The organism is Pseudomonas synxantha BG33R, from assembly GCF_000263715.2.
In the GTDB taxonomy this organism is placed as follows: Bacteria; Pseudomonadota; Gammaproteobacteria; order Pseudomonadales; family Pseudomonadaceae; genus Aquipseudomonas; species Aquipseudomonas synxantha_A.
Genome location: NZ_CM001514.1, coordinates 3280841 through 3511526, shown reverse-complemented (window position 1 = coordinate 3511526; position 230686 = coordinate 3280841). Strand labels below are relative to the sequence as shown.

The 230686-nt window shown below is 60.1% G+C and carries 187 protein-coding genes, 3 pseudogenes and 2 riboswitches (2 of these 192 cut by a window edge); of the genes and pseudogenes, 78 read left to right on the top strand and 112 right to left on the bottom strand.

Annotated elements, in window-relative coordinates; genetic code table 11:
- From PSEBG33_RS12085 to PSEBG33_RS12105, 5 genes are all read left to right on the top strand, one after another.
- Positions 1-290, top strand: the end of a protein-coding gene (locus tag PSEBG33_RS12085) for a class I SAM-dependent methyltransferase (protein ID WP_005788749.1). 469 nt of this gene lie to the left of the window's left edge; only the last 290 of its 759 coding nucleotides appear in the window; the start codon falls outside the window, past its left edge; its stop codon occupies positions 288-290.
- Positions 291-375: 85 nt separating this feature from the next.
- Positions 376-828: a ribonuclease HI gene (rnhA, locus tag PSEBG33_RS12090; protein ID WP_003173571.1), complete on the top strand. Its 453-nt coding sequence runs from the start codon at positions 376-378 to the stop codon at positions 826-828.
- 84 nt (positions 829-912) lie between these two features.
- Complete coding sequence (gene dnaQ / locus PSEBG33_RS12095) at positions 913-1653, top strand: DNA polymerase III subunit epsilon (RefSeq protein WP_164699548.1); 741 nt, start codon at positions 913-915, stop codon at positions 1651-1653.
- Between the two features lie 105 nt (positions 1654-1758).
- Positions 1759-4014, top strand: coding sequence for an Orn/Lys/Arg decarboxylase N-terminal domain-containing protein (locus PSEBG33_RS12100; RefSeq protein ID WP_005788744.1), 2256 nt, complete (start codon positions 1759-1761; stop codon positions 4012-4014).
- A gap of 23 nt (positions 4015-4037) precedes the next feature.
- Positions 4038-4607: a GNAT family N-acetyltransferase gene (locus tag PSEBG33_RS12105; RefSeq protein ID WP_032803907.1), complete on the top strand. Its 570-nt coding sequence runs from the start codon at positions 4038-4040 to the stop codon at positions 4605-4607.
- A gap of 33 nt (positions 4608-4640) precedes the next feature.
- Here PSEBG33_RS12105 and PSEBG33_RS12110 read toward each other — a convergent pair whose 3' ends face one another.
- Together PSEBG33_RS12110 and PSEBG33_RS12115 are read right to left on the bottom strand one after the other, a co-directional pair.
- Entirely contained in the window at positions 4641-8864 is a 4224-nt protein-coding gene (locus tag PSEBG33_RS12110) for a glycosyltransferase family 32 protein (RefSeq protein WP_005788740.1), read from the bottom strand.
- A gap of 147 nt (positions 8865-9011) precedes the next feature.
- A complete protein-coding gene (locus PSEBG33_RS12115) occupies positions 9012-9929 on the bottom strand; it encodes a LysR substrate-binding domain-containing protein (protein WP_005788739.1) in 918 nt (305 codons plus the stop codon).
- A 183-nt stretch (positions 9930-10112) separates the two neighbouring features.
- Here PSEBG33_RS12115 and PSEBG33_RS12120 point away from each other — a divergent pair, with 183 nt between their 5' ends.
- Positions 10113-10451, top strand: coding sequence for a hypothetical protein (locus PSEBG33_RS12120; RefSeq protein WP_005788737.1), 339 nt, complete (start codon positions 10113-10115; stop codon positions 10449-10451).
- 62 nt (positions 10452-10513) lie between these two features.
- On the opposite strand, the gene PSEBG33_RS27435 is transcribed toward PSEBG33_RS12120, so the two are convergent.
- Positions 10514-10750, bottom strand: a complete 237-nt coding sequence (locus tag PSEBG33_RS27435; RefSeq protein WP_032803575.1) for a hypothetical protein — start codon at positions 10748-10750, stop codon at positions 10514-10516.
- A 227-nt stretch (positions 10751-10977) separates the two neighbouring features.
- Here PSEBG33_RS27435 and PSEBG33_RS12125 point away from each other — a divergent pair, with 227 nt between their 5' ends.
- Complete coding sequence (locus PSEBG33_RS12125; protein WP_005788734.1) at positions 10978-11535, top strand: NADPH-dependent FMN reductase; 558 nt, start codon at positions 10978-10980, stop codon at positions 11533-11535.
- Positions 11536-11586: 51 nt separating this feature from the next.
- Here the strand turns inward: PSEBG33_RS12125 and poxB are convergent, their stop codons facing one another.
- The 3 genes from poxB to PSEBG33_RS12140 form a co-directional block, all read right to left on the bottom strand.
- Positions 11587-13311, bottom strand: coding sequence for a ubiquinone-dependent pyruvate dehydrogenase (gene poxB / locus PSEBG33_RS12130; RefSeq protein WP_005788732.1), 1725 nt, complete (start codon positions 13309-13311; stop codon positions 11587-11589).
- 318 nt (positions 13312-13629) lie between these two features.
- Positions 13630-14124 (bottom strand): DUF934 domain-containing protein, encoded by a 495-nt coding sequence (locus tag PSEBG33_RS12135; RefSeq protein ID WP_005788729.1) that lies wholly within the window; start codon positions 14122-14124, stop codon positions 13630-13632.
- On the bottom strand, positions 14108-15766 hold the full coding sequence (locus PSEBG33_RS12140; protein ID WP_003190712.1) for a nitrite/sulfite reductase: 1659 nt from the start codon (positions 15764-15766) through the stop codon (positions 14108-14110). The genes PSEBG33_RS12135 and PSEBG33_RS12140 overlap by 17 nt, the downstream gene beginning before the upstream one ends.
- Positions 15767-16191: 425 nt before the next feature.
- On the opposite strand from PSEBG33_RS12140, the pseudogene PSEBG33_RS27430 reads away from it, so the two are divergent.
- Positions 16192-16587 (top strand): annotated as a pseudogene (locus tag PSEBG33_RS27430) (LacI family transcriptional regulator); the annotation flags it as partial.
- A gap of 35 nt (positions 16588-16622) precedes the next feature.
- On the opposite strand, the gene PSEBG33_RS12145 reads toward PSEBG33_RS27430, so the two are convergent.
- A complete protein-coding gene (locus tag PSEBG33_RS12145; RefSeq protein WP_005788726.1) occupies positions 16623-16841 on the bottom strand; it encodes a DUF2970 domain-containing protein in 219 nt (72 codons plus the stop codon).
- 230 nt (positions 16842-17071) lie between these two features.
- Between PSEBG33_RS12145 and PSEBG33_RS12150 the strand changes: the two genes are divergently transcribed.
- Entirely contained in the window at positions 17072-17341 is a 270-nt protein-coding gene (locus PSEBG33_RS12150) for an NEL-type E3 ubiquitin ligase domain-containing protein (RefSeq protein ID WP_005788724.1), read from the top strand.
- 57 nt (positions 17342-17398) lie between these two features.
- On the opposite strand, the gene PSEBG33_RS12155 is transcribed toward PSEBG33_RS12150, so the two are convergent.
- Complete coding sequence (locus PSEBG33_RS12155) at positions 17399-22225, bottom strand: dermonecrotic toxin domain-containing protein (RefSeq protein WP_032803572.1); 4827 nt, start codon at positions 22223-22225, stop codon at positions 17399-17401.
- 178 nt (positions 22226-22403) lie between these two features.
- Between PSEBG33_RS12155 and PSEBG33_RS12160 the strand changes: the two genes are divergently transcribed.
- Positions 22404-29702 (top strand): NEL-type E3 ubiquitin ligase domain-containing protein, encoded by a 7299-nt coding sequence (locus PSEBG33_RS12160; protein ID WP_005788721.1) that lies wholly within the window; start codon positions 22404-22406, stop codon positions 29700-29702.
- Positions 29703-29745: 43 nt separating this feature from the next.
- Here the strand turns inward: PSEBG33_RS12160 and metH are convergent, their stop codons facing one another.
- Complete coding sequence (metH, locus tag PSEBG33_RS12165) at positions 29746-33456, bottom strand: methionine synthase (protein ID WP_005788719.1); 3711 nt, start codon at positions 33454-33456, stop codon at positions 29746-29748.
- A gap of 167 nt (positions 33457-33623) precedes the next feature.
- Between metH and PSEBG33_RS12170 the strand changes: the two genes are divergently transcribed.
- The 3 genes from PSEBG33_RS12170 (at position 33624) to nfuA (ending at position 37666) form a co-directional block, all read left to right on the top strand.
- Positions 33624-35915, top strand: coding sequence for a fatty acid cis/trans isomerase (locus PSEBG33_RS12170; RefSeq protein ID WP_005788718.1), 2292 nt, complete (start codon positions 33624-33626; stop codon positions 35913-35915).
- Between the two features lie 81 nt (positions 35916-35996).
- Positions 35997-37022 carry an acyltransferase family protein gene (locus PSEBG33_RS12175; RefSeq protein WP_005788715.1) on the top strand — a complete coding sequence of 342 codons (1026 nt, stop codon included), beginning with the start codon at positions 35997-35999 and terminating at the stop codon, positions 37020-37022.
- A gap of 59 nt (positions 37023-37081) precedes the next feature.
- Positions 37082-37666, top strand: coding sequence for a Fe-S biogenesis protein NfuA (gene nfuA, locus PSEBG33_RS12180; RefSeq protein ID WP_003190728.1), 585 nt, complete (start codon positions 37082-37084; stop codon positions 37664-37666).
- A gap of 122 nt (positions 37667-37788) precedes the next feature.
- On the opposite strand, the gene cobM is transcribed toward nfuA, so the two are convergent.
- The 5 genes from cobM to PSEBG33_RS29575 form a co-directional block, all read right to left on the bottom strand.
- Positions 37789-38535 (bottom strand): precorrin-4 C(11)-methyltransferase, encoded by a 747-nt coding sequence (gene cobM, locus PSEBG33_RS12185; protein ID WP_005788713.1) that lies wholly within the window; start codon positions 38533-38535, stop codon positions 37789-37791.
- A 71-nt stretch (positions 38536-38606) separates the two neighbouring features.
- On the bottom strand, positions 38607-38999 hold the full coding sequence (locus tag PSEBG33_RS12190; protein WP_005788711.1) for a cobalamin biosynthesis protein: 393 nt from the start codon (positions 38997-38999) through the stop codon (positions 38607-38609).
- Positions 38996-39700, bottom strand: a complete 705-nt coding sequence (locus PSEBG33_RS12195; RefSeq protein WP_005788710.1) for a CbtA family protein — start codon at positions 39698-39700, stop codon at positions 38996-38998. The genes PSEBG33_RS12190 and PSEBG33_RS12195 overlap by 4 nt, the downstream gene beginning before the upstream one ends.
- 11 nt (positions 39701-39711) lie before the next feature.
- Complete coding sequence (locus tag PSEBG33_RS12200; protein ID WP_005788708.1) at positions 39712-39900, bottom strand: CbtB domain-containing protein; 189 nt, start codon at positions 39898-39900, stop codon at positions 39712-39714.
- Positions 39901-39996: 96 nt separating this feature from the next.
- A riboswitch (cobalamin riboswitch) is annotated at positions 39997-40201 on the bottom strand.
- 116 nt (positions 40202-40317) lie between these two features.
- Complete coding sequence (locus tag PSEBG33_RS29575; protein WP_198287270.1) at positions 40318-40887, bottom strand: hypothetical protein; 570 nt, start codon at positions 40885-40887, stop codon at positions 40318-40320.
- Positions 40888-41150: 263 nt separating this feature from the next.
- Positions 41151-41351: riboswitch (cobalamin riboswitch) on the top strand.
- Between the two features lie 91 nt (positions 41352-41442).
- Here PSEBG33_RS29575 and cobW point away from each other — a divergent pair.
- From cobW to PSEBG33_RS12220, 4 genes are read left to right on the top strand one after another with little or no spacing between them, the layout of a single operon-like run.
- Positions 41443-42504, top strand: a complete 1062-nt coding sequence (gene cobW, locus PSEBG33_RS12205; RefSeq protein WP_005788706.1) for a cobalamin biosynthesis protein CobW — start codon at positions 41443-41445, stop codon at positions 42502-42504.
- A gap of 2 nt (positions 42505-42506) precedes the next feature.
- Entirely contained in the window at positions 42507-46268 is a 3762-nt protein-coding gene (cobN, locus tag PSEBG33_RS12210) for a cobaltochelatase subunit CobN (protein WP_005788704.1), read from the top strand.
- Positions 46268-47266, top strand: a complete 999-nt coding sequence (locus tag PSEBG33_RS12215) for an ATP-binding protein (RefSeq protein ID WP_005788702.1) — start codon at positions 46268-46270, stop codon at positions 47264-47266. Before cobN ends, PSEBG33_RS12215 begins: the two co-directional genes overlap by 1 nt.
- A gap of 53 nt (positions 47267-47319) precedes the next feature.
- Positions 47320-47922, top strand: a complete 603-nt coding sequence (locus PSEBG33_RS12220) for a vWA domain-containing protein (protein WP_032803902.1) — start codon at positions 47320-47322, stop codon at positions 47920-47922.
- A 129-nt stretch (positions 47923-48051) separates the two neighbouring features.
- Here PSEBG33_RS12220 and PSEBG33_RS12225 read toward each other — a convergent pair whose 3' ends face one another.
- Positions 48052-48999, bottom strand: coding sequence for a DUF1853 family protein (locus tag PSEBG33_RS12225; protein WP_005788698.1), 948 nt, complete (start codon positions 48997-48999; stop codon positions 48052-48054).
- Positions 49000-49144: 145 nt separating this feature from the next.
- Here PSEBG33_RS12225 and PSEBG33_RS12230 point away from each other — a divergent pair, with 145 nt between their 5' ends.
- The 8 genes from PSEBG33_RS12230 to PSEBG33_RS12265 all read left to right on the top strand — a co-directional run bounded on the left by PSEBG33_RS12230 (position 49145) and on the right by PSEBG33_RS12265 (position 57961).
- The gene (locus tag PSEBG33_RS12230) at positions 49145-50035 is read left to right on the top strand and encodes an NAD(+) kinase (protein ID WP_003217892.1); all 891 of its coding nucleotides are present in this window, start codon (positions 49145-49147) and stop codon (positions 50033-50035) included.
- Positions 50032-51006 carry a metallophosphoesterase gene (locus PSEBG33_RS12235; protein WP_164365996.1) on the top strand — a complete coding sequence of 325 codons (975 nt, stop codon included), beginning with the start codon at positions 50032-50034 and terminating at the stop codon, positions 51004-51006. Before PSEBG33_RS12230 ends, PSEBG33_RS12235 begins: the two co-directional genes overlap by 4 nt.
- Positions 51003-51872, top strand: a complete 870-nt coding sequence (locus PSEBG33_RS12240; RefSeq protein WP_005788690.1) for a rhomboid family intramembrane serine protease — start codon at positions 51003-51005, stop codon at positions 51870-51872. The genes PSEBG33_RS12235 and PSEBG33_RS12240 overlap by 4 nt, the downstream gene beginning before the upstream one ends.
- Positions 51873-51886: 14 nt before the next feature.
- Entirely contained in the window at positions 51887-52147 is a 261-nt protein-coding gene (locus PSEBG33_RS12245) for a YeaC family protein (protein ID WP_005788688.1), read from the top strand.
- The gene (locus PSEBG33_RS12250) at positions 52144-52974 is read left to right on the top strand and encodes a DUF2797 domain-containing protein (RefSeq protein WP_005788687.1); all 831 of its coding nucleotides are present in this window, start codon (positions 52144-52146) and stop codon (positions 52972-52974) included. Before PSEBG33_RS12245 ends, PSEBG33_RS12250 begins: the two co-directional genes overlap by 4 nt.
- A gap of 13 nt (positions 52975-52987) precedes the next feature.
- Positions 52988-55645 carry an aminopeptidase N gene (gene pepN / locus PSEBG33_RS12255; protein ID WP_005788685.1) on the top strand — a complete coding sequence of 886 codons (2658 nt, stop codon included), beginning with the start codon at positions 52988-52990 and terminating at the stop codon, positions 55643-55645.
- A gap of 549 nt (positions 55646-56194) precedes the next feature.
- Positions 56195-57301: a cell division protein ZapE gene (gene zapE / locus PSEBG33_RS12260; protein WP_005788683.1), complete on the top strand. Its 1107-nt coding sequence runs from the start codon at positions 56195-56197 to the stop codon at positions 57299-57301.
- Positions 57302-57466: 165 nt separating this feature from the next.
- Positions 57467-57961, top strand: a complete 495-nt coding sequence (locus PSEBG33_RS12265; protein WP_005788681.1) for a GNAT family N-acetyltransferase — start codon at positions 57467-57469, stop codon at positions 57959-57961.
- 98 nt (positions 57962-58059) lie between these two features.
- On the opposite strand, the gene PSEBG33_RS12270 is transcribed toward PSEBG33_RS12265, so the two are convergent.
- The 4 genes from PSEBG33_RS12270 to PSEBG33_RS29375 all read right to left on the bottom strand — a co-directional run bounded on the left by PSEBG33_RS12270 (position 58060) and on the right by PSEBG33_RS29375 (position 62838).
- Positions 58060-58272: a hypothetical protein gene (locus PSEBG33_RS12270; RefSeq protein ID WP_005788680.1), complete on the bottom strand. Its 213-nt coding sequence runs from the start codon at positions 58270-58272 to the stop codon at positions 58060-58062.
- 142 nt (positions 58273-58414) lie between these two features.
- Entirely contained in the window at positions 58415-60637 is a 2223-nt protein-coding gene (locus tag PSEBG33_RS12275; protein ID WP_005788678.1) for a TonB-dependent siderophore receptor, read from the bottom strand.
- A 127-nt stretch (positions 60638-60764) separates the two neighbouring features.
- Positions 60765-62507 carry a phosphoethanolamine transferase CptA gene (locus PSEBG33_RS12280; RefSeq protein WP_005788676.1) on the bottom strand — a complete coding sequence of 581 codons (1743 nt, stop codon included), beginning with the start codon at positions 62505-62507 and terminating at the stop codon, positions 60765-60767.
- 154 nt (positions 62508-62661) lie between these two features.
- Positions 62662-62838, bottom strand: coding sequence for a DUF6026 family protein (locus PSEBG33_RS29375; RefSeq protein WP_157243918.1), 177 nt, complete (start codon positions 62836-62838; stop codon positions 62662-62664).
- Between the two features lie 259 nt (positions 62839-63097).
- On the opposite strand from PSEBG33_RS29375, the gene gnd reads away from it, so the two are divergent.
- Genes gnd through PSEBG33_RS12295 form a run of 3 tightly spaced genes read left to right on the top strand, consistent with a single transcriptional unit; the run spans position 63098 to position 66422 of the window.
- A complete protein-coding gene (gene gnd / locus PSEBG33_RS12285) occupies positions 63098-64081 on the top strand; it encodes a phosphogluconate dehydrogenase (NAD(+)-dependent, decarboxylating) (RefSeq protein WP_005788672.1) in 984 nt (327 codons plus the stop codon).
- Positions 64078-65601, top strand: coding sequence for a glucose-6-phosphate dehydrogenase (gene zwf, locus PSEBG33_RS12290; protein ID WP_005788671.1), 1524 nt, complete (start codon positions 64078-64080; stop codon positions 65599-65601). Before gnd ends, zwf begins: the two co-directional genes overlap by 4 nt.
- The gene (locus tag PSEBG33_RS12295) at positions 65598-66422 is read left to right on the top strand and encodes a Cof-type HAD-IIB family hydrolase (RefSeq protein ID WP_005788669.1); all 825 of its coding nucleotides are present in this window, start codon (positions 65598-65600) and stop codon (positions 66420-66422) included. Before zwf ends, PSEBG33_RS12295 begins: the two co-directional genes overlap by 4 nt.
- A 67-nt stretch (positions 66423-66489) precedes the next feature.
- Here the strand turns inward: PSEBG33_RS12295 and PSEBG33_RS12300 are convergent, their stop codons facing one another.
- Positions 66490-66750 carry a hypothetical protein gene (locus PSEBG33_RS12300; RefSeq protein ID WP_005788668.1) on the bottom strand — a complete coding sequence of 87 codons (261 nt, stop codon included), beginning with the start codon at positions 66748-66750 and terminating at the stop codon, positions 66490-66492.
- Positions 66751-67094: 344 nt separating this feature from the next.
- On the opposite strand from PSEBG33_RS12300, the gene PSEBG33_RS12305 reads away from it, so the two are divergent.
- The gene (locus tag PSEBG33_RS12305; RefSeq protein WP_005788666.1) at positions 67095-68417 is read left to right on the top strand and encodes a sigma-54 dependent transcriptional regulator; all 1323 of its coding nucleotides are present in this window, start codon (positions 67095-67097) and stop codon (positions 68415-68417) included.
- Between the two features lie 126 nt (positions 68418-68543).
- Here PSEBG33_RS12305 and PSEBG33_RS12310 read toward each other — a convergent pair whose 3' ends face one another.
- The 7 genes from PSEBG33_RS12310 to PSEBG33_RS12340 all read right to left on the bottom strand — a co-directional run bounded on the left by PSEBG33_RS12310 (position 68544) and on the right by PSEBG33_RS12340 (position 74513).
- Positions 68544-69851 (bottom strand): autotransporter outer membrane beta-barrel domain-containing protein, encoded by a 1308-nt coding sequence (locus PSEBG33_RS12310; RefSeq protein WP_005788665.1) that lies wholly within the window; start codon positions 69849-69851, stop codon positions 68544-68546.
- Between the two features lie 49 nt (positions 69852-69900).
- Positions 69901-70644: a hypothetical protein gene (locus tag PSEBG33_RS12315; protein ID WP_005788663.1), complete on the bottom strand. Its 744-nt coding sequence runs from the start codon at positions 70642-70644 to the stop codon at positions 69901-69903.
- A 37-nt stretch (positions 70645-70681) separates the two neighbouring features.
- Entirely contained in the window at positions 70682-71362 is a 681-nt protein-coding gene (locus PSEBG33_RS12320; protein ID WP_005788662.1) for a C39 family peptidase, read from the bottom strand.
- Between the two features lie 60 nt (positions 71363-71422).
- The gene (locus tag PSEBG33_RS12325; protein ID WP_005788658.1) at positions 71423-72160 is read right to left on the bottom strand and encodes a hypothetical protein; all 738 of its coding nucleotides are present in this window, start codon (positions 72158-72160) and stop codon (positions 71423-71425) included.
- A 69-nt stretch (positions 72161-72229) separates the two neighbouring features.
- The gene (locus PSEBG33_RS12330) at positions 72230-72778 is read right to left on the bottom strand and encodes a hypothetical protein (protein WP_005788656.1); all 549 of its coding nucleotides are present in this window, start codon (positions 72776-72778) and stop codon (positions 72230-72232) included.
- Positions 72778-73218 carry a hypothetical protein gene (locus PSEBG33_RS12335; protein WP_005788654.1) on the bottom strand — a complete coding sequence of 147 codons (441 nt, stop codon included), beginning with the start codon at positions 73216-73218 and terminating at the stop codon, positions 72778-72780. Before PSEBG33_RS12335 ends, PSEBG33_RS12330 begins: the two co-directional genes overlap by 1 nt.
- A 299-nt stretch (positions 73219-73517) precedes the next feature.
- Positions 73518-74513, bottom strand: coding sequence for a FecR family protein (locus PSEBG33_RS12340; protein WP_005788652.1), 996 nt, complete (start codon positions 74511-74513; stop codon positions 73518-73520).
- Positions 74514-74661: 148 nt separating this feature from the next.
- On the opposite strand from PSEBG33_RS12340, the gene PSEBG33_RS12345 reads away from it, so the two are divergent.
- On the top strand, positions 74662-74931 hold the full coding sequence (locus PSEBG33_RS12345; protein ID WP_005788651.1) for a PepSY domain-containing protein: 270 nt from the start codon (positions 74662-74664) through the stop codon (positions 74929-74931).
- 20 nt (positions 74932-74951) lie between these two features.
- Here the strand turns inward: PSEBG33_RS12345 and PSEBG33_RS12350 are convergent, their stop codons facing one another.
- Positions 74952-80090 carry a dermonecrotic toxin domain-containing protein gene (locus tag PSEBG33_RS12350; protein WP_005788648.1) on the bottom strand — a complete coding sequence of 1713 codons (5139 nt, stop codon included), beginning with the start codon at positions 80088-80090 and terminating at the stop codon, positions 74952-74954.
- Positions 80091-80260: 170 nt separating this feature from the next.
- Between PSEBG33_RS12350 and PSEBG33_RS12355 the strand changes: the two genes are divergently transcribed.
- Complete coding sequence (locus PSEBG33_RS12355; RefSeq protein WP_005788646.1) at positions 80261-81292, top strand: Ldh family oxidoreductase; 1032 nt, start codon at positions 80261-80263, stop codon at positions 81290-81292.
- Between the two features lie 33 nt (positions 81293-81325).
- On the opposite strand, the gene PSEBG33_RS12360 is transcribed toward PSEBG33_RS12355, so the two are convergent.
- Positions 81326-81646 carry a DUF883 family protein gene (locus PSEBG33_RS12360; RefSeq protein WP_005788644.1) on the bottom strand — a complete coding sequence of 107 codons (321 nt, stop codon included), beginning with the start codon at positions 81644-81646 and terminating at the stop codon, positions 81326-81328.
- A gap of 162 nt (positions 81647-81808) precedes the next feature.
- On the opposite strand from PSEBG33_RS12360, the gene PSEBG33_RS12365 reads away from it, so the two are divergent.
- Positions 81809-82063, top strand: coding sequence for a hypothetical protein (locus PSEBG33_RS12365; protein WP_003190904.1), 255 nt, complete (start codon positions 81809-81811; stop codon positions 82061-82063).
- Here the strand turns inward: PSEBG33_RS12365 and PSEBG33_RS12370 are convergent.
- Positions 82035-82955 carry a LysR family transcriptional regulator gene (locus PSEBG33_RS12370; RefSeq protein ID WP_005788640.1) on the bottom strand — a complete coding sequence of 307 codons (921 nt, stop codon included), beginning with the start codon at positions 82953-82955 and terminating at the stop codon, positions 82035-82037. The genes PSEBG33_RS12365 and PSEBG33_RS12370 overlap by 29 nt on opposite strands.
- Before the next feature lie 90 nt (positions 82956-83045).
- Between PSEBG33_RS12370 and PSEBG33_RS12375 the strand changes: the two genes are divergently transcribed.
- Positions 83046-83972, top strand: coding sequence for a carbon-nitrogen hydrolase family protein (locus PSEBG33_RS12375; RefSeq protein WP_005788638.1), 927 nt, complete (start codon positions 83046-83048; stop codon positions 83970-83972).
- Positions 83973-84042: 70 nt separating this feature from the next.
- Here PSEBG33_RS12375 and PSEBG33_RS12380 read toward each other — a convergent pair whose 3' ends face one another.
- From PSEBG33_RS12380 to PSEBG33_RS12435, 12 genes are all read right to left on the bottom strand, one after another.
- A complete protein-coding gene (locus PSEBG33_RS12380; protein WP_005788636.1) occupies positions 84043-84504 on the bottom strand; it encodes an LEA type 2 family protein in 462 nt (153 codons plus the stop codon).
- A gap of 12 nt (positions 84505-84516) precedes the next feature.
- Positions 84517-85947 carry a nucleobase:cation symporter-2 family protein gene (locus PSEBG33_RS12385; protein ID WP_005788634.1) on the bottom strand — a complete coding sequence of 477 codons (1431 nt, stop codon included), beginning with the start codon at positions 85945-85947 and terminating at the stop codon, positions 84517-84519.
- 610 nt (positions 85948-86557) lie between these two features.
- Positions 86558-87535 (bottom strand): bifunctional glyoxylate/hydroxypyruvate reductase B, encoded by a 978-nt coding sequence (locus PSEBG33_RS12390; protein WP_005788632.1) that lies wholly within the window; start codon positions 87533-87535, stop codon positions 86558-86560.
- Positions 87532-88824: an MFS transporter gene (locus PSEBG33_RS12395; RefSeq protein ID WP_005788630.1), complete on the bottom strand. Its 1293-nt coding sequence runs from the start codon at positions 88822-88824 to the stop codon at positions 87532-87534. Before PSEBG33_RS12395 ends, PSEBG33_RS12390 begins: the two co-directional genes overlap by 4 nt.
- A 45-nt stretch (positions 88825-88869) precedes the next feature.
- Positions 88870-89811 (bottom strand): sugar kinase, encoded by a 942-nt coding sequence (locus tag PSEBG33_RS12400; protein WP_005788628.1) that lies wholly within the window; start codon positions 89809-89811, stop codon positions 88870-88872.
- On the bottom strand, positions 89804-90586 hold the full coding sequence (locus PSEBG33_RS12405; RefSeq protein WP_005788626.1) for a sugar phosphate isomerase/epimerase family protein: 783 nt from the start codon (positions 90584-90586) through the stop codon (positions 89804-89806). Before PSEBG33_RS12405 ends, PSEBG33_RS12400 begins: the two co-directional genes overlap by 8 nt.
- Before the next feature lie 84 nt (positions 90587-90670).
- Positions 90671-91732, bottom strand: a complete 1062-nt coding sequence (locus PSEBG33_RS12410; RefSeq protein WP_005788624.1) for a LacI family DNA-binding transcriptional regulator — start codon at positions 91730-91732, stop codon at positions 90671-90673.
- A gap of 108 nt (positions 91733-91840) precedes the next feature.
- The gene (locus PSEBG33_RS12415) at positions 91841-92440 is read right to left on the bottom strand and encodes a LysE family translocator (RefSeq protein WP_005788622.1); all 600 of its coding nucleotides are present in this window, start codon (positions 92438-92440) and stop codon (positions 91841-91843) included.
- A gap of 55 nt (positions 92441-92495) precedes the next feature.
- On the bottom strand, positions 92496-93335 hold the full coding sequence (locus tag PSEBG33_RS12420) for an AraC family transcriptional regulator (protein ID WP_005788620.1): 840 nt from the start codon (positions 93333-93335) through the stop codon (positions 92496-92498).
- A gap of 74 nt (positions 93336-93409) precedes the next feature.
- A complete protein-coding gene (locus PSEBG33_RS12425) occupies positions 93410-94051 on the bottom strand; it encodes a DUF1345 domain-containing protein (RefSeq protein ID WP_005788617.1) in 642 nt (213 codons plus the stop codon).
- Between the two features lie 183 nt (positions 94052-94234).
- Positions 94235-97333 carry an efflux RND transporter permease subunit gene (locus PSEBG33_RS12430; protein WP_005788615.1) on the bottom strand — a complete coding sequence of 1033 codons (3099 nt, stop codon included), beginning with the start codon at positions 97331-97333 and terminating at the stop codon, positions 94235-94237.
- Positions 97334-97339: 6 nt separating this feature from the next.
- Complete coding sequence (locus tag PSEBG33_RS12435; RefSeq protein WP_005788613.1) at positions 97340-98482, bottom strand: efflux RND transporter periplasmic adaptor subunit; 1143 nt, start codon at positions 98480-98482, stop codon at positions 97340-97342.
- A gap of 226 nt (positions 98483-98708) precedes the next feature.
- Here PSEBG33_RS12435 and PSEBG33_RS12440 point away from each other — a divergent pair, with 226 nt between their 5' ends.
- The 4 genes from PSEBG33_RS12440 to PSEBG33_RS12455 all read left to right on the top strand — a co-directional run bounded on the left by PSEBG33_RS12440 (position 98709) and on the right by PSEBG33_RS12455 (position 102425).
- Positions 98709-99410 (top strand): response regulator transcription factor, encoded by a 702-nt coding sequence (locus PSEBG33_RS12440; RefSeq protein ID WP_005788610.1) that lies wholly within the window; start codon positions 98709-98711, stop codon positions 99408-99410.
- Between the two features lie 3 nt (positions 99411-99413).
- Positions 99414-100718 carry an ATP-binding protein gene (locus tag PSEBG33_RS12445; protein WP_005788609.1) on the top strand — a complete coding sequence of 435 codons (1305 nt, stop codon included), beginning with the start codon at positions 99414-99416 and terminating at the stop codon, positions 100716-100718.
- 59 nt (positions 100719-100777) lie between these two features.
- Positions 100778-101548, top strand: coding sequence for a class I SAM-dependent methyltransferase (locus PSEBG33_RS12450; RefSeq protein WP_005788608.1), 771 nt, complete (start codon positions 100778-100780; stop codon positions 101546-101548).
- A gap of 91 nt (positions 101549-101639) precedes the next feature.
- The gene (locus tag PSEBG33_RS12455) at positions 101640-102425 is read left to right on the top strand and encodes a sulfite exporter TauE/SafE family protein (protein ID WP_005788606.1); all 786 of its coding nucleotides are present in this window, start codon (positions 101640-101642) and stop codon (positions 102423-102425) included.
- A 527-nt stretch (positions 102426-102952) separates the two neighbouring features.
- Here the strand turns inward: PSEBG33_RS12455 and PSEBG33_RS12460 are convergent.
- Entirely contained in the window at positions 102953-104191 is a 1239-nt protein-coding gene (locus PSEBG33_RS12460) for an acyl-CoA dehydrogenase family protein (RefSeq protein ID WP_005788604.1), read from the bottom strand.
- 265 nt (positions 104192-104456) lie between these two features.
- Between PSEBG33_RS12460 and sfnG the strand changes: the two genes are divergently transcribed.
- Complete coding sequence (sfnG, locus tag PSEBG33_RS12465) at positions 104457-105542, top strand: dimethylsulfone monooxygenase SfnG (RefSeq protein ID WP_005788602.1); 1086 nt, start codon at positions 104457-104459, stop codon at positions 105540-105542.
- 91 nt (positions 105543-105633) lie between these two features.
- On the opposite strand, the pseudogene PSEBG33_RS12470 reads toward sfnG, so the two are convergent.
- Positions 105634-106086, bottom strand: a pseudogene (locus PSEBG33_RS12470) (GNAT family N-acetyltransferase); the annotation flags it as partial.
- Between the two features lie 94 nt (positions 106087-106180).
- Here PSEBG33_RS12470 and PSEBG33_RS12475 point away from each other — a divergent pair.
- Entirely contained in the window at positions 106181-107767 is a 1587-nt protein-coding gene (locus tag PSEBG33_RS12475) for a RimK family alpha-L-glutamate ligase (protein WP_005788599.1), read from the top strand.
- A 168-nt stretch (positions 107768-107935) separates the two neighbouring features.
- On the opposite strand, the gene map is transcribed toward PSEBG33_RS12475, so the two are convergent.
- A complete protein-coding gene (gene map / locus PSEBG33_RS12480) occupies positions 107936-108697 on the bottom strand; it encodes a type I methionyl aminopeptidase (RefSeq protein WP_005788596.1) in 762 nt (253 codons plus the stop codon).
- Positions 108697-108852: a ParD-like family protein gene (locus tag PSEBG33_RS28015; protein ID WP_232289435.1), complete on the bottom strand. Its 156-nt coding sequence runs from the start codon at positions 108850-108852 to the stop codon at positions 108697-108699. Before PSEBG33_RS28015 ends, map begins: the two co-directional genes overlap by 1 nt.
- Positions 108853-109172: 320 nt before the next feature.
- Between PSEBG33_RS28015 and ilvA the strand changes: the two genes are divergently transcribed.
- Together ilvA and PSEBG33_RS12490 are read left to right on the top strand one after the other, a co-directional pair.
- Complete coding sequence (ilvA, locus tag PSEBG33_RS12485) at positions 109173-110198, top strand: threonine ammonia-lyase, biosynthetic (RefSeq protein ID WP_005788592.1); 1026 nt, start codon at positions 109173-109175, stop codon at positions 110196-110198.
- A 231-nt stretch (positions 110199-110429) separates the two neighbouring features.
- Positions 110430-110699, top strand: coding sequence for a DUF1652 domain-containing protein (locus tag PSEBG33_RS12490; protein WP_005788590.1), 270 nt, complete (start codon positions 110430-110432; stop codon positions 110697-110699).
- A gap of 45 nt (positions 110700-110744) precedes the next feature.
- On the opposite strand, the gene PSEBG33_RS12495 is transcribed toward PSEBG33_RS12490, so the two are convergent.
- The 10 genes from PSEBG33_RS12495 to PSEBG33_RS12540 form a co-directional block, all read right to left on the bottom strand.
- On the bottom strand, positions 110745-111704 hold the full coding sequence (locus tag PSEBG33_RS12495) for a carbohydrate kinase family protein (protein WP_005788588.1): 960 nt from the start codon (positions 111702-111704) through the stop codon (positions 110745-110747).
- 12 nt (positions 111705-111716) lie between these two features.
- Positions 111717-113198, bottom strand: coding sequence for a xylulokinase (xylB, locus tag PSEBG33_RS12500; RefSeq protein WP_005788587.1), 1482 nt, complete (start codon positions 113196-113198; stop codon positions 111717-111719).
- Between the two features lie 138 nt (positions 113199-113336).
- Positions 113337-114818, bottom strand: a complete 1482-nt coding sequence (locus PSEBG33_RS12505) for a mannitol dehydrogenase family protein (protein WP_005788586.1) — start codon at positions 114816-114818, stop codon at positions 113337-113339.
- A gap of 16 nt (positions 114819-114834) precedes the next feature.
- Positions 114835-115938: an ABC transporter ATP-binding protein gene (locus PSEBG33_RS12510; protein WP_005788584.1), complete on the bottom strand. Its 1104-nt coding sequence runs from the start codon at positions 115936-115938 to the stop codon at positions 114835-114837.
- 22 nt (positions 115939-115960) lie between these two features.
- The gene (locus PSEBG33_RS12515; protein ID WP_005788583.1) at positions 115961-116791 is read right to left on the bottom strand and encodes a carbohydrate ABC transporter permease; all 831 of its coding nucleotides are present in this window, start codon (positions 116789-116791) and stop codon (positions 115961-115963) included.
- A 10-nt stretch (positions 116792-116801) separates the two neighbouring features.
- Positions 116802-117692 (bottom strand): carbohydrate ABC transporter permease, encoded by an 891-nt coding sequence (locus tag PSEBG33_RS12520; RefSeq protein ID WP_005788581.1) that lies wholly within the window; start codon positions 117690-117692, stop codon positions 116802-116804.
- Positions 117693-117869: 177 nt separating this feature from the next.
- Positions 117870-119192: an ABC transporter substrate-binding protein gene (locus tag PSEBG33_RS12525; RefSeq protein WP_005788580.1), complete on the bottom strand. Its 1323-nt coding sequence runs from the start codon at positions 119190-119192 to the stop codon at positions 117870-117872.
- A 200-nt stretch (positions 119193-119392) separates the two neighbouring features.
- Positions 119393-119641 (bottom strand): DUF6124 family protein, encoded by a 249-nt coding sequence (locus PSEBG33_RS12530; RefSeq protein WP_005788579.1) that lies wholly within the window; start codon positions 119639-119641, stop codon positions 119393-119395.
- 324 nt (positions 119642-119965) lie between these two features.
- Entirely contained in the window at positions 119966-120871 is a 906-nt protein-coding gene (locus PSEBG33_RS12535; RefSeq protein ID WP_005788577.1) for an AraC family transcriptional regulator, read from the bottom strand.
- Between the two features lie 72 nt (positions 120872-120943).
- Complete coding sequence (locus tag PSEBG33_RS12540; protein ID WP_005788576.1) at positions 120944-122233, bottom strand: glycosyltransferase; 1290 nt, start codon at positions 122231-122233, stop codon at positions 120944-120946.
- Positions 122234-122392: 159 nt separating this feature from the next.
- Here PSEBG33_RS12540 and tpx point away from each other — a divergent pair, with 159 nt between their 5' ends.
- The 7 genes from tpx to PSEBG33_RS12575 all read left to right on the top strand — a co-directional run bounded on the left by tpx (position 122393) and on the right by PSEBG33_RS12575 (position 135305).
- A complete protein-coding gene (gene tpx / locus PSEBG33_RS12545) occupies positions 122393-122893 on the top strand; it encodes a thiol peroxidase (RefSeq protein WP_005788574.1) in 501 nt (166 codons plus the stop codon).
- Positions 122894-123124: 231 nt separating this feature from the next.
- Positions 123125-124423: an MdtA/MuxA family multidrug efflux RND transporter periplasmic adaptor subunit gene (locus tag PSEBG33_RS12550; RefSeq protein WP_005788572.1), complete on the top strand. Its 1299-nt coding sequence runs from the start codon at positions 123125-123127 to the stop codon at positions 124421-124423.
- A complete protein-coding gene (locus PSEBG33_RS12555) occupies positions 124420-127521 on the top strand; it encodes an MdtB/MuxB family multidrug efflux RND transporter permease subunit (RefSeq protein ID WP_005788571.1) in 3102 nt (1033 codons plus the stop codon). The genes PSEBG33_RS12550 and PSEBG33_RS12555 overlap by 4 nt, the downstream gene beginning before the upstream one ends.
- Positions 127518-130625: an efflux RND transporter permease subunit gene (locus PSEBG33_RS12560; protein ID WP_005788569.1), complete on the top strand. Its 3108-nt coding sequence runs from the start codon at positions 127518-127520 to the stop codon at positions 130623-130625. The genes PSEBG33_RS12555 and PSEBG33_RS12560 overlap by 4 nt, the downstream gene beginning before the upstream one ends.
- Positions 130626-130681: 56 nt before the next feature.
- Positions 130682-132109 carry an efflux transporter outer membrane subunit gene (locus tag PSEBG33_RS12565; protein WP_228309817.1) on the top strand — a complete coding sequence of 476 codons (1428 nt, stop codon included), beginning with the start codon at positions 130682-130684 and terminating at the stop codon, positions 132107-132109.
- Positions 132110-132407: 298 nt separating this feature from the next.
- The gene (locus tag PSEBG33_RS12570; RefSeq protein WP_005788566.1) at positions 132408-134504 is read left to right on the top strand and encodes a putative bifunctional diguanylate cyclase/phosphodiesterase; all 2097 of its coding nucleotides are present in this window, start codon (positions 132408-132410) and stop codon (positions 134502-134504) included.
- A gap of 54 nt (positions 134505-134558) precedes the next feature.
- A complete protein-coding gene (locus PSEBG33_RS12575) occupies positions 134559-135305 on the top strand; it encodes an SDR family oxidoreductase (RefSeq protein WP_005788564.1) in 747 nt (248 codons plus the stop codon).
- On the opposite strand, the gene mapR is transcribed toward PSEBG33_RS12575, so the two are convergent.
- From mapR to PSEBG33_RS12590, 3 genes are all read right to left on the bottom strand, one after another.
- Positions 135302-136711, bottom strand: a complete 1410-nt coding sequence (gene mapR, locus PSEBG33_RS12580) for a GntR family transcriptional regulator MpaR (RefSeq protein WP_005788562.1) — start codon at positions 136709-136711, stop codon at positions 135302-135304. The two genes, PSEBG33_RS12575 and mapR, sit on opposite strands and share 4 nt — an antisense overlap.
- A 567-nt stretch (positions 136712-137278) precedes the next feature.
- Positions 137279-138688, bottom strand: a complete 1410-nt coding sequence (ccoG, locus tag PSEBG33_RS12585; RefSeq protein ID WP_005788560.1) for a cytochrome c oxidase accessory protein CcoG — start codon at positions 138686-138688, stop codon at positions 137279-137281.
- 184 nt (positions 138689-138872) lie between these two features.
- Positions 138873-139112, bottom strand: a complete 240-nt coding sequence (locus tag PSEBG33_RS12590; protein ID WP_005788559.1) for a DUF3203 family protein — start codon at positions 139110-139112, stop codon at positions 138873-138875.
- 118 nt (positions 139113-139230) lie between these two features.
- Here PSEBG33_RS12590 and PSEBG33_RS12595 point away from each other — a divergent pair, with 118 nt between their 5' ends.
- Positions 139231-139722 carry an MgtC/SapB family protein gene (locus tag PSEBG33_RS12595; RefSeq protein ID WP_005788557.1) on the top strand — a complete coding sequence of 164 codons (492 nt, stop codon included), beginning with the start codon at positions 139231-139233 and terminating at the stop codon, positions 139720-139722.
- A 10-nt stretch (positions 139723-139732) separates the two neighbouring features.
- On the opposite strand, the gene PSEBG33_RS29370 is transcribed toward PSEBG33_RS12595, so the two are convergent.
- Entirely contained in the window at positions 139733-140740 is a 1008-nt protein-coding gene (locus tag PSEBG33_RS29370) for a M10 family metallopeptidase C-terminal domain-containing protein (RefSeq protein ID WP_005788555.1), read from the bottom strand.
- A 188-nt stretch (positions 140741-140928) separates the two neighbouring features.
- Entirely contained in the window at positions 140929-141087 is a 159-nt protein-coding gene (locus PSEBG33_RS29570; protein WP_164699486.1) for a hypothetical protein, read from the bottom strand.
- Positions 141088-141291: 204 nt separating this feature from the next.
- Here PSEBG33_RS29570 and PSEBG33_RS12600 point away from each other — a divergent pair, with 204 nt between their 5' ends.
- The 4 genes and pseudogenes from PSEBG33_RS12600 to PSEBG33_RS12615 form a co-directional block, all read left to right on the top strand.
- Positions 141292-143286, top strand: a complete 1995-nt coding sequence (locus PSEBG33_RS12600) for an alpha-1,4-glucan--maltose-1-phosphate maltosyltransferase (RefSeq protein WP_005788553.1) — start codon at positions 141292-141294, stop codon at positions 143284-143286.
- Between the two features lie 148 nt (positions 143287-143434).
- The gene (treS, locus tag PSEBG33_RS12605) at positions 143435-146782 is read left to right on the top strand and encodes a maltose alpha-D-glucosyltransferase (RefSeq protein WP_005788552.1); all 3348 of its coding nucleotides are present in this window, start codon (positions 143435-143437) and stop codon (positions 146780-146782) included.
- Complete coding sequence (glgB, locus tag PSEBG33_RS12610) at positions 146779-149016, top strand: 1,4-alpha-glucan branching protein GlgB (protein ID WP_005788551.1); 2238 nt, start codon at positions 146779-146781, stop codon at positions 149014-149016. Before treS ends, glgB begins: the two co-directional genes overlap by 4 nt.
- 51 nt (positions 149017-149067) lie before the next feature.
- Positions 149068-149775: pseudogene (locus PSEBG33_RS12615) on the top strand (GGDEF domain-containing protein); the annotation flags it as partial.
- Between the two features lie 36 nt (positions 149776-149811).
- Here the strand turns inward: PSEBG33_RS12615 and PSEBG33_RS12620 are convergent.
- The 3 genes from PSEBG33_RS12620 to PSEBG33_RS29930 all read right to left on the bottom strand — a co-directional run bounded on the left by PSEBG33_RS12620 (position 149812) and on the right by PSEBG33_RS29930 (position 153181).
- A complete protein-coding gene (locus tag PSEBG33_RS12620) occupies positions 149812-152016 on the bottom strand; it encodes a GAF domain-containing protein (RefSeq protein WP_005788548.1) in 2205 nt (734 codons plus the stop codon).
- A gap of 103 nt (positions 152017-152119) precedes the next feature.
- Positions 152120-152971, bottom strand: a complete 852-nt coding sequence (locus tag PSEBG33_RS12625; protein WP_005788547.1) for a CAP domain-containing protein — start codon at positions 152969-152971, stop codon at positions 152120-152122.
- Positions 152972-153052: 81 nt separating this feature from the next.
- Complete coding sequence (locus PSEBG33_RS29930) at positions 153053-153181, bottom strand: hypothetical protein (RefSeq protein WP_005788545.1); 129 nt, start codon at positions 153179-153181, stop codon at positions 153053-153055.
- 36 nt (positions 153182-153217) lie between these two features.
- On the opposite strand from PSEBG33_RS29930, the gene PSEBG33_RS12630 reads away from it, so the two are divergent.
- The gene (locus PSEBG33_RS12630; protein ID WP_005788544.1) at positions 153218-153895 is read left to right on the top strand and encodes a GNAT family N-acetyltransferase; all 678 of its coding nucleotides are present in this window, start codon (positions 153218-153220) and stop codon (positions 153893-153895) included.
- Here PSEBG33_RS12630 and PSEBG33_RS12635 read toward each other — a convergent pair.
- Complete coding sequence (locus tag PSEBG33_RS12635; protein ID WP_005788542.1) at positions 153885-154487, bottom strand: TetR/AcrR family transcriptional regulator; 603 nt, start codon at positions 154485-154487, stop codon at positions 153885-153887. The genes PSEBG33_RS12630 and PSEBG33_RS12635 overlap by 11 nt on opposite strands.
- A 72-nt stretch (positions 154488-154559) precedes the next feature.
- Between PSEBG33_RS12635 and PSEBG33_RS12640 the strand changes: the two genes are divergently transcribed.
- Entirely contained in the window at positions 154560-155159 is a 600-nt protein-coding gene (locus tag PSEBG33_RS12640; RefSeq protein WP_005788541.1) for an NAD(P)H-dependent oxidoreductase, read from the top strand.
- 1 nt (position 155160) lies between these two features.
- Here PSEBG33_RS12640 and PSEBG33_RS12645 read toward each other — a convergent pair whose 3' ends face one another.
- From PSEBG33_RS12645 to PSEBG33_RS12655, 3 genes are all read right to left on the bottom strand, one after another.
- Positions 155161-155550: a hypothetical protein gene (locus PSEBG33_RS12645; RefSeq protein ID WP_005788540.1), complete on the bottom strand. Its 390-nt coding sequence runs from the start codon at positions 155548-155550 to the stop codon at positions 155161-155163.
- A 33-nt stretch (positions 155551-155583) separates the two neighbouring features.
- Positions 155584-156840: a 3-phosphoshikimate 1-carboxyvinyltransferase gene (locus tag PSEBG33_RS12650; RefSeq protein WP_005788538.1), complete on the bottom strand. Its 1257-nt coding sequence runs from the start codon at positions 156838-156840 to the stop codon at positions 155584-155586.
- A 161-nt stretch (positions 156841-157001) separates the two neighbouring features.
- Entirely contained in the window at positions 157002-157556 is a 555-nt protein-coding gene (locus PSEBG33_RS12655) for a UPF0149 family protein (protein ID WP_005788536.1), read from the bottom strand.
- Positions 157557-157741: 185 nt separating this feature from the next.
- Here PSEBG33_RS12655 and PSEBG33_RS12660 point away from each other — a divergent pair, with 185 nt between their 5' ends.
- Complete coding sequence (locus tag PSEBG33_RS12660) at positions 157742-158554, top strand: crotonase/enoyl-CoA hydratase family protein (protein ID WP_005788534.1); 813 nt, start codon at positions 157742-157744, stop codon at positions 158552-158554.
- 5 nt (positions 158555-158559) lie between these two features.
- On the top strand, positions 158560-159393 hold the full coding sequence (nudC, locus tag PSEBG33_RS12665) for an NAD(+) diphosphatase (protein WP_005788532.1): 834 nt from the start codon (positions 158560-158562) through the stop codon (positions 159391-159393).
- Here nudC and PSEBG33_RS12670 read toward each other — a convergent pair.
- From PSEBG33_RS12670 to PSEBG33_RS12680, 3 genes are all read right to left on the bottom strand, one after another.
- On the bottom strand, positions 159361-160140 hold the full coding sequence (locus tag PSEBG33_RS12670) for a TSUP family transporter (RefSeq protein ID WP_005788530.1): 780 nt from the start codon (positions 160138-160140) through the stop codon (positions 159361-159363). The genes nudC and PSEBG33_RS12670 overlap by 33 nt on opposite strands.
- 117 nt (positions 160141-160257) lie before the next feature.
- Entirely contained in the window at positions 160258-160974 is a 717-nt protein-coding gene (pcsA, locus tag PSEBG33_RS12675) for a phosphatidylcholine synthase (protein ID WP_005788529.1), read from the bottom strand.
- Positions 160975-161122: 148 nt separating this feature from the next.
- A complete protein-coding gene (locus tag PSEBG33_RS12680; protein ID WP_005788528.1) occupies positions 161123-162043 on the bottom strand; it encodes a class I SAM-dependent methyltransferase in 921 nt (306 codons plus the stop codon).
- Positions 162044-162233: 190 nt separating this feature from the next.
- Between PSEBG33_RS12680 and mdeB the strand changes: the two genes are divergently transcribed.
- Positions 162234-164912, top strand: a complete 2679-nt coding sequence (mdeB, locus tag PSEBG33_RS12685) for an alpha-ketoglutarate dehydrogenase (protein WP_005788527.1) — start codon at positions 162234-162236, stop codon at positions 164910-164912.
- A 40-nt stretch (positions 164913-164952) separates the two neighbouring features.
- Here mdeB and PSEBG33_RS12690 read toward each other — a convergent pair whose 3' ends face one another.
- On the bottom strand, positions 164953-165438 hold the full coding sequence (locus tag PSEBG33_RS12690) for a DUF1289 domain-containing protein (protein WP_005788526.1): 486 nt from the start codon (positions 165436-165438) through the stop codon (positions 164953-164955).
- A 185-nt stretch (positions 165439-165623) separates the two neighbouring features.
- Here PSEBG33_RS12690 and PSEBG33_RS12695 point away from each other — a divergent pair, with 185 nt between their 5' ends.
- Positions 165624-165923, top strand: coding sequence for a putative quinol monooxygenase (locus PSEBG33_RS12695; protein WP_005788525.1), 300 nt, complete (start codon positions 165624-165626; stop codon positions 165921-165923).
- A gap of 46 nt (positions 165924-165969) precedes the next feature.
- Here PSEBG33_RS12695 and PSEBG33_RS12700 read toward each other — a convergent pair whose 3' ends face one another.
- Positions 165970-167220 (bottom strand): ribonucleotide-diphosphate reductase subunit beta, encoded by a 1251-nt coding sequence (locus PSEBG33_RS12700; protein ID WP_005788524.1) that lies wholly within the window; start codon positions 167218-167220, stop codon positions 165970-165972.
- 377 nt (positions 167221-167597) lie between these two features.
- On the opposite strand from PSEBG33_RS12700, the gene PSEBG33_RS12705 reads away from it, so the two are divergent.
- Positions 167598-167813 carry a TOBE domain-containing protein gene (locus tag PSEBG33_RS12705; protein ID WP_003173733.1) on the top strand — a complete coding sequence of 72 codons (216 nt, stop codon included), beginning with the start codon at positions 167598-167600 and terminating at the stop codon, positions 167811-167813.
- 56 nt (positions 167814-167869) lie between these two features.
- Here the strand turns inward: PSEBG33_RS12705 and PSEBG33_RS12710 are convergent, their stop codons facing one another.
- Entirely contained in the window at positions 167870-169015 is a 1146-nt protein-coding gene (locus PSEBG33_RS12710; RefSeq protein ID WP_005788523.1) for a MalY/PatB family protein, read from the bottom strand.
- Between PSEBG33_RS12710 and PSEBG33_RS29365 the strand changes: the two genes are divergently transcribed.
- Both PSEBG33_RS29365 and ggt read left to right on the top strand, forming a co-directional pair.
- The gene (locus PSEBG33_RS29365; protein WP_157264161.1) at positions 168989-169225 is read left to right on the top strand and encodes a hypothetical protein; all 237 of its coding nucleotides are present in this window, start codon (positions 168989-168991) and stop codon (positions 169223-169225) included. The genes PSEBG33_RS12710 and PSEBG33_RS29365 overlap by 27 nt on opposite strands.
- A gap of 15 nt (positions 169226-169240) precedes the next feature.
- Entirely contained in the window at positions 169241-170965 is a 1725-nt protein-coding gene (gene ggt / locus PSEBG33_RS12715) for a gamma-glutamyltransferase (protein ID WP_005788522.1), read from the top strand.
- 120 nt (positions 170966-171085) lie between these two features.
- Here the strand turns inward: ggt and PSEBG33_RS12720 are convergent, their stop codons facing one another.
- The 3 genes from PSEBG33_RS12720 to PSEBG33_RS12730 all read right to left on the bottom strand — a co-directional run bounded on the left by PSEBG33_RS12720 (position 171086) and on the right by PSEBG33_RS12730 (position 174029).
- Complete coding sequence (locus tag PSEBG33_RS12720; RefSeq protein WP_005788521.1) at positions 171086-171610, bottom strand: AAA family ATPase; 525 nt, start codon at positions 171608-171610, stop codon at positions 171086-171088.
- A complete protein-coding gene (gene pnuC, locus PSEBG33_RS12725; protein ID WP_005788520.1) occupies positions 171607-172170 on the bottom strand; it encodes a nicotinamide riboside transporter PnuC in 564 nt (187 codons plus the stop codon). Before pnuC ends, PSEBG33_RS12720 begins: the two co-directional genes overlap by 4 nt.
- A gap of 224 nt (positions 172171-172394) precedes the next feature.
- Positions 172395-174029: a methyl-accepting chemotaxis protein gene (locus tag PSEBG33_RS12730; protein WP_005788519.1), complete on the bottom strand. Its 1635-nt coding sequence runs from the start codon at positions 174027-174029 to the stop codon at positions 172395-172397.
- Between the two features lie 227 nt (positions 174030-174256).
- Between PSEBG33_RS12730 and PSEBG33_RS12735 the strand changes: the two genes are divergently transcribed.
- Together PSEBG33_RS12735 and PSEBG33_RS12740 are read left to right on the top strand one after the other, a co-directional pair.
- A complete protein-coding gene (locus tag PSEBG33_RS12735) occupies positions 174257-175087 on the top strand; it encodes an undecaprenyl-diphosphate phosphatase (RefSeq protein WP_005788518.1) in 831 nt (276 codons plus the stop codon).
- Positions 175084-175467 carry a DUF1294 domain-containing protein gene (locus PSEBG33_RS12740; protein WP_005788517.1) on the top strand — a complete coding sequence of 128 codons (384 nt, stop codon included), beginning with the start codon at positions 175084-175086 and terminating at the stop codon, positions 175465-175467. The genes PSEBG33_RS12735 and PSEBG33_RS12740 overlap by 4 nt, the downstream gene beginning before the upstream one ends.
- On the opposite strand, the gene PSEBG33_RS12745 is transcribed toward PSEBG33_RS12740, so the two are convergent.
- Both PSEBG33_RS12745 and PSEBG33_RS12750 read right to left on the bottom strand, forming a co-directional pair.
- Positions 175456-175812, bottom strand: coding sequence for an MmcQ/YjbR family DNA-binding protein (locus tag PSEBG33_RS12745; protein ID WP_005788516.1), 357 nt, complete (start codon positions 175810-175812; stop codon positions 175456-175458). The genes PSEBG33_RS12740 and PSEBG33_RS12745 overlap by 12 nt on opposite strands.
- Entirely contained in the window at positions 175809-176717 is a 909-nt protein-coding gene (locus PSEBG33_RS12750) for a LysR substrate-binding domain-containing protein (RefSeq protein WP_005788515.1), read from the bottom strand. Before PSEBG33_RS12750 ends, PSEBG33_RS12745 begins: the two co-directional genes overlap by 4 nt.
- Positions 176718-176842: 125 nt before the next feature.
- Between PSEBG33_RS12750 and PSEBG33_RS12755 the strand changes: the two genes are divergently transcribed.
- The gene (locus PSEBG33_RS12755; protein WP_005788514.1) at positions 176843-177454 is read left to right on the top strand and encodes an FMN-dependent NADH-azoreductase; all 612 of its coding nucleotides are present in this window, start codon (positions 176843-176845) and stop codon (positions 177452-177454) included.
- Between the two features lie 201 nt (positions 177455-177655).
- Positions 177656-178693, top strand: coding sequence for an alpha/beta hydrolase family protein (locus PSEBG33_RS12760; RefSeq protein WP_005788513.1), 1038 nt, complete (start codon positions 177656-177658; stop codon positions 178691-178693).
- Here the strand turns inward: PSEBG33_RS12760 and PSEBG33_RS12765 are convergent.
- Positions 178687-179859 (bottom strand): MFS transporter, encoded by a 1173-nt coding sequence (locus PSEBG33_RS12765; protein ID WP_005788512.1) that lies wholly within the window; start codon positions 179857-179859, stop codon positions 178687-178689. The genes PSEBG33_RS12760 and PSEBG33_RS12765 overlap by 7 nt on opposite strands.
- 178 nt (positions 179860-180037) lie before the next feature.
- Positions 180038-181624, bottom strand: a complete 1587-nt coding sequence (locus PSEBG33_RS12770; protein WP_003191057.1) for an ABC-F family ATPase — start codon at positions 181622-181624, stop codon at positions 180038-180040.
- Between the two features lie 341 nt (positions 181625-181965).
- On the opposite strand from PSEBG33_RS12770, the gene PSEBG33_RS12775 reads away from it, so the two are divergent.
- On the top strand, positions 181966-183675 hold the full coding sequence (locus tag PSEBG33_RS12775) for a hypothetical protein (RefSeq protein WP_005788511.1): 1710 nt from the start codon (positions 181966-181968) through the stop codon (positions 183673-183675).
- A 44-nt stretch (positions 183676-183719) separates the two neighbouring features.
- Here the strand turns inward: PSEBG33_RS12775 and PSEBG33_RS12780 are convergent, their stop codons facing one another.
- Entirely contained in the window at positions 183720-184955 is a 1236-nt protein-coding gene (locus PSEBG33_RS12780; protein ID WP_005788510.1) for an MFS transporter, read from the bottom strand.
- 154 nt (positions 184956-185109) lie between these two features.
- Between PSEBG33_RS12780 and PSEBG33_RS12785 the strand changes: the two genes are divergently transcribed.
- Positions 185110-185922 carry a class I SAM-dependent methyltransferase gene (locus tag PSEBG33_RS12785; RefSeq protein ID WP_005788509.1) on the top strand — a complete coding sequence of 271 codons (813 nt, stop codon included), beginning with the start codon at positions 185110-185112 and terminating at the stop codon, positions 185920-185922.
- A gap of 139 nt (positions 185923-186061) precedes the next feature.
- Here the strand turns inward: PSEBG33_RS12785 and PSEBG33_RS12790 are convergent, their stop codons facing one another.
- Entirely contained in the window at positions 186062-186448 is a 387-nt protein-coding gene (locus tag PSEBG33_RS12790) for a TIGR03067 domain-containing protein (protein ID WP_005788508.1), read from the bottom strand.
- 339 nt (positions 186449-186787) lie between these two features.
- Between PSEBG33_RS12790 and PSEBG33_RS12795 the strand changes: the two genes are divergently transcribed.
- Positions 186788-188125: an LPS O-antigen chain length determinant protein WzzB gene (locus PSEBG33_RS12795; protein ID WP_005788507.1), complete on the top strand. Its 1338-nt coding sequence runs from the start codon at positions 186788-186790 to the stop codon at positions 188123-188125.
- 264 nt (positions 188126-188389) lie between these two features.
- Positions 188390-189289 carry a lipid A hydroxylase LpxO gene (gene lpxO / locus PSEBG33_RS12800; protein ID WP_005788506.1) on the top strand — a complete coding sequence of 300 codons (900 nt, stop codon included), beginning with the start codon at positions 188390-188392 and terminating at the stop codon, positions 189287-189289.
- A gap of 19 nt (positions 189290-189308) precedes the next feature.
- Here the strand turns inward: lpxO and ligD are convergent, their stop codons facing one another.
- Both ligD and PSEBG33_RS12810 read right to left on the bottom strand, forming a co-directional pair.
- Positions 189309-191828, bottom strand: a complete 2520-nt coding sequence (ligD, locus tag PSEBG33_RS12805) for a DNA ligase D (protein WP_005788505.1) — start codon at positions 191826-191828, stop codon at positions 189309-189311.
- A gap of 24 nt (positions 191829-191852) precedes the next feature.
- Positions 191853-192692, bottom strand: coding sequence for a Ku protein (locus tag PSEBG33_RS12810; RefSeq protein WP_005788504.1), 840 nt, complete (start codon positions 192690-192692; stop codon positions 191853-191855).
- Between the two features lie 184 nt (positions 192693-192876).
- Here PSEBG33_RS12810 and PSEBG33_RS12815 point away from each other — a divergent pair, with 184 nt between their 5' ends.
- Both PSEBG33_RS12815 and PSEBG33_RS12820 read left to right on the top strand, forming a co-directional pair.
- Entirely contained in the window at positions 192877-193191 is a 315-nt protein-coding gene (locus PSEBG33_RS12815) for a hypothetical protein (protein WP_005788503.1), read from the top strand.
- 12 nt (positions 193192-193203) lie between these two features.
- Positions 193204-194361 (top strand): PQQ-dependent sugar dehydrogenase, encoded by a 1158-nt coding sequence (locus tag PSEBG33_RS12820; RefSeq protein ID WP_005788502.1) that lies wholly within the window; start codon positions 193204-193206, stop codon positions 194359-194361.
- A gap of 62 nt (positions 194362-194423) precedes the next feature.
- Here PSEBG33_RS12820 and PSEBG33_RS12825 read toward each other — a convergent pair whose 3' ends face one another.
- Positions 194424-194903, bottom strand: coding sequence for a DUF1348 family protein (locus tag PSEBG33_RS12825; RefSeq protein WP_005788501.1), 480 nt, complete (start codon positions 194901-194903; stop codon positions 194424-194426).
- Between the two features lie 56 nt (positions 194904-194959).
- Positions 194960-195511, bottom strand: a complete 552-nt coding sequence (locus PSEBG33_RS12830; protein ID WP_005788500.1) for a TetR/AcrR family transcriptional regulator — start codon at positions 195509-195511, stop codon at positions 194960-194962.
- A 125-nt stretch (positions 195512-195636) separates the two neighbouring features.
- On the opposite strand from PSEBG33_RS12830, the gene pssA reads away from it, so the two are divergent.
- Entirely contained in the window at positions 195637-196980 is a 1344-nt protein-coding gene (gene pssA, locus PSEBG33_RS12835) for a CDP-diacylglycerol--serine O-phosphatidyltransferase (RefSeq protein WP_005788499.1), read from the top strand.
- A 71-nt stretch (positions 196981-197051) separates the two neighbouring features.
- Here the strand turns inward: pssA and efeO (PSEBG33_RS12840) are convergent, their stop codons facing one another.
- From efeO (PSEBG33_RS12840) to efeU, 4 genes are read right to left on the bottom strand one after another with little or no spacing between them, the layout of a single operon-like run.
- Complete coding sequence (gene efeO / locus PSEBG33_RS12840) at positions 197052-197870, bottom strand: iron uptake system protein EfeO (RefSeq protein WP_005788498.1); 819 nt, start codon at positions 197868-197870, stop codon at positions 197052-197054.
- 24 nt (positions 197871-197894) lie between these two features.
- Positions 197895-199199: an iron uptake transporter deferrochelatase/peroxidase subunit gene (efeB, locus tag PSEBG33_RS12845; protein WP_005788497.1), complete on the bottom strand. Its 1305-nt coding sequence runs from the start codon at positions 199197-199199 to the stop codon at positions 197895-197897.
- Between the two features lie 13 nt (positions 199200-199212).
- Complete coding sequence (gene efeO / locus PSEBG33_RS12850; protein ID WP_005788496.1) at positions 199213-200415, bottom strand: iron uptake system protein EfeO; 1203 nt, start codon at positions 200413-200415, stop codon at positions 199213-199215.
- A gap of 10 nt (positions 200416-200425) precedes the next feature.
- Entirely contained in the window at positions 200426-201271 is an 846-nt protein-coding gene (efeU, locus tag PSEBG33_RS12855; RefSeq protein ID WP_005788495.1) for an iron uptake transporter permease EfeU, read from the bottom strand.
- Between the two features lie 168 nt (positions 201272-201439).
- Between efeU and PSEBG33_RS12860 the strand changes: the two genes are divergently transcribed.
- On the top strand, positions 201440-202459 hold the full coding sequence (locus PSEBG33_RS12860) for an AraC family transcriptional regulator (protein WP_005788494.1): 1020 nt from the start codon (positions 201440-201442) through the stop codon (positions 202457-202459).
- 720 nt (positions 202460-203179) lie between these two features.
- Here the strand turns inward: PSEBG33_RS12860 and PSEBG33_RS27410 are convergent.
- The 4 genes from PSEBG33_RS27410 to mexE form a co-directional block, all read right to left on the bottom strand.
- The gene (locus PSEBG33_RS27410) at positions 203180-203704 is read right to left on the bottom strand and encodes a hypothetical protein (RefSeq protein WP_032803564.1); all 525 of its coding nucleotides are present in this window, start codon (positions 203702-203704) and stop codon (positions 203180-203182) included.
- Positions 203705-203983: 279 nt separating this feature from the next.
- The gene (locus PSEBG33_RS12865; RefSeq protein ID WP_005788493.1) at positions 203984-205399 is read right to left on the bottom strand and encodes an efflux transporter outer membrane subunit; all 1416 of its coding nucleotides are present in this window, start codon (positions 205397-205399) and stop codon (positions 203984-203986) included.
- The gene (locus PSEBG33_RS12870) at positions 205396-208575 is read right to left on the bottom strand and encodes an efflux RND transporter permease subunit (RefSeq protein ID WP_005788492.1); all 3180 of its coding nucleotides are present in this window, start codon (positions 208573-208575) and stop codon (positions 205396-205398) included. Before PSEBG33_RS12870 ends, PSEBG33_RS12865 begins: the two co-directional genes overlap by 4 nt.
- Positions 208576-208590: 15 nt before the next feature.
- Positions 208591-209832, bottom strand: a complete 1242-nt coding sequence (gene mexE, locus PSEBG33_RS12875; protein ID WP_005788491.1) for a multidrug efflux RND transporter periplasmic adaptor subunit MexE — start codon at positions 209830-209832, stop codon at positions 208591-208593.
- A 376-nt stretch (positions 209833-210208) separates the two neighbouring features.
- Between mexE and PSEBG33_RS27405 the strand changes: the two genes are divergently transcribed.
- A complete protein-coding gene (locus PSEBG33_RS27405; protein WP_032803562.1) occupies positions 210209-210664 on the top strand; it encodes a hypothetical protein in 456 nt (151 codons plus the stop codon).
- A 2-nt stretch (positions 210665-210666) separates the two neighbouring features.
- On the opposite strand, the gene PSEBG33_RS12880 is transcribed toward PSEBG33_RS27405, so the two are convergent.
- The 12 genes from PSEBG33_RS12880 to PSEBG33_RS12935 form a co-directional block, all read right to left on the bottom strand.
- Entirely contained in the window at positions 210667-211563 is an 897-nt protein-coding gene (locus PSEBG33_RS12880) for a LysR substrate-binding domain-containing protein (protein ID WP_005788490.1), read from the bottom strand.
- A gap of 84 nt (positions 211564-211647) precedes the next feature.
- Positions 211648-212991 carry a TolC family outer membrane protein gene (locus PSEBG33_RS12885; protein WP_005788489.1) on the bottom strand — a complete coding sequence of 448 codons (1344 nt, stop codon included), beginning with the start codon at positions 212989-212991 and terminating at the stop codon, positions 211648-211650.
- 22 nt (positions 212992-213013) lie between these two features.
- Positions 213014-214531 (bottom strand): DHA2 family efflux MFS transporter permease subunit, encoded by a 1518-nt coding sequence (locus PSEBG33_RS12890; protein WP_005788488.1) that lies wholly within the window; start codon positions 214529-214531, stop codon positions 213014-213016.
- Positions 214528-215595: an HlyD family secretion protein gene (locus PSEBG33_RS12895; protein ID WP_005788487.1), complete on the bottom strand. Its 1068-nt coding sequence runs from the start codon at positions 215593-215595 to the stop codon at positions 214528-214530. Before PSEBG33_RS12895 ends, PSEBG33_RS12890 begins: the two co-directional genes overlap by 4 nt.
- Positions 215596-215624: 29 nt before the next feature.
- The gene (locus PSEBG33_RS12900) at positions 215625-216440 is read right to left on the bottom strand and encodes a DUF3050 domain-containing protein (RefSeq protein ID WP_005788486.1); all 816 of its coding nucleotides are present in this window, start codon (positions 216438-216440) and stop codon (positions 215625-215627) included.
- 46 nt (positions 216441-216486) lie between these two features.
- Positions 216487-217446 (bottom strand): fatty acid desaturase family protein, encoded by a 960-nt coding sequence (locus PSEBG33_RS12905; RefSeq protein ID WP_005788485.1) that lies wholly within the window; start codon positions 217444-217446, stop codon positions 216487-216489.
- Positions 217447-217456: 10 nt separating this feature from the next.
- A complete protein-coding gene (locus PSEBG33_RS12910; protein ID WP_005788484.1) occupies positions 217457-218284 on the bottom strand; it encodes an SDR family NAD(P)-dependent oxidoreductase in 828 nt (275 codons plus the stop codon).
- Positions 218281-219423: an acyl-CoA dehydrogenase family protein gene (locus tag PSEBG33_RS12915; RefSeq protein WP_005788483.1), complete on the bottom strand. Its 1143-nt coding sequence runs from the start codon at positions 219421-219423 to the stop codon at positions 218281-218283. The genes PSEBG33_RS12910 and PSEBG33_RS12915 overlap by 4 nt, the downstream gene beginning before the upstream one ends.
- 3 nt (positions 219424-219426) lie before the next feature.
- Positions 219427-219870 carry a type II toxin-antitoxin system RatA family toxin gene (locus PSEBG33_RS12920; protein WP_005788482.1) on the bottom strand — a complete coding sequence of 148 codons (444 nt, stop codon included), beginning with the start codon at positions 219868-219870 and terminating at the stop codon, positions 219427-219429.
- Positions 219871-219885: 15 nt separating this feature from the next.
- Positions 219886-221145, bottom strand: a complete 1260-nt coding sequence (locus PSEBG33_RS12925; protein ID WP_005788481.1) for an aspartate aminotransferase family protein — start codon at positions 221143-221145, stop codon at positions 219886-219888.
- Positions 221142-222206 carry an SDR family oxidoreductase gene (locus PSEBG33_RS12930; protein WP_087945285.1) on the bottom strand — a complete coding sequence of 355 codons (1065 nt, stop codon included), beginning with the start codon at positions 222204-222206 and terminating at the stop codon, positions 221142-221144. Before PSEBG33_RS12930 ends, PSEBG33_RS12925 begins: the two co-directional genes overlap by 4 nt.
- Before the next feature lie 182 nt (positions 222207-222388).
- The gene (locus PSEBG33_RS12935; RefSeq protein WP_005788479.1) at positions 222389-223117 is read right to left on the bottom strand and encodes an AraC family transcriptional regulator; all 729 of its coding nucleotides are present in this window, start codon (positions 223115-223117) and stop codon (positions 222389-222391) included.
- Positions 223118-223331: 214 nt separating this feature from the next.
- Between PSEBG33_RS12935 and PSEBG33_RS28775 the strand changes: the two genes are divergently transcribed.
- The 3 genes from PSEBG33_RS28775 to PSEBG33_RS12945 all read left to right on the top strand — a co-directional run bounded on the left by PSEBG33_RS28775 (position 223332) and on the right by PSEBG33_RS12945 (position 225975).
- On the top strand, positions 223332-223508 hold the full coding sequence (locus PSEBG33_RS28775; protein WP_005788478.1) for a DUF3606 domain-containing protein: 177 nt from the start codon (positions 223332-223334) through the stop codon (positions 223506-223508).
- Positions 223509-223720: 212 nt separating this feature from the next.
- A complete protein-coding gene (locus tag PSEBG33_RS12940) occupies positions 223721-224713 on the top strand; it encodes a DUF2971 domain-containing protein (protein ID WP_232289383.1) in 993 nt (330 codons plus the stop codon).
- A gap of 308 nt (positions 224714-225021) precedes the next feature.
- Complete coding sequence (locus PSEBG33_RS12945; RefSeq protein ID WP_005788476.1) at positions 225022-225975, top strand: hypothetical protein; 954 nt, start codon at positions 225022-225024, stop codon at positions 225973-225975.
- A gap of 131 nt (positions 225976-226106) precedes the next feature.
- Here PSEBG33_RS12945 and PSEBG33_RS12950 read toward each other — a convergent pair whose 3' ends face one another.
- From PSEBG33_RS12950 to nthA, 5 genes are all read right to left on the bottom strand, one after another.
- Positions 226107-226682, bottom strand: a complete 576-nt coding sequence (locus PSEBG33_RS12950; RefSeq protein WP_005788475.1) for a TetR/AcrR family transcriptional regulator — start codon at positions 226680-226682, stop codon at positions 226107-226109.
- Positions 226683-226693: 11 nt separating this feature from the next.
- Positions 226694-228334, bottom strand: a complete 1641-nt coding sequence (locus PSEBG33_RS12955) for an AMP-binding protein (RefSeq protein WP_032803557.1) — start codon at positions 228332-228334, stop codon at positions 226694-226696.
- Between the two features lie 70 nt (positions 228335-228404).
- Positions 228405-229649: a GTP-binding protein gene (locus tag PSEBG33_RS12960; RefSeq protein WP_005788473.1), complete on the bottom strand. Its 1245-nt coding sequence runs from the start codon at positions 229647-229649 to the stop codon at positions 228405-228407.
- The gene (gene nthB, locus PSEBG33_RS12965) at positions 229646-230302 is read right to left on the bottom strand and encodes a nitrile hydratase subunit beta (protein ID WP_005788472.1); all 657 of its coding nucleotides are present in this window, start codon (positions 230300-230302) and stop codon (positions 229646-229648) included. Before nthB ends, PSEBG33_RS12960 begins: the two co-directional genes overlap by 4 nt.
- Before the next feature lie 41 nt (positions 230303-230343).
- On the bottom strand, positions 230344-230686 hold the 3' portion of the coding sequence (nthA, locus tag PSEBG33_RS12970; RefSeq protein WP_005788471.1) for a nitrile hydratase subunit alpha. 251 nt of this gene lie beyond the right edge of the window; 343 of the gene's 594 nt are visible here — the last part of the coding sequence; its start codon lies beyond the right edge, outside the window; its stop codon occupies positions 230344-230346.

Genomic DNA, 230686 nt, shown 5'->3' with positions numbered 1-230686 from the left:
TCTCGCCATCGCGGGTGGGAGACTGGCTGAACCTGCTGGGCTTTGCGCTGGAGAAACGTCGCTTCGGGTGCTATCGTCCGCCGCTTGCAACAGCCAAGTGGCAGGGCCGCCTGGCCGGCTGGGAACGCCGTGCGGGTGCCTGGCAATTATCCGGCGGCGGCTTCTATCTACTGGTAGCGCGCAAGATCGTGGTCGGGTTGCGGCCGGTGCGTCAGGTTGCGCGCCAGCCCATTGGCAAGCTCGTGCCGATGCCGATGGCCAAGGTCAACCGCAAGCAAAGCGAACGCTGAACCCTTTTTTGATTTCAGGCCGATTTGTCCGGCCTCGGGATACTGTCGGTCGATTACCGCCAGCCCGTTTTGATGGATACAACCGATGACCGATAGCGTAGAACTCTTCACCGATGGCGCCTGCAAGGGCAACCCCGGCCCCGGCGGTTGGGGCGCCTTGCTGGTGTGCAAGGGCGTGGAGAAGGAACTGTGGGGCGGTGAAGCCAACACCACCAATAACCGCATGGAGCTGATGGGCGCTATTCGTGGCCTGGAAGAACTCAAGCGGCGCTGCAACGTGCTGCTGGTGACCGACTCGCAATACGTGATGAAGGGCATCAACGAGTGGATGGTCAACTGGAAGAAGCGCGGTTGGAAGACGGCGGCCAAGGAGCCGGTCAAGAATGCCGACCTGTGGCAATTGCTCGATGAGCAATGCAACCGTCACGACATCACCTGGAAATGGGTGCGTGGGCACATCGGCCACCCTGGCAACGAACGCGCCGACCAGTTGGCCAATCGTGGTGTGGATGAAGTGCGCGGCTACAAGCAGAGCTGAATCAGCCCACGTGTTAACATCGCGCCCTTTGATTCACCACATCACATTGCACACCACACCGTTGAGAGCTGAACCCTGATGGCCATCCGATCTGTTGTACTCGATACCGAAACCACCGGCATGCCGGTGACCGATGGTCACCGGATCATCGAAATCGGCTGCGTCGAACTGATGGGGCGCCGGTTGACCGGCCGCCACTTCCACGTTTACCTGCAACCGGATCGTGACAGTGACGAAGGCGCGATCGGCGTCCACGGCATCACCGACGAGTTCCTCAAGGGCAAGCCGCGCTTTGCTGAAGTGGCCGATGAGTTCTTCGAGTTCATCAACGGCGCCCAGTTGATCATCCATAACGCAGCGTTCGACATCGGCTTCATCAACAACGAATTTGCCCTGATGGGGCAGACGGACCGTGCGGACATTTCCCAGCACTGCACCATCCTCGATACCTTGATGATGGCCCGTGAGCGTCACCCGGGCCAGCGCAACAGCCTCGATGCCTTGTGCAAACGCTATGGCGTCGATAACTCCGGCCGTGAGCTGCACGGCGCCTTGCTCGACTCCGAGATCCTGGCCGACGTTTACCTGACCATGACCGGCGGGCAAACCAGCCTGTCCCTGGCTGGTAATGCGTCCGATGGCAGTGGTTCGGCGGAAGGCTCCGGCAATCGCCCTTCGGAAATCCGCCGCCTGCCGGCCGATCGCAAGCCGACGCCAATCATCCGCGCCAGCGAGCAGGACCTGGCCGAGCACGTGGCGCGGTTGGAAGCGATTGCCAAGGCGGCGGGTGCGCCGGCGTTGTGGACTCAATTGACGCAACAATAAGCACGGGGCAGTGCAGTTGATCTTGATGGGCTGCCAAATCTTCATTCGCCACATTCGCTTCCAGCTTCTACCCTGAGTGCAAAGCCCTCCGGAGTAAGAGCGCTCATGTACAAAGACCTCAAGTTCCCTATTCTTATCGTGCACCGTGACATCAAGGCCGACACCGTTGCCGGTGACCGGGTTCGAGGCATCGCCAGGGAGTTGGAACAAGAGGGCTTCAGTATATTTTCTGCGGTGGATTACGCCGAAGGGCGGTTGGTGGCCTCCACCCATCATGGTTTGGCGTGCATGTTGATCGCAGCAGAAGGCGCCGGGGAAAATACCCACCTGCTGCAAAACATGGTCGAGCTGATCCGCCTGGCGCGGGTAAGGGCACCCAACCTGCCGATCTTTGCCCTGGGTGAGCAAGTCACCCTTGAAAACGCGCCGGCCGATGCGATGAGCGAGCTTAACCAGCTACGCGGCATTCTTTATCTGTTCGAAGACACCGTGCCGTTCCTGGCGCGCCAGGTCGCCCGCTCTGCCCGCACTTACCTGGACGGCCTGTTACCGCCGTTCTTCAAGGCCTTGGTGCAGCACACCGCCGATTCCAATTATTCCTGGCACACCCCTGGCCATGGCGGTGGCGTGGCGTATCGTAAAAGCCCGGTGGGGCAGGCGTTTCACCAGTTCTTCGGGGAGAACACCCTGCGCTCGGACTTGTCTGTTTCTGTCCCTGAACTGGGCTCGCTGCTCGATCATACCGGGCCCCTGGCCGAAGCCGAGGCCCGCGCCGCGCGCAACTTTGGCGCCGACCATACCTTCTTCGTCATCAATGGCACCTCCACCGCCAACAAGATCGTCTGGCATTCCATGGTCGGTCGCGACGACCTGGTGTTGGTGGACCGCAACTGCCACAAGTCAGTGCTGCACTCGATCATCATGACCGGCGCGATCCCGCTGTATCTGTGCCCGGAGCGCAACGAACTGGGGATCATCGGCCCGATCCCCTTGAGTGAATTCAGCCCCGAATCAATCCGCGCCAAGATCGACGCCAGCCCGTTGGCATATGGCCGGCCACCCAAGGTGAAGCTGGCGGTGGTGACCAATTCCACCTACGACGGCCTGTGCTACAACGCCGAACTGATCAAGCAGCAATTGGGTAATAGCGTAGAGGTGCTGCACTTCGACGAAGCCTGGTATGCCTATGCGGCATTTCACGAGTTTTTCGCCGGGCGCTATGGCATGGGCACCTCGCGCACACCGGACAGCCCGCTGGTATTTACCACCCACTCCACCCACAAACTGCTGGCCGCATTCAGCCAGGCATCGATGATTCATGTGCAGGATGGCGGCGCACGGCAGCTGGACCGTGACCGTTTCAACGAAGCCTTCATGATGCACATCTCGACTTCACCGCAATACAGCATCATCGCTTCGCTGGATGTCGCTTCGGCGATGATGGAAGGCCCCGCCGGGCGCTCGCTGTTGCAGGAAATGTTCGACGAGGCCCTGAGTTTCCGCCGCGCGCTGGCCAACCTGCGCCAGCATATCGCTGCCGAGGATTGGTGGTTTTCGATCTGGCAGCCACAATCGGTGGCGGGTATCGACCGCGTTGCCACGGCGGACTGGCTATTGCATCCCCAGGATGATTGGCACGGCTTTGGCGATGTGGCTGAAGATTATGTCTTGCTGGACCCGATCAAAGTCACCCTGGTGATGCCTGGCCTCAATGCAGGTGGCGCCTTGAGCGATTGTGGGATTCCCGCCGCGGTGGTCAGCAAGTTTCTCTGGGAGCGCGGCCTCGTGGTGGAAAAAACCGGGCTTTATTCGTTCCTCGTGTTGTTTTCCATGGGGATCACCAAAGGCAAGTGGAGCACCTTGCTCACCGAGTTGCTGGAGTTCAAGCGCAGTTACGATGCCAACGTCAGCCTGGCCAGTTGTTTGCCCTCGGTGTACGCCCAGGGGCCGGTACGTTATCAGGGCTTGGGCCTGCGCGATCTTTGCGACCAGTTGCACAGCTGTTACCGTAGCAACGCCACCGCCAAGCATCTCAAGCGCATGTACACAGTATTGCCGCAGATCGCGATGAAACCCGCCGATGCCTACGACCAACTGGTCAGAGGCGAAGTTGAAGCGGTATCCATCGATGCCTTGCCAGGACGCATCGCAGCCGTAATGCTGGTGCCTTATCCACCGGGCATTCCATTGATAATGCCCGGCGAGCGCTTTACTGAATCAACGCGTTCAATCATCGACTACCTGGCATTTGCCCGCACGTTCGATAGCAGTTTCCCCGGTTTTGTCGCCGATGTTCATGGGCTGCAACACGAAGATGATGGCAGTGGCCGTCGTTACACCGTCGATTGCATCAAGGGTTAAGAATGTTTATGCAGCAAGCTGTGATGAACCCGAAGTACCCAGGGCTCAGTGTGCGCGTCGCCGACGAAGGTTTTGACGCCTATGTATGGGGCAATGACTTCAGTTTCGAGGTTAGCGCCTATGGCGTACCGCAGATGGGCCAGCGCGTCGAGCAATGGCCGGTTGAGCGCGTCCTGCCGTATCGCAAATGCTATGGCATCGACCCGGAAGAGTTCGCCAGCTTTCGCGATGCCGCCGACAGTGCGATCTTCATGGCCTACCTGGATGACCGTGCGGTAGGGCACATTGTGGTCAGCACCAACTGGAACGGTTTTGCGCATGTTGATGAGTTGGCCGTGGTGTTGCCGGCGCGACGCCATGGCGTGGCCAAGGCGCTGCTGGATGTGGCGCAGTTCTGGGCGCGCAAGAAAAACCTCCCGGGCATGATGCTGGAAACCCAGAACAATAATCTGGGTGCCTGCCGCCTGTATGAGCGCTGCGGGTATGTGATGGGCGGGATCGATCAACTGCGTTATCGCGGGATTGATCCGCAAACCCGCGAAGTCGCAATTTTCTGGTATCGGTTGTTCAAGTCCGAACTCAATGAGGTTTGAGCGCTGTGCAGGGTCAGCGCTGGTGACTGTAAGTTATGTGTCAATCCAGGAGTTTTCGCTACCGACTTTGATGCTCAGGTTCTTGTTGAATCTCAAGTAGCGAAGCCTGGCGTCCGTTAGGTTCTGCTGGAGGTCGTCGGACCAGACAATGCCTTTTTGCTCAAAATATTCTCGAAAGTCCGTTCCGGCGTCGAGCACTTTCTCGGGTGTTATCTTTTTGCCATCGACGTACCACTGTTCCTTGCTGTAGCCATCGAAGGCAAGGTCGTGAAGATCGGGGCGCGTTGATTTCAATACGTCGTCAAACATGAGCGGGCCCACCGTTTCAAAAACCTTGATTTCGTATGCTTGAAATTCCGGGGTGAGCGTGTACGCACCCTGGGCGTCTCTGGGGACGATCGGGCGGTTGGCCTTAAAATAGGCCTTGTTTGCAGGGAAGCGGCGATTCATCTCGCTGATCACTTGCGCGATAAGCGGATTGTTTGGTTGTGTAGCGAAGTTGCTCGTATTAATGCAGGGTTTGTAATCGTTGATAGTAATAGCGACCGGCGTACTGACCAGGATTTCCCCGTCATCGGCCTTCAATGCTATCGGTCCGATGTGACCTTGGATCAGGTCATCGGTATCAAGATAAATGCCTCCGTATTTATTCATCAATGGGTAGCGCGCCACATCGGAGCTGGCGGCGAGGTTCTGACCCTGGCCCCGGCGAAAGTATGAGTACAACTCGGTGTTCTTCAGTTGCTCGAAAAAGTCGTCTTCATGCAAGTTCAGGACGGTAACGCTAGGTGCGTCTTTCGCCAGCTTGAGTTTGATGGCCTGGAATAACGCTGGGGTGTCGGCGTCGACGTGTACCGTGGATTTGAAATCGGGCATTTTTTTTCTATTAGCCACCATATTCTTGACGAGGTGATCAGGTATGTCGCCGCCGGCCCAGAAGTAGTGAATGTCTTTAGGAATTGGCCTGACATTCTTGGGGGCCTGCAAAATGGCCGGCTGGACGAACTCGACAAACCTGAAAGTGTGATTGGCGATCTTCTTGGCATTTCGATATTCCTCCAATGATCCCTTCTGCCACGTGTTCTTCGCGCTTCTCCAGAAGTATTGGGGGCTTGCTCCTTTCCCGATTCCTATACCGGCTACCCATGCACCTACTTTGGTGTCAAAGCTGGTGGCATAGCTGTCGCCCTCGTACTTGATCGTGTAAGGGTAAGAAGAAGCGCCCGCGTTTACTTTTATGTCGTCCATCGGCAGCACGTAGGTTTTGTCGTCTAGCTTCCAGGCGGGTAAGGCGTCGGGCACACCGCCGAGCAAGCGGTTGGCGGTGACTGAAACTTCCCAACCTGCACTCCCCAGGTCTTTGACCTTGATGTCGTTGTGTGGGGCACTGGGATGTTGGATCACACGCTGGCCATCCTTGACCGTGGAGGCGTAGAGCTTGTTGTCGATTTTTATGTATTCTTTGTTGTTTGGGCCCACATAGACATTGTTCTGCATCCCCTTGACTTGCAGCAGGTCCGGATCAATCACAGCCTCATAACCCAGCAGCGAGGGTTTATTGAGGACTTTGACTTCCCCGGCAGCCGCCGCCACGGTCGGTTGAAAATTCTTCAGTGGTGGGCCATAGGGCACCCCCTTGACCGAGTCGAAAGCGTGCCAGTTGCCGCCACGAAATACCGCACCCATTTCCAGGTCATGACCGACAACCTTTGAGGTACCCACGGCCACCAGACCATGTTGGGTACTTGCCGCTTTGAGCACGTCGTAGCTGCCGCTGGCGCCCTTGAGGGCATTGAACGCGCTCTTTCCCTTGGACCAGGTCCAGCGGCTGATGCCCTTGAGTAAATCGCCTGCACCGCCCAGCGGGTTGAGCACGTCGATGGCGACGGTGCCCAGAAACCTTGCTGTTCTTGCCGCGCCTTTCAGGCCAGCTACGCCCTTAGTGAGCACTTTGCTTGCATGGGCGGCTTTGGCGGATCCCAGCGTCACCAGGCCCATCACATCCATGCCAAGGTCAAGCAAGCCATCGCCGATATTGCCCTGCATGAAGTTGACAATCGCGGACCTGAAGGGAATCAGGTTGAGGAAAAACTCTCCGATGGCCTTGTTGGCGGCGCTGGTTTTGTCGTAAGACGTGGTTCCACGTGCGTGTTCGAGCAGATCCTTACCGAGCAAATCCAGGCGTTTGGTGAGTACCTTGGCGATATAGCGGGTACGGTCGGAATCGAAGACCTTGGGTGTTTCAGCGATCGTCGGTTTTTCCTTGGCCTGCTCGGTGTGCTCGTCTTCGAAAGGGTTGAATCGCACGGTCCTGTGCAGCGTGTTGGCGTCACGCATGTCCAGCCGGGAGTAGGGCGGCGAGTAAATATGGGCCAGGTAATTGTGTTTGGTAATGCTCCCTGCGCGGGTATCAATCCGATAGATATTAACCTGCCCGTCGCGGGTGATCTTCACGTCGAGAGTATGACCTTTTTTGATCAGGGATTTTGTCGAGAAATCCGGTCCTATCACGTAGTCGTTAGTGTGGAAAAACTCGAGCTGGCCATATTCGAAGTTTTTCCGGTCCTGCGGCGGCAAAGTCGAGATCAGATATTGGGTCATGCCCGTATGGCCTTTCTCCTGCGCCTCCATCGCGGGCGTGTATTGCTGATTAAACGCATCGACTACCGACAGCGCGCCGCTGTCGGACAGCGCGCAAAACTGTTTGATGGGGATGCGCGTGTCTTTGGTGATCCAATGTTCGCTGTCATCATTTTTGACTTTGTCGCCGTGCATGACGACATCCAGCATTGAGTGGCTTCCGGGGAAGATGCCGGGGCGTCCTTTGATCAACCGGGCTTTCGTAAGGTTTTTCGCCTTGAAGACCTCATCGGGTACGCCTGGGAATTTTTCTCTGAGCAGATCCATTCCCATGTTTTCACGCATCGGAATGGGGGTTGCAAGTGCCAGGGCCGTGGCTTGCAAGGCTTTCTGCTGGATGCTGAAGGCGTCCTGTACAGCGCGCATTTCAGTGTCGGTGGGTGTCGGTTCAGCCTTCAAGTGGCCATTAACGATTGCCCAGTTGCATAAGGCTTCGCGATGGATATGCTGCGAGAGCGGTGTGCCGACGTCGAGGCCCTCTGCGGCGGCGAGCACTTCGCTGTAGGTCATTGTGAGTACGCATCCCGGTGATTGGGCTTCCAGCTTGGCGGCGGCGATGGCCAACTGGGTCCAGGGAATGCTGCCGTAGGTCACGTTGGGCGGAATGCCCTTGACCAGGTATTCAGGCGCAGTACGAGCCAGCAACATATGTGCTGCCAGTTCAGCCGATGCCGCAGGGGTTCGCGCCTCCTTGACCAGATGACGGCTCAAACCCTCGATCGTTGCGCTGGGCGGCTGATTCCAGAGCGCCCGTTGCCCTAGATCAAAGCCGCCAACGCTGTTACGCGCCGGTGTGCCCATGGATTGCGGGTCCAGTCCCAACTGGATAGCGGCGAGCAGGTAGTCATTGATGCTGGTGTGCGTCGCAATGCCGCCCAGCCGGGCTTGAATGGCTTGGCCCAGCGCTTGTGCCTTGGCCGATCCCAGCAGCATTTCTACCGCTCTGGCTGGGAATTTGAAGTCATTGCTGGACAGGTTGCTGGCAGACAACAGATAACCCAGCGCGCCTTTTCTGTCGACTAATGGCAGGTCGGGCAGGGTTGGGTCAGGCGCGTTCAACAGGTCGATGATAGTTTGTTTATCTTTCGCCTCCAGCGGGACTGGCCAAGACATCGCTCCGCTGAAATTACCCAGAGGATGGGTATGCACGTGTTGCGTGGCAGCGTGATAGAGCTTGAGTAAGTCGTCAAAGGATTTAGGAGTGGTCAGGCCGCTGCCGCTGAGAAATGTACCCACTTTGACTTGTGCAGTAGGTGCCAGGTTATGCCGCACCGCGTAGGTGGAGCCCTCGCACACCGGCAGCGTCGAGGTGTTCAAGTGCGACGTGAGTCGGCTTTCCAGCACGCCTTGTTGATCGGCCAAGTCGGCGGGAGAGCCTTCGCGCAGTTCCGTGAGGAGTTTGCCCAGGTTCGCGGCCAGTGCCTGCCAGTTACAGCGATCACTGAAGGCTCGTTTAAGGGTTGTCGGGTTGTCGAGCACTTCAGTGTCCGAGTCGCTGGTCGAGCCCTCCAGCGGCAGGGGCGGGGGGGTGATTGACAGTGTGGGGGAGGGCGCATGAAACAGGGCAGTAGAGTTTGCAAGCGGCAGATGTGCCAGTGCATTTTGAAGGTGGTGCATGGGGATTTATCCTTGGCTGCGGTGTATCGTCCAGTGGAAAGCTGATGCTTTCTGCTCGATGAGTGTGCTGCGTGCAGGACAGGGTTCCCGTGTGAATGTTTAGGATTTGTGTGGGAAGCGGCGTGGGCGGGAAGGGTCAGGAGATCGTTACTGTGCCGGCGGGAGTGTCGCTTTCTCGGCCAGCAACGCGTCGGCTTTCTGCGCGACGATCTCCAGCAACGCCTTCAGTGCTGGTGTCGATGAGGTGTCCTTCAACGTCAGTGCGTGCAGGCTGATAGGGATGGGCGGTGATAGCGGGCAGGTGTCCAGCCCGGCCTCCCTTGCACCAAAGGCGGTAAAGGGATCGACAATCGCCAAGCCTTCTCCGGCCTCGACCATGCTGCGCATCATCTGGTACGTCTGCACCCGCGTTTGCACCACCGGCAACGGGCGCAGGGCTTGCAGCTTGGCATCCAGCAGACGGCTGAGCGGGTCATGCCCCTCAAGCCCGATCAGCGACTGCCCGGCCAGGTCTTGCAGCGCAATGTACTTCTGCCTGGGTTTGAGCCAGCCATGGGGCGCGAGCAATTGCAGCTTGCCCTGGGCCAGCACCGTGCTCTGGATTTGCGCATGTTCCGGGTCATGCAGGCTCAGGCCCACATCCGCTTCGTGCAGCAGCAGGCTCCTGACGATTTCCCGGGTCGGCTGGCTCGACAGGTTGCACGGCGTATCCTGGAAACGTCTGCGCAGCATGGCGATGCTTTGCGGCAACAGCTGGTTAGCCAGGGGCGGGGTGCAAAGGGCACGCAAGGTTGGAGCGTGATGGTGTTTCAAACGGCTGGCCAATCGCTGTACTGGCTCAAAGGCTTCGTACAGTTGGGCAATGTGCGTCTGCAACTCCAGCGTTTCCCGTGTTGCCTGGAGCCGACCGCGCACGCTGGCAAACAGCATGAACCCCAGCTGCAACTCGGCGTCCTTCAGGATTGCGTCTACTTCACCCACAGAGAGTTGCAACCATTCGGCGGCCGTGCCCAGGTGTCCGGTTTGCAAGATGGCCTGAATCACTTCGATATGACGTAAACGCATGGCCGGAGTCTATGTGCAGCGCGAAGTGTATTCAATGGTGCGAGCCCTCAGGCGCAAAAAAGACTGCGCGGGTCGCCCCGGCCTATGGCGTTCGGCCAAGGCCTCATTAGAATGGTGCGTCTGATCAGCAACGACCAATGCCGGCTTGCCGGTACTTACAACAAAAAACAGGTCTGGTCTCAAATGCCTCTACCCTTGACGTTTTTCGGGGTGACGGCCAAGCAACTCGCGGTTCTTGTGACCGTGGGATGCGTGGCGGCTTACCTCTTCAACGACCCCACGGCACACCCACCCGAAGGCCTTGCACTTGAAACGTTCATCCGTTCCCAGGAAAGGGTGAGCGAGCAGGTCGGCACCGTGTTGGCGGTTACCTTGATCAGGCAAGTGGAGGCGTACCCCGCGTCCAATCGGTCGGGCTACAAGCGCTCGATGTACGCGGTGGAGGGGGAGAGAGGGCAATTGGTGGTGACGCTCAAGCAAAGCGAGCAGGGCATCGAAGTGACGCAGATCCGCAGTCCATGATGGCCCCGGCCCAGTCAACGCCATCGATGGCCAGGACTGAGCGGGTGTACAAACGGGGACCCTTATGATGCCAGGGTAGTTTTCGATTCGCGGACGAGAATGGTCCCCGACTGGATCAGTTTGAATTCATCGCCTTCCAGTTTCTCTACACGGTCGCCAATGGCCAGCTTGTAGGTGGTGGTGGGCGCCGAGCCAGCCAGGTCGCCTTGCGCCGGGTTGGATTCCTGGAACTCATGCACCGAATATACGCGGCCTTCCGCGTCTCTGGCATGGAACTGTCCGACTAGTACTGCTGCCATCTGTTTAGAACCTCTGGAGATAAACACTCGATTTGCGGTTCTGTAGACCGTCAGGGAGCGGGGTAGTTTACCTATAAGAAAAAAATACTATTCGCTGATGTTTTCAGGCACTTCCTACGCAAGCTGCTGCAAGGAAAACGCCCCGGTAATCTTCGAAACCCTCTGGTGAACACGCCGCTAAGCCTTTATAACTACAAGCTCCTTTATTCAGAAGTCGGGAAACCTCAATGAGCAAGGTCTACACGATTGCCGTCCTGGTGGGCAGCTTGAGAAAAGCGTCGATCAACCGCAAGGTCGCCCTGGCCTTGGCCGAGCTGGCGCCTGCCAATCTCAAGTTGAACATTGTTGAAATCGGCGACTTGCCGCTCTACAACGAGGACATCGACGGTGCAACACCGCCCGCAGCCTACAGTACTTTCCGCCAACAGGTGAGTTCATCCGACGCGGTGCTGTTTGTGACCCCGGAATACAACCGCTCCGTACCGGCAGCGTTGAAGAACGCTATCGACGTAGGTTCCCGTCCATATGGGCAAAGCGCCTGGAGCGGCAAGCCTGGTGCGATTATCAGTGTGTCGCCGGGTGCCATTGGTGGTTTCGGCGCCAATCATCACCTGCGCCAGTCACTGGTGTTCCTGGATGTGTGGTGCATGCAGCAGCCGGAAGCCTACCTGGGTGGGGCGGGCAGTGTGTTCGATGAGGCGGGCAAGGTGTCGGAAAAGACCAAACCATTCTTGCAAGCATTTATCGATGCCTACGGCAAATGGGTAGAAAAACAGAAGGCTTGATCGGGCAATGCGCTCAAGTGTGGGAGGAGCAAGCCCCTCCCACCTTTTCGTTTAACGCAGCCAGTTGGTCCGGGCCAGTTCAATCACCTCATCCCCGCGCCCACTCATCACCGCTTTGAGCATATACAAGCTGAACCCTTTGGCCTGTTCCAGCTTGATACTTGGCGGCATCACCAGTTCCTGAGTGGCGGTCACCACGTCCACCAGCACCGGGCCATCGTGGGCCAATGCGCGGCGCAAGGCCGGCTCGAGGTCTTCGGATTGCTCCACGCGAATTCCCAGGATGCCCATGGCATTGGACATGGCCGCGAAGTCCGGGTTTTTCAACTCAGTGCCAGTGTCCAGGTACCCGGCAGCCTTCATTTCCATGGCCACAAACCCCAGGGACGAGTTATTGAACACAATGAGTTTCACCGGCAGATTCAACTGCGCCAGTGAAATGAAATCCCCCATCAACATGGTGAACCCGCCATCACCCGACATCGAAATCACCTGGCGCCCAGGGAATGCCGCTTGGGCGCCGATGGCCTGGGGCATGGCGTTGGCCATCGAGCCATGATTGAACGAGCCGATCAGCCGGCGTTTGCCATTCATCTTCAAATAACGCGCCGCCCACACCGTGGGTGAGCCGACGTCGGCGGTGAAGATCGCATCATCGTCGGCCAGCTCGCTGAGCAAGCGTGCGACGTACTGAGGGTGGATCGGTCGATTCGCCTTGGAGGGTTGCGCCAAGTCATCCAGCCCCTGACGGGCCTTCTCGTAGTGCTTCAACGAGGTCTCAAGAAAGCTGCGATCGGTCTTGCGGGTCAGGCGCGGCAGCAGGGCATCGATGGTCTCCCTGACATCGGCGGCGATGCCCAGATCCAGCGTGGCGCGTCGGCCCAGGGCTTGCGGGTCGCAATCAACCTGAATGATCTTGGCATCGGTGGGGTAGAACTGGCGATAGGGGAAGTCGGTGCCGAGCATGATCAAGGTGTCGCAGTCGAGCATGGCATGGTAACCGGAGCTGAAACCGATCAGGCCGGTCATGCCCACGTCAAACGGGTTATCCCACTCCACATGTTCCTTGCCGCGCAACGCGTGCACCACCGGCGCGCCGAGCGCATCGGCCAGCGCTACGACTTGGTCGTGGGCACCGGCACAACCGCTGCCGCACAGCAGGGTGACCTTTTCACTGCCCTGAAGGATCTCGCTGAGGCGTTGCAGGTCCTGCTCGGCCGGCAAGGTGCGCGGTGCGTGCAGGGCTGGCCAGGGCTTGAGCTTGTCTTCCACTTCAAGCAGCGACACATCCCCAGGAATCACCACCACCGCTACGCCGCGATTGAGGATTGCCGAGCGCATGGCACGGTGCAGCACCTGAGGCATCTGCTCGGGGTTGCTCACCAGCTCGATGAAATGGCTGCACTCCTTGAACAGTTCCTGGGGATGGGTTTCCTGAAAATAGTTGAGGCCGATCTCCGACGACGGAATTTGCGCAGCAATCGCCAGCACCGGCACATGGTTGCGATGGCAGTCGAACAAACCATTGATCAAATGCAGGTTGCCCGGCCCGCAACTGCCGGCACACACCGTCAACTCCCCCGTGGCGGCGGCTTCGGCACCGGCGGCAAAGGCGGCGACTTCTTCGTGGCGCACATGCATCCACTCGATACTGTCCATGCTGCGCAGCGCGTCGGTCAGGCCATTGAGACTGTCACCGGTCAGGCCCCAGATACGCTTGATACCCGCCTGTTCAAGGGTGGTCGCCAGTTGCTGGGCCAGGTTGATTTTCGCCATGAGGAACTCCAGTCGTCAGTGAGGTTAAAAACTGCTGATCAGTAGAGGACAGTTCGATTACGGCGAATGCTCACCCTATAGTGTGAAGATTGCTTCATGGCCACGCGGTATTGGCGGGGGCGCCGGGGGGTGAACCACTGGTCACGTACCAGCGCAATGCACGGGGCGACGTTGGCCTTGGTCTGCCCACCCAAATTTGCAGAGCCAAGCAGGACCAAATGTGGGAGGGGGCTTGCTCCCGATAGCGGTGGATCAGGCAACGAATCTGTTGACTGGTACTCCGTCATCGGGGGCAAGCCCCCTCCCACATTTTGATACTCAGCGTCGACGGAACAGCGGCAGCGGCTCGTCCGTCGCAGCCTGATAGGTCACCGAGAAATCCTTGAGGCTTTCCAGCGCTTCGTACGGGTCTTTGTCGGCACGCAAGGCGAAGGCATCGAACCCGCAGCGGTGCAGGTAGAACAACTGGTCACGCAGCACATCGCCAATTGCCCGCAGCTCGCCCTTGTAGCCATAACGGTCACGCAGCAGGCGGGCGTTGGAATAGTTACGGCCGTCGGTGAAGGCCGGGAAGTTCAGGGCGATGACCTGGAAGTGTTCCACGTCGTCACCGATTTCCTCGGCTTCTTCATCGGCGTCCAGCCACACGCCCAGGCCGCCATCGCGGGCCTTGAGGGCGTGGCCATGTTCGCGCCACAGCGCCAGCGGCACGATCAGGTCGTCGCAGTTGGAGATGCCGTCGAAGCTCGCGTCCTTGGGCAGCAGGTGCCAGGTTTCGTCGACGACTTCGTTGTTCTTAATGATTCGCTGCATAGACGCGCTCCTTGAACAGGTCGATGCCGATGCGCTGGTAGGTGTCGATGAAACGCTCATCTTCGGTGCGCTGTTCGATGTAGACGTCGATCAGCTTGCCGATCACCTCGGGCATGGCTTCCTGGGCGAAGGATGGGCCGAGGATCTTGCCCAGGCTCGCATCGCGGCTGGCGCTGCCACCCAGGGACACTTGGTAGAATTCTTCGCCTTTCTTGTCCACGCCCAGGATGCCGATGTGGCCGACGTGGTGGTGACCACAGGCGTTCATGCAACCGGAGATGTTCAGGTCCAGCTCGCCGATGTCGAACAGGTAGTCCAGGTCGTCGAAACGGCGCTGGATGGATTCGGCAATCGGGATCGACTTGGCGTTGGCCAGGGAGCAGAAGTCGCCGCCCGGGCAGCAGATGATGTCGGTCAACAGGCCAATGTTCGGCGTGGCAAAACCGCCTTCGCGCAACTCGCCCCACAGGGTGAACAGTTGGCTCTGCTCGACGTCCGCAAGAATGATGTTCTGCTCGTGGGAGGTACGCAGTTGGCCAAAGCTGTAGCGCTCGGCCAGGTCGGCAACGGCGTCCAGCTGCTTGTCGGTGATATCGCCTGGGGCAACGCCGGTGGGCTTGAGCGACAGGGTCACCGCCACATAGCCTGGCTTCTTGTGCGCCAGGGTGTTGCGCGTGCGCCAGCGGGCAAAACCTGGGTGTTGCTGGTCAAGGGCGGCCAGTTCGGCGTCCTGGTTGCTCAAGGCTTTATATTCAGGATCGACAAAATGCTTGGCGACGCGGTGCACTTCGGCTTCGGTCAGGGTGGTCTGGCCGCCGCGCAAGTGTTCCATTTCGGCATCGACTTTCTGGGCAAACACCTCAGGGGTCAGCGCTTTGACCAGGATCTTGATCCGGGCTTTGTACTTGTTGTCACGACGGCCGTAGCGGTTGTAGACCCGCAGGATGGCGTCGAGGTAACTCAGCAGGTCCTGCCACGGCAGGAACTCGTTGATGAACGCGCCGACCACCGGGGTACGGCCCAATCCACCACCCACCAGCACGCGGAAACCCAGCTCACCGGCAGCGTTGTACACCGGCTCCAGGCCGATATCGTGCACTTCGATGGCGGCGCGGTCCGAGGTCGAGCCATTGATGGCGATCTTGAACTTGCGCGGCAGGTAGGCGAACTCAGGGTGGAAGGTAGTCCACTGGCGCACGATCTCGCACCACGGCCGTGGGTCGATCAACTCGTCGGCAGCGACGCCGGCAAACTGATCGGTGGTCACGTTGCGCAGGCAGTTACCGCTGGTCTGAATGGCGTGCATTTGCACAGTGGCCAGTTCAGCCAGGATGTCCGGCACGTCTTCCAGCGCCGGCCAGTTGAACTGCACGTTCTGGCGGGTACTGATGTGGGCGTAGCCTTTGTCGAAGTCGCGGGCAATCTTGGCCATCATTCGCGTCTGTCGCGAGGTCAGCTGGCCATAAGGCACGGCCACCCGCAGCATCGGCGCAAAGCGCTGAACATAAAGGCCATTTTGCAGGCGCAGAGGGCGGAACTCTTCTTCGCTCAGTTCACCTGCTAAGTAGCGTCGGGTCTGATCACGGAACTGCTTGACGCGGTCCTCGATGATGCGCTGATCGTATTCGTCGTATACGTACATATAGGTCCTGTTCTCGGCAAATCTGCGCGCACGGCCGCGCACTCCCAACGGAGCCGGCGCACGATACCAGTTTGCGTATATGCGCAAAAGTGATGTTTGGGTATATGTAAATAACCAAACTGACTAATGAGAACCGTTATCGCCATACCCACATTTGTCATGCGGGCAATCATGATCTTTACTGTGGTCGAGTCTTAGTGCCGTCACCCATAAAACCGACAAGAGGCGATGCAATGAGCAATTCCACCAAAGCCCGTAAACCTGATAGTACCGTGGATGCCTGGGCCATTCTGTTCCTGATTGTTCTGGTGGTTGGAACCGCCGTGTTCTGGGTTAGCCACCAGTAACAAAGAGCGTTGATTGAGCCCCGATTGGCTGTCGTATTGCCACTGTCATGGCAATCATTTTTCCAGGCTCGAACAACCATGTTGAAGGTTCTGATTGCGTGTGTGTGGTTAGCAGGATCGACGTACGGGGCCATGGCCCAGGCCGCGTCGGTGGTGTTTCTTAACCCAGGCTCGTCCACGGAAACCTTTTGGGTCAGTTATGCGCAATTCATGCAGGCCGCTGCCAGGGAGCTTGGCCTGGATTTGCGCGTGCGCTATTCCGAGCCAAACGCCGATAACACCCTGGTACAAGCCCGTGAGACGCTGCAAGGCACCCAGCGGCCCGACTACCTGGTGCTGGTGAATGAGCAATATGTCGCCCCAAAAATCTTGCGCATGGCCCGGGGCAGTCTGGTGGCCGACGATGAGCAGGCCGGTTACCTGATGCTCATCGACCTGCTGCGCAGCCATGCTGCGGTCGCGCCCGGGGCATCCTACCGCTACCCGTTCAGCCTGCAACTGCTGCTGCGTTAGACCCCGGCCAGGTGCAGTACCAGCTTGACGACGCCGAATAAGGTCAAGGCAAATACCGCCGTGAAGAGCACGCCCAGGATGACAAAGTGGCTGGGCTTGCCGTGGGTGAAATCGCGGGCGCGGTTCTTGCCGCTTTGTACACCAAAGGCCGCCGCCATGACGCTGTGGAGCATCTGCCAGAAGGTCGGCGGCTTATTGTTGGCTGGATCGTTCATAAAACCCTCGTGCGCATGGCTGTCCTCAAGAGCATAGACAATCTATCTGTGAGGGCCTGCCCCCCTAACTATTCACCGCAGGCCAAAGACTGAGCGGTGATGTGCTGTCACTCCAAATCAACGGAGTGACAACATGTCTGAATTACCCGCTGGCCATGGTTTCGCTGCGCAACCCTGCATACGCACGGGTCTGGCGACCTTGTAACGGCCTGGCCGCACCCCGGCGGCAGATGTGGCAGCAATTAGCCCAGGAACCGCTACATGAGCGTTTTTTCCATTTGCTCGAACGCCTGCGCGATACCGATGAGTTCCGGTTCCAACCGGTCGATCTTGCCCGGCGGGTGTGGGAGGTGATTGAAAGCGCCCGGGTGAAATTGCGGCTTGAACTGTCCCGCCAGGAGGTGCACGAATTGTCGGCGGACATTGTTGTGGCGGTACCGGGCAGGTCAGCGTCGCCGCAGCCGGGGCCCTCGACACGCCAGCAAGCCAGACAGCCGTAGCCCATAGGATTACGCCCACGCCCTGGGAGCATGGGCGTAGTCAAAGCAAAACCTCTCTTACACTTCCAGGCCGAGAAACAGTTTCTGATCCAGCGGTGCGCCGATCACGGCCTTGTCCAGATTGATCACGGCGCGGTTATTCGCCTTGGCCTGCTCCATCAGTTCCTTGCGCGTAAATCGGCGCTCGGCCGGGGTCTTCAGGTGGCCGAAGCTAGGCGTTGAAGCCGGCGAGTCAACGGATGGGTAATGGAAGTGCGCGTACCAAAGGTCAGCATCTTCCGGCCTTTTTCCGGAAGGGATTTTACGTTTGTCACGTATGGCATATTCGGTGAGAAAGTCTCCGGCCTTCAAGGGCACGCGTTTTTTCACCAGGTGGATGGTGACAAACTTGTGGGTGTGTAAAAAATCGACCTTGGCGGCTTTGGGACGCTGCAGCAGATAGCCTTCGCCGCACAGTTGATAAGCCTGCGCAGTGGCCTCTATTGCCGCCTTCTCGTAGCTCTTGCGCAGTGCAATGGCGTGTTCATCCGTTGCGGTTTTGAGCTCCTCGGCAAGCGCTGTGAATCTCGCCGCATGTTGAGTCAGCATCACCTCCCAGTCACTGGGGTTGATTTCCTCCCGTCGGATGGGGTCCAGGAGTTTGTGCTGTTGGTAGCCAATGCTGGCGTCGATACCGGTGCGCTCGTTTTTGAGGGCTTCGCCATCCGCTCGGATTGTTTTTAATGACCGTGCCGCCGGAGTGGGTGCCGTTCTCGGCTCACTCGGGGGCGCGACGATTGTCCATTTGCCCTTGCGACCTTGGTAAGTGCTAACGACTTCTCCAGTAAGCGTATCGGTAATATCGACATAATCGACCGGTTCATTGGGTTTGCTTGGGCGTAAGTCGCCTATCAGGCTTTTTTGATCAACGGTTTTGATGACGCGTCGGGTTGCCGGTTTTTGGCGTTTGCTCTTGTCACGGGCGGGGCGGGTGGCAAGCTTTTCTTCAACCAGGATCAAGTTGGCCAGTTGTGTCTCGAGGCCCGAACGTGCCTCATCCAGGTGTTTCAGGTATGACTCGCGATAAGCCTCCCGCACGAGGCCGGAGTTCATGTCGTGCAACGAATTAACCGCATTCTCCAGTTGTTCATAGCGCTCAAGGGCACCCTTGAGGACATCGATTTGCTCCACCGTCGAGTAGCCTGAGGTGGTGCGCATTTCTGTATGTGCGAGCACAATACTTGCGAGTTGGGGGTCGGTGAGGACACGGATGAACGGAAATTCCATCACCCTCACTGGGCGATGGGTGCGATTGAACACCAAATCAGTGAACACCAGCATTGCATGTTGTTTGATCGCCACTGAGGAGATGTCTTGGTCGGAAGGATTTCCTTCCAACAGTAATGGGCGCAGTGCAGGGTCGGCTTGTTTGAGGAAGGTCTCGATCTGTTCTGCCGGCTCGATCATTTGATTGAGGGCCGCTACTTGGCGCGTTTTGGTGTTGATGTACTCATCGTAGGCATGGGTGATGTTTTCCGGTAATTCTCGATTGGCGCGCTCACCGAGCTCGTCGCAGTTTTCGCCGTTGTCGCTTACCAGAGTGTCGGCCATTTTTTGCGCCAGACACGAAAAGACCGAACTCCAGTAGCTATAGATAATTCGTGTTGCCTTATCTCGTCTTTGCCTATGTGTGTGATTTGTACGGTCTACTTTCATCAGTTCATCGGCCTTGACTTCGATTCTTTGCATCAAAGGGATCAGCGTCCGGCCGTTTTGCTGGTAATTGTCGAGTGCTGCCTCCCACTGAGCCCTGGCCTGCGCAGTATTGACTCGCCTGGCCGCATGGCGCCTCGTGACCTGGGCGTGGAGCTCCGGGATCTGGGCTGAGGTGCTGAGGAGTAGCCAGTCCTTTCTCAGAAGTGTTGCCTGGTCGGCCAGATTGGCGCGGGCCGTATTCAAGGCGGACTCAAACTCAGTGGTAGAGGCAATGGCTGAATCCATTTCTATCAGGAGCGCGTCAAACTCTTGTGTCAACGCGCGTATACGCTCGTCACGTGTTGACTTCCACTTACTCAGTCGCTCCCTGGGCATGCCGCCTTCCAGCCTGGCACGCCGGTCCAGCCGCCAATGTCCTTGCCCATCGCTGACCAGTTTGAAGCCGGGATGCTGGGGATGGTCCGGATGCACCAGATAGACTTCGTTGAAACCCTGCACCACGTTCGCCTGAAACAACAACCCACCGAAACTGGCGTGCCACTTGCCGTCAATCCAGTACAGCCCTTTAAGAATGCCGTGTGGTAGAGGGGAGGGTAGCGGGGTGGGCCACGGCACCTGCACATCGAGCAGCGCCTTGAGCAACTTCGCGCCAGCATGAGGGCTGGAAATCGAGTGGCCGAAGTCCAAGGCCGTATGGCCGGTCGCCGGCGGTTCACCGGGCAGCGATACTGGGCCATGACGCACTATGGGTGCTTCTTGCGCAGGTGGCAGTCCCGCCGAGCGGTGCCACGTTTCCAGGTGCAGGGCATGCTCCTGTGCGGAGGGCTCCGACAACGGCCGTGGAGACCGATCGGAAGGGGCAGTGGCGTGCAGCAGCACCATGGCGGTGTTGAGCAAAAGATCGATCAGGGCCAGCTCACGGGTGGTGGGGTCACTGCTGTCCAGGCCGGAGAGGTCCTGCTCCAGGCTGCTGACCAGCACCATGAACCAGCCAGCCAGCATGGCCGGGCCCTGTACCAGCGGTAACAGCAGGGTATTGAACAGCAGCCACGCGCCTTCCATCACGACGGCCCAGCGGCTTTCATGGTTGGACACCGATTCGCGGTCTGCCAGGTCGACCAAGGCCCGTGCCGTGCTGCCAAACAGATGATTGAGCAGTTGACCATTGACTTGCGATTGCAGCCATTCGCCAGCACCCTCATCGACGGCCAGGGTCGCAGGTGCAGGGCGCTCCAAACGGGGTCGAAACTCATCCCCTGGCACGAAACGAATGATGTGCGGTTCCTTGATACCTCCTTCGTCGTACACAGGGCGAGCCCTGTCGCTCAGCCAGGCCAGCACACGGCCTTGCAACACGCCGGGTGTGGTCAGCGCGTCGAGCAGGGCTTGGCGGGTGGGGAATTCGTGCAGGGCGTCGGTATACAGCGGTTGATAAAGCAGATGTGGGCCGACACTTGCGTCACGCGGCTCGATGATGAACGCGTTGTTGACTTCATCCGGCGCGGCGCCAGGTTTGCGGCACAAAGCCAATGGGCGCAGGACAATCTCCTGATCGTCGACGATTCGGTCCGAGGGCATTTCACCCATCAACGCTTTGACGTAGCGATAACCGGTGACGGTGACGCCATGCTGCCCGCGGATCTTGTATTCCAACGCCTGCATCGGCAGCTTGACCTTGAGTTCGCGGGTAAACAGGGTTTCGCGCCGTCGTGCGTCAGCCGTGTCGGACAACAAGGTGTCTTTGATTGTTTGTGGATAGGTGGCGCCGATATCGACGCGCTGGATCAGCCCGGTACTGCCCAGCAGGTAGTCTTCGTTGAGCCAGCTTGGAAGAGGCGTTGCGTTTTTGGAAAACAGCGTGAGTGTGCCTTTAGGCTTGCCGGCGAGGTTCTTCAGCGCCAGCTCCGTCAGCGACATGCGCACATGTTCGATTATGCCGGCACCGCCTGGGTAGCCGGCGGCCACGGCAAAGTCCAGTACCACCTCATCGGGGTCGCAGTCGCCATGATCGGCTTGCATCTGCTTGCGCAGCGCGGCGCGGCTGAAACCGTAGATGTTTTCAATGCCCTCATTGAACGCGCGGCCTTGGTTGTGTTGCAGCACCTGCGCCATGTCCTGCATGTGGCGATGGTAGGCAAAACGGTCGGCGGCGCTGGCTTGTGCAAGCCATGGCGGCAGTTGCTCATTGACCTTCTGCAAGGTCGCCGCAGCGGCTGTCGGCACCTGGGTAAACAGAAGCGCCGGATCGGTGAGTTTTTCCAGGCGTCGTTCAAGCGTTCTTTCGTCTTGGCCCTGAAACTTCAATGTCGCCAGGTCTTCCAGTTGCTGATTGAGGATCAGGCCGGCCTGTTGCTCGAACACATTGCCGTCCGGTTCATTGCGCCGCCACGTAAGGCTGTCGAACTGAAACCGCGCCTGCATCCTGGCTCCCCAGGCAGCACCGAAATCATCGAGGCTGTCAAACACCTGGATATCCCCGGCCACGCTGTACAGCAGCACCTGCTTGTCGCGCATCAGCAGTAGGTCGGGGGTTAGCAGGCTGACCTGTTCGCCGGCGTGGGTGAATGTGTTCTCAATCAAATAAACATAGGTGGCGGGTGAGGATTGAGGCAGGCGCTCGGCTTGCACCGGCCAGGTCGCGACGACCCTGAGCATGTCCCGCTGGGTCGCGTTCAAGTTCGATTGGCTGGCGGCTATTGCCGTCATCCGGCCGTTGAGAAATTCGCCCAGCCACTGCCAGCGACTGCTGCCATGGCTGTCGGTTTCGCTCCAGTAGTCGGCCAGCGCCGCCTGGAAACATAGGTGAATCGACTCGGGCAGGGCATCGATGATGTTCGCAATCACCCGCATGTCGATAAGGGGCGGGGTATCAGCCTTGAGGATTTGGGGGACCTGTTGAGTCAGGTAGTACGCCAGTTCGCGTTTTGGCCGCAGGTCGAGCAACTGTGGGTTGAGCACATGGGCGATGGCAACTTCCATCAACGGCCGGAAGGTGTACACCCCGTTGGGGTCCGGGATGGCTAGTTTGACTGTGGACAGGTCCAGTTTGAGCGCCGGATAGCGCTCCAGAATATGGCTACGCAGGGCATTGAACACTACGGAATACAAGGCCGGGCGCGTAGCGAAATGCGTATGGATGGCCTGGGCGGGTAGCTGGCTCAGGGCGGTGGGGGAACTCGGGGTGGGCATGATGAAATCCATTTGCCTGTTATGGGAAGCGACAGGAAATCGAATGTGGTGACCGCGCAGGTGGTACAGGAGTACCACTGCCAGCGACCGGCCCCAAACGCGCACGAGGTCATATATGCACCGCCTGGCGCGCTGGGCGCCATGATGAGCTGTCAGTCCATTTCAAAGGAGTGACACGATGGACAATTCCTCCCAGACTTCCTTGCCGGCCGTGCCAGCAAACGATGCACCCAAACCGATAAAACAGCTCACCGCCACCCAAAGCCTGCACGGCGACTTCCTGGAGCGCAGCAGCCCGCAGTGGCTGATCGACACGATGCCGGCCCGCAAGCAGGCGCTCAAGGACGCCAGCACGGTCATGCCGGCGTGGCTCGCGAACGCTACGCCTGAACAACGCAACGAGGTGACCGAGCGTTTCCTCGCCAACCTCACCACCCAGACCCAACTGGACAACACGATGGCCGCCTTCCAGGACATCGATGACTTCGCCCGGCCCTTGCTGCGCAAAGCCCTGAAGGATCAGTACCGACTGGACCTCGATGTCGACAAAATCCTGTTGTGCCTGCGCCGCCCGCTGGCGGTAGGGATTGTCGAAGTCGAGGTGGGGGATTTCGAGTTTTTGAAACTGTCCCTGCTGGAAGCGGCCTTGCACAACTTCGAGGCCTACGAGTGCAAGGAGGGCGCGTACCACAAGACCTCCGGGTTCATGCAAGCCACCAGCATCTCCGGCACCTATCACTCGGTGGCGATCAACCTGAAGGTCAGTCAGTTTTTGACGCTCTGTCGTGACCTCGATATCGGTGCCAAATACCAAGCCTATCTGCAAGGGTTTTTCTACCCCGAGGACGCTAGCGCCCAAGCCACCCTGCGCGAGCAGTTCATCGCCAATCAGAAGGCCGCTGTCAGGGCCGCCGCCGAGCAGGCACTGTTGACCGGCGATATCGAAGCGGCCGATCACCGCATGCTGCTGTCGGTGATCGACGGTGAAATCCACCCCTGGATGGGCGACAAGCAGGTGTGGTTCAGAACCCTGGGCCTGATGCATATGCGGATGACCGGCTGCATGGTGTTCTCGATCTGCAAAAAATACAGTTACCCTGACGAGCTGATCATCTATGTGCCCCAGGACCCGGAGCACCCACTCAAACGCTACCGCTGGCGGCAAATGGAGGCCGAGTTCAAGCGCCTGTTCACCGCCCGCGACCCGGCCAGGCCGAATGACCCGGCGCCGACGCCGTACCAGCAGTTCTTCAGTCGCTTTGTGCCCTACGACAAGCGGCCCTATTACTTCAGCCAATTCACCCGGAAGGCCGCTGACTCACCCTCCGACATCTGGCGCTCGCCCTGGAAGAAACTGCTGGATTTCACCACGCCGCACTTCATCACCGGCATCAAGGAGTTGCCGCCCGAGGCGCCTGCCAAGCTTGAGCCCAACCCTGACCCTTTCCTTTACCTCTCGACGCGCACACGGCGCGGCAAAGCGGTCTGGGCGGCGAACATCGACCCGTGGAAGTACTTTTACGAACAACACCGCGAGCAGGTGATCGCCGATGCCCGCGCCCATGCCGTGCCCACCGCGGATGTGGATGCCAAGGCGCGTGACGCCAAGTTGGCGCACCTGCTGGAGATCGGCATGTTGGGCTTGAACATGGTGTCGATGTTTGTGCCGGTGCTGGGGGAGGCCATGATGGTGGTGATGGCCGGGCAATTACTCTACGAAACCCTGGAAGGCGCGATCGAATGGGGTGAGGGCGACCGCCAGGCCGCCAAGGCGCACTTGATTGATGTGGCCGAGAACCTGGCGCAGATCGCCGTGATGGCCGGCGTGGGGGCTGGCGTCAGCCATTGGCAAGCGGCCAAGGCGGAGCCGGTGATTGAAGCGTTGGGTGAGGTCAAGCGGCCCGATGGCCAGGTGCGTTTGTGGAAGCCGAGCCTGAGCCGCTATGAGAGCCCGGTGGTCCTGCGGCGCGACCTGCATCCCAATGCCTTGGGGCAATATGTGCAAGACGGCAGGACCTATATCCGTCAGGGCAGCCAGGTCTACGAGCAATACTTCGATGCGCAGGCGCGCAAATGGCGGATCAAGCATCCGACTGACACCGAGGCTTACCAGCCGCTGCTTGAACACAACGGTCACGGCGCCTGGCGGCATACCCTGGAGCGCCCTCTGGAGTGGGACCGCCTGACGCTGTTGCGGCGTATGGGGCACGACGTTGATGCCTTTTCCGATACCGAGCTGCTCAAGGTCGCGGATGTCAGTGGGGTCAGCGACAACACGCTGCGCAAGATGCACATGGATCACACGGTTGCGCCGCCTGAGCTGGCCGATGCGATGCGCCTGTTCAAGGCGGATGCGGATGCGGCACGGGTGATCGAGCAACTGGAGGGCAACCGTACGATTGATGACCTGTATTTGTATGCGCTGCCCTTAATCGTGGAAATGCCGAGATGGCCTGTAGGGCGTGTACTTGAAGTGTTCGATGGGGTCGTGCTGACCGGCAAGTCGGTTAAATATGGTATTGAGCGGTCGGTCAAAGGTGTCGCGGCAAAGCCGGCGATCCAGGTGAGCCGATACGACGTGCTGGGTGGTGAAGTGCCCGCGCGTATTCTGGCGGCTCTGGATGAAGCAGAAATCACTCAGCTGCTTGGCGCTGAGGCTGCGAGGGTCAATGAGCACAGGGCGCTGGAATTCAACAAGCAGTTGGCCGACTACGCCCGTCGCCGACAATCGGCGATTTTCGACAGTATCTACGCGGGAACTGACGCGTTGGACAAACGTATCCGGCTGCTGCAACGCACCTGCCCGGGGCTCAGCAAGACAGCGGCGCAAACCGTGCTCGACCACGCCCGGGGCGATGAGCTTGAACGGCTGGTCAACACCTCGCGGGTACCTTTGAACATGCTCGAAGAAGCCCGTTGGTATGCGCGGCAAGGGCGCCTGGCACGCGCCTATGCGGGGTTGCGCAGCGAGACGATGGCCACGGCAGACAGTCGGCGGTTGGCGCTGCATACCCTGGAGACCTTGCCCGGCTGGCCGGACACGCTGCGCCTGGAAGTGCGCAGCACTAACACCCAAGGCGAGTTGCTCGACAGTATTGGTGCGCCCTCCGCGCCGCAGAAAAAATACCTGGTTAAACACGGCCCCAGCTACCAGGCGTTCGATGAGCGGGGCGAAGCACTCAACAGTCTGGCAGTGGAGGGCGACAACTTCTTTGCCTCGGTGATGCATGCCTTGCCCGATGAGGCGCGTCAGAGTCTGGGGGTGCCACACGTCAGCCAGTACGCAGCGCTGCAACTCAAACTTATCGAGCAAGCCGATGCATATCGCCTGGAGGCCTCGGCGTGGTTGGAGCCGAAAACGCCCAGGTTCAAGGCGCCGGTGCGCATCAATGACACGCTGGTGGGCTATCAGGCCAGTGGGCGGGGACCGAGCGTGAGCCAGCAGCTGGCTTATCAGGTGCGCAGAATCTATCCGGATCTGGATGACGTACAGATCAATGCACTTTTCCTTGAGTGGAAACGGGCGGGGAACGATGCCCGGGCGATCGTCAGCAAGTTGAAAGCGTTGTTTGAAGAACACCAGGCACTGCACGACACGCTCAATCATTGGGTCAATCGTTCGTCGACAGCCAATCGTCAGAGCAATCTCATCGCCGGGGAAGCGCTTAAGCGAAGCTGGGGTCGTTCTTGGCTGGCTGGGAAAGTGCCGGGTGCCGATGCCTTGGCGTTGACCCTCAACGAACCGTTGCCGCCACTGGCGGCGAACTTTTCATATGTGCGTGAATTATCGGTCATCGGCACGGCCCTGCATGACACCAATATCGATGGGTTTCTGAGCCAGTTTCCCGCTCTGGAAAAGCTGACCTTACGGGCACCCTACATCCCAGCCGTAGAGTCCGCGCAGGCTAGCCCGAGGTTGACCCGTGTGCCCCAGGTGTTGGCGCAGTTCAAAGGGCTCAAGCATCTGGCCGTCAGCTTCGATGCGCATCGGTTGAGCGCGCAGTTGTCGCCACAACTGGCGGCACTGGCCGGCCTTGAACACCTGGAGATCGGCTATTTAGCCTACGACGGCCATGTCCTCAATACGTTGGATTTAAGCCCCCTGCAAGGCTTGAAACGCTTGAAAATCGTGGCGCCCAACATCTCAATGCAATGGCCTGCCTATGTGCAGAAACTGCCGCTTCTAGAACGGCTGGACCTGGCCCTGACCACCATTGCGACGCTGCCTGCCGAGCTCTATACCGGTTACGAGCGGTTGTGGAGTGGTTTGTCGCTGGACTGGTCGATGTTCAGCTATGAAGACTTCAAGCCTGCCTACGAGCACGTCAAGAACTATGCAGGGATGTTCGGGCCACACCTGGCGAGCCTGGACGAGATGGTCGAAGGGTTTGGGCGCGGCGAATTGGGCCTGCTGATGGGCGAAGCGCATAGGGGGCGGCGCATGACTGACATGATCATGGGCCTGTGGAACACGCCACAAACGCGAATGAATGCCGTGCAAGCATTGCGTGAAGAACACCTCGGTATTTTCAAGCAGTTCTACGAGCCCGCTTTGGTCCCTGGGTTCAGGGTGCGCTTTGCGCGGGCGCGCTGGAAGAGCGGGCATAATGCAAGCATCCTGGCGTTGCTGGAAAAAAGCTGGCGCGGGGCGGTTTGCCAACGCTATGGCCTGCCGACCGATATCGACATTTCGATGTTTGAACTGCCGGATCCGCAGTTGTCATCGACCGATCCCTTGGTCATGGAAAAAATCCGCGAATTGCCGGTGTTGCCGGCCGGCACCTTTTCCCATGTGAAAACCTTGACGGTGAAGTGGTTGCAGAATGTACCTGCCGAGCAGATGCAGGGCTTCATCCAGGCGTTTGCCGGTGTGCGAAGCCTTGAACTGCGCTTCAGCCACCTCACCGACGTGCCGATCAATGCGGACATCCTGCCGGAGTTGACGCACCTGAACTTGTCCGATAACCAGATCGTAGTGACCCCGGCAGTGCAGGCTCGATTGAATGGGTTGAACCGGCTACAAGTGTTGAGCCTGCAATATAACCAATTGGGCACCCTCGACGTCAGCGCACTGACTGACCTGACGGCGCTGAACCTGCGCGAATCGATGCTGCGCGAATGGCCACAGGGCGCTGAACATCTTGCGCAATTGACTTGCCTGGACCTACGTGAGAATCAATTGACAAGCCTTGCGTCGCTCGCGCGTGACGATTCGGATGTGTTGATGCGTACCGAGTTGGCAGGCAACCCGTTGAGCGCCGAAGGCACGACGTTGCTCAATGCGGCGCGGCGCCGGATCGAGATAGCCAAGGGCTTGCCTGAGGGCGCATTGAGCCGGTTTGCGCTGGAGCTGGAGTTTCTGGAGTTTCCGCCGAAGCAGACCGCGAGTTCGGTCGCAAGGTATTTACTGCCCATCCGACAGGATGTTGGGAGTGTGAAGGGCGCCCCGGAAATCGCCATAAGACGGCTGAGCCCGTTGATGTCGCCTGAACAAGTCTTGGCCCGGGTCAGGCAACTGCGCGAGATGGGGTTGGACGACGTGCAACTCGATACGCAGATCGGTCAGTGGCGCCAGACCCACGACGTGCTGACGCGCGAGTTGAATGGTTGGTTGTTTACCCGCGAGGCACGCTTTTATGACGGTATTCACGACCACCTGAAGCGACAAACCCCCGCAACGGCTATCCGCGAATCCTGGGTGAAAGCGGTGGTAGCGGGACGTACCGGTGTCGAGGTCGAAGCGTTGAACCTTCATCTGACCAAACCCGGTGATTTTCCAGCGCTCTCCATGCCGTTTACCCATGTGCGCACCCTCAATCTGACGGGGGTCAAGCTCACTGCGCAGGGCAGCAACGGGTTTTTAGCCGCTTTTACCCAATTGAACCAGTTGATACTCAGCGGCAACGAGCTGACAGCGCTGCCCGAAGCCGTCCAGCACATGGAACAGCTTGAACGTCTGGAACTGACTGCGAACGCATTCACGCAGGTGCCGTCGTTGCCTGCTCAACTGCGCAGTGAGCGTTTGCGTTGGCTGGACTTGAGCCACAACAACCTGCGGGCGTTTGATCTGCGGGACTTCAGTCGCCTGGAGACACTGGATGTGAGCTACAACCAAATCGCAAGATGGCCCGAGGGTGCGCTGGAGTCGCAGCACCTGACCCGGCTGAACCTGAGCGGCAATTCGTTGGAGTCCTTCGCGCAGCCTCTGCTCGGTGGCGCGCACGACGGCTTGGTGTCCGGTACGGACCTGTCCGATAACCACAACCTGACCGCGCAAGCCCTTGAACAGATGCGCGACTACGCCCAGGCGCATGAGGCCGATGAGGTCATGGGCTTTTCACGAGCAGAACTCGACCGCGCCCATCGCCGCAATTTTGGAGGGTCTGACACTGAGTCGGGCGCGGATTCCGACTCCGATCCTGATTCGGGCTCCGACTCTGGCTCTGGCTCTGGCTCTGGCTCTAGCTCTAGCTCTAGCTCTGACGACGATGACAGTGATCCGGACGCCGGCTACCTGCCGGCCGAGAAAATTGTAAACCCGCTGCAAAATACCGCGCAGCTGGCACTTGACCCCTGGTTGGCCAATACCTCTACGACATTGGCGACACAACGAACGACGCTGTGGAACCAACTGGCACAGGCAGATGATCATGATCGATTTTTCCACCTTATTTCGTTATTGCGTCGGACCTCGGAATTCAACCTCAACGGCCCGAGCCTCACGCAACGGGTTTGGGACGTTATCGCGGGGGCCGTCGAAAATGCCGAGCTGCGCGGCACCCTGTTCGTCGAAGCTGAAACCCACGGCACCTGTATCGATGGCCGCATCCTGACGTTCAGCGAGATGGAAGTGCGGGTGTTCGAGTACCGCGCCTTGCGCGATATTCCACAGCAACGGCTCGACCTCAGGGGCCGGGCGCTGCTGAACTTGTCGCGGCAGTTGTTTCGGTTGGGCAGGGCCGATCAACTGGCAGAAGCCGCCGCAGTAGGCCTGGACCGGGCCGAGGTGCGCTTGAGTTACCGGATCGGCTTGACCCGCGACTGGCCCGATGGCCTGGAACTGCCCGGACAGCCGGCCTACATGGCGTTCGCGAGCCCGATCAGTCTCGAGCTACAGGCACAGTTACGCGCACAGATCCTGGCCGCTGAACGTACCGATGCGTTTGTCGAAACCCTGATTCAACGTGATTATTGGTTGCGCTACCTGGATGAGCGTTACGCCGAACAGTTCGAGGCCCTTGAGGACGAGTTGGCACGCCGTCATGAAGCCTTGGAGGATGCGCACAGCGATCGGGGTGATGCCCAGAGCATGGAACGCTACAACGAAGCCATAGGCCAGTTGGAGGTCGAACGGGACGCCGCCCGTACCCAGAAACGCATGGAGCTGTCCCGGGCAGAGATACAACGGTTATCGGGCATGGAACCTGCCACGCCCGCACCGTCGTCACCTCAGCCCGGCCCGTCCTGGCGCCCCTGAGTCGCAGCCCTGAGTGCGCCGAGCCGGGTGGTCGGGGTTTGGCTCAGTTGTCATACCCCAGGTTCGGTGCCAACCAGCGCTCGGTCACGCTGAGGTCCTGGCCTTTGCGTGCGGTGTAGCTGGCGACCTGGTCCTTGTCGACCTTGCCCACGGCAAAGTACTGCGCCTGCGGATGGGCGAAGTACCAGCCGCTGACGGCCGCCGCCGGGAACATCGCGTAGTGCTCGGTGAGGAACACACCGCTGCGCCCGGCCCGCATTTCACGGGCTTCAGGGTCCAGCAGTTGAAACAGCTGGGCTTTCTCGGTGTGATCCGGGCATGCCGGGTAGCCCGGGGCAGGGCGGATGCCGCTGTATTGCTCCTTGATCAGCGCCTCGTTGTCCAGTTGCTCGTCCTTGGCGTAACCCCAGTGTTCTTTTCGCACTTGCTGGTGCAGCCATTCGGCGCAGGCTTCGGCCAGGCGGTCGGCGAGGGCCTTGACCATGATCGAATTGTAGTCATCGCCCGCATCCTGATAAGCCTTGGCCACTTCCTCGGCACCGATACCTGCGGTGGTGATGAAGCCACCGATGTAGTCGGTCACGCCGCTGTCCTTGGGCGCGACGAAGTCGGCCAGGGAGAAGTTGGGCTTGCCGTCGGTCTTGATGATCTGTTGGCGCAGGTGATGCAGCTTGGCAATGGGCTGGCCGTCGTCGCCATAGACTTCCAGGTCATCGTCCTGCACCTGGTTGGTCGGCCAGAAGCCGAATACGGCGCGGGCGCTGATGAGTTTTTCGTCGATCAGCTTGTTGAGCATTTCCTGGGCATCGGCGTATAGCGCGGTCGCCGCTTCGCCGACCACTTCGTCCTCAAGAATGCGTGGGAATTTACCGGCCAGGTCCCAGGAGATAAAGAACGGCGTCCAGTCGATGTATTCAGCCAGCACCTTGAGGTCGATATTGTCCAGCACCTTGGCACCGGTAAAGGTCGGGACCACCGGCGTGTAAGTAGCCCAGTCGAACTGCGGCTTCTTGGCGATGGCGGCCGGGTAGCTCAGACGCTCAGTGCGGGCACTGCGGTTAGAGGTGCGTTCACGCACGTCGATGTATTCCAGGCGGGTCTTTTCGACGAAACCGGCCTTCAACTCCTTGGACAGCAACTGCGTGGCCACACCCACGGCGCGCGAGGCGTCGGTGACGTAGATCACGGCGTCATTGCTGTACTTGGGCTCGATTTTCACCGCCGTGTGCGCCTTGGAGGTGGTGGCGCCACCGATCATCAGCGGCAGGTGGAAGTCCTGGCGCTGCATCTCACGGGCCACGTGGACCATCTCATCCAATGACGGTGTGATCAGACCGGACAGGCCGATGATGTCGCACTTCTGTTCCTTGGCCACTTGCAGGATTTTTTCCGCAGGCACCATCACGCCCAAATCGACGATGTCATAGCCGTTGCAACCGAGCACCACGCCGACAATGTTCTTGCCGATGTCGTGCACGTCGCCCTTCACCGTGGCCATCAGGATCTTGCCCTTGGCCTCCGGCTTGTCGCCTTTTTCCAGCTCGATAAACGGGATCAAGTGGGCCACGGCCTGTTTCATCACTCGGGCGGATTTGACCACCTGGGGCAGGAACATTTTACCGGCGCCAAACAGATCACCAACGATGTTCATGCCCGACATCAGCGGGCCTTCGATCACTTCGATCGGACGTGCGAACGAAAGGCGCGACTCTTCGGTGTCTTCGACGATGTGCGTGGTGATGCCCTTGACCAGCGCGTGCTCCAGACGCTTGTTGACCTCCCAGCTACGCCACTCTTCGGTTTCGGCTTCCTTGACGCTGCCATCACCCTTGTACTTGTCGGCGATGGCGAGGAGGGCGTCGGTGCCCTCCGAGGTGCGGTTGAGCACCACATCTTCCACGGCATCGCGTAGTTCAGCCGGGATCTGGTCGTAGATCTCCAACTGACCGGCGTTGACGATACCCATGGTCAGGCCGCTGCGGATCGCATACAGCAGGAACACCGAGTGGATCGCCTCGCGCACCGGGTTGTTGCCACGGAACGAGAACGACACGTTGGACACGCCACCCGAGGTCAGCGCATACGGCAGTTCGTCGCGGATATAGGCACAGGCGTTGATGAAATCGACGGCGTAGTTGTTGTGCTCCTCGATACCGGTGGCGACGGCGAAGATGTTCGGGTCGAAGATGATGTCTTCCGGCGGGAAGCCGACTTCATTCACCAGAATGTCGTAGGAGCGTTTGCAGATCTCTTTTTTACGCGCTTCGGTGTCGGCCTGCCCGGCTTCGTCGAAGGCCATCACCACCACCGCAGCGCCGTAACGCTTGCATAGTTTGGCGTGATGAATGAACTGCTCGACGCCTTCCTTCATGCTGATGGAGTTGACGATGCCCTTGCCCTGGATGCACTTGAGGCCGGCCTCGATCACTTCCCACTTGGAGGAGTCGATCATGATCGGCACACGGGAGATGTCCGGCTCGCCGGCGATCAGATTGAGGAAGGTCACCATGGCCTTCTTCGAATCCAACATGCCTTCATCCATGTTGATGTCGATCACCTGGGCGCCGGCTTCCACCTGCTGCAGGGCGACTTCCAGGGCCTCGGTGTAGTTGTCTTCGCGGATCAGGCGGGCGAACTTGGCCGAGCCGGTAATGTTGGTACGCTCGCCGACGTTGACGAACAACGAGCTGCGATCGATGGTGAACGGCTCCAGGCCCGACAGGCGGCAGGCTTTGGGAATGTCCGGGATCGGGCGCGGCGCATAACCGGCAACGGCCTTGGCAATGGCTTCGATATGGCCCGGTGTGGTGCCGCAGCAGCCGCCGACGATATTCAGGAAACCGCTCTGGGCGAACTCTTCGATGACCTTGGCGGTTTCCGATGGCAGTTCGTCGTATTCGCCGAATTCGTTGGGCAGACCGGCGTTGGGGTGCGCCGACACATGGGTGTTGGCTTTGTTCGACAGCTCTTCCAGGTACGGGCGCAGTTCGCTGGCGCCGAGGGCGCAGTTGAGGCCGACCGAAATCGGCTTGGCGTGCGCCACCGAGTTCCAGAACGCTTCGGTGGTCTGGCCCGACAGGGTACGGCCCGAGGCGTCGGTGATGGTGCCGGAGATCATGATCGGCAGTTCGACATTCAATTCCTCGAATACACCTTGCACGGCAAAGATCGCGGCCTTGGCGTTGAGGGTATCGAAGATGGTTTCGATCAGGATCAGGTCGGCACCGCCTTCGATCAGGCCCTTGGTGGCCTCGGTGTAGTTTTCCACCAGCTCATCGAAGGTCACGTTGCGGTAGCCAGGGTTGTTCACGTCCGGGGACAGTGAGCAGGTACGGCTGGTCGGGCCCAGTACACCGGCGACAAAACGCGGCTTGGCCGGGTTCTCGTGGGTTTTGGCGTCGGCCACCTTGCGCGCCAGGCGCGCGCCTTCCACGTTCAGTTCATAGGCCAGCTCTTCCATGCCATAGTCGGCCATGGAGATGCGCGTGGCGTTGAAGGTGTTGGTTTCGAGGATATCGGCGCCGGCGTCCAGGTAAGCCTTTTCGATCCCGCCGATCACGTCGGGGCGAGTGAGGACCAGCAGGTCGTTGTTGCCCTTCACGTCGCTTGGCCAGTCGGCGAAGCGTTTGCCTCGGTAGTCCTGCTCCTCAAGCTTATAGCTCTGGATCATCGTGCCCATGCCACCGTCGAGGATCAGGATACGGTCCTTGAGGGCTTGGTGAAGGGCTTGCAGGCGAGCGCTACGATCGGGCATGGGACTACTCTGGTCAGGCATTACGGAGGGCGTGAATCATAGCAAACCTGTGCCGAATTTTAGCGTACATGGGTTCTGCATGAATATCGCTCACGTTGCTGGCAGTCATGGCCCGGTAGAATTACCGCCATTTCACAGACCGCACGCCTTGAATCGGGACCCGATACATGTCACTTCGTTTGATCGTCAGCGCCGTCCTGGCCTTGATAGCCAGTACTGCGCAGGCAGAGGGCCGCGCTTCGGCGATTTCCTATACCCGCGATATCCAACCGATCTTCACCGAGAAGTGCGTGGCCTGCCATGCCTGCTACGACTCTGCTTGCCAACTCAACCTTGGCAGCGCAGAGGGCGCGGCCCGTGGCGCGAGCAAGGTGCCGGTGTACGACGGCGAGCGTAGCCAGGCCACACCGACTACACGGCTGTTCTATGACGCGTTCGGCAAACAAGCCTGGCAGCAGAAGGGCTTCTACTCGGTACTGGATGCCCAGGGCAGCCAGGCTGCGTTGATGGCACGTATGCTGGAGCTGGGGCATAACGCGCCATTGCCACCCAATGCCAAACTGCCCGACGAGATTGTATTGGGCCTGAGCCGCCAAAACATGTGCGCGACGCCCGGCGAGTTCAACGCCTATGCCGGCGCCCATCCCAAGGAGGGCATGCCGCTGGCCGTCACCGGCCTGACCGACCAGCAATACCAGACCCTGCAACGCTGGCTGGCCTCCGGTGCGCCGATTGATGAGCAGAGTCTGGCGCCCAGCGCCAGGGAAGCCTTGCAGGTGCAGCAATGGGAATCCCTGTTCAACCAGCCGGGCGCCCGGGAAAGCCTGGTGGCGCGCTGGTTGTACGAGCATTTGTTCCTCGCCCACATTTACTTCGAGAACGGCGAGCCGGGGCATTACTTCCAGTGGGTGCGTTCGCGTACGCCGAGCGGGCAGCCGATCGACCTGATCGCGACCCGACGTCCTAACGATGACCCAGGCACTCAGGTCTATTACCGCCTGTGGCCGGTACAGGGCGTGATCGTGCATAAAACCCACATCACTTACCCGTTCAGCGCGGCGAAAATGGCGCGGATCAAAGACCTCTTCTATTCCGGTGACTGGCAGGTGAGCGCCTTGCCGGGCTATGGGCCGGGGCGCCGCGCCAACCCGTTCGAAACCTTCGAAGCCATACCGGCCAAGGCGCGTTATCAGTTCATGTTGGATAACGCCGAATACTTCGTGCGCACTTTCATCCGGGGGCCGGTGTGCCGTGGGCAGATCGCCACGGACGTGATCCGCGATAACTTCTGGACACTGTTCCAGGAGCCGGACCATGACCTGTACATCACCGATGCCCGTTACCGCGGCCAGGCCACGCCATTGTTGGCCATGCCTGGGCAAAACGATGATGTGGGCAGTGTGCTGGGCCTGTGGCTGGCCTATCGCGACAAGCGTAATCAGTATGAGGCGTTGCGCCGCGATAGCTACGCAGATGTGCCGCCGCCGAGTTGGTCGAGTTTGTGGGCGGGTAATGACAATGCCTTGCTGACCATCTTCCGCCATTTCGACAGCGCCTCGGTGACCAAGGGCCTGATCGGCGAGGTGCCGCAGACGATGTGGCTGTTCGATTACCCACTGCTGGAACGCACTTATTACCAACTGGCAGTCAACTTCGACGTGTTCGGCAATGTGTCGCACCAGGCCCAGACGCGCTTGTACTTCGACCTGATCCGCAACGGCGCCGAACAGAACTTCCTGCGTCTGATGCCGGCCGACACCCGCGAGGACTTCCTTGATGACTGGTACCAGAACAGTGGCAAGCTCAAGTTGTGGCTGGACTATGAAGCCATTGATGACGACAAGCCCACGGGGCTGCATCTGGACGAGAAAGATCCCAAGCGCGATTTTGCCAACCAACTGCTGACGCGTTACGGCGGTTTGAACGTCAGCCCCGACCCAATCAACCGCTGCACCGGGGCCTATTGCTCGCGCACTGGTATCGACCCGGCCTTGCGGGACGCCGAACAGGCGCTTAGCCGCCTGACATCGCGCCCGGCGGCGGGGCTCAAGGTGATCGACCAGTTGCCCGAAGCCACTATGCTGCGCATCGAAACCCAGGGTGGTCAGCGCGTGGTCTACAGCATGCTGCGTAACCGTGCCCACAGTAATGTGGCTTTCCTGTTGGGTGAGGCTTATCGCTACCAGCCGGGCCTCGACACACTGACCATCTATCCGGGGGTGATGAGCAGTTACCCGAATTTCATGTTCAACATTCCAGCTCAAGAGGTGCCGCAATTCGTCACGCAAATGGAGCAGGCCAAGGATGCCAAGCGGTTTGAGAAAATAGTCGAGCGCTGGGGGGTACGCCGCAGTCATCCGCAGTTCTGGCAATACTTCCACGATTTGTCGCGCTACATTCGTGAAACCACGCCAGTGGAAGAGGGTGTATTGGACATGAACCGCTACGAGAATCTATAACTACTGTATTGGTCCGGTCATTTCTCCAAGTGAGCACTGAAGCAGTCGGATACCTACCTACGGACTGGACAGGGGACACCGATGTTGATTTCAGTGCAGTTTCTACGCGCCTTGGCGGCATGGAGTGTGGTGGGCCACCATTTCATGCAAGGTTTTTTCAACTTTGAAGCCAGCAACGCGCTGGAATCTCTGTTTGTCGACAAAGGCGCCATTGGAGTGGATGTGTTCTTTGTCATCAGTGGCTTGGTGATTTACCTGGCGACTGCCGACAAAGCGCTGAGCCCCGGGCGTTTCATGCTGATGCGCATAGCGAGGATTGTTCCGGCGTATTGGTTCTATACCTTGATCATGATTCTCGTGGTTGCCGTTGTGCCTGCGATCTTTCCAGAGGCTCGGCTCGAACCCGGTCATGTACTCATGTCGATGCTCTTTATCCCGGCCCAAAACCCGGGAGGCTTCGGCGTCTATCCCCTGCTCGATGTCGGGTGGACACTGAATTTCGAGATGCTGTTTTATTGCCTGTTTGCCTTTGCCTTGCTGGTGCCCGCGGCCTATCGCTTGTGGGTGGTAGCAGCGCTGCTGTATCTGGTGTGCTACATCATCACTCCCGCCTTTGACCTGGCCAGCGGCTTCTACCATGAGGACATTATTTTCGAGTTTCTGATGGGCATTGTGATCGGTATGCTTTACCGGCGTGGCCTATGTCAGGCCAGCGCGTGGTTGCCGTTGCTGGGCATCGCGGCGGCGCTGGCGGCGATTTATCATGGGGCAGACATACCCCGTGCGCTGGAATGGGGCGTGCCGAGCGCGATATTGGTTATCAGTTGTGTGACCCTGGAGCGTTACTTTCAAGATTCTCGCGTTTTGAAGCTGCTTGGTGATTGCTCTTACTCGGTGTACTTGATCCACGTGCTGGTGCTAGCCGTGGGGCGATGGGTCGCTGACCGAACCGGAATAGATCCCTACACAATCCTGCCGGTATGCATTGTATTGATAGTACTGGGCGCCTATGGCAGCTACCAATGGCTCGAGAAGGCAAGCTATCGCACGCTCAAGCGTTTACTGGGTATTGAGGGGCGGGCAATTATTTCCCGACAAAAATACTAGGACTTTGTACCTCTGTAATGATTTGGCGTAAACTGCCGGCAAGCCTGTGAGGAGTTTCCATGACTGCCATAACCATTACCGACGCCGCCCACGATTACCTGGCTGACCTGCTGTCCAAGCAGAACACCCCGGGTATCGGCATCCGCGTCTTTATCACCCAGCCCGGCACCCAGTACGCCGAGACCTGCATTGCCTACTGCAAGCCTGGTGAAGAGAAGCCTGAAGACACCGCCCTGGGGCTCAAAAGCTTCACCGCGTACATCGATGCCTTCAGCGAAGCTTTCCTTGACGACGCCGTAGTCGACTACGCCACCGATCGCATGGGCGGCCAGTTGACCATCAAGGCGCCCAACGCCAAGGTGCCGAACGTCAACGCCGACAGCCCGGTCAACGAGCGCATCAACTACTACCTGCAAACCGAGATCAACCCGGGGCTGGCCAGTCACGGCGGCCAGGTGAGCCTGATCGACGTGGTGGATGACGGTATTGCCGTATTGAAGTTCGGCGGTGGCTGCCAAGGCTGCGGCCAGGCGGACGTGACCCTGCGCGAGGGCATCGAGCGCACCTTGCTTGAGCGTATTCCCGAGCTCAAGGGCGTACGTGACGTGACCGACCACACGCAGAAAGAAAACGCCTACTACTAAGTAAGGCGTTCACTGCGAGATTAAAAAACGGCGCCCCGTGAGCGCCGTTTTTTATGCTCTAAATTCAGCAAGTTATGATGATTGTCTGATAGTTTGGATTGGCTGTGGATTAATCCATTTCTTCAGGGGCGATAGAGGTGGGCGTGACCTGCGCGGTACAGCGAGGATTCGCCAAAGCTATCATTTGCCAACACCCGCCCGACCACAATCAGCGCCGTACGCCGAAAGCCTTTAGTCGCGACCTTCTGGGCAATATCACTCAACGAACCCACCACCCAATCCTGGTCCGGCCATGTCGCGCGGTGCACCACGGCGATCGGGCAATCTGCACCATAGTGCGGCAGCAGCTCAGCGACGATCCTTTCCAGATGATTGACCCCCAAGTGAATGGCCATTGTCGTGCCGTGCCGGGCCAGGCTGTCGAAGTCCTCACCCGCCGGCATGCTGGTTTTATCTGCATAGCGGGTCAGGATCACGCTCTGGGCAATGTCCGGGAGGGTCAGTTCGGTTTCCAGCAACGCCGCGCAGGCAGCCACCGCCGTAACCCCGGGAATGATCTGGAAGGGAATGCCCAACTCGCGCAAGTGACGGATCTGCTCACCAATCGCCCCATACAGGCTCGGGTCGCCGGAGTGCACGCGCGCCACATCCTGGCCTTGCGCATGGGCGGCTTTGATCACGTCGATGATCTGTTCCAGATGCAGCTCGGCACTGTTGACCACCTGGTGTGCCTGATGACCTTCCAGTACCGCCGCAGGCACCAGCGAGCCAGCGTAGATGATCACCGGGCAGCTGCGGATCAGCCGCTGGCCCTTGACGGTAATCAGTTCCGGGTCGCCGGGGCCTGCGCCGATGAAGTAGACGGTCATGGGGAATTCCTGTTGAAAAAACGGGCGAGCATGAAGAATGCTCATGATCGAGAGCGGCAATTATCGGGATTTTAACCGGCGCAGGCCAATGCAATGGTGGCCTGGATGGTTTTCTTGCGGGTGATGAGCAGGCGGGCGGGGCCGTGGGCGAGTTGCTCAGCCAGGGCCAATGCGGCGCTTTCGGCGACGCCGTAACAGCCGGTATGGCTAAATGCTACGGCTGATTTGTGGCTCAGCCGATGTTCAAAGCCGGCCAGTTGTTCGGCGCTGAAACACTGCAAGGGCAGGCTCAACAATTGGGCCAGGGCCACCAACCCCGGCTCAGCCTGTTTGCGATCAATGCTCGCCAGCGCGGTAATGCGTTGGCGTTCAATGCCGCCTTCGGCGAGGGCGCTATCAAGGAGTTCCAGCAGGGTTCGGACATCACAACCCCGCTGGCAACCCAGGCCGACGACGAGGGTCATGCCGAGTAGTGTTCGTCGCGGTTACGGCGGAACAGCCAGGCACTGATCAGACCAAGGGCCAGCCAGAACGCCACATTGGTCAACTGCGATGCGATCTTGAACTGGGCTTCGAGGGCCTCCGGGGCCAGCATGGAGTGGACTTCCGGCTGTGGGGCGCCAATCACGTGGGGTACGGCGACGATCGCCACGCCCAGCACTTTGAGCAACCAGCCGCGACCGAACACCAGCAAAGCAATGCCGGCAGCGGTAGACGCGGCAGTGCCGATCCACCAGATCTGCCGTTGCGCCAGATCAGCGGCGGCGGTGCCCGGCAGTTCAGGCGGCAGGCCCAAGGTCGGCGCAAGTACGAATGTCGCGTAACCGGCCAGGCCCCACAGTAGCCCTTGAGCTGTACGGGTTGGTGCGCGCAGGGTGTACAGGCCGGCCAGCATCAGCGCAAACCCGACCGCAACGACCAGGTTGCCACCGGTGGTCGACAGCACGCGCTGCCAGCCATTTTCCGGCTCCCAGGCTTCGGCGTCGTGGGTGTGGGCAGCGGCGCCAGCAGCATGTTCATGGGTGACTTCGGCAACAGCTGGAGCCTTTTCAAAGGTCTCCGCCTGCAAAATCAACGGCGCGACCCACAAGCTTTGCAGCAGGGTCAGCAGCAGGGCGGCCAACAGGCCGGTGAACCCTGCAGTTTGGGCAATACGCTTGATCATGTCGGCAGGTCTCAGTGGCACGGGAACGCGGCGCTATGGCGGGTATCGTGGGCCGCGTTGTGCACGGCTTCGATATGGGAGAAACCGGCGAAATACACCAGGCACGCGCCAAGGATTGACGCACCGATGGCGGCGGTCAGGCGTTGGCTCAAGGTGGCAGTGCTGCTGGCGGAGGGCGAAGTGCTGCTGATGATCGACATGGCGCGTCCCTTTCAGGTGTCAGGGTGAAACGAGCGCATGAAAACCCCGCGAGCCAGGCACGCAGGGTTCTGAACAGCGCCCGCCCACCGCGGGTTTGTTATCTGATTTTTTCGGGCCGGTCTCCGGGCTTGCGAGGGGACTTTTGAACGTCCTGAAAGCGTCGCCTTCCCATGCATTTGCACAGTGGCTGTGACACTTCGCTCGCTTACCGTTGCGGGGGCAGCACCGGACTCGTCGACGCATCGACTCACCGGTTTCCCGTTTCACCCTGTGAAGGGCACCCGAAACAAGATGTGTAGGAGAGCATGACGCAGTGATGTACGTCAAATTGATGCGTCTTGACGAACACCCCTTGCCTGTCGAAGCCTTGCGATCAAGTGTCAAACATCGCCGACTGTGTAACTTGACCAGATTAATTAGTTGGGTCTATAACGCAGCAAAACGGTATGGTGCTGCCCCATGAAAGTGGGCTTTGTTAGCATGTGATTGATGTTTGCAATATCGAATCTTCCATCTTCTGCGCCGGGCCTGCCATTGTCACCAATACCGATATCTAGCTCACGAAGTGCCCGAGGGTTTTGCAGGAGTATCTTGGCATACAAGGTTGCCTCGGCGGAAAAAGTTCTGGTGCTTGGCACCTGACCTGCCGCTTCTTTCAATTCGTTAACGTTTACAAAACGGTCATTTTCGCCTGCGGCGTACTCACGAAAGTGCTGCTTTATCTTATTCATCACAGCGTCCTGTTGGTAATGGACTACCTTAGGGCGGGCGCTGGTGGGCTGTTCCACAAGGCTGCTCAAAAGCGGCTCTGATCGTTTGAATCGCGGCAGATTACTATGATTGTTCAGTGCGGCCGGAGGGCTGGCCAGGGAACTCTGCGGCGCACGCTCAACAGCGTCAGTACTGACTCGCGGTTTGTTATTGATTGCACCTGTTTCGTTAAAAAGAGCGAAGGGAGTGGGCGCGTTAGAAGTCGATATCAGCATGATTCATTCCTGAAGCCAATGGATTAAAATTCGCCACATTTCAAAAACACTTCGCTAATTGCGAAATGGCAGGAGTGTCTGTATGAAATGAGCACTGCTGCGTGGTGTCGTTCTGCGCGACCGTTCCGTATTGAATATGACATCATATTGCAGGCGCTTTTGCGGGATCGGCGCAAGCCTTACAAAGACTGAGTTGGTTAAGGCACAGGCTGGGTATGTTTATGCTTTAGGCGGCGCGACATTGACCCGCTCCGTTGCACTGCGTAGCCTTGCACCCTCGAGGTTCTTCGGCTCAGGCCGAAGCTAAGAAGGGAACGCGGTTCAAGCCGCGGCTGCCCCCGCAACTGTGAAGGGTTCAGTTGATTGCCACGCCACTGCCGAGACGGCGGGAAGGCGCAGTCAGCGTTGGTCACAAGACCTGCACGCCCCAAGCCAGGAGACCTGCCTCGTCACTGATTTTCCAATTCAACCGGGCGGGGTGATCCGGTGACGAAATCCGCTGCTGCGCGTGCCGCAGGGCCTGTCGTCCCGTATGCCCGCCCCAAAGGGCATCCGATGAAAACACTGGCCAAACTCCCCGTCACCATCGTTACCGGCTTCCTCGGCTCGGGCAAGACCACGTTGCTGCGCCACATGCTCGATAACGCCCAGGGCCGTCGCATAGCCGTGATCGTCAACGAGTTTGGCGAGCTGGGCATTGACGGCGAAATCCTCAAGCAATGCTCCATCGGGTGTACCGAAGAAGAAGCCAACGGCCGCGTGTACGAACTGGCCAACGGCTGCCTGTGCTGCACGGTTCAGGAAGAGTTCTTCCCAGTAATGCGTGAGCTGGTGGCCCGTCGTGGCGACCTTGACCATATTCTCATCGAAACCTCTGGCCTGGCTTTGCCCAAACCCCTGGTGCAAGCCTTCCAGTGGCCGGAAATCCGTAGCGCCTGCACGGTTGACGCGGTAATCACCGTGGTCGACAGCCCGGCCGTGGCCGCCGGCACTTTCGCTGCGTTCCCGGATCAAGTCGACGCCCAGCGCAAACTGGACCCGAACCTGGACCACGAGTCGCCGTTGCACGAGCTGTTCGCCGACCAACTGGCCAGCGCCGACCTGGTGATCCTCAACAAAGCCGACCTGATCAGCACCGAAGACCTGGCCCGCGTGCGCCGGGAAGTGGCCGAAGAGCTGCCGCCGGCGGTCAAGATCATCGAAGCCAGCAGCGGTCGCCTGCCATTGGACGTGCTGATCGGCCTGGGTGCCGGCTCCGAAGAGCATATCGACGCTCGCCACAGTCATCACGATCATCACCATGAAGGCGAAGACGACCACGATCACGATGCTTTCGACTCCATCTCCATCGACTTGCCTCAAGCCGACGAAGCACTGTTGCTGGACGCCCTGACCCAATTGGTGGTGCAACACGGCATTTTGCGCGTCAAAGGCTTTGCTGCTATCCCGAACAAGCCGATGCGCCTGCTGATCCAGGGCGTGGGCACGCGCTTTGACAAGCACTTCGACCGTGCCTGGGGGGCCGATGAAGCGCGTATCACGCGCCTGGTGCTGATCGGTCAGGAGCTGGACGCCGCTGGCCTTGAAGCGCAATTGCGCGCTGCCCTCAGCGTTTAACCATGCACCTGCTCAGGACCCAACCCGGTGGTTTCGTCGCGGACGACAATATTGCCGACCTTGGGCAAACCCCCGCCGAGCTGGTGATCCTGTGCAGCGGTGACTCCAGCCTGGCGCTGCTGGCCGAAGCCGCCCAGCAGTTGCCCGAGGATTACCCCAGCCTGCGCCTGGCCAACCCGATGCAGGTGCAGAACCACGCCTCGGTCGACCTGTACGTCGATGAGGTGTTGCGTCACGCCAAGGTCATCCTGATTTCCTTGCATGGCGGCATTGGTTATTGGCGCTACGGCATCGAGCGCCTGGTAGAGCTGGCCGAGCGTGGCGTCACGTTGATCCTGGTGCCGGGGGATGATCGTCCAGACCCGGAACTCAGCGGCCTGAGCACCGTCGCTGCTGCACAGCGCGAGCGTCTGTGGCACTTTTTGCGCCAGGGTGGCCTGGGCAATGCGTTGGACTTTTATCACTGCCTGGCCAGCGCCCATCTGGGCCGCGACTATGCCTGGGCCGAGCCACAAACCTTGCCGCGTACGGCGATCTATCACCCGCACAAAGCCAATGCCCGCCTCAATGACTGGCAGGCGGATTGGCGCGCCGACTTCCCCGTGGCCGCGGTGTTGTTCTACCGCTCCCACTTGCAGGCGGCCAATACCGGATTTATCGATGTGTTCTGCCAGCGCTTGCAGGCAGCGGGCCTGAACCCGTTGCCCATCGCAGTGGCCAGTTTGAAAGAGCCCGGTTGCCTCACGGTGGTCGAGGACCTGTTGGACGACGTGCAAGTCGCGGTGATCCTCAACACCACAGGCTTTGCCCAATCCAGCCCCGAAGTGCCGCATCTGCGACCGTTTCGGCGCAACGTCCCGGTGATCCAGGCGATCTGCGCCCAGGATAACCAGCCCGGCTGGGAAGCCAGCGAGCAGGGGCTCGGCCCTCGCGATCTGGCCATGCATATTGCCTTGCCCGAGCTGGATGGGCGCATCATCAGCCGGCCGATCAGCTTCAAGGACCTGGCCTGGCGCAGCGAGCGCAGCCAGTCTGACGTGGTGTGCTACCGCGCAGCGCCCGAGCGCATGGATTTTGTCGCTGAACTGGCGCGGCGTTGGGTTGACTTGGCCCGGGTGCCGAATGCCGACAAACGCATCGCCTTGATCCTCGCCAACTACCCGACCCGTGACGGTCGCATCGGTAACGGTGTGGGCCTGGACACGCCAGCAGCGGCGCTGAATATCCTGCGGGCCTTGCAGGTTGAAGGCTATCCGGTGGCGCCGGCGCTTGCGGACAGCGGCACCGCACTGATCCACGAGCTGCTCGGCGGTGTCACCAACGACCTCGACAGCCTTGACCAGCGCCCGTGCCATCAAAGCCTGGGCCTGGCCGAGTACCAGGCGTTGTTCGATCGACTGCCCGAGTCCAATCGCCAGGCCGTGCTGGAACGTTGGGGCGCTCCACAAAACGATCCGATGTTCCGCGACGGCCGCATGATGATCGCCGGCCTGCGCCTGGGCCTGACCTTCGTCGGCATCCAGCCGGCCCGGGGTTACCAGGTGGACGCGAGCGCCGTGTACCACGACCCGGACCTGGTGCCGCCCCATGGGTACCTGGCGTTCTATTTCTGGCTGCGTCACACCTACGGCGCACACGGCGTGATTCATGTGGGCAAGCACGGTAACCTGGAGTGGTTGCCGGGCAAGGGCGTCGGTCTGTCGGAAAACTGCTGGCCGGATGCATTGCTGGGGCCGCTGCCCAATATCTACCCGTTTATCGTCAACGACCCGGGCGAGGGCGCCCAGGCCAAGCGGCGCACCCAGGCGGTGATCATCGACCACTTGATGCCGCCGTTGACCCGCGCCGAAACCTACGGCCCGTTGCGTAACCTTGAGTTGTTGGCCGACGAGTATTACGAGGCGCAACTGCTCGACCCGCGCCGCGCGCTTGAGCTGCAAAAAGACATTCTCAAACTGGTGCGCGAAACCCGCATCGACCAGGAGCTGGAGCTGGACAGCGAGACTGACGCCGACATCTGGTTGCCGCGCCTGGACACCTACCTGTGTGATTTGAAGGAGTCGCAGATCCGCGACGGCCTGCATATCTTTGGCGAGTCGCCCGAGGGCCGCTTGCGCATCGACACCTTGCTGGCGTTGCTGCGCATTCCCCGTGGCGATGGCCGTGGCCCGCAATCTAGCCTGTTGCGGGTGCTGGCCAAGGCCTTCGAGCTGGGCTTCGATCCGCTCGATTGCGCCTTGGCCGAGCCATGGACGGGCCGGCGCCCGTTGGTACTGCAAAAGATTGACGGGCAGTTGTGGCGCACCGCTGGCGATACCCGCGAACGCCTGGAGCTCTACGCCACGCGCTTGATCGAGCAGGCGCTGGAAGGCCCTGTCGAGCAGTTGGAGGAGCCTGGCTGGGAGGACGTCAAGTCGGTCGTCGAAAGCCTGCGCATCGTGGTGGCACCACGCCTGGACGCCTGCGGCCCGGCGGAAATGCGCGGCCTGCTCGATGCCTTGAGCGGGCGCTTCGTCCCGGCAGGGCCCAGCGGTGCGCCCAGTCGCGGGCGCCTGGATGTGCTGCCGACCGGGCGTAACTTCTTTACCGTGGACGTACGCAACCTGCCAACCACCACGGCCTGGCGCATCGGTTTCCAATCGGCCAACCTGATTCTCGAACGTCACCTGCAAGACCACGGCGACCACTTGCGTCAGTTGGGCTTGTCGGTTTGGGGCACAGCCACCATGCGCACCGGCGGTGATGATATCGCCCAGGCCATGGCGCTGATGGGCGTGCGCCCGGTATGGGCCACCGGCAGCCAGCGGGTCGACGATTTTGAAATCCTGCCGATCAGCCTGCTGGATCGCCCGCGTGTCGACGTGACCCTGCGCGTATCCGGCTTCTTCCGCGATGCCTTCGCCAACCTGATCCGCCTGTTCGACGCAGCGGTGCAGGCGGTGGCGGCCCTGGATGAACCGGACGACATGAACCCGCTGGCCGCCAAGGTGCGCAGCGAGCGCCAGGCGCTGGTTGAGTCGGGCCTGGATGCAGAGGCTGCGGCCAAGCAGGCCGGCTGGCGCATCTTCGGCGCCAAACCGGGTGCCTATGGCGCGGGCGTGCAGGGCGCGGTTGACGGGCGCCTGTGGCAGAGCCGCGAGGACTTGGCCGAGGTCTACCTCAACTGGGGCGGCTATGCCTACGGGGGCTCCGATGAAGGCACCGCCGCCCGCGAGCAGTTTGCCCAGCGCCTGAGCCAAGTGCAGGCGGTGTTGCAGAACCAGGACAACCGCGAGCACGACTTGCTCGATTCCAATGATTACTACCAATTCCAGGGCGGTATGCTCGCCGCCGTGGAAACCCTGAGCGGTGACAAGGCCGCCAGCTACCATGGCGACCATAGCCAGCCGGACTTGCCCAGAATCCGCACCTTGAAGGAAGAGCTGAACCGGGTGATCCGCGCCCGCGCTGCCAACCCCAAGTGGATCGAAGGCGTGAAACGCCATGGCTACAAAGGCGCGTTTGAAATGGCCGCGACCGTGGACAACCTGTTCGCTTTCGACGCCACCACCGCGTTGATCGACGATCATCAATATGCACTGCTGGCCGATGCCTACCTGCTGGACCCTGACACCCGGGCGTTTGTGCAGCAGCACAACCCCGATGCCCTGCGCGACATGACCGAGCGTATGCTCGAAGCCCAGCAGCGGGGCATGTGGCAGGCGCCGGGGGCTTATCGCGAAGCACTGGAAAACCTCTTGCTGGATATAGAAGAAGACAGCTGATGACCGAGATTCCCCATTTTCCGCTGTCCGCCGTGGTCGGTGCTGACGACCTGAAACTGGCGCTGTGCCTGACCGCCATCGACCCCCGCATCGGCGGCGTGCTGATCGAAGGTCCGCGGGGCATGGCCAAGTCGACCCTGGCCCGTGGGCTGGCGGACCTCCTTGCCAGCGGCCAGTTCGTGACCTTGCCCCTGGGCGCGACCGAGGAACGCCTGGTCGGCACCTTGGACCTGGATGCCGCACTGGGTGAAGGCCGTGCACAATTTTCCCCCGGCGTGTTGGCCAAGGCTGACGGCGGCGTGCTGTATGTGGATGAAGTCAACTTGCTGGCCGACCATTTGGTGGACCTGCTGTTGGACGTGGCCGCCAGCGGCACCAACCTGATCGAGCGCGACGGTATTTCCCATCGGCATTCGGCGCGCTTTGTGCTGATCGGCACCATGAACCCGGAAGAGGGCGAGTTGCGCCCGCAGTTGCTCGACCGCTTTGGTTTCAATGTGGCGCTGAGCGGGCAGACCTTGCCCGCCGAACGTGGGCAGATCATTCGTCGTCGCCTGGATTTCGACAGTGATCCGGCGGCCTTCTGCGCGCAGTGGGCCGCGCCGCAAGCCGAGTTGCGCGAACGCTGCACGCAGGCGCGGGCGCGACTCGACAGCATCGACCTGGACGATCACGCGTTGGCACAGATTACCGAACGTTGCTTTGCCGCAGGCGTGGACGGTATGCGCGCCGACCTGGTCTGGCTGCGTGGCGCCCGGGCCCATGCGGCGTGGCGAGGCGCGTCAGCCATTGCCGAGCAAGACATTGAAGCGGTGGCCGAGTTTGCCTTGCGCCACCGTCGTCAGCAGCAAACGCCCCCGGCCGCACCGCCGAATCAAGGACAGTCATCAAAACCGTCTGAAAGCTCGCCCGGGCAGGGCCAATGGGGCGATATGCCTGCGCCGGCCTTGCCCACGGGCGCCCGCCGCGATGTACCGGCCTGGCCAAAAAAGCCCTAGGCATTCGCCCTCGACCTGACGCGGGGGCGGATGCCCGGCCCCAGGCGGGGCGGCTGGACAACGGCAGGCAGGGCACGGCGCGCAGCGCACAGAACGGCAGGATCAATTGGCCGGGTACGTTGCTCGGTGGACGGCCACAATGCCGTGATGACCTGCTGTTCCACCTGCGTAGCCGTTCGGCGCCGGAACTGTGGTTGGTAATCGTCGATGCCTCGGCGTCCACCCGGCGCCATCGGGCGTTGACCGATGCCAAGGGTTTGTTGGCTCAGCTGTTCGACGACGCTTATCGGCAACGGGCGCGCATGGCGCTGTTGACGGCCAGCGGGGCATCGCCGAGGTGGCAGGTGCAAGGTTTGAAGGCGGCGAAGGGCTTGACGGGTTGGCTGGAGCAGTTAGGCGCCGGTGGCGGTACGCCGCTGCTCCCCGCCTTGAGCGAGGCCGGGCAGTGGCTCAAAGCGCGGCGCAAGCGTTACCCGGCGCAGCAACAGCGATTGCTGGTGATCACTGATGGTCGGCTCAAAGCCATTGATGGGTTGCCGCCGTTGGAGTGCCCGGGGTTACTGGTAGACATTGAGCGCGGGCCGATCCGGTTGGGGCGGGCTCAGGAGTTGGCGATGGGGTTGCAGTTGGATTATCAGCATATTGATGCGTTGTAGTGCCTGGGCAGTCGCCATCGGGAGCAAGCCCTCCCACATTTTTCAGTGCGCCGCAGCACTACCTGTGGGAGGGGCGGTGCGACGATTCGACTTGCTCCCGATGGCTGCCTTGAATACACCGAGGATCTATCAGCCTGCCCCCGGCACATTCGGCCAAAGATCCGCCACCAGAAACAGCCGCTCGGCTTCTTCCCAATCCTCACCGCTGTGCACCATTCGCACCAGTAACTGCGCCGGTGCCATCGGATCCAGGTCCTTCAGCCAGCTTTGCATCTGCGCTTCACTCCACACTTGATCCGCCGTGTAATGCGCAGGTGCCAACCAGGCGTGGCGGGGCAGGGGTTGCCAGTGGCCGGGCGGGCGGGTGCTGACAAAATCCGACCAGTCACGCTGATGCAACCAGCATCCACGCAGATGCTGCGGGTGGGCGCCGATTGGGGGTTGCGCCGTGCCAGGCCAGGGATAGAGCAGATAACCGCCCAGCCACAAATGCGCATCGAACACCTGGATATCCAGCGCCGCCAAGGCGTCGCGGCTCTCGGCCCGTGCAGAAATCGGCAGTTGATGTTCGGCCAGGTGCGCCAGCTTGCGGTCCAGCCGGTCATGGCAGCCCGGGCCGAGCCATTGCGCGGTGTCCTGGCCATTGCCGTCCTGTGGGCCAAGATAGAGTTTGATCGCCAGTTCCAGATGGTGCACGCCATCGCGGTCGCGCAACAGCATGTCCAGTTCGCCCAGGGTATGCCCGGCGCGGCGGATCGGCAGGTTGGCGGCCAGCAATTCCACACCCGGCGCGTGCTGCACGGCAAACTGCCAAAGGCGCTCGTAATAGAGGCCCAGGCGCCGTGTGCGCGACAGGCTGAGCCACTGCTGCAGGGCGCTGCTGTCCTGATCAAGCGCACGCAGCCAATGCTCAAGCCGGTGTGGCGCCTGCACCCAGTCACTGCCGGCCAGCGGGTGGCGCTGCGGCCACGGCGTTTGCGCCAGCATGGGCGGGGCGAGGATCACCCACGCCAGGTCGCGCACCTCGGGGTGGCGCAATTGGCGAGGCAAGTTGTGCAAGTCAGGGAACACGGTCATGGTCCGAGCATAGCCTTTTCAGCCGGGTGAAGGTGCCTGAGAACCATTGTCATCAAGGCGCGGCGGCGACAAAGGATTTTGCCTGAGGCGGCCTTTCGCCCATAATCGTTCTTTTTTGCCGCACCCCAAATCCCGCAGGAGCCCCATGGAGCAATTTCGCAATATCGGCATTATCGGTCGCCTGGGCAGTACCCAGGTGTTGGACACCGTCCGCCGGCTGAAGAAGTTTCTGCTCGAGCGCCACCTGCATGTGATCCTCGAAGACACCATCGCCGAAATCCTCCCGGGCCACGGCCTGCAGACCTCGTCGCGCAAGATGCTCGGCGAGGTCTGCGACATGGTCATCGTGGTCGGCGGCGATGGCAGCCTGCTCGGTGCCGCCCGGGCGCTGGCGCGGCATAACGTGCCGGTGCTGGGGATCAACCGCGGCAGCCTGGGGTTTCTGACCGACATCCGCCCCGATGAGCTGGAAGTCGAAGTGGCCAAGGTGCTCGACGGCCATTATCTGGTGGAAAACCGCTTCCTGCTGCAAGCCGAAGTGCGTCGCCATGGCGAGGCGATCGGGCAGGGCGATGCCCTCAACGATGTGGTGCTGCACCCGGGCAAATCCACGCGGATGATCGAGTTCGAGCTGTATATCGACGGCCAGTTCGTGTGCAGCCAGAAGGCCGACGGCCTGATTGTCGCCACGCCTACCGGCTCCACCGCGTATGCGCTGTCGGCCGGTGGCCCGATCATGCACCCCAAGCTCGATGCCATTGTGATCGTGCCGATGTACCCCCATATGTTGTCCAGTCGACCGATTGTGGTCGATGGCAACAGTGAGTTGAAAATCGTGGTGTCCAAAGACATGCAGATCTACCCGCAAGTCTCCTGCGACGGGCAGAACCATTTCACCTGCGCCCCCGGTGACACCATCACCGTGAGCAAGAAGGCACAGAAGTTGCGCTTGATCCACCCGCTGGATCACAACTACTACGAAGTGTGCCGTACCAAGTTGGGCTGGGGCAGCCGCTTGGGGGGTGGGGGCGACTGATGCTCGATCCCGCGCGTAGCTACGACCTGATTGGTGACGTGCACGGTTGCGCTCATACCCTTGAGCACTTGCTCGACCAATTGGGTTACCACAAGCAGGGCGGCACCTGGCGCCATCCGTCGCGCATGGCGGTGTTCCTGGGCGATATCATCGACCGTGGCCCACGCATCCGCGAGGCGCTGCATATCGTCCACGATATGACCGTGGCCGGGCAGGCGCTGTGCATCATGGGAAACCATGAGTTCAATGCGCTGGGCTGGACCACCCCGGCACCACCCGGCAGCGGCAGGCAGTTCGTGCGCGAGCACAACCCACGTCATGCGCGGTTGATCCAAGAGACCCTGACCCAGTTCGAGCACCACCCGGCCGACTGGCACGACTTCCTCGGCTGGTTCTACGACATGCCGCTGTTTGTCGACGCCGGGCGTTTTCGCGTGGTGCACGCGTGCTGGGATGAAGGCTTCATCCAGCCATTGCGCGCCACCTTCCCGGATGGCTGCATCGACCAGCACTTCCTGCAAGCCGCAGCCGTACCGGGCAGTTTTGCCTGCAACGCCTTCGACCGCTTGCTGCGCGGCACTGATATGCGTCTGCCCGATGGCCTGACTCTGACCGGTGGCGATGGCTTGACGCGGTCGTTCTTCCGTACCAAGTTCTGGGAAGATGACCCCAAGACCTACGGTGACATCGTGTTCCAGCCCGACGCTTTGCCAGAGCCGGTGGCGCGCACGCCGTTGTCGTCCACCGAAAAGAATTCCCTGCTGCGCTACGGCGTCGACGAGCCGTTGTTGTTCGTCGGCCACTACTGGCGCAGCGGCAAACCGGCGCCGATCCGCCCGAACCTGGCCTGCCTGGACTACAGCGCGGTGCTGTACGGCAAGCTGGTGGCGTATCGACTCGACCAGGAAACCCAACTGGATCCGCGTAAATTTGTATGGGTCGACGTTGAGCGACCTGAGGCCATTCCATGAGTACCGTAGCCGTATTGCGCTTGCCCCTGAGCGTCGACCTGGGTGGTTTCGTCAAGTTGCTGCAACGCATGCAGGTGCCCCATCGCGTCAGTGAGGAGGCGGGCGAGCAAGTGTTGTGGGTGCCCGAAACCATCAGCGATGACGTGCGCGTGTTGTATCAACGCTTTCCTGCCGGCGACCCGGACCAGCAGCTGGATATTCCCGAACAGGCACCGGTTGCTCGGCCAGGCTTTGTCCAGCAAGTACGCCATAGTCCGGTCACCGCGCTGGTGTTGCTGGCCAGCCTCATCGTCGGCGCCGTGACCCTGCTTGGTGAAAACCTGCAAGCCATGGCCTGGCTGACGTTCCTGCCTTTCCGGGTGCTGGGCGAGTACATCCAGTTCACACCGCTGGCCGACACGCTCGCTTCAGGGCAGTGGTGGCGATTGGTCACGCCGATGCTGATCCACTTCGGCATCCTGCACCTGGCCATGAACGGCATGTGGTACTGGGAGTTGGGCCGGCGCATCGAAGCGCGCCAGGGCAGTATCAACCTGCTGGGGTTGACCCTGTTGTTCAGCCTGGTCTCCAACTACACGCAATACGCTTATGGCGGCCCTGGCCTGTTCGGGGGCTTGTCCGGTGTGTTGTATGGCCTGCTCGGGCATTGCTGGATCTTTCAACTATTGTCTCCCAACCCAGCCTATCGCCTGCCCCGTGGGGTGCTGGTGATGATGCTGGTGTGGCTGCTGCTCTGCCTGTCGGGGCTGGTCTCGATGATCGGCTTCGGCCAAATCGCCAACGCGGCCCATGTCGGCGGCCTGGTTATCGGTTGCCTCACCGGTTTGCTCGGCGGGCTGTACAACCGTCGCAAATCGTCTATTTGATAAGGAAGAGCCGAATGTCCTCTTTTGCTGAAATGATCGAAAACATCACCCCCGATATCTACGAAAGCCTCAAGCTCGCCGTGGAAATCGGCAAATGGTCCGATGGCCGCAAGCTCACCGCCGAGCAGCGCGAATTGTCCCTGCAAGCGATGATCGCCTGGGAGATCCAGAACCTGCCCGAAGAGCAGCGTACCGGCTACATGGGCCCGCAGGAGTGCGCGTCCAAGTCGGAGCCGGTGGCGAACATCCTGTTCAAGTCGGATGCGATCCATTGATTGAAATTGGTCGCGGTGCAGTCAGCAAAATGTCGGCGCAACTTGGTGAGCCGACTGTTCAATATGCGTTTCGCCTGGGCGATGTCGAGGTGCCGGTCAATCCGATGATCGGCACCCATGTGCGCCTGGAGTACCTGGGCGCCATTCATTGCAGCCATTGCGGGCGCAAGACCAAGACCAGCTTCAGCCAGGGCTATTGCTACCCCTGCATGACCAAGCTGGCCCAGTGTGACCTGTGCATCATGAGCCCCGAGCGTTGCCATTACGACGCAGGTACCTGCCGTGATCCAGGCTGGGGCGAAAAATTCTGCATGACCGACCACGTGGTGTACCTGGCCAATTCGTCGGGGGTCAAGGTCGGCATCACGCGTGCCACCCAGCTGCCCACCCGCTGGCTGGATCAGGGGGCCAGCCAGGCATTGCCGATCATGCGCGTGTCGACTCGCCAGCAGTCCGGCTTCGTCGAAGACCTGTTCCGTAGCCAGGTGGCCGACAAGACCAACTGGCGCGCCTTGCTCAAGGGTGACGCACAATCGGTGGACCTCAAGCAGGTGCGCGATGAGCTGTTCGCCTCCTGCGCCGAAGGCTTGCTGGGTTTGCAGGAACGCTTTGGCCTGCAAGCCATCCAAACCATTGCCGACATTGAGCCGATTGAAATCCGCTACCCGGTCGAGCAGTATCCGACCAAGATCGTCAGCTTCAACCTGGACAAGAATCCGATCGCCGAAGGCACGCTGCTGGGCATCAAGGGCCAATACCTGATCTTCGACACCGGCGTTATCAACATTCGTAAATACACGGCCTACCAGCTCGCCGTGCATCAGTAGAAGGATCCCAAGCATGCGCACTGAACAACCGAAGATGATTTACCTTAAGGACTATCAGGCGCCGGACTACCTGATCGACGAGACGCACCTGACCTTCGAGTTGTTCGAGGACCACAGCCTGGTCCACGCGCAGCTGGTGATGCGCCGCAACCCCGAGCGCGGCGCCGGTTTGCCGCCATTGGTACTCGACGGCCAGCAACTTGAGCTGCTGAGCGTCAACCTGGCCGACCAGCCGCTGACGGACGCTGACTACCAGTTGACCGACAGCCACCTGACCGTGCAGCCAAAGAGTGAGACCTTCACCCTCGACACCACGGTCAAGATCCATCCGGAAACCAACACTGCCCTGGAAGGTTTGTACAAATCCAGCGGTATGTTCTGCACCCAGTGCGAGGCCGAGGGCTTTCGCAAGATCACTTACTACCTCGACCGCCCGGATGTAATGAGCGTGTTCACCACCACGGTGATCGCCGAGCAGCACAGCTACCCGGTGCTGTTGTCCAACGGCAATCCGATTGCCAGTGGCCCTGGCGAAGACGGCCGGCACTGGGCGACCTGGGAAGATCCGTTCAAGAAGCCGGCGTACCTGTTTGCGCTGGTGGCCGGTGACCTGTGGTGCGTCGAAGACAGCTTCACCACCATGACCAATCGCGAAGTCGCGTTGCGCATCTACGTCGAGCCGGAAAACATCGACAAGTGCCAGCACGCCATGACCAGCCTGAAGAAATCCATGCGCTGGGACGAAGAAACCTACGGCCGCGAGTACGACCTGGATATCTTCATGATCGTGGCGGTCAACGATTTCAACATGGGCGCCATGGAGAACAAGGGCCTCAATATCTTCAACTCCAGCGCCGTGCTGGCCCGCGCCGAAACCGCTACCGATGCTGCCCACCAGCGCGTCGAAGCCATCGTCGCCCACGAATACTTCCACAACTGGTCGGGCAACCGCGTGACCTGCCGCGACTGGTTCCAGTTGTCGCTCAAGGAAGGCTTCACCGTGTTCCGTGATTCGGGCTTCTCCGCCGACATGAACTCGGCCACGGTCAAGCGCATTCAGGATGTGGCCTATCTGCGTACGCACCAGTTCGCCGAAGACGCTGGCCCTATGGCCCACGCAGTGCGCCCGGACAGCTTTATCGAGATATCCAACTTCTACACCCTGACCGTTTACGAAAAGGGCTCGGAAGTAGTCGGCATGATCCACACCTTGCTCGGCGCCGAAGGCTTCCGCAAAGGCAGTGACCTGTACTTCGAACGCCATGACGGTCAGGCCGTGACCTGCGACGACTTTATCAAGGCCATGGAAGACGCCAATGGCGCCGACCTCAGCCAGTTCAAGCGCTGGTACAGCCAGGCGGGTACGCCACGCTTGGCGGTGAGCGAGTCCTACGACGCGGCGGCCAGGACCTACAGCCTGACCTTCCGCCAGAGCTGCCCGCCAACGCCGGACAAGGTCGAAAAACTGCCGTTCGTGATCCCGGTGGAATTGGGCCTGCTGGACGGGCAGGGCGCCGCAATCAACTTGCGCCTGGCCGGTGAGGCTACAGCTGCAGGCACCTCACGCGTGATCTCGGTGACTGAAGCCGAGCAGACGTTCACCTTCGTCGATGTCGCTGAAAAGCCCTTGCCTTCGCTGTTGCGTGGGTTCTCGGCGCCGGTGAAATTGAGCTTCCCGTATAACCGCGATCAGTTGATGTTCCTGATGCAGCACGACAGCGACGGCTTCAACCGCTGGGATGCCGGCCAGCAGCTGTCGGTGCAGGTGTTGCAGGAACTGATCGGCCAGCATCAGGCAGGCCAGCCGCTGAAGCTGGACCAGCGCCTGATCGATGCACTGCGCACGGTATTGAGCGACGAAAGTCTCGACCAGGCCATGGTCGCGGAAATGCTCTCGCTGCCAAGTGAAGCCTACCTGACGGAAATCAGCGAAGTGGCGGATGTGGATGCGATCCACGCGGCCCGTGAATATGCCCGCAAGCAACTGGCCGAGAACCTGTTCGAAGGCTTGTGGCTGCGCTACCAGGCCAATCGTGAGCTGTCCAAGCAAACGCCGTACGTGGCAGAGGCCGAGCACTTTGCCCGCCGTGCCCTGCAGAACATCGCGTTGTCGTACCTGATGCTCAGCGGCAAGCCGCAAGTATTGGCGGCGACCCTGGATCAGTTCGACACCAGCGATAACATGACCGAACGTCTGACGGCCCTCGCGGTGCTGGTGAACTCGCCGTTCGAAGCGGAAAAAGCCCAGGCGCTGGCGGTGTTTGCCGAGAACTTCAAGGACAACCCGTTGGTCATGGACCAGTGGTTCAGTGTTCAGGCCGGCAGCACGTTGCCGGGCGGGCTGGCGCGGGTCAAGGCGTTGATGGAACACCCGGCGTTCACCATCAAGAACCCGAACAAGGTGCGCGCCTTGATCGGCGCATTCGCAGGCCAGAATCTGGTCAACTTCCATGCGACGGATGGCTCGGGTTATCGCTTCCTGGCGGATCTGGTGATCGAGCTCAACACCTTGAACCCGCAGATTGCCTCGCGCCAACTGGCGCCGCTGACGCGCTGGCGCAAGTATGACAGCGCACGCCAGGCGCTGATGAAGGCGGAGCTGGAGCGCATTCTCGCGTGTGGCGAGCTGTCCAGCGATGTGTATGAGGTGGTCAGCAAGAGCCTGGCGTAACGTTTTCTAGCTGATGTTCCGGGGGAAAAATGTGGGAGGGGCGGTGCGACGATTCGACTTGCTCGCGATGTGGTGGTGCAGTCACAGATGTATTGATTGACACTCCCTCATCGGGGCATAGGTATCTACACAACTGCAGTTTGCAGCCCCTACTGTAACCACGATGCGAAGCGAGCCGCTCTTGATCTGCTTTTGATCTTAAGCGCCCCGTTAAACCACGCTGGCCGGAATTCGACAGGGATTTGGGGGGTAAACCGGCAGGGATGCCGGTTTAGCCGCCCCGCGCCATGGATGGCGCGTGGCGGCGGCCCCCCAAATCACTGTCGGATTACGGGCACACCGAGCCTAGGCGAGGTGCCGAGTGGTGGGGCAAGAGCCTTTTGCTTACTTTTGGGCTCTTTTCAAAAGTGAGCCGCCGTAAGGGCGGAACCAATAGCAGCCGTTACCCAGATAACGGATATGTACTCGATCTGATCCAACATCCCGGTCGGCTCTTAGGCCGCCATCGGGGGCAAGCCCCCTCCCACATTAGTTCGCGGAGCATCCGGCATGACGTTCGACTCGCCCCTCATTGCCTACCAGCACGCCATCGCCCAACTAGGCTTCGTCCCTGACGACGCCCAGCGTCGGGCGGTGCAGGCTTTGCAAGCCTGTCACGAGGGGTTGCATCAAGGCCGTTCGCCAGTTGCCGGGGTCTATCTGTGGGGGCCGGTGGGGCGTGGCAAGACCTGGCTGATGGATCAATTTCATCAAAGCTTGCGTGTGCCCGCGCGGCGTCAGCATTTTCATCACTTCATGGGGTGGGTGCATCAGCGCTTGTTCCAGCTCACCGGAACCCAGGATCCTTTGCGGGCGCTGGCTCAGGAGCTGAGCCAGGAAGTGCGCGTGCTGTGCTTCGATGAACTGTTTGTCAATGATATCGGCGACGCGATCATCCTCGGGCGGCTGTTCCTGGTGATGTTCGAGCAAGGCGTGGTAATGGTGTGCACCTCCAACCAGCCGCCTGATCAGTTGTATGCCGATGGCTTCAATCGCGAGCGTTTTCTGCCGGGGATCGACGCGCTCCAGCAGCATATGCAAGTGGTGGCGGTGGACGGTGGCGAAGATCATCGCCTGCATCCGGGGGCGGGGAAGCAACGCTATTGGGTGAATCAACCGAATGCACTGGCTGCGGTGTTCAAGCAATTGAGCCAAGGCCAGGCCGTGAGCAGCGGGGCGGTGAGCGTGGGGTACCGCTCCATTATGGCGGTGCAGGCCAGTGACACGGTGCTCTGGTGTCGTTACGCCGATCTGTGCGAGCAACCCCTGGCCGCGATGGACTTCATGCTGCTGTGCGACCGCTTCCAGGCCATCCTGCTGGGCGAGGTTGCGAACCTCAGCGCCCAACAGCGCCCGGGGCGGATTGCCCGTGGCACCGAGGACGGCGCCGAGCGGGTGATGGCCGGGGACCGTCAATTGCCGCAGCTGTCGGTTCATGATGACAGCGTGCGGCGCTTTATCGCCTTGGTGGACGAATGCTACGACCGCAAGGTGCCACTCTTTATCGAGGCCCGGGTGCCCTTGGAGTGCCTGTACACCGAAGGCTACCTGGAGTTTCCATTTCGTCGCACCCTGAGCCGCTTGCAAGAGATGCAACTGCAGCGCTTTGCTGTCTAGGAAAAATCCCCACTCCAGGGCCTTTTGCACGATTTGATGCAAGCAACCTTCGCAATTTCCGTCAGATATTTGTAGTTAATCTCCTTCATCTACTGCCGACTCCACGCTTACAATCGAGGCTCTCAAAGGGAAACGAATCCCTGGTTGTCGTTATCGAGGAAGGAAATGGACACCCCAGACATTCTGGTGCTGCAAGCCAGCTATACCAACGAGGTGCACGCCAACGCCATCGGCTTGCTGCTCAACCACTATGCGCAAGACCCGATGGGCGGCGGCCACGCCTTGTCAGCCGATCTGTTGCAGCAACTGCCGGCTGAACTGGCCAAGCGTCCTCATGCGTTCAGCGTGCTGGCGTTTGTCGGTGGCGAACCGGCGGGGTTGGTCAATTGTTTTGAGGGCTTCTCGACATTTGCTTGCCGCCCGCTGGTCAACGTTCACGATGTGATGGTGATGGAACAGTTTCGTGGCTTGGGCTTGAGCCAGAAAATGCTGCAGAAGGTCGAGGAAATCGCCCGCCAGAGGGGCTGCTGCAAGATTACTCTGGAAGTGCTTGAGGGCAATGAGCTGGCGCAATCGGCGTACCGCAAGTTCGGGTTCGATGATTCGGTATTTGATCCAAAGTATGGTCGTATGTTGTTTTGGAGCAAGTCTCTGTCATAAACGACTGGCGAAAAAAAGGCGCCATTAGATGGCGCCCAATAAACCTTTGCCAACGGAGCGGGATGGCGCAGGGTATTACGGATTAACCAAGCATTAAATCAACTGTTCGGTTGTTCCTGGCTGACGGTATCGACCTTCAACGTCTTTCCGTCGGCAGAGGCCATTCGTTGCTCTGCTGTGCCGTGAGTTTGCTGTTGAATGAAGCTGAAGTTGTTGTAGAACTCCTTCGAACGCTCTGAACCGCCCTCTGCGAAGGCAGCGGCGGAGGTCAGGGTCATCAGGCTGGCAAGCATCAACGTCGAGATTTTCATCGCGGTATTCCCATTAAGAGTGATAGGTGTCTGGCCGGTCCTTGATCAGAATCATGGAGCGACTATGGCGCAATCTTATTAAGTGGGAATTAACTGACAGGCACTGCGAAGTTAACGATTTTGTTAACTTCGCAGGAGGCGACTACAGCTTCCAGTCCAATGCAAGCGTGATAGATCGCGGGTCACCCCAATACACACCATTATAAAAGCCGACACGTTCGTAATATTTTTTATCAAATAGATTGTTAACGTTAACCGAGGCGGAAACCTGTTCGTCGAACTGGTAGCGTGACATCAGGTTGACCACGGTGTAACCCTGTTGCGTGATCTTCGCCCGACCTTCGCTATTGCGTGCGCCTGTGGGCCGGTTACCGAAATCGTAGATTTCGCTTTGCCAGTTCACCGCGCCACCGACGGTGAGGTTGCGCCATGCGCCCGGCAGGCGATAGGCGCTGGAGACCTTCAACAGGTTCAAGGGCTGGCCGGTATTGGTACGTTTGTCTGAACCGTTAAGCGAGTGGGTGTAGGTGTAGCCGGCGGTCAAGTTCCAGTCCGGCCGGATTTCGCCTGCGGCTTCCAATTCGAAGCCGTTGACCTTGTTACCCTTGCCGCCAGACTTGTAGTACTCCTCGCCAGTGACGGGGTTGGGAGGGACCGAGTCATCGCGCTCTGCAACATTGTCCTGGGTGCTCCAGAAATAGGCGGCTGCCAGGTTCAGGCGTTCATTGAGCAGGCTGCCCTTGAGCCCCACCTCATAGTTGCTGCCCACCACCGGTTCCAGGTACTTCTTGTTGATATCACGCCTGTCTTGCGGCTTGAAGATGTCGGTATAGCTTGCGTAAACGGTGTACTGCGGGGTGATGTCAAAGAGCAGCCCGGCGTAGGGTGTCCACATGTCGTTGTGGGTCTGGCGTGTTTTGCCGGCAGCCGTCAGTTGATCATTGTCGTTGTATTCAGGCGTGGCGCTTTCCAGCTCCCAACTGCCGTAGCGGCTACCCAGCACAGCGTGCAAGCGGTCTGTAAGGCTCAGTCGAGTGGCGAGGTAACCGGCTTTCTGCTGTTTTTTGCTGTGTTCGCCCTTGAGGTCGGTGACGGTGTCGGCGAACTTGCCGATATCGCCCATGTGCTTCCAATCCTCGATGGGGTAGTAGCTGGCAGGCAGGTCGTTACGCATAAAGGGCGACACGTCCCGCTGGGCGGCCTCGCCATAGCCCATCATCAAAGCGTGTTCGCGGCCCAGCAGGGTGTAGCTGCCGGCCAGGTTGACGTCGATGGCTTCCATTCGCGACGTACCGCGCATATGACTGGCCCAGGCCGTCATGCCGCTGCGGTCTGCATTGGGAAAACCGCTGCCGCCGTAGTAGACCTTGCCGTCGGTGTCACTCTGGCGATGGGTATAGGCAGCCTTCAAATGCCAGTCGCCGCCGAGCCGATGGTCGAGGGTGGCGAAGGTGGTCTTGTCAGTCAGCGGCCAGGAGCTCCAGTGCGCCGCCATATTGGTGGAGCGAGGCAACCTGGCCTTGCCGCCCTGGCTGTTCCAGTAGGGCACAGTGCCCCAGGAGGTGCCTTGTACCTGTTTGTCCTGGTAATCAAAACCTACAGCCAGCACCGTATCGTCTGAAAGGTCACCTTCGAGAATGCCGTAGCCAACTGCCCGCTGCAGCCCATAGTTATCGCGAAAGGATTTGCTGTCACGGTAGGCCAGGACGCTACGCCCGCGCAACTTACCGTCGAACGCCAAAGGCCCGCCTACGTCGATGTAGCTGTAGTAGTTGTCATGGCTGGCGCCACTCACACCGGTCTGTGCCTGCCATTGGGCAGTAGGACGCTTGCGCACCATGTTGACGGTGGCCGAAGGATCGCCCGCGCCAGTGGTCAGGCCCGTGGCGCCGCGTACCACTTCGATACGGTCGTAGATGATGGTGTCGGCGTCGGACTTCATGTAGCCGAATGTGTTGAGCATCCCATCAACCTGGAAGTTGTTGATGCCGTAACCGCGGGAGGAGTAGTAGACACGGTCCGAATCGTTATGTTGAACGTTGATGCCGGTAGTCTGGCGCAGCACTTCGGTCAAGGTGTTGAGGTTGAAGTCATCCATCTGCTGGCGTGTGATCACCGAGATCGATTGCGGGGTTTCCTTGATGGAAAGGTTCAGGCGGGTGGCGGTATTCATCGAGCCGGTGGTGTAGGCACCGGTGTGCTCGGTGGTGGACCCAAGGCCGTCGGCGCTGATGGTGGTCGCGCCCAGCTCCAGGGCTTTGCTGGAGGCTTGTCCGGGGTCGATTTCAGCCAGCAGATCCGGGCTCAGCGTAAGACTGAACAGCCCGAAGGTGAAGGTCATGGAACGGGTAAAAGGCGCGAACATTGCGGCAGACTCCTTGTCGTCTTCTAACCCTCCCGGGGTGGGAGGGCATGGTTCAAAGACGAAAGGAGGTGTGGAACTTTAGGCTTAAACGAGAATGATTGTTATCTTTGTGTTGCCGGGCCCCTGATTACTTCGCCACCACTTCGGCGCCATCGGCCTTCTTCGGCTTGATCAGGCTGAAGTCGATCAGGGCCTTCTGCTTGGTTTCGTAAGGGTTGCCGATCAACAAGGGCCGAGGCTTGAAGCTGTCACTGACCAGGCTCTTGCTGTGGTCCAGTTCGTCAAAACTCAAGCCTGCCATGTCGGCCCAGGTGTGGATCAACTGCGAACTGCTGTAAGGCCGCTGCAGGTCGCCGGCGAAACTCCAGTCGTGGCTTTCGCGCCACTTCGGTGAGGCGTAGGCCATGAACGGGATGGTGTACATCGGTGCAGTCGGCTTGCCTTCGTTGCGGCCCAGGGTGCCGTGGCCGGCGGAGTCGAACACATCTTCGCCGTGGTCCGAGAGGTACAGCAAAAAGCCGTTGGGGTCGGTCTTGGCGTAGTCCTTGATCAGGCTGGAGACCACGAAGTCGTTGTACAGCACCGCGTTGTCGTAGCTGTTGTAAGTCGGCAACTGCGCGTCGCTCACGCCGGCCGGCACGCCCTGGCGGTCGGTGAACTTGTCGAACGTCGGCGGGTAACGGTACTGGTAGCTCATGTGAGTACCCAGCAGGTGCACCACGATGAACTTGCGCTCGGCGGTATCGGCCAGGGCCTTGGAAAACGGCGCCAGCACATCGCCGTCGTACTGGCGGGCGTTCTGGTTGCGGTTGTTGTTCAGGTACACCTGCTCGTCGGCCTGTTCGGAAAAGGTCGTGAGCATGGTGTTGCGCTTGGTCATGGTCTGCTGGTTGGTGATCCAGAAGGTCTTGTAGCCGGCCTGCTTCATCACGCTGACAATCGACGGCGTCTTGAGGTACAGGTCCGGGTTTTCTTCGTCGGCAAAGGTCAGCACCTGTTGCAGCGCTTCAATGGTATAGGGGCGCGGGGTGATGACGTTATCGAACACGGCCAACTGGTCGCGCAGCTTGTCCAGTTCCGGCGTGGTGTTGCGCGGATAACCGTACAGGCTCATGCGCTGGCGGTTGGTGGACTCGCCGATTACCAGTACCAGTGTGGACGGTTGGCCGGCCATGCTGTCCTTGAGGTTTTTCAGCGGCGGGATCTGGCTGGCGCTGTTGAGCATGCCCTGCATATTGTCCAGCTGTTCGGTGTAGCGACGGTAGGCGACGATCATCTGCCAAGGCACGGCAGGCTCGATACGGGTTTCGAAACGATCAATGGCCAATTCCATGGTTTCGCTGGTGGCGATTTGCTTGACCAGCGGGTAGCCCACAACCGCCAGGACAATGGCGATGGCCGCCACGATCGACTGGCCGCGAGGCAGGTACACCGGGCGCAGGCGGGTCCAGAGGAAGATGGCGAAGGCGGTGTGGGCTATGAACGCCAGCACGATCCACCAGGCAAAATATTGGGTCGCGTATTCGCCCGCTTCGGAGATGTTCGACTCGAACATGATGAAGATGACGCTCTGGGAGAACTCCTGCTGGTAAATGAAGAAGTAACCTAGGCTGGCCATGGAACAGGCCCACAACACCACACCGATCAAGGCGGCAAGCACGCGTGTCCTGCGCGGGAACAGCAGCATCGGCGCCAGCCACAGTGCACTCATGAAGAATGCCTGGCGGAAACCACTGAAGCCGGACGTGCCGGTCAGTTGGATAAGAAGCTGGGTAATACCCGAGAAATACCAGAAAAACAGGAATAGCCAACCAAGGCCGGCCCAATCAAAGCCTTTCGCAGTCGTCGTGCTGCGTTTGAACATCGCCATCCAGCGCCCCATCAGTCAATGATCGTCGCGCAGAGTCGCGCGACATCGGGCCGCTCAGAACGTGAGCGGCATCGCGGGCGGGAGTATCAGGATAAGTGTGTGAAAACTTTGTGAGTTTTCCGTAGGTATTGCCTTACAAACTGACCAGGTGCGTTCAGCAGAGCGCCGGCTTGGCCTGGGATGGCAGTTCGAGCTGGGCTTGAAGGTGTGAACGCAGACGCAGGACTTCCTGTTGCAACTGATCGCGCTCGTCCTTCAACTGGCGCAATTCATCGCGGCGGATGCTGACGTAGAGGGTCTGTGGCGGGCGGGTCATCTGTGCTGTGCTCATTGCTTACCTCGCAAATAGCCGGTAGATCGCGCTGCTCAAACAGGGTTTGGGCAACAGTCGGAAGCAAGTTTGAATTCTTTTTTGCAGCAAGGGAACTTTTTTATTTTTGGCGGTCGTGTGACTTTTCAGGCGGTGATGGTGAAACGATGGCAACTTTTTTGTCATGAAACTACACGGATCTGCTCTGGACTAACCCTCATTAGCCTCATTGCGCTATAAACTATGTCACACATTTTTTAGAAGTTAGGAGCATCAGCACATGCAACTGGGGATTATCGGACTAGGCCGCATGGGCGGTAACATTGCGCGGCGCCTGATGCTCAATGGGCATACCACCGTTGTATACGACCGTAACGAAGCCTTCGTCAAAGCCTTGAGCGAGGAGGGCGCCGCTGGCGTCGCCGACTTGAATGCCCTGGTGGCTGGCCTGCAAAAGCCCCGTGCGGTCTGGGTAATGTTGCCGGCGGGCGCGCCCACCGAAGACACTATCAATGCCTTGAGCGAGTTGCTCGAAGACGGCGATGTGATCATCGACGGCGGCAATACCAACTACAAGGATGACGTACGTCGCGGCAAGGCCCTGGCTGAAAAGGGCCTGCACTACGTTGACGTCGGCACTTCCGGCGGCGTCTGGGGCCTGGAGCGTGGCTATTGCATGATGATCGGCGGCGACGTCGAGACCGTGCAGCGTCTGGACCCGATCTTCAAGAGCCTGGCCCCTGGCCTAGGCAATATCCCGCGCACCAAGGACCGTTCGGCCGCAGCCGACCCACGCGCCGAGCACGGTTATATCCATGCAGGCCCGGCGGGTTCCGGTCATTTCGTCAAGATGATCCACAACGGCATTGAATACGGAATGATGCAGGCGTTCGCCGAAGGTTTTGACATCCTCAAGACCAAGAACTCGGAGAACCTGCCGGAGGATCAGCGCTTTGACCTCAACGTTGCCGATATCGCCGAAGTCTGGCGCCGTGGCAGCGTGGTGTCGTCGTGGCTGCTGGACTTGACCGCCGACGCCCTGGCCACCGACCCGAAACTCGATGGTTACTCCGGTTCCGTAGCGGACAGCGGCGAAGGCCGTTGGACCATCGAAGCGGCGATGGAACAAGCGGTGCCGGTACCGGTGCTGTCGACATCGCTGTTTGCGCGTTTCCGCTCCCGCCAGCAGAGCACCTACGGCGACAAAATGCTGTCTGCCATGCGCTTCGGCTTTGGCGGCCATGTGGAGACTTCCAAAAAATGACCGCCAACGGCAAGAAACCCAAGGCCGAACCCGCTCCACCTACCACGTTGTTTCTGTTTGGCGCCCATGGCGACCTGGTCAAGCGCCTGCTCATGCCGGCGCTGTACAACCTGAGCCGCGACGGGTTGCTGGGCGATGGCCTGCGTATTGTCGGCGTTGATCACAACGCCATCAGCGACGCAGACTTCGCCAAGAAGCTTGAGGATTTCATTCGCACCGAAGCCGCCAGCAAGGTCCGGGGCAATGCTGAACATGCCCTGGACCCTGCGCTGTGGGCGCAACTGGCCAAGGGCATCAGCTATGTCGAGGGCGACTTCCTTGACGACGGCACTTACGCGGATATTGCGCAGAAGATCGCCGACAGCGGCACCGGCAACGCCGTGTTCTACCTCGCCACTGCGCCGCGCTTCTTCAGTGAAGTGGTGCAGCGCCTGGGCAGTGCCGGTTTGTTGAATGAAACGGACGATGGCTTTCGGCGCGTGGTTATCGAGAAGCCGTTCGGCTCCGACCTGGCCACCGCCGAGGCGCTGAACGCATGCCTGCTCAAGGTGATGAGCGAGAAGCAGATCTACCGCATCGACCATTACCTGGGCAAGGAGACGGTGCAGAACATTCTGGTCAGCCGCTTCTCCAACGTGCTGTTCGAAGCATTCTGGAACAACCACTACATCGATCACGTGCAAATCACCGCGGCTGAAACCGTCGGCGTTGAAACCCGAGGTAACTTTTTCGAAAAAACCGGCACACTGCGTGACATGGTGCCCAACCATCTGTTCCAGCTGCTGGCGATGGTCGCCATGGAGCCGCCGGCAGCCTTCGGCGCCGATGCGGTGCGCGGTGAGAAAGCCAAGGTGGTCGGTGCAATTCGCCCCTGGTCGCTGGAAGATGCGCGGGCCAATTCCGTGCGCGGCCAGTACACCGCCGGCGAAATCGCTGGCAAGCCATTGCCCGGTTATCGCGAAGAAGCCAACGTCGCACCCGACAGCAGCACCGAGACCTTCGTTGCGCTCAAAGTGATGATTGATAACTGGCGTTGGGTCGGTGTGCCGTTTTACTTGCGAACCGGCAAGCGCATGAGCATCCGCGACACCGAGATCGTGATTTGCTTCAAGCAGGCGCCTTATGCGCAATTTCGCGATACCGAAGTCGATGAGCTCAAGCCCACTTACTTGAAAATCCAGATCCAGCCGAACGAAGGCATGTGGTTCGACCTGCTGGCCAAGAAGCCTGGGCCGACTCTGGAGATGGCCAATATCGAGTTGGGTTTTGACTACAAGGACTTCTTCGAGATGCAGCCCTCGACAGGTTACGAAACCCTGATCTACGACTGTTTGACCGGCGATCAGACGTTGTTCCAGCGTGCCGACAACATCGAGAACGGTTGGCGCGCCGTGCAGCCGTTCCTGGATGCCTGGAAGGAAGACGACGGTATCCAGGCCTACAAGGCTGGCGAAGATGGCCCGGTGGCAGCGGATGCGTTACTCGCTCGTGACGGCCGCACCTGGCACAGCCTCGGATGAGTGACGTAACGATTCATCCCATCCGCTTTGTCCTCAGTGATGTAGACGGGACGCTGTTGCACCCCGACCACAGCCTCAGTCAGCGCACCGCCGACGCTATTGCTGCGATGCGTGAAGCCGGGGTGCTGTTCAGCCTGGCCAGCGGGCGTCCGCCCAAGGCCATGCTGCATTTGATCGAGACGTTTGGCATCGATGTGCCGGTGGCCGGCTTCAACGGCGGCACGCTGGTCAACCCGGATGGCAGCATCCTGGTGGCTCACCATTTGCCGGCAGAAGCGGCACTGGTCACGCTGGCGCTGTTTTCTGCCGAGCCGGATGTAGAAGTGTGGGTGTTTGCCGACGGCGATTGGCTGCGCCGCGACCCGCCAGGGCCAATGGTGCAGCGCGAAGCTGATGGCCTGGGCTATGGCCCGGTGGTCGTGGAGAGCTTCGAGCCCTACCTGGACCGGGTCGACAAGATTGTCGCGGCCAGTAACAACACGCAGTTGCTGGTGGAGTTGGAAGCGCAGTTGCAGCCCAAGGTACAAGGCTTGGCTCAGGTATCGCGTTCACAGCCGGTGTATCTGGACGTGACCGCAATGCTGGCTAACAAAGGCGAGGCCTTGAAAACCCTGGCTGAGCACCTTGGCGTGCCGCTGAACCAGACCGCCGCCATCGGCGACGGCGGCAACGATCCGGCGATGTTTCACGTGGCTGGATTGTCGATTGCAATGGGCCAGGCCGAAGAAACCGTCAAGCGCCAGGCCAATGTGGTGACCGGCAGCAACGTCGAGGACGGGGCTGCCGAGGCGTTCGAACGGTTTATTCTCGCGGCACGCTAAGTACTTGAAGTGTTATTGCACAACTTCCAGCCGATGTTTGACGTTGGCTGGAAGTTGTCGCATTGAATTACTTCGGCATTGCCCAGGACTGTAACTGGTAGCCATCTTTGTCGAGCTCGGCGCGAGCCTGCAACAACAGGTCTTCAAGTTGAGCCGGGTCGGTATAGGCAGTCGACGACAGCTGTTTGCTGCCGATACGGGTGTTGGTACGGTCGATGACGCTCAGGCTGAGGGCGCCATTGCCATCGTGCCAGGCCACGCACTGAAAGGGTTGGAAGGCACGGTCTGCAATCAAAAGAGCTTCGTTGATGCGCAGCGGAGCGTTCATTTGGGTCTTCTCTCTGTATGCCCATTCAAGTGAGTACCGGCGGTTGGGCTGACCGTGCGGTGGGTTACTTGTACTGATGCACGATGGTGGGGTGCGGGTCACATGCTAGAGCAAGAAATTTTAACTTTCCCTGATTGACGTCATGTAAGAGGCTGTTTTGAAAGCTGATTGAAAGTTTCGGCCGTGGCAAACTTTTTCCCCCCGATTAAACACACATGGCTTTTTGCCCGCACTTATAGCGAAATAGTACAAGGTGAGCGTCAAGATCTTGCTAGGGTTAGCGCCAAGCGCCCCAAATCCTTGTTTCTAAATAACTTTAATAATCTTGGCGCCAAGGAATCGTCATGGTTGTGACACCTGTTCAACGCCGCTTGCTGGTAGTCGACCCCTGTGATGACTGTCACAGGCTACTACCCGGCTTGCGCACTGCCGGCTGGGAAGTGGACAGCTGTGCATTGCAGGCGGTGGGGGATCGTTCTTGCGATGTGGGCCTGCTGCGCTTGCAGCCCTGCCATCTGGAACGCCCCGAGGCGGTCAAGGAGTTGATTGGCCGCAGCGGTACCGAGTGGATCGCCGTGCTCAGTCCTGAAGTCCTGCGTTTGCAGAATGTCGCAGATTTTGTCTGCGAGTGGTTCTTCGATTTTCATACCTTGCCGTTCGATGTGGCTCGGGTCCAGGTGACCATTGGGCGTGCGTTTGGCATGGCGCGACTGCGGGGCAAGGGCGTCGTGCCGGTAGATGAACCCCACGAGTTGTTAGGCGACAGCCGCCCGATTCGTGAACTGCGCAAATTGTTGTCGAAGTTGGCGCCCACCGAATCGCCGGTACTCATTCGTGGCGACAGCGGCACCGGCAAAGAGCTGGTCGCCAAGACCCTTCATCGACAATCCCAGCGCCACGCCAAGCCGTTTGTGGCGATTAACTGTGGGGCGATCCCTGAACATCTGATCCAGTCGGAACTGTTCGGCCATGAAAAGGGCGCCTTTACCGGCGCACATCAGCGCAAGGTCGGACGGATTGAGGCGGCCCACGGTGGCACGTTGTTTCTGGATGAAATCGGCGATTTGCCGATGGAGCTGCAAGCCAACCTGTTGCGCTTTCTTCAGGAAAAACATATCGAGCGCGTCGGCGGCAGCCAACCCATCTCGGTGGATGTACGCGTGCTGGCAGCCACCCATGTGGATCTTGAAGCCGCGGTGGAGAAGGGCGCCTTTCGCGAAGACCTGTATTACCGCCTCAATGTCTTGCAAGTAGTCACGGTCCCTTTGCGCGAGCGCCATGGTGACGTGGCGATGCTGGCCAATCATTTTTCGCGTTTCTACAGCCAGGAAACCGGCCGACGCCCGCGCAGTTTCAGCGAAGAGGCATTGGTGGCGATGGGGCAACACCCGTGGCCGGGCAACGTGCGTGAGCTGGCCAACCGTGTGCGCCGCGGTCTGGTGCTGGCCGAAGGGCGCCAGATCGAAGCCGTGGACCTGGGGCTGCAAGGCCAGCAGGTACTTTCGCCGCCGATGGCGACACTGGAAGACTACAAGCACCGCGCCGAACGCCAGGCGTTGTGCGATGTGCTCAATCGGCACAGCGATAATTTCAGTGTTGCAGCCCGTGTGCTGGGGATTTCCCGGCCGACGTTCTACCGGCTGCTGCACAAGCACCAGATCCGCTAGGTTGGGTCAACCCCCCATGCTGTTCTGTAGGAGCGAGCTTGCTCGCGATAAACGTCAACGATAACGCGTGTTTCCTGAATAAACGCGGCGTCCATGGGTTTTCGCGAGCAAGCTCGCTCCTACAAATCAGAAGTAGTACGGGAATTTCAGGCTGAACGTAAAGTCCGGCGCGTCATCGGTCATCCCGATCGCCAGGTTCGGCACAATGGTCAGGTTATCCGACGCGGCAATCGTCATGCCTACGTTGAAATAACCCGCGTTTGCATCGCTGGACACCACCGATTGCCAGTCGCCGCCGTCCGGCTTGAGCTTGCTCTTGCGCTGCACCAGATCGGAAACCGAGAACGACATGCTCATCTTCTCGTTCAAGGCGAACGCCACACCGACACCGAACTGGAAGCTGTCGCCCAGGCGTACTTTGCCCCCCACCTTCTGGTTGACTTCACTGCTGATGTCATCGAACGAGTCTTCGAAGTTGTGGGTATACGACAGCGAACCGAACAGCACCGCCGGGTCGAAGGTCTTGACCAGGGAAATGCCGGGTGTAACCGACCAGACCCCGTTGCCCGTAGGCAGGCTTTCCGGCAAGTAGAGGTTGTCGTTGTTGGGTTGCCTGACGAGCTTGATGCCGAACGGCTCTTTACCCGTGGGCGCCTTGACGCGCACAGACACTACCGCATCCGGCAAGGTCGGCGTTTCGTCGAGGAACTTATAGGCCACGCCAAAGTTGACGTCACCGATGGTAGGGTCGCGGGTCACCGAGGCTTCCGAGGTGGCGGTGGCATCGTTGCCGGCGCCGCCGGACTGGTAGGTCGAATCGCGGTACACCACGGGGACGTTCAGATCGAACTGCCAGCGGTTGTCGACGTTGTAGCGCCCGGTAAGGTCCAGGGTCCAACTGTCGGACTTGATCCGGTCCAGGTTGATATTGCCCAGAAAGATCGAGTCCAGCGCCAGGAAGCCATTGAGGGTCAATTGGCGTGCATCGTAACGGGCATAGGTGATGCCGGTTTCCACGCTGAACTTGCCATTGCCGAAAAAGCCGCTGGCCTCGTTGTACAGGTTGCTCACACTTTGCGCAGGGGCCGAGTCGTCCTTGAGGGATTGGCCGTAGGAGCTGCCGCCACCGCCTGCACCACCTGACGCTGCGGCTGCACCCGTACCCGTGGCGGCGACAGCGTTAGCGCCTTGCTTGAAGTCGGCAGGTGATTTGGCCAAGCGCTTGGGGGCGGGCGCTGCGGGTTGATCCTCTACCTGACGCACGCGTTGCTCCAGCACGGCCAAGGCTTTTTGCTGCACGTCATAGCGTTGCTTGAGTTCCAGCAGTTCCTTTTTCAGGGTTTCGATATCGGCGTCTGGCGCGGCATACAGCACGGATGCGGGCAAGAGCGTACTTAAACAAATCACCGCGCGTAGCGATAACGATCGATGCATGAAATAAGCCGTCCTGTTCTAATGCGAAAGTGTCGAGGGTCAGCGTAGTTCAATAACCGAGCGTGCGTAGGCCTTTGAGTTGATCCAAATTGCAGTTCAACGCGCCGTTGTTCAAGCCGTTATTGTTCATCACGACGTTGAGTTGGGTGATGTTTCTGACAAGGTTGCTGTTGCCGGTCAGCACTGTACCCTGCAGCACATTGCCGCCGCCGATCTGCTGCAGGCTGTTGCCCTGGTTGTGGTTGGCCTGGATCGCCATTTGTACACCGCCGTTGTTGGCCGAAACGCTGACGCGGCCCGCCGCGCTGTCGCCGGTTACGGTGCCGTCGGCCATCAGCACTTGCCCCGTTTGCAGGTTACTGGCGGGGGCGACACCATTCTCGATGCTGATGCCCACATCGTTGTAGGCGGTGTTGCCATCGCCTGCGGTGCGCACGCTTTGGGTTACGCCCTGGCCGCTGCCGAGGCCGGCGCCACCGACCACATTACCGGTGCCGGTGTTTGGCAGGCTGCCGTTACCCGTGGAACCGGTGGTTTGCACATAGAATTGCGGAGTAACGGTGGTCTTGTCGATCTGCATGTTGGCCGTGCCGGTAATGCGGTCACCGACGGCGTTGGTCCAGGTGCTGCTCATGACAATGCCGAAGCTGATGATGCGCCCCGGCATTACGTAACGGCCACGCAAGTCGGCCATCTCCGCGTCCTTGAGTTCGATCGGTTTGAAAGCCGATGAAGCATAGGCGGGCATAGAGGCTGCCAGACACAAGACCGTCAGCCAACGGAAAGTGTTCATCTGCTGCTCCTGGGGCGTCCTGCCCCTTATTGCGCTTCTAGAAGAAGTCGCTCTGGATAAAACCGAAATCCATCAACTCGGCATCGCCCACGGGCCGGAACTCGTTCAACTGGTTCTTGGCCGTCAGCGGAGTGGGCGGGTCGAGCAAGACGTTGGCCTTGTCGTAACCTTCGCCCAGCACGGCAAACACAATGCCATTCCAGCCTTTGACAAAGTCGTCACGGGAATAGCGCTTGTGCCCCAGCACGGGATCGCCGATATACACCCAGTCCTTGTCGGCCCGCTGCATCACCACGAAGTGCTTGTAGCCACGAATTTCCAGCAGCACCACCACGGGAATCTTCACCGTCACCAGGGTATCGGCTGCGATCTTGTAGCCGCGGGCACGCATACCGATGCTTTCGAGGTAGCGCTTCATGTCCAGCATGGAAAAGCCTTGGGTGCGCACCAGGTCCTGGTCGGCGGTTACCAGCATCCCTTTGATGATGTGGTCTTCGTCGACGTCCAGCCAATAGGCCTGGCGCAGGATGGTCGCGAGTGCCGCGGCACCGCAGCTGAAATCGGTTTTCTGTTCCACCAGGTTGGCGAACCGGCGCTCACGGATGCTCTCGACCTTCTTGAAGATCACCGCACCGCCGGGCATGGCGGAAATCGCCATGGTGCCTGCCCAGGTCGTGCCGGTGAGCAACATCAAGAGGGTGAGGGTCGCGATACGCATGATCGAATGACCTGTTGGGCACTGAAATAAAAAGGGCCTTGTTGCCAAGGCCCCGTTGGATCAGAAGCGCACGCCGCTGCTGCACACAGTGCAACCCTGGCCGATCGACAGGCTGTTGCTGCCCTGGTTGCCCGCACCGGATTGCAGGTTGACGCCTACGTTGCCGGAATTGCGGTTGACCGAGTTGTCGAGGCTGGAATTGTTCGACACGTATTGAGCTTTGCCACCATAGCCGTGGCTGCTGGCGGCGGTGTTGAGGAAGTTGTTGGCAAGCGAGTTTTGTTCGGTATTGGCTGCCGCCGCGATATTTTTCCCGTCAGCGGTCACGATAGCCAGGTTGTTTTTACCTTGGTTGCCTTGACCGGACTGGCCGTTGTAACCGACGTTGCCGGAGTTACCGTTAACAGCATTATCCAGGGAGGAGTTGTTTTGCGTGCCTTTGTTGATGAAGCTGTTCAGCCCGCTGTTTTGATTCACGTCGACCACGCCGAACACGGTCGCTGCATCGCCTTTGGCGCTGGAGATGGCGGCAGAGTTGTCGGCCTGGTTGCCACTGCCAGACTGCACGTTGACCCCGACGTTACCGCTGTTGCCGTTGACGGAGTCATCGGCAGACGCGTTGTTTTCGGTTTTGGTGTCGTTGAATTTATTGCCTGCGCTGTTTTGTACATCCGTGACGACAGCAGCAATTACGCCCGTTGGCTGAGGCGCAGGGTGCCAGCCACCCGCTTGAGCAGCTGCTGCCATGAGTGCGGCGAGAGCGAAAACCAGAGGTTTCAGAGCCATTTGAGGTTTCATGGTGTTTCTCCTTGCTTCTAATTAGTTGGGTTAAGTGTTGGTACGGTCTAACTAACGTCTACCAAGCGGTTACTTGATAGTGATGCCCAGGGTGTTAGCCACTCGGTTCCCCACCCCGGCACTCTGGTTCACCTGAATCACTCCTCGGCTGCCGGTGAAGGCCTGGTCGCTGGTCGCGACCTGGCGGCTGCCAGTGGTGGAGGTGAGCCCTGAGTCGGTCAACTGCGTCGTGTTCTGTTGCAACAGGACGCTGTCATCGATGCTTTGCGGGCCAGGGTTGAGGCTGATCCGCACCGCGTTGATTGATTGGTTATTGGCCCCGGCCGACTGGTTAACGCCCAGCACGCCGTTGCCATTGATAAATGAAGCGCCCTGAATCGCCACCTTGGCACTCAAGGACGGGTCGACGTTGCCGTCGAGCCGCTGGATATTCACATTGCTGGCCCGGCCATCGAGCGCGATTGCGCGGCTGTTGGACATCTGTTGCTGGTTGCCGGCTGCCTGGTTGATCGACAGCACACCTTCGTACTGTTGGCCGCTGTTGTTGATAACGGCGGTGTTGTCTGCCATTGCCGAGGCGCTGCCCAGCAGGGCGATGGTCAACAGGATGCGCTTCATCATTTGCCCCCCAGCATGTTGCCCAGGTTGTTCAAGGGCGCCATGCCGCGCTGGATCGAACCATTGATCTGCCCAGCCATGCTGCTGCCCGCGCCATGGCCGGCGGCTGCGCCGGCGCCCTGGGTCGACAGGCTGTTTTGCGTGGCGCTCAGGCCAGACAGGTTGCCGTTAGGCTGGATGGATCGCGCAAGGCCCGAACCGCTGCGGATGCCGCCAATGTCCCGATCACTGAGTTCGCCGGAGGTGGCACTGATGATTTCTTTGCTGGGGTTGGCGTTGGCAGTGGTGGGGTATGGATCGGGGAGGGAGGTGCGCCCGTACATGTGACCCTGCACGGTTCGCCCTGTCACGATAACGCCATCGCCCGCATGGCTGATGCCGGCGCTGAGCACGCAGCTGATCAGCAGTACGGTTATCGAGGCGTGTGTGAGTGTGATCACGGCGGCAGTCCTTGTTCTGAACGCTGACCCTAAACAGCGTTATCAGGGAAAGAGCAGAACCCGTGCCGCTTTTCGTTTGCGTTTGAAACTCAATAGGTTGCGATTTTTCTGCGCGCATCGCCGATAGCAGTGTTTCAAGCATGAAACAGTCGCTGGGCGGCGCGATATGCCCGGCCACACTCGTCAACTGTGTCAGCGATGAAACAGTCTCGATGACAGGGGCATGAATCCGCAGCCGCTGGGCGATTCAGCGTACCGAGGTGTTTCAAAAGTGGACACTGAAGTAAAAAAAACGCGCCTCAACCCTTGGGCGTTTTACCCGGGATGGAGTTGAGTACGGGATTGCCATCCTGGTTGCGGGTCAGGTAGACCGGCAGGACCTTGGGCAGGGAAGGGATGAGGTTGTTGACCTCGCTGAGGTTATAGATGCCACCAATGCGAATGCTCCCGGTGCCAGCATCCGCCAGCATCACTGGCTTGTTCAGGTATCGGTTGATCAGCGGCAACGCATCGGCCAATGCAAGGTTATCAAGCACCAGCTTGCCCGTACGCCAGGCAAGCGCAGGGTCATTGGGTTTGATCGCGGCGACTTGCGGTGTGGCGTCGCCGCGGTGGTAGCTGGCCTGCATCCCCGGCGTCAACGGCACGCTGCCATGCACCGCGTCGCTGGTGATCTGCACCGAGCCTTCCAGCAACATTACCCGCACCTGGTCTTCATACTTCCACACATTGAACTGGGTGCCCGTCACCCGAACCCGGCCTTCGCCAGCCTGCACGATAAACGGGTGCTCGCTGTCATGGGTGACGTTGAAAAACGCTTCGCCCTTGGCCAACTTCACCTGGCGACGATCCTTGTAGTGGCTGTAGACCAGCTCGGTGCCCAGGTTCAACTCCACCTCACTGCCGTCACCGAGGGTAACTTTGCGCAGCCCGTTGGTGGCGTCAAACCGCTCATACGAGCTTGGCAACCAACCGGCTTCCCAGCCCGTGAAGGCGGCCAGCGGCAGAGCAGCAAGGCAAATGGCGGCTGCCACCGCATAAGAGCGCCAGCGTTTGCGAGGCTTGAGCGGCACCACAAGCGGTGCAGGCGCATTGCGGGGCAAATGATCGGCCACGTCCCAGATTTCCAACATCGCGGCATACTCGAAGGCGTGCAGCGGGTGGGCATCGTGCCAATGTTCGAAGGCCTGACGTTCAGCCGCCGTGCAGTCGCTGGCATGCACACGCATACACCAATGCGCAGCGGCGTCGGTGATGGCGTCGTATTCGGCTTCTGAAAGGGACTTTTCGCTCATTTACTCATCCTGATTTCCCGCATTCTACCCCTCCGAGCCTTACGGCGAGAACAGCATCATGGCGATTGCATATCAATTGGAACTTATTCTTGTTTAAACGCGCCTAAAAAATCAGGAAACACACTGTCATCCACCAAGGAGTACGAACATGTTGAAAAAAACCTTAGCCGCCCTGTGTGCAACCACCGCGCTGTTGAGCGCCGGCGCTGCGCTGGCAGACAAGCCGGGTGCGGGCTGGATTCCGATTGAAAAAGCGATTGAAGTGGCGAAGACCAAGGCTGGGTATGTCGAGGTCTACGCCGCCGAAGCCGATAACGACGGCTACTGGGAAGTCAAAGGCCGTAAATCCGATGGCACCGTCTATGAAGCTCGCATCGACGGCGCCTCCGGCAATGTCCTGCGTGATCAGAAAGACTGATTCGCCCGTGGGGGGCCTGTTCAGGCCCCCGCATCCAGGGCGCGGCCCAGATGGGTAATCATGTAACTGACTGAGTCGGCGTTGGATAGAATCACGTCAATACGCTTGTCGACATTGCTCATGAAAACTTCTCGGGCCTCATTCAGGGTCTTGGCACCCGTGATATTCAGGACTCTGCGTTTGAGGAAGCTGGTGGCGGTGAAAAAGCCGTAATCCTCCCAGGTGTTGGATATGTCATCCCATGCCTTGAATAGCATAGTTGCCGGCGTCAACGCCGACAGCCCGCTCGTTTGCAAATCATCTTGGCGCGTCTTCACCGCCTGAGCACCCGGCTTTGCCGTATCGATCAGGTCTCGGAATGGTTCCAGGCTCCGCAGGTAGGCAATGTCCTCTGTCTTGAACTTCAGGTGCGTCAGCTCATGGATCAGGGTAGAGGCTCTGGCATGGGCGAACATGTCGAAAGGTTCACTCAGTATGGTGGCGTATTCCGTCAGGTTCGGATGGAAGAACCTTTCGAACAAGTACACTTTGCGTTCGCTGTCATCGAGAAGCACCATTGCGTACTCATTGGTGGGGTTGTTCACGCTTTCACCGCTGACAAGGCGCATTGATTCAGGGCCGATCAGGGTGGGGTCACTTAACTCATCCAGTATTCCATCGATGATATCCTCGATTTTCTTTACTTGGGTCGTGTTCAGATTGAGAGTGCCGAACAGGTCGCACAAGAACAGGCCTACCCGACTATCAGGCGTGAGCAGCTCTGCAAAGAGCTGGATGTTGCGCTTGCAGTTGACGGCGTAGTAGGTCGCTACGTTCAAGGCTTCGTCGATGACTTGGGCTTTCCAGCTTGACACTGCGGCGATCGCCCTTATGCCCTGTGCTTCAATATTGATGTCGCGCCTTTCGGCCCGTCGCACTTTTTGCCGCGTCCAGGCCTGGCCGAAGCGGGGCTTGTGTATGCTCAGGTCCATTACCCATTTGCCATCAGCATTGCGACCAACGTAGGGGCCCTGCTGATCGTCGTTGTCCAGGCGCCAGTGCTCCTTGGTTTTCTTCACCGGATACACCTTGCCTGCCAGCGGCACGTAACTCTTGGCGCTCGCCTTATCCTTGTAGACATGGGTGGAGGTGTCCAGCTCAAGGTCCTTAAGGGCGATGTCGTAGCCCTCCAAGCGCTGCAACTGCGTTCGGGAAGTGGCGGTGACGTCCCGCAGGCCCGGGGTAGTGGCGGTGGGCAGGCCGCCTTCCGGCAGGTCGACCAGGTCAGCGTCATCAGGCGGTGGGGTTTCGCTGCCATCAAGCTCGCTGTACAGGGCGGCCATTTGCACCACAGCCAGGCTAAAGTCCTTCATCGCGGCTTTCCACTGGTGCAGTTGCAGCGCTTCAGCCGAGCGCTTGACCAACTTGTAGCTGCGCCAGACCACAAGTGGATAGGCGAGTTTACCCGCCATGAAGTGCACTGCCGTGGGTATGCCCTTGCCGAACACGCCCACCACTTTATCCCAAAGCAGCTTGGAGCCTTTTTCGAACTGGCAGGCGAGCATTTTCAGCAGGATCAGCGTGTTCTCACTGAATAAATAGTGCAGCAGGTTGCCGGTCACGGCAGATGAGGCCAGGCTCATATCCGAAGAGCGATGAAGGTTGTTTTGCAGCAAGCTGCGGTAAACGGCCTGGTGCGGATCTTCCAGGTGCTGGATGACCCAGTCCTGCAGTTCCCCTGGTCGCTCCACTTCATCCAGCAGCGCTTGCTCGTTGTCATATTGCTTGAGCACGTGGTTTTCACTGTAGGGCGCATAGAGCACTACCGGACCGGGCTCTTTACTTCCAGGGCTGATCAGGTACATGCCCAATACCTTGGCGGCAGTAGCGCCTGCAGTCGCCACCAGCTCCACGGGCCGGATCAGCGTCGATACGTCCTTCAACGCCGCACGTGCCAGGCCGTCAGGCATGTCGAACACCTGCTGGACCAAGCCCAAGGCCTTGTTTGACAGGCGTTCTTGCAGATGTTGTTCGTGGGCGTATTGCAACACCTGCCATGGCAGTTGCCGACAGAACAGGCGCCGGCGTTTGCGTGCAGCTTCCGTGCGGGTGTCCATCTCGGTTTGCAATCGCTTTTGGTACACCGATTTCAAGTCCAGTTGCCGCACCAGTTGAACCAGCGCATTGGCGTCCAGGGTGTCCGGCAGCGGTGTGGCGGTGCGCGAGCGGGGGCGGGTAGTCTGGTTGTCCAGGTTCGGCCAGTGACGCAAGGCAAAATCGGTCAGGCTGTAGTCATGGATGTCGAGGGCCTGGTGCACGGGAATCAGCACATCATCGGGGCTGATGGTCTGCTTGGGAAAGCGCGCCTTGAGCAATTTCGACAGGGCGTCAAGGGTGTGCTCGCCAATGGTGGGAATGCCTTGCAGGTAGTCTTCCTCTTCCGGGGCGCTGTTGTGGTATTGCTCAAGCAGTTCGGCATGGAAGATCTGCTCGTTGGCGGGCGCCATTGCCAGCCAAACGGGCAGGGCCTGCTGGGTGACCATGGCATCGGCCAGCGCCTGGGCTCGGGCAAGGTTGGTGGGCGCCGGGATCTGCAGGATCTCATCCAGGCGGTCCTGCACGGCGCGCGCCGGCAAGTCCATGGCCAGCAGTTGGTCCACCGAGTCCATGACGTAATCGCCGTAGGTTTTCAGGCGATTGTCCAGCAGGTTTTCGTCTATACGTTGCAGCGCAGCCAGGCGATACGCCTGATGAGGCACGCGCTGGGACAATGACAGATTTTCCAGTAGCGACAGTCGTTTGATCGGATGCGCCAGGCGCTGGGTTAGCGCCTCGCGCAGGGCCGAGACCGACGCAAAAACCTCATGACCACGCCGGGGCGTCCATAGGATCGCCTGGCCCGAATTCTTGGGGTCAAGGCCGCCACGTTCGGTCAGTACAAACAGATTGGCCAGCGGCAGCAGCGCGTCGGACGTACCCTTGTGCAATGCCAGCGCATAAGCATCCGGCAGAAACCCGTTGATCCCATGTCGGGTCAGGCGCGCCAGGCTGTCAGTTTGCAGGACTGCATCAAGAATGGCATGGCTGCGTGGCGTCAGCGTTTTACCCAGCAGCCGCAGTTCAGCCTCGCTGCGCAGGCCCAACAACATCGAGTGCGCGTGCTTATCGCGGATGTTATTCAGGAACAGGCGCGGGAGTTCACGCATCTCGTGGCCGGCAAACACCTTCAAGACCCGTTCGATCATGTTGTTGAAGGTTTTGAGGGGCATGTTATTGAGCTTCAGGGCGACACCCTGGTTGCGTTCTGTGTAAAACCCAGTTCTGGAAGACACCGGGAGCGGCTTGCTCTCCTGGCCGAGGCGCTCGATGAAATGTTCAACCATGCTCAGCGAAGACACAGGCGCGCGCTCCTCACGCTGCTCGGCGCGGGACGCGTAAGTGTTGACGTAAACCTCGTCGGCCTTGAGGTCCAGTCGTTGGGTTTGCAGTTCCGTGTTCAGGGCCAGGGTGGCCACGCTGCGCAGTGTAGGGTGCTTAAGGCGCTCGATCTGCAATCCTTCTTCGGCAGCACGCAGGCGTTGCAGGTGCAGCTTGGCGCGCTCGGCTTGCACCGTGGAGGGGCGGCCATTGCCGCTGCTGACGGGATGTATTGTCCAGCGCCCATCGGTGTCCAGGTCGGCCAGGCGACTGTCGAGCATGGTGCGGATGTCCAGGGCGTAATCGAGCAATGCTTCCAGGTCCACCTGGCCGGCGCTGCTGCGATAGAGGCTCAGGGCATGGTTCATATTACTGGTCTGCTTGGCGGCGATGTCTTCGATCATGTCGGTGAACACGTGCCCGGTGACGGGGTGTGCGGCAACATTGATCTGGTCCAGGCCGATAAAGGTGTTGCGCTCGTCCAGAGACAGGAAATTGAGCAGTTCATCTTCGTGCCCGGCGGCGGTGAGCATGGTCAATAGCGTGTCTTTGAGATCATCCAGATCTTTAAGTACCTGCAAGCCACGGGATTGGGTGTAAAGGTAGGCATGGCTGTCATGCAGCATCAGGGTACTGGCCAGTTCCACGTAGTGCTGGTACGGCGCATAGATGCGTACTGTTTCCACGCTCAGTTCGGCGGCGTAGGTGCTGCGAGCGCCCTGGTCGCTGAGAAACAGGGCCTGGAGCATATGGCTTTCGTCAGCACTGAGGATGCCGCTCTGGCGCTTGAGCAGCACATCGAGGCGGAATTTGTCAGCCAGGATTTGCGCGAACAGGTCAAGGCGTGAGGTGCCGCTGTCGATGTCTTCGTTCCAGTAGGTCTGCAGCAGGCTGTCGAGCAATTTGGACAGCGTACCGGAGGTTTGTTCGATGAGCGTGTCCCAATACTCGCGGTCTTGTTGCAACTGGGGCTGGGTGAAGTGGCTGGTGACGTGCTTGGGGTTGATGAATTCGCGAGTTTGCCCCAAGGGCCAGGCATGGTTGACATAGAACTGCAATAACGCATCACGTAACGACAGGGAGTCGATCCAGCGTCGATCGGCATCCGTCGGGCTTTGGAGAAAGCAGTTCACTTGCGTTTGCCGCTGATCCAGACCGGGGAAATGAGGGTGCGCCATGATGCCGAGCAATGTGTCGAGCATGGCGGACAAGGTCGGGGTCTTCTGCAAGTGCTCAAGCATTGCTTGCACGTTGGCCTGTTGGCAGGCCTGCAGGGTTTGTTCCTGGTCTTCCATGACCGCACCCAGGACCGGCAAAGTGGTCAGTGTCAGAACGCTACCCGCCGGCAGGCTGTTGCGCTGTGCAATTGACAGGAAGCTGAGCAATTGCACGCGCTGTACCGAATCAGCCAACGCCTGACTGACCTCGGCAAGCAGCGAGGCATGGCTGTCAAACACCTGGATACCGCCATAAGGCGTGTACAGCAGAGCCTTGGCACCGTCGGGCGTGGAACTCATCGAAAACGCGCCGGCGAGTGGGATCGCAGCCTGCCCTGCCACATTGATCAATAGCTTTTCTACACGCATGGGCGGGCTTTGCAGGCGGGTATCCTGACGGCTGGCGTCGCTGGCGTAATACACGCCGTGCAGCCATTCCAGATCCTTGACGGTGAACCCCAGGGCGCGTTCGCGCTTGCTCAATGTCGAGCGATTGACGGGTAGCAGGAACTCGTCGAAAAAATAGGGCGGGGTGACACGGGTCATCGCCTGTCTCCAGCGTGAATAGGAAGACACAGGGTAGGCAGGCACCGATGACTGGCGGGGGTAACTATTGAGTCTCGTCGTAAGTTGACAGTGAGCGCTGCAGGTGGTGTTTAATCGACGGCCTGGATGTCCATTCGTTGCCCCTTCCAATCATAAAAATGGAGCTTCAAATGTCTGCGCAGTCTCCGACAGTTGTCACGGCCTTCATCAGCTTCACTGAGTTGGTGGGGTTGCTCCAACAGATTTTCGTCAGGCACGGCACCTCGCCAGAAGTGGCGGCGATCCTTGCGCACAATTGCGCCAGCGCTGAACGTGATGGCGCTCATAGCCACGGTATTTTTCGTATCCCGGGTTACCTCTCGACCCTGGCCAGCGGTTGGGTCAATGGCGCCGCCGTACCGATCGTGAGCGACGTTGCGTCAGGCTTCGTACGGGTCGACGCCGCCAATGGGTTCGCCCAACCCGCTCTGGCGGCCGCGCGTGCGTTACTGGTGAGCAAGGCCCGCAGCGCCGGCATTGCGTTACTGGCTATCCACAATTCCCATCACTTTGCGGCCTTGTGGCCGGACGTCGAACCTTTCGCCGAAGAAGGACTGGTTGCACTCAGTGTGGTCAACAGCATGACCTGCGTGGTGCCCCATGGCGCTGATCGCCCGTTGTTCGGCACCAACCCCATCGCGTTTGCTGCGCCGCGGGCCGATGGCGCGCCGATTGTGTTCGACCTGGCCACCAGCGCCATCGCCCATGGCGACGTGCAGATCGCCGCGCGCAAAGGCGAGCGGCTGCCACCGAGCATGGGCGTCGATAGCCTGGGCCAGCCGACCCAGGACCCGAAAGCCATTCTGGAGGGGGGCGCGCTGTTGCCATTTGGTGGGCATAAGGGGTCGGCGTTGTCGATGATGGTCGAGTTGCTGGCGGCGGCACTGACAGGCGGCAATTTTTCGTTCGAATTCAATTGGGCCGATCATCCGGGAGCGCGTACGCCCTGGACCGGCCAATTACTGATAGTCATCGATCCGCGCAAAACCGCCGGGCAAAGCTTTGCCGAGCGCAGCCAGGAACTGGTGCGGCAGATGCATGCGGCGGGGTTACGGCGATTACCGGGGGATCGGCGCCATCGCACACGGGCGAAGTCGCAGGAAGCAGGCATAGAGCTTGACACGCAGGACATTCGGCAACTGCGAGAACTGGCGGCGGGGTGAAACAGGCTGCGCCATGGGCGCAGCCCGTGCTGATCAGTGACGGCGACCCAGCAGCAGACCCACCACCAGGCCAAAGCCTGCGGAAATGGCCACGGTCTGCCATGGATGACCGCCGATGTAGGTCTCGGTGGCGTCCACGACCGGCTTGCTGCGCTCACGGACGCTGGACACCGAATCCAGGGCTTGCTTGAGTTTGATGGCAACCTGCTCGCGCAGGGTTTCACCTTCCTCGCCTACCAGGGATGCGCTGCTTTTGAGCAGTTTGTCCGATTCTTCGATCAGCGCGGTCAGTTCGCTGAAGGCTTGATCCTTGATTTGTTCTTCGACGGCTTGGGCGGCGGTTTTGCGGGCCATGTGTGACTCCTTGCAAGTGAATGTGACAGTGAACAATGGAGTATCGGGCAGCGGCAAAAGTTGCAGTTATTTTGCGAGCCGTCCATTTGCGGCACAATGGTGATCAGGCCCTTTGGGCCTACAGTGTAAGATGTCAGTCATTTGTGCAGCAGGTAATTCAACATGAGCTTCAATCTCGCCAACAAGACCCTCGCCGAACGCGCCGAGCTGGAAGACGAAAAGTCGCGCCTCTACGACCTGTGGCAAACCAACCTGGGCAAAGCCAAGGGCGAAGCCGCCCGTTTGTTCGGCGAGCGCGCCAAGCGCAAGGGCAAATGGGCCGAGTGGGTGCGCGCCGAACTTGACGGCATGTCGCCGCCGGAGTTTTCCAACATGGTGCGCAGTGAAGTCAACAAGCTGATGGCAGCGGCGAAGTAAAGCACGCCACGATCGCCTCGCGAACCTTGAGCAACAGCGGATCAAGCTGGGCCTGGGTACGCCAGCCCAACTCCACCGGGTAGTGCGGCAGCGCCAGCGGGCAGGGCAGCACACGCAAGCCGGTCATCTGCGCAATCGCTTGGGCCGCATGACCGGGGATCGTCGCCACCGCCGCGCTGCCTTTGAGCAGGTACGGCAGCGCCGCAAAGTGGCTGGTGGACGCACATACCTGGCGGCTCAAGCCCTGCGCCGCCAACCCTTCATCGGTAATACCGATAAACCCGCCTGACGACACCAGCACATGGTCGCGTGCGATGAATTCTGCAAGCTCGATACCTTGCTGGCCGGGCGCCAGGCTGCCTGGGTCCACCAGGCAGCGGTAGTCTCCTTCGCCCAGCACTTGCCGACTCAGCCTGCGCTCGGCAAACCCGCCGGCGGTAATGGCCAGGTCCAGGTTGCGGTCGAGCAGGGCAGTCGCAACGATCTGGCTGTGGGTCTGGCGAAAGATCACCCGCAGTTTCGGCAGGCGCTCTGCGATGGCGTCCATCAGCTGCCGGCCGTAGGCGATTTCGAAATCGTCTGACAGACCTAACACCACCGATCGCCCCTGATAATGCGGGTTATCCGGGTGGATCATCGCCAGGCTTTGTCGGCAGCGGTCCAATGCCTCGCTGATCACCGGTTTCAACTGATTGGCCCGCAGGGTGGGCGCCAGGCCGCGACCGGTGCGTACGAAAAGTGGGTCGCCATACAGTTCGCGTAAACGCCGCAAACCGGCGCTGATTGCCGATTGCGTAACGCCCAGGCGCAATGCAGCACGGCTGGCGCTGGACTCGTCGTGCAGGGCTTCGAAGGTTTTCAACAGGTTCAGGTCAACCTGGGCGATATTCATTTGGCTCATATCATTTAGCACTGAGGTGGGCTTTATTCATGATCGAGTCTGGCCGGAGAATGGGCAACCCTTATTACCGGAGTGAGCGCAATGCCCGTATCGATCGTCGCAGCCCTGCAAATCGGCTCCTTGCCTGGCGGCAAAGCGCAAACCCTGGCGCAGATCCTGGCCTATGAAGATGAAATACAGCGCAGTGGCGCACAGTTGGTGGTGATGCCTGAGGCGTTGCTGGGGGGATATCCCAAGGGCGAAAGCTTCGGCACGCAATTGGGTTATCGCCTGCCCGAGGGCCGTGAAGCCTTTGCGCGCTACTTTGCCAATGCCATCGACGTGCCGGGCGTGGAGACCGAGGCGCTGGCCGGGTTATCGGCGCGTACCGGTGCGAGCCTGGTGCTCGGCGTGATCGAGCGCAGTGGCAGCACGCTGTATTGCACCGTGCTGTATTTCGAACCGTCGAGCGGTTTGGTCGCCAAGCACCGCAAACTCATGCCGACCGGCACTGAGCGGCTGATCTGGGGCAAGGGCGACGGCTCAACCTTGCCGGTGATTGACGCGGCTGTCGGGCGTATCGGCGGGGCGGTGTGCTGGGAAAACATGATGCCGCTGTTGCGCACGGCGATGTATGCCAAGGGCGTGCAGGTGTGGTGTGCGCCCACAGTGGACGAGCGCGAGATGTGGCAGGTGAGCATGCGCCATATTGCCCATGAGGGCCGTTGTTTCGTGGTCAGCGCCTGCCAGGTGCAGGCATCACCGCAGGCCTTGGGTGTGGAGGTTGCCAATTGGCCGGATGACCGTCCGTTGATTGCCGGCGGTAGCGTGATCGTCGGGCCCATGGGCGATATTTTGGCGGGGCCGTTGCTGGGGGAGGCGGGTTTATTGACGGCGCAGATCAATACAGATGATCTGGTGCGGGCACGCTACGACTACGACGTAGTGGGGCATTACGCTCGGCCGGATATTTTTGAATTGGTGGTGGACGAGCGCGTCAAGTCAGGCGTGCGCTACATCACTGATTGAACCGGGTCAACCCAAGGCTTTTGTAGGCGCGAGCTTGCATTTCGCAGATTTGGATCAGATCACTCGCGCATCACCAGGTGGCGGTATTGGGCAAATCCAGAGTGCCACGCTCTACAAAGCGCATGGTGCCGAACAATCCGCCCGCCAGTTTGCCGCGCAGCACATAGGGCAGGTTATTCAGGCTTTGGGTCTGGCTCAGGCCCAGGGTCTGGCGCAACACCGAGAACGCCGAAACACTCACGGGGACCATCAGCACCGTCTCGGAAAAACGTGGGATGCTGCCGGCCTGGTCACTTACCCCGGACGCCAACGGCCGGCCATTGACTTCCAGATCCAGCGCCACGCCGTTGTAGTCGATTGCTGTTTCATTGGGGTTCTGCACCCGCAGCTTCACGGCAAAGCGCACTTCCAGGTCCTGGCTTTGCAGGGGCTCGATGCCCACCACGTTGATATTCACCGGGTCGCGATTGGGGAACAGCGCGCAGGCGCTCAAGCTCAGCAATAACAACGAAAGAACCATGAGCTTGCGCATATAAAAGTGCTCCTACTGTTTCGTGACGTCCGGGTCCTGCATGACCTTGAGGGTAGAGGACTCCGGATCGAATTCATCTTCTTCCAGCTCTATGAACTCTTCGGGCAGGAAAATGTTCAGCAGGATTGCACAGAACGCGCCCACAGTGATCGGCGATTCGAAGATGTTGTGCAGCGCCTTGGGCAAATCGCGCAGCACTTCCGGCACTGCGGCGACGCCCAGGCCCATCCCCAGGGAAATCGCCACGATCAGCACATTGCGCCGGTGCAGGCCGGCTTCGGCGAGGATCTTGATCCCGGCCACGGCTACGGTGCCGAACATGATCAGGGTCGCGCCGCCAAGTACTGGTTTGGGCATCAGTTGCAGCACCGCGCCGATCATCGGGAACAACCCCAGCAGCACCAGCAGCCCGGCGATAAAGTACGCCACGTAGCGGCTGGCCACGCCGGTCAGTTGGATCACCCCGTTGTTCTGCGCGAAGGTCACCATCGGCAGGCTGTTGAAGGTGGCGGCCATCGCCGAGTTGAGGCCGTCGGCCAGCAGGCCGGACTTGATGCGCTTGATATAGAGCGGGCCCTTGACCGGTTGTTGGGAAATCATCGAGTTGGCAGTCAGGTCACCGGCGGCTTCCAGAGGCGAAATCAGGAAGATCACCGCCACCGGGATAAATGCCACCCAGTCGAACGCGAAGCCGTACTTGAACGGCACTGGCACGCTGATCAACGGCACCTGGGGCAGGGCGGCCATGTCGACGCGGCCCAGCCACCACGCCACCACAAAGCCCAGCGTCAGGCCGATCACGATCGAACCCAGGCGCAGGAACGGGTTGTTGAAGCGGTTGAGCACCACGATGGTCAGCAGCACCAGCGCCGCCAGGCCCATATTGCTGGCGGCGCCCAGGTCGCCAGCGCCATAGCCGCCGGCCATGTCGGTGACCGCCACCTTGATCAGTGACAGGCCCATCAAGGTAATGATGGTGCCAGTTACAACCGGGGTGATCAGCTTGCGCAGTTTGCCGATGAACTGGCTCAGCACCACCTCGATAAACGCGGCGAAAAAGCAGATGCCAAAGATCGTTGAGAGGATCTCATCGGTGCCGCCGCCCCGGGCCTTGACCATAAAGCCCGCACTGAGAATCACGCTGATAAACGAAAAGCTGGTGCCTTGCAGGCACAACAGGCCCGAACCCACTGGCCCGAACGTGCGTGCCTGCACAAAGGTGCCAAGCCCCGAGACGAATAGCGCCATGCTCACCAGGTACGGCACTTCGCTTTCCAGGCCAAGTACGCCGCCGACGATCAGGGTCGGGGTAATGATGCCGACAAAGCTCGCCAGCACATGCTGCAAGGCGGCAAAAATCGCAGCGGTGAAGTGCGGGCGGTCGTCCAGGCCGTAGATCAGGTCGGATTTATAGCGCGGGCGAGGGGCTTGAGCGTCAGACAAAATGAAGGCTCGGGTCGGAAAATGGAGGCGAAGAATGCCAGAAACCGTCAGTCGTCAGAAGTGTAAAAGAATATTCATGAAGTCGCTGTATAGGCCGACCACATCAAAATGTGGGAGGGGGCTTGCTCCCGTGACGGCCTGACAGCCGGCGCATATCCATCTGACGCTCCGAAATCCAAATGTGGGAGCTGGCTTGCCTGCGATGGCGGCCTGCCAGCCCACGCCAATCTACCTGACACTCAGCGATCCAACTGTGGGAGCTGGCTTGCCTGCGAAGACGGCCTAACAGTCAACACAGTTGGACCGTGTACATATCCATTCCTGCGGTAACGGCCACCTAGGGTTCCGCTCTGACAGCGGCTCACTTTTGAAAAGCCGGAATGCCGGCCCAGGCAAAAGTAAGCAAAACGCTCTTGCCCCACCACTCGGCACCTCGCTTAGGTTCGGCCAGCGTGGTTTAACGGGGCGCCTGAGATCAAGATCAAAAGCAGATCAAGATCAACAGCGGCTCGCTTCGCATCGTGGTTACCGTTGGCGCTACAGAGTTGTGTAGATACCTATGGCCATCGGGGCAAGCCCCCTCCCACATCGGACAGTGTTGTTCCAGGGGTTATTGCTTCCAGGCCCCAGGGTTCACCAGGTTTTGCGGTCGCTCGCCCGACAACGCCTGCAGCAGATTATCCACCGCACACTTGGCCATCGCCTCGCGCGTTTCATGGGTGGCTGAGCCGATATGCGGCGTCGCCACCACGTTGTTCAAGCGCAGCAGCGGTGATGCGTGATCCAGCGGTTCTTTCTCGAATACATCCAACCCCGCCGCGCGGATAGTGCGCTGCTGCAGAGCCTCGACCAGTGCCGCTTCGTCCACTACTTTGCCCCGTGAGATATTGATGAAGATCGTCTCCGCCCCCATCAACGCGAATTCTTGCGCGCCAATCAACTTCTCGGTTTCAGCCGTCAGCGGCAACGTCAGGCAAACAAAATCCGCTTCTTTGAGCAAGTCCTGCAAGCTTCGGTACTGCGCGCCAAAGCGCGCCTCCACCGCAGGCTTTGGCGAATGGCTGTGGTAGATCACCGGCATGCCGAAGCCAAAATGCCCACGCTGGGCCAAGGCTTCGCCGATGCGGCCCATGCCGATGATACCCAACGTCTTGCCATGCACATCGCTGCCAAAATGCGCCGGGCCGATGTTCTTGTTCCACTGGCCGGCACGCACCATGTCGGCCAACTCGACCACACGCCGGGCGGTCGCCAGGATCAGCGCAAAGCCGGTGTCGGCGGTGGTTTCGGTGAGCACATCCGGGGTGTTGCTGAGCAGGATGCCGCGTTGGGTCAGGTAATCGATGTCGTAGTTGTCGACCCCGACCGAAACGCTGGCCACTGCTTCCAGCTTGGGTGCCAGGTCGAGCAACTGGGCGTCCAGGCGCAGGCTTGCACCCAACAGGCCATGGGCGCCGGGCAGCGCATCGCGCAGTTTGGCCAGGCCGGCCTCATCCAGTGCATCGATCAGCGTGACCTCGGCCTGCTCATGCAGGCGAGCCATCAGCGGCGCGGAGAGTTTCTTGTACAACACAACGGACTTTTTCATGAGGTTTTTACCTTCAACTCCAGGGTTGGCACCGGCGAGCGGTCACTGGCGCCGGGCTTGAGGAAAATCGTCAGCACCACCGACAGCAGCAACGCGCCGCTCATCAACAGGTACGAAGCGCCAGGCGAGCCGGTGCTGCTGTTGAGGTAGCCCACCAGGTAAGAGCCACCGAACGAGCCCAGCGCGCCCATGCTGTTGATCAGCGCCATGGCGCCACCGGCGACGTTGGCCGGGAGGATTTCCGGAACGATGGCGAAGAACGGGCCATAGGGGGCGTACATGCAGGCCCCGGCGATCACCAGCAAGGTATAGGACCACCAGAAGTGCTCGGCGCCGAGTACGTAAGAGGCGTAAAACGCAATCGATGCAATCAACAGCGGTGGCCACACAAAGCGCTTACGCTTTTGTAGTTTGTCCGAGCCCCAGGACACCACCAGCATCCCGATCACCGCCGCCAGGTAGGGCAGAGCCGACAGCCAGCCGGCTTCGACCATGTCCATCTGCAAGCCGGCCTTGAGGATCGACGGCAGCCACAGCACAAAGCCATACACGCCAATGCTCCAGCAGAAGAATTGCAGGGCAAGGATGATCACCTTGGGCGAACGGAACGCCTCGGCGTAGTTCTTCACGGCCTTGATTCCCACCTGCTCGGCGGCGAGGGCGGTTTCCAGGCTGTGCTTTTCGGCGTCGCTCAGCCACTTGGCATCCTTGGGGCGCTCATCGGCCAGCTTCCACCAGATAAACGCCCACAACACCGCCGGCAGGCCCTCGATGATGAACATCCAGCGCCAGCTGAAATGCTGCACCAGGTAGCCCGACACCACCGACATCCACAGCATGGTCACCGGGTTGCCGAGGATCAGGAAGGTGTTGGCCCGCGAGCGTTCGGCACGGGTGAACCAGTGGCACAGGTACACCAGCATGGCCGGCATCACCGCCGCTTCGACCACCCCGAGCATGAAGCGGATGACGATCAGCATATAGGCGTTGGACACCACGCCGGTCAGGGTCGCCAGGCCGCCCCAGAGGATCAGGCTGACGAAGATCAGTTTCTTGACGCTGCGCTTTTGCGCGTAGATCGCCCCCGGCACCTGGAAGAAAAAGTAGCCAAGGAAAAACAGTGCGCCGAGCAGCGAGGACATGCCGGGCGTGATCATCAGGTCTTCGGCCATGCCGGACGCGGCGGCGAAGCCGTAGTTGGCGCGGTCCAGGTAGGCCAGGCTGTAGGTGATAAACACGATAGGCATGATGTACCACCAGCGACGGGTGGCGAGTTTCACGGTTTCCATGGGGTTGCTCCTGAGCTTGTTGTAGTTGTGGCAACAGGTAATGGGCTATGCAACGGATCGAGTGGGTAATTCGGCGCGGGTCGGCAAACCCTCCATATCGCCACGGCTCTGCACGGCGCGGCTGCCGATCCAGTTAGCGCGCTGCACCGCCTCGGGGAAGCTTGAGTTTTCCAGCAGGGCACTGATCATGCCCACGGCAAAGCCGTCGCCGGCGCCGACGGTGTCCACGACTTTTTCCACCTTTACGGCGGCGACAAAGCCCTGGTCCATGTGGGTGCGGTAATAAGCGCCTTCGGGGCCGAGCTTGATCGCCACGGCTTCGGCGCCCTGGTCGAGGTAGAACGCAGCGATATCCGCAGGATCTTCGAAACCGGTGAGCAGGCGGCCTTCACCCAGGCCCGGCAACACCCAGTCCGCCAGAGCGGCCAGGGCATTGATTTCGCGGATCATCTGCGTCTGGCTGGCCCAGAGCGAGGGGCGCAGGTTCGGGTCGAACGACACGCTGCGCCCGGCGTTGCGCATCTGCGTCATCAGTTCGAAGGAGAGTTCACGGGTGGCATCGGACAATGCCGGTGGAATCCCGGTAGCGTGCAGATGGCGGGCTTGCAACAACGCAGGGCTGATATCGGCGATGGACAAATGGCTGGCCGCCGAGCCTTTGCGAAAGTACTCGACCTGAGGATCAGCGCCGGCCTCTTCGCGCGACTTGAGCTGAAACCCGGTGGGATGCAACGGGTCGACGGCCACATGGCGGCAATCAATGCCTTCCTTGCCCAGCGTGTCGACCACAAAGCGTCCGAGGGAATCGTCACCGACTCGGCTCAGCCATGCCACGTTGAACCCCAGGCGCGACAAGCCAATCGCGACATTGCTGTCGGCGCCGGCAATGCGTTTGTGAAACTGCGCGACCTGGGCCAGATCGCCGGTCTGCTCGGCGACAAACATCGCCATGGTTTCACCAAACGACAGGATATCGATCTCAGACATGGGCGTTCTCCACGCGGGGTTGGCCAAGGCAGGCGAGGGTGGCGACTTGTTGCGCAGTGACCTCGACCAGATCATCGCCCTGCAACGGAAATTCCACCGCCCGCGTAATACCTTGAGTCATATGCTTGAGCAGTTGTTCCCACAGATGCAGGTCGGTGGCGCCGGGTGGCAAGGCCACCAGCTTGCCGTCCGGGCGACGGGCCACGGCCTTGCAATGCAGGTAGTCCACATGCCGGCCCAGCAGGCGTGCAGCGGTCAGCGCAGATTGGTCTTGCCACTGCCAGTTGCCGATATCGAAGGTCATCTTCACCGGCAGGCCCAGGCGTTCGACCTCGGTGAAAAACCGTTGCATGGGTTCAATACGCCCACCGTGCAGGGTCTGATCGTTTTCCACCAGCAGCTTGACCGGGTGACGGTTGAGCAAGGCGTGCAGGCTTTCCAGGTCGTTTGTGTCGGTGAAGTAACCGAGCGAGACCTTCAGCCAGCCCGAGCCAAAGGCCTGGGCGCTGTCCAGGGTGGCGGCCAGCTCGGCATTGGGCTGCGCACGGCCGGCGACCCACAGCTCCAAGGGCGAGGAAAAGACTGATTCCAGGCCCTGTTCAGCGGCGGCTTGGGCCAGTTCGGCGGGTTGTTCGCGGGTCAGCAACTCTTCCCGCCATTCGATGCGCTGGGCACCGGCGGCGTTGAGTAGCGCGACAAAACTCAATTGGCCCTGCTGGCGGACGAGGTCGGCGCCGTAGCTGGAAAGGCTGATGGAGACGGGGTATTTATGCATTGTTGTTTACCTCTGAAACCGGTTTCATTTTTATACGCAAAACAAAATGTGGGAGCGGGCTTGCTCGCGAAGGCGGTGTGTCAGTCAGCGCAAGAGTGGCTGATCTATCGCGTTCGCGAGCAAGCCCGCTCCCACAGGGGATTGTGTCGAGCCGCGGATAATCAGCTCGGGTAAAAAATCCAGGGTGCGCGTGGGGGCGGTATCGCCGCGCAGACGCTTGAGCAAACAGTCAAAAGCGCTGGCACCAATCGCTTGCGTCGGCTGGGCGAGGGCGGTGATGCCGTTACCCACCAGCGGGTACCAGTCCAGGTCATCCAGGGCAATCAGGCCCACATCGGTGAACAGCTCGCAACCCAATGCCTTGAGCGCACGTGTGCAGGCCAGCGCAGCAACACCGTTGGCGCAAAACAGCGCCTTGGGGCCGGGCTTGGCGAGAAAGGCTTGCAGACGTTTTTCCAGTTCGCCGTTCAGCTCAACCACGGCACCGGTCAACGCCGGGCGTTTGGCAATCTCGGTGGTGAAACTCTCCAGGCGCTCAAGGCGCGAGCTGGTGCCATCGGTGGCTTCGCTCACCAGCAGCACGTCGCGATAACCCTGTTGCTCAAGATGCTCTAGCGCAATACGTACCGCTGCCGGGTTGTCCAGCCCGACCAGGTCGCTGTGCAACGGCTCGACCTTGCGGTCCACCAGCACCAGCGGCATTTCCCGTTGCAGTTCCAGCAGTTGGTCGAGGTGGTGGCCGAGGGTGTTCACGATCAACCCTTCGATGTTGTACGAGCGCAGCGCTGCCAGGTGTTGGCGCTCCTGTTCGTCATCGCGGTCGGTGTTGCACACCACCAGGCTGTAGCCGTGCTGGCGGCAGGCGGTTTCGACGCCGTGCATCACGGCAATGGAATAGGGGTTGCGGATATCGGCCACCAGCATACCGATCAGGCGCGTGCGCCCACGCTTGAGGCCGCGGGCCATCTGGTTGGGGCGATAGCCGAGTTCGTCGATAGCCTGTTCGATACGCAGGGCGATGGCATCGGAGAGCAAGGCGCGGTCATCGCCGATGAAGCGCGACACGCTGGCCTTGGACACGCCAGCGCGCTCGGCGACATCGAGCATGGTCACGCGGCTGCGCTGGGCGGCGGAAAAGTTGTTCACGGCCATTGACCTTCTGTTCTTATTGGAATGACTGAAACCGGTTTCAGGAAACCATTAAAGTAGGAAAGTCGTCAAGAAATTGTAGGACGTGACCGGATGACCGGGTATTCAGCGAAACACGCTCACCCAGGTTGCAGCTAGCAGCACCAGCGCCATCGCGCGATTGAACCATTGCATGGCGTGGGCCGACCGCACTATCCGGGCTGAACCCGAGCCCAGCAGTGCCCACAGACCCAGGCAGGGAAGTGAAATCAGAAAAAACACCAATGACAGGTACATCACCTGGCTCTCGCGTTGCGCGCCAGTACCCGCAAATACGCTCACCACTGCCAGCGCCATCATCCAGGTCTTGGGGTTGACCAATTGCAGCGCTGCGGCACCGGACAGGCCCAAGGGTTTTTGCCTGGCATCGGCCTGGATGGCTTGAGCCGGGGCGCTGAAGATTCGCCAGGCCAGGACACTCAGCCAGGCTACGCCGACCCATTGCATCGCGGTTTGCACCTTGGGCATTTGCACCAGCGACTGACCGATCCCGCAGCCCACCAGCAGCACGATCCCCGCAGCTCCCGCGCAGGCACCGAAAATGATCGGCAGCGCAGCCTTGAAACCGTAACGGGCGCTGTTGCTCAGCACCAGGATATTGGTGGGGCCGGGGGTAATGGAGGCGACGCATGCAAACAGCATGAAAGGGAACAACGTGGACTGCATGGCGGGGAGACTCCGGTATACCAATCGATGGAGTCGAGCTTCACAAACCTACGCGCTACCTGTCTGGAAGATTTGAGCAACGCTTGCGATAGGCCGCCGGGGTCAGGCCGTAGGCGCGCATAAACCAGCGGCCCAGGTGGCTCTGGTCGGCAAAGCCCAGCAGAGTGGCCACTTGCGCTGGCGGTTCGCCTTTAGCCAACAAGTGCCGGGCACGCGCCAGGCGCAGTTGCACCAGATAAGCATGGGGTGCCAAGCCGAAGGCGCTCTTGAAGGCACGGGTCAGGCGGAAACGGTCGACGTTGCAGGCTCGCGCGAGTTCATCCATACCCACGTCGTGATGCAGATGTGCATGCAGATATTCCCGGGCCTTGTGGGCCACCTGTGGCAGACGCGGGTCTGGGTGATAACGGGTGCGCCAGTAAAGTTGGCCGGTGATGAGCTCCAACAACTGGTCCATCGCACGCTGGCGCACGATGCGCAATTCGCTGCTATGCAGCGACTGGAACGCTTGGCTGGTGGCCAACGCCAGGCGTGGGTCGCAGATCAAGGTATTGGCAAAGCTCAACTGGCTGTTGGCAGGCGCCTCTTCAAACACCGCACTCACTTCCCGCGCCAGCCATTGCGGGTTGAGGTAGAGCATGTGATAGGTGAAGCCATCTACCGTTGGTGCGTCGCCGTCATGCAACTCGTCGGGCTCCAGCAGGAACACCTGGCCGGGTACGCTGTTATGGCGGGTGCGGCGGCAATTGAACTGCTGCACGCCTTGTTCGGTGACGCCGATCAGGTAGCTATCGTGCCAATGGGGGTCGTAGGCGTGGCCTTCAAAATGCGCGCGCAACGTCTCGATGCCGGTGTCGGCGTCCTGGGAAAGGTCGATCCAATTGTGCGCGGTCATAAACCACCGAGATGGAAAAGTTAAGTGTATTCATGCTCGGCGGTTGTGTGAGCGTCTAGAAGGTTTGTGCAGCCCTAGCCGAACAGGCCGGCGGCGATGTTGATCGAAAAGCCCAGGATGGCGGTATTGAATAGAAATCCGATCAACGATTGCCCCAACACCACTTTACGCAGGCCACGGGTGGCGACGCCCACATCCGAGGTTTGTACGGCCACGCCAATGGTGAAGGAGAAATACAGGAAGTCCCAATAATTGGGCGTGAGCAAGCCTTCGGCAAAACGCAAGGCCGGTTCCTTACCTGGCCAAGTGTAATAAAGCCTAGCGTAGTGCACGCTGAAAATCACCCCGATCAGCAGCCATGAGCCGATCACCGTCAGCCCGGTAAAGCCGTAGTGCAGCAGGCGCTCGGAGGTGGCCAGGTCTTTGCTGCCGACCAGTTCGAAGGTAATGGTCGCTAGGCTGGCGATGGCGGCGATGCACACCATGAACAGCACCAAGCCGGCGTTCTCGTCTTCGATTTCGGCGATGCGTTTGACGTCTTCGGCCTTGGCGCGAATGGTCAGCCACAGCATCAGTATCAGGTAGGTCCAGACTCCGGCGTTCCAGCCGATCAGGATTTTGCTGGCGAGGGTGTCGGCCGGTACCAGAATGCCCACGGCAAGGCCCAGTACGGCTGCGGACGAGAGGCGAGGGTGGGTGCGGGCGAGGAAGGGCATGGCGGCTCACAGATAAGTATGTGTGAGCACCATAGCTCATTCGGGTGTACCTGATCATGAATGCAATCAATAACCCTGTGGGAGCTGGCTTGCCTGCGATAGCGTTGGTTCAGGCAACACTTATGTCGCCTGTGCCGCCGTCATCGCAGGCAAGCCAGCTCCCACATTTGGGAGCGGCGTTGATCAGTTTGGTTTATGGCGCTTGCGCACCAGCTTCATCACCACCACGAAGAACACCGGCACAAACACCACCGCCAATGTCGCCGTGATCATCCCGCCAATCACACCGGTACCAATCGCCTGCTGGCTGGCCGAACTGGCCCCGGTGGCAATTGCCAGCGGCACCACGCCGAGGATAAACGCCAGGGACGTCATGATGATCGGCCGCAATCGCAACCGCGCCGCCTTCAAGGTGGCGTCGATCAAGTCCTCGCCCTGGTCATATAGGTCCTTGGCAAACTCGATGATCAGGATCGCGTTCTTCGCCGACAGGCCGATGATGGTGATCAAGCCGACCTTGAAGAACACGTCGTTGGGCATCCCGCGAAGCGACACGGCCAACACCGCGCCCAGTACCCCCAGTGGCACCACCAGCAATACCGAGGTTGGGATCGACCAGCTCTCGTACAGCGCCGCCAGGCACAGGAACACGATCAGCAATGACAGGCCCAACAGCAGCGGTGCCTGGGAGCCGGACAAGCGCTCCTGCAAGGACAACCCGGTCCATTCCTGGCCCAGGCCGGCGGGCAACTGGCTGACCAGGCGCTGGATTTCTTCCATGGCCTCGCCGGTGCTGTGCCCCGGCGCCGCTTCACCGCTGATGGCGATGGCCGGGTAGCCGTTATAGCGGGTCAACTGCGTCGGGCCTTGGGTCCACTTGGCTTCGACAAACGCCGACAGCGGCACCATCTTGCCGGCGTTGTTGCGCACGTTGATCTTCATCAGGTCGGCCACCTGGCTGCGCTGGTCGCCTTCGGCCTGCACCACCACGCGCTGCATACGGCCCTGGTTGGGAAAGTCATTGACGTAAGCCGAGCCGATCGCGGAAGACAGCACATTGCCCACATCGGCGAACGACACGCCCAAGGCATTGGCTTGCTTGCGGTCGACTTCCAGCTGCACTTGCGGGGCTTCGGCCAGGGCGCTTTCGCGCACGTTGGCCAGGATCGGGCTTTTCGCCGCCGCGTCCAGCAACTCGGTACGTGCAGCCATCAACCCGGCGTGGCCAACGCCGCCACGGTCCTGCAGGCGGAACTCGAAACCACTGGAGGTGCCGAGGCCGTCCACCGGCGGAGGCAGGATCGCGTAGGCAATCGCATCCTTGAGGTCGCCAAAGGCCATGTTGGCGCGGTCGGCAATCGACGCCGCCGAGTCATCGCTGCCGCGTTCCGACCAGTCTTTGAGCGTGGTAAACGCCAGCGCCGCGTTCTGCCCGGAACCGGAGAAACTGAAGCCCATGATCATGGTGGTATCACCCACCCCAGGCTCCCCGGCATTGTGTGCCTCGATCTGTTCGGCCACCTGCACCGTACGGTTCTTGCTGGCGCCGGGTGGCAACTGGATATCGGTGATGGTGTAACCCTGGTCCTCCACCGGCAGGAACGAGGAGGGCAGGCGGCTGAACAACAGCCCCATGCCGACCAGCAATACCAGGTAGATCAGCAGGTAGCGGCCGCTGCGCTTGAGGGCATAGGCCACCCAGCCTTCATAGCGATTGGTGAGTTGGTCAAAGCGCTTGTTGAACCAGCCGAAGAAACCACCCTTGGCATGGTGCTCGCCCTTGGCAATCGGCTTGAGCAAGGTGGCACACAGGGCCGGCGTCAAGGTCAGGGCCAGGAACGCCGAGAACAGGATCGAGGTGGCCATCGACAGCGAGAACTGCTGGTAGATCACGCCCACCGAGCCCGGCATGAATGCCATCGGCAAGAACACCGCCACCAGCACCAGGGTAATACCGATGATGGCGCCGGTGATCTGGCCCATGGCTTTCTTGGTCGCGTCCTTGGGCGACAGGCCCTCGGTGGCCATGATGCGCTCGACGTTTTCCACCACCACGATGGCATCGTCCACCAGGATGCCGATGGCCAGCACCATGCCGAACATGGTCAGCACGTTGATCGAGAAGCCCAGTAGCAACATGGTGGCAAAGGTGCCCATCAGCGCAATCGGCACCACCAGCGTGGGGATCAGGGTGTAGCGCACGTTCTGCAGGAACAGGAACATCACCGCAAACACCAGCGCCATGGCCTCAAGCAAGGTGTAGACCACCTTGGTGATCGAGACCTTGACGAATGGCGAGGTGTCGTACGGAATCTTGTATTCCACATTGGCCGGGAAGTAGCGCGACAGTTCATCCATCTTCGCCCGCACCAAGGTTGCGGTACTCAGCGCGTTGGCGCCCGGCGACAGCTGCACGCTGACGGCGGTGGAGGGCTTGCCGTTCAGACGCGTGGAGAACTGGTATTCCTGGCTGCCGACTTCCACGCGCGCCACATCGCCGATGCGCACGGTGGAGCCGTCGGGGTTGGCCTTGAGCACGATGTCGGCAAACTCCGCCGGGGTCGACAATTGCCCCTTGACCAGGATCGCCGCGGTGATTTCCTGGGTGTTGGTGCCCGGCAAGTCACCAATGCTGCCTGCCGAGACCTGGGCGTTCTGCGCACTGATTGCAGCGTTGACGTCCGCTGGCGTGAGGTTGAAACCGATCAGCTTCTGCGGGTCGATCCAGATACGCATCGCCCGCTCGGCGCCATACAACTGGGCCTTGCCGACGCCGTCCAGGCGCTTGAGTTCGTTCATCACGTTGCGCGCCAGGTAGTCGCTGAGCGCAACGTCGTCGAGTTTGCCGTCGTTGGAGGTCAGGGTCACCAGCAGCAGGAAGCCGGCGGAGACTTTTTCCACCTGTAAGCCTTGCTGGGTAACCGCTTGCGGCAGGCGCGGCTCGACCACCTTGAGGCGGTTCTGCACATCCACCTGGGCCATTTCCGGGTCGGTGCCCGGCTGGAAGGTCGCGGTGATCGTCGCCGAACCCAGGCTGCTCTGGGATTCGAAATACAGCAGGTGATCAGCGCCGTTGAGCTCCTGCTCGATCAGGCTGACCACGCTTTCGTCCAGGGTCTGGGCCGAGGCACCCGGGTACACCGCGTAGATTTCCACCTTCGGTGGCGCGACGTTGGGGTACTGGGCCACCGGCAACTGCGGGATGGCCAGGAAACCGGCCAGCAGGATAAACAGGGCCACCACCCAGGCGAAAATCGGGCGGTCAATAAAGAACTGCGGCATGACGGGTTATTCCTTTACGAGCGGGCTGTCGTCCACTTCAACTTTTTCGCCGGGGCGTGCATGTTGCAGGCCCTCGACGATAATGCGATCGCCTGGCTTGAGGCCGCTGCTGACGATCCAGCGATCTTCGATCACCGCGCCCAATTCCACCGGCTGCTGGCTGACGGTCTGCTCGGCGTCCAGCAGCAGCACCATCGGGATGCCGGCGCTGTCACGGGTGATGGCGCGTTGCGGCACGCTGATGCCTTGCTTGTCGACCGCCTGCTCCAGGCGTACCCGTACAAAGCTGCCGGGCAACAGGTCGAGGTCCGGGTTGGGGAACTCGCTGCGCAAAATGATTTGCCCGGTGCCTGGGTCGACGCTGATCTCGGCGAACAGCAGTTTGCCCGGCAACGGGTACAGGCTGCCGTCGTCCTGGATCAGGGTGGCCTTGGCCTGGTCCTGGCCGACCTGTTTCAGGCTGCCGGCACGAAAGGCGCGGCGCAGGTCATTGAGCTCACGGGTGGACTGGGTGAGGTCGGCGTGGATCGGGTCCAGTTGCTGGATGATCGCCAGCGGCGTGGCTTCGTTCTGGCCGACCAGCGCGCCTTCGGTCACCAGGGCACGGCCGATGCGCCCGGAAATCGGCGCGGTCACGGTGGCATAGCCCAGGTTCAGCCTGGCGCGCTCGACGGCAGCCTTTTGCGCAGCAACCTCTGCGTTGGTCTGGCGCAGGGCGGCGCGGGCGTTGTCGTATTCCTGGCCGCTGATGGCGTTGCCTTCAACCAACTGGCTGTAGCGCTGCTCTTGCAGGCGGGCCTGGAACGCATTGGCTTCGGCCTTGCTCAGGTTGGCCTGGGCGCTGTCCAGGTCGGCCTTGAAGGGCGCCGGGTCGATGCGCAACAGCACGTCGCCCTGTTTCACATCGTGACCTTCCTTGAACACACGCTGCATGACCACACCGGCCACTCGGGCACGCACTTCGGCAATGCGCGGCGCGGCGATACGCCCGCTCAGTTCGCTGGTAATGGACAGGGGCTTGGCCTGCAGGGTTTCGATGCGCACTTTGGCCAGGGGCATTTCCGGCGCCTCGTCTGCAGACTGACCACACGCGCTCAGCGCCAGTGTGAGGGCCAACAGGCAAAACGGCGCAAATAGATTCTTCGACATGCTCTTATCCCAATATTGACTGGCGCATCCTAGAGTCACCTGCGCCGTGGTGCTGTGAAGCTGTGTAGGTCGTGTGTGAAGAAGTGTAAGGTACGGCCCATAGTCGGCTGGGGGCGTATATCCTTGCACAATCCTGCAATTATTGAAGATTCAATGTGGGAGGGGCCTGCCCCCTCCCACATGGGATTTGTGTACGACTTATCAGTGTATTTTCTGGAAACACCCTATGCCCAACATCCTTCTGGTCGAAGACGACGCCGCACTTTCCGAGCTGATTGCCAGCTACCTGGAACGCAATGGCTATCACGTCAGCGTGCTCAGCCGTGGCGACCACGTCCGCGAACGTGCGCGTCTGAACCCACCGGACCTGGTGATCCTCGACCTGATGTTGCCGGGCCTGGACGGCCTGCAAGTCTGCCGCCTGCTGCGCGCCGACTCGGCGGGCCTGCCGATCCTGATGCTGACCGCCCGCGACGACAGCCACGACCAGGTGCTGGGCCTGGAAATGGGGGCCGACGATTATGTGACCAAACCCTGCGAGCCGCGCGTGCTGCTGGCCCGGGTGCGCACGCTGTTGCGCCGTAGCAGCCTCTCCGAGCCTCAGGTGGCCAACGACCGGATCATCATGGGCAACCTGTGCATCGACCTGTCGGAACGCACCGTCACCTGGCGCGAGCAGGCGGTGGAGCTGTCCAGCGGTGAATACAACCTGCTGGTGGTACTGGCGCGCCACGCCGGTGAAGTGCTCAGCCGCGACCAGATCCTGCAACGCCTGCGGGGCATCGAGTTCAACGGTACCGATCGCTCGGTGGACGTGGCCATTTCCAAGTTGCGGCGCAAGTTCGACGACCACGCCGGCGAGGCGCGCAAGATCAAGACCGTGTGGGGCAAGGGCTATCTGTTCAGCCGCTCCGAGTGGGAATGCTGAACCATGTTCCGTGTGCTGCTACGCCTCTACCTGATCACTATCGTCACCTACAGCGCAGCCATCTTTCTGATTCCCAAGCTGGTGATCCAACTGTTCGAACACCGCTACATGGACTACAACATCGAACAGTCCCGCGGCCTGCAAAAGCTGATGGTCAAGCAATACCAGCGCGCACCCGTGGAACACTGGTCCCAGGTGACCGACCAGTTGAGCCGCGATTTTGCGCCATTGAAGGTTGAACTGTTGCTGCGCCAGGACGCTCGCTATACGCCGCAGGAAGAACAACTGCTGGAGCAAGGCAAGTCGGTGATCCGTCTGGGCGAGTGGGGCTGGATGGAAGAAATCAGCTCGCCGATCAACCAGCAGTTCGCGGTCAAGCTGACCATTCCGCCGGACCCGCTGGACATGAACCTGCTGTACTGGTCGATGAACGTGCTGATCGGCGCGGCGCTGCTGGCGTGCCTGCTGGTGTGGCTGCGTCCTCACTGGCGAGACCTGGAGCGCCTCAAAAGCACCGCCGCGCTGTTGGGCAAGGGCCACCTCGGGGAGCGTACGCGCCTTCCGCCCAGCTCCAGCATCGGCAGCCTGGCGACGGTGTTCGACACCATGGCCGACGATATCGAGCACCTGCTGAACCAGCAGCGCGACTTGCTCAATGCGGTCTCCCACGAACTGCGCACACCGCTCACCCGCCTGGATTTCGGCCTGGCGCTGGCGCTTTCCGAAGACTTGCCCCAGGCCAGTCGCGAGCGCCTGCAAAGCCTGGTGGCGCATATTCGCGAGCTGGATGAGCTGGTGCTGGAGTTGCTGTCCTACAGCCGCCTGCAAAATCCCGCGCAATTGCCCGAACGGGTCGAGGTTGCGCTCGATGAGTTTATCGACAGCGTGCTGGGCAGCGTCGACGACGAGCTGGAAAACCCCGAGATTGTCATCGACGTGGCGCTCGACTGCACCGTGGAGCGCTTCAGCCTCGACCCGCGCCTTACCGCCCGTGCCTTGCAGAACCTGCTGCGCAACGCGACGCGCTATTGCGACAAACGCATTCAGGTTGGGGTCAAGGTGTGTCCCAACGGCTGCGAAATCTGGGTGGACGACGACGGCATCGGCATACCGATGGACCAGCGCGAACGCATCTTCGAGCCGTTCTACCGCCTGGATCGCAGCCGCGACCGCGCCACCGGCGGTTTTGGCCTGGGCCTGGCAATCAGCCGACGTGCCCTGGAGGCCCAAGGCGGCACGTTGACGGCCCTGGCATCGCCCCTTGGCGGTGCGCGGTTCCGGGTGTGGTTGCCCAGCCAGGCCGATTAGAAAAACCGCGGGGAAGGGCGCACACTGTGCGCCCCGCTTTACCCGAGGAGAGATTGGCAATGTCTGGTGTCCACACGTCTGCTCAACAGGGTTTCTCTACCCAGGCTGTCACTTACGCTCAGGGGCGCCCTGATTACCCCCGGCAACTCACCGGCTGGCTGGCCGACGCGCTGGGCATCGATGCTCAATCGACGGTGGTTGACCTCGGTGCCGGTACTGGCAAGTTCACCCGTTTGCTCTGCAGCCTGGCGCCGACGGTGATTGCGGTCGAACCGGTAGCGGCCATGGGCGCGCAGTTGTCCAAGCTGTTGCCGGATGTACGTTTGCTCGACGGCACCGCCGAATCCATCCCCCTGGCGTCCGCCAGTGTCGACGCACTCGTGTGTGCCCAGGCGTTTCACTGGTTCTCGACCCGCGCTGCACTGGCAGAGATCCACCGCGTGCTCAAGCCAAAAGGGTGCCTGGGACTGGTGTGGAACGTGCGCGATGAATCGGTGGACTGGGTGGCGGCGATCACCGAAATCATCACGCCTTACGAGGGCGACACCCCACGTTTTCATACCGGGCACTGGCGCGTACCCTTTACCGGTGAGTATTTTCGCGCGCCGCAAAAAACCTGTTTTGCCTACCACCATGTGGGCAGCCCACAGGAAGTGATCATGGATCGTTTTCTCTCGGTGAGCTTTATCGCCGCGTTGCCAGCCGCGCAAAAGGCCACGGTCACCGCGCAACTGCGCACGCTGATAGACACCCATCCCGCCCTGCGAGGCCGTGACACCGTGGCCTTCCCGTATCAGACCCAGGCTTATCAATGTGAACGGCTAAGCTAAAAGGTATAAATTCAGATCATATTGATATAAGTGGTTATAAGAAAAATCGCTATCCTGCGCCCAGAAATTTATAAGGCCGCAGGTAGCTGTAATGGATGTGGGTAATTTTGGTTTCGTGGTTGCCGGCCTGATCGTGGGTTTTATCGTGGGTATGACCGGTGTCGGTGGTGGCTCGCTGATGACGCCGATTCTGTTGTGGTTCGGTATCAACCCGGCCACCGCGGTGGGCACTGACTTGCTGTATGCCGCCATCACCAAGTCCGGTGGTGTGCTGGTGCACAGCAAGAACCGCAATATCGACTGGACCATCACTGGCTGGCTGACCTTGGGCAGTGTGCCGGCGGTGCTTTTGACGCTGTGGTTCCTTGCCAGCCTGCACACCGACCCCAGCGCGATGAATGCGGTGATCAAGCAGGCGCTGGGCTTTGTGCTGTTGCTGACCGCATTGGCGATCCTGTTCAAGAAAAGCCTGTTGGCCTTTGCTCAGCGACATGCCGGTGATGACTACCACATGCGCCCGCGCAACCTGAACGCCCTGACCGTGGTGACCGGCGCGGTCCTCGGCACCATGGTCGCCCTGACGTCCATTGGCGCCGGGGCCCTCGGCACGGTGGCGCTGTTTATCCTGTATCCGTTCCTGGCCACGCGCCGTCTGGTGGGCACCGAAATTGCCCATGCCGTGCCCCTGACCCTGGTGGCGGGCCTGGGCCACGCGAGCATGGGCAATATGGACTGGCATCTGCTGGGCTTCTTGCTGATAGGTTCGTTGCCGGGGATCTACTTCGGCAGCCATATGACCGGCAAGATCTCAGACAGCGTGTTACGTCCGTGCCTGGCGGTCATGTTGATGGCTGTGGGGTACAAGCTGGCGTTCTGAGCCGCATGTGCTCCAAATGTGGGAGGGGGCTTGCTCCCGATGGCTGCCTCAGGGGCGACCAGGATGTTGGATTAGACCGAGTACATATCCGTTATTTAGGTAACGGCCGCTATTGGTTCCGCTTTTACAGCGGGTCACTTTGGAAAAGAGCCCCAAAGTAACCAAAGGGCTCTTGCCCCACCACTCGGCACCTCGCCTAGGCTCGGTGTGCCCGTAATCCGCCATGGATTTGGGGGGCCGCCGCCACGCGCCATCCATGGCGCGGGGCGGCTAAACCGGCATCCCTGCCGGTTTACCCCCCAAATCCCTGTCGAATTCCGGCCAGCGTGGTTTGACGGGGCGCCTGAGATCAAAAGCAGATCAAGAGCAAGAGCGGCTCGCTTCGCATCGTGGTTACCGTAGGGGGGCTGCGAACTGAAGTTGTGTAGATACCTATGCCCCGATGAGGGAGTGTCAGTAAATACATTCAGGACTGACCCACCGCTATCGGGAGCAAGCCCCCTCCCAGAGTTTGACCCAGATCAACTTCAGGACTTCGCCGGGCCGTTGCCGATTTGCCACACAAACGGTGGCTCTGTCCCGTTGATCACCCAGTCGCCCACGATCCGCGCCTTGTAGATCACCGGATTGTGCGAAGACACCGTCCGTGCGTTGCGCCAATGCCGGTCCAGCGCCTTGCCTTGGCGCACATCCGAGGCCCCTAAGGCGTTGAACAACTGGCTGGTGGCACGCTGGATCAAATCCGAAACCACCACTTGCGCCGTCGCCGACTCAATCTCAGCCGCCACATTGGCTTCGCGTTCGGCCACGTCATTGCCGCCAAAGCGCGCCAGATAAGCCTGTTGCGCCGGCACTGCGGCCTTCAACGCGCTGGCCTGGGCGGCGTATACCAACGCGGCGACTTCGCCCACCACCTGTTGCACCTGCGCATCCTGGCTGACGTGCGTTGCATTGCCATGGCTGTAGATGCGCTGGCGGTTGCGCACCTGGTGGGCCACGTCGCTGAGCGCAGCGCGACCGATACCGGCCAGTGTCGCCAGCAACACCAGTTGGTAGAACGCAGTCTGGTATTTGAAGCGGGTGGCAAAGTCGATCAGGTTTTCAGTTTCCACCACCGCGTCGGTAAACCGCGAGGTGCCGCTGCCGGTGGTGCGCTGGCCAAAGCCGTCCCAGTCATCGCTCTGCACCACGCCTGGCTGATGGGTGCGGGTGGCGGCGATCACGGCGGCGCCGGTGTCGCTGCGTTGAGCGTAAACATCGATCCAGTCCGAGAACAGGCTGCCGGTGCTGTAGAACTTTTCGCCGTTGAGTTTCCAGTGGTCGCCGTCAGGGCTGACCTGGGTCACCACCTCACCGATGGCCACCGTGCCGATTTCGGTCCAGGCGCAGCCGACGATATCGCCATCGACAAAACGCTTGAACCACAGATCACGGCTTGCGCCGGGTGGCGCATTCAGGCGGTCTTCGGCAAATGCGAAGTGCCCGCGCAGGGCCTGGGGCACGTTGGAATCAGCCGCCGCCAGTTCAATCAGCAGTTCAAACAACTGCGGCAGTGACGCGCCATCGCCGCCGTATTCCACTGGCACCCGCACCGCGCCAAAGCCAGCGTCCTTGAGCCATTGAATCGGTTCATGGGGCAGTGTGCGGCTGTGCTCGCGCTCAACCGCACCCTCGGCGATGCGCTGGAAGATCGGCCGAAAACGTGCGGCCAGCGCAGGGTAATCGGCGCCGGTAGACAGTGGGTTGATGACGTGCTGTTCAGTCATGGGTAGGGCTCCTGGCAGTGATCGAATGTGCTGGAGATTGCACAGTCCGTGCCGGGACTTTGCTCCCCTGTTTGCGGTGCGAGAGGGTGATTGGGTGTTGCTCCTGCAACAGCAGATCGACAAACCGCTGCGATCGGTGACATTGCCAGCAGGCTGATCAGATATCCGATTTTTTAACGCAGCGCCCATGGCGCGGGCATTTGCGGGTGACTGGCACGCTTGCTGCGTAAGCCACATGACATCCTTTTGTGCGAGGTACCGTCCGATGAGTCAGCAAGCCGTGAAATTTGCCTATTGGGTGCCCAACGTCAGCGGTGGGCTGGTGGTCAGCAAGATAGAACAGCGCACTCACTGGGGCATCGACTACAACCGCAAGCTTGCGCAGTTGGCCGAGGCGGCCGGCTTCGAATATGGCCTGACGCAAATTCGCTTCACCGCCGGTTACGGCGCCGACAACCAGCATGAGTCCGTCGCGTTCAGCCATGCGTTGCTGGCGGCGACCACCACGCTCAAGGTGATCGCGGCGATCCTGCCCGGCCCTTGGCAGCCGGCGTTGGCAGCCAAACAACTGGCGACCATCGACCAGCTCACCAACGGGCGCATCGCGGTGAATATCGTCAGTGGCTGGTTCAAGGGCGAATTCCAGGCGATCGGCGAACCCTGGCTGGAACACGACGAACGTTATCGCCGCTCCGAGGAATTTATCCGCGCCCTCAAAGGCATCTGGACCCAGGACGATTTCACTTTCAAGGGCGACTTCTACCGCTTCAACAATTACAGCTTGAAACCCAAACCGCTCGGCCAGCCGGAAGTGTTCCAGGGCGGCAGCTCACGGGCGGCGCGGGGCATGGCGGCACGCGTGTCGGACTGGTACTTCACCAACGGCAACACGCCCGAAGGCATCAAGGCCCAGGTTGACGACATTCGCACCAAGGCTGGCGCCAATCACCATTCGGTGAAAGTGGGTGTAAACGCCTTCGTGATCGCCCGCGACACCGAAGAAGAAGCCCGCGCCGTACTCGCCGAAATCATCGAAAAAGCCGACCCCGAAGCGGTGCATGCGTTTGGTGATGCGGCCAAACAGGCGGGCAAGGCCTCACCGGAAGGCGAGGGCAACTGGGCCAAGTCCAGCTTTGAAGACCTGGTGCAATACAACGACGGCTTCAAGACCAACCTGATCGGCACGCCGCAGCAGATCGCCGAGCGCATCGTTGCGCTCAAGGCCGTGGGCGTGGACCTGATACTGGCCGGCTTCCTGCATTTTCAAGAGGAAGTCGAATACTTCGGCCAACGCGTCTTGCCGCTGGTACGCGAGCTGGAAGCCAAGGCCGGGGTCAAGCAGGTGGCTTAAACAGCACCCCGGCCTGCAATGCCTGGGGTCGATCCAGGGCACCGCCGAGTATCTGTTCGACATCGCTGTACGTTCTGGGGCGTGCGACCTAGTGCTGGAGGATGCGCTTTTCCAGCCGAATAGCGGCGGTGTGATCCTCGTAATAGTCATTTATCAGCGCAAAGCGGCGGTAGCCATTGCGCTCGTACAGCGCCAGGGCACCGGGGTTGTCGATGCGCACCTCCAGGCGCAGGTAGGCGCAATCATGTTCCAGGGCGCAGGCCTCGATGCGCGTCAGCAATTGCTTGCCCAGGCCCATACCGCGCGCATGTTCGGCGATGGCGATGGAGTACAGGCGGGCCAGTGAAGTGCCGCGATGGAACAACACCAGTGCATAACCGAGCAATTGCGCGTCGTTTTCCGCTACCAGTAACTGGCCATGGGCACGGCTGATCATCCACTGGAAACTGCGCGGTGAGAGCCGGTCGGTGGTGAAACAGTGGTGTTCCAGTGCGACCAATTGAGGCCCATCAGCGGGGGTTGCAACGCGAAAGGAAAGAGCCATATAACCGCCGTAAAAGTTACGTAACGAAACGGGACTTATCTAAAAGATCGTGCTTAATAGAAAAGGTCGAGTTCTCTAAAGCGGATCAAATATTATGTCAGCGGTACAAGGTCATTGGCGTGAAGTATCCGAGCAAAACGTCGCGGCGACAATAACTTCCAGCGGTTATTTATCGGTCGCCACCAAAGCGTCCAAGCAAGTGGTGATCATTGTCGAACGCAAGGAAGATTGGGCCTCCTACTTTCCCAGCGAAGACATCGTGACGGCCCAGGAATACCTTGAGCAAACCCGTGAAAGCGAGACGGGCAAACGTGTGCAGGTCATCAACCTGTGCCGCAGTTACAAGTACCTGGGCCATGGTTACTACTGCTCATTGCTGGCCGAAGCGCGCGGGCACAAGGTGATTCCGTCGGTGCGCACCATCAGTGAACTGACTAAAAAGTCGCTGTATGGCTTGTCACTGGACGACCTGGATAAAACCCTCGATAAAGCCCTGAGTCATCACCTTTACAGCAATACCGAAGGCTTTATCCTGACACTTTATTTTGGTCGAACCAATATAGAACCGCTGCAAGAGCTGGCCCGCCAGTTATTTGAAACCTTTCCGTGCCCGATCTTGTTAGTTGAGTTTCGCAAACACAATGGCTGGCATATCGACGGGGTTAAGTCCGGCGTGTTGCACAAGTTGCGCGATGACCAGGAGGATCAGTTCGCCCACGCCCTCGACAACTTCAGCCGCAAGGTCTGGCGCCAGCCGCGCTCACGCCGTTTGGCGCGGTATGACCTGGCGATTCTGCACGACCCTCAGGAGCAACTGCCACCGTCCAATGCCCGCGCCCTGGAAAACTTTGTGCGGGTCGGCAAGAGCCTGGGCATCGATGTGGAGTTGATCGAGCGCAAGGATTATTCACGTCTGGCCGAGTACGACGCCTTACTGATCCGCGAGACCACCAGTGTCGACAACCATACCTACCGCTTCGCCAAAAAAGCCGAAAGCGAAGGCCTGGTGGTGATGGACGACCCGGCGTCGATCCTGCGGTGCACCAACAAGGTTTACCTCACCGACCTGCTCAACAGCCATCAACTGGGCATGCCTGCCACCGAGATTCTCTACAAGGAGCGACCGGAAGACTTCGAAAGGGTCGGCGAGCGCCTGGGCTTCCCGCTGGTGTTGAAGATCCCCGACGGTTGCTTCTCGCGCGGCGTGATGAAGGTGCAAAGCCAGGAAGCCCTGCTCAAGGCCACCGCCGAGTTGTTTGAACATTCGGTGCTGTTGCTGGCCCAGGAGTTTTTCTACACCGAGTACGACTGGCGCATCGGTGTGCTCAACCGCAAGCCGATCTTCGCGTGCCAGTACTTCATGTCCAAGGGCCATTGGCAGATTTATAATCACAAGGCTATCGGCCTGGATATCAACGGCGAATGCCGCACCCTGGCGGTCCATGAAGCGCCCAAGGCGGTGGTGGAACTGGCGGTAAAGACCGCCAACCTGATCGGCGACGGCCTCTACGGTGTTGACCTCAAGCAGTCCGGCGACAAGGTGGTGGTGATCGAGGTCAACGACAACCCGAACATGGACGCCGGTATTGAAGATGCCTATCTGCAAGACGACCTGTATGCGCTGGTGCTGGAGGAGTTCGTGCGACGCCTGGAGCTGAAACGCCAGGGTCAGGGCTGGTGACGATGGGGGCGGGGTTGATGGTGTTCGGGCTCAAGCGCATCGCTGGCGGCGCCAGTCATGCGTGAACACTGATTTCCCCTGTGGGAGCTGGCTTGCCTGCGATGCCGGCGTCTCGGTGTGTCAGTGACACACCGTCGATGCCATCGCAGGCAAGCCAGCTCCCACAGGTTATGCGTCGGTGTGCGGTTGCAGTGTCAGCACCTCAAACCCGTCTGTCGTCACCGCCACAGTATGTTCCCACTGCGCCGACAGGCTGTTGTCCTTGGTCACCACTGTCCAGCCGTCCTTGAGGTCGCGCACCTTGGCGCTGCCCTGATTGAGCATTGGCTCGATGGTAAACACCATGCCTTCGCGCAGTTCCAGCCCGGTGCCGGGGCGGCCGAAGTGCAGCACTTGGGGGTCCTCGTGCATCTGCCGGCCGATGCCGTGGCCGCAATACTCACGTACTACGCTGTAGCCGTTGGCCTGTGCATGGCTCTGGATCGCATGGCCGATATCGCCCAGTCGTGCGCCGGGGCGAACCTGGCGAATGCCGGCCCACATGGCTTCAAAGGTCTGTTCCACTAGACGCCTGGCCTTGGGCGCCACGTTACCGATCATGTACATCTTGCTGGAGTCAGCGATAAACCCGCCTTTCTCCAGAGTGATATCGATGTTGATGATGTCGCCGTCTTTCAACACCTCCTTGGCGCTGGGCATGCCATGGCACACCACTTCGTTGATCGAGGTGTTGATGCAAAAGGGGTAGTCGTATTGCCCAAGACTCGCCGGGCGGGCTTTGAGCTCGTTGCGGATGAAGGCCTCGACGGCGCTGTCCAGCTCCAGGGTCGAGCGCCCGGCGGCGACAAAACCGTCGAGCATGCTGAATACCTGGGCCAGCAGGCGCCCGGATTCGCGCATCACCGCCAGTTGTGCGGGGGTCTTGATCATCAGCCGCGCCCTCGGATGAGGTCGGGTTTGTCCAGCAGCAGCTTGTTGATCAGTTCGTTGTAGGGCAGGTGTGGGTTGAGTTCGGCCAGCAGGCCGATCTTGATCCAGAACTCGGCCTGGGCATTGATTGAGCGGTCCATGGCGGCGCTGGCCAGGCGTAGCTATTCGTGCAGTTGGTCGGTGATCTTGACGATGCCCATGGCGTTCACTGTGTTGGAGGGATATACAAAGCGTATACGTTTTGTATGTTCATCGTAAAGTCCAGCCGGCTAAATGGCGACAGGCCATTGACTTGTCCAACCACCGCCGGTTAATTTCGTTGCATGACATTTCAAGCCTTGCGCCGCCAGCCGAGCATTATTATTACCGCCATTCCTCATTTGGCGGGATAGCACACGGCTGCACCCAAACCCGCCCTAGAGGCGGGTTTTGTTTTTCCGACTCCTGGGCAGCACACCAACACCAGGAGACGCCCATGAGTTCCCACAGCGCCGTGCAACCTGCCGCCGATACAGGATTGCTTGAGCACTACGTGAAAAAGATCCTCGCCGCCCCGGTTTACGACGTGGCGGTGCGCACGCCCTTGCAGCCGGCGCCTGCGCTATCCGCGTTACTGGGCAACCAGATACTGCTCAAACGCGAAGACCTGCAACCGACCTTTTCCTTCAAGATTCGTGGCGCCTACAACAAGCTGGTGCAACTGAGCGATGAGCAGAAAGCCTGTGGCGTGGTGACCGCCTCTGCGGGTAATCATGCGCAGGGCGTGGCGTTGGCTGCGCGGGAACTGGGCATCAAGGCGCGTATCGTCATGCCTTGCAGCACGCCGGAATTGAAGGTGCTGGGCGTGCGTTCCCGGGGCGCCGAGGCAGTGCTGCATGGCGAGAGCTTTGCGTTTGCCCTGGCCCACGCGTTGCAGCTGACCGAGGTGGCGGGTTGCACCTTTGTTTCGCCGTTCGATGATCCCGATGTGATCGCTGGCCAAGGCACAGTGGCCATGGAAATACTGCGTCAACAGCAAGGCCCGCTGCACGCGATCTTCGTACCGGTGGGCGGCGGTGGCTTGATCGCCGGAATCGCGGCGTACGTCAAATACCTGCGTCCCGAAGTACGCATCATCGGTGTGGAACCTGAAGGTTCCAGTTGCCTGCTGGCTGCATTGCGCGCTGGTGAGCGGGTAGTGCTGCCCAGCGTCGACGGGTTTGCCGATGGCACCGCGGTCGCACAGATCGGCGCCTACGGTTTCGAGATCTGCCGGGACTGGGTGGATGAAGTCGTCACCGTGAGCAACGACGAATTGTGCGGTGCCATCAAGCTGATCTACGACGATACCCGCTCCATCACCGAACCGTCTGGCGCACTGGCCGTAGCGGGCATTCGCAAATACGTGGCTGAGCGGGGTGTGCGCGGCCAGACCCTGGTGGCGGTAAATTCGGGGGCGAATATCAACTTTGATAGTTTGCGTTATGTTGCAGAAAGAGTCGTGGCACTCGGTCCGGTCTGATTTGAAACGATGGGTTAAACGTTTAATCGAGGCGGTTTGGCGATGATTTATACAGAACTTATAGTTCAAATTTTAATTATATAAAACCGCTGTTGGCTTATGAGGAATGGTTACAACGCAGCTTGATTTAGCCGAGTAGGCTTGGTGGTTGAGGGCACTTTCCAAGGCTGGCAAGTGCCTGCATGACCCATAAAAAATCTGTTGGCAGTCTTGAAAATGGAGAAGTTGACCATGCTTTCGGAATTAGAGTTGCGCAGCATTATTGAAGGAAGTTTCCTGCCCAAACGGTGTGAATGCACCAAGGCCGAAGATGCTTCGCTGACGATCAAAGTCTATGACGAGCGCAACCGTGATCGAGTGGATTTGGAAGTCAAAGGCATCAATGCCGATAAGCTCGACAGCAGCCGAGCCATTTGCAACCTGATCACGGGGTTGCGTGAAGATCTCAAGTACAGCCATGCCCCGGCTCCGCAACGAGCAGGCGGGCGCGGTTATCACTAGCCACTGTAGGAGCGAGCAAGCTCGCTCCTACAACAACGGGTTCGCTCAATTGCGCGAAATGTGCGCGTCCGTCAGTTGGTGACGGTACGGCAGGTCGGGGCCGGTTTTGGTACAGGTCAACGCGGCAGCCCGAATCGCAAAGCCGAGCATGTTATCAATCTGCGCGCGCGTGAGCTGTTGCAGGCCAGTCACTGAATCAAGCTGATGCTCGGTCAGCCAGGCAATCAATGCCGCCTGAAAAGTATCCCCGGCGCCGACCGTGTCGGCCATTACCACCTTGACTGCCGGTGCCGACCAGTTGCCGTGCTCACGGCTGAACACGCTGGCACCGTCGCCGCCGCGGGTGAGGAACACCAGTTGGCAGCGGTGTTGCAGCCAGCCTTGCAGCACACTTTCGGGTGACTGGTCGGGGTAGAGCAGGTGCAGGTCCTCATCGCTAACCTTGATCAGGTCGGCATGTGTGACCAGTTCGGCGACGCGATCACGCCATAGTTGGATGTCCGGCTGCGGGTTAAGGCGCACGTTAGGGTCCAGGCTGATCAGGCGCTTGCCGCTTTCGCGCTTGACCAGCGCCAGAAGGGTGTCGCCAATCGGTTGCACCACCAGTGAGAACGAGCCGATATGCAGCCCGCGCACCTCATCGCCCAGTACCGGCAAATGCGCGACTTCCAGCAACCGATCCGCACAGCCTTCGCCACGGAAGTTGTACTGCGGTGAGCCATTGGCGCCCACAGCGACCATCGACAACGTGGTCGGCGCGGCGAATTCCACCAGGAACTGCTCGCTGACCCCTTCATTTTTCAGCACCTGCAACAAGCGCCGGCCGAGGAAGTCGCTGGACAGGCCGCCGAACAACCCGGCTTCAATCCCCAGACGGCGCAGGCCCACCGCCACATTGAAGGGCGAGCCCCCGGCAATCGCCTTGTAATTGACTTTGGCGGCCTGCCCGCTGGCATCCTCCTCGCTGAAAAAATCAAACAGCGCCTCACCACACACCAAATACATAGTCGTTCGCTCTTAAAGGGATGCCACGTGCTGTTGATAACGCTCATACGCCTGTTGATAGGCGCTGACACTCTCGGTTGCCGGCAAGGTACGGCTGGCCGGGTCGACGCTCACACATTTGTCGCACAGGCTGGCCAAGGGTTCGCCGCTCTGGCACCAGGCGGCCTGGATTGCCGCGCCAAGGGCGGCGGCTTCGCTCTGTTCGGTGCACACCACTTCGGTGTGCATGATATCGGCGACCATCTGCCGCCACACCGGGCTTTTCGAACCGCCGCCGATCAGGCGGATGCTCTGGCTTTGCAGGCCGGTCTGGCGCAGCAGGTCGAGGCCATAGCGCAGGCCGAAGGTGGTGCCCTCGACCACGGTGCGGCACAGGTTGGCACGGGTCAGGTTGGTCATGGTCAGACCGTGCAGGCTGCCGGTGGCGTGGGGCAGGGCAGGCACGCGTTCGCCATTGAGAAACGGCAGCATGCTCACCCCCTCGGCGCCAATCGGGGCTTGCTCGACCAGGGCGTTGAACGCTTGCAAGTCGAGTTCGAACAGCTCGCGGATCACCCCGGTGGCGTTGGTCAGGTTCATGGTGCAGATCAGTGGCAGCCAGCCGCCACTGGACGAGCAAAAGGTCGCTACCGACGCCTGCGGGCTGACGTTGGGCTGGTCGGCAAACGCATACACGGTGCCCGATGAGCCCAGGCTCATGGTGATCACGCCGGGAGCGATATTGCCGGTGCCGATGGCGCCCATCATATTGTCGCCGCCGCCGCTGGACACCACGGCGTTGGGGTTGATCCCCAGGCGCTCGGCAATGGCCGGCAGGATCGTGCCCACCGCCTGGTCGGCTTCGATCAACTGCGGCAGCGCTGCCTCCAGGCGGCCGCTGGGGTCGATGTGCCTGAGCAGCGCCACATCCCAGGTGCGGCTGCGCACGTCAAAGTAACCGGTGCCCGAGGCGTCGCCGTACTCGGCGCAGGCGCGACCGGTGAGCCAGTAGTTGAGGTAGTCGTGGGGCAGCAGGATATGGGCGATGCGTGCAAATACGTCCGGGTGCTGTTCGCGGGTCCAGAGCAGTTTGGAGACGGTGTAGCCCGGCGCGATGGCTACGCCCAGGCGCTCCAGGGAGCCGCTTTCGCCGCCAAGGTGTGCCAGCAGGCGCTCGTTCTCTGGCGCGGTTTCGGTGTCGCACCATAACTTGGCCGGGCGCAGTACTTCACCTTGTTCGTCCAGCAACACCAGGCCGTGCTGCTGGCCGGACACGCCGATGCCAAGGATGTCCTGGCCGTCCACCCCGGCTTGTTGCAGGGCGCGGTGGGTGGCTTCGGTGAAGGCGTCCAGCCATTCCTGGGTGTGTTGCTCGCGGCGGCCGTTGGTGCCGCTGATCAAGGTATGCGCGGCGGCGCCCAGGCCCAGCACCTTGCCGCTGGAGGCGTCGAGGACGATGGCCTTGGTGCCTTGGGTGCCGCAGTCGATTCCGAGGAACAGGTTGTGCTGGGTCATGATGGAGTGCTCAGCAGTATTATTTTTGGATTGGTAACCCGGTCAAGTGTGGGAGGGGGCTTGCTCCCGATGAGGGAGTGTCAGTCAAATACCTTTCTCTGACCTACCGCTATCGGGAGCAAGCCCCCTCCCACAGTTTTAATCCGGTTTCTTCAGGAGTTGCCTCAGGGTTTCGGTGACGCCTTTGTCACGCAAGCTTGCATAACACCGCTCGAACGCTGCCACAAACTCCGCCGACTTGGGAATAGCCACGCCAAAAATCTCCTCTACCCCCAGCAAGCGCTGGCTGATCAGCGCGTCATCCGTCACCAGCGCCTGGCAGAACTCGGCCCGTGGATCGGGGATCTTGTAACGCACGCCATTTTCATCCACCCCCTTCAAATACAAGGCCCAGGCCGCCACCACCAGCGCAGCGCGCTCAGTCTCGCGCCCATCGGCAATCAGGCGATTGATGGTCGGCACGGTGAACTTGGGAAACTTCGACGAACCATCGGAACACACCCGTTCCAACTGGTCGGCAATCGCCTGGTTGGAAAAGCGCTCCACCAGCGTCTGCTTGTACGCCGTCAGGTCGATGCCTGGCACCGGCGCCAGGTTCGGCGTAACGTCCAGGTCCATGTACGCACGCATATACGCCACGAACAGCGGGTCGTTCATGGTCTCGTGGACAAACCGATAACCCTTGAGAAACCCCAGGTAGGTGAGCGCCAGATGGCTGCCGTTGAGCAAGCCGATCTTCATCTCTTCGTAAGGCGTGACGTCATCGGTGAACTGCACGCCGACCTTCTCCCAGGCCGGGCGACCGTTGACGAACTTGTCTTCCAGTACCCACTGCACAAACGGTTCGCACACCACCGGCCAGGCATCGTCGACGCCATGTTCATCATGCAGTTGCAGGCGGTGGGCGGTGCTGGTCATCGGCGTGATGCGGTCGACCATGGCGTTCGGGAAGCTCACGTTGGTTTTGATCCAGTCATGCAGCTCGGCGTTGTGCAGCGCGGCGAAGGCCAGCAGTGCCTTGCGCGTGACGGCGCCGTTGTGCGGCAGGTTATCGCAGGACATGACGGTAAATGCCGCAGTGCCGGCGGCGCGGCGTTGGGTGAGCGCTGCGCAGATAAAACCGAACACGGTTTCAGGGGTCTTGGGGTGCGCCAGGTCATGCTGGATCTGTGGCAGGTGGGCCATGAATTCGCCGTTGCTGTCATCGATGCAGTAGCCGCCCTCGGTAATGGTCAACGAGACGATGCGGATAGTCGGGTCAGCCAGTTTGTCGATCAACGCCTGAGCGCTGTCTTCGGCCAGCAGCATATCGCTGAGGGCGCCGATGACGCGCACTTCGGTGTCGTCGGTATCGCCCAGTTCGTACAGAGTAAACAGGTAATCCTGGCCGGCCAGATCGTCGCGGGCCTTGCGGTCCTCGGCACGCAGGCCCACGCCACAAATGCCCCAGTCCAGGCCTTCGCCGGTATTCATCAGGGCGTCGGTGTAATACGCCTGGTGCGCACGGTGGAAGCCGCCGACGCCGATATGGGCGATGCCCTGGCGGGTGTCGGCAATCGCGTAGGCCGGGGTTTTCACTTCCGGCGCCAGCTGCGTGAGGTTGGCTCTATTCAGTTTCATCGGGAAATACTCGGGATCAGGCGGCAGCGCGCAGTGGGCGGGCCACCGCTACGCCGTCGGTGTCGAACAGATGGCAGTGCGCCGGGTCCAGGTGCAGGTGCAACGTCTCGCCGTACTGGCTGGCCATGTCGCCGCGAATACGCATGGTCAGCGGTTCGCCATTGGCGGTGATGACGTGGCAGAAGGTGTCGCTGCCCAGGCGCTCGCCAACGTCAGCGGTGACGGTCAGGGTGGTTTGCCCTGGCGCGGCGATTTCCAGATGCTCGGGACGAATGCCCAGGGTCACCGCGCTGCCGACGCTCAAGGTCGTGCCGCTCAACGGCAGGCTGATCAGGGTGCCGGCGTCCAATTGCACGTCGCAGTCCTGGCCTTCGACACGTGTGATCTTACCCTTGAGAAAGCCCATCTTCGGCGTGCCGAGAAAGCCGGCCACAAACAGGTTGGCCGGCTGGTGATACAGCTCCAACGGTGAGCCGACCTGCTCGATACGGCCACTGTTGAGCACCACGACTTTGTCGGCCAGGGTCATGGCTTCAACCTGGTCGTGGGTCACGTAGATCATGGTGGCTTGCAGTTCTTTATGCAGGCGCGCCAGTTCCAGGCGCATCTGCACGCGCAGCGCCGCGTCGAGGTTGGACAGCGGCTCGTCGAACAGGAAGATCTTCGGGTTGCGCACAATCGCCCGGCCAATCGCCACACGCTGACGCTGGCCGCCGGACAGTTGCTTGGGCTTGCGCTCCAGCAGCGGGCCCAGTTCCAGGATGCGCGCCGCTTCGCTGACCTTGCTCTCGACCAGCTTCTTGTCGACACCGGCCAGGTCCAGGGCAAACGACATGTTCTTGCGCACGCTCATGTGCGGGTACAGCGCGTAGGTCTGGAACACCATGGCCAGGTCGCGCTTGGCCGGGGTCACTTCGGTGATGTCGCGGCCATCCAGCTCGATGGTGCCTTCCGTGACTTCTTCCAGGCCGGCGATCAGGCGTAGCAGGGTGGATTTGCCGCAGCCCGAGGGGCCGACGAACACCACGAATTCCTTGTCGTTCACTTCCAGGTCGATGCCCTTGATGATCGAGAAACCTTCGAAGCCTTTTTGCAGATTCTTGATTTTCAGGTTGGCCATGATGGGCCTCCTTTTCGAATTATTATTTGACGGCGCCGAAGGACAAACCGCGCACCAGCTGTTTCTGGCTGATCCAGCCAAAGATCAGGATCGGCGCGCAGGCCAGGGTCGAGACGGCGGACAACTTGGCCCAGAACAAACCTTCGGGGCTGGAGTAGGAGGCGATCAGTGCGGTCAACGGCGCAGCGCTCGACGAGGTCAGGTTCAGCGACCAGAACGCCTCGTTCCAGCACAGGATCAGCGACAGCAACACCGTGGAGGCCAGGCCACCCTTGGCGATCGGCAACAGCACGCGGACCATTTCCTGCCACAGGGTGGCGCCGTCCAGGCGGGCGGCTTCGAGGATGTCCTTGGGGATGTCCTTGAAGTAGGTGTACACCATCCACACCACAATCGGCAGGTTGATCAGGGTGTAGATGATGATCAGCGCGATGCGCGTGTCCAACAGGCCAAAGCTCTTGGCCAACAGATAGATCGGCATCAGCACGCCCACCGGTGGCAGCATCTTGGTCGACAGCATCCACAGCAGCGTGCCCTTGGTGCGCTGGGTTTCGTAGAACGCCATGGAGTAGGCGGCCGGCACCGAGATCAGCAGGCACAGGGCGGTGGCGCTGAAGGAAATCACCACCGAGTTCCAGGCGTAGGCGAAGTAGTTGCTGCGTTCGTTGATGTGCAGGTAGTTCTCCAGCGTCGGCGTGAAGATGAACTGCGGCGGGGTGGCGAACGCATCGATTTCAGTCTTGAAGCTGGTCAGCACCATCCAGAAAATTGGGAAGAAAATCAGGATCGCGATGGCCCAGGCCAACGTGCCGAGCAGCAGGCTTTGCAGGCGGCGGGATTGTTGAAGTGTCATGGCGCGGCCCTCAAGGCTTGTCAGTCAGGTTTTTGCCGATCATCCGCACCAGGATGATCGCCGCGATATTGGCGATGACCACGGCAATCAAGCCACCGGCCGAGGCCATGCCCACGTCGAACTGCACCAGCGCCTGGTTGTAGATCAGGTAGGCGAGGTTGGTCGAGGCGTAGCCCGGGCCACCGTTGGTGGTGGTGAAGATTTCGGCGAACACCGAGAGCAGGAAGATGGTTTCGATCATCACCACCACGGCAATCGGGCGGGCCAGGTGGGGCAGGGTCAGGTGCCAGAAAATCGCAATGGCGCCGGCACCGTCCAGGCGTGCGGCTTCCTTTTGTTCCTGGTCCAGGGACTGCATGGCGGTCATCAGCAGCAGGATCGCGAAGGGCAGCCACTGCCACGACACAATGATGATGATCGACAGCAGCGGGTAGTGCGCCAGCCAGTCCACCGGCTCGGCGCCGAAGAACTTCCACACGGCGGCGAGAATCCCCGACACCGGGTGGAAAATCAGGTTCTTCCAGATCAGCGCGCCGACGGTGGGCATGATGAAGAACGGCGAAATCAGCAGCACCCGGACGATGCCGCGCCCCAGGAACTCACTGGCTTCCAGCAGCGCACTGATCAACACGCCGAACACCACGCTGATCAGCAACACACTGCCCACCAGCAACAGGGTATTGGTGGCGCCGGGCAGGAAACCCGAATCGGTAATGAAGTAGCTGAAGTTTTCCAGCCCCACGAATTGGTTTTCGCCGGGGTAGAGCAGGTTGTAGCGGATCAGCGAAAAGTACAGGGTCATGCCCAGCGGCACGATCATCCACAGCAGCAACAAGGCCACCGAGGGGCTGACAAGGAACCAGCCGGGGTTGGCCAGGCGGTTTTTGGCGGGTGTATTCATGGTGATCAGAACCAGTCAGATGCCTACAGAATCTGCGTCGGAGCGCGGTCACTGTGGGAGCTGGCTTGCCTGCGATGGCACCGCCTCGGTGCTACTGATATACCGAGTCGTTTGCATCGCAGGCAAGCCAGCTCCCACAAAAGCCCTGCTCCCACACTTAGCGGTGGTGAAGCTGGGTTACTTGGGGTAACCAGCCCGCTTCATTTCCCGCTCGGTGGTAGTCTGCGCGGCGGTCAAGGCGGCATCCACCGTTTGCTGACCGGTCAACGCACCGGAGAAGAACTTGCCGACCTGGGTACCAATCGCCTGGAACTCCGGAATGGTCACCAGTTGGATACCGATATACGGCACGGGCTTCTCGGTCGGCTTGGTCGGGTCGGCCACTTTCAGTGATTCCAGGGTCACCTTGGCGAACGGCGCGGCCTTCATGTACTCGTCGCTGTAGGTGGATTGGCGCGTACCTGGCGGCACATTGGCGATGCCGTCGGTCTTGGCCACAAGCTGGCCGTATTCCTTGGAAGTGGCCCAACTGGTGAACACCTTGGCTGCGTCCTTGGCCTTGGAACTGGTAGGGATCGCCAGGCTCCAGGAGTAAAGCCACGAGGTGCCCTTGTCGGTCTTCTCGTGGGGCGCAAAAGTGAAGCCGACATGCTCGGCGACCTTGCTCTGGCTCTTGTCGGTAACAAACGAGCCCGCCACGCTGGCATCCACCCAGATCGCACACTTGCCGCTGTTGAACAGCGCCAGGTTCTCGTTGAAACCGTTGCTGGACGCACCCGGCGGGCCGGATTTCTTCATGTTGTCGACGTAGAAGTTCAGCGCGTCCTTCCACTCGGGGCCATTGAATTGCGGTTGCCACTTCTCATCGAACCAGCGCGCACCGAAGCCGTTGGCCAGGGTGGTGATCAGCGCCATGTTCTCACCCCAACCGGCTTTGCCGCGCAGGCACAGGCCGTATTGCTCTTTGGATTTATCAGTAAGTTTGGCCGCGTACTCGCCGATCTGGCTCCAGGTCGGGTGCTCGGGCATGGTCAGCCCGGCGTCCTTGAACAGGTCGGTGCGGTAATAGGTGATCGAGCTTTCGGCGTAGAACGGCAGGGCGTACAGCGAACCCTTGACGGACAAACCATCACGTACCGAAGGGAACACATCATCAAGGTCGTAGGAGGCCGGCAGGTCCTTCATCGGTTCCAGCCAACCCTTGGCGCCCCACAGTGCGGCTTCGTACATGCCGATGGTCAGCACGTCGAACTGCCCGCCCTGGGTGGCGATGTCGGTGGTGAGGCGTTGGCGCAGCACGTTTTCTTCAAGCACCACCCAGTTCAACTTGATCTCCGGGTGCTCGGCCTCGAAGGTTTTCGAGAGCTTTTGCATACGGATCATGTCGCTGTTGTTGACGGTGGCAATGGTCAGGGTTTGCGCGCCAAGGCTGACGGCGCTGAGGGTCATGCATGCAGTCATGCAGGAACAGGCAAGCAGAGCTTTTGCTGTGAACTTCATCGCGCACTCCATTTCCGCGCCCAGGGGGCTACAGAAGGACGGTTATTGTTGTTGTGTCTTCCTGCAACGAGTCAGGAAGAGTGTGCATTGATTACAGCCTTGAATCGGGGGTTGTGACAAATCCTTGGGCGCACGCTCACTGATACTTTTTTGCACTCGATGATCGTCCCCGTGACGCGTGGGGACGATCAATGCCGTGCTTAACGCTCGATATCAGCCAGTGCTCGCTCAGCCAGCAAGCGAGATACCTCGATCAACTGGGCAATACCCAGGGCGCCTTCGCGCCGCGAGCCGTCGAGATCAAAGGCGAAATCGCAGGTGAGGGCGTGGGCAGAGGCTAGGGATTCGCTGAGGTTGACCAGTAGGTCATGCGTGGAGATGCCGTCTTTTACGGTGAACAGCACACTGGGTGCTGGATCGATTGGGGGATTTGGGGTGGGTTTGATCATGGTGAAACTCCTGATTTAAGTGGAGCTACCACTGATCGCCGCGACGCGATTGGGTGGTAGCTGTACGCAGGTTCGCGGACCGGAATCAGGAAACCGGCATACCCAAAGGTATCCCGCGCACAGCCACCATAAGGGCGCACAGTAGACGATAAAAAGACGTCAACTGAAAGCGGAAATGGCACTCTGCGTCTGATTAAACCGGGCCGCGACGCCCGACCGCTGAGTGTGCAGCGGTGTACGGAGACTAGAGATTGAGTGTCCTAGGGACAACCTCAAAACCTTGTAAGACGTTTCTGTTTCCCGACGCCTGCCGAACGATCAACCTCAAGCCAAATTCTGCTCAGTCAACCGCTGCACCGCCAACCGTCGATAGTGGGACGGCGTCATCCCCTTAAGCTGCTGAAAACGCCGATTGAAGTTGGAGATATTGTTGAATCCCGACTCAAAGCACACATCCGTCACGGCCTTGTCGCCATCGGCCAGCAACTCGCAGGACTTGCTGATGCGCAGCCGATTGACGAATTCAATAAAAGTCCGCCCGGTGGCCTGCTTGAATACACGGGAAAAATACGTCGGTTTCATCCCCAGGTACTCCGCGACTTCCTCCAGCGGCAGCTCGCGGGCGTAGTGGGCAAAGATGTAGTCCACCGCGCGGTTGGTGCGGTCGATGCTGTGTTCATCGGCTTGCTGCGGGGTGGTCACGCCGGACAGCAGCTGGTAGTCCTCACAGGCGCTCAACACCTCCAGCAGGATAAAGAAGTGCCCCAGTCGCGCCATGCCGTGGGCGTCTTCGATGTGCTGCATGAGGGTCATGGCGTGGGCGATGGTCTTTTTGCAGCGGAATTCGATGCCGTACTGGGCGCGTTCGAGCAGCGGCGCCAGGCGTTTGAGTTCGGTGAAGATATGGCTGCCGTGTTCGAACAACTCGTCAGTGAAGTTCACCAGCATGTCGCGCTTGGGGACCACTTCGCCGTCTTCCACCTGGCTGATCCAGTTGTGGGGCAGGTTGGGGCCGGTGATGAACAGGCTTTGCGGGTAGAAGTTGCCGATGTAGTCACCGATAAACACCTTGCCGGAGCTGGCGACGATCAGGTGCAGCTCGTATTCCTTGTGAAAGTGCCAGCGCACCAGCGGGCAGGGGAAGCCGTGTTGGCGATAGATGATGGACAGACCATTGTGATCGTCCATCAACTCGTAGGAAGGGTCGGTGATGCGCGTTGCTCGGGTCATGCTGCCGTCGCTTTATTGTGGTCGCTGCGTAGGATAATGCCCCGTCGCGCACGACCTCGCCAGCAGCAGTGTTTACAGGTTGCGGTTTTTCGCCTCGATCCACTGGGACATGTACTGGGTACTCTTGTGCGCGTGATGGCGCAGCATGCTGCCGGTGAAGTTGTCCCGGCGATGGGCGGCAAGGTTGCGGCGGCATTGCTCCAGGCACGCCACCAGGGCCGGCCCATGCAGAGCCTGGTCATAGCGCCGGGCCAGCAGTTGGCGCCCGTGTTCCTGGGCCTGGGTCCAGCGCTCGTGGTCCTGGTAGAGGGCCACGGCAGCGGCGGCCAGGGCCGGGGCGTCGTGTTCGATCACGCCGGGCCAGGGTTGATCATCGCCCATGGCCTCGGCGCCGATCGGGGTGGTGACATTGGGGGTGCCGCAGAGCATGGCGTCGATCAACTTGCCCTTGATGCCCGCACCAAAGCGCAACGGTGCCAGGCAGATGCGTGCGGCGGTCATGACTTGCAGCGCGTCTTCGGCCCAGTTCATCACATGAAAACCCTGTGCCGGGTTGTGCAGGGCGGTGGCCTTGGGTGGGGTGTAGGCGCCATAGATATGCAGCTGCGCGCCCGGCAACTGTTGGCGAATCAGCGGCCATAGGCTGTGCTTCATCCACAGCACCGCATCCCAGTTGGGCGCGTGGCGGAAGTTGCCGATGCTGAGAAAGTGCGCACGGTCTTCAAACGGCGCAAACGCGGCGGTAGGCGGTTGCAACATCAGCGGGCACCAGTGGAGCAGGGCGGCGGGCACCTTGAACTGCTCGGTGAGCAGGCGGATTTCCACGTCGGAGATCATCAGGCTGATGTCACAGCGGTAAATCGCGGCGATTTCGCGCTTGGCCAGGTCGGTATCGGCCATGCGCTGGAACTCGTCCTGAAGCGCCGGCGCGAACAGGGCGCTGAAGTCGTCGCTGTCGGGGTTGGCTTTCACCTGCTCCTTGAAACGCTGGTGGCGGGCGTCGCGCAGGCTTTGCAGGTCGGAGGTTTCCAGCACGCGCAGGGCCTCGGGGCAGCATTGCTCCACGCGCCAGCCGAATTGCTCCTCCATCATGAAGCGGTCGAACAGTACGATATCCGGGGCCAGTTCGCGGATAAAGTCATCGAAACTGCTGTTATTCAGTTCAATGGCACATTCGGCGATGCCAAGTGCCGGCAAGTCGGCCTTGTGTTCGCCGATGGTCGCCGGGCTGCTGAAGGTAATGTCCCAACCTTGCGTAAGAAAACTCTCAAGGATTTGCATCATATGCCCGCCCGCGGCCGAGGAGCGGGGCTCTGGCCAGACGTAACCAATGACCAGGACTTTGGTGGCAGGCTGATTCATCGACGAAGGTTTCCTTGAAGGGCAGGCGAAAAGCGCGCAATTAAACCACAACCTGGCGACATGACAATTTGTGTCTGGCGGTAGGTAGCATCGGCACTTTGTGGTTAACTTCGGCCTCTCGAATTCGTTTAACCAAAAACCAGCATAAGGATTCCGTTCATGGCTCAAGTCACCCTTAAAGGCAACCCGGTCAAGGTTGAAGGCGAACTGCCGAAAGTCGGCGCCAAAGCCGCAGACTTCACCCTGACCGCCGGCGACCTGTCCAACGCCACCCTGGCCACCTTTGCCGGCAAGCGCAAAGTGCTGAACATCTTCCCAAGCGTTGATACCCCGACCTGCGCCACTTCCGTGCGCAAGTTCAATGCCCAGGCCAACGATGTGGCCAACACCGTGGTGCTGTGCATCTCCACCGACCTGCCATTCGCCCAGGCGCGTTTCTGCGGCTCCGAAGGCCTGGAAAACGTGAAGAACCTCTCGGACTTCCGTGATTCGGATTTCGCCGTTGATTACGGTGTGGCGATTGCCGACGGCCCGCTCAAAGGCCTGACCGCTCGCGCCGTCGTGGTACTGGACGAAAACGACAACGTGCTGCACAGCGAGTTGGTCAAGGAAATCGCTGAAGAGCCAAACTACGATGCGGCCCTGGCTGTATTGAAGTAACTGTTTCTGCGCGTAACTGTCGTTTGGCAGTAACACGTATGATGCATGATTGCGGCCTGGCCTAGTCCAGGCCGTTTTTATTTGAGTGTCAGCGGTTTAGCGAAATAGCTGGCGGACTAAGATCAGACGTTAAAAGTTGTAAGCCCAAGGTAAATAGCCGGTAAAGGTGCTTTTCTAAACGCCCCCCAGTGCTTATCTTTCAGCCTCCCGAAGAAGAAGCTCTCATCCCCAATGGTTGATCACTCCATGCAATCCTCCTCCCGCAACTCCCGCCGCTGGCTGTTTGGCCTGCTTGTGCTGCTGGTTATCGCCGGCCTGTGCTGGAAATTCTGGCCCGGCGGCGCGGCTCACAAGGACGCTCCTGCGGGGCACACCGGCAAGACCGGCATGGCGCGCCCGGGCTTCGGCGGTTCCACCGGTCCGGTGCCGGTGCGCGTGGCGCCGGTGGTGCAGGGGGAGTTTGCGGTGTACTACAAGGCGCTGGGCACGGTCACCGCGCTCAACACCATTAATGTGCGCAGCCGGGTGGGCGGTGAGCTGGTGAAGATCGCCTTTGAAGAAGGCCAGATGGTCAAGGCCGGCGACCTGCTGGCAGAAATCGACCCGCGCAGCTACCAGAACGCCTTGCTCCAGGCCCAGGGCACATTGCTGCAGAACCAGGCGCAGTTGAAAAACGCCCAGGTCGATGTGGAGCGTTATCGCGGCCTGTACGCCCAGGACAGTATCGCCAAGCAGACCCTGGACACCGCCGAAGCGCTGGTCCTGCAATACCAGGGCACGGTCAAGACCAACCAGGGCGCGGTAGACGATGCCAAGCTCAACCTTGAATTCACCAGGATCCGTGCGCCGATCAGCGGCCGCGTTGGCCTGCGCCAGCTTGATGTCGGCAACCTGGTCGCAGCCAATGACACCACCGCCCTGGCGGTCATCACCCAGACGCAGCCGATCAGCGTGGCGTTCACCCTGCCGGAAAACACCCTGGAAACCGTACTTGCCCGTTACCACGCCGGCAACAAACTGCCCGTGGAAGCCTGGGACCGCAGCGACGTGAAAAAACAGGCGGTCGGCGTGCTGCAGAGCCTGGACAACCAGATCGACGTCACCACTGGCACTTTGAAGTTCAAGGCGCGCTTCGATAACAAGGACCAGGCGCTGTTCCCCAACCAGTTCGTCAATGTGCACTTGCTTGCCGACACCTTGCATAACGTGGTGTTGGCGCCGTCGGCGGCGATCCAGTTCGGCAACACCGGTACCTTTGTCTACAAGCTCGACGGTGACAACAAGGTCAAGGTCCAGCCCCTGGTGCTGGGTGACACCGACGGTGAGAACACCGTGGTCAAGGAGGGCCTGGTCGCTGGCGATCGTGTGGTGCTGGAAGGCACTGACCGCCTAAAGGACGGCAGCGAAATCGAAGTGGTCAACGAAAGCAAGGAAGTGCCGACCACGCCGACCGAACACCTGCAAGGCAAGCCCGCGGCAAAAGGGGAGACCGGCGCTGACGCCGGCAAGGCGCAAAAGGTCGGTTCATGAACCTGTCACGCCTGTTTATCCTGCGCCCGGTCGCCACCACGCTGAGTATGCTGGCGATTGTATTGGCCGGGATCATTTCGTACCGCTTGTTGCCGGTGTCGGCCTTGCCCCAGGTGGACTACCCGACGATCCGGGTGATGACCCTGTACCCCGGCGCCAGCCCAGACGTGATGACCAGTGCGGTCACTGCGCCGCTGGAGCGTCAGTTCGGGCAGATGCCCGGGCTGACCCAGATGGCGTCCACCAGCTCGGGCGGTGCGTCGGTGCTGACCCTGCGTTTCAACCTCGACATCAATATGGACGTTGCCGAGCAGCAGGTGCAGGCCGCGATCAACGCCGCCACCAACCTGTTGCCCAAGGATTTGCCGGCGCCGCCGGTGTACAACAAGGTCAACCCCGCGGATACCCCGGTGCTGACCCTCGCGATCACCTCCAAAACCATGCTGTTGCCCAAGCTCAATGACCTGGTCGATACGCGCATGGCGCAGAAAATCGCCCAGATCAGCGGCGTCGGCATGGTCAGCATCGCCGGTGGCCAGCGCCAGGCCGTGCGCATCAAGGTCAACCCGCAAGCCCTGGCGGCCAATGGTTTGAACCTGTCGGACGTGCGTGCGCTGATCGCCGCCTCCAACGTCAACCAGCCCAAGGGCAACTTCGACGGCCCCACCCGCGTGTCGATGCTCGATGCCAACGACCAGTTGGTCTCACCCCAGCAATATGCCGAGCTGATCCTGGCCTACAACAATGGCGCACCGTTGCGCCTCAAGGATGTGGCGCAGATCGTCGACGGCGCCGAAAACGAACGCCTCGCGGCCTGGGCCAACGAAAACCAGGCGGTACTGCTCAACATCCAGCGCCAGCCGGGCGCCAACGTGATCGAGGTAGTCGACCGTATCAAGGCGCTGCTGCCGAGCATCACCGACAACCTGCCGGCCGGCCTGGACGTGACGGTGCTTACCGACCGTACCCAGACCATCCGCGCCTCGGTGAAAGACGTACAACACGAGCTTCTGATTGCCATCGCCCTGGTGGTGATGGTGACGTTCCTGTTCCTGCGTCGGGTCAGCGCCACGATCATTCCGTCCATTGCCGTGCCGCTGTCTCTGGTGGGTACCTTTGGCGTGATGTACCTGGCGGGTTTCTCCATCAATAACCTGACGCTGATGGCCCTGACCATCGCCACGGGGTTTGTGGTGGACGACGCCATCGTGATGCTGGAGAACATCTCGCGCTATATCGAGGAAGGCGAGACGCCGATGGCCGCCGCGCTCAAGGGCGCCAAGCAGATCGGTTTCACCCTGATATCCCTGACCTTCTCGCTGATTGCGGTACTGATCCCGCTGCTGTTCATGGCTGACGTGGTCGGGCGGCTGTTCCGCGAGTTCGCCATCACCCTGGCGGTGGCGATCCTGATTTCGCTGGTTGTGTCCCTGACCCTGACGCCGATGATGTGCGCGCGCTTGCTCAAGCGCGAACCGAAGGAAGAAGAGCAGGGACGTTTCTACAAGGCCAGCGGCGCCTGGATCGATTGGCTGATCCAGGCCTATGGCCGCAAGTTGCAGTGGGTGCTCAAGCACCAGCCGCTGACCCTGCTGGTGGCCATCGCTACCCTGGGGCTTACGGTGGTGCTGTACCTGGTGGTGCCCAAGGGCTTTTTTCCGGTGCAGGACACCGGGGTGATCCAGGGCATTTCCGAAGCGCCGCAGTCGATTTCCTTTGCGGCGATGAGCCAGCGTCAGCAGGAGCTGGCGAAGATCATCCTTGCTGATCCCGCGGTCCAGAGCCTGTCGTCCTACATCGGTGTGGACGGCGATAACGCCACCCTCAACAGTGGCCGCTTGCTGATCAACCTCAAGGCCCACGGCCAGCGCGACTTGAGCGCAGCCGAGGTGATCACCCGCTTGCAACCGCAAATCGACAAGCTGGTGGGCATCCGCCTGTTCATGCAGCCGGTGCAGGACCTCACCATCGAGGACCGCGTCAGCCGTACCCAGTACCAGTTCAGCATGTCGTCGCCGGACGCCGAGTTGCTGGCACTGTGGAGTGGCAAGCTGGTGCACGCCCTCAGTCAACAGCCGGAACTCACCGACGTTGCCAGCGACTTGCAGGACAAAGGCTTGCAGGTGTACCTGGTGATCGACCGCGACGCGGCCTCGCGCCTGGGTGTGAGTGTTTCGACCATTACCGACGCGTTGTATGACGCCTTTGGCCAACGGCAGATCTCTACCATCTATACCCAGGCCAGCCAATATCGCGTGGTGCTGCAGGCCCAGTCCGGCGAAACCCTCGGCCCGGCCGCGCTCAACCAGATCCATGTGAAGACCACCGACGGCGGCCAGGTGCGGCTGTCGAGCCTGGCCCATGTCGAGCAGCGCCAGGCGCAGTTGGCAATTGCCCATATCGGCCAGTTCCCGGCGGTGATGATGTCGTTCAACCTGGCCCCCGGCGTCGCCCTGGGCAAGGGTGTGGAGCTGATCAACCAGACCCAGAAGGACATTGGCATGCCGGTGGGCGTGCAAACCCAGTTCCAGGGTGCCGCCCAGGCGTTCGAGGCGTCGCTGTCGAGCACCTTGCTGCTGATCCTGGCGGCGGTGGTTACCATGTACATCGTGCTCGGCGTGCTCTACGAGAGCTATATCCACCCGATCACCATCCTTTCGACCCTGCCGTCGGCGGCGGTGGGGGCCTTGCTGGCCCTGCTGCTCAGTGGCAATGACCTGGGCATGATCGCGATCATCGGCATCATCCTGCTGATCGGTATCGTGAAAAAGAACGCGATCATGATGATCGACTTCGCCCTCGACGCCGAGCGTAATCAGGGCCTGGACCCACAGACGGCGATTTACCAGGCGGCGCTGTTGCGCTTCCGGCCGATCCTGATGACTACCCTGGCCGCGTTGTTCGGTGCGGTACCGCTGATGCTTGCCAGCGGTTCCGGCGCGGAGTTGCGCCAACCGCTGGGTTTGGTGATGGTCGGTGGCTTGCTGGTGAGCCAGGTGTTGACGCTGTTCACCACGCCGGTGATCTACCTGTACTTCGATCGCCTTGGCAGGCGCTGGCGCAAAGAGCCGCAACGCCTGGAGCCGGTTGAGCCATGAACTTGTCCGGACCTTTCATTCGCCGGCCGGTAGCAACCATGCTGCTGAGCCTGGCGATCATGCTGCTCGGTGGCGTCAGCTTCAACCTGTTGCCGGTGTCGCCGCTGCCGCAGATCGACTTTCCGGTGATCGTGGTGTCGGCCAGCTTGCCCGGCGCCAGCCCCGAGGTGATGGCGTCCAGCGTGGCGACGCCACTGGAGCGTTCATTCGGTTCGATTGCCGGCATCACCACCATGAGCAGTTCTTCGAGCCAGGGCTCGACTCGGGTGATCCTGGCCTTTGATTCCGACCGCGATATCAACGGTGCGGCGCGGGAAGTGCAGGCGGCCATCAACGCTTCGCGCAACCTGTTGCCCAGCGGTATGCGCAGCATGCCCACCTACAAGAAGATCAACCCGTCCCAGGCGCCGATCATGGTGTTGTCGCTGACCTCCGACGTGCTGCAGAAGGGCCAGCTGTATGACCTGGCGTCGACAATCTTGTCCCAGAGCCTGTCCCAGGTGCCAGGCGTGGGCGAAGTGCAGATCGGCGGCAGTTCCCTGCCGGCGGTGCGCATCGAGCTGGAGCCCAAGGCCCTCGACCAATACGGCGTGGCCCTGGACGATGTGCGCAATACTATCGCCAATGCCAACCAGCGCCGGCCCAAGGGCTCCCTGGAAGACGCTGAGCGCAATTGGCAGATCCAGGCCAACGACCAGCTGGAAAAAGCCAAGGACTACGCGCCGCTATTGATCCGCTACCAGGACGGTGCGGCCCTGCGCCTGGGCGATGTGGCGAAGATCACCGATGGTGTGGAAGACCGCTACAACAGTGGCTTCTTCAATAATGATTCGGCAGTGCTGCTGGTGATCAACCGTCAGTCCGGCGCCAACATCATTGAAACGGTCAGGCAGATCAAGGCCCAGTTGCCGGCATTGCAGGCGGTGCTGCCGTCCAGCGTCAAGCTCAGCCTGGCCATGGACCGCTCGCCAGTGATCACTGCCACCCTGCATGAAGCGGAAATGACCCTGCTGATTGCCGTGGGCCTGGTGATTCTGGTGGTGTACCTGTTCCTGGGTAACTTCCGTGCTTCGCTGATCCCGACCCTGGCGGTGCCGGTGTCGCTGGTGGGCACCTTCGCGGTGATGTACCTGTACGGGTTTTCGCTGAACAACTTTTCGTTGATGGCGCTGATTTTGGCCACCGGGTTGGTGGTGGACGATGCCATCGTGGTGCTGGAGAACATTTCCCGGCACATCGACGAGGGTGTGCCGCCGATGAAGGCGGCGTACCTGGGTGCCGAAGAAGTCGGCTTTACCTTGTTGTCGATGAACGTGTCGCTGGTGGCGGTGTTCCTGTCGATCCTGTTCATGGGCGGGATTGTCACCAACCTGTTTCGCGAGTTTTCCATCACCTTGTCGGCGGCGATCATCGTCTCGCTGATTGTCTCGCTGACCTTGACGCCGATGCTCTGCGCCCGCTGGCTCAAGCCTCATGACAAGACCCGGCAGACCGGTTTGCAGCGCTGGAGCCAGAAGGTCAACGACCGCATGGTCGCCGGCTACGCCACCAGCCTGGACTGGGTATTGCGCCACCGGCGCCTGACCCTGCTCAGCCTGTTGATCACCGTGGGCGTGAATATCGCACTGTATGTGGTGGTGCCAAAAACCTTCATGCCTCAGCAGGACACCGGCCAATTGATCGGGTTTGTGCGCGGTGACGATGGCCTGTCGTTCAGCGTGATGCAGCCGAAGATGGAAGTCTTTCGCCAGGCGGTGCTCAAGGACCCGGCGGTGCTCAGCGTGGCCGGCTTTATCGGTGGCAACCAAGGCACTAACAACGCAGTGATGCTGGTGCGCCTCAAACCCATCAGTGAACGCAAGATCTCTGCCCAGGCGGTGATCGAGCGTCTGCGCAAAGAGGTGCCGTTGGTACCGGGCGGGCGCCTGTTCCTGATGGCCGACCAGGACCTGCAGTTCGGCGGCAGCCGCGACCAGACCAGCGCGCAATATTCCTACATCCTGCAAAGCGGCGACCTGGCCGCGTTGCGCCTGTGGTACCCGAAAGTGGTCGCGGCGATGCGTGAGTTGCCCGAGCTGACTGCCATCGACGCTCGCGAAGGCCGGGGCGCGGCGCAGGTCACGCTGATCGTCGATCGGGACCAGGCCAAGCGTCTGGGCATCGACATGGACATGGTCACGTCGGTACTCAACAACGCCTACAGCCAGCGGCAGATTTCCACCATCTACGACAGCCTCAACCAGTATCAGGTGGTGATGGAGGTCAACCCCAAGTATGCCCAGGACCCGATCACCCTGAACCAGGTGCAGGTGATTACTGCCGATGGTGCGCGGGTGCCGTTGTCGACCATTGCCCATTACGAGAACAGCCTGGCCGACGATCGCGTCAGCCATGAAGGCCAGTTCGCTTCAGAAAACATCGCCTTCGATATGGCGCCCGGGGTGACGGTAGAGCAGGGCACCGCGGCCATCGAACGAGCGATTGCCAAGGTCGGCCTGCCTGAAGATGTGATCGCCAAGATGGCCGGCACCGCCGACGCCTTTGCGGCCACGCAGAAGGGCCAGCCGTTCATGATTCTCGGTGCGCTGGTGGCGGTGTACCTGGTGCTGGGCATTCTGTATGAAAGCTATATCCACCCGCTGACCATTCTGTCGACCCTGCCGTCGGCGGGTGTTGGCGCGTTGCTGGCGATCTACCTGCTGGGCGGCGAGTTCAGTCTGATTTCGTTGCTGGGCTTGTTCCTGCTGATCGGTGTGGTGAAGAAAAACGCGATCCTGATGATCGACCTGGCGCTGCAACTGGAGCGCAACGACGGCATGAGCCCGCTGGAGTCGATCCGCAGCGCCTGTCTGCTACGCCTGCGACCCATTTTGATGACCACCCTGGCCGCCATCCTCGGCGCCTTGCCGTTGCTGCTCGGCACCGGCGATGGCGCGGAAATGCGCCATCCGTTGGGCCTGACCATTATTGGCGGCCTGGTCTTCAGCCAGATCCTGACCCTTTACACCACCCCGGTGGTCTACCTCTATCTCGACCGCGCGCGCCACCGCTTCAATGCCTGGCGCGGCGTGCGTACCGATGCTGCCCTGGACACTGCGCTATGACCGATTCAACCAAATTATTGTGGCGAGGGAGCAAGCTCTCTCGCCACAACAACACAATGAAGTTATTGGCCGTGATGATGTGTGGGGTGTTGCTCAGCGCCTGCGCCATTGGCCCTGACTACAAGCGCCCGGAGGTCATCGAACCGGTGCAGTTCAAAGAAGCCCAGGGCTGGCGCCAGGCCAACCCCAGCGATTCCCTGGCCCGTGGCGCCTGGTGGGAGCTGTATGGCGACCGCCAACTCAATGAGCTGGTAGAGCGCCTCAACACGTCCAACCAGACCGTTGCCCAGGCCGAAGCGCGCTTTCGCCAGGCCAAGGCGCTGGTGCGCAGTTCCCGCGGGGCGTTTTACCCCAGCGTCGATCTGAGCGTGGGTAAAACCCGCGCCAGCCAGGGTACCGGCAGCAGCAGCGCCAGCCTCAGCAGTTCCAGCAGTGGTATCCGCGACACCCTCAATGCGCAGTTGGGCGTGAGCTGGGAAGCCGATATCTGGGGCAAGTTGCGCCGTGGACTAGAGGCCAATGAAGCCAGCGCCGAGGCCAGCTCGGCAGATCTGGCCGCGATGCGCCTGAGCCAACAGTCAGAACTGGTGCAAAGCTACCTGCAACTGCGGGTCATGGACGAACAGACGCGCCTGCTGCAAGCCACGCTGGACACTTACCAGCGCTCGTTGAAAATGACCGAAAACCAATACCGCGCCGGGGTGGCCGGCAAGGATGCCATCGCCCAGGCGCAAACCCAGCTCAAGACCACCCAGGCCAGCCTGATCGACCTGATCTGGCAGCGCGCCCAACTGGAAAACGCCATTGCCGTGCTGATTGGCGAAGCCCCGGCCAACTTCAACCTGGCGGTGAGCAAAGACATTCCAGCGCTGCCGCAAATACCGGTGAGCCTGCCGTCCCAGTTGCTGGAACGTCGCCCCGATATTGCCTCGGCCGAACGCTCGGTGATCGCCGCCAACGCCAACATCGGCGTGGCCAAGGCGGCCTATTACCCGGATCTCAGCCTGAGCTTGCAGGGCGGCTATTCCAGCAGCACCTATGAGGACTGGATCAGCCTGCCGAACCGCTTCTGGTCGGTGGGGCCGAAACTGGCCATGACCCTGTTCGATGGCGGCCAGCGCTCGGCGGAAGTCGATCGCACCGTGGCCAGCTATGACGAGACCGTGGCCAAGTACCGCCAGACCGTACTGGATGGGTTCCGTGAAGTGGAAAACTACATGGTGCAACTCAAGGTGCTGGCGGACGAGGCTGTGGTCAGCAATGAAGCGCTGGAATCGGCGCGTGAGTCGTTGCGCTTGACCGAGAACCAGTACAAGGCGGGTTTGATCGCTTACCTGGATGTGGTGACTGTGCAGGCGACGGCCCTGAGCAACGAGCGCACAGTGTTGACCTTGTTGCAGTCGCGGCTGGTGGCGAGTGTGCAGTTGATTGCGGCGTTGGGCGGTGGCTGGGATGGCCAGACGTCTCTTGCCGAGAAGGAGTGAGCGAATACCTGCGCATCCTGTAGGAGCGAGCTTGCTCGCGAAGAACACACCGACACCGCGTTTCCCCGGTTTCGCACGTCATCGTTGACGATCTTCGCAAGCAAGCTCGCTCCTACAGTGGAGAGGCCCCCTCCCACAGGTATTGAAAAATACCCGCATTAAGCCAGCAGATTGACGCCAAAAAATGACTAATGGCTATCTGCTTAATTAATCACCTGCCCCAGAATCATTCTCGCTACAATCGCCCGCTTTGCCACTCGGCACGGGCTTTTACGCCCTGTAGCCTGCGAGAAGTCCCATGTTGATCGGTAGCTATTCAACCTCCCTGGTCGTTATTTCCCTGTGCGTTGCAATGCTGGCGTCCTACACCGCGTTGGACCTGGCCGGGCGTATCGCTACGACGAAGGGGCGTGCCGTTTATCTATGGATTACCGGCGGCGCAGCGGCCATGGGGGTGGGTATCTGGTCCATGCACTTTATCGGCATGTTGGCGCTGCGCCTGCCGTTTGCCATTGGGTTTGACCTGGGCATCACCGCGTTGTCGTTGCTGATCGCCGTGTTATCCAGTGGCTTCGCCTTATGGCTGGTCAGCCAGCCACGTCTGCCGGCCTGGCAACTGGCGTTCGGTGCGCTGGTGATGGGTGCCGGTATCGCCAGCATGCACTACACCGGCATGGCAGCGATGCGCATGACCCCGGGTATCGACTACGACCCGACCTTGTTCGGCGCTTCGTTGTTGATCGCGGTAATGGCCTCCGGCGCCGCACTGTGGATCGCCTTCAACCTGCGTCGCAATACGCCTTACGTGCGCCTGGCGCGGGGTGCGGCGGCGGTGGTGATGGGCGTGGCCATTGTCGGCATGCACTACACCGGGATGGCCGCGGCGCAGTTTGCCGATGACAGTTTCTGCGGTGCCGCGCTAACGGGCTTGAGCGGCAAGGGCCTGGATAACCTGGTCTTGGTGACCTCCCTGGCGGTGTTGGTCATAGCGTTGTTGACCTCCTTGCTGGATGCCCGCCTGGAGGCGCGCACCGCTGTACTCGCCGATTCCTTGACCCTGGCCAACCAGGAACTGACCCACCTGGCACTGCACGACATGCTCACCGGCTTGCCCAATCGCACACTGCTGGCGGATCGCATTCAACAAGGCATTCAGGCGGTGTACGAGCAGGGCGGTTGCTTTGCGCTGATGTTTATCGACCTGGACGGCTTCAAGCCGGTCAACGATGCCTTCGGTCATCACATGGGCGATCAACTGCTGCGCGAGGTTGGCCTACGTCTGCGCGAGGACTTGCGCAGCCAGGACACCCTGGCCCGTATTGGCGGTGACGAGTTCGTGTTGCTGGTGCAATTGACCCAGCCGGACGATGCCATGGGCCTGGCCGAGCGTCAGGTCGGTCTGATCAATCGCGCTTTCACGGTGGCCGAGCATGAGCTGAAAATCTCCGCGAGTATCGGTATCGCCATGTTCCCGGGCAACGGTAATAACCCCCAGGAGCTGTTGATGAACGCCGACGCGGCGATGTATCACGCCAAGGGCATGGGCAAGAACGGCTACAGCTTCTTCGATGCGTCAATGAACACCAATGCGCGCAAGCAACTGCAATTGTTGCAGGACCTGCGCAATGCCCTCGAACACGGCGAGTTTCGCTTGTATTACCAGCCCAAGTTCGATGCGGTGAGCGGTATTGCCGTGGGGGCCGAGGCGTTGTTGCGCTGGGAGCATCCGCAACAAGGCTTGCTGCTGCCGGCAGCTTTTATCGCGCTGGCGGAGAAAACCGGGCTGATCATTGCCATCGGTGAATGGGTACTCGACGAAGCCTGCCGCCAGATGAGCCTGTGGTACGCACAGGGTTATCAGCGCTGGCGCATCGCCGTGAATCTTTCGGCGCTGCAGTTCTGTCATGCCGGGTTGGTCAACAGTGTTGCGGCTGCTCTGGAGCGCCACCAATTACCCGCCAACAGCCTCACGCTGGAGATCACCGAGACCACTGCCATGAGCGATGCCGATGCGAGCATGACGGTATTGCAGCAGCTCTCGGACATGGGCGTGGACCTGTCCATCGATGACTTTGGCACCGGTTACTCCAGCCTGATGTACCTCAAGCGCCTGCCGGCCAACGAGTTGAAGATCGACCGCGGCTTTGTACGCGACCTGGAGCACGACAGCGACGACGCCGCCATCGTCTCGGCCATCGTCGCCCTCGGCCAGGCCCTGGACTTGCGGATCGTTGCCGAAGGCGTGGAAACCGATGCGCAGCAAAATTTCCTTACCCGCCTGGGGTGTGATTCCTTGCAAGGCTATTTGTTGGGGCATCCATTGCCGGCCGACAGTTTCATGGCAAACATCCTCGCCGGCGAAGATGCGCCAGCGCCTGACAAAAGCCATCAGTGACGGGTATTCTTGGATCCAACCCTAACCATCAGGTTGAATCAGGAGACCGTAGCCATGGACAAAGTTGTCATCATCACCGGAGGCAGCCGTGGGATTGGCGCCGAGACGGCCTTGCTGGCCGCTCGCGAAGGTTATCGCATCTGCATTAACTATCAGTCGGACGAGAAGGCTGCCCAGGCTGTGCTTGAACAAGTGCGCGGCCTCGGCGCCCAGGCCATTGCGGTGCGCGCTGATGTCAGCATCGAAGATGAAGTGATAGCGCTGTTCAATCGCGTGGATGCCGAATTGGGGCGTGTCACGGCGCTGGTCAATAACGCCGGTACTGTGGGGCAAAAGTCGCGGGTCGACGAGATGTCCGAGTTTCGTATCCTGAAGATCATGAAGACCAACGTGCTGGGCCCGATCCTGTGCGCCAAGCACGCGGTGCTGCGTATGTCGCCTCGGCATGGCGGGCAGGGTGGCAGTATCGTCAACGTGTCGTCGGTGGCGGCGCGGCTGGGGTCGCCAGGTGAGTATGTGGACTACGCAGCGTCCAAGGGCGCGCTGGATACCTTCACCCTCGGTCTGTCCAAAGAGGTCGCGGGTGAAGGCATTCGAGTCAACGCGGTACGCCCTGGTTATATCTTTACCGATTTCCACGCCCTGAGCGGCGACCCGGACCGCGTCAGCAAGTTGGAGTCCGGTATCCCCATGGCGCGTGGCGGGCGTCCGGATGAAGTGGCTGAGGCGATAATCTGGTTGCTGTCGGACAAGGCTTCATACGCCACCGGCACATTCCTCGACTTGGGCGGCGGTCGTTAAAAAGACCGCACAATCCGTCCCAATGTCTCCATGGCTTTTTCCGAGGCCTCGTTCCATGGGCTGCCATAGTTCAAGCGTATGCAGTTTCTGAAGCGCTGGGTCGCTGAAAAAATCGGCCCCGGTGCGATGCTGATGCCCTGGGCCAGGGCCATCTGGAACAATTTCAGCGAGTCGGTTTGCTCCGGCAATTCCAACCACAGAAAATAACCGCCCGCCGGCTGGCTGACCCGTGTCTGGGCCGGGAAGTAGCGGGCGATGGCCGCCAGCATGGCGCTTTGCTGTTCTTCCAGGGCATAGCGCAATTTGCGCAGATGCCGGTCATAACCGCCGTGTTGCAGGTAGTCGGCGATCGCCGCCTGGGCCGGCATCGACGGGCACAGCGAGGTCATCAGTTTCAGGCGCTCGACCTTCTGCGCAAAGCGCCCGGCCGCGACCCAGCCGACGCGGTAGCCCGGTGCCAGGCTCTTGGCAAAGGAACCGCAGTGCATCACCAGCCCTTCGGTATCAAACGCCTTGGCCGGTTTTGGCGCGTGTTGCCCGTAGTACAACTCGGCATAGACATCATCTTCGATCAACGGCACCTGATGGCTGCGCAACAGCTCTACCAGCGCCTGTTTTTTGGCTTCGGGCAGGGTGGCGCCCATGGGGTTCTGGAAGCTGGTCATGGTCCAGCAGGCCTTGATTGGGTAGCGCTCAAGACTTTGTGCCAAGGCGTTCAGGTCAATGCCATCGCGCGGGTGCACCGGGATTTCCACGGCCTTGAGTTTCAGGCGCTCCAGCACTTGCAGGCAGGCGTAGAACGCCGGTGCCTCGATGGCAACCAGGTCGCCCGGTTCAGTCACGGCTTGCAGGCACAGGTTCAGCGCTTCCAGGGCACCGTTGGTGATCAGCAGCTCCTCCATGGGCAGCATCAGGCCGCCGACCATGTAGCGCAGGGCAATCTGCCGGCGCAGTTGCGGGTTGCCCGGCGACATGTCGGTGACCACCAGGCGCGGGTCCATTTCGCGGCTGGCGCTGGCCAGGGAGCGGGCCAGGCGCGGCAACGGGAACAGCATCGGGCTGGGGAAGGCCGAGCCGAAGGGCACTGTATTAGGGTCTTTGATGGAATCGAGTACCGAAAACACCAATTCACTGACGTCCACATGGGTGGACTCATGCACCTGCTCGCTCACCACTGGCTCGGAAAACGGGCTCGGTGCATGGGTGTTGACGAAGTAGCCCGAACGCGGCCGCGCGCGAATCAGGCCACGGCGTTCCAGCAAGTAGTACGCTTGGAACACGGTAGACGGGCTGACGCCGTAGGTCTGGCTGGCATAGCGCACCGACGGTACGCGCTGACCTGGGCCAAGGACGCCGGAGCGGATCAGTTCTGCGATGTCATCGGCGAATTTTTCGTAGCGTTTCATGGCAGCCTTAAACAGTTTTCAGTCTGTACGCCGGGTAAGTGTGTGTGGGAGCTTGCCCACGATTAGCATAGGTATCTACACATTTTTGGTTCGGCGCTGTACCTGTGGCGAGGGAGCTTGCTCCCGTGACGACCAGTCAGCCAGCGCATATCTATCTGATGCTCCGAGATCCAAATGTGGGAGCGGGCTTGCTCGCGAAGGCGGCCAGGCAGCCGACCCAGTTATACCGAGTACATATCCATTGCTGCGGTAACGGCCACTTAGGGTTCCGCCCTGACGGCGGCTCGCTTTGCAAAAGCGGCAAAGTAAGCAAAACGCTCTTGCCCCACCACTCGGCACCTCGCTCAGGCTCGGTGTACCCGTAATCCGACAGCGTGGTTTGACGGGGCGCTTAAGATCAAAAGCAGATCAAGATCAAGAGCGGCTCGCTTCGCATCGTAGTTACGGGGTGTGCGGCAGCTGCAAAGTTATGTAAATACCCATGCCCCGATCAGGGTGTGTCAGTCAATACAGGTTTAACTGGCTTACGGCTACCTGGAGCAAGCCCCCTCCCACATTGGCGGATTGTCAGCGGTTCAACGGTGCGACGAAGCGACTGTCCGCCGCGCTGTAGATCCAGGGCTCATCCACATCTGTCACCTTGAAGCGCAGGCTCTGCGAGCTGCTCGCCGGCTTATCGGCCAGCAGTGCCACTGACACCGGTATATCGACGATTTCTCCGGGCGCGAGGCTGAGCCGGGTCTTGCCCTGCAACTGGAACCCATCGGCATCCACCAGCTCCACCCGATAGTCCTGGCGTTGCTGGGTCTTGTTGATGACCTTGAGGCTGTAGATGTTCTCGATCAAACCCTGGCTGTTTTCGCGAAACATGCCGCGGTCCTTGGTGACATCCAGCGACACCATCGGCCGTTCAATCAAGGCCACCACCAACGCGGCAATCATTACCAGCAGTACGGCACTGTAGCCGATCAGGCGCGGCCTGAGCAGATGAGTCTTGCCACCCTGCAGTTGGTGTTCACTGGTGTAGCTCACCAAACCACGGGCATAGCCCATTTTGTCCATGATCGAGTCGCAGGCATCAATGCAGGCCGCGCAGCCGATACATTCCATTTGCAGGCCGTCGCGGATATCGATGCCGGTAGGGCACACCTGCACGCACAGCTGGCAATCAATGCAATCACCGAGCCCTGCATCGGCTGGCTGCACTTCGCGTTTGCGCGGGCCACGGCGTTCGCCGCGGGCGGTATTGTAGGAAATGGTCAGGGTGTCTTTATCAAACATCACGCTTTGGAATCGCGCATACGGGCACATATGCATGCACACCGCTTCGCGTAACCAGCCGGCATTGATGTAGGTAGCGCCGGTGAAAAACAGCACCCAGAACAGGCTCACCCCGCCGATTTGCCAGGTCAGCAGTTCGACGGCGAGAGGACGGATGGGCGTGAAGTAGCCGACAAAGGTCAGCCCGGTCAGCACGCTGATGCCCAGCCACAGCGTATGTTTGGCTGAGCGTCGCGCGAGTTTGTTCAGGCTCCACGGGGCCGCCTGCAGCTTGATACGCTGGTTGCGCTCGCCCTCGGTGATCTTTTCACACCACATGAACAGCCACGTGAACGAGCTTTGCGGGCAGGTATAGCCGCACCAGACGCGGCCGGCAAACACCGTGATCGCAAACAGGCCGAAGGCACAGATGATCAGCAGCGCCGAGAGCAGGATAAAGTCCTGCGGCCAGAAGGTGGCGCCGAAAATGTGGAACTTGCTGTGCGCCAGGTCCCACAGCACGGCCTGGCGCCCACCCCAGTTCAGCCAAACGGTGCCGAAAAAGGCCAGGAACAGCAAAGCCGCTCCGCTGACACGCAAGGTGCGGAACAGGCCGGTAAAGCTGCGGGTATGGATCAGGTTATCGCTGGATTTGGCCTTCACCTTCTTTGGGTGTATGGGCTCAAAGGTTTCCACGGTTGGGATTCGTTCGCTCATGGTCGTTCGCTCATCAGCCTCCATCAGGCCAATGCACTATGGGCGACGGGCTGTTTGCATAACAGACTCAGCTAGGGCGATATAAAGCGGATCAGATGGGCTGGATGTATCCGTCTGCGTCAATGTGCTGCACCCCAGCGTCAATAAGGTGCAGCGATCGATCGCAGGGGCTGACGCAGATCAATTAAATCACCGAACCCGGTTCGTCGGCCTTCACATGCTGACGGCCATCGGTGGCGCCTTCAACCGTCAGGGCGTCCGCCTCGGCTTCGGTGATGTAGATGCGAGAACCCGCCAATTCCAGATAAGACATGGCTTTGTCGTGATCGGTAAGGATGGTCACTCGGGTGGCGGGCAGGCTTTGTTCCTGGCCGTTTTCGTCGAGCGTGAAGTAGCACAGATGATTTTCGATGCGTACGGTCATGACGATCTCCGTTTTGTGAACTGTGCAGCGTTAGGCGAATGCCATGCGCACGGGTTCCGGGCAACTGACTGGCGGTCTGTGCGGTCTATTCTTTACTCATAATAAAAGGAGCGCATCCATGGACGTCTGGTGGCAACAAGTGTGGCAAACCCTGCAAGCCGAGTTCGCCGACATCGCCGATGCCCGGCAACTCACTCAAGTGACTGTGCGCCTGCTGATCGCTGCGATCCTGGGTGGCATCCTGGGTTTTGAGCGTGAACACAAGGGCAAGGCGGCGGGCGTGCGCACCCATATGCTGGTGGCGCTTGGCGCGGCGCTGTTCGTGCTGGTGCCGCAGATGTCCGGCAACCAGGCAGACGCCATGAGCCGGGTGGTTCAGGGGGTGATTGCGGGCATCGGCTTCCTTGGCGCCGGCACTATCCTCAAGGGCAAGGAAGATGAAGAAGGCCAGCATGTGAAGGGCCTGACCACGGCTGCCGGGTTGTGGATGACCGCCGCCATCGGGGTGGCGGCGGGCATGGGGCGTGAATCGACGGCGGTACTCAGTACGTTGCTGGCGCTGGCGGTGTTCAGCATCATGCCGAGAATCGTCAAGTTAGTGGAAAAGTGATACCCAGCCATCAGGTCATGATGTTGCTTTGGCGCACCTCACCAAACACCTTCAGTACAAAGGATGGCTTGCCTGGAGCGTCAGCAATGACTACCACGCTGACTTTGTTATTGGGCGAATATTGAATCTGTATCTCCCCGTTCGACTCCGGGGTGCGTTCAACCCATCGCAGCGAGGCGTTCAACTGTTTCTGAATGCCGGTCAGGTTCAATTTGTCTTGGGATTTGAAATTCCGGATCTCTTGAGGAGACTCGAGTGTGGATTCGCTGACAGAGCGGAAGCTGTACGTTGCAGGGCTGTCGTGGCCAGTGTCGGAGGCCGCTGGCGGTGGCGTGGCATCGGCTTGCGACGCGTCGAGTTTTTCCTTGGCCAGCGAATCGCAGGTATTGCTTAAGGTTTTATAGGTCGAGTCCATCCTGGAATAATGTTGTTTGATTTTGGCTAACTCAGCGAGTGAGTTATCGAGACGGCCAAAAGAGCTCGAGGCGTCGCCGTCAAATGCCCCGAGCAGGGCCTCGATATTTTTAAAGGCGAATTTATTCATTACCTCTTCTGTTGTTTTATGCTTGGCTGAGTTCAGGTTCCTGGCACCGGCATTGAGCACGACGCTCATCTCTTCAAATTTTTTGCGGTTCGCTTTGGCGTCGGGCCCACGTAACGCTGCGCGCCTGTTTTCTGGCTGAAAAATCCATTCGAGTTCGGACTTGATTGCACGAGATTGGGCAGAGTCCGGATTGCCCTGTAGCGCGTTGATTGTTTCCGGGGTCAATAGTGTATGAGTATCGCTCACGCGTTTCGTCGCGTCTGCGTGTTGCTCAGGAGAGGTCTGATTGGAACGCGTGTCAGGCGATTGCTGTGCACGGTCCGGTGCCTTGGGCGTAACGGACCAGTTCGGGCCAGCGTTGAGCAACGCATCCACCTGCTGCTGTGTTGGCCGGCCCTGAGCGTGGGCGCCGCTGGAGTCTCCAGGTGGCGATGGCTGCGTGCCGGAAAGGTGCTGAAGGTTGATAGTCGACATGGTGTCCTCGCGATAGGATCAGAACTTCCCATCGGAAGATGGGTTGAGTGCGAGGTAAATATATAAACCCGCAGTCACGCGAGCATTCAGGCTTGTTCCCAGTGTCTGTAGGAGAGTTCGTTTTTTTGCGGCTCGCTCGAGCTGAAGAACAGCCTGGCCCCTCCCGAGCGAACCTCCATCATTGTGACTCAGACGATAACCGGCGGCGTGGTCGTGGGCGGTTCTTGCGCTGCGGGTGGCTCATCTTCAGGGGGTTCCTGCTTTGGCGCCGGCGTCGGCTCCGAAGGCGGCAAGGGCGGGGCATCGATATTCGGATCTTCGGGCTCAGGGGGTATTGGGATATTCATCAGTGTGGCCTCCTTTGTGCTTGGCTCTATGGGTGGACCATTGCCTTGGGGAATTGATTCCCCGCCCGGCGGCCACATATCCACCTGAACTTTTGCCGCGCGCCCAGGCTCGGACTTTAAACGGCCCTGCTCAGGGAGAGCGTCGCCGTACTTGAATTCGGATCAAGCAAAGAGCGTCCACGGGGCGTAAGGGGAAGATGCTCGATGACTGCTGAAATACTGGCTCCAGAGGGCTGCGCACTGCCGTTGTCGCAAGCGCTGTTGTTACCCAGGATCGCTATCGAAAGCACCATGCCGGTGATCGACAAGGGGGAATTTGCCGTCAAGGCCGTGGTCGGCCAGCGCGTCAATGTCACCAGTAAAGTATTCGCCGATGGCCACGACAAACTGGCGGTGCTGATCCGCTGGCGCGCGCTGGAGGATGAAAGCTGGCACAGCGTGGTCATGACTGATGTCGGTAACAATGGCTGGGAGGGCGCGTTCACCGTCGCCCACCTCGGCCCGCATGAATACTGCATCGAGGCATGGATCGATACCTTCGCCAGCTTCTGCTATGAACTGCGCAAGAAACACGAGGCCGGGGTGCCGGTCAGCCTTGAATTGCAGGAGGGCCGTAGCCTGGTGTTGCAGGCCGCCGAGCGCAGTGACAACGAATTGCGCGACCGCTTGATGTTGTTGCACCACGAATTGTCGGGCCTGCTGGAAACCGAGCAGGTGGCGTTGTTCCTGCACGAAGACAGTGCACACTTGATGACCCAGGCCGATCATCGCGCTTATCTGAGCATCAGCCCGGCCTACCCGATTGACGTAGAGCGTGAGGCGGCGCAGTTCGCCAGTTGGTATGAGCTGTTTCCCCGCTCGATCACTGACGATCCGGCCCGCCACGGTACATTCAACGACGTGCACTCGCGCTTGTCGATGATCCACGACATGGGCTTTGACGTGCTGTACTTCCCGCCGATCCATCCCATCGGCCGCAGCCACCGAAAGGGCAAGAACAACTCACTCACCGCCGGCCCCGATGATCCGGGCAGCCCCTATGCCATCGGCAGCGAGGAGGGCGGGCACGAGGCGATTCACCCGCAACTGGGCAGTCGTGAGGATTTCCGTCGCCTGGTCAAAGCCGCTGCCGACCACGGCCTGGAAATTGCGCTGGACTTTGCCATCCAATGCTCCCAGGACCATCCGTGGCTTGAACAGCACCCTGGCTGGTTCAACTGGCGCCCCGATGGCACGATTAAATACGCAGAGAACCCGCCGAAAAAGTATCAGGACATCGTTAACGTCGATTTCTATGCGGCGGATGCGATTCCGGGCTTATGGACAGAGCTACGCGATATTGTGGTGGGTTGGGTGGAAGAGGGCGTGAAGACCTTTCGCGTCGATAACCCCCACACCAAGCCGCTGCCATTCTGGCAATGGCTGATCAGTGATGTCAGGTCCAAATACCCTGAGGTGATCTTCCTCGCCGAAGCCTTTACCACTCCAGCGATGATGGCGCGCCTGGGCAAGGTCGGCTATTCCCAGAGCTACACCTACTTCACCTGGCGCAATACCAAGGCCGAGTTGAGCGAGTATCTGACCCAATTGAACCAGTCGCCGTGGCGCGAATGCTACCGACCGAACTTCTTCGTCAATACTCCGGATATCAACCCAGGCTTTTTGCACCAGTCCGGACGCCCTGGCTTCTTGATCCGTGCCGCGCTGGCGACCATGGGCTCGGGCCTGTGGGGCATGTATTCAGGCTTTGAACTGTGCGAAGCCGCGCCAGTGCCGGGCAAGGAGGAATACCTGGATTCGGAGAAGTACGAAATCCGCCCGCGGGACTTCACTGCCCCCGGCAACATCATTGCCGAGATCGCCCAACTCAACCGTATCCGTCGGCAGAACCCGGCCCTGCACACACACCTGGGCCTCAAGCTCTACAACGCCTGGAACGACAACATCCTGTATTTCGGCAAGCGCAGCGAAGATGGCACCAACTTCATCCTGGTGGCGGTCAACCTCGACCCCTTTAACGCTCAGGAAGCCCATTTTGAACTACCGCTGTGGGAGCTGGGCCTGCCGGATGACGCCCAGACCCAGGGTGAAGACTTGATGAACGGCCACCGTTGGACCTGGTACGGCAAGACCCAATGGACACGGCTTGAACCGCAGATGCCCTTTGGAATCTGGCGCATCACCCATTCCCCAGGCTGATGGAGATCCCCTGTGGGAGCTGGCTTGCCTGCGATAGCGATTTGTCGGCCACCATTTCAGGTACTGACAGACCGTTATCGCAGGCAAGCCAGCTGCCACACTGGATCGCATTCCGTCTGCAGAACTTTAGTGTTTTCAGGAGTTCCCGATGGCGAAGAAACCCAAGACAGCCACCTTCATCAAAGACCCGCTCTGGTACAAGGATGCGGTGATTTACCAGGTTCACGTCAAATCCTACTTTGACTCCAACAATGATGGCATCGGTGACTTCCCCGGGCTGATTGCCAAGCTCGACTATATTGCCGACCTTGGCGTGAACACCATCTGGCTATTGCCGTTCTACCCCTCGCCACGCCGCGATGATGGCTACGATATCGCCGAATACCGTGGCGTGCACAGCGACTACGGGACCATGGCCGATGCCAAACGCTTCATCGCCGAGGCGCATAAACGCGGGCTGCGGGTGATCACGGAGCTGGTGATCAACCACACCTCCGACCAGCACCCCTGGTTCCAGCGTGCGCGCAAGGCCAAGCCTGGCTCGGCGGCGCGGGATTTCTACGTGTGGTCGGACGATGACCAGAAGTACGACGGCACGCGCATCATTTTTCTCGATACCGAAAAATCCAACTGGACCTGGGACCCGGTCGCCGGCCAGTACTTCTGGCACCGCTTCTACTCCCACCAGCCCGACCTCAACTTCGATAACCCGCAGGTCATGAAGGCCGTTCTGTCGGTGATGCGCTATTGGCTGGACCTGGGCATTGACGGCCTGCGTCTGGACGCCATCCCCTACCTGATCGAACGCGACGGCACCAACAACGAAAACCTGGCTGAAACCCACGACGTCCTCAAGCAGATTCGCGCCGAAATCGATGCCCATTATCCCGACCGGATGCTGCTGGCCGAAGCTAACCAATGGCCCGAAGACACGCAGCTGTATTTCGGTGAGCGTAAAGGCGATGACGGCGATGAATGCCATATGGCCTTCCACTTCCCGCTGATGCCGCGCATGTACATGGCGCTGGCCCAGGAAGACCGCTTTCCCATCACCGATATTCTGCGCCAGACCCCGGAGATTCCCGCCAATTGCCAGTGGGCGATTTTCCTGCGCAACCATGATGAGCTGACCCTGGAGATGGTCACCGACAGGGAGCGTGACTACCTGTGGAACTACTATGCCGCAGACCGCCGCGCCCGAATCAACCTGGGTATTCGTCGCCGCCTGGCGCCGCTGATGGAGCGTGATCGTCGCCGTGTCGAGTTGCTCAACAGCCTGTTGTTGTCGATGCCGGGCACGCCGACTCTGTATTACGGCGATGAGATCGGCATGGGTGACAACATCTACCTGGGCGACCGCGACGGTGTGCGTACGCCGATGCAGTGGTCTATCGACCGCAATGGCGGCTTCTCCCGTGCCAACCCGGCCAGCCTTGTATTGCCGCCGATCATGGATCCGCAATACGGTTATCAATCGGTCAACGTCGAGACCCAGGCCCAGGACCCGCATTCGTTGCTGAACTGGACCCGGCGCATGCTCGCGGTGCGCAAGCAGTCCAAGGCCTTTGGCCGTGGCAGCCTGAAAATGCTCTCGCCGACCAATCGGCGCATCCTGGCTTACACCCGTGAATACACAGGGGAAGACGGCCACACCGAAATCATCCTGTGCGTGGCCAATGTGTCGCGCAGCGCCCAGGCAGCGGAGCTGGACTTGTCTGCCTTCGCCGGCATGGTGCCGGTGGAGATGCTCGGCGGTAATGCCTTTCCACCGATTGGCCAGCTGAATTTCCTGCTGACCCTGGCGCCCTATGGCTTTTATTGGTTTGTGCTGGCGACGGAAAACCAGATGCCAAGCTGGCATGTGGAACCGGCGCAGAGCATGCCCGACTTCACCACTCTGGTACTGAAAAAACGCATGGAAGAATTACTCGAAGAGCCTTGCCGCACCAGCCTGGAACAAGCCTCATTGCCAGCCTGGTTGCCCAAACGTCGCTGGTTTGCCGGCAAAGACACGGCGATCGACAGCGTGCGCATCACTTACGGCGTACGGTTTGGCGACCCACAGCACCCGGTATTGCTCAGTGAAATCGAGGTCAGCAGTGGTGGTCAGGTCAGCCGTTATCAACTGCCGTTGGGCTTTCTCGGCGAAGATCAGGTGAGCAGCGCCTTGCCCCAGCAATTGGCCCTGGCCCGGGTGCGACGTACCCGCCAAGTAGGGTTGGTGACCGATGCCTTCAGCCTTGAGCCTTTCATCCGTGAAGTCATCCAGGCCATGCAGGCAGGGACCGTGCTCAACTCCAGTGAGGGCGATCTGCGGTTTGAGGCGACCGGGCACCTGGCCGGGCTGCAACTGACTCACGAATCGCCGGTGCGTTACTTGTCTGCCGAGCAGTCCAACAGTTCGGTGGTGGTGGGCGAAAGCCTGGTGCTCAAGCTGATTCGCAAAGTCAGCGCCGGGGTACACCCGGAGCTGGAAATGAGCGCCTACCTGACGGCCGCCGGCTACCCGAATATCTCGCCTTTGCTGGGCTTTATGAGCCGCCGCGACGCGCAGGGGCAGGACAACCTGCTGATGATTGCCCAGGGCTACCTGAGCAACCAGGGCGATGCCTGGAGCTGGACCCAGAACAACCTGGAGCGGGCGATCCGTGACGAGTTGGCCGAGGCTATTTCTGAACAGGAGCAGCACTACAACGCCCTTGGCGAACTGGCGGATTTCGCCGCGGCGCTCGGCCAGCGCCTGGGGGAAATGCATGGGGTGCTGGGTGCGCCAACGGATGACAAGGACTTCAAACCGCAAATCACCACCGCCAAGGATACTCAGGCCTGGGCCAAGGATGTCGGCGCGCAGATCGAGCGTGCGCTGCAATTGCTCAAGCTTCATCAAAGCCAGTTGAACCCCGCTGACCAGGCGTTGGTCAGTGAGTTACTGGTACACAAAAAAGCCATCGCCGGGCATGTCCAGGCATTGGCGAAGGCCACGGTCGGCGGGCTGCGGATTCGTGTCCACGGTGACTTGCACCTGGGCCAGGTGCTGGTGGTCAAGGGCGATGCGTACCTGATCGACTTTGAAGGCGAACCTGCGCGGCCGTTGCATGAGCGGCGCGGCAAGCACAGCCCCTATAAAGATGTGAGCGGGGTGCTGCGCTCCTTTGACTACGCGGCGGCCATGGCCCTGAATGTGCAAGCAGTGGATCAGACACCGCAAGCCAACACTGCGCGCAAGCGCGTCACCGATCGCTATCTGAGTGAAGCCCGCGAGGCATTTACTCAGGCTTATCAGACGGCGACGTCTACACTGGCGCATGATTGGCAGGATGCCAACGGCCAGGACGCAGCGCTGACGTTGTTCAGCCTGGAAAAGGCCGCGTACGAAGTGGCCTACGAAGCGGAAAATCGCCCGACCTGGTTGCCGGTGCCCTTGCAAGGGCTGCATGGCTTGCTGAGCGGGCTTACACCTAAATCGAAACCTGTACGCGGTGGGGAGACGTCATGAGTTTTACACATAAAGAACCGCTGCAGCCCAAGTTGACTGCATTGCCGGCGTCCAAGGACGTCGAAGCGCTGGTGCGCGCCGAACACCCGGATCCGTTCTCGATCCTGGGCCCGCATGACGACGAGCAGGGCGGGCAGTTTATTCGCGCCTTTCTGCCCGAGGCGCTCAGCGTTCAGGTACTCAGCCGGGATGGCGGTGAAGTGCTGGGCAGCCTCGATGCAACCCAAGTGCCAGGCTTGTTTGTCGGGCAATTCAGCACGCGCCAGCCGTACCTGCTGAAAATCCAGTGGGCGGGCGGTGAACAGATTACCGAAGACCCCTACAGCTTCAGTCAATTGCTGTTGGGGGAAATGGACCTTTACCTGTTTGCCGAAGGCAATCACCGCGACCTGGGCAGTTGCCTGGGGGCCCAGGTGACCAGTGTCGATGGCGTGCAAGGTGTGCGCTTTGCGGTGTGGGCACCGAATGCGCGGCGGGTTTCGGTAGTGGGCGATTTCAATATCTGGGACGGTCGCCGCCATCCGATGCGCCTGCGTCACCCCTCCGGTGTGTGGGAGATTTTTATCCCGCGTTTGCAGCCGGGCGCTGCCTACAAATACGAAATCCTCGGGGCTCATGGGATCCTGCCGCTCAAGGCCGACCCGGTGGCGCTGGCCACTCAACTGCCGCCCGACACGGCCTCCAAGGTCGCCGTACCGTTGCAGGTGGACTGGCAAGACCATGATTGGATGCAAGCCCGGGGTGACAAGCAGAAATCCACGGCGCCCTTGTCGATCTACGAGCTGCACGTGGGCTCCTGGCAGTGCGAGCTGGACGAGGCCGGCGAGGTCGCCCGTCAATACGGCTGGCGTGAACTGGCGGAGCGCTTGATCCCCTACGTGCAGCAACTGGGCTTCACCCATATCGAGCTGATGCCGATCATGGAGCACCCCTTTGGTGGTTCGTGGGGCTATCAGGCTTTGTCGCAATTCGCCCCGAGTGCACGCTTTGGATCGCCCGAGGATTTCGCCTGGTTCGTCAATGCCTGCCACCAGGCGGATATCGGCGTGATCCTCGATTGGGTGCCGGCGCATTTCCCCACCGATACCCACGGCCTGGCGCAGTTCGACGGCACAGCGCTGTACGAGTATGCCAACCCGCTGGAAGGCTTTCACCAGGACTGGGACACGCTGATCTACAACCTGGGCCGTACGGAAGTGCACGGCTTCATGCTGGCCTCGGCCCTGCACTGGCTCAAGCATTTTCATGTGGATGGGCTACGGGTGGATGCGGTGGCCTCGATGTTGTACCGCGATTATTCGCGCAAGGCCGGCGAGTGGGTGCCCAACCGCCATGGCGGGCGCGAGAACCTGGAAGCCATCGATTTTCTGCGGCATTTGAACGACGTGGTCGCCCTTGAAGCGCCCGGCGCGCTGGTGATCGCCGAGGAATCGACGGCGTGGCCGGGGGTCAGCCAGCCTACCCAACAAGGTGGCCTGGGGTTCAATTACAAGTGGAACATGGGCTGGATGCATGACTCGCTGCATTACATCCAGCAAGACCCGGTGTACCGCGCCCATCATCACAACGAGCTGAGCTTCGGCCTGGTATATGCGTGGTCCGAGCGGTTTATCTTGCCGATCTCACACGATGAAGTGGTGCACGGCAAGCACTCGCTGATCGACAAGATGCCGGGAGATCGCTGGCAGAAGTTTGCCAACCTGCGCGCCTATCTGAGTTTCATGTGGATGCACCCGGGCAAGAAGCTGTTGTTCATGGGCTGCGAATTTGGCCAGTGGCGCGAATGGAACCACGACCAGCAACTGGACTGGTATCTGCTGCAATACCCTGAGCACCGTGGGGTGCAGAAGCTGGTGGGCGACTTGAACCGCCTGTACCGCGAGGAGCCGGCGCTGCATGAACAGGATGATGCTCCCCAAGGCTTCCAGTGGCTGATTGGCGATGATGCGATCAACAGTGTTTACGCCTGGCTGCGCTGGAGCAAGGACGGCCGGCCGGTGCTGGTGGTTGCTAACTTTACCCCGGTGCCGCGTGAAGGCTATGCGGTTGGGGTGCCGTACGGCGGGCGTTGGAGTGAGGTGATCAACAGTGATGCGGACACTTACGCCGGTTCCAACTTTGGCAATGGGGGAGAGGTGTTCACCCAGGATGAGCCGCGTCATGGGCAACCGGTGTCGCTGTCGTTGAACCTGCCGCCGTTGGGCGTGTTGATTCTGCGTCCGCAGGAGCTGTAAGGGCGCTGGATTGGCGGATGCAGTTGTTCCCGATACTGGCAGGGTGCCACAATGGCGCCTTTGCCGTCGCAATCGACACAGGCGCATTGCATGAACAGCTTTGGGCATGGGCAAGATCAGGATCCCATCATCGAGCAGCAAGTGCGAACCGACCGGTTGCACCAACTGTTTCGCCAGTCGTTCTCGGCCGTCTTCGGTAGTTATCTGGGGGCCGCCATGCTCTGCTGGCTGTGCTGGGATCGCTTCGATCATCGAATCATTCTGGTATGGCTGGTGCTGCTGGGTTGCTCGTCACTGCTGCGCCTGCACATGTTCGTGCAGTGGTTTCGTTGCCCCGACAGCGAGCGCACCCCAAAGCGTTGGGAGCGGCGTTACTGGATCACGCTGATGTTGTCGGCGGGCATCTGGGGAGGTGGGGCGCTGGCGGTGATGCCGGTTGATGACCGTGTGTCCCAGGTACTGGTGATGCTCTTTACCGTAGGGATGTCAGTCAGTGCGGTGTCCTGCTACTCGGCCTATCGCTACATGACCCTGAGTTCGATGGCGTTGGTGCTGTTGCCCTGTACGCTGTGGCTGTTGTTCCAGCCGGCACCGATGCAAGTGGGTGTGGCCCTGGCAGTGCTGGTGTTTTCGTCCTTTGTGGTGACGGCCACCTGCAAACTGTCCGATGCGCTGGAAAAAGCCTTCCGCCTGACACGGCAAATGGAGCGTACACACCGTCTTTCAACCCGCGCGGCCCAAACCGATGAGCGCGACGGGTTTGAAGACCTGCACCGCTAAGGCTCAAGGTCGTGATCAGGTGGCTGTAGCGGTCTGATCCTTGGACATCGCCCTCACCAACGCCCTGGCGACCTGTTCGGCGGAGTAGGGTTTGGCGAGGAACTCAAACCCCTCATAACCGCTGTCCGCCAGCTCTTCGCTGTAGCCTGAGACAAGTACCACCGGCAGGTCCAGACGCCGCTCACGCAGCAGTCTGGCCATCGCAACGCCGGTCATCCCCGGCATGACCACATCCGAAAAAATCGCGTCGAAGGCTCGGGCGTCGTTGCCAGCGAGGGCCAGTGCCTGCTCGGCGTTGGTCGCCCAAGTGGTCTTGTAGCCCAGGTCCTTGAGGATCTGGCTGGCGAAACGTCCCACTTCCAGGTTGTCTTCCACGATCAGAACATGCCGTTGGGCAGCCTCCTGCGGCGATACAAGTTGCTCCTGTTCGTCCTGCTGCGGGGCGGGTTCGCCTTCCACTTGGGGCAAATACAAGGTGAACACAGTGCCCAGGCCGAGGGTACTTGTCACATCGATGTTGCCGCCCGACTGTTTGGCAAAGCCGAAGACTTGCGACAGGCCCAGCCCGGTGCCTTTGCCAACGGCCTTGGTGGTGAAGAACGGCTCGAAGATACGGTCGATGGTGTCGCCGGCAATACCGGTGCCGGTGTCGGTCAGAGAGATGCTGATGTACGGCAGGCGTGACTCGGCGTCACCGCGGATGCGCGGCAGCGCTTGCTGTGTGGCGACCTTGAGGGTCAGGGTGCCCTGGCCGTCCATTGCGTCGCGAGCATTGAGTGCGATGTTGAGCAGCGCGGTTTCGAGCTGGCTGGGGTCAATGCGTGCGTAGCACGGCTGATCGGGCAACTGCACCTGTACATGAATGCGGGCGCCGGTGACACTTTCAAGCATCTCGCCGATGTTGCGTACCCGCTGGCTGACATCCAATACCTGCGGGTTCAACGGCTGGCGACGGGCGAAGGCAAGCAATTGGCTGGTGAGTTTACTGGCCCGCTCCACGGTGTCGGAGACGGCGCTCATGTAGCGCTGGCGACGCTCTTGCGACAAGTTCGGTTGGCGCAGGAAGTCCACTGACGAACGAATGATGGTCAGCAGGTTGTTGAAATCATGGGCGACGCCGCCGGTCAGTTGGCCTATGGCTTCAAGCTTCTGTGACTGGCGCAACGCGGCCTCGGCCTGGGCCAGCGCGAGGGTGCGCTCTTCCACGCGCTGCTCCAGCGTGGCGTTGAGTTCGGTGTAGGCCGCCAGGCCCTCGCGTACGGCTGCATCGGCGCGCACGCGCTCGATGTGCGCCCAGGACCGTTCGGTCACTTCACCCAACAACGCCAGATCGTAGGGCGACCAGTAGCGGGGCTGTTTGTCATGCACGGCCATCAACGCCGTGAGACGTCCATCCTTGATCAGCGGCACGCAGATGGTGGCCGTGACGCCCAGCGCCTGAAAGGTTGCCGACTCATCGGCGGGCAGTTCGATCAGGTTATCGCGGATCACCAGGGGCTGACCGGCCCGCAGAGCACTCACCGCGCGTTCGCCGAACGCCGCCAGGCTGTAGTGGCCGATGATGCTGGGTGAGCCCTGCGCCGCCCAGTCGCCACGGATAGTGAAACCATCTTCATCCTCATCCATATCGGCATAGGCGCAAATCGACACTTGCAGGTGTTGCGCCAGCAGTTGGGTGGTCGATGTCATGATGGCTTCGGCGTCGGTGGCGCTGGCCACGGCGTTGCCGATGGCATCCAGCACCGCCAGGCGACGGGCGAGGAATACGGTGGAGGTGGTCTCGGTCACCGTATCGAGCATGCCCACCACGTTGCCTCGGGAGTCGCGGATAGGGCTGTAGCAAAAAGTGAAATACGCCTGTTCCGGCGCACCATTGCGCTTGAGCATCAGCGGGAAGTTTTCAATATAGGTGGCATGCCCGTCGAACGCCGCGCTGGCGATGGGGCTTATCTCGCTCCAGGCCTCGTGCCACACCTCGCTGAAAGGGCGGCCCAGTGCCTCCGGCTTGTTGCCCAGAATCGGCCGGAATGCATCGTTGTAGAGCGTAATCAACTCAGGCCCCCAAACGATGGCCTGGGGAAACCTGGAAGCGAAGCACAGCGCGACGGTGGTCTTCAATACATCGGACCACTGCTCCAGCGGGCCGAGGGACGTACTGGCCCAATCATGCTGGCGGACCCGCTCGGCCATGTCGCTGCTGCCTTGCAGCCAATTCATCATGGGGTCAACACCTTATCTACCGCGGTTCGACTATTGCCTGAAACGTCAGGTTGCCAAGCAACAGACCTGAATGACTGCTCCCAGTTCAGCGCGAATATCCAGGTTATTGAGCGGCGAATACACCTGTCCAATAGATACCTGCATCGCTCTTGGGGTCCATCGCGTAGGCCGCGCCCAATTCGCGAAATTGCGGGTTCATCAGGTTGGCGCAATGGCCGGGGCTGGCGAGCCAACCGTCCACGACCTTGCGAGGGGTATCGAGGCCGGCGGCGATGTTTTCGCCGATGTTCTTCGCGATATACCCGGCCAGTTCGGCGCGGTCACCGGGAGTACGACCGTCGTGGTCCAGGTGGTCGAAGAAGTTGCCGTTGGCCATGTTGCGCGTGTGGCTGTTGGCCGCGCTGGCCAGGGTGTCGTTCCACGACAGCGGCGTGGTCGCGCTGAACGCCTGGGTGCCGCATTGGTGTGGTTCGGCGCGCGCGGCGTTGACCAGGTTCAGCAGTTGCTTGCCTTCGGTCTGCCAGTCGCCCAGGCCACTGGTCAACAGCGGGCGGGCCAGCACGATGCGCCAATCCTGGCCGCTGTTGCTGACGCCGATGTCGACATATTGCGGGTCCAGTACCACCCGGCAGAAGCTTTCGCGCACTGCTTTCATGGCGGCGTCGGCATCCTTGGGCCCGGACAGGCTGATGGCCTGCACGTTGACCATAGGGTACGCAGCCCGCGCCAGCGACTGCTGCAAATCGCCGACATTGGAGGCCGGCAGCACCAGCCGTGTGTCGCTGGTCAGCGGTGGCAGTTCCTGGGAACCCTGGTCACCGCAGCGTTGCACCTGGCTGCGGTATTGGTTGATCTGTTGGACTAACTGACTTTCTTCATTCGCCATCGCGCTGGCGCAGAACACCGTAGTGGCGGCCAGCGTCGTAAGACCCATCATCAATGACAGAACGCGCATGGACGTTACCCTTGAGCTTGAAAGTGCCCATGATGCGCGATCCAGGTGCATCCATGCACCCGTTGGTCCGAACTTTTTTCTTCAATTCTTGAATGTCGAGTGTTTTGCGCCCTGATCGCAGAGGGCGAACACCACCACGCCATCGGTGGAGTGAATCGCCGAGGCCGCCACCATCGGGTGCGGGCCATGAGCGGCCCGCAACAGGTACAATCGCCGCTGCCTTGACGCGAAACTCCAGGAATTTGCATGTTCAGCCTTACCCGCTACACCACGCCGTGCCCCGAATCGGTCAATAGCCAGATCCTGCAGATGGTGGTGGACAACCTCACCGACATCAGCAGTGTCGCGCTGGCGCCAAGTAACTTGCTCTACAACATCTACCAGTACGCCATCGGGTTTGAGGTGCACTTGTACCTTGAGGCGTTGAATGGCGAGAAGGGCATCGCCGTCGAGCTGGTCGTGGCGATGCAGGACGAAACCGTTGTCGGTTTTTGCCTGTATCTGCCGGTCAAGAACGACCCTCAAGCCTGCGGCATTGCCTTTATGGCGGTGCAGGCCGGCTTTCGTCGCCAGGGCGTGGCGAAGCAAATGCTGGGCGATGTGCTGGCGCGCTATCCCCACGCCGAACTGGCCTGTGCGGTGGAGAAGGTCCCGGTATTCGAGGCCATGGGGTTTCAGGTGCGCGGCGCACGTGGCACCCAAGTGCTGATGAACACCCGGGACTACGGCACCGAAGGCTTGATGGGGGTGTTGGATGTGGCAGCGATCTATCGTTCGCTGGAAGTGCGCCAGATTCATACCTACCTGCTGCAAAAGCACGGCAAGCGCGCCATGGTCGACGCTGAAAAACAGCGTGACCGGCATCTGGATCAGTTGACGCGCAAGGTGCAGCTGTACATCCAGCAGCGTTTTCCTACGATTTGACCCGCTGGACCATCCCCAGGATGGTCGCCAGCAATTCCTGCTGGGCCTCCTCACGGCTGATCTCGCCATTGGCTGCCGCATGAGACAGGGCTTCCGCCGCACCGAGCATAGCGCGCAAGCCGGCCTTGGAAACACCGCCGCCCGAGGCGAACGGTGACAGTGCGTTGGAGCACTTTTCCAGGAAGATCGCCTCATATTCGCGCTTGAGCACCGCCAGCTCCGGCGAGCCGCTCAGCGCGGCAATCACTCCGGGGATTTCCCGGCCCTGCAACAGTACGCAATCGACATACGCCGACGCGATCACCCATGCCCGGTCCTCTAGCGTCGCCTTACTGGTGTCGATGGCCTCGGTAAAGACCTGGTCCTGGCGCGCATCGAAATCGGCATACAACGCCGCCAGCAATCCCGCACGCGTGGTGAAGTGGTCGTAGACCACCGGCTTGGTCACACCTGCCAGCTCCGCCAGGCGGCCCAGGGTCAGGGCGTCGGTGCCTTCCTCGCGCACCAATTGCCACGCCACATCGAGTAATTGGCGCTGGCGATCTTCACGGGACAAGCGCCGACGTGGGGCAGGGGATTCACTGCTTGACATGGTTATATACCAAAAGTAACTTAAGGGGCATAACTTACTAAACGTAGCTTAATCCTGTCAGGAGTTAAAGTCATGCACGCCTTGATCGTAGTTGCTCATCACGACCGGAAATCGCTCACCCATAGCGTCGCGGCTCAGGTAGGCGCCGGTTTGACCGCCGCCGGCCACACCTTCGAAATCGCCGACCTTGCTGCCGAAGGGTTCGACCCACGCTACACCGCCGCCGACCATCAGGTGCACCGCGCTCATGCAACTCCGCCGGCCGATGTGCTGGCCGAACAGGCGCGTATCGAGCGCGCCGACGCGCTGGTGGTGGCTTTCCCGATCTACTGGTGGTCGATGCCGGCGTTGCTCAAAGGCTGGGTCGACCGCGTGTTCGTCAACGGCTGGGCGATCGATTATGGCCCCGACACACCCGTCGTGAAAAAACTGCGCCACTTGCAGGTGCACCTGCTGGCCCTCGGGGGCGCGGATGACAGCGCTTTCGATCGGCACGGCTATGCCAAGGCCATGCACACCCAGATCGATTACGGCATCTTTGATTACTGCGGGGCGCAGGTGCTGACGTCCAAGCTGCTGCTGGATTCGGAGAGCGGGGGCGCCCAGGCGCACTTGCACACGGCCAAAGCTGTGGGGCAGGGGATGTTCCAGCGCGAGACGGTCGCGGGGTGATTCAGGTGTCGCGAAACAGGTCGTGGGCATCGAGCAAGCGGTAGGCAATCTCGGGGCGTTTTTCCAGGCCGCGGCGGATCGACGCCGGGATCGATTGACGCGTCTTGCGGCACATGCCCGGCAGCTCGTCGATAACGATCTGGATCCCGCGCATACTCTTGACCTCGGTATGCCCAGGCGCAATGTGCACGCGGATGCCCAGTTGCTCGTACATCCGCTGCTGCATGTGTTCAAGGTCTTGCAGACTCTTGAGGTTTTCAAGGCGTTCGAGCAGGATTTTTTCCTGCTGTCGCGTCAACTGGAGGATGCGCAGGTCCGCGCCGGGCGCCTCCAGCAGTTGTTCACGCTCGCACACACAGGCGCCGGGAGGGCAGGGTTGGCGAATGGTCATCGACGCTCCCGGCGAAGTTTCACGATCGGCGTGTCAGTAGGTCAATTGAACGCCCAGGCTGCCCAAGGCTTTCCAGTACTCAGGGTAGGTCTTGGCCACGCAGTCCGGGTCCTGGATGCGAATCCCCGAAACTTTCAGCCCGGCCAGGGCAAAGCACATGGCGATGCGGTGGTCGGCGTGGGTGTCGATCAGCGCCGTGCACGCGGTGCCGCCCAGGGCTGGGTCGCTCGCCACCAGCAAATCGTCGCCCTCAATGCTCGCCAGGCCCGGGCGGATCTCATTGAGGCCGTCGTGCAGTGCCTGTACACGGTCACACTCCTTGACGCGCAGGTTCGCCAGTTCAGTAAAACGCACCGGGGTGTTGTTGAACGCGGCAAGCACTGCCAGCGTCGGGATGGCGTCCTGCATTTGCGAACCGACCACCGTGGCTTGCATGTTCGGGAACTGGGCGATCACGGCCTGGGCCTGGGCGTCCGGCTGGGTGAAATCCTGGGCTGCGACACCGATGTCGATACGGCCAGCGGTCAGCACTTCGGCGGCCCACAGGTAGGTAGCGGCCGAGGCGTCGGGTTCGATCAGGTAATCCCGGGCGGTGTAGCCGGTCGGGGCGACGCGCCAGGTGGTGTCGTCCACGGCTTCAACCTGGGCGCCAAAGGCGCGCATGCAATCCAGGGTCAGGTCCACGTAGCCACGGGCGCCGATGTCTTTGCCGGTCAACGCCACTTCAATCGGCGCCTCACCACAGGCCGCGAGCATCAGCAGGGCCGATACATACTGACTGGACAAGCCGCCATCGATCTCAAAGCGCCTGGCTTGTACCTTGCCTGTGCCATGCACGGTCACGGGCGGGCAGCCAGTGGGGCTGTCGACCTGAATTCCGTTTTGGCCGAGGGCGGTCAGCAGCGGGCCAATCGGGCGCTTTTGCATGTATTCATCGCCGTCCAGCACCACGCTGCCTTGCACGGTGGCCACGGCGGCGGTGAGAAAGCGCATGGCAGTCCCGGCGTTACCGAGGAACAGTGGTTGGGCAGGCAATTGCAGCGAGCCTTGGCTGGTGACGACGAACGTGGTGTCGTCTGGCTCATCGATACTCACACCCATCTGACGCAGGGCGACCGACATGTGGCGAGTGTCATCGCTTTTCAACGCACCGCTCAAACGGCTGGTGCCCTTGGCCAATGCCGCCAGCAACAGGGCGCGGTTGGTGATGGATTTGGAGCCGGGGGGCGCGACCTTGCCATTGAGAGGAAAGTTGGGCGGTGTAACGGTCACGGTTTTTTGCGAACTCAAGGTACAAGGCTCCTGGTCAAGGCGAGGTGGCGTGGAGTGGCCGACGTGCGGACCCGAATAATCAGGCAAACACGCCATGCTTGTCGAGTGAGCAAGTGATCTGCGTGATTTTTCTGGGATGTGCTCCGATTCAAATGTGGGACGGGGCCAGCAAGCCCGGCTTAACGCTGGCTCAACCAGTAGTCATGCAGCGCCCGTGCAGCCGGTTCGATTTCGCTGACCTGCTGTTGATGGGCGTTTATATCCAGGTCCGCCGGCAGTTCGAAATTGTCCTGCTCGGCGCACCCGGTGATTTTTTCCAGTTGCCCGGCTTGTTCGGCGGGCAATGGCGGCCAGTTGCCGATCGTCACACCCCGCACATAACCAAAACACCATTCTTCAGCCAGCGTCACCGCCTGGTCTTGATATTCGGTTTCATCGAAACGGGCTTTGAATGCCTGGGAGTCGGTGGCCAATTGAGCGGCCAGGGTATTCATATGGCGTACACACAGTGCGAGAAAATCCTGGGCCTCGCCCATGTTGTCCCATTCAGGGTTTTGCCCACCCCAGATCGCCGGGAACCACTCGGCCACGTCCACCTTGGCCGGGCTGGAAACCAGGGCGGTGAAATAACCGTCGAGTTCGGCCATGTTCAGCACCGAGTGGTCTTCACCGTATTTGAGCAAGGTGGCGTCAATGAAGTCGAAATCGGCGGGAGAGAGGGGTTGGGCGTGCATGGCATATCCTTAAAACGTCGAGCGCCGCTGACAGGGGCGGCTTAAAGCGCAAAGGATGGCGTGTGCACCGGGTTTTATCCAGCGTCTTTTCCCTCACCGTGGCCAGTCCCGCTTTTGGCCGATGCGCCGTGGCGCACCCTTGATATAGTCTGGCCTTTCTCAATCGCCAGTCAGGGATCACTGCCATGTCCGAATACCAAGCCTTCGTCGTCGAACTGAGCGGCAACGTTGCCCATGTGCAGATCAATCGCCCGGAAAAGATCAACGCCATGAACGCGGCGTTCTGGACCGAAATCATCGACATCTTCCAATGGATCGACGACACCGATGCCGTGCGCGCCGTGGTGCTCAGTGGTGCGGGCAAGCATTTCTCTTCGGGTATCGACTTGATGATGCTGGCCTCGATAGCCAACGAGTTCAGCAAGGACGTGGGGCGCAATGCGCGCCTGTTACGGCGCAAGATCCTCGAGTTGCAAGCCTCGTTCAACGCGGTCGACCATTGCCGCAAGCCGGTACTCGCGGCGATCCAGGGCTACTGTATTGGCGGGGCCATTGACCTGATCAGCGCCTGCGACATGCGCTACGCGGCCGAAGGTGCGCAGTTCTCGATCAAGGAAATCGACATCGGCATGGCTGCTGACGTAGGCACTTTGCAACGCCTGCCGCGCATCATCGGCGACGGCATGTTGCGTGAGTTGGCCTACACCGGTCGCCAGTTCGGTGCCGAAGAAGCGCGCAGCCTCGGCCTGGTCAATCGCGTGTATGCCGATCAGGACAGCCTGCTGGCCGGCGTTATGGAAATCGCCCATGAAATCGCCGCCAAGTCGCCAATCGCCGTGACCGGCACCAAAGCCATGATCAGCTACATGCGTGACCACACAGTCAATGACGGCCTGGAATACGTTGCCACCTGGAACTCGGCTATGTTGCAATCCAACGACTTGCGCGTGGCCATCGCGGCCCATATGAGCAAGCAGAAACCTGAATTCGTGGATTGACTGATATGACCCCAGGCTGGATTACCACAACGCTGCTGGATAACGACGCCGTCGGTGGCTGGGCCGTCGCCCGCAGCCGTGAGGGCTTTTTGCATGACGCCAATGGCCCTCTGTTCCCTCGGGAGTGGCTTAAACGCCAGGACCTGCCGGTGTTCGCTGAACACGGCATCGGCCACCTCGATGGTGAACCGGTGTACTTGCTGGAACTCGACAGTGCTGCCGATGTGCCAGGGTGCAGTTGGCAGGGGCTGCGCGGTTTCATGCTCCAGGGTGATCACACTCTCTACAGAGTGCTGGGTTACGCCGCCCAGATCGGCACCTGGGCGCGGGAGCATCGCTTCTGCGGCAGTTGCGGCCAGGCCATGGTTCAGGTCCCACGGGAGCGGGCGATGTACTGCGCGCCTTGCGACCTGCGCAGCTACCCACGGATTTCGCCGAGCATGATCGTGCTGGTGACCCGTGGCGACGAGATCCTGCTGGCGCGCTCGCCACGTTTCGTCACAGGGGTCTACAGCACCTTGGCCGGCTTTGCCGAACCCGGCGAATCGGCCGAAGACTGCCTGATCCGCGAAGTGCGCGAGGAAGTGCAGATAGAAGTGAAGAATATCCAGTACATGGGCAGCCAGTGCTGGCCGTTCCCCCATTCGATGATGCTGGGTTTCCACGCCGAGTACGCCGGTGGCGACATCGTGCCCCAGGCCGACGAGATCGAGGATGCGCAGTGGTTCAACATCCACGAACTGCCGCCGTTGCCGGCGTCACGTTCGATTGCGCGTTACCTGATCGACCTTTACGTGGCCCGCCGCTTAGGCCACGCTGAACCAGTGCTGCCAGGCTAGGCGTACGGTCAGGCCCAGCACCACGGTGATAAACACCGGGCGAATGAATTTGGCGCCGCCGCTGATTGCGCTGCGTGCGCCAAAGAACGCGCCACACATCACTGACACGCCCATCGCCAGCCCGACGATCCAGTCTACCGAGCCGTTGATGATAAACACCGTCAGCGCCGCCGCGTTGCTGACGAAGTTCATGCTGCGCGCGACGCCGCTGGCCTTCACCAGGTCGATGGGGTGCAGCAGCATCGTGCTGACGGTCCAGAATGCACCGGTGCCAGGCCCGGCCACGCCGTCGTAGAAGCCCAGGCCAAAGCCCTGGGTGGCCTGCCATTTCTTCTTGATCGGTGCTTCGGCATCCACCGGCGCCTTTGGCGTACCGCCGAACAACAGGTACACCCCGCAGGCAAAGACGATCACCGGCAGCATCTTGTTCAGGGTTTCGGCGGGCAGGTAGTGGGCGACCACCGCACCGGTCAGCGCGCCGATCAATGTACCGACGATGGCGTGCACCCATTGGCGCGGGTGGAACAGCTTGCGCCGGTAAAAGGTGAAACTGGCGGTGGCCGAGCCGAAGGTGGAGCTGAGTTTGTTGGTGCCCAGTACCAGGTGAGGCGGCATCCCGGCGGTGAGCAGGGCCGGTGTGGTCAGCAGCCCGCCGCCGCCGGCGATGGCGTCGATAAAACCGGCGATAAAGGCAACGACGGCCAGGATGGCCAGGGTGGTGAGGTCAACGCTGAGTTCGAAGGGCATGGGCAGGGCTTATTGTTGGAGGTGCGCTATGCGAAGGCCGCCATCTTACCTGCCGAATGCACGCAGAACCAAATGTGGGAGCAAGCCCTTCCCACATTTTTAAACCCGTCTGCTTGGCTATTTGTGGGTTCCCAGCCACTCCAGCGCCGTACGCCAGATGCAAATGCCCAGGAAATACGCCGACATCAGCGACCACAAGCCAAACGTCCACGGGTTGGTGTTGGGATAGTCCACCACCATCAAAAAGCTGCACAGCAACCAGATCGTAGTCACCGCAATATTGATCGGCATGAAGCGCTTGACCCGGAATGGGTGCAAAAACTTCATCGGTGTCACGGTCAACAGGGCCAGGCCGATCACGGTCAGCAAGGTGACCCAGGCGTCAGGCTGGATGATGTACACGCACAGGGCGACCACGTTCCAGGCGGCGGGGAAGCCGACGAAGTAGTTGTCCTTGCTCTTCATGTTCACATTGCAAAAGCAGAACAGCGAAGACACCAGAATCACCGACACCGTAAACAGGTGGGTAAATTCCGGCAGGTCGATATAGCGGTAGATAAACAGTGCGGGGATGAACACATAGGTGAGGTAATCGATCACCAGGTCCAGGACCGAGCCGTCAAAGCTGGGCAATACCGTGCTGACATTCACCCGTCGCGCCAGCGAGCCATCGACGCCATCCACCACCAGCGCCAGGCCCAGCCACAGCAGGCATGCCTTGGGGGAGTTTTCCAGCAGCGCCAGGGTGGCCAGGAAGGCCAGTACCACACCGGTGGCAGTAAAGCCGTGGGCGCCCCAGGCTTTGAGTCTGGCTACATGCAGGGTGGATATCACGGGCGGTTCTCCAAAAGGTCAAACGGGGCAGCCGACAACGTAGCGCCGTCGAGTCTGGCCGGGTAATGCAGGTATCGACCGGGAAGAGGGGGATAAGGTTCACCGCCCGGTGTCTGCGTAAGCGTAGCAAGCGTAGGACGATTCGGCATCAACCCTGACGGAACACCAGGGCCTTCAGCCCACTTTGCGGATCGACGTCGGGGAATTCCGGCGGGTTGTCCAGGCGCTGCACAAAGCGCAGGCCCGGTGCCTCGCGGGTTACACCGTCGATCAGGAAATCTTCGCCGAAGGCTGGGTCGTTCATGCACGCCAGCACCGTACCTTGGGCGGTGAGCAAGTCCGGCAGGCGGCGCAGCACGCGCTGGTAGTCCTTGGTCAGCAGGAAGCTGCCTTTCTGGAACGACGGCGGATCGATGATCACCAGATCGTAAGGGCCGCTGTGGGTGACCTTGGCCCAGGACTTGAACAAGTCGTGGCCCAAAAAGGTGACTTTGCTCAAGTCATGCCCGTTCAGGCGATGGTTGTCGCGGCCACGACTGAGGGCGCCACGGGCCATGTCCAGGTTCACCACATGGTCGGCGCCGCCTTCGATGGCGGCCACCGAAAAACCGCAGGTATAGGCAAACAAATTCAGCACGCGCTGGCCTTGGGCCTGTTCGCGCACCCAGTTGCGCCCGTAGCGCATGTCCAGAAATAGCCCGCTGTTCTGCTTTTTACCCAGGTCGATCAGGTACCGCAGGCCGCCCTCGGTGATGGTCAGCTCATCGATGGCCTCACCCACTAACCACTCGGTGGTGCTTTGCGGCAGGTAGCGGTGTTGCATGGCCAAGGTGTGCGCGCCAAAGCTCGCCCAGTCGATGTTCAGCAGCGTCTGCTTGAGGGCTTGCAGGTGCTCGGTTTCCTTGAACAGCGCCACCAACACCACCCCTTGCAGCCAGTCCACCGTCAGTTGTTCCAGGCCCGGCCAGCAACGGCCGCGGCCATGGAACAGGCGCCGGGTTTCCACCGGTGCGTCAGCCAGGGCGGTCAGCAAGTGGGCGTGAAGGGTAGCGAGTGCGTCTGGGTTCATCGTTGTGCGTCAGTCATCGGGCGGGCGGCATTTTAAACACAATTGCCGGGTTTGCGGGTGCATGAGCACAACGTGCTGGAATAAAACCGATCTACAGTGATTTATGCTCAAAATTCTGTTGGGTGAGCCTGATAACAGGCAAAAAATCCTTCAGCACCGACATAAACTGGAAAAAAGTCCGGAGGTGCCCATGAACGGTTTCGCCCACGCAGTCAATCACACGGCGCAGGATCAGCAGGAGCTGGATGAGTGGAGTGATGCCCTGGCCTCGCTGGTGGCCAATGCCGGCCCCGCCCGGGCCCGCGAAATTCTCGACCTGCTGGCCCGCGAAGGCGGTGCGCCGGGCATCGACTGGAAACCCCGCCACGGCACACCGTATATCAACAGCATCAGCGTCGAGCAGCAGTCGGCTTTTCCCGGCGACCTGGCAACCGAAGAGCGCCTCGCCTCGCTGGTGCGCTGGAATGCCCTGTTCATGGTGGTGCGCGCCAATCAGGCGTATGGCGAACTGGGCGGGCATATCGCCAGTTACGCCAGCGCCGCGGATTTGTTCGAAGTGGGCTTCAACCACTTTTTCCGCGCCCGCAGCGAGCAATCCGGCGGTGACCTGGTGTTCTACCAGCCCCATTCAGCACCCGGTATTTATGCCCGTGCCTACCTTGAAGGGCGCCTGACAGAACAGGATCTGGCCCACTACCGCCAAGAAATCGGTGGGCCGAAGGAGGGCACTCGCGGGCTGTCCAGCTATCCCCATCCATGGTTGATGCCCGACTTCTGGCAGTTCCCCACCGGTTCTATGGGCATTGGCCCCATCAGCTCGATTTTCCAGGCGCGCTTTATGCGTTACCTGCAGCACCGCAGCTTGCAGGACACCTCGGACCGCCATGTATGGGGCGTGTTCGGCGACGGCGAAATGGACGAACCGGAAAGCATGTCAGCCCTGACCCTGGCCGCCCGCGAGGGCCTGGATAACCTGACCTGGGTCGTCAACTGCAACCTGCAACGCCTCGACGGCCCGGTACGCGGCAATGGGCGCATCATCGACGAGTTGGAGGCCTTGTTCAGCGGCGCCGGTTGGAACGTGATCAAACTGGTGTGGGGCTCGGACTGGGATGCGTTGCTCGCCAAGGACGCCGACGGCTCATTGGTCCGAACCCTTTCGCAGACCGTGGATGGCCAGTTCCAAACCTTCGCCGCCAAGGATGGCGCCTATAACCGCGAGCATTTTTTTGGCCAGAGTGAATCCCTGGCCAAGCTGGTCGAGAGCCTGAGCGATGAGCAGATCGACCGCCTCAAGCGTGGCGGCCATGACATGGTCAAGATCCACGCCGCTTACCACGCTGCCCGCCGGACCAAGGGCAAACCCACGGTGATCCTGGCCCAGACCAAAAAAGGTTTTGGCATGGGCGAAGCCGGGCAGGGCAAGATGACCACTCACCAACAGAAGAAGCTTGATCGCCAGGCGCTGATTGCCTTTCGCAATCGCTTCCAATTGCCGCTGTCGGATGAGCAGGTCGAGTCCTTGAGTTTTTTCAAGCCGGCCGATGACAGCCTGGAATTGCGCTACCTGCACCAGCGCCGCAAGGCCCTGGGCGGTTACGTGCCCAGCCGCAGCCAGCTTGCCGCGCGTGTCAGTGTGCCGTCGATGAGCGGTTATGCGGGTTTCGCCACGGCCGCCGAAGGCAAGGAAATGTCTACCACCATGGCCTTCGTCCGTATGCTCACCCACTTGCTCAAAGACGGACAATTGGGGCCGCGCATCGTGCCCATCGTTGCCGACGAGGCGCGTACGTTTGGCATGGCCAACCTGTTCAAGCAGATTGGCATCTACTCCAGTGTCGGCCAGCACTATGAGCCGGAAGACATCGGCTCGATCCTCAGTTACCGCGAAGCCACCGACGGGCAGATCCTGGAAGAAGGCATCAGCGAAGCCAGCGCCATCAGTTCCTGGGTGGCCGCCGCGACCAGTTACTCGGTGCATGGCCTGCGCATGTTGCCCTTCTATATCTATTACTCGATGTTCGGTTTTCAGCGCGTGGGCGACCTGATCTGGGCGGCTGCCGACCAGCGTGCCCGGGGCTTCCTGCTCGGCGCCACGGCCGGGCGCACCACCCTGGGCGGCGAAGGTTTGCAGCATCAGGACGGCAGCAGCCACCTTGCTGCCGCCGCCGTGCCCAATTGCCGCGCCTACGATCCAGCGTTCGCCGGTGAGTTTGCGGTGATCCTCGACCACGGTATGCGTCGGATGCTGGAGCAGGATGTCGACGAGTTCTACTACGTGACGCTGATGAACGAAAACTACGCGCAACCCAGCCTGCCGGAAGGCGTGGAAGGCGCGATCATCAAGGGCATGTATCGCTTGCAGGGTACGCAGGACGCGCAGGTGCGCCTGCTCGGCTCCGGCACGCTGGTGCGTGAGGCCCTGGCGGCGGCGCAGTTGCTGATGGACGACTGGCAGGTGCAAAGCGCGGTGTACAGCGTCACCAGCTTCAGTGAACTGGCGCGGCAAGCGAGAGAGGTGGAGCGCTGGAATCGCCTGCATCCGCAGAGCATCAAGCGTGTCAGTCATTTGCATGACTGTTTGCCCAAAGGCGCACCGGTGATTGCCGTGTCCGACTATGTGCGGGCAGTGCCGCAGATGATTGGCTCGTACGTGGATTCGGGCTACACCGTGCTCGGCACCGATGGGTTTGGGCGCAGTGATACACGGGCGGCGTTGCGTGATTTCTTTGAGGTGGATCGGCACCATATTGTGCTGGCAGCGTTGACGGCATTGGTGGAGCAGGGGAGTTTGGCGCCGGCGGTGTGTCAGCGCGCGATTCATCTCTACGGGTTGCAGCCAGAACGGGATGCGCCCTGGACCTGCTGATTGTGGGAGGGGCGGTGCGACGATTCGACTTGCTCCCACATTAGAGTGTGGCGATCAGGGCTGGCCCGAAGGCATCCTTGAGGAAACCCGGGGCGATATAGCGCTCGTAATGCGCCTCTGAAAGCAGAAAGAATTCCCGATCTATCGCATCGCGCAAATCCGCCAAGTGGCGCTCGCGAAACTCCGGCAGCAATGCCAATCCATAGGCATCCAGCCTGGAAATCACCCGCGCACCCCGCGCGATCAGCTGGTATGCCCAGCAATACGGCGACTGGTGCGGCATAAAGCGAATCTTGCGGGCCTCCAGCTGCTGTCGCAGGCAGTGTGGGTCGAACACTTCCAGCTTGCTGGCCATCACCTGCACCAGTAGCTGTTCCAGGCGCAGCCATACCGCCTGTTTTTCCTCGGCGTTATAGCCATTCCACTGGATCACCTCGTGGTGATAGCGCTTGCAGCCCCGACAGACCAGATCACCGTAGACGGTGGAGCACAGGCCGACGCAAGGGGTCTTGATGGAGTGCGGCATTTTCAAGCCTTTGAAGAAAGTGTAAGCGTATTTAGTCAGTGTTTCTGCGTCGCCAAATGGGCAACGATGGCTTCAATCCATTGCGAGCGACACCCATGAGAACACCGATCAAACCCTGGCTGTATGCCGTGATGTTCACCGCTGTTGCCGGCTGTTCCAACCCACCCACTCATAGAGACATCGCCATGCCAAAACCCCTGGTATCCCTCGCCGTACTCAAGGCAAAACCTGGCCAAGAGCACGCGCTCAAGACTGGCTTGCTGAGCCTGATCGAACCGACGCGGGCCGAACCTGGCAATCTGGATTACGTGTTGTTCGAGCGACGCGATGAACCCGGCACGTTCTATATGCGCGAGGCATTCAAGAGCCAGGCAGCACTGGATGAGCATTTTGCCACGCCGTACTTCCAGCACTTTGCCGCCACGGCGGATGCTTTGCTCAGCGAGCCGTTGCAGTTGATTTTCCTGGAGCAGGTGTCGGACTGACGCCATTGACTGTAGGAGCGAGCTTGCTCGCTCCTACAGGGTTACGTCAGTCCCAGCTCAGCGCACCACCTGTTTGATACTCGATCACACGGGTCTCGAAGAAGTTTTTCTCTTTCTTCAAGTCCATGATCTCGCTCATCCACGGGAACGGGTTGGTGGTGCCTGGGTACTCTTCCTTCAAGCCAATCTGCGACAGGCGACGGTTGGCGATGAACTTGAGGTAATCCTCCATCATCGCCGCGTTCATACCGAGCACACCGCGAGGCATGGTGTCGCGCGCATATTCAATCTCTAGCTGCGTGCCCTGCAAAATCATCTGGGTCGCTTCTTCCTTCATCTCGGCATCCCACAAGTGCGGGTTTTCGATTTTGATCTGGTTGATCACATCGATACCGAAGTTCAGGTGCATCGACTCATCGCGCAGGATGTACTGGAACTGCTCGGCCACGCCGGTCATCTTGTTGCGGCGGCCCATGGACAGGATCTGGGTGAAGCCGCAGTAGAAGAAGATGCCTTCCAGCACGCAGTAGTAAGCGACCAGGTTACGCAGCAGTTCCTTGTCGGTCTCGACGGTGCCGGTTTCGAACTTCGGATCGGAGATCGAGCGGGTGTACTTGAGGCCCCAGGCTGCCTTTTTGGCGACCGATGGAATCTCGTGGTACATGTTGAAGATCTCGCCTTCATCCATGGCCAGCGATTCGATGCAGTACTGGTAGGCGTGGGTGTGGATCGCTTCTTCGAATGCCTGGCGCAGGATGTACTGGCGGCATTCCGGGTTGGTGATCAGGCGGTACACGGCCAGCACCAGGTTGTTGGCGACCAACGAGTCGGCGGTGGAGAAGAAGCCGAGGTTACGCATGACGATGCGGCGTTCGTCGTCGGTCAGGCCTTCGGGGTTTTTCCACAGGGCGATGTCGGCGGTCATGTTGACCTCTTGCGGCATCCAGTGGTTGGCGCAGCCGTCGAGGTATTTCTGCCAGGCCCAGTCGTACTTGAAAGGCACGAGTTGGTTGAGGTCGGCGCGGCAGTTGATCATGCGCTTTTCGTCAACGGCGACGCGGGCGGCGGAGCCTTCCAGCTCAGCGAGGCCTTCGGCGACGTCGAGTTTGTCCAAGGCGGCCTTGGCGCGGATGATCGCGGCGGAGTCGTTGGCGGTCACGTTGCGCGCCTCCAGGGCAGCAGCGGCGCCGGCACCGTCGAGGCGGTCCATGTTGGCTTCGCTTGCATGGCCGGCGTTGGCGCCTTTGATCACCGCTGCACCGGTGTCTTCGTTGTCGACTTCATCCCAACTCAGCATTGAAATACTCCCTTCTGATCCGTTCTGACGGTGTTCAACCCGTCCAAAAAATGTGCGATTTGCAGGCTACCAGGCATTGAAATACTGCGCTGAGTGTGGTCGGTAAATACCGATTCTGCACACTATGTAGTGGTCTGTTCTGTTTGTGGGCACACTATATGGTGTGTAACAAGGTTGGTCAACGCACAAGATATGCGGTCATACGTCGCTGTCGAGCGTGCGGCGCCGGGCAGATGGGCGCCGAAGGATATTTCTCTCATATATCATTATGGAATGGATAAATAGTTATTTATTCCTTTTAATGTTTTCTCGTGAGGCGCATTTTGGGGGCCTGCGCATTCGTGCGGATTGACCCAACAGCCAAAAGGAAAGCCGACATGACCATCAAAGCGATCAACGTGCGCAACCAGTTCAAAGGCGTAATCAAGGAAATTCTGCTGGGGGAAGTCGTGTCGGAAATCGACGTGCAGACGGCGTCCGGCATTGTTACTTCGGTGATTACCACGCGCTCGGTACGTGACCTGGAATTGAAGGTGGGCAGCGAAGTGATTGCTTTTGTGAAGTCGACGGAAGTGTCCATCGCCAAGTTGTGAATGGATAACGTGGGTGGGGATTGCTCACCCCTCCCACGCATGTTTCGCCGGGTAAGTCAGCGCTGGCGCAAGGCACGTTCCATGCGCTGTATACCTTCCTCGAGCATCGCCCGTGGGCAACCGAAGTTCAGGCGCACGAACTGTTGACTGTCATCGCCAAATTCAATCCCGGCACTCAGGCCGACCCTGGCCTGTTCCAGAAAGAACCGTTGCGGGTCTTCCAGGCCCAATGCGCTGCAATCGAGCCACGCCAGGAAGGTACCTTGTGGTGCGTGCATCACTACACCGGGCAGGCGGGTCTTTAGCGCATCGAGCAGGTAATCACGGTTGGCCTGCAGGTACTGCAACAGCGCAGCGAGCCAGTCGCCGCATTGGCTGTAGGCCGCGCGAGTGGCTTCCAGGCCCAGGGGGCTGACGCTGTCGACCATGCCGCAGCGCGCGTTATTGAAGCGCTCGCGCAGCTCGGCGTTTTGCACCACGGCGAAGCAGGTCTTCAAACCCGCCACGTTATACGCCTTGCTCGCCGACATCAGGGTGATGGTGCGTTGGGCAATTTCGGGGCTGAGGCTGGCGGTGGGGATATGCCGACGACCATCGAAGCACAGCTCGGCATGAATCTCGTCGCTGATGATCAGCGCGCCGCTGTCAAGGCAGGCGTCGGCCACGGCCTTCAGTTCTTCGCGGGGGAATACTTTGCCGATGGGATTGTGCGGGTTACTCAGCAGCAGCGCACCGGCACCGCTCAATGCCTGGCGCATCGCAGGCATTGGCGTGACGTATTCGCCGTTGATCAACTCGAACGGCATTTCGATGCGCGGCAGGTTCCAGTTGCCGGGTGCCAGGCGAATCGGCCGGTAGTTGGGGGTTTGCAGCACTACCGCCTGACCGGGTTGGACGAAGGCGTGCAAGGCCATGTTGAACCCAGGCTCGACGCCAGGCAGAAATAGCAGTTCTTCAGGTTGTACGCGCCAGGCGTACTTGGCCCACAGGTCCGCGATGATGGCCTCGCGCACATCCGGGCCGGCCATGCTGTAGCCAAGAATCTGTTGGTCGAGGCGCGTGTGCAGGGCTTGCAATACAGCGGGCGGCGCGGCGATGTCCATATCGGCGATCCACATCGGCAGAACGTCTTGCGGGTAACGGCTCCACTTGGTACTGCCGGTACCGTGGCGTGGGTGGAGCGTGTCGAAATCAAAGCTCATGAAAAAGGCTCGTATCAAAGCGGCGGCGAAAAAGTGGCGCTGATTCTAGCGCCATTGACGGTACAAATGTGGGAGGGGCTTGCTCCCTCCCACATCGATTTATTCGCCGTTTCGTTGTGCGTCCGTTCCATGGCCGACAAGTTCTGTAATAAAAACGCCATTGCGCTGGGGATTGAATCGGGGAGGGGCTATTTTGGTGCATCTCAATAACCAGAGTAGCCATGGATGAAATACCAACCTTTGCGCCGAACCTTGATCGCCACCGCGTTGGTGTTGACGGTCAACGGAGTACAAGCCGCTTCCCAGGCGCCGGTAGCCGGTGAAAATGGCATGGTGGTGACGGCCCAGCACCTGGCCACCCATGTCGGCGTGGATGTGCTCAAGGCCGGCGGCAACGCAGTGGATGCAGCCGTTGCCGTGGGCTACGCGCTGGCGGTGGTGTACCCGGCGGCGGGTAACCTCGGTGGCGGCGGTTTCATGACCGTGCAACTGGCGGACGGACGCAAGACCTTCCTCGACTTCCGCGAAAAGGCCCCGTTGGCGGCCACCGCCGACATGTATCTGGACAAGGCCGGCAATGTGGTCGAGGGCCTCAGCGCCAAAGGCCATTTGGCGGTCGGCGTACCGGGTACTGTTTCCGGTATGGAACTGGCCCTGAGCAAATACGGCACTCTCAAGCGCGCCCAGGTGATTGCCCCGGCGATCAAACTGGCGGAAAACGGCTTTGAGCTGGAGCAGGGCGATATCGACCTGTTGCACACCGCCACTGGCGAATTCGAGAAAGACCAGGATTTGCGCGGGATCTTCCTGCACAACGGCCAACCGCTGCAGGTGGGCCAGAAATTGGTGCAAAAAGACCTGGCCAGGACCCTCAAGGAAATCTCCGCCAAGGGCACCGACGGTTTCTATAAAGGTTGGGTGGCCAAGGCCTTGGTGGATTCCAGCCAGGCCGGCAAGGGCATCATCACCCAGGCCGACCTCGACAAGTACAAGACCCGCGAACTGGCGCCCATCGAGTGCGATTACCGTGGTTACCATGTGGTCTCGGCGCCGCCACCCAGTTCGGGCGGCGTGGTGATCTGCCAGATCATGAACATCCTCGAAGGCTACCCGATGGCCGACCTCGGTTATCACTCGGCCCAGGGCCTGCACTACCAGATCGAAGCGATGCGCCATGCCTACGTGGACCGCAACAGCTACCTCGGCGATCCGGATTTCGTGAAGAACCCGATCGAGCATCTGCTGGACAAGAACTACGCCACCAAGCTGCGCGCTGCCATCGAGCCGCAAAAGGCCGGTGATTCCCAGGCGATCAAGCCAGGGGTGTCACCCCACGAAGGCAACAACACCACTCACTATTCGATCGTCGACAAATGGGGCAACGCGGTCTCGGTGACCTACACCCTCAACGACTGGTTTGGTGCCGGGGTGATGGCGAGCAAGACCGGGGTGATCCTCAACGATGAAATGGACGACTTCACCGTCAAGGTCGGCGTGCCGAACATGTACGGGCTGGTGCAGGGCGAAGCCAACGCTATCGCTCCGGGCAAGGCGCCGCTGTCGTCGATGAGCCCGACCATCGTCACCAAGGACGGCAAGGCGGTCATGGTGGTCGGCACGCCAGGTGGCAGCCGCATCATCACCGCCACCTTGCTGACCATCCTGAATGTGATCGACTACAAGATGAATATCCAGGAAGCGGTCGACGCACCACGCTTCCATCAGCAATGGATGCCCGAGACCACTAACCTTGAGACCTTTGCGGTCAGCCCGGATACCCAGAAGATCCTCGAAAGCTGGGGCCATAAGTTTGCAGGCCCCCAAGATGCCAACCACTTGGCCGCGATCCTGGTAGGCGCGCCTTCCCTGGGTGGCAAGCCAGTGGGTAACAATCGTTTCTATGGGGCGAACGATCCGCGGCGCAACACGGGCTTGTCGTTGGGTTACTAAAGCCTGGTACGGTAAAAAATGTGGGAGCGGGCTTGCCCGCGAAAGCGGTGGGTCAGTCTATGCATTTGCTAGCTGATACATAGCATTCGCGGGCAAGCCCGCTCCCACAGGGGAAGTGTGTCAGCGCTTGAGCAACTGCTCTACTGCGGAAAATGCCGCCTGGCGACGCTGCTCCCAATCCCCGCGAATCACCACCACCGGCTGTTGATGCTCTTGCATCCACTCCAGGCTGGCCTGGAAAAACGCCCGGCGGTCGGCCAGTTCCGGCTGGCAGCGCTGGCCATCGGCGCTCCATTCCACGTCCTCGGGGGAGAGCAGCAGGTGCAGGTCGTACTGCCGGGCCAGCAGTTCGTCATCAAGCCAACCGGGGTAATCGCCAAACAGGGTCTGGCTCCATAGCCTGTTGGTCAGCAGGTGGGTGTCGAGGATCAACAGCGCAGGATGCCGGGCGCGGGCGCTGTCTTCCCAGGCTAATTGGCCATGGGCGATGGCGGGGATATCCGCCAGGGTCGTGTCACGCTGATGGTGATCGATGAAATGCCGCACGTATTCACCCACCATCACCCCGCCGAAGTACGCGTGCAGTTGCGCCGCCAACCAGCTTTTGCCGCTGGATTCGGGGCCTGCCAGTACCACCACCTTCATGAGTGCAACGCCGGGTCGGCGCGCCATTCGCGCCAGCCTTGTACCGCAATCACGGTAAACAGTGCATAGAGTGCCGCAGTGAGATAGAGGCCTTTGTAGAGAAACAGGCCGACAAAAATCACGTCAACGACAATCCACAGCGCCCAGCACTGCACGCGTTTTTGCGCCATCCACATCTGCGCCACCAGGCTGAAACCGGTGAGGGCGGCGTCGAGCCAGGGCTGGGCGGCGTCGGTCCAGTGGGCCATGGCGGCGCCAAGCAACAGGCTGCCGACGGCGCCTACGGCCAGGCTGACCATGATCGCAGGCGCTCGCAGGCTGGTGACCTGACGGCCCTGTTTGACTTCGCCGGCACGGGTCCATTGCCACCAGCCATACACCTGCAACGCGGCGTAGACCACTTGCAGCAGCATGTCGGAGTAAAGCTTGACCTCGAAAAACACCCAGGTGTAGAGCAGCACCATCACCAGGCCGATGGGCCAGCACCAAGGGTTTTGTTTGACCGTCAGCCAGACAGCGATCACCCCCAGGGCGGCGGCGAACAATTCAAGCCCGGACATGGCGGATCCTTGGGAAGTGGGAGAGGGCGGTGATTGTACCCAGAGGTCAGCGATCTTCAAACTTGCGTGCAATGGGCATACATCGTACAAAAATGTGGGAGGGGCGGTGCGACGATTCGACTTGCTCCCGATATAGGTGGATCAGTCAGCTCATTTGCACCTGACCCACCGTAATCGGGAGCAAGTCGAATCGTCGCACCGCCCCTCCCACAATTTACCCGGCGCTAGATTCGGAATTGGCGCAGCAACCCATCAAGCTGTTCACTCAAGCCCCGCAACTGCGCACTCGCCACGCTGGATTGTTCCGCCGCCAGCGCCGTGCTGTGGGACAGCCCGGCCGCCTGGGTGACGTTCTGGTTGATGTCTTCCACCACATGGGCTTGTTGCAGGGTGGCGCTGGCAATCGAAGCATTCAAGCCGTTGAGATTGTGCAGTGCCTGGCCGATGGCCGTGAGGCTAGCTCCGGCCTGGCCGGCCTGTTCGATGGTCAGTTGCGAGGCACTGTGGCTGTCGCTGATGACCTTGACCGCCGCTTCCGAGTGGCCTTGCAGGCGCTCGATCATCACCTGGATCTCGGCGGTGGATTTCTGCGTGCGCTGGGCCAGCAAGCGCACTTCATCGGCGACCACCGCAAATCCACGGCCCTGCTCCCCGGCGCGGGCAGCTTCGATGGCGGCGTTGAGGGCGAGCAAGTTGGTCTGATCGGCAATGGAGCGGATCACTTCGAGTACGCCGCCGATCTGCGTGCTTTCGCTGGAGAGCGTGCGGATTACCTCCACAGCCTGGCTGATGGTGGAGGAGAGCTGATCGATCTGCTGCAAGCTGCCGTCAATATTCACTTGGCCCTGTTGCGCCTGGGCCTGGGCATCGCGCATTTCGCTGGCCGCGTGCTCGGCATTCTTGGCCACGTCCTGCACGCCGTAAGTGACTTCGTTGATGGCGGTGGCCACCAGTTCCATCTGCTGCGACTGCTGCTGGCTGCGGTCGTGGGCCTGGCTGGCGTTGTGGCCCAGCTCCGTGGATGACTGGCCCAGCGCGTTCGCGCACGTCTGCAGTTGGCCGACCACCTGGCGCAACTTGGCGGTGAAACCATTGAAGTGGCGGGCCAGCTGGGTAAGCTCGTCGCTGCCATGGGGGTCCAGGCTGCGGGTCAGGTCGCTTTCACCGCTGGCAATATTGCCCATGGCATTCACCGCCGCCTGCAACGGCTGCACGATACTGCGGGCGATCAGCACCACCAGCACGGCCATCATCAGCGCAATGCCCAGGCCGATTGCCGAGGCTTTCCATACCTGGGTCTTGAACTCGGCCTGCACATCATCGACGTACACGCCGGAGCCGATGATCCAGCCCCAGGGTTCGAACAGCTGGATATAGGAGGTTTTCTCCACCGGTGCGTCGGCGCCCGGTTTCGGCCAGCGATAGTTGACGATGCCGGCGCCCTTGGCCTTGGCCAGAATCACGAACTCATTGAACACGGCGAAACCATCCGGGTCACGAATCGCCGAGAGGTTCTGGCCATCGAGCTTGGGGTTGGCCGCGTGCATGATCATCACGGGGGTGAGGTCGTTGATCCAGAAGTAGTCATTGTGATCGTAGCGCAGGCCACGCACCGCGCTCAGGGCTTGCTGCTGCGCGGCGTCACGGGTCAGTACCCCGGTTTTCTCCAGGTTCTGGTAATACCCGAGCACGCCGCTGGCGGTTTGCACCACGTGCTGGGTCTGCTGGCGCTTGGCCTGGTAGAGGTCGCCGTGGATCTGGTTCAGCATCAGCAGCCCCAAGGCCAGCAGCATCAACACGGCGACTATCAGGATCAGCCAAAGGCGGCGGCTGATCGACATGCTGCGCAAACTGTTCATCGTCCTGTCACTCCATGCTCTTTATAATTGTGGTGCTGCTTCGAGATTTCCGGCGTGTCTGATAGGCTTTCGGCCCGGAATCGAAAAACCTGAGTACTGCCTGATTTTTCACGGAATTTTTGCAGACCGGCGTTGAGAATCAACCGCGGGCGCTTGAGTGCGCTCGTCGTCAGTGAACTTTAAAAAAGACTAAGAGGCATGCCACGCGCATGACCTTTGGAGAGAGCATGGATTTTTGGACCGCCATACAGGCATTGATTCTCGGCATCGTCGAGGGGCTGACGGAGTTCCTGCCGATCTCCAGCACCGGGCACCAGATCATCGTCGCCGACCTGATCAATTTCGGCGGCGAGCGTTTCGAAGCTTTCAATATCATCATCCAGCTGGGCGCGATTCTCGCGGTGGTCTGGGAGTTTCGCCGCAAGATCCTCGATGTGGTGATCGGGCTGCCGACCCAGCCCAAGGCCCGGCGTTTCACCGTCAACCTGATCATCGCCGTATTGCCGGCGGTGGTATTGGGGGTGATTTTTGCCGACCTGATCAAGCATTACCTGTTCAACCCGATCACCGTCGCCAGTGCCCTGGTGGTCGGCGGAGTGATCATGTTGTGGGCCGAACAGCGCCAACATGCGGTGCGGGCTGAAACGGTGGATGACATTACCTGGAAAGACGCCCTCAAGGTCGGCCTGGCCCAGTGCCTGGCAATGATTCCGGGCACTTCGCGCTCCGGTGCGACGATCATCGGCGGCCTGTTGTTCGGCCTGTCGCGCAAGACGGCCACCGAGTTTTCGTTCTTCCTGGCCATGCCGACCATGGTCGGGGCAGCGGTTTACTCGGGCTACAAGTACCGCGACCTGTTCCAGCCGGCGGACTTCCCGGTATTCGCCATTGGTTTTGTCACCTCGTTCATCTTCGCCATGATCGCGGTCAAGGGCTTGCTCAAGTTCATCGCCAGCCACAGCTACGCAGTCTTTGCCTGGTACCGGATTGCGTTCGGCCTGGTCATCCTGGCGACCTGGCAATTCGGCTGGATCGACTGGACGGCCGTCAAGCCATGAGCATCCAGCATCCACGCCTGAAGGCGCTGATCTTTGTGTTGTTGTGCGCCGCGCCACTGCTGGGTTCAGCGCTGCTGTGGTATCGCGGCGAGACGGTGATCCCGTTGGCGGCGTATGGCGTGGTCAGCGTGGTGGCGTTCTTTCTGTACTGGAGCGACAAGCGCAAGGCGCAGACCGAGGGCAGGCGCACCCCGGAAAACATTCTGCACGCTGTCGAGCTGGCCGGCGGTTGGCCGGGTGCGCTGATTGCCCAGCAGGCGTTCCGACACAAGACGCGCAAGGTGTCTTACCAGGTGCTGTTCTGGGTGATCGTGCTGCTGCATCAGGTGTTTTGGCTGGACCAGCTGTTCCTGGGCGGTACGCTGCTTTCAATCCTCTAGCAACAAACCGACCTGCGTGCGCTTGGGCAGCTTGCTGACCACCAGTTGGTGGGAGCGCTGCAACAAACCACGCAGCTCGTCGGCGCCCAGCGGGTAGGGCGTATTCATGATGATCCACTGCGCCCGCGCCAGATACGGTGCGGGGTGGATGCCGGGGCGGTCGACGTGGCCCAGGAACAGTTCCTTGTCGACCTTGAACGCCAGCGAGTCGCCGCGCAGGTTCTGCAAGGCGAACATCTTGTTGCCGGCAATCGAGAACACGCGCACGCCGCCCCACTTATAATCTTCCCGCGCACCGGGCAGGGTCAGGCAGAACGCGGCCACTTGTGCTTCAGTCATGCTCATAACAATCGATCTCCACAGCCTTTGAAGCCTTCTTCCAGATAGTCGATCCACGCGCGGATCGCCGGCAGCACGCCGCGCCGATGCGGGTACACGGCCTGCAACCAGCCGCCCGGCAACGACCACTGCGGCAGCAGCTGCACCAGGCGGCCGCTGGCCAGTTCCTCTTCGCAATACATCATCGGCAGCACGGTGAAGCCGACGCCGAGCAGCGCGCTGGTCTTGCGCACGATAAAGTCTTCGATGCCCAGGCGGGCCTCCATCACCAACTCATGGGCGTTGCCCTGTGGGTCGATAATGCGTTGGTGCACCATGCGGTCCGCCTCAAGTGCACCGAGTATGGGCAGTTGTTTGAGGTCTTCCAGGGTTTCGACTTGCCGATCACGCATGAAGCCGGGGCTGGCGACCAACACGGTATGCGCCTGGCGCAAGCGTTTGGTGACCAGCAGCGGGTCTTCGTCGCCCAACTCTCGCACGCGTAGCGCCACGTCAATGCCTTCGGCGACCAGGTCGACACGGCGATTGACCAAGGTCATGTCCAATTGCACCAACGGGTGCGCGGCCAGAAAGCCTGCCACCAATTCCGGCAGGATCTGCTGGGCCAGACCCACCGGGCACGTGACCCGCAGGCGTCCACGCGGCTCGCTGGACATGCTCGCCACCGCCTCGTCGGCCATCTCCGCTTCCAGCAACATCGCCTGGCAATGGCGCAGATAACGTTCGCCCACGGCAGTCAGCGTCAATTGCCGGGTAGTGCGTTGCAGCAAGCGCGCTCCCAGGCGTTCTTCGAGCTCGGCAATGCGCCGCGACAGCCTGGACTTGGGTATCCCCAATAGCCGGCCCGCCGCGGCGAAACCACCGGCTTCGACCACTTTGGCGAAATAGTAGAGATCGTTAAGGTCTTGCATGGTCGGCCTATTGTCCTGTCAGTGGGACAAACTATCGCATTTAAGATGGCTTATCGGCTATTGGTTTCATGCGTAGCATCACCACCATCTGATCGCCACTGTCGATCCCACCTCGGAGACCCACCATGAAACTACTGCATATCGATTCCAGCATCCTCGGCGACAATTCGGCTTCCCGCCAACTCAGTGCCGGTGTGGTCAAGGCATGGCAAGCGGCTGAACCGGGTGTGCAAGTGACTTACCGTGACCTGGCCAGCGAAGGCATCAACCACTTCTCCGGCGCTACCCTGGGTGCACTGGGCACCGCGGCCGAACTGCGCGATGCCGCGCAAAAGCACGAAGCCGAACTGAGTGCATCGTCGCTGGCTGAATTCCTCGCCGCCGATGCCATAGTGGTAGGCGCGCCGATGTACAACTTCACCATTCCTACTCAGTTGAAAGCCTGGATCGACCGCATCGCGGTTGCCGGCCAGACCTTTCGTTACACCGAAGCCGGCCCTGAAGGCCTGTGCGGTAACAAGAAGGTGATTATCGTGTCCACGGCCGGTGGCTTGCACGCGGATCAGGCATCTGGCGCTGCCCATGAAGGCTACTTGAAACTGCTGTTCGGTTTTCTCGGCATCACCAATATTGAAATCGTCCGCGCTGAAGGGCTGGCCTACGGTGATGAAGCGCGCAGCAAAGCATTGAACGACGCCAACGTGCGGATTAACCAGCAGTTGTTCGCCGCGGCGTAAGGCTTGTGTAAATTAAGCCGTCACCCGGTTTCATTCTGAAGCCGGGCGCCTAAACTCTGTATTCTGATCGCCTGGGCGCGAGCGGAGTACGGAGTTTTTTCGTTTGTGGCCCAGGTTATGCAGAGGTTATGCAGATAGGGATCCGATGCCTGGACTTTTATTCGACATGCCGGTTCTTACGCAGCAAAGGTGGACACCCCCATGATGCGTCTTGGTGCTGTTTTGATTCTGTCCCTGTTTGGCGGCCTGCTTTCAGTGCACGCTGCACCGGCACCGCACCCGCATTGGAGTGTGGGGTTTCATCGCATGAGCGTGCTCGACCCGCTGGATTCGCAGCCGATGAAGGCCATTGCGTTTTACCCTTCCACTGACACCGAACGCACCACGCCACTGGGCGCCTATCAGGTCGCGGCCGGTGAAGACGCCAAGGTTGCCATCGGCCGTTTTCCCATGCTGATGCTGTCCCATGGCAATACCGGCACGCCCCTGGCCTTGCATGATCTGGCCACGTCACTGGCGCGCAAGGGATTTGTGGTGGTGGCGGTCCTGCATCCCGGCGACAACTATAAGGACCACAGCCGCCTGGGCACTGTGAGTAATCTGTATGGCCGGCCGATCCAGATCTCCCAGGCGATCACCGCGACCCTGGCTGATCCCATGCTGTCGCCCTTTGTGGATGTCGATCAAATTGGTGTCATCGGTTATTCAGCCGGTGGCGAAACCGCGCTGATCCTGGCGGGTGCCAAGCCGGATTTCGAGCGCCTGCGCCGTTACTGCCAGCAACGCCCTGAGGACCGTGATGCCTGCACCACCAAGGGCGAGTTGGTGGTCGACCGCGACGACTTGCAGCCCCAGGCTGACCCACGCATCCATGCCTTGATGCTGATGGCGCCACTGAGCCTGATGTTCGGCCGCCACACGCTGGCCGATGTGCACGTGCCGGTGTTGCTCTACAGTGGCGATGGCGACCAGTTGGTGGCGGTGGACAAAAACGCTGCCGCCCTGGCGCGTAAACTGCCAGAGCCACCGGACTTCAAGCTGTTGGCCGGGGCAGGGCACTTTGTATTCATGGCGCCATGCGACAGCGATCAACTGGCGACAATGCCAGGCATCTGCACCGATGCCGATGGCGTCGACCGCGAAGGTATTCACCGCGATATGGCCTCTGAAGCCGGGCGCTTTTTCAGCCGGACCCTCGGTGAGGCGACGCGTGCCGGCCTGCAGACGGCTGATCAGTAGGCGCGGCGCCTGAGCAGTACGGTCAGGGCGAGTGCGCTGACCGACAACAACGCGGCGCAGAAGAAGATCCAGCCGTAGCCGAGGTTCAACGCCACGGCGCCCATCAACGGCCCGGCAATCGCCAGCGCCAAGTCGAAAAACACCGCATAGGCACTCAGCCCCGCACCTCGGCTGCTGTCCGGCACTTGCTTGATGGCTTCAACCCCTAGCGCCGGGTACACCAGCGACAGGCCAAAGCCGGTCAGCCCGGCACCGATCAAGGCGACGCCGGTGGACGGTGCCAGCCATAGTAGCGTCAGGCCCAGGATTTCGATGCTCATGCAGGCGATGGCGGCGGTAAACCCACCAAACCGGCTGATGGCAGAAATGAACATCAGGCGCGAGAGAATAAAGCACACGCCAAATACCGTCAGGCAATACGCCGCGCCGCTCCAGCCACGATTGAGGTAGTACAGGGTAATGAAGGTCGTCAGCGTGCCGTAGCCAATCGATGCCAGGCACAGGCTGGTGCCGAACGGTGCGATTCGCCCGAACACTGCCCAGAACGGCAGCCGTTCACCGCGCACCACCGGCACCGACGGTTTATTGCGGATCAGCACCAGCCCCAACCCCGCCAGCACCGACAGGGTAATTCCCAGGCTGGTGTAGCCATATTCCGCCACCATCACCACGCCGACCGGCGCACCAACGGCAATGGCGCCGTAGGAGGCAATGCCATTCCAGGAGATCGAGCGGGCGGTGTGTTCAGTGCCTACCGCGCCCATGCACCAACTGATGGTGCCCACGCCAATCAGGCCCTGGGCCACGCCCAGCAACAGGCGACCGACGATCAGAATGCCCAGGCTCAAGGCTGGCAGGCTCTCCACCAGGGTGGCGATAAAGGTCAGCACGCCGCTGATCAGGATGCCGGCCAGGCCCAGCACGATCGCACGCTTGGTGCCGACGCTATCCGACATCCGCCCGGCCATTGGGCGGCTGAGCAGCGTGGCCAGGTATTGCGAACCGATGGTGACCCCGGCGACAACTGCGCTGAAACCCAGTTGTTCGTGCACATAGCCTGGAATCACTGCAATCGGCAGGCCGATGCAGATAAAGGCGATGAAGGTGTAGAACACGATGGAGACGATCTGCAGGGTGATCGACAGGGAGGAGGGGGCGGCAGGCATGGGTGCTCATTCGCTGGCGGGCGGTACGGCCATGATGCCACTGCTCTAACCAATGTGGGAGGGGGCTTGCTCCCGATAGCGGAGTGTCAGCCAACAGATCTATTGACTGAAACACTGCGATCGGGAGCAAGCCCCCTCCCACATTTGGATCTGACTGCCCTGAAAGCTGAGGGCGTTCTTAGAACACCACACCCTGGCTACGCAGGTAGTCGTCATAGGTGCCGCTGAAGTCGATCACGCCGCTTGGGCTCAACTCGATGATGCGGGTTGCCAGGGACGATACGAACTCGCGGTCGTGGCTGACGAAGATCAGCGTGCCCGGGTAGTTTTCCAGCGCCAGGTTCAGCGCCTCGATGGATTCCATGTCCAAGTGGTTGGTCGGTTCGTCCATGATCAGCACGTTCGGCTTTTGCAGGATCAGCTTGCCGAACAACATGCGGCCTTGCTCACCACCGGAGATCACTTTGACCGACTTCTGGATTTCGTCGTTGGAGAACAACATGCGGCCCAGGGTGCCACGGATCATTTGTTCGCCTTGGGTCCACTGGCCCATCCAGTCGAACAGGCTCACGTCGTCTTCGAAGTCGTGGGCGTGGTCCTGGGCGTAGTAGCCCAGTTCGGCGGCGTCGGTCCACTTGATGCTGCCGGCATCCGGGGTCAGTTCGTTGACCAGGGTGCGCAGCAGGGTGGTCTTGCCGATACCGTTCGGGCCGATGATCGCCACGCGCTCGCCGGCTTCAACCTGGAAGCTGAAGTCCTTGAACAGCGGCTTGCCGTCAAAACCTTTGGCCATCTTCTCGACCATGACCGCCTGGCGGTGCAGCTTTTTATTCTGCTCGAAACGGATGAACGGGCTCACACGACTCGACGGCTTGACTTCGGCCAGTTGGATCTTGTCGATCGCCTTGGCACGGGACGTGGCCTGCTTGGCTTTCGAGGCGTTGGCCGAGAAGCGGCTGACGAAGGATTGCAGTTCGGAGATCTGCGCTTTCTTCTTGGCGTTGTCCGACAGCAACTGCTCGCGGGACTGGGTCGCCACGGTCATGTACTCGTCGTAGTTGCCCGGGAACAGGCGCAGCTCGCCGTAGTCCAGGTCAGCCATGTGGGTGCACACGCTGTTCAGGAAGTGGCGGTCGTGAGAGATGATGATCATCAGGCTGGAGCGCTGGGTGAGGATGTTTTCCAGCCAGCGGATGGTGTTGATGTCCAAGTGGTTGGTCGGTTCGTCGAGCAACAGCACTTCAGGGTCCGAGAACAGCGCCTGAGCCAGCAATACACGCAGTTTCCAGCCTGGGGACACTTCGCTCATCGGGCCGAAATGCTGCTCCAGGGGAATCCCCAGGCCCAGCAGCAACTCACCGGCGCGGGATTCGGCGGTGTAGCCGTCCATTTCGGCGAACTCGGTTTCCAGCTCGGCCACGGCCATGCCGTCTTCTTCGCTCATTTCCGGCAGCGAATAGATACGGTCGCGCTCGGCCTTGACCTTCCACAGCTCCTCGTGGCCCATGATCACGGTGTCGAGCACGGTGAATTCTTCGTACGCGAACTGGTCCTGGCGCAGTTTACCCAGGCGCACATTCGGCTCCAGCATGACCTGGCCGCCGGACGGGTCGAGGTCGCCACCGAGGATTTTCATGAAGGTCGACTTGCCGCAACCGTTGGCCCCGATCAAACCATAGCGGTTGCCGGCGCCGAACTTGACCGAGACGTTCTCGAAGAGCGGCTTGGCGCCGAACTGCATGGTGATGTTAGCTGTGGAGATCAATTACTTTACCTATCAATGGGTTGCGAGCGTGACGGCAGGTGCCTTCAGGCATGCGTCAACAGCGACATCAAGGCGCGAAACCCGGTCGCTGAGCGGAAAATTTGGGATGTGTGTTGGAATTTGGCGCGCATTGTCGCATATGTGAGGCGACAGTTGTATGGCAGTCGACGACGATGTTCCGCGCCTTGTGTGATTCGAAGCGCTGAAACCAAAGCTCGGGCCCGCGGGCAGGTATTCATTTTTTAGGTAACGATTGACAGTCTTTTCCCGTCCATCACCAATCTGTCCCGGCCATGGGCACTGAGGCCACATCAAAAGTCATCTGAAAAGGGGCAATGGGTATGGGGGTTTTCGATTACAAGAGCATGACGGGCCAGAAGGCCAAGGCGCTGTTGAACGACGCTTTGGTCTTGTCCGATTACGCTTATGACGCCAGCGGCCAACCGCTGACCGCTGGCGGTTGGGCGCCTATCGGTGCGCAGGCACTGGGGGTGACGCAGAAAGTCGACGAGTACGGCACCTTTTGGGGCGAGACGGTATTGGCTCCCTCCGCCAACGTCAAGATTGTGGGGCAGTACGATGGCGTGGGTAAGCTGATCGCCATGGGGGTTGCCTTTCGTGGGACGTCCTTTGGCTTGTCCTGGGATGGATTGGGCGACGTCGCCAGCGATCTGGCTGCTGCCGCCGTACCCGGATACGCCGCCCATTATGCTCAGTTCGCGTTCAGTGGCTTATTGGAGAACGTCGCCAGCTACGCCAGGAGCCAGGGCTTGACCGGCAAGGATATCCTGGTCACCGGCCATAGCCTCGGCGCACTCGGGGCCAACAGCTTGGCGACCTTGAGCCATGATCATTGGGGCGGCTTCTTCGAGGATGCCAACTACGTCACCTTCGCCTCACCCACACAGCGTTCGGGTGACACTCGGATCTTGAATATCGGCTATGAGAATGACCTGGTGTTCAAGGCCATTGATGGCGAAGGCATCAATACGTCGGCACTGCGCTGGGGTAACGATAGCGTTTGGGATTCGGCGGCCAATAACCTGGTCAGCTTTACCGATAACTACGCCTCGGCCTGGGCGCATTTACCCAATGCCCTCAACTGGGGAGTCGGCAAGGCTCACTCCCTGGACGGTTACATCCAAGGCATGAAGCGTATCGCGTCCTCGGATTTCTACGACCTGACCAGCAAAGACTCGACCATCGTAGTCTCCAGCCTCAGCGAGGCCACGCGTGAAACCACCTGGGTGCAAGACCTGAATCGCTACGCCGAAAAACACACCGGCAATACCTTCATCTTCGGTACCGAGGGCAACGACCTGCTCAAGGGCGGAGCGGGCAATGACTTCCTGGAAGGTGGCGCAGGTGATGATCGTTTCCGCGATGACGGCGGCTACAACATCCTGCTGGGGGGGCAGGGCAATAACGTCTTCGAACTGCAAAAGCCACTGGGCGCCTTCAGCTTTGCCAATGACGGCGATGGCACGTTGTATGTCAACGACGCCTATGGCGGTATCAGTATGACCCGGGATATCGGCGCATTGGTCAGCAAAGAGAAGGCCTATATACCCTGGACTTCAATCCCTTGGGGCTCCAATGACATCACTTATAAGGTGACCGGCGAAGGCCTGCTGGCCGGTAACGACCTGACGCACTACGCGGCCTCTACCAACGGCGATGCCCATGACAATGTCCTCACCGCTCATGCCACGGGTGATTGGCTGTTCGGCTTGGGCGGCGACGATCACCTGATCGGAGGCCCGGGTAATGACGTATTTGTCGGCGGCACCGACAATGACCTGATGGTTGCAGGCGGTGGCAGTAATACCTTCCTGTTCGAAGGCATCTTCGGCAACGACCGGATCCAGGGTTACCAGGCCAGCGATAAGCTGGTGTTCATGGGTATGGCTGGCCTGGGCCAGGATTACGATTACCGCTCTTATGCCTCGACGTTCGAGGACAACACCGTGCTGGCCTTTGGTGACAACTCGGTGATGTTAATGGGCGTGAACATGACTCAGTTGAATGGCGCAGGCATCTTTATTTCCTGAACGCAGGCCGGGCAGAGCACCTTGGATGACTGGGGTGTTCTGCTTCAGCCCATTACCGGCACCTGCAGACTGGGTTTTGCCAGGGTTTCCGGCATCGCCAGCCACAACAGCAGCAACGCCACGCCCGCCACGCCCGCCAAGGTCAGAAAGGCTGCGTTATAGCCGGCCTGTTGCACCACGAAGCCGGCCAGGCTGCTGCTTAGCGCCGCGCCGAGGCCGAACACAGTGGAAAGGGCGCCCAGACTGACATTGAAACGCCCGGTACCTTGGGTCAGGTCCTTGACGATGACCGGGAACAGCGCGCCGAAAATACCCGCGCCGATACCGTCAAGCATCTGCACCGCCACCAGCCAATACGGATCGCTGGACAGGGTATACAGCACGCCACGCAGCGGCAGGATCAGAAAGCCGGCCAGCAACAGCGGCTTGCGCCCCCAGATATCTGCCTTGAGCCCGACCAGCCAGGCGATCGGGACCATGACCAACTGTGCGGCGACAATGCAGGCTGAGGTCAGGGGCGTGGCCATCTGCAGGTTGATCTGCGCCAGCTTCTGGCTGACCAGTGGCAGCATCGCGGCATTGGCCAGGTGAAACAGCGCGCAGCAGACGGCGAACAGCAGCAACGGGCGGTTGGCCAGCAAGACGGTCAGGCCCGATGGCTGCTCATGGTCGCTGTGATGGGCGGGATCGAAGCCACGGGCTACCTCATGATCAATCGCCTTGCCAGAAACACAACTGACCGCAATGACACTGGCGACTGCCATAAACGCCATCAGGTAAAACACCACCACCGGCCCATACAGATACGCCAGGCCCCCGGCCAGCAGTGCGGCCACGGCGTTGCCGGCGTGGTTGAAGGTTTCGTTGCGCCCGGTACGCCGAGTGAAAGCACGGGGGCCGGTAATCCCAAGGGAGATGGCAGAAATGGCCGGGGCGAATACCGATGCGGCAACGGCGCTGGCGGCCTGGGTCAGCGCCACCCAGCCAAATGAACTGACGAAGGGCAGTATCAGGCAGCTGCCAGTGACCAGCAGCGCGGCAATCGCGATGACTGCGCGCTTGCTGCGGGTTCGGTCGATCAGCGCACCCGCCGGGCCCTGGGTGATCAAGGCGGCGATACCGGCCAGGGTCATGACTACGCCGATACTGGCCGGGTCCCATTTATGGACCGCCAGCAGGTAGATCGCCAGATACGGCCCGAGACCGTCGCGAACATCCGCGAGGAAGAAGTTCAGGCTGTCCAGGGAAAGGGCAGTACGCAGATCTGAATGATGGGCCACAGTGCGACCTTCAAGAGCGGCGTTCAAGGGCTGAACACGCGATGGCTTAATGACCGGTAGGCTTGGCTATAAGTTTCGCTGGTACTGCGGGTTTTATCTGGCAGATATTTGGCTTATGTTCCTAAGCCCGCTGTATTGACTTTCTGGAGACGCAATGGACATGCCCTCAGCGCAAGAGGCGATTGCCAGCAATAAAAACGCTTGGGACGAATCGGCCCGGTTGCACAAAGACACGGCGACCTGGAGGGAGCTACTGGCCTCGGTGGCCGAACCTGACTTTTCCTGCCTTGACCCCACTATCACCGCGTTGCTGCATGAGGTAGGTGTGGCGGGCAAAGACGTCGTGCAGTTGTGCTGCAACAACGGGCGCGAGTCCCTGTCATTGTATGGCTTGGGCGCGCGCTCGGTGGTGGGGGTCGATCAATCCCGGGCGTTTATCGAGCAGGCTCTGGAATTGGCGGCAGTCTCGCCCCATAACCCTGAATTCATATTGACCGATATCCACCATTTACCCGAGCGGTTACATGCTCGGTTCGATGTCGCCTTGGTGACCATTGGTGTGCTGGGCTGGATGCCTGATGTGGCGCTGTTCATGAAGCATGTTGCCAGTGTGCTGAAGCCAGGCGGTACTTTGGTGGTGTACGAAACCCATCCATTCCTGGAGGTTTTCGACCCCCGTGCCGCCAACCCGCTGTTGCCTGACAGTTCTTACTTTCAGCGCGAGCCGTTTGTCTTGCAAGAGGCCATTGTCTATGAAGGGCAGGGCGAGCAGGCCGGGCCGACGTCCTATTGGTATGTACACACCCTGGGCAGTGTCGTCAGCGGGGCAATCACGGCACACCTTCAGATCGATCACTTGCAGGAATACCCGCATTCCAACCGGGAAGAACTTTACGATCAATATGAGCATCAGGTCGCGCAGTTACCCCTGTGCTTTACCCTGACGGCGACCAAACGTAACGACTGATCAAGTTCACAGCGCACAAAAAAAAGCCCGCGAGGAGAGGCGGGCCAAGGGATTCACTGGAGTAGGTATATGTAACCCTATCTGCCGGAAAGTGAAGAACGTGTGAAAATGCCGTGATCAAATCGGATAAACGCACCGATCACGAGCGCCGCACGAAGGTGCGCATGGTTTGCCCAGGGCCGGTGCTGAATACGGTGGGCCTGGGCATGCCTTCATCCGCTGCGATAAATACGAAATCATCGCCGTCGAGCCGGTAACTGGCGGGAAGCTGCTTGCCCGCGTCATCGCCGATAGCGTCAATCCAGGTAATGCTTTTGGGCGTGGTACTGGCATCCAGGAAAAAACGCCCTGCCAGCAGTCGATCACCGTTGACGGTGGTCACTTCGAAGCAATCGCCCGTAATGGTGGTAATAGCCCCTGGCGCACTGTGGGCGTCGGCGGGGTTGAGGATGCCACTGTCTTCAAGGGCAGTCTGCTCCCAGGTGCCTTGTAAGCCGCGTAAATCGAGAGTTGAAACAGACAGCATGCAAATTCCTTATTGCTGATCAGGGAAGCGCCCCGTTGCATCAGGTACACAACCACGACGCAGGCGGATAAGTTTTTTCTTTAGAAGACAGCTATTTGACAGCATTTTGATGTTCTATTGACTATGCTTGCAAGCGCGCAAGTCCGACAATGGCTGCGCCATTTGTACTACTCCTCGATATAAAACCGAAATAATCCTTGAGAATGTGGGATATTTCGGCTGGCTAAGTGGTCACATCGCCACCGGTCCGGCGTATCCAGGGCGTTGTCCCTGATTTTTGAAGCCATTCAGGCTTCTGAGAATGATGGCCTTTTAGTATTATTTTAAGGTGTTCTTATTTTGAATCGCACTTCCCCGCTCCCGCCCTCCGTAGCGTCTGATGAAATTGATCTGTTTGAATTGTTTCACGCCATCTGGCGACAAAAAAAGCTGGTAGTCGGATGCACGCTTCTGGTGGGCGTATTAGGGGCGGGGTACGCGTTCCTGGCACCCAAGACTTATGAAGTCAGCAGTGTGCTGCGGCCTGCGGCAATCAACGAACTGGATGCGTTGAACCGTTCGGAAGTCTATAAGTTGCCTCCCGCTGATGCCCTGATGAAAGTGGGAGCACAGTTAGACTCTTACGAGGCGCGCTTGGGATTTTTCAAGGAACACGAGGAATTGTTCAAGGCGTTCAAGAAGCCGGGGCAGAGCCTTGAGCAAAGCTTTGAGGCGTTCAATCGAAACTCTGTCAACCTGATCCTGCCGGACCCGAAGAAATCAGACTCGCTGAGCAGCTATATTCGCTTGGAACTGCAATACCCGACAGACGTTGATGGTGTCGCGATTCTCAACGGCTTTGTAGACTACGCCATCGCTGCCGAGCGTCAGCAGGTGGGTGCCGACCTCAAGGTGATCGTCAATAACCGCTTGAGCGAACTCAAAGGCAAGATCAACGCCGCCCGTGACAACTACGATACGGAAAAGGAATCCAAGATCGCCAAGTTGCTCGAGGCTGACCGACTCAAGCGTGCCCAGTTGCAGGATGAGCTCAGCGCGCTGCGCCTGCAGATGAAGATGGAGCGTACCAATCGCCTGGCCGAGCTGGCGGAAGCCATCTCTATTGCCAAGTCCATGGGCATCCGCACCCCGACGACGCCATCTTCCATGGCTGACTCCACGCGCAGTGGGTCGAGCCAGGTCATGCGCACAGAGGTGAACAATCAGAAGATCCCGCTGTACTTCATGGGCACCGAAGCTCTGGAAGCCGAACGCGCTGCGCTGCAACAGCGCACCAGCGATGACTTCACCAACCCGCGAATTGCCGAGATCGGCAAGGATTTGCAACTGCTCGAAAGCAACCGCGAAGTCGAGGTGCTGCGCAAGCGCGGCAATGAGGACATATTCCTGCAGGACGTCGAGCCGCTTCGCGCTGAAGTCGCCAGGCTGCGTGGCTTGAACATCGACATGAGCAACCTCAAGCTGGTGACGATCGACCGTCGCGCCCAGGAGCCTCTGGCGCCGATCAAGCCGAAAAAATCGCTGATCATTGCTTTGAGTCTGGTGGGTGGCCTGTTGGTGGGACTCATGATCGCGCTCATTCGCTACTTCATCCGCAGTCGTAGCCAGGCCGTACCCTTTACGGCGTTGGGAGACGGCAGTTTGCCCCGCCGCGAGACTAAGGACACCCCGCAATAATTTCAGCAAAACCTTTAAGCAGGTGGGCGGGAACGCCTGCCTGTTCCCACCCCAGCACACTCAGTAGACAGCTTTTCACAATTCTTAGTTAACCTTTGGTTACAAAGTATGGCTAAATAACCGCCAATGGTTACACGCCGCAAGGTCGCCCAGCCGGCCGTGTCACCTGTACGTGAATTGTGATTTCAGGTGCTGCATATCCATCCTCGGCCGTTGTGGGCCCGCAGGAGCAGCCTGTTCTCTCCCTGACTTGTGACGAATCCCTTGAAACTCATCATTGTTGCTCTCTACGTTGCCTCCATTGCGTATGTACACCTGCGTGGTCGGGTGCGACACAAGCTGGGTCGCCAGCTTAGCGATCACTCGACGTTCCTGGCGCCGATCAACTGTTTTCTCTACTTGTTCTCCAGGCAGCCCAGCCGTCCCTATCTGTCGCCCAGCGATTTTCCAGACCTGAGCCCCTTGCAGGAACATTGGCAAGAGATCCGCGAGGAAGGCCAGAACCTGATGCGGGCCGGGGAGATCAAACGTTCGGATCAGTACAACGACGTGGGTTTCAACTCGTTTTTCAAGTCGGGCTGGAAGCGCTTTTACCTCAAGTGGTATGGCGACAGCCACCCATCGGCGATGAAGCTGTGCCCGCGCACCACCGAGTTGGTGCAAGGGATTGGCTCGATCAAGGCCGCGATGTTCGCCGAACTGCCACCGGGCTCCAAGCTGGTGCGCCACCGTGACCCGTACGCGGGCTCCTATCGGTACCACCTGGGGCTCGATACCCCCAACGACCCAGGGTGCTACATCAATGTGGATGGCGAGAGCTATTACTGGCGCGACGGCGAGCCGGTGATGTTCGACGAGACCTACATTCACTACGCAGAAAACACCACCCAGCAGAACCGTATCATTCTGTTCTGCGATATCGAACGCCCGATGAAGTACCGCTGGGCGGCGGCATTCAACCGTTGGTTCAGCCGCAATGTAATGGCCGCTGCAGGCTCGCCCAATGATGATGGCGACAAGACCGGCGGCCTCAACCGCGCCTTTACCCGCTTGTACAAGATCCGCCTGCGCGGCAAGGAGCTCAAAAAGCGCAACCGCACTCGCTACTACCTGGAGAAATGGGCGATTTTTGCCGGTCTGGCGCTGATCTTCATTCTTATCTGAACCCTGTGTCGGGCGCGAATCACTGCGGTGGTTTTGCGCCCAGCTTGTCCCACATCTTCTTGCTGATCTTCTGCCGATTGGCATAGCCGGCCCATGGGTCGCCCTTCAAACCCTGAAGACGCTCATGCAGGTTCGCCACCGTCCACTGCTGGGCGCCACGCAACCCTTTCAACTCTTCCCGACTGACCGGCACCGATACCGGCAAACCCGGCCGTGCACGCACGGAGTATGCCGCCACAGTGCTGGCGCCACGGGCGTTGCGCAGGTAGTCGATAAAGATCTTGCCTACACGGTTTTTAGGGCCGCTGGTGGCGGTAAAGCGTTCGGGCAGTTGCTGGCTCATAAACTGGGCAATGGCCTTGGCGAATGCTTTGACGGCGTCCCAGCCATCACGCCGGGCCAGTGGCACGATCAGGTGCAGACCTTTACCGCCGCTGGTCTTGACGAAGGCTTGCAAGCCCAGCTCATCCAGCACCGACAGGGTCAGTTCGGCCGCTTCCAGCATGGATTTCCAAGGCAGGGCCGGGTCCGGGTCGAGGTCCAGGACGAACAGGTCAGGGGTTTCAATCTTGTCCGTAGTGGCGCCCCAGATATGCAACTCGACAGTGCCCATTTGCACGGCGCCGGCCAGCGCCTCTGCGCTGTCTACCTCCATCAGGCGTGCATGACCGGGATCCAGGGCCTGATCCAGTTGCTTGATGTGGGGAATTGTCAGGCGTTCGGAGTGCTTCTGAAAAAACTGCTCCCCTTCGATGCCTTCGGGCGCGCGCAGCAGTGACACAGGACGACCGCGCAGGAACGGCAGGATCCATTCGCTGATGTCGGCGTAGAACTGCGCCAATTGCTGTTTTTGCGTGCCACTGTGCTTGTCGATAATGCGATCGGGGTGGGTGATTTTCACGTTCTTCACCGCTGTGTCGGCTTTATCGGTTTTCTGCGTCTTCGAGGCATTGACCGACTTTGCCGCACGCGGCTGTTCATGAATGATCTGCGACGCAGGCTTATCAGTGCGCAGCCCCACAAAGGCGGCCTGGCGCACCACGCCTTCACGCGTCCATTCGGCGAATTGCACTTCACCCACCAGGCGCGGCTCGACCCAATGCACGCCACGGGCCTGGGTGCTGGTCAAAGGCTTATGCAAGGGCGAGTCCTTGCGCTCCAGCGGCGTGAGCTTGGCGTAGATGGATTTCAACGTGGCCTGATCAAATCCGGTGCCCACACGCCCGGCATATACCAGCCCGGTTTCATCGTTGACCGCCAGCAGCAACGCGCCAAACCCGCTGCGCGAACCCTGAGGGCGGGTGTAGCCCACAATCACGAACTCCTGGCGAAGGCGGCATTTGAGCTTGATCCAGTCAGCACTGCGGCGGGACACATAGGGGCTGCCTACACGCTTGCCGATCACGCCTTCGAGCGCCAGGTCGCAGGCACTTTCGAAAATATCGCGGTGGTTGGCGGCAAAGGCTTCGGAGAAACGCAGCAGTTTGCTTTTGCTGCCGGCGAGCGCAGCTTTAAGCGCAGCCCGACGCTCCTCGACCGGATCTTCGCGTTGATCACGGCCGTTCAGGAAGGGGGCATCAAACAGGTAATAGACGATGTCCAGGCTGCGGCCGATATCGAAGGCATTCTGCAATGCCTGAAAATCCGGCAAGCCGTCGCCGTTGAGGCTGACCACTTCGCCATCCAGCCAGCTGTCCTTGAGCTTGAGGGCTTGCAAGGCTTTGGCCTGGCGCGGCAGGCGTTCGGTCCAGTCGTGGCCGTTGCGAGTGAACAGGCGCACTTCACCGTCATGGATGCGCGCGAGAATGCGATAACCGTCGAACTTGATCTCGTAGCTCCAATCGCCCTCGGGGGCGCGATCGACCAAGGTCGCCAATTGCGGGGCAAATTCTTCGGGTATGGCGCTCACTTGCGTGCGGGCCTTGGCCTTTGGCGCTGGCTTTTTTTGGACTGGGGCCCTGGCCTTGGGCGTGCCGACCACCGCATCGCTGAGCACGCTGGCAGGCTTGGCGTCGACAATATCGTATTCAGAAGCGGGGCGTGCCTGCTGGTCTTTTTCCTTGATCAGCAGCCACTGCTCCTTGTCGCCACTGCCCTTGAGTCGGGTGCGTACCAGGGTCCAATCCCCAGCGAGTTTTTCGCCCACCAGCGTGAACTTGAGCTTGCCGGCCGCATAGGCTTTGCGCGGCTCATCATGGGGCTGCCAGATACCTCGGTCCCACACAATCACATCGCCTGCGCCATATTGGCCGGCTGGAATGCTGCCCTCGAAACCGCCATAGCTCAGGGGGTGGTCTTCAACGTGGACCGCCAGGCGCTTCTGGCTTGGGTCCAGGCTCGGGCCCTTGGGCACCGCCCAGCTCAACAGCACGCCATCGAGTTCCAGGCGAAAGTCATAATGCAGGTTGCGCGCATCATGCTTTTGAATCACGAAGCTCAGCGCCGAGGCTTTCCGCTTGCTGGCGGGTGAGCTGCCGGCGGGTTCGGCGGTGATCTTGAAATCGCGCTTGCGGTTGTATTCGCTCAGGGGCTTTGCCATGTCGTGCTCCAGTCAATGGCAGGCTCAAGAGGCCTTTTTGTTGGATTTCTTCGCGGCGGGCTTTTTCGCCGCGGGTTTGCCCGCCAGGCTGCGTTTAAGCAGTTCGGTCAGGTCGATAACGTCGGCGGATTTGCGCTCCTCGCTGTCTTGGCTCGACTCCACGTCTTCGATCTTGCCGGCCTTGGCCTTTTTCGCCACCAGCGCCATGATCTTGTCCTGGAAGCTGTCGCGGTACTCGTCGGGTTGCCAGTCTGCGCTCATGTCTTCCACCAGGCGCTTGGCCATATCCAACTCACCCTTGGCCAGGGTCGGTTTGGTTACATCGGCACCGAGTTCCAGCTCGTCCAGGCTGCGCACTTCCGCGGGCCAGCGCAGCATCACCAGTACCAGGGCCGATTCGAGCGGCATCAACGCGGCCAAGTGCTGTTTGGTATGCAGCACCACATTGGCCAGGGCGACCTTGCCGGTTTTCTTCAGGGTTTCGCGCAGCAGTGCATAGACCTTGCCGCCGCGTTTGTCTGGCGCCAGGAAGTAGGGCGTGTCGATGTTTTGCAGGGGGATCTGGTCAGCGGCGACAAACGCGATGATCTCAATGGTCTGGGTCGATTTCGGATGGGCCGAGCGAATTTCATCTTCGCTGAGCACCACATAACGGCCCTTCTCAAAGGCGACGCCCTTGACGATATGCTCCTTGGTGACTTCCTTGCCCGTGGTTTTGTTGATGCGCTTGTAGCCGACCGGGTCCATGCTGCGTTTGTCCAGCCAGTCGAAATCAACGCCTTGGGAAGATGTCGCCGAGACCAGCGACACCGGGATATGAACCAGACCGAAACTGATAGCGCCTTTCCAGATTGCCCGTGGCATAACTCCGATTCCTTAAAAAGTGAGCCTGTTGTGGTGACTCGCAGGGCGCGGCAAAAGTTTCGGCGGGCAGATGCTCGGACAGATCGTGTTACACCTGATGAGAAACTATTTAGTGTCGCAAGCCGAACCCATGGCGTAGCGTGTTATCGAAAGCACGTAGTACTCGGCATAGAGAGGCTCCGTCATGAAGGGTTATGTACGTTATCTTGCAGTACTTGCGCTGGGCCTGGCCCTGGCGCCTTGGGCCCAGGCACAAAACCTGCCGGGCCAATACGACACCAATAACAGCCCGATTCACCGGGCCAACCCCAATAGCATGCAGGGCACTCAGCCCAATGCACCTGCGGCCGGCGGTATCCAGACTGCGCCCACCGGCCCTCGGCCGACCGTGGAAAACCGCGGAATCGGCAATACGTATCCCAAGCGCGACGCAGCTCCCAGTCGCCCGGCCACCGAAACCAAAGCACCCACCTATGATGCCAACGGCAATCGCCGGTAAGGACTTCGCCTTATGTTTCTACGCAAAACTCTGCTAGCGGCTGTGTGTGCCGCCACGCTGCTGCCGCTGACCACCGTTTATGCCGCCGATAGCCAGCAATTCCCCAGCGAGCAAGGCAGTATCACCGTCACGCCGATCGCCAAAGGCCTGGATCATCCCTGGGCGCTGGCGTTTCTCCCGGATCGGCAGGGCTTCCTGGTGACCGAGCTTCCCGGGCATCTGCGATTTGTCAGTCCCGACGGTAAGCTTTCCGCTCCATTGAAAGGGGTACCACAAGTGTGGGCCAAGGGGCAGGGCGGGTTACTGGATGTGGTGTTGTCACCCGACTTCAAGCAGGACCGTATGGTCTACCTGTCGTACGCCGAAGGCGGCGGGCAGGATGGCAAAGCCGGAACCGCTGTGGGGCGCGGGCGCCTGTCTGCTGACATGAGCGGCCTGGAGAACTTCAAGGTGATCCTGCGCCAGGAGCCCAAGCTGTCTACCGGCAACCACTTCGGCTCGCGCCTGGCGTTCGATCGTGACGGCTATCTGTTCGTGACCCTGGGCGAGAACAACGACCGACCGACCGCCCAGGACCTGGACAAGCTGCAAGGCAAAGTTGTGCGCATCTATCCAGATGGCCGCGTACCGGATGACAACCCCTTCGTCGGCCAACCCGGTGTACGTCCCGAGATCTGGTCCTACGGCCAGCGTAACCCACAGGGCCTGGCGCTGAACCCGTGGAGCGGTACGATCTGGGAAAACGAGCACGGGCCGCGTGGGGGCGATGAAGTGAACATCATCGAGCGCGGCAAGAACTACGGCTGGCCGCTGGCGACCCACGGCATCAACTACTCCCTGCTACCGATTCCCGAAGCCAAGGGCAAAACGGCAGAAGGCACGGTGCAGCCCCACCATGTCTGGGAGAAGTCCCCGGCCATCAGCGGTATGGCGTTCTACGACGCCGACCGGTTCAAGGTGTGGCAGCACAACCTGTTTATCGGTGCGCTGGGCACTCAGGAGTTGATTCGGTTGCAGTTCGAGGGTGACAGGGTCGTTCACGAGGAACGTTTGCTGGGCGAGTTGAAAGCGCGAATTCGTGACGTGCGGCAGGGGCCGGATGGGTTTCTGTATGTGCTGACGGATGAGGATAATGGCGTGTTGTATCGGGTCGGGCTGAATCAGGACTGATGCCTTTCGGTAATCGCTTTTTGTAGGAGCGAGCAAGCTCGCTCCTACAGAGGGTAAGAGAGCTACAGGCCTAGGTCTGACAAGCCCGGGTGATCATCCGGGCGACGCCCCAGCGGCCAGTGGAACTTGCGTTCGCTTTCCTGGATCGGCTTATCGTTGATGCAGGCAAAGCGGTTGGCCATCAGGCCGTTTTCATCGAACTCCCAGTTTTCATTTCCGTAGGAACGAAACCAGTTGCCGGAGTCGTCATGCCACTCATAGGCATAGCGCACGGCGATGCGGTTGCCGGTGAACGCCCACAACTCCTTGATCAATCGATACTCCAGTTCCCTGGCCCATTTACGGCTCAGGAACTGCCTGGCTTCTTCGCGGTTGTGGGCGAATTCGGCGCGGTTACGCCACTGGGTGTCCAGGGTGTAGGCCAGGGAAACCCGTTCTGGGTCGCGGGAGTTCCAGCCGTCTTCGGCCAGGCGAACTTTTTCGATGGCCGACTCGCGAGTAAAGGGCGGTAGGGGCGGGCGGGCTTGTGCATTGACTGACATGGGGTGGCTCCTGAAAACAATAGGGTTGAATGATAGAAGTTGCCAATTCCGAGAATTCAAAGTCCCAATAACGTTCGCGCCATGCATTGCGCATTATCGGCAGCTGTTGAATCACCCATGATCAGGGCAACGGTAATGGCGCCATCGATCAGGATCAGCAGTTGCGCGGCCTGCTGTTGCGGGTCGGGGGTGCCATGTGCTTGACACAGTTCAAGTGCGTACTCGAACAGTTTGTGTTTGTGGGCCTTGGCCAGCAGGCGCACCGGATCTTGAGCGTTGCCAGTTTCGCCACTGGTATTGATAAAGGCGCAGCCGCGAAAATCCGCGGAACCGAACCAGCTTTTCAGGGCGCTGAACAGCGCCAGCAGGCGCTCGCCGCTGTTGTCGCTGCGTTCCACTTCGCTGCGCAGCCACTGCATCCAGCGTTCGTCGCGGCGCTGCAGGGCGGCAATCACCAACTCGTCCTTGTTGGCGAAATAGCGATAGATGCTTTTTCTCGATACGCCAGCGGTTTTTACCAGCAAGTCCATGCCGGTGGCGGCGATGCCATGGCGATAGATCAGCTTTTCGGTGACGTCGAGGATAATGTCGCGGGTTATGTCGTTCATGCTTATTACAGTAGAACGATCGTTCTTCTTGGTCAACCGGCTTTTTTCCATGCCGTACGGCGAGACCTGAGCAGTCCCATGGTGTAAGCTCTGGACCTCTTCGGATTCGACCCATTGCGAGCCCTATGCCGTCGTTCTTCAAACGCTCCCTGTTGCCCAAACTACGCGGTTTCCCGCTGTCCCCGGAGGCCATCGAGGTGCTGTCGGGCGCCGATGCCTATCGTCGCTGCCTGCTGGAAAAAATCTCCCAGGCAACGCGTCGCATCTACATCGTCGCCTTGTACTTGCAGCACGACGAAGCGGGGCAGGAGATCTACGACGCGCTGCACGCCGCCAAGGCGGCACGGCCGGAGTTGGACATCGTGGTGATGGTCGACTGGTTGCGCGCCCAGCGTGGTTTGATTGGCGCCGGCAAGCAGCCGGGCAACAGCGCCTGGTACCAGGCCATGACGCAAAGCCACGCCAGCGAAGTGCCGGTGTATGGCGTGCCGGTGCAAACCCGCGAGCTGTTTGGCGTATTGCACCTCAAGGGCTTTGTGATCGATGACAGCGTGCTGTACAGCGGCGCCAGCCTCAACAATGTGTATTTGCACAAGTTCGACAAGTACCGCTTCGATCGTTACCACCTGATCCACAGCCAGGTGCTGACCGATTCGATGCAACACCTGATCGAGCACGGCCTGGTGGCATCCAAGGCCGTGCACCGCCTGGACCTGCCCAACCCGCCGACCACCCGCAGCCTGCGCAACGATATCGGCGACCTGCGCAGCCGTCTCAAGCACGCGGCCTATGACACCACGGCCGGGCAGTTGCCCAATGGTCACCTCTCGGTGAGCCCGTTGCTCGGCGTCGGCAAGAGCAACCCACTGAGCCGGGTCATTCTGGAGCTGATCGCCAGCGCCCAACAGCAGTTGATCATCTGCACGCCGTATTTCAACCTGCCGTTGCCGGTGACCCGCGAGATCAACCGCGCCCTGGCGCGTGGGGTGAAGATCGACATCGTGGTCGGCGACAAGACGGCCAACGACTTCTATATTCCGCCCAGCGAGCCGTTCAAGGTGATCGCGGCCTTGCCTTATCTGTATGAGATCAGCCTGCGGCGCTTTGCCAAGCGTCACCAGCCGATGATCGACAGCGGCCAGTTGAACCTGCACCTGTGGCGCGATGGCGACAACACCTACCACCTTAAGGGCATGTGGGTTGACCAGCGCTATACCTTGCTGACCGGCAACAACCTCAACCCCAGGGCATTTCGCCTCGATCTGGAAAACGGCTTGCTGATCGACGACCCCAAGGGCCAATGGCTGGAGCCGCGGCGTACCGAGCTGGCGCAGATCTTCCAGCACACCACGCGTATCCAGGGCTACCAGCAATTGCAGACGTTGGTTGATTACCCGCCGGCAGTGGGGAAATTCCTGCGTCGGGTCAGCCGAGTGCGTATTGAGCGTTTGCTGTACCGCATTTTGTAGCCGTTATCCCGCAGGCAAAAAAAACACCCAGGCCCCTCAACAGGGCCTGGGTGTTTTTTTGCAGGTCGCCTTTAATTCAAACCCAGCTTGCCGCGCAGCATCGACAAGTCTTCAGCCAGGGTGTTGACCGGGCCCACCAGGGCCTTGCGGTCGTTGTCCTTGACCTTGTCGTAGGTTTCAAAGCCGCCATCCTGGGTCTTGTACTTGGCCAGGATCTTGTCCACGGTGGCGAAGTTTTTATCGACCTTGGCCAGGAACGCCTGGTCCTGCTGTCCGATCTGGCCACGGAACAGATCGACGATTTTCTTCGCACCGTCGATGTTGCCCTGGAAGTCATACAGGTCGGTATGGCTGTAGCGGTCTTCTTCGCCGGAGATCTTGGTGGCGGCGACTTCCTCCAACAGCGCCGCAGCGCCGCCGACGACTTTTTCCGGGGGGAAGGTCAGGCCATCGACCCGCGTCTTGAGATCGTTTACATCGGTATTGAGCTTGGCGGTCAGTGCTTCCAGACCCTTGGTCGAGTTTTGCGCGAACAGCGCGTATTCAATCCGGTGAAAGCCGGTGAAGTCTTCGGCCGTCACACCTTTTTCATGGTCATCGACACGCGAATCGATGGACGCGTCGAGGTCGCTGAACAGCTCGGCGATCGGCTCGATGGCCTCATAGTGCACGCGGGTCGGCGCATAGAGCTTCTTGGCGATGGCCAGGTCACCTTTATTGATGGCGTCGGTAAACGCCTGGGTCTGGGTGACCAGCTCGCCGATTTCCTCGGTAACGTAGATCTTGTAGTCCGATACCGGGCCTACCAGGTCGAGCGGCGCGGTAGCAGCGAAGGCAGCCAGCGGCGCAAGGCTCATTAACAACGACAACGCGATAGACGACTTCTTCATGGGGGCATTCCGCTCTGGTGTGTTTCAGGTCTTGGCAGGGGGGGTTGAGTGCGTTGCAGCAAGCAGTGTGCGCCCGATGAAATCCTCAGGGCCGGTGACGCCGGGCAAGGTGAAGAAATACCCGCCGCCGACCGGCTTGAGGTATTCCTCCAGGGGTTCGCCGTTGAGCCGCGTTTGCACGCTGATAAAGCCTTTCTCCAGGTCAGCCTGATAGCAGATGAACAACAGGCCCATGTCCAACTGACCGTTTTTGTTGACGCCGTTGGAGTAGTTGAACGGCCGCCGCAGGATCAGGTTGGCCTGGGTCTGCGGGGTGCGCGGGTTGGCCAGGCGGATGTGCGCATCAAGCTTGGTCAACTTGCCATGCGGGTCTTTGCTGTAGTCCGGCACCTGGGTTTCATGCTGGCCATCCATGGGGGCGCCGGTGGGTTTGACACGGCCGATGATGCTTTCCTGTTCTTGCAGTGGGGTGCGATCCCAGCGCTCGACAAAGTTGCGGATGATACGCACGGCCTGGTAACTGCCATGGGCCGCCCAGGCGGGTTCGTCGCTGCTCGGTTGCACCCAGACGATCTGGTCCATGGCCTTGGCATCGTTGGAGTCGGGGTTGGCCGAACCGTCGCGAAAACCCAGGAAGTTACGCGCACTCTGCGCCGGTTCGCCGGGTTTGGCCGGGGCCTGGGGCGGCACGCTGCCTTCTTGTTTCCAGCGCACCAGCAGCAAGTCAGGCAGGTTTTTCACGATATCGCGCAGGGCGTGGATGTTGGTATCGGGCGTGTTGGAACTGAACTGCAGGCTCAGGTCGCCGTGGCACTGCGCCGGCTCCAGTGCATCGTTGGGGAAACCCACCATGCGGCTCAGGCGCTTGGGTTTGACGGTGCTGAGGCCGAAGCGCTCATCGAACAACGATTCGCCGACCGACACGGTGATGGTCAGGTTATCTGGGGTAACCACCGGGCCAAGGATGCCGGAGTCGGTGGGTGGCAGTTTCGGGTCGACCTGTGGCACGGTGCCGCCGCTCATCAGGAACGCGATACGCTCGTTCAGGGTGCGGAACAAACGTTCGAGGTCCTCGCGGTCGCTGGCCAGTACGTCGAAGGCCACCACCATGCCGCAGGCCGGGCGCGGGGTGACAATGCCGCTCTGATGCTGACCGAAAAAAGCCTGGTGGTCGTGGGTCTTGTCGCTGCGCGGAGCGCTGGTGACTTGCTCGGCTGCTGCGGCCATGGCCGGGCAGGTCAAGGTGCTGCCGGCGATGGCCGCGCCGGTGGCCGCCATGCCCAGCAGGACGCGGCGGCGCGCAAGGTTTAGCTGTTCTGAATCACTCATGTATGCGTTCGTCTCACTGCAGGCCGGAAAGGCCAAGGGCGGGGTCGATTCCATCGAGTGCGGCGGCCAGTGCCTTGGCCTTGTCGGCGATCTGCTGGCGCTGATCGGCGCTGATGCTGTCGTACGTGCTGTAGGTATTGCCGACTTTGAATGCAGCGAGTTCGGCGTCGAAGGCATTCAGCGCGCTGTCGATATCGGGCAGCAAGCCGGCTGCGGACTTGCCCAGTAGCGGGCGCATCAAGTCGACCACTTTACGAGCGACGTCCAGGTTGGCGGCAAAGCCGTTCAGATCAATATGGCTGTAGCGCTCCTCTTCACCACTGCGGGCACGTACATCCGCCAGGCTGTTGAGGTTGCGCACCACAATGCTCACCAATTGCTCTGGGGGCAGCGATTGCGCCAGCAACTGTTGCTTGAGCGTGGTGACGTCGGCCACCAGGCGTTGCGCGACCGGCGCCAGGCCGTCGAGACTGTGTTGCTGGAACAGGCTGTATTCGAGGCGATGGAAGCCGCTAAAGGCAGGGTCCTGCTCGCGCTTTTCAAAGTAGTCGGCGCGGGCGTTGATTGCGTTATCCAATTCGGCCAGGCGTTGAGAGGCAGGCGCCAGGCGCTGATATGCCTCTCGGGCCGGCACATACAGGGCCTGCGCCTGGGCCAGATCACCGGCGTCGATAGCCTGTTGCAGCGCCGTCACCGCCTTGATCAGCGCACCGCTCTGGCCGCTCAAGTACACACGGAACTCCGACAACGGGCCGATAAACGCCACCATCGACGGCTTGGCCTTGGCCTGGGCGTCGGACTCCGCGGTGGGTGTGACATGCAAGGTGCCACGCGGGTTGCTCAACAGGCCACAGGTGATGGCGTAGTCACCGGGCAACAGGTTGGCGTTGATCACCTGGCTCAGGCCTGGGGCAATGTTTTCCCGTTCCTCGACCACCAGCACACCGTCGAGGATTTCCCACTCCACCGCACGGTCGGAGCGGTTGATGATACGAAAGCTTGCGCGCCCGGCCGGCACGGTGAGGGCGTTGGGCTCGCAGGCGTGGCTGTGAATCGTGACTGCGATTTCATTGTGGTTGGTCTGGCGTTTGGTCGCGGCCAATTGCGAGGCGTAGTAGAACAGGCCACCGGCGGCGATCATCACCACCACCGAGCCGGCCACACCCCAGCGCAAGGCGCGGGATGGCGGGGCCGATTGAGGGGTTGGGTTGGACAAGAGACGGTCCTTACTGGCTGGAAACGGAAGAAGTCGTGGCGACAGGCTTGGCGGGGGCCGAGGGCAGGAAGAACATCACCAGAGCCACCACCAGGTAAATCACATAGGCACCCAGGGTGCTGACGGTCGGCGCCTCCTGATAACCGAACATGCCGGCCAGTACCGAGCCCAACGGGCTGTCCATGGGCAGCGCTGCGCTGAAATCGAACAGCACGGTTTGCCAGTGGTTCCACACACCGGCCTCATGCAGGGCTTGCACTGAATTGGCGAGAATGCCGGCCGCCACCACCAGGATGAACAGGCCGGTCCAGCGAAAAAACGCGCCGAGGTTCAGGCGCATGCTGCCGGAGTAGATAAGAAAGCCTACGACAATGGCCAGGGTCAGGCCGAGCAGGGCACCTATCGGTGCGCCCATACCTTCGCTCTGCTGAAACACCGCCAGCAGAAAGAACACCGTCTCCAGCCCTTCGCGGGCCACGGCAAAAAACACCATGGCGATCAGCGCGAAAACCTGGTTCCGGGAGCCGGCCAGGGCATGGTCGAGAGACTCATGCAGAGCGTGTTTGATTGACCGCGCCACTTTGCGCATCCAGAACACCATGGAACTGAGGATACCCACGGCGACAAGCCCTACGATCCCTTCGAACAGTTCCTGCTGCTTTTGCGGGAATTCGGCGCTGACCAACTCAAGGCCGCCACCGACCAGCAAGGCGAGGGCCGCGGCCAGGAATACGCCAATCCACACCGCAGGCATCCACTGGCCACGGCCGGTCTGCTGCAGGTAACTGGCGATGATGCCAACGATCAAGGCGGCTTCAATGCCTTCGCGCAGCATGATTAAAAAAGGAACGAGCATCGGGCACCAGGGCGTAACTAGTTAGGAAGCTAAGTTGTAACATAATGATACTCATTGCTAAACAAGAAATATTGACCTTTGCTGAACGAGGGCTGAACAGTGGTGGCGAAGCGCGACCGCCCTTATGATGCAGGCCACCTGGTTTGCAGTCGGATAACTCAACATCCCATGTCGGAAAAAGACACCATCTCCATCCACCTAGTGCGCGAAGCGCTGTTGCAGAGCTGTGCGCCTGGTGCGGCCACTGTCGAGGCATTGAGCAAAGTCGGGATTGACCCTGCATTGCTTGAGCAGCCCCATGCCCGTGTCCCGGCCACGGCCTATGCGCGCCTTTGGCGTTTGCTGGCGCGGCGCAGGGATGACGAGTTTTTTGGCATGGACCCGCGCGCACTCAAATCCGGCAGTTTGGCGTTTCTGTGTCGCGCCGCCATGGCGCAACCGAGCCTGGCGGCGGGCCTGGAAACCGGCCTGGGGTTTCTGTCGTTGATGCTGGAGCACATGCCGGCCCAGTTGGTTCGCCAACAGAGCCTGGCGGAGATCGTCCTGCTCGAACCCGATGAGCCCAAGCGTGCGTTCACCTATTTCACTTATTGGATGATCGTCCACGGCGTTGCGTGCTGGCTGGCGGGGCGTCGCATCCCGATCCTGGCCATTGAGCTGCGTTGCGCGCAGCCGGACTTCTGTGACGATTACCAGGTAATGTTTTCCGACAACCTGCGCTTTGATCGACCCCGTACCCGCATGATCTTTTCTGCCGACTGCCTGGACCTGCCGATCAAACGCAGTCAGCAGGAGCTCCAACGTTTTCTGGCCCATGCACCAGCCAACATCCTGGTCAAATACCGCGACCCTGAAAGCCTCGCCACGCGCATCAAGCACGACCTTCGGCAGATGCCTCCCGACACCTGGCCGGAAACGGAGGGCCTTGCAGCCAGGCTATGCATTTCTGCGTCCACCCTGCGTCGGCGCCTGGCGGAAGAGGGGCAGACTTATCAGGGCCTCAAAGACAGTGTGCGCAAAGAACTGGCGATTGTGTGGTTGGCTGAACCGCAGATCAGCTTTGCCGAGATTGCCACGCGGCTGGGGTTTGCCGATGCGAGTTCGTTCTATAAGGCGTTTCGTAAATGGTCGGGATCGAACCCGGGGCATTATCGGAGTTTGATTTTGAGCGAATCGAGTCGGTTCTAACCTTCGTTATGCGCAAGTAAGACATTTCTCACTCATTCCTTCACCCCAGTATGACAGAACGCTCCTTCGATATTTTAGGACGCGGCCGGCATATTTGGCGCTTGATTTCGTGCACTGTAAGCAACGTGTTCCTATCCATGTTTTCGGGCACTTAATGTCTGCTTGGTGAACATTGAACTTCGCGTAGTGGGATCCGTGGTTTTATCGTGAAGTGCGCTTATGGGCAAATAAAGTGATCAGCTGCTTTCAAATGAATTATTTATTGATTTGAGGTGAGATTATGAAAGGTCTTATTGCGTTGCCGTGTCTCGCGTTAATGCTTTTTTCTGCTCAGGTGTCTGCCTTGTGTCTGTATATAACTGATAGCTATAGCGGGCTTTTGCAGCCAGGCATGGAAACGGCAGTTTATGGTCCGTTCACAATAACGTCCGCTAATGGGTGTGCTGGTGCGACCATTGATGTTTCTGCTTCCGCAAGCGGTGGGGGGAGGGCGCCGCAGTTGATAATTCAAAAGCAGAGCGGGGCTTCCTGGGGAGATGTTGCTGGAACCTTTGGAAGTAGTACGTCCTTCTCAGGTGTGTTTGGAACCTATCGAGTGGTCATGATTAATTCTGGTTCGGAGGTGCAATCTTACTCTGGCACCGCACGATACGGTCGCTGAGTCGTTAGGCTAAACAGTGCGCCACGAGGTTATTGGCGCACTATTTGCGAGCATCTGAATCAAGCTTTTTCATCTATGGATAAGGCCGTATTGGAAGAGTTTACAAAATAGACCAGTGCCCCCATGGCGTGATTAGCGGCAACCATTCCCTGCCGCCATCTCAACGTATGCTCGTTTGCGGTTGCAGGGTTGTCTTCCAGGAACTCACTGTACTCCACCAGGCGCTCATTAAATAAGGCAATTGCATTGAATTTTACGTGCGTCTCTGTTGGAACACCTTTCGCATCGGTATGCAAATTGCCACCTATGAACATTCTGAATGCATAGATATCAATCATTTCGTGCTCAAATAGTGTGCGCCCTACTTTTCTTAGGTCATCTGAACTAATAGACGTCATGTCATAATCTTTCAAATAAGCCTTCAGCTGGGTGATTTGATTGTTGTCATTGAGCTGTAGGGTGTCAGCTGCCACCTTCTTCTCTGTAATTGTGAATGCATTCCTTGTCTGCTCTGGATTTTTGATCGCGAACGCATTGGTTGCCTTGGTATACGGCATCTGCTCAGCAGTCAACAAGATAGCCATGTCGCCTTCCTCCATTAGTAAGTGACACTTCGTTGTCGACGCGTGTGCGTATTACTTTAATGGCGCGTGGCGCCTGAAATGTGAGGTGGTTGTGAGGCATTAAAGCCTGGCGGCGAGGTACAGCGCGGGACTAGGACATCGCCTACAAAGGCCTTCTTACTTGACTTACAGAAGTTACTTTCAACATTTTAGGAAGTCTTGACAAAAAAAGCCCCGCGACCGAATGGATCGCAGGGCTAAAAATTGGCTGGATGCGACCAACCAAAGGAGCTCTTTACATCACTTGTTGCTGGCCACCACCGCATCCGGTTGCCAGCCACCACCCAACGCCTTGTAGATCGCCACAATGCCGCGATACAGATCCACTTCGGCCTGGGCCTGGGAGTCCTCTGCGGCCAGGCGTTCGCGCTGGGCGTCGAGCAGTACCAGGAAGTCCACGGTGCCTTCGCGGTAGCGGATCGCGGCGAGGTCGGCGGCGGCGCGGCTGGATTCGCTTTGGCGGATCAGCGAGACCAGGCGTTGCTGACGCTTGCCGTAATCGCTGAAGGCGTTCTCGGACTCTTCCAGGGCCAGCAGCACTTGCTGTTCGTAGGTTGCCAGGGCGCCGTCGGCCTCGGCATTCGCACCGCGCAAACGCGCACGCACACTGCCCAGGTCAAACGCGGCCCAGGTAATGCTCGGGCCCAGGGACCAGGCATTCGCTGCAGCCGAGCCGATCTGCGAACCACGCCCGGCGGTAAAGCCGAGGAAGCCGCTGAGGCTGACCCGTGGGAACAGGTCGGCCTTGGCCACGCCGATACGCGCGGTGGCGGCGGCCAGTTTGCGTTCGGCGCTGAGAATGTCCGGGCGCCGTTGCAGCAATTGCCCCGGGTCGCCAATCGGCAGCGCCTTGGCAATCGCCGGCAGGTCTTTGGGGCTCAGGTCCACGCTCAGCTTGTCGGGGCGCTGGCCGAGGAGGGTGGCGATGCGATTGCGTTCGCGCACTTGTTCGGCCTGTAGTTGCGGCACGCTGGCTTCCACCGCCGCCAGGCGCGCATCGGCACGCTCCACGTCGAGCTGATCACCGACGCCGGCATCACGCAGGCTGACGGTGATAGTGCGCGATTCCTGCTGGTTCTTCAGGTTGTCCAGGGCGATGCGTTCACGCAGTTGCGCCCCGCGCAGTTGGCCATAGGCATCCACCAGTTCGGCGATCATGGTGACTTGCAGTTGGTACAGATCGGCTTCGGCCACCTGTTGGTCAGCGTCGCTGGCTTCCAGGTTGCGGCGGATGCGCCCGAACAAATCCACTTCCCAGGCCATGTCCAGGCCCAGGTCGTAGCGCTCGCTGTTGACACGCTTGGTGGTCTGGCCGGGGATCTGGCCCTTGCCCACATCGCTGCTGGCGCGGGAGGTGACCACTGGCATGATGTCGTTGGCCGCGTCATCACGGATAGCCCGTGCCGCCCGCAGGCGGGCAAAGGCTACGCGCAGGTCGCGGTTACCGCTCAGCGACTGGGTTACCAGTTGGTTGAGCGTCGGGTCTTCGAACTGCTGCCACCAGATGCCTTCGTATTTGGCATGGTCGTAGCTTTTGCTGTCGGCGGCGGCCGTGATGTTGGCCGCCTCCAGTTGCTGGGTCTTGTAGTCCGGGCCTACGGCACAGGCGGCGAGCGCCAGTACCAGCAAGTTCGGCAGGAATACTTTCACACTCATTGCTGTGTCTCCAGCTTCAAGGCCTTGGCCGCTTTGCGCGCTTGCTGGCGCTCAACATAGCGACGGATCAGTACGTAGAACACTGGCGTCAGCAACAGACCGAAGAAGGTCACACCGATCATCCCGGAGAACACCGCCACACCCATGGCATGGCGCATCTCGGCACCCGCACCGCTGGACAATACCAACGGCACCACACCCATGATGAACGCGAACGAGGTCATCAGGATCGGCCGCAGACGCAGGCGGCAGGCTTCCAGTACCGCAGCCAGCGGGTCGAGGCCCTCCGCTTGTTTATCCTTGGCGAACTCGACGATCAGAATCGCGTTCTTGCAGGCCAGGCCCACCAGTACGATCAGGCCAATCTGGGTGAAGATGTTGTTGTCGCCGCCCGAGATGATCACCCCGGTAATGGCCGACAGCAGCGTCATCGGGACAATCAGGATCACCGCCAGCGGCAGGCTCCAGCTTTCGTATTGGGCGGCCAGTACCAGGAACGCCAGCAGCACGCAGAGCGGGAACACGAACAGCGCGGTATTGCCCGAGAGGATTTGCTGATAGGTCAGGTCAGTCCACTCATAAGTCATGCCGTTGGGCAGTTCATCCTTCAACAGCTTTTCAATCGCAGCCTGGGCCTGGCCAGAGCTGTAGCCCGGTGCGGCGTTGCCGTTGATTTCAGCGGTGATAAAGCCGTTGTAGTGCATCACGCGGTCCGGGCCCGAGGTGTCGCTGACCTTGATAAAGGTCGCCAAGGGGATCATCTCGCCTTTGTTGTTACGCACTTTCAGCTGGCCGATCTGGTCGGAGTCCTGACGGAACTGCTGCTCGGCCTGCACGTTGACCTGGTAGGTACGCCCGAAGCGGTTGAAGTCGTTGGCATACAACGAGCCCAAGTAGACCTGCAGCGTATCGAAGATGTCGCTGATCGCCACGCCGTGGGTCTTGGCCTTTTCGCGGTCGATGGCGGCGTCGACTTGCGGCACGTTCACTGTGTAGCTGGTGAACAGGCCGAACAGTTCAGGCACGCTGTGACTTTTGGCAATCACGTTCTGGACTTCTTTGTACAGCTCGTCATAGCCGAGGTTGCCACGGTCTTCGATCTGCAGGCGGAACCCGCCGATGGTGCCCAGGCCTTGTACCGGCGGAGGCGGGAAGATCGCCATGTAGGCTTCTTCAATGTTGGCGTATTGGCCGTTCAGTGCACCGGCAATTGCACCGGCGGACATGCTCGCGTCTTTACGCTCATCAAAGGGCTTCAAGGTCACGAACACGATGCCGCTGTTCGGGCTGTTGGTGAAGCCGTTGATCGACAGGCCGGGGAAGGCAATCGCAGCTTCCACGCCGGGTTGTTTAAGGGCGATCTCCGACATGCGCTTCATTACGTTTTCGGTGCGGTCCAGGCTCGCGGCGTCGGGCAGTTGGGCGAAGGCCACCAGGTATTGCTTGTCCTGGGCCGGTACGAAACCGGTCGGGGTGTGAGCAAACCCGAAGAATGTCAGCACCATCAGGCCGGCGTATACGAACAGGGCAATACCACTGCCGCGAATCACTCGGCGTACGGTACCCACGTAGCCATGGCTGGCCTTTTCGAAAAAGCGGTTGAAGGGACGGAACAGCCAGCCACCGAAGAGTTTGTCGAGGAACTTCGAGAAGCGATCCTTCGGCGCATCGTGACCGCGCAGCAACACGGCGGCCAGGGCAGGGGACAGCGTCAGTGAGTTAAACGCCGAGATCACGGTCGAGATCGCAATGGTCAAGGCGAACTGCTTGTAGAACTGCCCGGTCAAGCCACTGATAAAGGCGGCCGGGATAAACACCGCACACAGCACCAGCGCGGTGGCGATGATCGGACCGGTGACCTCACTCATGGCTTTTTCGGTAGCCGGGAACGGTTCCAGGCCCAGCTCGATATTACGTTCGACGTTCTCCACCACCACGATGGCGTCGTCCACCACGATACCGATGGCCAGTACCAGGCCGAACAATGACAGGGCATTGAGCGAGAACCCGAACAGGTGCATCACCGCAAATGTACCGATCAAGGACACCGGCACCGCCACCAATGGAATGATCGAGGCGCGCCAGGTCTGCAGGAACAGGATCACCACCAGCACCACGAGGATCAGTGCTTCGAACAGGGTGTGTACCACCGCTTCGATAGAGCCGCGTACAAAGATGGTCGGGTCATAGGCGATGCGGTAATCCATCCCCGCCGGAAAGCTCTTTTTAAGCTCGGCCATCTTGCTGCGCACATCATTGGAGATGTCGATGGCATTGGAGCCGGGACGCTGGAAAATCGGAATCGCAACGGCGGGCTGGTTATCGATCAACGAGCGCAGCGCGTATTGGCTGGAGCCCAGCTCGACCCGGGCGATGTCTTTGAGGCGCGTGATTTCACCGTTGGCGCCGGCACGAATCACGATGTTCTCGAACTCTTCCTCGGTGACCAGGCGGCCTTGGGTATTGACCGACAACTGGAAGCTGGTGTCACTCGGCGCAGGCTGGGCGCCCAGGGCACCGGCAGCCACCTGGCGGTTCTGCTCGCGGATCGCCGTGACCACATCGGTGGCGGTCAGGTTGCGCGAGGCGGTCTTGTTCGGATCCAGCCATACGCGCAGGGAGTAGTCACCCATGCCGAACAGCTGCACGTCGCCGACGCCACCCAAACGGGCCAGTTCGTCCTTGATGTTGAGGATCGCGTAGTTGGACAGGTACAGCATGTCGTAACGCTGATCCGGGGAGGTCAAGTGCACCACCATGGTCAGGTCGGGAGAAGCCTTGTCCACGGTGATACCGATGCGTGTCACTTCCTCAGGCAGCTTTGGCTGAGTCCGCGTCACACGGTTTTGCACTTGCACCTGCGCGTTGTCCAGGTCGGTGCCCAGGGCGAAGGTGATAGTCAGGGTCAGTTTGCCGTCGGCGGTGGACTGCGAGGACATGTACAGCATGTTCTCGACACCCGTGATGGCCTGCTCCAGCGGTGCGGCCACGGTTTCGCCGATGACTTTGGGGTTGGCGCCCGGGAAGTTGGCGCGTACCACCACAGTCGGCGGCACCACTTCCGGGTATTCGCTGATCGGCAGTTGGAACAGCGAGATTGCACCCGCGATCAGGATCAACAGCGACAGCACCGCTGCGAAGATCGGCCGCGAAATGAAGAACTTGGAAAAATTCATCTTGAGTCGTATCCCTTAACCGCGTGGAGTCGCAGTGCTGGCGAGCTTGGGCGCAGTCGTTTCCGGCGCCACTTGCTCCAGGTTGCTGGCTTCAAGCGCTTGTCGTTGTTGGGCCAAGGCGGCGAGGGTTTCCTTGCTGGCCATCGGAATGGTTTCCGGCGCGACCGGTGAGCCGGGGCGCACACGCTGCAGGCCCTTGACGATCACGGTGTCGTCCTTGGTCAGGCCGCTGCGTACGATGCGCAAGCCTTCGATCTTGGGCCCCAATTCCACCGCGCGGTAAGCCGGCTTGTCGCCTTCCATCACCAACACGAATTTCTTGCCCAGGTCGGTACCGACGGCTTCATCGTTGATCAGCACGGCGGAATAGGTGCCGCTGCCGACCAGCTTCAAGCGCGCATACAGGCCAGGGGTGTATTCGCCCTTGCTGTTGTCAAACACCGCACGGCCACGGATGGTGCCGGTGGACGGGTTGACCTGGTTGTCGACGAAGTTCATCTGGCCCAGGTGCGGGTTGCCGGTTTCGTTGGACAGGCCCAGATACACCGGGGTAGTGGCGCCGCGACGGCCTTCACGGGCCAGTTCGGTGTACTTGAGGAACACACGCTCGTCGGCGTCGAAGTAGGCGTAGACCTTGTCGGTGGACACCACACTGGTCAGCGCAGTGGTGTCGGCGGTCACCAGGTTGCCGGCCGTGATTTCGGCACGGCTGACGCGGCCGCTGATCGGCGAAGTGACACGGGTAAAGCTCAAGTTCAGGCGGGCCAGGTCCAACTGCGCCTGGATCCCGGCCATGGCGGCGCGGGCCTCCTGGGCGGCGGTGGTGCGCGAGTCGGCCAGTTCGGCGGAGATCGCATTGCTCTGGCGCAGGCGTTCGCCGCGTTGCGCTTCGTTTTCACTGCGGGTGGCGGCGGCTTTCGTCTGTGCAAGCTGGGCTTCCAGACGGCGCACTTCGGCCTGGAACGGGCGCGGGTCGATCTGGAACAGCAGGTCGCCTTTCTTGACCAAAGCGCCTTCAGTAAAAGCGACTTGGTCAATCTGGCCGGACACCCGAGGACGAATCTGCACGGTTTCCGGGGCTTCCAGCCGTCCGGTAAATTCGTCCCACTCGTTGACCGGCTGTTCCAGTACCTTGGCCACGCTGACCTTGGCTGGGGGCATGGCGGCCGCTTGTTCGGGAGACTTGCCGCACGCGCTCATCACCACCACGGCCAGAATCGCCAGGGGGAAGCGCAAAAGTTTGAGTGACTGTTCCATGAGGTGCATCCGCCAATGTATTTGAGATGGGCGGATCATGCGCGGCGGGGTGCTATGTCACGAATCGAATGAAGCAAAGGTAACTATCATTCGGAATGATATAAGCGCGCACTTAGCCCTCTAGCATGGGGGTTTCGTTAGGGAGCTATCAATAGGAGTGATGACAAAAGACTGTTGCAGATGCTGCATGGATAGGTATCGGTGGGCAGGTGTGTTGCTCAATCAATCAGAGGCCACTGAGCACCACATGGCGCAGATGTCAACCGGGAAGTCTGACAGTAGTTTGATTAACGGTGTTTGAGTAGGGTGATATTCATGCACTCAGGGCTATTGCAATGGCAAACGTAGACTAATCAATCAGCTCAGGAAGGTCGCCATGAAAAACACCAAATCCAGCGAATTTTCCGTCGCAATGAAGAATCCAAAAGCCAGCCCTGTTTATTTTAATTTCATGTTTGCTCCTCCCTTTCCAATGGTTGAGGAATATTGGAAAGCGTTAGCGTTCCATTACTATGAGTCGGACGATGGCTTTCTCATTCTTCGTGGGAGCCTTCATGAAGAGGAGACCGGTCGATTTGAGTTGCTCACCCTCAAGATGCCGGGACTTATAGAAGATGGCGACCATGACGTGAGCAGGGATGAAGCAGGTATCACCGCTACTTTTGCTTTACCGTCGCTCATCAAGGCGGACAGCGGGAAACTAAAAATAAAAAGATTCAAAGAGAGTGAGAAAGATACCATCAAGGCTCAGTTTTACCTGACATTTGAATATGACAGTGTGGTCTACGATGTCGCTGGCCTAGCTTTAGTTCATGAAACGGCTGCTAGTTAGAATCACGGCGCTTCAAACGCTTCACCCAGAAAATCGATCAAGGCGCGCACCGACGGCATCAGCCCGCGCCGGGATGGAAATACCGCCGTGATAACGCCTTGCACGGGCTGCCACTCAGGCAGCAAGACAACCAGGCGCCCCTCGGCGACATCCTCCTTGACCACCACCCACGGCAGGTTGGCGATGCCTACTCCCGCCAGTGTCGCGTTTTTCAAAGTCGGCACATCATCGCTGACCAGGCGCGGCGTGTGCTGGATCTGCGTCGTCGCACCATCCTGGCCGGTCAGCTCCCACACGTACTGAATCATCAGGTTGCCCCAGTGCACGGTGGGCAGCCCGGCAAGGTCGGCGGGTTGCGAGGGCAGGGCATAGTCCTGCAAAAAAGCCGCGCTCGCCACCAGCACCTGAGTACTTTTACCGAGCAGTTTCATCACCAGTTCACTGCTTTCCAGGGGCGGGAAACACAGGCTCAAGGCAAGGTCATAGCCCTCGGCAATCACATCGACCTTACGGTTGAAGCTCTTCACATTCAGTTCGACATTACCGCATTGCGCCATGAATTGAGCCAGCATCGGCGCCACCCAATAGTTGAGCAGCGCGGTGGTGCAACTCAGGCGAATCAAGCCGCGTGGTTCTGATTTGTTGAAGGCCACCACATCTTCTGCCGACTCGGCCTCGGCAATCATCGCCACACAATGTCGATAATAAGCCTGGCCGATATCGGTAACCTGGAACTGGCGCGTCGAACGCTGTATCAACCGCGCCCCAAGCCTTGCCTCAAGCTGACCGACTCTGCGACTCAGGGTCGATTTGGGCAGGTTCAACGCTCGGCCCGCCGCAGCAAAGCCGCCGTGCTCGACCACCTTGGCGTAAAGGAAGAGTTCGTTCAGGTCGAACATGGGCAGTGTTCCATTTTTGAGATGCCCCAGCTTAATCCAACTCAGGCCCTACGTTGAGCGAATGTCAGCGCTTTCATCCGCGCGTCAGTTCAGTGTACGGCTGACCTCACGCAGGCGCGCATCGCTCAGGTTGCCGGTGGACGCCAACAGGTGCAACTGGGCCATTAGAATGGCATAGCGTTGTTGGGCCAGGCGCTGTTGGGTATCGGTGACTTTCTGTTGGGCATCCAGTACGTCGGTGTTGATGCGGGAACCGGCTTCGAAGCCGTGGGTCACGGCGGCGAGGTTGATCTGGCTGGAGTTCAAGGCCTGCTTGAGTGCCTGATATTGGCTCATGCCGTTAGTGACTTGCAGGTAGGCCTGACGTGCCTTCATCCCGGCGTTGCGGCGTGCATCTTCGACTTCGTCCGCTGCCTTGCTTTGCAGTGCATGGGCTTCGCGCACGCGACTGCTGGTGCGGCCACCGCTGTAGAGCGGAACGCTCAGTTTGACCCCGACCACGGTCTGGTTGTAGCGATTTTCCGGTAATGTCACATCGTATACATCACCGCCGACAGAGGCGAAGCGGCCATGGGCGGCGATCAGATCAAGGGTGGGTAAATGGCCGGCCCGTTCCTTGTCGATGTCCATTTCGGCCAGGCGCTGGGCAATCTGCGCCGCCTGTACGGCGAGGTTGCCCTGTTGCGCGGTCGTGGCCCAATCATCGATGGCAGCGGGCACCGGGGCACTGAACTGCGGCTCTTTGCCTGACCACGGCCCCGCCTGTGCGGCAGTCAATTGGGTGAGTGTTTCGTTGGCGATGTCCAATGCACCACGGGCGGCAATCTGTTCGGCGAATGCCTGGTCGTATTTGGCCTGAACCTGCGCGAGCGCGTTAGCGGTGGTGGCCCCGTCGGCCAGCAGGCGCTGGCTGCGCGTCTGGCTCTCGCGCAGGGTTTGTAGCTGTTGTGTGCGGGTGTTCAACAGTTCCTGATTGAGCAGCACGTCGAAATAAGCGCGGGCAACGCGCAGCATCAGCGCTTGGCGCGCCTGTTCAGTGTGCAGTTCACTGGCGCTGATCAACAGTTTGCTTTGGTCGTGGGCGATCACATTCTGCCAACGCAGCAGCGGCTGTGTGAGGACCACCGCGTAGGCGTTGGTGTTATTGCGATTGCGATGATAATCGGAAGAGTCCTCGGCATCGACCCAGGCCGCGCCGCCGGTGACAGACAGGTCTGGCAGCAGGTTGGCACGGCTTTGCGGTTCCTTTTCTGCCGTGGCCAATTGCTGGGCCTGTGCGGCGGCGAACTGCATGTCGTGGGTCAGTGCCTTCTGGTACAGGTGGTACAAGTCATTTGCCGATACCTGGGTGGGCGCGCAGGCGAGTGCCAGCCAATACAGAGGCATGAGCAGGGGGGCGGTGTTGAGATGCAGGCCTGGAATACGCAAGGGGTGTGCTCCACTGAAAGATTTATCGACTGATGTGGCTTCTGCGCATCATCAGCACCATGGGAATACCAATGGCCATTACCGCTCCCAAGGTGCCGAACAGCATGCTGAACGCCAGCATTTGCCCTTGTTCGCGCGCTTGCATGTAGGGCATCAGCGCCAGGGCTTGTTGATGGCTCGCCAGGCCCAGGGAAAGAAACAGCGGGTCGGTTTCCACGCCTCCCCAGCCGCTGGCAACCAGACTCGATTCGGTGACATGTTCGGAAAGCAGGCGGTAGCGTTCCCACGAGAACCGTGTGAGCAGGGTGGCTGCGATGGCGATACCCACGCTGCCCCCCAACTGGCGCATCAGGTTGAGTACGCCCGAAGCACCGGAGATCAATGTCAGCGGCAGGCGGCGCATCGCCAGGTTGGTCAGCGGCACAAAGATCATGCCCAGGCCCAGGCCGCGGATCACCAAGGGCCAGTACAGCGAGTCGGGGTTGCTGTCGAGGGTGAACTGGGTGTGCAGGAACATCGCATAGCAGTACATGACAATGCCCAGGGTGACGAACACACGCTCGTCGATCTTGTTTTCCTGGGACAGCTTGCCGATCACCAAGGTGCTGATGGCGCTGGCCACCGCCCCGGGGAAAATCACCAACCCGCTCTGGTAAGCGCTCTGCGCCAGCAGGGTCTGCAAGAACAGCGGCACCATGAACAACGTGCTGTACAGCCCGAAGCCCACGCAAAACGCGCAGATGCAACCCATCAGGAACTCGCGGTTCTGGAACAGTGCGACGTTGACGATCGGGTTGGCCACACGCCGCTCCCACCAGAAGAAGCCCACCAGGCTGAAGCTGCTGAGCAACAGGCAGGCCACGGTCCAGTTGGACGCCATCCAGTCCCAGTGCTCGCCGCGCTCCAGCAGGATCTGCAGGCTGCCGACGCCCAGGGCCAGCAAGCAGAAGCCGCTGTAGTCGACGCTGGAAGGTTTTTGTTCGTTGGGCGAGTCGTTGATGCACAGCCAGCACAGCAACAAGGCCACGGCCCCGATCGGCAAGTTGATCAAGAAGATCCAGTGCCACGACAAGGTGTCGATCAGGTAGCCGCCGACGGTCGGGCCGAGGGTCGGCCCCATCATCACGCCCACGCCGTACAGCGCCATGCCGCTGCTGACCTTTTCCTTGGGGAACACGTCGTAGATGATGGCTTGGGATATCCCCAGCAAACCGCCGCCCGCCAGGCCTTGCAGCACCCGGAACGCGACCAGTTGCCAGAGTTCGGCAGACATCGCGCAACCCAACGATGCCAGTACGAACAGCGCGGTAGAGACCAGGTAGTAAGTACGCCGGCCGAACCACGCCGATAGCCAGCCACTGACCGGAAGAATCACCACGTTGGCCACCACATAACCGGTGGAGACCCAGGAGATTTCATCCACCGATGCACCGTAAGTGCCCATCAGGCTGGGAATCGCGACGTTGACGATGGTGACATCTAGCAACTCCATCATCGAGACCAGCGTGACGGTAAACGCAATCAGGTAGGGCGACCTCATAGCGTCTGGCCGGTGTCGTCAGGTGCGGCCACTTCGACGAACGCGCTCATGCCCGGGCTCAACAGCGACTTGTAGTCATCCGGGACATCATTGAGCGCGATGCGTACCTGCACGCGCTGCACCACTTTGGTGAAGTTTCCCGTGGCATTCTCCTGGGGCAGCAACGAGAACTTCGCCCCGGTGGCCGGTGCCAGGCTTTCGACGACGCCGTCGAAGGCGTGCCCGGGGAAGGCGTCCACCGTAACTCGGGCATTCTGGCCGACGCGCACGCGGCCTACCTGGGTCTCCTTGAAGTTGGCGGTAATCCACAGCGGTTCGGTGGCGATCAGGCTCATGAGCTTTTGGCCGGCGACCACAAACTGGCCAGGCTCCACTTCTTTTTTCGAGACAATGCTGCGCATCGGCGCGGTCTGGCGGGTGTCGTTGAGCTGGATCCTGGATTGTTCCAGCTCCGCTTGCGCGGCCGCGATCCGATAGTCCTGCACCTTGAGTTCGGCCTTGTTGGCCAAGGTACTTTGAGCGGCGGCCTGGGCGTTGCTGCGCGCTACCCCCTGGGCGTGGCTGAGGGCGTCGAAACGCGCCTTGGCCACTTCCAGGTCCTGGGTGCTCAGCACGCCTTGGGCGCCGAGGCGACGGGCACGCTGGTAGTCGTTGCGCGCTTGCTCAAGGTTGGCGCTCGCTTGAGCCAGGGCCGCTTGCGCGGCCTCACGCATGGCCACCGCACCGAGCACCTGGCTGTCCAACGCCCCCGGCACGCCTGCGCGCCCGGCGGCGGCGAGCAGCGCTTGCCACTGTGCTTCGCGCTGCTGCAGCTGGTAGCGGTATTCGCTGTCGCGGATCTGAAACAGCAGGTCGCCGCTTTGTACCGTGACGTTGTCCACCACCGGCACACTGATCACCACGCCCGAGAGCTTGGCCCGTACCGGGATGATCACCCCGTCGAGTTCGGCGTTGTCGGTACTCACGTAGGTGCTGGAATACTGCCAGCGCTGCCAGCCCAGTATCAGCAACCCGCCGACCACGACGCCGCACAGCGTCAGTTTTATCAACTTGCCTTTGGTCATGTGGTACTCCCTGTCGATGCGCGTTGAGGTCAAGCAGGCTCAGAAACGGCGTGGACCTCCCGCATAGGGCGAGCCCCAGTGGGCTGGGCCTTGTCCAGCAGGAACTGATGCACGCCATTCCACAGGTCAATCCGTGAGTTGATCGCGGTCTTGGCGCTCTCGATCATGTGCAGGTGTTGCGCGGGGCTGGTGACGATTTCGGCGATGATGCGTTTGGCCGCCGGGCCATGATCGTCACCATCCATCTCGATGTGGCGCTTCAAGTAATACGTGAGCATCGGTACCTCGTTTTCGCTGACCGACCATTGCGACAGCAGGCGGCCAAACATGTCGGGGATGATGTCTTCACGCCCGAAGAAGAAGTACGCCAGGACCGCTTCGGTGCTGCCGTGTTGCGCAACATCGAGGGTCTGGCACATGAACACTTTGGCGGCCGTTGGAATCTCCGGGTTGTTGAGCGCCGTAGCCAGAGGCACCTTGGCCTGGATAGCGGCCAGGAAGCGGCGGAATACGCTGCTGTCGGCGCCGATTTCATCCATGGCCGCGAGGTACAGGTCCAGGTGGCTGATAAAACCGCCCTCGGGATGCTCGTCGGTCTCTTCCCCGACCACGATTTCGTTGATCAGGCGGGCGGCGGTGATGTGTACCGGCGGTACCCAGGGCAACTCCACGCAGGTGAGGTCGCGCTGGATACGCTTGAGCAAGGTCATGAAGTCCCAGACGGCGAACACGTGAAATTCCATCAGGGTGCGCACGTCTTCTACGGTGCGGATATTGGCGAACAAGGGGTGACCGAACAGCTGCTCGCGCTCGGTTTCAATGTGGCTATCGATATCAAAAGGCATGCGTGCTCCTGCGGCCTGAAGGGTCAGGCTCAAAATCCAGCGGAAATTAAGGGTGTGTGTCGTTGACCGTGTTTGTACGGTAGGGGTGGCGCCCGGTGGCATACCGGAAAGACCGCACGAAGTGCTTTTCCAGCAGGAATTGCCGGTCTTCGTACCACCCCGCGTCCAGCAGTTGACGGTGTACCTTGGGCAGTCGCCAGCAAGGCACCGCGGGGTAAAAATGATGTTCCAGGTGAAAGTTCGAACCTGCGTGCAGCCAGGTGTTGAGGCGCGAAGTGCGTGAACGCGCTGGCGGCAAGTGCGGGCCTGCGTCGAAAGCATGTTCCTGATAGGCATTGACCGCCGACAGCATGAACGCCACCGCCAGGCTCAAGGAAAACCCCAGCAGCAACCCGTCGATGAGCCATATGGCCAGCCCATAAAGGCTGAGCCATACGACTTGGCAGGCGATATTGCAGCGCGCCAGCCGTTGCACCTGCACCGAACTCAATGGCAGCGCCGAGGGATTGCCCAATGGCCCGAACGCCAGGCGCCAGGTGGTCTGCAGATAACGCAGGGTGGCGATCAAGCGCGACAGGGTGATGCGGCTTGCCAGTGTGTGGTAACGCGAAAAGAGCTGGTAGTCCGGGTCCTTCGTGCTGTTGCTGTAACGGTGGTGTTGCCAATGGTCTACGAAGTAACCGGTCACACAGAACCCCGGCAGCAGCGAACTGGTGGCAATGCCCAGGTAGCAACTGCGCATGGGGTTCGCACTCAGGTTGAAGTGGAAACCTTCATGCCCAAGGATCGCTTGCAGAAATAACCCGTATCCCGCCAATACCACCAACGGCAAACACACCAGCGTCCACAGGGTGGAAGCTGTGGTCGCCACCCACACAAACAGTGCCAGTGGCAAAAGGTAAAGGCTCAAGGCATAGGCGATGATCAGCAAGGACTCCCTCGGCCGGGCCTTGAACAAGGCGCGGTCGAGGCGGACCTGGGGCTTGGGGTGCAGGTGGCTGGCCATTGGCGACGGCTTACTCGATCAGTTCAGGGTTGAGCACCAGGTGGCCGCCGCGCGTGAGCGTGCGCAGGCGCATGGCGATAAAGCCATCCACCACGCTCGGCGCGCTGCGTGCGGTATACATGGCCAGCGTGCCCATGAACGTCAGCCCCCGGTTGCGCAGGCCATTTTTCTGGCAGGCACGTACCAGGCCGTTCGCGGCGGCATCCAGCTTTTCTTCGAGGGACAGCAGGGTCTTGTCACCCCACTTGAAGGTCACCAGGCGTTTGACCGACAGGCCAACACGCTGCGCGGGCAAGTGGATCGCCGTGTCGATGAACCCCGGGTACACCGTGACCACGTCAAGTTCCCCGCGATACTGCATACGCAGCACATCCGAATAAGCGCTCAGCGCACGTTTGCTCGCAGCATAGGCGGCCACGTAGGGCGCATTCACCAGCGCGAACAGTGAGGACACGTTGACCACTTTGCCGCGCTTTCGCAGCAACCCCGGCAGGAACCCCGAAGTCAGTTGCCAAGGCGCGAACAGGTTGACATCCACCGCGCGGGTCACCTCATCGGTGACGCCGGTTTCGCCGCGTTCCAGCGTCAGGGTGCCGGCGTTATTGACCAGAATGTCGATGTCGCCGAAATCGGTGCTGATAGCGCTGATCACGTTGGCCACGGCGTGGCGGTCGCACAGGTCGACTTGATAAAACGCGTCCAGCAGACCGCTGTCTTGCGGTGCGAGGATGTCGAGGCCAATCACGGTGGCGCCCAGTTGCTTGAGTTTGCAGGCCGCTGCGAAACCCAGGCCGCGCGCGGTACCGGTGATAACAATGGTTTTTCCGAGCAGGTTCATGAGTGCGCTCCGGTCATGCTGAAGGTTGATGCGGACAAGTAGGTGTCAAGGTTGGTCGCCATCGAGATCCTGGCCGGTGGATGAAATTGCAAACCGCGGCAGGCCATCAACCCGTTGGAGCTCAGGTTGCTGGTGATGAACGCCATCCCGCCCAACATGGCGTGAGCCTGGTCGGAGAGCTGGGCAAGGCGTTGCTCGATGCCGTAACGCACCAGCAGCAGACGGGCCAGCACGTTAGGCAAGTCCTGTGGGTTGCGCTCGATATCCAGGGCCGCACCTTCCAGCGCGCTGATCGCCAACTGCAGGTCGGCTGCCAGGTCCACGCGGTGATGCGCGGTCCAGCGGGCGGCGTCTGTGACCGACTCGATCAGGCCGGCGCAGGCACCCACATAGGATGCGCAAATCAGCAGTTCGAACCAGATAAAACCTACGGTTTGCACGTCGCCCAGCTGGTGGGTGTAACCGGCGGAAAACACCATGCGCTCGGGCACCAGCACTTCGTTGAGGCGTACTTCGATGCTTTCAGCGCCGGCCAGGGCGCTGTTCTGCCAGAAGGGGTTGCGGCTGATGCCCGGCGCAGTGGCCGGAATCAATGCGACCATCAGCTCTTCGCCGCCAGGGGTTTGGCGGATATAGCTGGCGGTGAGCAAGTCCATCGACTGTCCGAGGCAGCAGGGCTTCTTGCTGCCGCTGAGTAACACCCCCTCTGGGGTGTGCACCGCTTGCATGGCCGAGTCGAGAATGCCCGCTCCGCTGGTGCCCTCGGCAAACCCCGAAGACAGCAACAAGCGTTTTTGCGCGACGGCAGCCAGCAACAGGCCTTCGGCGCCGCCACCGTTCTGCGTGAGTGCCAATAAGCTCGCCACGGAAAACTGGTGCATGGTGCTGGCCACCGCCAGCGAGGGCGAGCGGGCCCCCAGGGCGATCTGCACATGCACCGCATCAAGGATATTCGCGCCCAGCCCGCCGGCTTCGCGGTTGACCAGCAACCCCACCGGGCCATGTTGCTTGAACAGGGCGATGATCTCGCTCTGTGGCGCCTCACGCTGGGCCGGAGGAATGGCCGCCAGGCGCTCGTCAAAACCAGGGGCGTAGCGTTGAAGCAGATCGCGTGAGCGATTCAGTAACGACAGTGACATGGTTCAGGCCTTCAAGTAGCTCGCCGGAAACAGGCCGGTGATGATCGAGTGAATGTTGTCCCGGATGGCTTGTTTGGCCACAGGGTCGAGCATGTCCGCGAGCATCGGCAGGCCCAGGTCGAAGCGCGATTTGAAGGAGATGATCGCGTCCTTGCCGTCCGGCAAGACGTGCCAGGTTCCGGAGAAGTGATCGACGTCGCCGGCCATTTGCTCGAAATGAATTTCCCGGGTGTCGGCATTGAAGGTGTCACGCTCCTGCCACTTGAGAATGCCGCTGTGGAAGTTGACCTCCCAGGACGTAAACGACACCTGGTCGCTGACCTTGTTGATGCTGATATTGCGCACCGACTCGCAGAGCTCGACGTAATTGCTGAAATCGCTGATCACCGCAAATACTTCATCAGCGCAGGCATGGGGAATATGGGCCTGCACGTTGACTTCTTGCATGGGGGAAAACTCCATTTAAAGGGATGGCATGGAAGTGGTCAGCGCCTGGGCGAAGCCGTCGATCAACCAGTTGCAATCCTGGGCCGTCAGCAATGGCGACGGCGTGAGCCTTATCACGCGATGATCATTGAGCGAGTGGCACACAATGATGCGTTGCTCGATCAGGGCCATGACCATATTGGCGGCGATTGAGGCCTCGGCGAACTCAAAGCCCAACAGCAAACCTGCACTGCGCAGCTGCACACGTTCGGCCCAACCTCTTTGTTGCAACAGCGCGCTGAAGCGGGCGTGCAGGTCCTGGCCCAGTAGCCGGGCACGCGCGACCAGGTCTTCTTGCACCATCACTTGCAGCGTGGCCTGCACGGCCGCCATGGCCAGCGGGTTGGCGCCGAAGGTCGAGGTGTGGACCGTAGGGTTGCGATTGAACGGCGCATAGATCGTGGCGCTGGCGACCATGGCGCTCACCGGTACGCAACCGCCGGACAGGCTTTTACCTACCAGCATGATGTCGGGCACCACCTGTTCCTGGTCACAGCCCCACCAATAGCCGGTGCGGCCCAGGCCAGATTGGATCTCGTCGATAATCAGCACGGCGCCATACTGATTGCACAGCTCGCGCACACGCCTGAGGTAACCCGATGGCGGCAGAATTACCCCGGCTTCGGCCTGGATCGGTTCTAGGATCACGCAGGCCTTGTCCGGCGATGCGCGTAGTTGCTGCTCAAGTGCGACGCTGTCGCCAAACGGCACGAATTCGCTGTCGCTGAGCAACCCACTGAAGGGTTCTCGGTAGCTCTCGCGGCCGGTGACGGCGAGGGCACCGAGGGTCTTGCCGTGGAACCCCCCGAAGGTCGACAGCGTACGGCGGCAACCGTTGAGGCGCGCAAGTTTCAAGCCGGCTTCGGTGGCCTCGGCGCCTGAATTGCAAAAGAACACATAGTCCAGGTCACCCGGGCACAGTGCCGCCAGAGCGTGGGCAGCAAAGGCCTGTTGCGGGTTGAGCAACAACTTGCTCGCCAAAGCGTTTTGCTGCAGTTGCCGGGTAACCGCTTCCACGACGACCGGGTGGCCATGGCCGAGGAAAAACACGCCATAGCCGCCTGCATCCAGGTATTGACGGCCTTGCTCGTCGTAGATGTAGACGCCACGGCTGGATTGCTCGATCGGCAGGTTCATCAGCGAAGCGAGGCGTGCGTAGCCCGAGTTGACGTGTTGGCGCAGGTATTGGTCGACCTGTGCGGCGTCGAGGGTGGGGTCGATGACTGTCGGGTTCATGCCACGCTCACTTCTGTGTTCGGTGTCACCGGCTGCTTGAGCATGCGCGTCAGTGCCCCCAGCTTGGGTGCCAGGTGGTTGAGCGACAGCAGCAACTCGCGGCCAACATCACGCTGGCTGAACGCCGGCTCACCGAGTAACTGCGGCAATGAAGTGGGCAGTGGCGTGCGCAGGCAGGCATAGCGGCACAACTGGGTGGCACGGGTCAGGGCAGCCTGGATATTGCCGCTCAGCGCCGGCAGAAATACCGGGCGGATCAACCGTTCGTAAATATCCGGCGCCATGCAGCGTGGCCGTGTGAAGGGTTGCCTCTGGGCTTCCATGGATTGGCACATCAGGTCCAGCAGCCCCGTCAGATCCAGAGCCTGTGGGCCGCTGGTGAGAAAGTAGTCGTCGCCGATCAAACGCTGGTGCAGCGCGTTGGCAATCGCTCGGGCCGCGACGTCACGGGCGATCAGGTCGACATAGCCAGCAGGCGGGCAGGGTACGATGGGCAGTACGCCAGACATCATCAGCCCCATGGTCATATGGAAACCCTGAAAGTTGGGCATATGCCCGGTGCTGGCGTCACCGATAATGATGGACGGACGAAAGATCGACACATCGATGCCAGCCGAGCGCACCAGGGTTTCTGCCTGGCGCTTGGCAACTTCGTATGGCGTTTCCGCTTGCACGCCTTCGTAATAGTCGCAAGGGTGGGTAAAGGCGGTGCTGATGTGATACAGCGGCACCTTGGCTTGCTGCACGAAGGCCACGACGTTTTCGGTGCCGAGGTAGTTCACCGAGAAGATCTGATCGATATCACCGTCCAGGCGCGTCACCGCCGCGGCGTGGATCACCCAGTCGACACGCTCAACCAGCGCCGCATAAACGTCGCTGGCCAAGCCCAGGTCAGCGCTGCAAATATCACCCTTGAGCACTTCCACTCGGGGATCGCGGATACGGCTTTTGCGCGCTAGGCAGACCAGGTGAAAGTCCTCTGCCAGGCAGTCGATCAGTGACTCACCGAGCACCCCTGAGCCTCCAGTGAGAAGGACGGTTAGTTTTTGCTGTGCTGACATGTAGGGCGCTTCCTGCGGACTCATCGAAAGAATTCATGGTGCGTTTCGCCGAATTGCAGGCACAGGTGCCCCGGGCGAACACTCTTCTATTCACTTTCGGTGGCGCTGAGGTGCTCTGGGAGGAGGTGATCAGCGCTTAACGTTGTCGCGAATAAGATGCGATCGATATTGGCGTTTTGATATCAGTGCGTCTTGAACGAAACGCTTGTCTTACGCAAAACCTCAGCGGCGGTGCGCGGCGTCATGCCAATCATGCGGCGCATCATGCGAGCCAGATGCGCCTGGTCGGAGAAACCGCCGTCGGCGGCGGCGTCCGATAACGTCGAACCGCCGGCCAGGGATTTGGAGGCCCGTTCCAATTTGTTCCAGATGATCCACTGGGAGAGGGAAACCCCCATCTGGTGGGTGGCGACGCAGCGCAACCGGGGGCTGGACAACCCCACCGCCTGGGCAGCGCGACTGACGCAACCTGGTCCGTCGCGGTCCAGGCGCAAAATATTCAGGGCTTTGTGGAGCCTATGGTCGATCGGCGGGGTAATTGCCAGCAAACGCGAGAGGGCGTCGACAAAGTGCGACAGGGATGTGCTACGACGAAAGCACGCCAGCAGTTCATCACTGGCCAGGGCGATCCCATCGTCCTGGAGCAACGCATTGAGTGCACGGCCCAACGCCGTGTCCGGGCTGACATATAAGAACGCTACCGGATGACTCTCCGCCACGGCACGGTGTTCGACGTTGGGGCCGATGATCACACCTGCCGCACGGAGCACCCTTCCGGGCAGCTCAAGGGTGGCGGGTTGACCTACGCCGATGCACAGTTGGATAGCGACATGGGAGTGAGCAGTGTTTTGATCCGCACGGCCAATGTAGCCGGCCCACGAGTCGCCAAAGGTAACGCTGCCATCCCACATTTGAAGTCTTCCTTGACGTGTTGGGTGATTGTTTGACGCGTGCAGGGTAGGCCTGCGCAGGGCTGGATTCAAGCGCGACGCGCGGTGACCTGCGCTTTTAGGATCTCAAGCAAGCAATGAACCTAAAATCGCTCAGGTCGGCCTTGAAAATCTATCGTCACGACCCGATCATAAGAAAATGGCAATTCGCCATCAATGATCAAGGATAGTCATCATGTCGGATAACAAACACATCACCCACCCTGCGGACGCCAAGCGGATCGACGTCAATGATCCTGACGAGATCAGAAACTGGTGTGCTTCGTTCAAATGCACAGAAACGCAGCTCAAGAACGCGGTTGCGGCGGTCGGCACGTGGTCGCACCACGTACGAGACTATTTGAACAAGTAAAAGAACGGGCGAGCCCGAGCAAGGCCCGCCATCTTTTCGTTGCACAGTGAGTGCATATCAAGCCAACGGTTGCCTCACAGCGCAAACCTTTTCCTCGCTTTCACTTTGCATGGACATCACTGCATCAACGCCTATGCGCTTGAAGTTCCGATTAGGTCGTTGAAACGTTACCGTAGTGTAAATTCAGAATGTTCTATAGAGGGTGCCCCTCCGTGGTTTCAGTAAATAAATCAACCCGCCCAACAACACTCTATCGATATCGCCCACTGGGTTCAGACCTAGTCAAAAGAGAGCTGGACGCTATCTTCAGCAGCTATTTGTATGCTCCCCGCTTTGATCAAATGAATGATCCAATGGAGGCGATGATCGAGTACCCTGCCGAAGATCGATTCGCTTTCTTGATGCCAAAAGATTTTTTAGAGTTTTCAAAGAAAACGCTCAGCGGCACGGCTGCGACCGCAAAAAAATCAAGCTTAATATCCATGTCAAGCACCCATTTGGATTACCCCCTGTGGGCGTACTATGCAAGCAACTTTTCGGGCCTTTGTCTGGAGTTTGACACACAGGAATTAGCCCTCGGAGACCTGCAAGAAACCCCACTGCTGCCTGTCGTATATGACTCAATCGCTCCTCCTCAGCTGACATTTGAACTTATTGCCATTTCTGAAACAATGGATTTGATCACCAAACGATTAATGCAAAAGAGACAGGAGTGGCAGCATGAAAAAGAGTGGCGGTACCTTGCTGGAAAAGAGGGGCGAAAGCTTTATACCGATCCTGCACTGAAACGAATTTACCTAGGGCCACGCATTACACAAAAAACGAAGGCTCGGATTCTTCATAAGATGAAGAATCGCCCAGTGGAAATTTACCAAGGCTCTGTGCAGGGCCTCGAGGTTGAGTTTAAGTGCATCCAGGAAAGTGCGCCGTGGAGTGAGTGCGAAAGAACCGGAGCCGGTAAATTCGACCCCCAATTAATCCGTTCATGCGAGGATGAGTTGCGTGCTGTTCTTGGTCATAAATTCGATGTTCTTGAGAAAAAGTGTCGGGAACTCAGCGAACATCCAAACCTAGAACAAATAGATGAAATTCGTGTGACCGATGGAAAAACCATCGTCTGCGTAACCGGAATATATCGCTTAAGAGGCGGGCATGATGTCTCTGCCAGCCACTGGTTTGATGCTGATATGAATCGACTGCCCTAGTTGGATATGAGCACGGAAGCCGCGCCTCAAGGTTGCTCATTTACTGGGGGGCGGTGAGTCGGAGTAGGGCGAGCATGCGCGGATGGGACTGCTCCGAGCTGCTGTAGCCAGAGGCCAAGGAATACTAAGAAAATCTGTCTAGACTCGCAATTTTTCCGCAGATTAACGAGGTGTGCGAGCAATCTAAAATACTGTTCTAACACGCTTGGCAAGGGGCTACAGGTCGCCTCAGGATGGATAATAGCGCTTAAAGCGATTGACCATATGCGAAGCCCCAATGGACTAATATTAAAGGGAGGAGAAGCACGATGTTAGAGCTTGGTATGCTGAAAGCTAAATTTAAAGCCATGAGCTGGTCAGGGCGTTTCTATAGTATTTCTTTCGTGGTTGCAGTGCTTGGAATACTTTTGTCAGCGGTAGTGGGTGTTGCGATATTAAATAATGCCATTTTGATTGCTTCTCTAGGGTTTTTTGTTGGTTTTATGTTCGTATGTTTGCGCATCTATCGCTGGTTTATCTCTGTGTGGGATAAGCCGTTTGGTAAAACCCCTATTATCCTGCTGCACCTGTTGGTATTGCTAATGTCAACAGTCATTTCAAGATTGATTGTGGCTGAAGCCTTGGGCGTGCCACCGCAATCATTTGATATTACGGTTGGCTTTCTAGTGCTTGTCTTTTATATACCTGCATGGATGCTCTTGGGGGCCTTTATATTTGCGCTGCTTGGCGGCCTACTTTTAATCAGCGTCGGGCTAAGCGCATTGCTTTTATTTCCTCTGTCTATTATTGCAAATCTGTTGAATATTTTTAATCTGCAGCCGTATCTGCGCAATGCATGGAGCAAAGTAGCGCCAGCCAGGCTCAGCTTTATCGATGTACAGGGGCATTCGGTGGGCGCACTGTTGAGCGGTATCATTCTGATGAATCTATATGGAACGCTCGTTTCTGATGCCCGCCCGTGGATTTACTCCTCGGTCAGACTGATAGCGTTTCTTAGTGACTTTCAGCCTGCCGTCAACTATCCCGGCATACGAGCGGGGGAACGTGCCCATCCGTTAGATAACGGTTTCATTGCCATAGCCAAGGAATTGGCTGATAAGAGTATTGAAAACGAAGTGAAAAAACAGATTGAAGACTTCGAGGATCCGCGAAGTCACCCTGTCATCATTTCCATCCCTTCGATGAAACAGCTGACCGATCCTCTAATCCACCGCATGAATGACTATTTAACCACGCCCCCCAGGCCCGGATGGCCCGGCTGACCGTTAGACGACATTGCCATTTCGGAGCAAGGGTATTCTCACTCATCTTCTCTACAGGGGTATCAGGTTGGAAGTGGAGGCGAACAAAAGGCCTTGAGTCAGTTTTGAAATTCAAAGCTGGGCAGGGGTACTCAAGGTAGGGAATTAATGGCCTTTATGACTGCATCGGCGATGGTCTTTGTAATAAACCGACGCTGACAGTTATCAATCGTCGGGCTCAGCCATGTGGGCAGGCTGTTCAGTACGGGCAAAATCGCAGTGAGCGCCCCCTCACGCAACGGCCCGCCGGGCTGATGGCCCTGCTGGCCTACCACCTTCATGAGTCGCGACTCATAGGCTAGCCTCAATCGCTCAACGCTCGCTTGCATCGGGGCGCCGAGGCAATTGGCATCCATGACCGCTAATTTGAAGTGCCCGGTCATCTGTTCATGCAGTTTAAGATGGCCTTCGATCAGCTTTGCCAGGCGTTGCGCGGGCGTCAATCTTCGGGTGTTTATCCGGTCGACATGCGACAACAGGGCCTGATACAGCTCTATCAGCCACTCATACAACATGGCTTCCTTGCTCTCTACATGGTGATAAATCGCACCCGGGCTGATGCCAACATGCGCTGCCAATTCGCGCATGCTGACCTGGCTGAAACTACGCTCCTTGAACAGCTCCAGGGCTCTGCGCTGGAACTCCGAGCGGCTGAGCGGGGGAGCCATACGCCCGTGAGTCATGTGTCGAGTGCCTGCTGCCTGGAAATTTCCTGGTTGCGCAGAATGAAGCGCTGCAACTTGCCACTGGGGGTCTTGGGCAGTTGCTCCACGAACTCGATTTCCCGTGGGTACGCATGCGCAGCCAGGCGCTGTCGGACATGCAGGCGCAAGACTTCCGCCAACTCGACACTGGGCAGGTACTCACGGTTGAGCACGACAAACGCCTTGATCAGCTCAGTGCGTTGTGGGTCGGGCTTGCCGATCACCGCGGTTTCGACGACTGCCGGATGTTCGATGAGCGCGCTCTCCACATCGAAAGGCCCCACGCGGTAGCCGGACGTGGTGATCACATCGTCGTTACGGCCGACAAAGCTGATACTGCCGTCCTCATTGAGCTCCACGATATCGCCGCTCAAGTAGTAACGGCCCACAAACGCCTTGGTGGGCATGTGAAGGTAGCCATTGAACCAGCACAAGGGCGAGCGCTCGCGATCCACCGCCAGTACGCCCGGTTGGCCTGTCGGCAACTCCCGGTGCGCATCATCCAGCACGACAATCCGGTACCCCGGCACCGCATAACCGGCAGAACCCTCGTGGACCCGATGGCGTAACCCATGGTGATTGCACAGCACCATGCCGATTTCGGTTTGGCCGTAATGGTCGTGAATGACCACGCCGAGCTGTTCGGCGAACCAACGGATGACTTGCGGGTTGAGCGGTTCGCCGGCGCTGCTGACGATACGCAGTTGGCCACGCACGGCGTCGGCGAACTCGGCCCCGGCATCAATCAGCAGGCGAAAGGCCGTGGGCGAGCCGGCGAGGTTGCTGATCCGGTACTTGGCGATAATACGGCTGGTGCTTTGCACGGTGAAAGGGCCGTCATGGAACAGCGTGGCCTGGCCGCACGCCAGTGGCCCGGTCACTGCGTAATACAAGCCATAGGCCCAGCCGGGGTCGGCGAGGTTCCAGAAACGGTCGTCTTCGCGCAGGTCGATTGAATCGCGCATATAACGTTTGAAGGCCAGGATGGCGCTCAAAGGCACCTCCAGCGGCTTGGCCGGCCCTGTGGTGCCCGAGGTGCACATCAGCAGGAACGGCGCACGGGCGTCCAGCAGCTCAGGTGTGCAGTCGGGTTGTTGATGCTCCAGCACATCCCAAAACGCGTAGTCGCTGGGGTGCTGTGAGGTGGCGTCGGTCACGATGACGTGGGGGCAGTCGAGGAGCTCGTCCAGCTTGGGGCGGTTGTGGGCGTCGGTCACGATCCAGCGTGCCTTGGAACAGTCCAGTCGCTGTTCGATGGCCTTGGGGCCGAACGCGGTAAAGAGCGGTTGGTAGACCGCACCGATGCGCCAGGTTCCCAGGATGGCGATCACCAGTTCAACCGTACGTGGCATCAGGCCGGCGACCCGATCTCCGGGCTGCACGCCGTGGGCTCGCAGAAAGTTGCCGAAGCGCGCCGCGTGCGCCTGCAGTTCGCTGAAAGTGTGCTGCGTGGCGCGGCCATCGCGCGTTTCACAATACAACGCCACGGCATTGCCATCGGCGTGCCGGTCGCAGCACTCTATGCAGGCGTTCAAGGCTCCAGGCTCGCCGTGCAAGTCGTGAGCAGCCAGTTGTAGATAGTCGAAGGTTGACACTGCTGAGTCGTAATCGCGCATAACGTACCTGATTATTATTGTTGGAATGGGGTCTGTACCCACGCAGTCCGCGCGGGCACCTCTACCTCGGTCAAATGGGGTCAGCCTGCAAGGACGGCGTCGGCGCCGATAAGGCCTGGGAGTCAAAAGTTGTCGCACCCGGCAGGGCTGGCCAGGCCGAGGGGCCGGCGGCGATTTCCTGAGCGCTCAGCAGGCAGTTGTCGAGTGCGTGCTGCAGCGCTTGGGTGTCCAGGCCCTGGCCGATAAAGACCAGCTCCTGCCGGCAATCGCCGACAATGCTGTCCCACTTGGTCATGATGCTCTGCAACCGATATTCATCCTGCGGCCATTGTGACTGCTCGATGAAGTTCCACCAGTGCCCGACGTAGCCCCACTGGAACTGCCTGCCGCTTTGCACCAGCAGGCCGGTTTCCAAGTGCCTGCTGGCGAGCCAGAAGTAACCTTTGCTGCGCAACAGGCGCCCGTTGCGCCAGGGCTGCTGGAGAAAATCGAGCAATCGCTGCGGGTGAAACGGGGCACGCTCGCGGTACACCCAGGAGGTCACGCCATAGGTGTCCGACTCAGAGGCCGGCGTGTCGTCGGCCTGCATTTTTTTCATCCAGCCGGGCGAGGCCGTGAGGCTAGGCAAATCAAACAGGTGGGTACCGAGGATGGCGGATAACTCCACGTTACCCTGAGCCATCGGCATGATCCGCGCGCTCGGGTTAAGGCCGGCGAGAATCGCGTGCACGGCCTGGTAGCCGGGCTCGTCGATCAGGTCCAGTTTGTTGACGAGAATGACGTTGGCGTATTCCACTTGCTCGATCAGCAGGTCGGTCAGGTGGCGCGTGGGTGCGTCGTCGCGGACCACAATATCCGGCGATTCGAGCAATGCCTCAAAGCGACTGCCATCGACCACCGTCACCAAAGTATCGAGCCGCGCCAGTTCGCTGAGGCTGAAGCCCTGCGCGTCGAGGAAGGCGAACGTCTCGGCAACCGGCATCGGTTCGGAAATCCCCGTGGACTCAATCAGCAAGTAGTCGAAACGTTGCTGGCGCGCCAGGGCGCTGATCTGCTCGAGCAAGTCGGCGCGCAGCGTGCAGCAGATGCAGCCATTGCTCATCTCGATCAACTCATCGCGGCCCCGGTGCAGCGCCACGTCGCGCTGCACCTGCTCGGCATCGATGTTGACCTCGCTCATATCATTGACGATGACCGCTACGCGCAGGCCGTCGCGATTGCGCAGGATATGGTTGAGCAGGGTGGTTTTGCCGGCGCCGAGGAAGCCGGAAAGCACCGTCACCGGCAGTCGGCCTGTCAAGGCGCCGTCCATCATGCGCTCACCGTGCCATCGGCGTGGTCCAGGTAGCTTTCGAACAGGTCGACCACCACGAAGCCATCATCTGCTGCATCGCCCCAGAGATCTGTCACGCGAAACTCGACGTGATAGGTGGGCTGATGCGCCGCGCTCAGATCACCGTGGCCGATCGCGTCAGGGAAGGGCCACTTTTGCGCGGTGCGGTGCACAACCACGCCTTCTCTACCGCGCACGTAGGCCGGCATGCGAGTATGCCCGGCCACATACTCATTGCGCACCACAACTCGGTCGCCCACCTCAAAGGGCGCGCGGCCGGTGATCGCTGGGCGCCCGCTGGCATGCGCGGGGTTCGCCAACTTGAAGTGCGAACCCAGGGCCTGATCGAGTTCCGCCTGTGTAATCACACCGGTTTCGACCAGCAGGGTGGCGGTCGCGATGACATAGCGTTCGTAGTATTGGGTGCCGACATGTTGGCGTACATCCAGGCGCTCCACGGCGTGGCGCACTTCGTCCACGCTGAACTTTTTCAAGTGATCGGCGCCGACAAACATCAGGCTGTAAGCCAAGTGCTCCCAGTCCTGCTTGAACACGGGTTGGTAGCTCAGGCTGTTGATGGTGTGAGGGACTTTGCCAAAGCCTTGAAACCCACCGAGATCGTGAAAGCCATCCATTGTGAATACCTCCGAAATGTGCAAGAAACAAAGGGCACCGGTTACGCTACGTAAGGCAGCGCCACGCCGATAAGGACATCCTTGGTGATCAGTTTTCGCAGTGCCTCTTCATCCATAGATTCGCTGCCCTCGGGCCGTACAGGCAGCACCAGATAGCGGGTTTCGGCGCTGGTGTCCCATACCTTGACGATGACGTCGGCCGGCAGCTCGGTGCCCAGTTCCCGCAGCACGGTGCGCCCTTCGCGCACCAGTCGGGCGCGGAACTCGAAGCCCTTGTACCACTCCGGCGGCAAGCCCAGGACAGGCCAATTGGTGCAGGAACACAGGCTGCACACAATCACGTTTTTCACGCTGGGTGTGTCTGGCAGCGCAACAATGTATTCA

Excerpts from the sequence above, each read along its gene's own strand:
- rnhA (WP_003173571.1), top strand. The coding sequence starts at position 376 with ATGACCGATAGCGTAGAACTCTTCACCGATGGCGCCTGCAAGGGCAAC.
- PSEBG33_RS12100 (WP_005788744.1), top strand. The coding sequence starts at position 1,759 with ATGTACAAAGACCTCAAGTTCCCTATTCTTATCGTGCACCGTGACATC.
- PSEBG33_RS12105 (WP_032803907.1), top strand. The coding sequence starts at position 4,038 with ATGAACCCGAAGTACCCAGGGCTCAGTGTGCGCGTCGCCGACGAAGGT.
- PSEBG33_RS12110 (WP_005788740.1), bottom strand. The coding sequence starts at position 8,864 with ATGCACCACCTTCAAAATGCACTGGCACATCTGCCGCTTGCAAACTCT.
- PSEBG33_RS12115 (WP_005788739.1), bottom strand. The coding sequence starts at position 9,929 with ATGCGTTTACGTCATATCGAAGTGATTCAGGCCATCTTGCAAACCGGA.
- PSEBG33_RS12120 (WP_005788737.1), top strand. The coding sequence starts at position 10,113 with ATGCCTCTACCCTTGACGTTTTTCGGGGTGACGGCCAAGCAACTCGCG.
- PSEBG33_RS27435 (WP_032803575.1), bottom strand. The coding sequence starts at position 10,750 with ATGGCAGCAGTACTAGTCGGACAGTTCCATGCCAGAGACGCGGAAGGC.
- PSEBG33_RS12125 (WP_005788734.1), top strand. The coding sequence starts at position 10,978 with ATGAGCAAGGTCTACACGATTGCCGTCCTGGTGGGCAGCTTGAGAAAA.
- poxB (WP_005788732.1), bottom strand. The coding sequence starts at position 13,311 with ATGGCGAAAATCAACCTGGCCCAGCAACTGGCGACCACCCTTGAACAG.
- PSEBG33_RS12135 (WP_005788729.1), bottom strand. The coding sequence starts at position 14,124 with ATGCAGCGAATCATTAAGAACAACGAAGTCGTCGACGAAACCTGGCAC.
- PSEBG33_RS12140 (WP_003190712.1), bottom strand. The coding sequence starts at position 15,766 with ATGTACGTATACGACGAATACGATCAGCGCATCATCGAGGACCGCGTC.
- PSEBG33_RS12145 (WP_005788726.1), bottom strand. The coding sequence starts at position 16,841 with ATGAACGATCCAGCCAACAATAAGCCGCCGACCTTCTGGCAGATGCTC.
- PSEBG33_RS12150 (WP_005788724.1), top strand. The coding sequence starts at position 17,072 with ATGTGGCAGCAATTAGCCCAGGAACCGCTACATGAGCGTTTTTTCCAT.
- PSEBG33_RS12155 (WP_032803572.1), bottom strand. The coding sequence starts at position 22,225 with ATGCCCACCCCGAGTTCCCCCACCGCCCTGAGCCAGCTACCCGCCCAG.
- PSEBG33_RS12160 (WP_005788721.1), top strand. The coding sequence starts at position 22,404 with ATGGACAATTCCTCCCAGACTTCCTTGCCGGCCGTGCCAGCAAACGAT.
- metH (WP_005788719.1), bottom strand. The coding sequence starts at position 33,456 with ATGCCCGATCGTAGCGCTCGCCTGCAAGCCCTTCACCAAGCCCTCAAG.
- PSEBG33_RS12170 (WP_005788718.1), top strand. The coding sequence starts at position 33,624 with ATGTCACTTCGTTTGATCGTCAGCGCCGTCCTGGCCTTGATAGCCAGT.
- PSEBG33_RS12175 (WP_005788715.1), top strand. The coding sequence starts at position 35,997 with ATGTTGATTTCAGTGCAGTTTCTACGCGCCTTGGCGGCATGGAGTGTG.
- nfuA (WP_003190728.1), top strand. The coding sequence starts at position 37,082 with ATGACTGCCATAACCATTACCGACGCCGCCCACGATTACCTGGCTGAC.
- cobM (WP_005788713.1), bottom strand. The coding sequence starts at position 38,535 with ATGACCGTCTACTTCATCGGCGCAGGCCCCGGCGACCCGGAACTGATT.
- PSEBG33_RS12190 (WP_005788711.1), bottom strand. The coding sequence starts at position 38,999 with ATGACCCTCGTCGTCGGCCTGGGTTGCCAGCGGGGTTGTGATGTCCGA.
- PSEBG33_RS12195 (WP_005788710.1), bottom strand. The coding sequence starts at position 39,700 with ATGATCAAGCGTATTGCCCAAACTGCAGGGTTCACCGGCCTGTTGGCC.
- PSEBG33_RS12200 (WP_005788708.1), bottom strand. The coding sequence starts at position 39,900 with ATGTCGATCATCAGCAGCACTTCGCCCTCCGCCAGCAGCACTGCCACC.
- PSEBG33_RS29575 (WP_198287270.1), bottom strand. The coding sequence starts at position 40,887 with ATGCTGATATCGACTTCTAACGCGCCCACTCCCTTCGCTCTTTTTAAC.
- cobW (WP_005788706.1), top strand. The coding sequence starts at position 41,443 with ATGAAAACACTGGCCAAACTCCCCGTCACCATCGTTACCGGCTTCCTC.
- cobN (WP_005788704.1), top strand. The coding sequence starts at position 42,507 with ATGCACCTGCTCAGGACCCAACCCGGTGGTTTCGTCGCGGACGACAAT.
- PSEBG33_RS12215 (WP_005788702.1), top strand. The coding sequence starts at position 46,268 with ATGACCGAGATTCCCCATTTTCCGCTGTCCGCCGTGGTCGGTGCTGAC.
- PSEBG33_RS12225 (WP_005788698.1), bottom strand. The coding sequence starts at position 48,999 with ATGACCGTGTTCCCTGACTTGCACAACTTGCCTCGCCAATTGCGCCAC.
- PSEBG33_RS12230 (WP_003217892.1), top strand. The coding sequence starts at position 49,145 with ATGGAGCAATTTCGCAATATCGGCATTATCGGTCGCCTGGGCAGTACC.
- PSEBG33_RS12240 (WP_005788690.1), top strand. The coding sequence starts at position 51,003 with ATGAGTACCGTAGCCGTATTGCGCTTGCCCCTGAGCGTCGACCTGGGT.
- PSEBG33_RS12245 (WP_005788688.1), top strand. The coding sequence starts at position 51,887 with ATGTCCTCTTTTGCTGAAATGATCGAAAACATCACCCCCGATATCTAC.
- pepN (WP_005788685.1), top strand. The coding sequence starts at position 52,988 with ATGCGCACTGAACAACCGAAGATGATTTACCTTAAGGACTATCAGGCG.
- zapE (WP_005788683.1), top strand. The coding sequence starts at position 56,195 with ATGACGTTCGACTCGCCCCTCATTGCCTACCAGCACGCCATCGCCCAA.
- PSEBG33_RS12265 (WP_005788681.1), top strand. The coding sequence starts at position 57,467 with ATGGACACCCCAGACATTCTGGTGCTGCAAGCCAGCTATACCAACGAG.
- PSEBG33_RS12270 (WP_005788680.1), bottom strand. The coding sequence starts at position 58,272 with ATGAAAATCTCGACGTTGATGCTTGCCAGCCTGATGACCCTGACCTCC.
- PSEBG33_RS12275 (WP_005788678.1), bottom strand. The coding sequence starts at position 60,637 with ATGTTCGCGCCTTTTACCCGTTCCATGACCTTCACCTTCGGGCTGTTC.
- PSEBG33_RS12280 (WP_005788676.1), bottom strand. The coding sequence starts at position 62,507 with ATGGCGATGTTCAAACGCAGCACGACGACTGCGAAAGGCTTTGATTGG.
- PSEBG33_RS29375 (WP_157243918.1), bottom strand. The coding sequence starts at position 62,838 with ATGAGCACAGCACAGATGACCCGCCCGCCACAGACCCTCTACGTCAGC.
- gnd (WP_005788672.1), top strand. The coding sequence starts at position 63,098 with ATGCAACTGGGGATTATCGGACTAGGCCGCATGGGCGGTAACATTGCG.
- zwf (WP_005788671.1), top strand. The coding sequence starts at position 64,078 with ATGACCGCCAACGGCAAGAAACCCAAGGCCGAACCCGCTCCACCTACC.
- PSEBG33_RS12295 (WP_005788669.1), top strand. The coding sequence starts at position 65,598 with ATGAGTGACGTAACGATTCATCCCATCCGCTTTGTCCTCAGTGATGTA.
- PSEBG33_RS12300 (WP_005788668.1), bottom strand. The coding sequence starts at position 66,750 with ATGAACGCTCCGCTGCGCATCAACGAAGCTCTTTTGATTGCAGACCGT.
- PSEBG33_RS12305 (WP_005788666.1), top strand. The coding sequence starts at position 67,095 with ATGGTTGTGACACCTGTTCAACGCCGCTTGCTGGTAGTCGACCCCTGT.
- PSEBG33_RS12310 (WP_005788665.1), bottom strand. The coding sequence starts at position 69,851 with ATGCATCGATCGTTATCGCTACGCGCGGTGATTTGTTTAAGTACGCTC.
- PSEBG33_RS12315 (WP_005788663.1), bottom strand. The coding sequence starts at position 70,644 with ATGAACACTTTCCGTTGGCTGACGGTCTTGTGTCTGGCAGCCTCTATG.
- PSEBG33_RS12320 (WP_005788662.1), bottom strand. The coding sequence starts at position 71,362 with ATGCGTATCGCGACCCTCACCCTCTTGATGTTGCTCACCGGCACGACC.
- PSEBG33_RS12325 (WP_005788658.1), bottom strand. The coding sequence starts at position 72,160 with ATGAAACCTCAAATGGCTCTGAAACCTCTGGTTTTCGCTCTCGCCGCA.
- PSEBG33_RS12330 (WP_005788656.1), bottom strand. The coding sequence starts at position 72,778 with ATGAAGCGCATCCTGTTGACCATCGCCCTGCTGGGCAGCGCCTCGGCA.
- PSEBG33_RS12340 (WP_005788652.1), bottom strand. The coding sequence starts at position 74,513 with ATGAGCGAAAAGTCCCTTTCAGAAGCCGAATACGACGCCATCACCGAC.
- PSEBG33_RS12345 (WP_005788651.1), top strand. The coding sequence starts at position 74,662 with ATGTTGAAAAAAACCTTAGCCGCCCTGTGTGCAACCACCGCGCTGTTG.
- PSEBG33_RS12350 (WP_005788648.1), bottom strand. The coding sequence starts at position 80,090 with ATGACCCGTGTCACCCCGCCCTATTTTTTCGACGAGTTCCTGCTACCC.
- PSEBG33_RS12355 (WP_005788646.1), top strand. The coding sequence starts at position 80,261 with ATGTCTGCGCAGTCTCCGACAGTTGTCACGGCCTTCATCAGCTTCACT.
- PSEBG33_RS12360 (WP_005788644.1), bottom strand. The coding sequence starts at position 81,646 with ATGGCCCGCAAAACCGCCGCCCAAGCCGTCGAAGAACAAATCAAGGAT.
- PSEBG33_RS12365 (WP_003190904.1), top strand. The coding sequence starts at position 81,809 with ATGAGCTTCAATCTCGCCAACAAGACCCTCGCCGAACGCGCCGAGCTG.
- PSEBG33_RS12370 (WP_005788640.1), bottom strand. The coding sequence starts at position 82,955 with ATGAATATCGCCCAGGTTGACCTGAACCTGTTGAAAACCTTCGAAGCC.
- PSEBG33_RS12375 (WP_005788638.1), top strand. The coding sequence starts at position 83,046 with ATGCCCGTATCGATCGTCGCAGCCCTGCAAATCGGCTCCTTGCCTGGC.
- PSEBG33_RS12380 (WP_005788636.1), bottom strand. The coding sequence starts at position 84,504 with ATGCGCAAGCTCATGGTTCTTTCGTTGTTATTGCTGAGCTTGAGCGCC.
- PSEBG33_RS12390 (WP_005788632.1), bottom strand. The coding sequence starts at position 87,535 with ATGAAAAAGTCCGTTGTGTTGTACAAGAAACTCTCCGCGCCGCTGATG.
- PSEBG33_RS12395 (WP_005788630.1), bottom strand. The coding sequence starts at position 88,824 with ATGGAAACCGTGAAACTCGCCACCCGTCGCTGGTGGTACATCATGCCT.
- PSEBG33_RS12400 (WP_005788628.1), bottom strand. The coding sequence starts at position 89,811 with ATGTCTGAGATCGATATCCTGTCGTTTGGTGAAACCATGGCGATGTTT.
- PSEBG33_RS12405 (WP_005788626.1), bottom strand. The coding sequence starts at position 90,586 with ATGCATAAATACCCCGTCTCCATCAGCCTTTCCAGCTACGGCGCCGAC.
- PSEBG33_RS12415 (WP_005788622.1), bottom strand. The coding sequence starts at position 92,440 with ATGCAGTCCACGTTGTTCCCTTTCATGCTGTTTGCATGCGTCGCCTCC.
- PSEBG33_RS12420 (WP_005788620.1), bottom strand. The coding sequence starts at position 93,335 with ATGACCGCGCACAATTGGATCGACCTTTCCCAGGACGCCGACACCGGC.
- PSEBG33_RS12425 (WP_005788617.1), bottom strand. The coding sequence starts at position 94,051 with ATGCCCTTCCTCGCCCGCACCCACCCTCGCCTCTCGTCCGCAGCCGTA.
- PSEBG33_RS12430 (WP_005788615.1), bottom strand. The coding sequence starts at position 97,333 with ATGCCGCAGTTCTTTATTGACCGCCCGATTTTCGCCTGGGTGGTGGCC.
- PSEBG33_RS12435 (WP_005788613.1), bottom strand. The coding sequence starts at position 98,482 with ATGTCGAAGAATCTATTTGCGCCGTTTTGCCTGTTGGCCCTCACACTG.
- PSEBG33_RS12440 (WP_005788610.1), top strand. The coding sequence starts at position 98,709 with ATGCCCAACATCCTTCTGGTCGAAGACGACGCCGCACTTTCCGAGCTG.
- PSEBG33_RS12445 (WP_005788609.1), top strand. The coding sequence starts at position 99,414 with ATGTTCCGTGTGCTGCTACGCCTCTACCTGATCACTATCGTCACCTAC.
- PSEBG33_RS12450 (WP_005788608.1), top strand. The coding sequence starts at position 100,778 with ATGTCTGGTGTCCACACGTCTGCTCAACAGGGTTTCTCTACCCAGGCT.
- PSEBG33_RS12455 (WP_005788606.1), top strand. The coding sequence starts at position 101,640 with ATGGATGTGGGTAATTTTGGTTTCGTGGTTGCCGGCCTGATCGTGGGT.
- PSEBG33_RS12460 (WP_005788604.1), bottom strand. The coding sequence starts at position 104,191 with ATGACTGAACAGCACGTCATCAACCCACTGTCTACCGGCGCCGATTAC.
- sfnG (WP_005788602.1), top strand. The coding sequence starts at position 104,457 with ATGAGTCAGCAAGCCGTGAAATTTGCCTATTGGGTGCCCAACGTCAGC.
- PSEBG33_RS12475 (WP_005788599.1), top strand. The coding sequence starts at position 106,181 with ATGTCAGCGGTACAAGGTCATTGGCGTGAAGTATCCGAGCAAAACGTC.
- map (WP_005788596.1), bottom strand. The coding sequence starts at position 108,697 with ATGATCAAGACCCCCGCACAACTGGCGGTGATGCGCGAATCCGGGCGC.
- ilvA (WP_005788592.1), top strand. The coding sequence starts at position 109,173 with ATGAGTTCCCACAGCGCCGTGCAACCTGCCGCCGATACAGGATTGCTT.
- PSEBG33_RS12490 (WP_005788590.1), top strand. The coding sequence starts at position 110,430 with ATGCTTTCGGAATTAGAGTTGCGCAGCATTATTGAAGGAAGTTTCCTG.
- PSEBG33_RS12495 (WP_005788588.1), bottom strand. The coding sequence starts at position 111,704 with ATGTATTTGGTGTGTGGTGAGGCGCTGTTTGATTTTTTCAGCGAGGAG.
- xylB (WP_005788587.1), bottom strand. The coding sequence starts at position 113,198 with ATGACCCAGCACAACCTGTTCCTCGGAATCGACTGCGGCACCCAAGGC.
- PSEBG33_RS12505 (WP_005788586.1), bottom strand. The coding sequence starts at position 114,818 with ATGAAACTGAATAGAGCCAACCTCACGCAGCTGGCGCCGGAAGTGAAA.
- PSEBG33_RS12510 (WP_005788584.1), bottom strand. The coding sequence starts at position 115,938 with ATGGCCAACCTGAAAATCAAGAATCTGCAAAAAGGCTTCGAAGGTTTC.
- PSEBG33_RS12515 (WP_005788583.1), bottom strand. The coding sequence starts at position 116,791 with ATGACACTTCAACAATCCCGCCGCCTGCAAAGCCTGCTGCTCGGCACG.
- PSEBG33_RS12520 (WP_005788581.1), bottom strand. The coding sequence starts at position 117,692 with ATGAATACACCCGCCAAAAACCGCCTGGCCAACCCCGGCTGGTTCCTT.
- PSEBG33_RS12525 (WP_005788580.1), bottom strand. The coding sequence starts at position 119,192 with ATGAAGTTCACAGCAAAAGCTCTGCTTGCCTGTTCCTGCATGACTGCA.
- PSEBG33_RS12530 (WP_005788579.1), bottom strand. The coding sequence starts at position 119,641 with ATGATCAAACCCACCCCAAATCCCCCAATCGATCCAGCACCCAGTGTG.
- PSEBG33_RS12535 (WP_005788577.1), bottom strand. The coding sequence starts at position 120,871 with ATGACCCGAGCAACGCGCATCACCGACCCTTCCTACGAGTTGATGGAC.
- PSEBG33_RS12540 (WP_005788576.1), bottom strand. The coding sequence starts at position 122,233 with ATGAATCAGCCTGCCACCAAAGTCCTGGTCATTGGTTACGTCTGGCCA.
- tpx (WP_005788574.1), top strand. The coding sequence starts at position 122,393 with ATGGCTCAAGTCACCCTTAAAGGCAACCCGGTCAAGGTTGAAGGCGAA.
- PSEBG33_RS12550 (WP_005788572.1), top strand. The coding sequence starts at position 123,125 with ATGGTTGATCACTCCATGCAATCCTCCTCCCGCAACTCCCGCCGCTGG.
- PSEBG33_RS12555 (WP_005788571.1), top strand. The coding sequence starts at position 124,420 with ATGAACCTGTCACGCCTGTTTATCCTGCGCCCGGTCGCCACCACGCTG.
- PSEBG33_RS12560 (WP_005788569.1), top strand. The coding sequence starts at position 127,518 with ATGAACTTGTCCGGACCTTTCATTCGCCGGCCGGTAGCAACCATGCTG.
- PSEBG33_RS12565 (WP_228309817.1), top strand. The coding sequence starts at position 130,682 with ATGAAGTTATTGGCCGTGATGATGTGTGGGGTGTTGCTCAGCGCCTGC.
- PSEBG33_RS12570 (WP_005788566.1), top strand. The coding sequence starts at position 132,408 with ATGTTGATCGGTAGCTATTCAACCTCCCTGGTCGTTATTTCCCTGTGC.
- PSEBG33_RS12575 (WP_005788564.1), top strand. The coding sequence starts at position 134,559 with ATGGACAAAGTTGTCATCATCACCGGAGGCAGCCGTGGGATTGGCGCC.
- mapR (WP_005788562.1), bottom strand. The coding sequence starts at position 136,711 with ATGAAACGCTACGAAAAATTCGCCGATGACATCGCAGAACTGATCCGC.
- ccoG (WP_005788560.1), bottom strand. The coding sequence starts at position 138,688 with ATGAGCGAACGAATCCCAACCGTGGAAACCTTTGAGCCCATACACCCA.
- PSEBG33_RS12590 (WP_005788559.1), bottom strand. The coding sequence starts at position 139,112 with ATGACCGTACGCATCGAAAATCATCTGTGCTACTTCACGCTCGACGAA.
- PSEBG33_RS12595 (WP_005788557.1), top strand. The coding sequence starts at position 139,231 with ATGGACGTCTGGTGGCAACAAGTGTGGCAAACCCTGCAAGCCGAGTTC.
- PSEBG33_RS29370 (WP_005788555.1), bottom strand. The coding sequence starts at position 140,740 with ATGTCGACTATCAACCTTCAGCACCTTTCCGGCACGCAGCCATCGCCA.
- PSEBG33_RS29570 (WP_164699486.1), bottom strand. The coding sequence starts at position 141,087 with ATGAATATCCCAATACCCCCTGAGCCCGAAGATCCGAATATCGATGCC.
- PSEBG33_RS12600 (WP_005788553.1), top strand. The coding sequence starts at position 141,292 with ATGACTGCTGAAATACTGGCTCCAGAGGGCTGCGCACTGCCGTTGTCG.
- treS (WP_005788552.1), top strand. The coding sequence starts at position 143,435 with ATGGCGAAGAAACCCAAGACAGCCACCTTCATCAAAGACCCGCTCTGG.
- glgB (WP_005788551.1), top strand. The coding sequence starts at position 146,779 with ATGAGTTTTACACATAAAGAACCGCTGCAGCCCAAGTTGACTGCATTG.
- PSEBG33_RS12620 (WP_005788548.1), bottom strand. The coding sequence starts at position 152,016 with ATGATGAATTGGCTGCAAGGCAGCAGCGACATGGCCGAGCGGGTCCGC.
- PSEBG33_RS12625 (WP_005788547.1), bottom strand. The coding sequence starts at position 152,971 with ATGCGCGTTCTGTCATTGATGATGGGTCTTACGACGCTGGCCGCCACT.
- PSEBG33_RS12630 (WP_005788544.1), top strand. The coding sequence starts at position 153,218 with ATGTTCAGCCTTACCCGCTACACCACGCCGTGCCCCGAATCGGTCAAT.
- PSEBG33_RS12635 (WP_005788542.1), bottom strand. The coding sequence starts at position 154,487 with ATGTCAAGCAGTGAATCCCCTGCCCCACGTCGGCGCTTGTCCCGTGAA.
- PSEBG33_RS12640 (WP_005788541.1), top strand. The coding sequence starts at position 154,560 with ATGCACGCCTTGATCGTAGTTGCTCATCACGACCGGAAATCGCTCACC.
- PSEBG33_RS12645 (WP_005788540.1), bottom strand. The coding sequence starts at position 155,550 with ATGACCATTCGCCAACCCTGCCCTCCCGGCGCCTGTGTGTGCGAGCGT.
- PSEBG33_RS12655 (WP_005788536.1), bottom strand. The coding sequence starts at position 157,556 with ATGCACGCCCAACCCCTCTCTCCCGCCGATTTCGACTTCATTGACGCC.
- PSEBG33_RS12660 (WP_005788534.1), top strand. The coding sequence starts at position 157,742 with ATGTCCGAATACCAAGCCTTCGTCGTCGAACTGAGCGGCAACGTTGCC.
- nudC (WP_005788532.1), top strand. The coding sequence starts at position 158,560 with ATGACCCCAGGCTGGATTACCACAACGCTGCTGGATAACGACGCCGTC.
- PSEBG33_RS12670 (WP_005788530.1), bottom strand. The coding sequence starts at position 160,140 with ATGCCCTTCGAACTCAGCGTTGACCTCACCACCCTGGCCATCCTGGCC.
- PSEBG33_RS12680 (WP_005788528.1), bottom strand. The coding sequence starts at position 162,043 with ATGAACCCAGACGCACTCGCTACCCTTCACGCCCACTTGCTGACCGCC.
- mdeB (WP_005788527.1), top strand. The coding sequence starts at position 162,234 with ATGAACGGTTTCGCCCACGCAGTCAATCACACGGCGCAGGATCAGCAG.
- PSEBG33_RS12690 (WP_005788526.1), bottom strand. The coding sequence starts at position 165,438 with ATGCCGCACTCCATCAAGACCCCTTGCGTCGGCCTGTGCTCCACCGTC.
- PSEBG33_RS12695 (WP_005788525.1), top strand. The coding sequence starts at position 165,624 with ATGCCAAAACCCCTGGTATCCCTCGCCGTACTCAAGGCAAAACCTGGC.
- PSEBG33_RS12700 (WP_005788524.1), bottom strand. The coding sequence starts at position 167,220 with ATGCTGAGTTGGGATGAAGTCGACAACGAAGACACCGGTGCAGCGGTG.
- PSEBG33_RS12705 (WP_003173733.1), top strand. The coding sequence starts at position 167,598 with ATGACCATCAAAGCGATCAACGTGCGCAACCAGTTCAAAGGCGTAATC.
- PSEBG33_RS12710 (WP_005788523.1), bottom strand. The coding sequence starts at position 169,015 with ATGAGCTTTGATTTCGACACGCTCCACCCACGCCACGGTACCGGCAGT.
- ggt (WP_005788522.1), top strand. The coding sequence starts at position 169,241 with ATGAAATACCAACCTTTGCGCCGAACCTTGATCGCCACCGCGTTGGTG.
- PSEBG33_RS12720 (WP_005788521.1), bottom strand. The coding sequence starts at position 171,610 with ATGAAGGTGGTGGTACTGGCAGGCCCCGAATCCAGCGGCAAAAGCTGG.
- pnuC (WP_005788520.1), bottom strand. The coding sequence starts at position 172,170 with ATGTCCGGGCTTGAATTGTTCGCCGCCGCCCTGGGGGTGATCGCTGTC.
- PSEBG33_RS12730 (WP_005788519.1), bottom strand. The coding sequence starts at position 174,029 with ATGAACAGTTTGCGCAGCATGTCGATCAGCCGCCGCCTTTGGCTGATC.
- PSEBG33_RS12735 (WP_005788518.1), top strand. The coding sequence starts at position 174,257 with ATGGATTTTTGGACCGCCATACAGGCATTGATTCTCGGCATCGTCGAG.
- PSEBG33_RS12740 (WP_005788517.1), top strand. The coding sequence starts at position 175,084 with ATGAGCATCCAGCATCCACGCCTGAAGGCGCTGATCTTTGTGTTGTTG.
- PSEBG33_RS12745 (WP_005788516.1), bottom strand. The coding sequence starts at position 175,812 with ATGAGCATGACTGAAGCACAAGTGGCCGCGTTCTGCCTGACCCTGCCC.
- PSEBG33_RS12750 (WP_005788515.1), bottom strand. The coding sequence starts at position 176,717 with ATGCAAGACCTTAACGATCTCTACTATTTCGCCAAAGTGGTCGAAGCC.
- PSEBG33_RS12755 (WP_005788514.1), top strand. The coding sequence starts at position 176,843 with ATGAAACTACTGCATATCGATTCCAGCATCCTCGGCGACAATTCGGCT.
- PSEBG33_RS12760 (WP_005788513.1), top strand. The coding sequence starts at position 177,656 with ATGATGCGTCTTGGTGCTGTTTTGATTCTGTCCCTGTTTGGCGGCCTG.
- PSEBG33_RS12765 (WP_005788512.1), bottom strand. The coding sequence starts at position 179,859 with ATGCCTGCCGCCCCCTCCTCCCTGTCGATCACCCTGCAGATCGTCTCC.
- PSEBG33_RS12775 (WP_005788511.1), top strand. The coding sequence starts at position 181,966 with ATGGGGGTTTTCGATTACAAGAGCATGACGGGCCAGAAGGCCAAGGCG.
- PSEBG33_RS12785 (WP_005788509.1), top strand. The coding sequence starts at position 185,110 with ATGGACATGCCCTCAGCGCAAGAGGCGATTGCCAGCAATAAAAACGCT.
- PSEBG33_RS12790 (WP_005788508.1), bottom strand. The coding sequence starts at position 186,448 with ATGCTGTCTGTTTCAACTCTCGATTTACGCGGCTTACAAGGCACCTGG.
- ligD (WP_005788505.1), bottom strand. The coding sequence starts at position 191,828 with ATGGCAAAGCCCCTGAGCGAATACAACCGCAAGCGCGATTTCAAGATC.
- PSEBG33_RS12810 (WP_005788504.1), bottom strand. The coding sequence starts at position 192,692 with ATGCCACGGGCAATCTGGAAAGGCGCTATCAGTTTCGGTCTGGTTCAT.
- PSEBG33_RS12815 (WP_005788503.1), top strand. The coding sequence starts at position 192,877 with ATGAAGGGTTATGTACGTTATCTTGCAGTACTTGCGCTGGGCCTGGCC.
- PSEBG33_RS12820 (WP_005788502.1), top strand. The coding sequence starts at position 193,204 with ATGTTTCTACGCAAAACTCTGCTAGCGGCTGTGTGTGCCGCCACGCTG.
- PSEBG33_RS12825 (WP_005788501.1), bottom strand. The coding sequence starts at position 194,903 with ATGTCAGTCAATGCACAAGCCCGCCCGCCCCTACCGCCCTTTACTCGC.
- PSEBG33_RS12830 (WP_005788500.1), bottom strand. The coding sequence starts at position 195,511 with ATGAACGACATAACCCGCGACATTATCCTCGACGTCACCGAAAAGCTG.
- pssA (WP_005788499.1), top strand. The coding sequence starts at position 195,637 with ATGCCGTCGTTCTTCAAACGCTCCCTGTTGCCCAAACTACGCGGTTTC.
- efeO (WP_005788498.1), bottom strand. The coding sequence starts at position 197,870 with ATGAAGAAGTCGTCTATCGCGTTGTCGTTGTTAATGAGCCTTGCGCCG.
- efeB (WP_005788497.1), bottom strand. The coding sequence starts at position 199,199 with ATGAGTGATTCAGAACAGCTAAACCTTGCGCGCCGCCGCGTCCTGCTG.
- efeU (WP_005788495.1), bottom strand. The coding sequence starts at position 201,271 with ATGCTCGTTCCTTTTTTAATCATGCTGCGCGAAGGCATTGAAGCCGCC.
- PSEBG33_RS12860 (WP_005788494.1), top strand. The coding sequence starts at position 201,440 with ATGTCGGAAAAAGACACCATCTCCATCCACCTAGTGCGCGAAGCGCTG.
- PSEBG33_RS27410 (WP_032803564.1), bottom strand. The coding sequence starts at position 203,704 with ATGGCTATCTTGTTGACTGCTGAGCAGATGCCGTATACCAAGGCAACC.
- PSEBG33_RS12865 (WP_005788493.1), bottom strand. The coding sequence starts at position 205,399 with ATGAGTGTGAAAGTATTCCTGCCGAACTTGCTGGTACTGGCGCTCGCC.
- PSEBG33_RS12870 (WP_005788492.1), bottom strand. The coding sequence starts at position 208,575 with ATGAATTTTTCCAAGTTCTTCATTTCGCGGCCGATCTTCGCAGCGGTG.
- mexE (WP_005788491.1), bottom strand. The coding sequence starts at position 209,832 with ATGGAACAGTCACTCAAACTTTTGCGCTTCCCCCTGGCGATTCTGGCC.
- PSEBG33_RS27405 (WP_032803562.1), top strand. The coding sequence starts at position 210,209 with ATGAAAAACACCAAATCCAGCGAATTTTCCGTCGCAATGAAGAATCCA.
- PSEBG33_RS12880 (WP_005788490.1), bottom strand. The coding sequence starts at position 211,563 with ATGTTCGACCTGAACGAACTCTTCCTTTACGCCAAGGTGGTCGAGCAC.
- PSEBG33_RS12890 (WP_005788488.1), bottom strand. The coding sequence starts at position 214,531 with ATGAGGTCGCCCTACCTGATTGCGTTTACCGTCACGCTGGTCTCGATG.
- PSEBG33_RS12895 (WP_005788487.1), bottom strand. The coding sequence starts at position 215,595 with ATGACCAAAGGCAAGTTGATAAAACTGACGCTGTGCGGCGTCGTGGTC.
- PSEBG33_RS12900 (WP_005788486.1), bottom strand. The coding sequence starts at position 216,440 with ATGCCTTTTGATATCGATAGCCACATTGAAACCGAGCGCGAGCAGCTG.
- PSEBG33_RS12905 (WP_005788485.1), bottom strand. The coding sequence starts at position 217,446 with ATGGCCAGCCACCTGCACCCCAAGCCCCAGGTCCGCCTCGACCGCGCC.
- PSEBG33_RS12910 (WP_005788484.1), bottom strand. The coding sequence starts at position 218,284 with ATGAACCTGCTCGGAAAAACCATTGTTATCACCGGTACCGCGCGCGGC.
- PSEBG33_RS12915 (WP_005788483.1), bottom strand. The coding sequence starts at position 219,423 with ATGTCACTGTCGTTACTGAATCGCTCACGCGATCTGCTTCAACGCTAC.
- PSEBG33_RS12920 (WP_005788482.1), bottom strand. The coding sequence starts at position 219,870 with ATGCAAGAAGTCAACGTGCAGGCCCATATTCCCCATGCCTGCGCTGAT.
- PSEBG33_RS12925 (WP_005788481.1), bottom strand. The coding sequence starts at position 221,145 with ATGAACCCGACAGTCATCGACCCCACCCTCGACGCCGCACAGGTCGAC.
- PSEBG33_RS12930 (WP_087945285.1), bottom strand. The coding sequence starts at position 222,206 with ATGTCAGCACAGCAAAAACTAACCGTCCTTCTCACTGGAGGCTCAGGG.
- PSEBG33_RS12935 (WP_005788479.1), bottom strand. The coding sequence starts at position 223,117 with ATGTGGGATGGCAGCGTTACCTTTGGCGACTCGTGGGCCGGCTACATT.
- PSEBG33_RS28775 (WP_005788478.1), top strand. The coding sequence starts at position 223,332 with ATGTCGGATAACAAACACATCACCCACCCTGCGGACGCCAAGCGGATC.
- PSEBG33_RS12945 (WP_005788476.1), top strand. The coding sequence starts at position 225,022 with ATGTTAGAGCTTGGTATGCTGAAAGCTAAATTTAAAGCCATGAGCTGG.
- PSEBG33_RS12950 (WP_005788475.1), bottom strand. The coding sequence starts at position 226,682 with ATGGCTCCCCCGCTCAGCCGCTCGGAGTTCCAGCGCAGAGCCCTGGAG.
- PSEBG33_RS12955 (WP_032803557.1), bottom strand. The coding sequence starts at position 228,334 with ATGCGCGATTACGACTCAGCAGTGTCAACCTTCGACTATCTACAACTG.
- PSEBG33_RS12960 (WP_005788473.1), bottom strand. The coding sequence starts at position 229,649 with ATGATGGACGGCGCCTTGACAGGCCGACTGCCGGTGACGGTGCTTTCC.
- nthB (WP_005788472.1), bottom strand. The coding sequence starts at position 230,302 with ATGGATGGCTTTCACGATCTCGGTGGGTTTCAAGGCTTTGGCAAAGTC.